194 protein-coding genes, 1 tRNA gene and 1 riboswitch (1 of these 196 only partly in view) are annotated in these 201936 nt (G+C 66.0%); of the genes, 103 read left to right on the top strand and 92 right to left on the bottom strand.

The genetic code is table 11. The annotated features are described in order from the left end of the window. The first annotated feature begins 46 nt into the window (after positions 1 to 46). From EP380_RS06600 to EP380_RS06585, 4 genes are all read left to right on the top strand, one after another. Positions 47 to 859, top strand: a complete 813-nt coding sequence (locus EP380_RS06600) for a DUF1353 domain-containing protein (RefSeq protein WP_106569651.1) — start codon at positions 47 to 49, stop codon at positions 857 to 859. A gap of 8 nt (positions 860 to 867) precedes the next feature. Next, positions 868 to 1368 carry a YaiI/YqxD family protein gene (locus tag EP380_RS06595; protein ID WP_275068984.1) on the top strand — a complete coding sequence of 167 codons (501 nt, stop codon included), beginning with the start codon at positions 868 to 870 and terminating at the stop codon, positions 1366 to 1368. Positions 1369 to 1563: 195 nt separating this feature from the next. Continuing rightward, positions 1564 to 2397, top strand: a complete 834-nt coding sequence (fghA, locus tag EP380_RS06590; protein WP_199190410.1) for an S-formylglutathione hydrolase — start codon at positions 1564 to 1566, stop codon at positions 2395 to 2397. Between the two features lie 98 nt (positions 2398 to 2495). Beyond that, complete coding sequence (locus EP380_RS06585; protein WP_106569653.1) at positions 2496 to 2879, top strand: helix-turn-helix domain-containing protein; 384 nt, start codon at positions 2496 to 2498, stop codon at positions 2877 to 2879. Positions 2880 to 2945: 66 nt separating this feature from the next. On the opposite strand, the gene EP380_RS06580 is transcribed toward EP380_RS06585, so the two are convergent. Continuing rightward, the gene (locus EP380_RS06580; RefSeq protein WP_338036294.1) at positions 2946 to 4619 is read right to left on the bottom strand and encodes an alpha/beta hydrolase; all 1674 of its coding nucleotides are present in this window, start codon (positions 4617 to 4619) and stop codon (positions 2946 to 2948) included. Positions 4620 to 4880: 261 nt separating this feature from the next. After that, positions 4881 to 4966, top strand: a riboswitch (glycine riboswitch). A 151-nt stretch (positions 4967 to 5117) separates the two neighbouring features. On the opposite strand from EP380_RS06580, the gene gcvT reads away from it, so the two are divergent. The 4 genes from gcvT (at position 5118) to parE (ending at position 11697) form a co-directional block, all read left to right on the top strand. Then, positions 5118 to 6221, top strand: a complete 1104-nt coding sequence (gene gcvT, locus EP380_RS06575) for a glycine cleavage system aminomethyltransferase GcvT (protein WP_127597497.1) — start codon at positions 5118 to 5120, stop codon at positions 6219 to 6221. 4 nt (positions 6222 to 6225) lie between these two features. After that, positions 6226 to 6594: a glycine cleavage system protein GcvH gene (gcvH, locus tag EP380_RS06570; protein ID WP_106569655.1), complete on the top strand. Its 369-nt coding sequence runs from the start codon at positions 6226 to 6228 to the stop codon at positions 6592 to 6594. A 9-nt stretch (positions 6595 to 6603) separates the two neighbouring features. Further along, entirely contained in the window at positions 6604 to 9411 is a 2808-nt protein-coding gene (gene gcvP / locus EP380_RS06565) for an aminomethyl-transferring glycine dehydrogenase (RefSeq protein WP_127597495.1), read from the top strand. 240 nt (positions 9412 to 9651) lie between these two features. Then, positions 9652 to 11697: a DNA topoisomerase IV subunit B gene (parE, locus tag EP380_RS06560; protein ID WP_127597493.1), complete on the top strand. Its 2046-nt coding sequence runs from the start codon at positions 9652 to 9654 to the stop codon at positions 11695 to 11697. 120 nt (positions 11698 to 11817) lie between these two features. Here the strand turns inward: parE and EP380_RS06555 are convergent, their stop codons facing one another. After that, entirely contained in the window at positions 11818 to 12696 is an 879-nt protein-coding gene (locus EP380_RS06555) for a LysR family transcriptional regulator (protein WP_127597491.1), read from the bottom strand. Between the two features lie 100 nt (positions 12697 to 12796). Between EP380_RS06555 and EP380_RS06550 the strand changes: the two genes are divergently transcribed. Both EP380_RS06550 and EP380_RS06545 read left to right on the top strand, forming a co-directional pair. Beyond that, positions 12797 to 13666 (top strand): DMT family transporter, encoded by an 870-nt coding sequence (locus tag EP380_RS06550; protein ID WP_164749775.1) that lies wholly within the window; start codon positions 12797 to 12799, stop codon positions 13664 to 13666. Between the two features lie 116 nt (positions 13667 to 13782). Beyond that, entirely contained in the window at positions 13783 to 17064 is a 3282-nt protein-coding gene (locus tag EP380_RS06545) for a CHAT domain-containing protein (RefSeq protein ID WP_127597487.1), read from the top strand. Between the two features lie 18 nt (positions 17065 to 17082). Here EP380_RS06545 and EP380_RS06540 read toward each other — a convergent pair whose 3' ends face one another. Beyond that, the gene (locus EP380_RS06540) at positions 17083 to 18225 is read right to left on the bottom strand and encodes a DUF2336 domain-containing protein (RefSeq protein ID WP_127597485.1); all 1143 of its coding nucleotides are present in this window, start codon (positions 18223 to 18225) and stop codon (positions 17083 to 17085) included. Positions 18226 to 18369: 144 nt separating this feature from the next. Here EP380_RS06540 and EP380_RS06535 point away from each other — a divergent pair, with 144 nt between their 5' ends. The 4 genes from EP380_RS06535 to EP380_RS06520 all read left to right on the top strand — a co-directional run bounded on the left by EP380_RS06535 (position 18370) and on the right by EP380_RS06520 (position 21357). Further along, the gene (locus tag EP380_RS06535; protein ID WP_106569662.1) at positions 18370 to 18825 is read left to right on the top strand and encodes a MaoC family dehydratase; all 456 of its coding nucleotides are present in this window, start codon (positions 18370 to 18372) and stop codon (positions 18823 to 18825) included. A gap of 1 nt (position 18826) precedes the next feature. Further along, entirely contained in the window at positions 18827 to 19711 is an 885-nt protein-coding gene (locus EP380_RS06530; RefSeq protein ID WP_127597483.1) for an HpcH/HpaI aldolase/citrate lyase family protein, read from the top strand. A gap of 149 nt (positions 19712 to 19860) precedes the next feature. Further along, a complete protein-coding gene (gene groES, locus EP380_RS06525; protein ID WP_106569664.1) occupies positions 19861 to 20202 on the top strand; it encodes a co-chaperone GroES in 342 nt (113 codons plus the stop codon). 27 nt (positions 20203 to 20229) lie between these two features. After that, a complete protein-coding gene (locus tag EP380_RS06520; RefSeq protein WP_106569665.1) occupies positions 20230 to 21357 on the top strand; it encodes a hypothetical protein in 1128 nt (375 codons plus the stop codon). 6 nt (positions 21358 to 21363) lie between these two features. Here EP380_RS06520 and EP380_RS06515 read toward each other — a convergent pair whose 3' ends face one another. Further along, positions 21364 to 21972, bottom strand: a complete 609-nt coding sequence (locus tag EP380_RS06515) for a flavin reductase family protein (protein ID WP_127597568.1) — start codon at positions 21970 to 21972, stop codon at positions 21364 to 21366. Next, positions 21972 to 22559, bottom strand: a complete 588-nt coding sequence (locus EP380_RS06510) for a nitroreductase family protein (protein ID WP_127597481.1) — start codon at positions 22557 to 22559, stop codon at positions 21972 to 21974. Before EP380_RS06510 ends, EP380_RS06515 begins: the two co-directional genes overlap by 1 nt. A gap of 124 nt (positions 22560 to 22683) precedes the next feature. Here EP380_RS06510 and EP380_RS06505 point away from each other — a divergent pair, with 124 nt between their 5' ends. After that, positions 22684 to 23667, top strand: a complete 984-nt coding sequence (locus tag EP380_RS06505) for a hypothetical protein (protein ID WP_127597479.1) — start codon at positions 22684 to 22686, stop codon at positions 23665 to 23667. A 220-nt stretch (positions 23668 to 23887) separates the two neighbouring features. Here EP380_RS06505 and gor read toward each other — a convergent pair whose 3' ends face one another. From gor to rpiA, 3 genes are all read right to left on the bottom strand, one after another. Further along, complete coding sequence (gene gor, locus EP380_RS06500; RefSeq protein WP_127597477.1) at positions 23888 to 25279, bottom strand: glutathione-disulfide reductase; 1392 nt, start codon at positions 25277 to 25279, stop codon at positions 23888 to 23890. Positions 25280 to 25435: 156 nt separating this feature from the next. Then, on the bottom strand, positions 25436 to 25984 hold the full coding sequence (locus EP380_RS06495) for a DUF2059 domain-containing protein (protein ID WP_106569669.1): 549 nt from the start codon (positions 25982 to 25984) through the stop codon (positions 25436 to 25438). Positions 25985 to 26003: 19 nt separating this feature from the next. Continuing rightward, positions 26004 to 26699: a ribose-5-phosphate isomerase RpiA gene (gene rpiA, locus EP380_RS06490; protein WP_106569670.1), complete on the bottom strand. Its 696-nt coding sequence runs from the start codon at positions 26697 to 26699 to the stop codon at positions 26004 to 26006. A 167-nt stretch (positions 26700 to 26866) separates the two neighbouring features. Between rpiA and gph the strand changes: the two genes are divergently transcribed. The 3 genes from gph to EP380_RS06475 all read left to right on the top strand — a co-directional run bounded on the left by gph (position 26867) and on the right by EP380_RS06475 (position 28742). Continuing rightward, positions 26867 to 27559 (top strand): phosphoglycolate phosphatase, encoded by a 693-nt coding sequence (gene gph, locus EP380_RS06485; protein WP_106569671.1) that lies wholly within the window; start codon positions 26867 to 26869, stop codon positions 27557 to 27559. 71 nt (positions 27560 to 27630) lie between these two features. Continuing rightward, a tRNA-Val gene (locus tag EP380_RS06480) sits at positions 27631 to 27705 on the top strand. 182 nt (positions 27706 to 27887) lie between these two features. Continuing rightward, on the top strand, positions 27888 to 28742 hold the full coding sequence (locus tag EP380_RS06475) for a polysaccharide deacetylase family protein (RefSeq protein ID WP_127597475.1): 855 nt from the start codon (positions 27888 to 27890) through the stop codon (positions 28740 to 28742). A gap of 87 nt (positions 28743 to 28829) precedes the next feature. On the opposite strand, the gene EP380_RS06470 is transcribed toward EP380_RS06475, so the two are convergent. Then, a complete protein-coding gene (locus tag EP380_RS06470) occupies positions 28830 to 30692 on the bottom strand; it encodes a L,D-transpeptidase family protein (RefSeq protein ID WP_127597473.1) in 1863 nt (620 codons plus the stop codon). 286 nt (positions 30693 to 30978) lie between these two features. Between EP380_RS06470 and EP380_RS06465 the strand changes: the two genes are divergently transcribed. The 3 genes from EP380_RS06465 to EP380_RS06455 all read left to right on the top strand — a co-directional run bounded on the left by EP380_RS06465 (position 30979) and on the right by EP380_RS06455 (position 33805). Then, positions 30979 to 32598 (top strand): fumarate hydratase, encoded by a 1620-nt coding sequence (locus EP380_RS06465; protein WP_238719753.1) that lies wholly within the window; start codon positions 30979 to 30981, stop codon positions 32596 to 32598. A gap of 165 nt (positions 32599 to 32763) precedes the next feature. Next, a complete protein-coding gene (locus tag EP380_RS06460; RefSeq protein ID WP_238719752.1) occupies positions 32764 to 33384 on the top strand; it encodes a L,D-transpeptidase in 621 nt (206 codons plus the stop codon). Between the two features lie 25 nt (positions 33385 to 33409). Continuing rightward, entirely contained in the window at positions 33410 to 33805 is a 396-nt protein-coding gene (locus EP380_RS06455; RefSeq protein ID WP_127597471.1) for a rhodanese-like domain-containing protein, read from the top strand. 23 nt (positions 33806 to 33828) lie between these two features. On the opposite strand, the gene EP380_RS06450 is transcribed toward EP380_RS06455, so the two are convergent. Continuing rightward, positions 33829 to 34740 carry an alpha/beta hydrolase gene (locus EP380_RS06450; RefSeq protein ID WP_127597469.1) on the bottom strand — a complete coding sequence of 304 codons (912 nt, stop codon included), beginning with the start codon at positions 34738 to 34740 and terminating at the stop codon, positions 33829 to 33831. A gap of 48 nt (positions 34741 to 34788) precedes the next feature. On the opposite strand from EP380_RS06450, the gene EP380_RS06445 reads away from it, so the two are divergent. Continuing rightward, positions 34789 to 35241, top strand: a complete 453-nt coding sequence (locus tag EP380_RS06445; RefSeq protein WP_106569676.1) for a MarR family winged helix-turn-helix transcriptional regulator — start codon at positions 34789 to 34791, stop codon at positions 35239 to 35241. Between the two features lie 39 nt (positions 35242 to 35280). On the opposite strand, the gene EP380_RS06440 is transcribed toward EP380_RS06445, so the two are convergent. Then, positions 35281 to 36117, bottom strand: a complete 837-nt coding sequence (locus tag EP380_RS06440; RefSeq protein WP_127597467.1) for an AraC family transcriptional regulator — start codon at positions 36115 to 36117, stop codon at positions 35281 to 35283. A gap of 136 nt (positions 36118 to 36253) precedes the next feature. Here EP380_RS06440 and EP380_RS06435 point away from each other — a divergent pair, with 136 nt between their 5' ends. The 3 genes from EP380_RS06435 to EP380_RS06425 all read left to right on the top strand — a co-directional run bounded on the left by EP380_RS06435 (position 36254) and on the right by EP380_RS06425 (position 38358). Further along, positions 36254 to 37459, top strand: a complete 1206-nt coding sequence (locus tag EP380_RS06435) for an MFS transporter (RefSeq protein WP_127597465.1) — start codon at positions 36254 to 36256, stop codon at positions 37457 to 37459. 189 nt (positions 37460 to 37648) lie between these two features. Next, entirely contained in the window at positions 37649 to 37996 is a 348-nt protein-coding gene (locus tag EP380_RS06430; protein WP_127597461.1) for an SH3 domain-containing protein, read from the top strand. A gap of 35 nt (positions 37997 to 38031) precedes the next feature. Further along, positions 38032 to 38358: a hypothetical protein gene (locus EP380_RS06425; protein WP_127597459.1), complete on the top strand. Its 327-nt coding sequence runs from the start codon at positions 38032 to 38034 to the stop codon at positions 38356 to 38358. A gap of 18 nt (positions 38359 to 38376) precedes the next feature. Here EP380_RS06425 and EP380_RS06420 read toward each other — a convergent pair whose 3' ends face one another. Then, the gene (locus EP380_RS06420; protein ID WP_127597457.1) at positions 38377 to 38721 is read right to left on the bottom strand and encodes a gamma-butyrobetaine hydroxylase family protein; all 345 of its coding nucleotides are present in this window, start codon (positions 38719 to 38721) and stop codon (positions 38377 to 38379) included. A 178-nt stretch (positions 38722 to 38899) separates the two neighbouring features. Between EP380_RS06420 and moaA the strand changes: the two genes are divergently transcribed. From moaA to EP380_RS06365, 11 genes are all read left to right on the top strand, one after another. Then, complete coding sequence (gene moaA / locus EP380_RS06415) at positions 38900 to 39910, top strand: GTP 3',8-cyclase MoaA (protein WP_127597455.1); 1011 nt, start codon at positions 38900 to 38902, stop codon at positions 39908 to 39910. Between the two features lie 25 nt (positions 39911 to 39935). Beyond that, a complete protein-coding gene (locus EP380_RS06410) occupies positions 39936 to 40409 on the top strand; it encodes a hypothetical protein (RefSeq protein WP_106569683.1) in 474 nt (157 codons plus the stop codon). A gap of 134 nt (positions 40410 to 40543) precedes the next feature. Next, positions 40544 to 41464: a DMT family transporter gene (locus EP380_RS06405; protein WP_106569984.1), complete on the top strand. Its 921-nt coding sequence runs from the start codon at positions 40544 to 40546 to the stop codon at positions 41462 to 41464. A 58-nt stretch (positions 41465 to 41522) separates the two neighbouring features. Next, the gene (locus tag EP380_RS06400; RefSeq protein WP_106569684.1) at positions 41523 to 42740 is read left to right on the top strand and encodes a multidrug effflux MFS transporter; all 1218 of its coding nucleotides are present in this window, start codon (positions 41523 to 41525) and stop codon (positions 42738 to 42740) included. 3 nt (positions 42741 to 42743) lie between these two features. Continuing rightward, the gene (mobA, locus tag EP380_RS06395) at positions 42744 to 43367 is read left to right on the top strand and encodes a molybdenum cofactor guanylyltransferase MobA (RefSeq protein ID WP_127597453.1); all 624 of its coding nucleotides are present in this window, start codon (positions 42744 to 42746) and stop codon (positions 43365 to 43367) included. Then, positions 43364 to 43882 carry a molybdopterin-guanine dinucleotide biosynthesis protein B gene (gene mobB / locus EP380_RS06390; RefSeq protein WP_127597451.1) on the top strand — a complete coding sequence of 173 codons (519 nt, stop codon included), beginning with the start codon at positions 43364 to 43366 and terminating at the stop codon, positions 43880 to 43882. The genes mobA and mobB overlap by 4 nt, the downstream gene beginning before the upstream one ends. 160 nt (positions 43883 to 44042) lie before the next feature. Beyond that, positions 44043 to 44831, top strand: coding sequence for an ABC transporter substrate-binding protein (locus EP380_RS06385; RefSeq protein WP_127597449.1), 789 nt, complete (start codon positions 44043 to 44045; stop codon positions 44829 to 44831). 103 nt (positions 44832 to 44934) lie between these two features. Continuing rightward, a complete protein-coding gene (locus tag EP380_RS06380; RefSeq protein ID WP_106569688.1) occupies positions 44935 to 45648 on the top strand; it encodes an ABC transporter permease in 714 nt (237 codons plus the stop codon). Continuing rightward, positions 45645 to 46475, top strand: coding sequence for an ABC transporter permease (locus EP380_RS06375; protein WP_106569689.1), 831 nt, complete (start codon positions 45645 to 45647; stop codon positions 46473 to 46475). Before EP380_RS06380 ends, EP380_RS06375 begins: the two co-directional genes overlap by 4 nt. Positions 46476 to 46529: 54 nt before the next feature. Then, a complete protein-coding gene (locus tag EP380_RS06370; RefSeq protein ID WP_127597447.1) occupies positions 46530 to 47399 on the top strand; it encodes an NAD(P)-dependent oxidoreductase in 870 nt (289 codons plus the stop codon). Positions 47400 to 47401: 2 nt separating this feature from the next. After that, positions 47402 to 48127, top strand: coding sequence for a DNA alkylation repair protein (locus EP380_RS06365; RefSeq protein WP_238719751.1), 726 nt, complete (start codon positions 47402 to 47404; stop codon positions 48125 to 48127). Positions 48128 to 48139: 12 nt separating this feature from the next. Here EP380_RS06365 and EP380_RS06360 read toward each other — a convergent pair whose 3' ends face one another. The 4 genes from EP380_RS06360 to EP380_RS06345 form a co-directional block, all read right to left on the bottom strand. Next, entirely contained in the window at positions 48140 to 48628 is a 489-nt protein-coding gene (locus EP380_RS06360; RefSeq protein WP_106569691.1) for an Lrp/AsnC family transcriptional regulator, read from the bottom strand. Positions 48629 to 48725: 97 nt separating this feature from the next. Next, the gene (locus tag EP380_RS06355) at positions 48726 to 49364 is read right to left on the bottom strand and encodes a uracil-DNA glycosylase family protein (protein WP_127597445.1); all 639 of its coding nucleotides are present in this window, start codon (positions 49362 to 49364) and stop codon (positions 48726 to 48728) included. Continuing rightward, a complete protein-coding gene (locus EP380_RS06350; RefSeq protein ID WP_106569693.1) occupies positions 49364 to 49975 on the bottom strand; it encodes a glutathione S-transferase in 612 nt (203 codons plus the stop codon). The genes EP380_RS06355 and EP380_RS06350 overlap by 1 nt, the downstream gene beginning before the upstream one ends. A 49-nt stretch (positions 49976 to 50024) precedes the next feature. Further along, a complete protein-coding gene (locus tag EP380_RS06345) occupies positions 50025 to 50645 on the bottom strand; it encodes a thermonuclease family protein (protein ID WP_106569694.1) in 621 nt (206 codons plus the stop codon). A 69-nt stretch (positions 50646 to 50714) separates the two neighbouring features. Between EP380_RS06345 and EP380_RS06340 the strand changes: the two genes are divergently transcribed. Continuing rightward, a complete protein-coding gene (locus EP380_RS06340) occupies positions 50715 to 52235 on the top strand; it encodes a sensor histidine kinase (RefSeq protein WP_106569695.1) in 1521 nt (506 codons plus the stop codon). A gap of 4 nt (positions 52236 to 52239) precedes the next feature. On the opposite strand, the gene EP380_RS06335 is transcribed toward EP380_RS06340, so the two are convergent. Next, entirely contained in the window at positions 52240 to 53238 is a 999-nt protein-coding gene (locus tag EP380_RS06335; RefSeq protein ID WP_127597443.1) for a nicotinate-nucleotide--dimethylbenzimidazole phosphoribosyltransferase, read from the bottom strand. A 166-nt stretch (positions 53239 to 53404) separates the two neighbouring features. Here EP380_RS06335 and EP380_RS06330 point away from each other — a divergent pair, with 166 nt between their 5' ends. Both EP380_RS06330 and EP380_RS06325 read left to right on the top strand, forming a co-directional pair. After that, a complete protein-coding gene (locus EP380_RS06330) occupies positions 53405 to 53638 on the top strand; it encodes a DUF1289 domain-containing protein (protein WP_106569697.1) in 234 nt (77 codons plus the stop codon). A 3-nt stretch (positions 53639 to 53641) separates the two neighbouring features. After that, positions 53642 to 54337 carry a TIGR02281 family clan AA aspartic protease gene (locus tag EP380_RS06325; protein ID WP_127597441.1) on the top strand — a complete coding sequence of 232 codons (696 nt, stop codon included), beginning with the start codon at positions 53642 to 53644 and terminating at the stop codon, positions 54335 to 54337. 4 nt (positions 54338 to 54341) lie between these two features. Here the strand turns inward: EP380_RS06325 and EP380_RS06320 are convergent, their stop codons facing one another. The 10 genes from EP380_RS06320 to EP380_RS06275 form a co-directional block, all read right to left on the bottom strand. Next, the gene (locus EP380_RS06320) at positions 54342 to 55169 is read right to left on the bottom strand and encodes a sulfite exporter TauE/SafE family protein (protein WP_420845844.1); all 828 of its coding nucleotides are present in this window, start codon (positions 55167 to 55169) and stop codon (positions 54342 to 54344) included. 143 nt (positions 55170 to 55312) lie between these two features. Beyond that, on the bottom strand, positions 55313 to 56305 hold the full coding sequence (gene dusA / locus EP380_RS06315; RefSeq protein ID WP_127597437.1) for a tRNA dihydrouridine(20/20a) synthase DusA: 993 nt from the start codon (positions 56303 to 56305) through the stop codon (positions 55313 to 55315). Between the two features lie 150 nt (positions 56306 to 56455). Next, positions 56456 to 56998, bottom strand: a complete 543-nt coding sequence (locus tag EP380_RS06310) for a DUF2478 domain-containing protein (RefSeq protein WP_106569701.1) — start codon at positions 56996 to 56998, stop codon at positions 56456 to 56458. Between the two features lie 78 nt (positions 56999 to 57076). Further along, positions 57077 to 57655, bottom strand: a complete 579-nt coding sequence (locus EP380_RS06305; RefSeq protein ID WP_238719749.1) for a hemerythrin domain-containing protein — start codon at positions 57653 to 57655, stop codon at positions 57077 to 57079. A gap of 10 nt (positions 57656 to 57665) precedes the next feature. Next, positions 57666 to 58574 (bottom strand): peptidylprolyl isomerase, encoded by a 909-nt coding sequence (locus tag EP380_RS06300; protein ID WP_127597434.1) that lies wholly within the window; start codon positions 58572 to 58574, stop codon positions 57666 to 57668. A gap of 3 nt (positions 58575 to 58577) precedes the next feature. Next, positions 58578 to 59297 carry a respiratory nitrate reductase subunit gamma gene (gene narI, locus EP380_RS06295; protein ID WP_127597432.1) on the bottom strand — a complete coding sequence of 240 codons (720 nt, stop codon included), beginning with the start codon at positions 59295 to 59297 and terminating at the stop codon, positions 58578 to 58580. 12 nt (positions 59298 to 59309) lie between these two features. Beyond that, the gene (gene narJ, locus EP380_RS06290; RefSeq protein WP_127597430.1) at positions 59310 to 60020 is read right to left on the bottom strand and encodes a nitrate reductase molybdenum cofactor assembly chaperone; all 711 of its coding nucleotides are present in this window, start codon (positions 60018 to 60020) and stop codon (positions 59310 to 59312) included. Beyond that, positions 60020 to 61558, bottom strand: coding sequence for a nitrate reductase subunit beta (narH, locus tag EP380_RS06285; RefSeq protein WP_106569705.1), 1539 nt, complete (start codon positions 61556 to 61558; stop codon positions 60020 to 60022). Before narH ends, narJ begins: the two co-directional genes overlap by 1 nt. After that, the gene (locus EP380_RS06280) at positions 61555 to 65310 is read right to left on the bottom strand and encodes a nitrate reductase subunit alpha (RefSeq protein ID WP_127597428.1); all 3756 of its coding nucleotides are present in this window, start codon (positions 65308 to 65310) and stop codon (positions 61555 to 61557) included. The genes narH and EP380_RS06280 overlap by 4 nt, the downstream gene beginning before the upstream one ends. A gap of 14 nt (positions 65311 to 65324) precedes the next feature. Then, on the bottom strand, positions 65325 to 68063 hold the full coding sequence (locus EP380_RS06275; protein WP_106569707.1) for a nitrate/nitrite transporter: 2739 nt from the start codon (positions 68061 to 68063) through the stop codon (positions 65325 to 65327). Between the two features lie 244 nt (positions 68064 to 68307). Between EP380_RS06275 and EP380_RS06270 the strand changes: the two genes are divergently transcribed. Next, positions 68308 to 69006, top strand: coding sequence for a cyclic nucleotide-binding domain-containing protein (locus EP380_RS06270; RefSeq protein WP_106569708.1), 699 nt, complete (start codon positions 68308 to 68310; stop codon positions 69004 to 69006). Between the two features lie 96 nt (positions 69007 to 69102). On the opposite strand, the gene EP380_RS06265 is transcribed toward EP380_RS06270, so the two are convergent. Beyond that, the gene (locus tag EP380_RS06265) at positions 69103 to 69933 is read right to left on the bottom strand and encodes a nuclear transport factor 2 family protein (RefSeq protein WP_127597426.1); all 831 of its coding nucleotides are present in this window, start codon (positions 69931 to 69933) and stop codon (positions 69103 to 69105) included. A 133-nt stretch (positions 69934 to 70066) separates the two neighbouring features. Between EP380_RS06265 and EP380_RS06260 the strand changes: the two genes are divergently transcribed. Then, positions 70067 to 71500 (top strand): NAD(P)/FAD-dependent oxidoreductase, encoded by a 1434-nt coding sequence (locus EP380_RS06260; RefSeq protein ID WP_127597424.1) that lies wholly within the window; start codon positions 70067 to 70069, stop codon positions 71498 to 71500. Between the two features lie 15 nt (positions 71501 to 71515). After that, positions 71516 to 71875 carry a cupin domain-containing protein gene (locus EP380_RS06255; RefSeq protein WP_127597422.1) on the top strand — a complete coding sequence of 120 codons (360 nt, stop codon included), beginning with the start codon at positions 71516 to 71518 and terminating at the stop codon, positions 71873 to 71875. Between the two features lie 59 nt (positions 71876 to 71934). Here the strand turns inward: EP380_RS06255 and EP380_RS06250 are convergent, their stop codons facing one another. From EP380_RS06250 to EP380_RS06225, 6 genes are read right to left on the bottom strand one after another with little or no spacing between them, the layout of a single operon-like run. Beyond that, positions 71935 to 73050 (bottom strand): arginase family protein, encoded by a 1116-nt coding sequence (locus EP380_RS06250; protein WP_238719748.1) that lies wholly within the window; start codon positions 73048 to 73050, stop codon positions 71935 to 71937. Then, complete coding sequence (locus tag EP380_RS06245) at positions 73050 to 74201, bottom strand: M24 family metallopeptidase (protein WP_106569712.1); 1152 nt, start codon at positions 74199 to 74201, stop codon at positions 73050 to 73052. Before EP380_RS06245 ends, EP380_RS06250 begins: the two co-directional genes overlap by 1 nt. A 57-nt stretch (positions 74202 to 74258) precedes the next feature. Continuing rightward, positions 74259 to 75080 (bottom strand): ABC transporter permease, encoded by an 822-nt coding sequence (locus EP380_RS06240; RefSeq protein WP_127597420.1) that lies wholly within the window; start codon positions 75078 to 75080, stop codon positions 74259 to 74261. Next, positions 75077 to 75925, bottom strand: coding sequence for an ABC transporter permease (locus EP380_RS06235; protein WP_127597418.1), 849 nt, complete (start codon positions 75923 to 75925; stop codon positions 75077 to 75079). Before EP380_RS06235 ends, EP380_RS06240 begins: the two co-directional genes overlap by 4 nt. Positions 75926 to 75929: 4 nt before the next feature. After that, positions 75930 to 77045, bottom strand: coding sequence for an ABC transporter substrate-binding protein (locus EP380_RS06230; RefSeq protein WP_127597416.1), 1116 nt, complete (start codon positions 77043 to 77045; stop codon positions 75930 to 75932). Positions 77046 to 77095: 50 nt separating this feature from the next. Further along, positions 77096 to 78166 (bottom strand): ABC transporter ATP-binding protein, encoded by a 1071-nt coding sequence (locus EP380_RS06225; RefSeq protein WP_127597414.1) that lies wholly within the window; start codon positions 78164 to 78166, stop codon positions 77096 to 77098. A gap of 129 nt (positions 78167 to 78295) precedes the next feature. Here EP380_RS06225 and EP380_RS06220 point away from each other — a divergent pair, with 129 nt between their 5' ends. Continuing rightward, positions 78296 to 79225 carry a LysR substrate-binding domain-containing protein gene (locus tag EP380_RS06220; RefSeq protein ID WP_127597412.1) on the top strand — a complete coding sequence of 310 codons (930 nt, stop codon included), beginning with the start codon at positions 78296 to 78298 and terminating at the stop codon, positions 79223 to 79225. 64 nt (positions 79226 to 79289) lie between these two features. After that, a complete protein-coding gene (locus tag EP380_RS06215) occupies positions 79290 to 80762 on the top strand; it encodes an aldehyde dehydrogenase family protein (protein ID WP_127597410.1) in 1473 nt (490 codons plus the stop codon). 67 nt (positions 80763 to 80829) lie between these two features. On the opposite strand, the gene EP380_RS06210 is transcribed toward EP380_RS06215, so the two are convergent. The 5 genes from EP380_RS06210 to EP380_RS06190 all read right to left on the bottom strand — a co-directional run bounded on the left by EP380_RS06210 (position 80830) and on the right by EP380_RS06190 (position 86520). Further along, positions 80830 to 82272 carry an amidase gene (locus EP380_RS06210; protein ID WP_127597408.1) on the bottom strand — a complete coding sequence of 481 codons (1443 nt, stop codon included), beginning with the start codon at positions 82270 to 82272 and terminating at the stop codon, positions 80830 to 80832. Between the two features lie 130 nt (positions 82273 to 82402). After that, complete coding sequence (locus EP380_RS06205) at positions 82403 to 83488, bottom strand: Gfo/Idh/MocA family protein (protein ID WP_127597406.1); 1086 nt, start codon at positions 83486 to 83488, stop codon at positions 82403 to 82405. An 89-nt stretch (positions 83489 to 83577) separates the two neighbouring features. Further along, on the bottom strand, positions 83578 to 84753 hold the full coding sequence (locus EP380_RS06200) for an ABC transporter substrate-binding protein (RefSeq protein ID WP_127597404.1): 1176 nt from the start codon (positions 84751 to 84753) through the stop codon (positions 83578 to 83580). Positions 84754 to 84840: 87 nt separating this feature from the next. Further along, complete coding sequence (locus EP380_RS06195) at positions 84841 to 85689, bottom strand: ABC transporter permease (RefSeq protein WP_106569721.1); 849 nt, start codon at positions 85687 to 85689, stop codon at positions 84841 to 84843. A gap of 12 nt (positions 85690 to 85701) precedes the next feature. Further along, entirely contained in the window at positions 85702 to 86520 is an 819-nt protein-coding gene (locus EP380_RS06190; RefSeq protein ID WP_106569722.1) for an ABC transporter ATP-binding protein, read from the bottom strand. 339 nt (positions 86521 to 86859) lie between these two features. Between EP380_RS06190 and EP380_RS06185 the strand changes: the two genes are divergently transcribed. Together EP380_RS06185 and EP380_RS06180 are read left to right on the top strand one after the other, a co-directional pair. Next, complete coding sequence (locus EP380_RS06185; protein ID WP_106569723.1) at positions 86860 to 87807, top strand: MurR/RpiR family transcriptional regulator; 948 nt, start codon at positions 86860 to 86862, stop codon at positions 87805 to 87807. A gap of 98 nt (positions 87808 to 87905) precedes the next feature. Further along, entirely contained in the window at positions 87906 to 89684 is a 1779-nt protein-coding gene (locus EP380_RS06180) for an NAD(P)/FAD-dependent oxidoreductase (RefSeq protein ID WP_127597555.1), read from the top strand. A 27-nt stretch (positions 89685 to 89711) separates the two neighbouring features. Here the strand turns inward: EP380_RS06180 and EP380_RS06175 are convergent, their stop codons facing one another. Then, positions 89712 to 90953, bottom strand: a complete 1242-nt coding sequence (locus EP380_RS06175; protein ID WP_106569724.1) for an amidohydrolase/deacetylase family metallohydrolase — start codon at positions 90951 to 90953, stop codon at positions 89712 to 89714. A gap of 58 nt (positions 90954 to 91011) precedes the next feature. Next, positions 91012 to 91377 carry a RidA family protein gene (locus EP380_RS06170; RefSeq protein ID WP_199190398.1) on the bottom strand — a complete coding sequence of 122 codons (366 nt, stop codon included), beginning with the start codon at positions 91375 to 91377 and terminating at the stop codon, positions 91012 to 91014. A gap of 271 nt (positions 91378 to 91648) precedes the next feature. Here EP380_RS06170 and EP380_RS06165 point away from each other — a divergent pair, with 271 nt between their 5' ends. The 3 genes from EP380_RS06165 to EP380_RS06155 are packed head-to-tail and all read left to right on the top strand — an operon-like array spanning position 91649 to position 94026. Beyond that, positions 91649 to 92407, top strand: coding sequence for an SDR family NAD(P)-dependent oxidoreductase (locus tag EP380_RS06165; protein WP_127597401.1), 759 nt, complete (start codon positions 91649 to 91651; stop codon positions 92405 to 92407). A gap of 34 nt (positions 92408 to 92441) precedes the next feature. After that, positions 92442 to 93500, top strand: coding sequence for a D-TA family PLP-dependent enzyme (locus EP380_RS06160; protein WP_127597399.1), 1059 nt, complete (start codon positions 92442 to 92444; stop codon positions 93498 to 93500). Positions 93501 to 93540: 40 nt separating this feature from the next. Then, a complete protein-coding gene (locus tag EP380_RS06155) occupies positions 93541 to 94026 on the top strand; it encodes a hypothetical protein (protein ID WP_127597397.1) in 486 nt (161 codons plus the stop codon). 48 nt (positions 94027 to 94074) lie between these two features. Here the strand turns inward: EP380_RS06155 and EP380_RS06150 are convergent, their stop codons facing one another. From EP380_RS06150 to EP380_RS06115, 8 genes are all read right to left on the bottom strand, one after another. Further along, the gene (locus tag EP380_RS06150) at positions 94075 to 95025 is read right to left on the bottom strand and encodes an MBL fold metallo-hydrolase (RefSeq protein ID WP_164749774.1); all 951 of its coding nucleotides are present in this window, start codon (positions 95023 to 95025) and stop codon (positions 94075 to 94077) included. 46 nt (positions 95026 to 95071) lie between these two features. Further along, on the bottom strand, positions 95072 to 95791 hold the full coding sequence (locus tag EP380_RS06145) for an ABC transporter ATP-binding protein (RefSeq protein WP_106569729.1): 720 nt from the start codon (positions 95789 to 95791) through the stop codon (positions 95072 to 95074). Positions 95792 to 95796: 5 nt separating this feature from the next. Further along, positions 95797 to 96546 (bottom strand): ABC transporter ATP-binding protein, encoded by a 750-nt coding sequence (locus EP380_RS06140; RefSeq protein WP_106569730.1) that lies wholly within the window; start codon positions 96544 to 96546, stop codon positions 95797 to 95799. After that, the gene (locus EP380_RS06135; RefSeq protein WP_127597393.1) at positions 96543 to 97493 is read right to left on the bottom strand and encodes a branched-chain amino acid ABC transporter permease; all 951 of its coding nucleotides are present in this window, start codon (positions 97491 to 97493) and stop codon (positions 96543 to 96545) included. Before EP380_RS06135 ends, EP380_RS06140 begins: the two co-directional genes overlap by 4 nt. 10 nt (positions 97494 to 97503) lie before the next feature. After that, entirely contained in the window at positions 97504 to 98358 is an 855-nt protein-coding gene (locus EP380_RS06130; protein WP_106569732.1) for a branched-chain amino acid ABC transporter permease, read from the bottom strand. Between the two features lie 48 nt (positions 98359 to 98406). Continuing rightward, entirely contained in the window at positions 98407 to 99636 is a 1230-nt protein-coding gene (locus EP380_RS06125; protein WP_164749773.1) for an ABC transporter substrate-binding protein, read from the bottom strand. A 159-nt stretch (positions 99637 to 99795) separates the two neighbouring features. Then, positions 99796 to 101319, bottom strand: a complete 1524-nt coding sequence (locus EP380_RS06120; protein WP_127597389.1) for an amidohydrolase family protein — start codon at positions 101317 to 101319, stop codon at positions 99796 to 99798. 17 nt (positions 101320 to 101336) lie between these two features. Beyond that, on the bottom strand, positions 101337 to 102833 hold the full coding sequence (locus EP380_RS06115) for a carboxylesterase family protein (protein WP_127597387.1): 1497 nt from the start codon (positions 102831 to 102833) through the stop codon (positions 101337 to 101339). Between the two features lie 200 nt (positions 102834 to 103033). Between EP380_RS06115 and EP380_RS06110 the strand changes: the two genes are divergently transcribed. Continuing rightward, positions 103034 to 103909, top strand: a complete 876-nt coding sequence (locus tag EP380_RS06110; RefSeq protein WP_164749772.1) for a VOC family protein — start codon at positions 103034 to 103036, stop codon at positions 103907 to 103909. A 136-nt stretch (positions 103910 to 104045) separates the two neighbouring features. On the opposite strand, the gene EP380_RS06105 is transcribed toward EP380_RS06110, so the two are convergent. The 12 genes from EP380_RS06105 to EP380_RS06050 form a co-directional block, all read right to left on the bottom strand. Then, positions 104046 to 105056: a helix-turn-helix domain-containing protein gene (locus EP380_RS06105; RefSeq protein ID WP_106569737.1), complete on the bottom strand. Its 1011-nt coding sequence runs from the start codon at positions 105054 to 105056 to the stop codon at positions 104046 to 104048. A 12-nt stretch (positions 105057 to 105068) separates the two neighbouring features. Continuing rightward, positions 105069 to 105893, bottom strand: a complete 825-nt coding sequence (locus EP380_RS06100) for an FAD binding domain-containing protein (RefSeq protein WP_127597383.1) — start codon at positions 105891 to 105893, stop codon at positions 105069 to 105071. Further along, positions 105890 to 106360, bottom strand: coding sequence for a (2Fe-2S)-binding protein (locus EP380_RS06095; protein WP_127597381.1), 471 nt, complete (start codon positions 106358 to 106360; stop codon positions 105890 to 105892). The genes EP380_RS06100 and EP380_RS06095 overlap by 4 nt, the downstream gene beginning before the upstream one ends. A gap of 90 nt (positions 106361 to 106450) precedes the next feature. Next, complete coding sequence (locus EP380_RS06090; RefSeq protein WP_106569740.1) at positions 106451 to 107281, bottom strand: aspartate dehydrogenase; 831 nt, start codon at positions 107279 to 107281, stop codon at positions 106451 to 106453. Further along, entirely contained in the window at positions 107268 to 107969 is a 702-nt protein-coding gene (locus tag EP380_RS06085) for an ABC transporter ATP-binding protein (protein ID WP_127597380.1), read from the bottom strand. The genes EP380_RS06090 and EP380_RS06085 overlap by 14 nt, the downstream gene beginning before the upstream one ends. Continuing rightward, a complete protein-coding gene (locus tag EP380_RS06080) occupies positions 107963 to 108733 on the bottom strand; it encodes an ABC transporter ATP-binding protein (protein WP_127597378.1) in 771 nt (256 codons plus the stop codon). The genes EP380_RS06085 and EP380_RS06080 overlap by 7 nt, the downstream gene beginning before the upstream one ends. Continuing rightward, positions 108730 to 109716: a branched-chain amino acid ABC transporter permease gene (locus EP380_RS06075; protein ID WP_127597376.1), complete on the bottom strand. Its 987-nt coding sequence runs from the start codon at positions 109714 to 109716 to the stop codon at positions 108730 to 108732. Before EP380_RS06075 ends, EP380_RS06080 begins: the two co-directional genes overlap by 4 nt. A gap of 8 nt (positions 109717 to 109724) precedes the next feature. Beyond that, complete coding sequence (locus EP380_RS06070; protein WP_127597374.1) at positions 109725 to 110639, bottom strand: branched-chain amino acid ABC transporter permease; 915 nt, start codon at positions 110637 to 110639, stop codon at positions 109725 to 109727. A gap of 76 nt (positions 110640 to 110715) precedes the next feature. Then, positions 110716 to 111885 carry an ABC transporter substrate-binding protein gene (locus EP380_RS06065; RefSeq protein WP_127597372.1) on the bottom strand — a complete coding sequence of 390 codons (1170 nt, stop codon included), beginning with the start codon at positions 111883 to 111885 and terminating at the stop codon, positions 110716 to 110718. A 107-nt stretch (positions 111886 to 111992) separates the two neighbouring features. Continuing rightward, positions 111993 to 112541 carry a 3-hydroxyanthranilate 3,4-dioxygenase gene (locus EP380_RS06060; RefSeq protein ID WP_106569746.1) on the bottom strand — a complete coding sequence of 183 codons (549 nt, stop codon included), beginning with the start codon at positions 112539 to 112541 and terminating at the stop codon, positions 111993 to 111995. Between the two features lie 46 nt (positions 112542 to 112587). Then, positions 112588 to 113541 (bottom strand): dihydrodipicolinate synthase family protein, encoded by a 954-nt coding sequence (locus EP380_RS06055; RefSeq protein WP_127597370.1) that lies wholly within the window; start codon positions 113539 to 113541, stop codon positions 112588 to 112590. Continuing rightward, positions 113538 to 115820, bottom strand: coding sequence for a xanthine dehydrogenase family protein molybdopterin-binding subunit (locus EP380_RS06050; protein WP_238719747.1), 2283 nt, complete (start codon positions 115818 to 115820; stop codon positions 113538 to 113540). Before EP380_RS06050 ends, EP380_RS06055 begins: the two co-directional genes overlap by 4 nt. A 117-nt stretch (positions 115821 to 115937) precedes the next feature. On the opposite strand from EP380_RS06050, the gene EP380_RS06045 reads away from it, so the two are divergent. Next, positions 115938 to 116849, top strand: coding sequence for a LysR family transcriptional regulator (locus tag EP380_RS06045; protein WP_106569748.1), 912 nt, complete (start codon positions 115938 to 115940; stop codon positions 116847 to 116849). Positions 116850 to 116855: 6 nt separating this feature from the next. On the opposite strand, the gene EP380_RS06040 is transcribed toward EP380_RS06045, so the two are convergent. Genes EP380_RS06040 through EP380_RS06030 form a run of 3 tightly spaced genes read right to left on the bottom strand, consistent with a single transcriptional unit; the run spans position 116856 to position 119766 of the window. Beyond that, positions 116856 to 117764, bottom strand: coding sequence for an alpha/beta hydrolase (locus EP380_RS06040; RefSeq protein WP_127597368.1), 909 nt, complete (start codon positions 117762 to 117764; stop codon positions 116856 to 116858). After that, positions 117761 to 118549: an alpha/beta fold hydrolase gene (locus EP380_RS06035; protein ID WP_106569750.1), complete on the bottom strand. Its 789-nt coding sequence runs from the start codon at positions 118547 to 118549 to the stop codon at positions 117761 to 117763. The genes EP380_RS06040 and EP380_RS06035 overlap by 4 nt, the downstream gene beginning before the upstream one ends. Before the next feature lie 59 nt (positions 118550 to 118608). Continuing rightward, positions 118609 to 119766 carry an FAD-dependent oxidoreductase gene (locus EP380_RS06030; protein ID WP_127597365.1) on the bottom strand — a complete coding sequence of 386 codons (1158 nt, stop codon included), beginning with the start codon at positions 119764 to 119766 and terminating at the stop codon, positions 118609 to 118611. Positions 119767 to 119956: 190 nt separating this feature from the next. Between EP380_RS06030 and EP380_RS06025 the strand changes: the two genes are divergently transcribed. Beyond that, positions 119957 to 120901, top strand: a complete 945-nt coding sequence (locus EP380_RS06025) for a LysR family transcriptional regulator (RefSeq protein WP_127597363.1) — start codon at positions 119957 to 119959, stop codon at positions 120899 to 120901. A 175-nt stretch (positions 120902 to 121076) separates the two neighbouring features. Then, positions 121077 to 122258: an ABC transporter substrate-binding protein gene (locus EP380_RS06020; protein ID WP_106569753.1), complete on the top strand. Its 1182-nt coding sequence runs from the start codon at positions 121077 to 121079 to the stop codon at positions 122256 to 122258. A 211-nt stretch (positions 122259 to 122469) separates the two neighbouring features. Here the strand turns inward: EP380_RS06020 and EP380_RS06015 are convergent, their stop codons facing one another. The 7 genes from EP380_RS06015 to EP380_RS05985 form a co-directional block, all read right to left on the bottom strand. Then, positions 122470 to 123552, bottom strand: coding sequence for an NAD/NADP octopine/nopaline dehydrogenase family protein (locus EP380_RS06015; protein ID WP_127597361.1), 1083 nt, complete (start codon positions 123550 to 123552; stop codon positions 122470 to 122472). Positions 123553 to 123576: 24 nt separating this feature from the next. Continuing rightward, positions 123577 to 124659: a hypothetical protein gene (locus EP380_RS06010; RefSeq protein WP_127597359.1), complete on the bottom strand. Its 1083-nt coding sequence runs from the start codon at positions 124657 to 124659 to the stop codon at positions 123577 to 123579. A gap of 16 nt (positions 124660 to 124675) precedes the next feature. Further along, positions 124676 to 125812, bottom strand: a complete 1137-nt coding sequence (locus tag EP380_RS06005) for a M24 family metallopeptidase (protein ID WP_127597357.1) — start codon at positions 125810 to 125812, stop codon at positions 124676 to 124678. An 11-nt stretch (positions 125813 to 125823) separates the two neighbouring features. After that, positions 125824 to 126984 carry a mandelate racemase/muconate lactonizing enzyme family protein gene (locus EP380_RS06000; RefSeq protein ID WP_106569757.1) on the bottom strand — a complete coding sequence of 387 codons (1161 nt, stop codon included), beginning with the start codon at positions 126982 to 126984 and terminating at the stop codon, positions 125824 to 125826. A 95-nt stretch (positions 126985 to 127079) separates the two neighbouring features. Continuing rightward, positions 127080 to 128564, bottom strand: coding sequence for a tripartite tricarboxylate transporter permease (locus tag EP380_RS05995; RefSeq protein WP_238719746.1), 1485 nt, complete (start codon positions 128562 to 128564; stop codon positions 127080 to 127082). A gap of 7 nt (positions 128565 to 128571) precedes the next feature. Next, complete coding sequence (locus tag EP380_RS05990) at positions 128572 to 129138, bottom strand: tripartite tricarboxylate transporter TctB family protein (RefSeq protein WP_127597356.1); 567 nt, start codon at positions 129136 to 129138, stop codon at positions 128572 to 128574. Next, positions 129135 to 130106, bottom strand: a complete 972-nt coding sequence (locus EP380_RS05985; protein WP_164749770.1) for a Bug family tripartite tricarboxylate transporter substrate binding protein — start codon at positions 130104 to 130106, stop codon at positions 129135 to 129137. Before EP380_RS05985 ends, EP380_RS05990 begins: the two co-directional genes overlap by 4 nt. Before the next feature lie 272 nt (positions 130107 to 130378). Between EP380_RS05985 and EP380_RS05980 the strand changes: the two genes are divergently transcribed. Next, positions 130379 to 131050 carry an aspartate/glutamate racemase family protein gene (locus tag EP380_RS05980; RefSeq protein WP_106569760.1) on the top strand — a complete coding sequence of 224 codons (672 nt, stop codon included), beginning with the start codon at positions 130379 to 130381 and terminating at the stop codon, positions 131048 to 131050. Between the two features lie 64 nt (positions 131051 to 131114). On the opposite strand, the gene EP380_RS05975 is transcribed toward EP380_RS05980, so the two are convergent. Both EP380_RS05975 and EP380_RS05970 read right to left on the bottom strand, forming a co-directional pair. Then, positions 131115 to 131465: a RidA family protein gene (locus tag EP380_RS05975; protein WP_106569761.1), complete on the bottom strand. Its 351-nt coding sequence runs from the start codon at positions 131463 to 131465 to the stop codon at positions 131115 to 131117. Beyond that, the gene (locus EP380_RS05970; RefSeq protein ID WP_127597353.1) at positions 131458 to 132636 is read right to left on the bottom strand and encodes an alpha-hydroxy acid oxidase; all 1179 of its coding nucleotides are present in this window, start codon (positions 132634 to 132636) and stop codon (positions 131458 to 131460) included. Before EP380_RS05970 ends, EP380_RS05975 begins: the two co-directional genes overlap by 8 nt. 182 nt (positions 132637 to 132818) lie before the next feature. On the opposite strand from EP380_RS05970, the gene EP380_RS05965 reads away from it, so the two are divergent. The 9 genes from EP380_RS05965 to EP380_RS05930 all read left to right on the top strand — a co-directional run bounded on the left by EP380_RS05965 (position 132819) and on the right by EP380_RS05930 (position 141648). Beyond that, positions 132819 to 133559, top strand: a complete 741-nt coding sequence (locus EP380_RS05965) for a GntR family transcriptional regulator (protein WP_127597351.1) — start codon at positions 132819 to 132821, stop codon at positions 133557 to 133559. 388 nt (positions 133560 to 133947) lie between these two features. Next, positions 133948 to 135675 carry a gamma-glutamyltransferase family protein gene (locus tag EP380_RS05960; protein WP_164749769.1) on the top strand — a complete coding sequence of 576 codons (1728 nt, stop codon included), beginning with the start codon at positions 133948 to 133950 and terminating at the stop codon, positions 135673 to 135675. A gap of 72 nt (positions 135676 to 135747) precedes the next feature. Then, positions 135748 to 136293: a DUF6305 family protein gene (locus tag EP380_RS05955; protein ID WP_127597347.1), complete on the top strand. Its 546-nt coding sequence runs from the start codon at positions 135748 to 135750 to the stop codon at positions 136291 to 136293. 54 nt (positions 136294 to 136347) lie between these two features. Next, positions 136348 to 137499, top strand: a complete 1152-nt coding sequence (gene pgsB, locus EP380_RS05950; protein ID WP_127597345.1) for a poly-gamma-glutamate synthase PgsB — start codon at positions 136348 to 136350, stop codon at positions 137497 to 137499. Continuing rightward, positions 137493 to 137933: a poly-gamma-glutamate biosynthesis protein PgsC/CapC gene (locus tag EP380_RS05945; protein WP_127597343.1), complete on the top strand. Its 441-nt coding sequence runs from the start codon at positions 137493 to 137495 to the stop codon at positions 137931 to 137933. The genes pgsB and EP380_RS05945 overlap by 7 nt, the downstream gene beginning before the upstream one ends. Before the next feature lie 2 nt (positions 137934 to 137935). Beyond that, complete coding sequence (gene pgsW, locus EP380_RS05940; protein WP_164749768.1) at positions 137936 to 138979, top strand: poly-gamma-glutamate system protein; 1044 nt, start codon at positions 137936 to 137938, stop codon at positions 138977 to 138979. A 49-nt stretch (positions 138980 to 139028) separates the two neighbouring features. Next, positions 139029 to 140318, top strand: a complete 1290-nt coding sequence (locus EP380_RS05935; protein WP_106569769.1) for a hypothetical protein — start codon at positions 139029 to 139031, stop codon at positions 140316 to 140318. Between the two features lie 14 nt (positions 140319 to 140332). Further along, positions 140333 to 140494, top strand: coding sequence for a hypothetical protein (locus tag EP380_RS23515; protein WP_158264300.1), 162 nt, complete (start codon positions 140333 to 140335; stop codon positions 140492 to 140494). A 2-nt stretch (positions 140495 to 140496) separates the two neighbouring features. Next, a complete protein-coding gene (locus EP380_RS05930) occupies positions 140497 to 141648 on the top strand; it encodes a M14 family metallopeptidase (RefSeq protein WP_158264301.1) in 1152 nt (383 codons plus the stop codon). A 47-nt stretch (positions 141649 to 141695) separates the two neighbouring features. Here the strand turns inward: EP380_RS05930 and prfB are convergent. The 3 genes from prfB to EP380_RS05915 form a co-directional block, all read right to left on the bottom strand. Continuing rightward, a protein-coding gene (prfB, locus tag EP380_RS05925; RefSeq protein ID WP_420845843.1) for a peptide chain release factor 2 occupies positions 141696 to 142827 on the bottom strand; the annotation gives its coding sequence in 2 pieces (ribosomal slippage) (positions 141696 to 142757 and positions 142759 to 142827; 1131 coding nt in all). A gap of 106 nt (positions 142828 to 142933) precedes the next feature. Continuing rightward, entirely contained in the window at positions 142934 to 145393 is a 2460-nt protein-coding gene (locus EP380_RS05920) for a penicillin-binding protein 1A (protein WP_106569772.1), read from the bottom strand. Between the two features lie 157 nt (positions 145394 to 145550). Beyond that, the gene (locus EP380_RS05915) at positions 145551 to 146825 is read right to left on the bottom strand and encodes an N-acetylmuramoyl-L-alanine amidase (protein WP_127597339.1); all 1275 of its coding nucleotides are present in this window, start codon (positions 146823 to 146825) and stop codon (positions 145551 to 145553) included. A 606-nt stretch (positions 146826 to 147431) separates the two neighbouring features. Between EP380_RS05915 and EP380_RS05910 the strand changes: the two genes are divergently transcribed. Next, positions 147432 to 150311 (top strand): Rne/Rng family ribonuclease, encoded by a 2880-nt coding sequence (locus EP380_RS05910; RefSeq protein WP_127597337.1) that lies wholly within the window; start codon positions 147432 to 147434, stop codon positions 150309 to 150311. 52 nt (positions 150312 to 150363) lie between these two features. Further along, positions 150364 to 151173, top strand: coding sequence for a nucleotidyltransferase domain-containing protein (locus EP380_RS05905; RefSeq protein ID WP_127597334.1), 810 nt, complete (start codon positions 150364 to 150366; stop codon positions 151171 to 151173). A 21-nt stretch (positions 151174 to 151194) separates the two neighbouring features. Here EP380_RS05905 and EP380_RS05900 read toward each other — a convergent pair whose 3' ends face one another. Continuing rightward, the gene (locus EP380_RS05900; RefSeq protein ID WP_127597332.1) at positions 151195 to 152346 is read right to left on the bottom strand and encodes a pyridoxal phosphate-dependent aminotransferase; all 1152 of its coding nucleotides are present in this window, start codon (positions 152344 to 152346) and stop codon (positions 151195 to 151197) included. A gap of 147 nt (positions 152347 to 152493) precedes the next feature. Here EP380_RS05900 and EP380_RS05895 point away from each other — a divergent pair, with 147 nt between their 5' ends. The 6 genes from EP380_RS05895 (at position 152494) to aat (ending at position 157800) form a co-directional block, all read left to right on the top strand. Next, the gene (locus tag EP380_RS05895; protein ID WP_127597330.1) at positions 152494 to 153867 is read left to right on the top strand and encodes a M48 family metalloprotease; all 1374 of its coding nucleotides are present in this window, start codon (positions 152494 to 152496) and stop codon (positions 153865 to 153867) included. Positions 153868 to 153895: 28 nt separating this feature from the next. Continuing rightward, a complete protein-coding gene (locus EP380_RS05890) occupies positions 153896 to 154714 on the top strand; it encodes a DsbA family protein (protein ID WP_127597328.1) in 819 nt (272 codons plus the stop codon). A 169-nt stretch (positions 154715 to 154883) separates the two neighbouring features. Beyond that, entirely contained in the window at positions 154884 to 155318 is a 435-nt protein-coding gene (gene aroQ, locus EP380_RS05885) for a type II 3-dehydroquinate dehydratase (RefSeq protein WP_106569778.1), read from the top strand. Between the two features lie 31 nt (positions 155319 to 155349). Continuing rightward, positions 155350 to 155817 (top strand): acetyl-CoA carboxylase biotin carboxyl carrier protein, encoded by a 468-nt coding sequence (gene accB, locus EP380_RS05880; protein ID WP_106569779.1) that lies wholly within the window; start codon positions 155350 to 155352, stop codon positions 155815 to 155817. A gap of 7 nt (positions 155818 to 155824) precedes the next feature. Further along, positions 155825 to 157168 carry an acetyl-CoA carboxylase biotin carboxylase subunit gene (gene accC, locus EP380_RS05875; protein ID WP_106569780.1) on the top strand — a complete coding sequence of 448 codons (1344 nt, stop codon included), beginning with the start codon at positions 155825 to 155827 and terminating at the stop codon, positions 157166 to 157168. 14 nt (positions 157169 to 157182) lie between these two features. Next, the gene (gene aat, locus EP380_RS05870) at positions 157183 to 157800 is read left to right on the top strand and encodes a leucyl/phenylalanyl-tRNA--protein transferase (RefSeq protein WP_127597325.1); all 618 of its coding nucleotides are present in this window, start codon (positions 157183 to 157185) and stop codon (positions 157798 to 157800) included. A 19-nt stretch (positions 157801 to 157819) separates the two neighbouring features. Here the strand turns inward: aat and EP380_RS05865 are convergent, their stop codons facing one another. Together EP380_RS05865 and EP380_RS05860 are read right to left on the bottom strand one after the other, a co-directional pair. Further along, positions 157820 to 158221, bottom strand: a complete 402-nt coding sequence (locus EP380_RS05865) for a DUF2155 domain-containing protein (protein WP_106569782.1) — start codon at positions 158219 to 158221, stop codon at positions 157820 to 157822. Between the two features lie 140 nt (positions 158222 to 158361). After that, positions 158362 to 158760, bottom strand: coding sequence for an NADH:ubiquinone oxidoreductase subunit NDUFA12 (locus EP380_RS05860; RefSeq protein WP_127597323.1), 399 nt, complete (start codon positions 158758 to 158760; stop codon positions 158362 to 158364). A gap of 237 nt (positions 158761 to 158997) precedes the next feature. On the opposite strand from EP380_RS05860, the gene EP380_RS05855 reads away from it, so the two are divergent. Beyond that, positions 158998 to 159441, top strand: a complete 444-nt coding sequence (locus tag EP380_RS05855; protein ID WP_127597320.1) for a hypothetical protein — start codon at positions 158998 to 159000, stop codon at positions 159439 to 159441. A 35-nt stretch (positions 159442 to 159476) separates the two neighbouring features. Then, positions 159477 to 160472, top strand: a complete 996-nt coding sequence (locus tag EP380_RS05850) for a DMT family transporter (RefSeq protein ID WP_238719745.1) — start codon at positions 159477 to 159479, stop codon at positions 160470 to 160472. A gap of 21 nt (positions 160473 to 160493) precedes the next feature. Here the strand turns inward: EP380_RS05850 and EP380_RS05845 are convergent, their stop codons facing one another. Together EP380_RS05845 and gatB are read right to left on the bottom strand one after the other, a co-directional pair. Beyond that, positions 160494 to 160985 carry a GNAT family N-acetyltransferase gene (locus tag EP380_RS05845; RefSeq protein WP_127597318.1) on the bottom strand — a complete coding sequence of 164 codons (492 nt, stop codon included), beginning with the start codon at positions 160983 to 160985 and terminating at the stop codon, positions 160494 to 160496. Positions 160986 to 160987: 2 nt separating this feature from the next. Beyond that, complete coding sequence (gatB, locus tag EP380_RS05840) at positions 160988 to 162487, bottom strand: Asp-tRNA(Asn)/Glu-tRNA(Gln) amidotransferase subunit GatB (protein WP_127597316.1); 1500 nt, start codon at positions 162485 to 162487, stop codon at positions 160988 to 160990. 213 nt (positions 162488 to 162700) lie between these two features. Here gatB and EP380_RS05835 point away from each other — a divergent pair, with 213 nt between their 5' ends. After that, complete coding sequence (locus tag EP380_RS05835; protein ID WP_106569787.1) at positions 162701 to 162961, top strand: DUF6455 family protein; 261 nt, start codon at positions 162701 to 162703, stop codon at positions 162959 to 162961. 62 nt (positions 162962 to 163023) lie between these two features. Here the strand turns inward: EP380_RS05835 and EP380_RS05830 are convergent, their stop codons facing one another. Further along, the gene (locus EP380_RS05830) at positions 163024 to 163455 is read right to left on the bottom strand and encodes a CBS domain-containing protein (RefSeq protein WP_106569788.1); all 432 of its coding nucleotides are present in this window, start codon (positions 163453 to 163455) and stop codon (positions 163024 to 163026) included. Positions 163456 to 163557: 102 nt separating this feature from the next. Next, positions 163558 to 164295, bottom strand: a complete 738-nt coding sequence (locus tag EP380_RS05825) for a rhomboid family intramembrane serine protease (RefSeq protein WP_238719744.1) — start codon at positions 164293 to 164295, stop codon at positions 163558 to 163560. Between the two features lie 373 nt (positions 164296 to 164668). On the opposite strand from EP380_RS05825, the gene EP380_RS05820 reads away from it, so the two are divergent. The 3 genes from EP380_RS05820 to EP380_RS05810 all read left to right on the top strand — a co-directional run bounded on the left by EP380_RS05820 (position 164669) and on the right by EP380_RS05810 (position 167054). Further along, positions 164669 to 165301 (top strand): PAS domain-containing protein, encoded by a 633-nt coding sequence (locus tag EP380_RS05820; RefSeq protein ID WP_127597312.1) that lies wholly within the window; start codon positions 164669 to 164671, stop codon positions 165299 to 165301. Between the two features lie 104 nt (positions 165302 to 165405). Continuing rightward, on the top strand, positions 165406 to 166026 hold the full coding sequence (locus tag EP380_RS05815) for a PilZ domain-containing protein (protein ID WP_106569791.1): 621 nt from the start codon (positions 165406 to 165408) through the stop codon (positions 166024 to 166026). Positions 166027 to 166451: 425 nt separating this feature from the next. Next, positions 166452 to 167054 (top strand): transglutaminase-like cysteine peptidase, encoded by a 603-nt coding sequence (locus tag EP380_RS05810; protein WP_420845845.1) that lies wholly within the window; start codon positions 166452 to 166454, stop codon positions 167052 to 167054. A gap of 126 nt (positions 167055 to 167180) precedes the next feature. Here the strand turns inward: EP380_RS05810 and EP380_RS05805 are convergent, their stop codons facing one another. Continuing rightward, positions 167181 to 167708 carry a gamma carbonic anhydrase family protein gene (locus EP380_RS05805; RefSeq protein ID WP_106569793.1) on the bottom strand — a complete coding sequence of 176 codons (528 nt, stop codon included), beginning with the start codon at positions 167706 to 167708 and terminating at the stop codon, positions 167181 to 167183. A gap of 30 nt (positions 167709 to 167738) precedes the next feature. Continuing rightward, positions 167739 to 168065 carry a DUF6949 family protein gene (locus EP380_RS05800; RefSeq protein WP_127597307.1) on the bottom strand — a complete coding sequence of 109 codons (327 nt, stop codon included), beginning with the start codon at positions 168063 to 168065 and terminating at the stop codon, positions 167739 to 167741. A 109-nt stretch (positions 168066 to 168174) separates the two neighbouring features. On the opposite strand from EP380_RS05800, the gene EP380_RS05795 reads away from it, so the two are divergent. Then, on the top strand, positions 168175 to 168948 hold the full coding sequence (locus tag EP380_RS05795; protein ID WP_420845842.1) for a hypothetical protein: 774 nt from the start codon (positions 168175 to 168177) through the stop codon (positions 168946 to 168948). A gap of 9 nt (positions 168949 to 168957) precedes the next feature. On the opposite strand, the gene EP380_RS05790 is transcribed toward EP380_RS05795, so the two are convergent. Then, a complete protein-coding gene (locus EP380_RS05790; RefSeq protein WP_106569795.1) occupies positions 168958 to 169164 on the bottom strand; it encodes a DUF3126 family protein in 207 nt (68 codons plus the stop codon). A 132-nt stretch (positions 169165 to 169296) separates the two neighbouring features. After that, positions 169297 to 170118: a serine O-acetyltransferase gene (cysE, locus tag EP380_RS05785; RefSeq protein WP_106569796.1), complete on the bottom strand. Its 822-nt coding sequence runs from the start codon at positions 170116 to 170118 to the stop codon at positions 169297 to 169299. Positions 170119 to 170230: 112 nt separating this feature from the next. On the opposite strand from cysE, the gene EP380_RS05780 reads away from it, so the two are divergent. Both EP380_RS05780 and EP380_RS05775 read left to right on the top strand, forming a co-directional pair. Beyond that, complete coding sequence (locus EP380_RS05780; RefSeq protein WP_127597305.1) at positions 170231 to 171046, top strand: enoyl-CoA hydratase-related protein; 816 nt, start codon at positions 170231 to 170233, stop codon at positions 171044 to 171046. Positions 171047 to 171176: 130 nt separating this feature from the next. After that, a complete protein-coding gene (locus EP380_RS05775) occupies positions 171177 to 172415 on the top strand; it encodes an MFS transporter (RefSeq protein ID WP_106569798.1) in 1239 nt (412 codons plus the stop codon). 51 nt (positions 172416 to 172466) lie between these two features. On the opposite strand, the gene EP380_RS05770 is transcribed toward EP380_RS05775, so the two are convergent. Beyond that, on the bottom strand, positions 172467 to 172703 hold the full coding sequence (locus EP380_RS05770; RefSeq protein ID WP_106569799.1) for an Lrp/AsnC ligand binding domain-containing protein: 237 nt from the start codon (positions 172701 to 172703) through the stop codon (positions 172467 to 172469). A gap of 83 nt (positions 172704 to 172786) precedes the next feature. Then, complete coding sequence (locus EP380_RS05765) at positions 172787 to 173620, bottom strand: alpha/beta hydrolase (protein WP_238719743.1); 834 nt, start codon at positions 173618 to 173620, stop codon at positions 172787 to 172789. 213 nt (positions 173621 to 173833) lie between these two features. Here EP380_RS05765 and EP380_RS05760 point away from each other — a divergent pair, with 213 nt between their 5' ends. The 19 genes from EP380_RS05760 (at position 173834) to EP380_RS05670 (ending at position 193125) form a co-directional block, all read left to right on the top strand. Continuing rightward, a complete protein-coding gene (locus EP380_RS05760; RefSeq protein ID WP_127597301.1) occupies positions 173834 to 176125 on the top strand; it encodes a bifunctional salicylyl-CoA 5-hydroxylase/oxidoreductase in 2292 nt (763 codons plus the stop codon). Positions 176126 to 176127: 2 nt separating this feature from the next. After that, the gene (locus EP380_RS05755; protein WP_127597299.1) at positions 176128 to 176883 is read left to right on the top strand and encodes an SDR family NAD(P)-dependent oxidoreductase; all 756 of its coding nucleotides are present in this window, start codon (positions 176128 to 176130) and stop codon (positions 176881 to 176883) included. Next, a complete protein-coding gene (locus EP380_RS05750) occupies positions 176877 to 177353 on the top strand; it encodes a MarR family winged helix-turn-helix transcriptional regulator (protein WP_127597297.1) in 477 nt (158 codons plus the stop codon). Before EP380_RS05755 ends, EP380_RS05750 begins: the two co-directional genes overlap by 7 nt. Next, positions 177350 to 178162: an enoyl-CoA hydratase family protein gene (locus EP380_RS05745; protein WP_127597295.1), complete on the top strand. Its 813-nt coding sequence runs from the start codon at positions 177350 to 177352 to the stop codon at positions 178160 to 178162. Before EP380_RS05750 ends, EP380_RS05745 begins: the two co-directional genes overlap by 4 nt. Further along, positions 178162 to 179304, top strand: coding sequence for an acyl-CoA dehydrogenase family protein (locus EP380_RS05740; protein WP_127597293.1), 1143 nt, complete (start codon positions 178162 to 178164; stop codon positions 179302 to 179304). Before EP380_RS05745 ends, EP380_RS05740 begins: the two co-directional genes overlap by 1 nt. 18 nt (positions 179305 to 179322) lie before the next feature. Continuing rightward, the gene (locus tag EP380_RS05735) at positions 179323 to 180948 is read left to right on the top strand and encodes an AMP-binding protein (RefSeq protein ID WP_127597291.1); all 1626 of its coding nucleotides are present in this window, start codon (positions 179323 to 179325) and stop codon (positions 180946 to 180948) included. Further along, complete coding sequence (gene kynU / locus EP380_RS05730) at positions 180945 to 182138, top strand: kynureninase (protein WP_106569807.1); 1194 nt, start codon at positions 180945 to 180947, stop codon at positions 182136 to 182138. The genes EP380_RS05735 and kynU overlap by 4 nt, the downstream gene beginning before the upstream one ends. Then, the gene (gene kynA, locus EP380_RS05725; RefSeq protein WP_106569808.1) at positions 182135 to 182971 is read left to right on the top strand and encodes a tryptophan 2,3-dioxygenase; all 837 of its coding nucleotides are present in this window, start codon (positions 182135 to 182137) and stop codon (positions 182969 to 182971) included. The genes kynU and kynA overlap by 4 nt, the downstream gene beginning before the upstream one ends. Before the next feature lie 109 nt (positions 182972 to 183080). Beyond that, the gene (locus EP380_RS05720; RefSeq protein ID WP_106569809.1) at positions 183081 to 184220 is read left to right on the top strand and encodes an ABC transporter substrate-binding protein; all 1140 of its coding nucleotides are present in this window, start codon (positions 183081 to 183083) and stop codon (positions 184218 to 184220) included. A gap of 180 nt (positions 184221 to 184400) precedes the next feature. Then, positions 184401 to 185321 (top strand): branched-chain amino acid ABC transporter permease, encoded by a 921-nt coding sequence (locus EP380_RS05715; protein WP_127597289.1) that lies wholly within the window; start codon positions 184401 to 184403, stop codon positions 185319 to 185321. Between the two features lie 2 nt (positions 185322 to 185323). Next, entirely contained in the window at positions 185324 to 186304 is a 981-nt protein-coding gene (locus EP380_RS05710) for a branched-chain amino acid ABC transporter permease (protein ID WP_127597286.1), read from the top strand. Beyond that, positions 186297 to 187046: an ABC transporter ATP-binding protein gene (locus EP380_RS05705; protein ID WP_127597284.1), complete on the top strand. Its 750-nt coding sequence runs from the start codon at positions 186297 to 186299 to the stop codon at positions 187044 to 187046. Before EP380_RS05710 ends, EP380_RS05705 begins: the two co-directional genes overlap by 8 nt. After that, positions 187043 to 187729: an ABC transporter ATP-binding protein gene (locus EP380_RS05700; protein WP_199190401.1), complete on the top strand. Its 687-nt coding sequence runs from the start codon at positions 187043 to 187045 to the stop codon at positions 187727 to 187729. The genes EP380_RS05705 and EP380_RS05700 overlap by 4 nt, the downstream gene beginning before the upstream one ends. Before the next feature lie 41 nt (positions 187730 to 187770). Next, on the top strand, positions 187771 to 188154 hold the full coding sequence (locus tag EP380_RS05695) for a RidA family protein (protein WP_275068983.1): 384 nt from the start codon (positions 187771 to 187773) through the stop codon (positions 188152 to 188154). An 87-nt stretch (positions 188155 to 188241) separates the two neighbouring features. Continuing rightward, complete coding sequence (locus EP380_RS05690) at positions 188242 to 189117, top strand: DMT family transporter (RefSeq protein ID WP_127597280.1); 876 nt, start codon at positions 188242 to 188244, stop codon at positions 189115 to 189117. A gap of 222 nt (positions 189118 to 189339) precedes the next feature. Next, complete coding sequence (locus EP380_RS05685) at positions 189340 to 190122, top strand: ABC transporter ATP-binding protein (RefSeq protein ID WP_127597278.1); 783 nt, start codon at positions 189340 to 189342, stop codon at positions 190120 to 190122. Further along, positions 190122 to 190838, top strand: a complete 717-nt coding sequence (locus EP380_RS05680) for an ABC transporter ATP-binding protein (protein ID WP_106569817.1) — start codon at positions 190122 to 190124, stop codon at positions 190836 to 190838. The genes EP380_RS05685 and EP380_RS05680 overlap by 1 nt, the downstream gene beginning before the upstream one ends. Beyond that, a complete protein-coding gene (locus tag EP380_RS05675; protein WP_199190402.1) occupies positions 190835 to 191860 on the top strand; it encodes a branched-chain amino acid ABC transporter permease in 1026 nt (341 codons plus the stop codon). Before EP380_RS05680 ends, EP380_RS05675 begins: the two co-directional genes overlap by 4 nt. Next, entirely contained in the window at positions 191857 to 193125 is a 1269-nt protein-coding gene (locus EP380_RS05670) for a branched-chain amino acid ABC transporter permease (protein WP_127597276.1), read from the top strand. Before EP380_RS05675 ends, EP380_RS05670 begins: the two co-directional genes overlap by 4 nt. Positions 193126 to 193263: 138 nt before the next feature. On the opposite strand, the gene EP380_RS05665 is transcribed toward EP380_RS05670, so the two are convergent. Further along, the gene (locus EP380_RS05665) at positions 193264 to 194475 is read right to left on the bottom strand and encodes an ABC transporter substrate-binding protein (RefSeq protein ID WP_199190403.1); all 1212 of its coding nucleotides are present in this window, start codon (positions 194473 to 194475) and stop codon (positions 193264 to 193266) included. Positions 194476 to 194768: 293 nt separating this feature from the next. Between EP380_RS05665 and aztC the strand changes: the two genes are divergently transcribed. Further along, positions 194769 to 195764: a zinc ABC transporter substrate-binding protein AztC gene (gene aztC, locus EP380_RS05660; protein WP_127597273.1), complete on the top strand. Its 996-nt coding sequence runs from the start codon at positions 194769 to 194771 to the stop codon at positions 195762 to 195764. Between the two features lie 78 nt (positions 195765 to 195842). Here the strand turns inward: aztC and EP380_RS23855 are convergent, their stop codons facing one another. Next, on the bottom strand, positions 195843 to 196283 hold the full coding sequence (locus EP380_RS23855; protein WP_275068982.1) for a hypothetical protein: 441 nt from the start codon (positions 196281 to 196283) through the stop codon (positions 195843 to 195845). On the opposite strand from EP380_RS23855, the gene EP380_RS05655 reads away from it, so the two are divergent. Together EP380_RS05655 and EP380_RS05650 are read left to right on the top strand one after the other, a co-directional pair. Next, entirely contained in the window at positions 196272 to 197054 is a 783-nt protein-coding gene (locus tag EP380_RS05655) for a hypothetical protein (RefSeq protein ID WP_275068981.1), read from the top strand. The two genes, EP380_RS23855 and EP380_RS05655, sit on opposite strands and share 12 nt — an antisense overlap. Positions 197055 to 197065: 11 nt before the next feature. Beyond that, positions 197066 to 198274 (top strand): GTP-binding protein, encoded by a 1209-nt coding sequence (locus EP380_RS05650; RefSeq protein WP_127597271.1) that lies wholly within the window; start codon positions 197066 to 197068, stop codon positions 198272 to 198274. Positions 198275 to 198292: 18 nt separating this feature from the next. Here EP380_RS05650 and EP380_RS05645 read toward each other — a convergent pair whose 3' ends face one another. Then, positions 198293 to 198766, bottom strand: coding sequence for an Lrp/AsnC family transcriptional regulator (locus EP380_RS05645; protein WP_106569820.1), 474 nt, complete (start codon positions 198764 to 198766; stop codon positions 198293 to 198295). A 134-nt stretch (positions 198767 to 198900) separates the two neighbouring features. Here EP380_RS05645 and EP380_RS05640 point away from each other — a divergent pair, with 134 nt between their 5' ends. Next, positions 198901 to 201936, top strand: partial view of an indolepyruvate ferredoxin oxidoreductase family protein gene (locus tag EP380_RS05640; RefSeq protein WP_127597269.1) — the 5' portion only. It continues 390 nt past the right edge of the window; the window shows 3036 of its 3426 coding nt (coding positions 1–3036); its start codon is at positions 198901 to 198903; its stop codon lies beyond the right edge, outside the window.

Below are 201936 nucleotides of genomic sequence, written 5' to 3'. Positions count from 1 at the left end.
CGAAAGCATCCGAAGCGTCGTCGTGTTCTGAGCCGGGGAGGAACGCTTGCAGCATCGCGCGGCACGCAAAGGAAAGCGCAAGGCGGCGCGCTTCGCGGCCATGCTGGCGGTGCTGACTTTTTCGGGCGCGGCGATCGCGGCGGAGGCGGCGTTTCACGGTTCGTTCGCGTTTCGCTGGACACGAGAGCCGGACGACCGCCATCGGGAAATGGTGCTCTTGTCCGATGTCAGCTTCGTGGACCCGGCGGGCCGGGTCTGGCAGGTGCCGGCCGGAACCCGGATCGACGGCGCGTCGATCCCGCCATCGTTGTGGTCCTTTTCCGGCTCGCCCTTCGTCGGCAATTATCGACGCGCGTCGGTGGTTCACGACCATTTCTGCGCGATCAAGACCGCGCCGACCTCCGAGGTGCACGGGATGTTCCGCGACGCCATGGCCGCCGACGGCGTCGGCCAGCCCGAACGCCAACTGAAATACGCGGCAGTCAGCCTTTATAGCTGGCTTGGCGGCCAATGCGGCAAGAAGGAGAATGTCGTTCGCATCTTTTACAGTACAGGCGGCGAAGCCGGGCTCGCCAAGACGGAGGAATTGAACGCGCTCTTGCTTTCGCTGCAGTTCATGAGTTCCGGCCGGCCGGACATTCCCGGCCTTGCGGCGCGTTTCACCGAGGTCGCCCGGATCGAGCACCGTCGCACCTTCGCGGCGATGCTTGCCTATCGCGACACGCCGTCGGAGGACAATCTCGACCGGCTCGCAACCGCCATCCGCGCGGAATCACCAAGTGAAAGCGAGTTGGAAAACCTGATCCTGCTGTCGCGCGCGGTGCTTCCGGACGAAAACAGCATTCTTCTCGAACAATAGGAAATTCAGTGCCCACGAACACGACCCCGGCGATCCTGGTCGACGCCGATGCCTGCCCGGTGAAGGAGGAGGTGATGCGGGTGGCCGAGCGCCACGGGCTCGTCGTCACCTTGGTGGCCAATGGCGGCTTGCGGCCGTCGCGCGATCCGATGGTGCGCCACGTGGTGGTGGCCAAGGGCGCGGACGCGGCCGATGACTGGATCGTGGACCACGCGGCCCAAAACGACATCGCGGTGACCGCCGACATTCCGCTTGCCGCCAGGCTGGTGGCGAAGGGGGTTCACGTTCTGGGTCCGACCGGCAAACCGTTCAGCGAAGCCTCGATCGGCATGGCGCTCGCCATGCGCGACCTGAAGCAGCATCTGCGCGAGACCGGCGAGATCAAAGGGTATAATCGCGGTTTTTCGGCCCGCGACCGCTCCGCCTTCCTGGGTGCGCTCGACAGAAGCGTGCGCCAGGCGCTCAACGCCGCGCGCCAGGAACCCCCTTCCCCGACCGCGCCGGCCTGAGGCGACGGCGCTCGCGCCGAGAACGGGTCGCGGCGGCGGAAAAGCCGCGCCGGCGCGGCCGCGCATCCGACAGGGGTTTGGAATCGCGCCCGGCCATGTTAGGACCAAGCCCTTCCCGCCGCCGCACGCTCGGCGAAGCACGCCCCCTTTCCCACCAGACGACCGGCCGCCTGCGCCGGCAGAGACTTGATGAGCATGAAAACAGTTTCGACGGCAAAATCCCACGGCGGCGTTCAGGGCGTCTACACGCACGCGTCCGAAAGCTGCGCCTGCGACATGACTTTCGCCGTGTTCGTGCCGCCACAGGCGGCCGAGGCGCCCTGTCCGGTGGTTTGGTACCTGTCAGGCCTGACCTGCACGCACCAGAACGTGATGGACAAGGGCGAGTATCGCCGTCTGGCGGCCGAGCTCGGCCTGATCGTGGTGTGTCCCGACACCAGCCCGCGCGGCGAAACCGTGCCCGACGACGCGCAGGACTGGCAGTTCGGCTCCGGGGCCGGATTTTATGTCGACGCCACCCAGGCGCCCTACGACGCGAATTATCGCATGTATTCCTATGTCGCCGAGGAACTGCCGGCGCTGATTGCACAAAATTTTCCCGCCGATATGAGCCGCCAGGCGATTTTCGGCCACTCCATGGGCGGGCACGGCGCGCTAACCGTGGCGCTGAAAAACCCGAAACGCTTCAAGAGCTGCTCGGCCTTCGCGCCGATCGTCAGCCCGTCGACCTCGGACTGGTCGAAAAAGGCCTTCGAGCGCTATCTGGGCGCGGAGGAGGAGGCCTGGCGCGCCTATGACGCCTGCCTGCTGATCGAAGACGGCCAGCGCTTCGGCGAGGTCCTGGTCGACCAGGGCACCGCCGACGGTTTCCTCGAGGAGGGGCTGAAGCCGTGGCTGCTGGAAGAGGCCTGCAAGAAGGCCGGCATCTCGCTCACCCTGCGCATGCAGGAGGGCTACGACCATTCCTATTTCTTCATTTCCACCTTCATGGAGGACCATCTGCGCTGGCACGCGCAGCGTCTTGCCTAGGGTCAATCGCGACCTGCAATGACGCACGGCGTGCTTCCCGCCCCGGCCGGCGCAACTAGGATAAAACCGAAACCGAAGCCCAGGAGGCAGAAGATTTCATGGCCGTTGTCACATCGATCCACCGCCGCGCGCCCGACACCGACACGTTCGGCGGGCGGCTGTCGCGCACCCGCGACTCGCTCGGCCTGAGCACGGGCCAGCTTGCCCGCCGCGTCGGCGTCAAGCAAAAAACGATCGAGCAATGGGAAAGCGACCGGTCGGAACCGGGCGTGGAACGGCTGTCGCTGCTTGCCGGCGTGCTGGACGTCAACATGATCTGGCTGCTGCACGGCGTCGGCGACGCGCCGGAGGACGATATCGGCCCCGACCCCTATGCCGCGATCACGGCCCAGCTCGAGCGCCTCAAGCGCATGCACGAAGATACCGGCCGCATCATCGAGCGCATCCAGCGCGAGCTCGGCCGGCTCGAAGACGAGCGCTGAGGCGCGGGACGCATCGAGGCCGGCAGGATCCGGCCCGCCTTTTCGACGCCCCCGACGCCGGGCCGCTCAGTCGCGCCGCTCGGCCAGTTCCCGCTTAAGCCGCTCGAGGGCCGGCGCGTCCCAGCCCGGCGGCCTTGTCACCGCGACCCAGGGGTCCACGTGGTGCTCGGGCGCGTAAAGATGGCCGTAGCCGATCGGCGCGGTGGTGGCGGCGGCCATATCGAGCGCAAGCTGCAGCAGGGTCACGACCGGATACCATTGCAGCATCGGCGACACGTCGGGCCCGCGCGGCCCCACCATCCATGGCGGCCTGCGGAAAAGCGCCGAAAAGTCGAAGAACGTCACCGGGTCGCTGGCATATTGCAAATAGACGATGCGGATTGGACCCCAGGCGGCTCCGGGGATGTCGAGCGCGTCCTTCTGGCTGGTGAAGCGAATGACCGACCCGTCGCGGAACCGCGGCAGCCAGGCCGGCGAACCGGGCTCGCGCTCGGCCGTCGCCGCGCGCCAGGTGCGGCTTTGAAAGGGCGGGCCGCTCCACAAGATGCCCTGGAACGGATCGCCGACAATGTCGAACATGTCGAAGGACAGATCCGAGTTCAGCGCGCCGAGGCTGAGGCCGTAAAGATAAAGCGCGGGACGCGCATCGCGCGGCATTTGCCGCCAATGGTCGTAGACCTTGCGAAACAGCGCCCGCGCCGCCTCCTTGCCGTAGCCCGGCTCGACCAGCAGCGACAGCCAGCTCGTCAGGTAGGAATATTGCAAGGCCACGGACGCGACGTCGCCGCGATGCAGGATTTCGAGCGTGTCCATGGCGGCCGGATCGATCCAGCCCGTGCCGGTCGGGGTGACGACCACCAGCGCCGAGCGCTCGAAAGCCCCCACGCGCCTGAGTTCGGCGAGCGCAAGGGCGGCGCGCTCTTCGATCGTGGCGGCCGAGTTCAACCCGACATAGACCCTGAGCGGGTCGATCGCCGCGCCGCCGGCCAATGCGGCGATGTCGGCGCGGGACGGCGCGGTGTCGACGAAACCACGTCCGGCGCGACCGAGATCGGACCAGCGCACCAGCGACGCCGCGCTGCCGGTGCGCCAAGCCTCGGGAGGTTTTTCGACGCCGCTTTCGAACGTGCGGTCGAGCTCGCGAAACGACGCGTCGACGGCGCGCAACCCGTAACGCAGCACCAGCCCCTCGGTGGCCGCCCAAAACAGGACCAGCGCGGCGACGGCCCCCGCCACATTGGCAACGCGCCGCGGCACGACGGGCTTCAACCGGCCGGCAACGGCCAGGAGCGCCAGCCGGAACAGCTTGCCGAGCAGGATGGTCACGGCCGCCGTGGCGAAGGCGATCATGCCGATGCGCAACGGCTGGGCGGTATCGAGCGGCTCCAACTCCATCAGCAGCCGGATCGAATTCTGCCAGCCGGCAGCGCGCCACAAAAACACCGCCACCACCGCGAGACAGACGAGCGCGGCAGCGCGCAGCACATAGCGGGCCGGACGTCCCTCGAGCGTGCGGATCCCCAGATAGGACCACAACCAGGCGCAAAACACGCCGATGCCGTAGCCGGCGGCGAACGACACGCCCGACAGCGCGCCTTGCATGAACGCCGTGCGCGGCAACAGGGTCGGCGTCAACGACGCGGCGAAAAACAGCGTTCCCAGGAGGACGCCAACGACCGACATGGTTTCGCGGGCACCCAAAACGACACCCCGCACGATGTCGACAAAGCGGTGTATCAACGTCTGTCCATTCCCCGTCACGTTCAGCCCGCCGGGCCGGATTTCCAAGCTGAAGACGCCACACCGATACCAAGCTTTGGGTGCCGTGTCGTCCCCGCCGTCTTAGCGTCGGCGCGGTCGAGACGGCCGGCCTTTGCCGGTGGCGGCATGGCGAGATGACGACGGCGCCCGCCTCCCCTGCTTTCCTGTTCAAGCCGTTTTTGGCCTCGTGACAAGGCGTAGGCACTAGGATATGGTCCGCCTCGTCTCGGGCCGAAAGCCCGGCCTGCTTGCGGGAGAGAGCCGTTTACGGCCGCCGAAGGGGAAATCGCCCGAAATCTCTCAGGCAAAAGAACCGCAGCAGGTCAAGACGCTCTGGAAAGTCGGGGGGTGATCCCCGCGCCGAAGGTGTAAGCGCCGCCGACAGGGTTCCGGCAGTGCGAGTCTCTCAGGCTTCCGACAGAGGGGCGCGATTCGTCCGTCACAAGACGGACGGCAACGCGTTTCTTTGGAGAAGCAATGACGACGACCGAAACGGCACAAAAGCTCCCCCTGCACGACATCCATGAACAGGCCGGCGCCCGGTTCGGCCCGTTCGCCGGCTGGTCGATGCCGATCACCTATCCGCTCGGGGTGATGAAGGAGCATCTTCACGTCCGCGAGAAGGCCGGACTGTTCGACATTACGCATATGAAACTGTTCGTCGTGTCGGGACCGCAGGCGGCCGAGCTGATCGCGCGCGCCTGTCCGTTCGAGCCGGGCGGGCTGGCGCTCTCCCAGGCGCGGCTGAGCTTTTTCCTGAACGACAAGGCCGGCATTCGCGACGATTTGATCGTCACCCGGCTCGGCGACACGCGCTTCACGATCGTGGCGAACGCCGGCAACGCGGCCGCCGACGAGGCGCATCTGCGCGCGCTGGCGGCGGATTTCGATGCCGAAATCGAGCCTCTGGAGCGGATCTTCCTGGCGCTGCAGGGACCGCAGGCCGAGGCCGCGCTCAACCGCGCCGGCGTCGCCACGGACGGGCTCTATTTCATGCAAGGGCGCGAGCCCAAGCCGGACTGGTTCCTGTCGCGTTCGGGTTATACCGGCGAGGACGGATTCGAGATCGCGCTGCCGGAAGCGGACGCGCGCGCGCTGGTCGCGCGGCTTGCCGCCGACGACGACGTGGAGTGGATCGGGCTTGCCGCGCGCGACAGCCTGCGGCTGGAGGCGGGGCTGTGCCTGCACGGCCAGGACATTTCCAACGAAACGACCCCGGTCGAGGCGGCGCTGTTGTGGGCGATCCCCAAACCGGTGCGCGAGACCGGCGATTTCGTCGGGGCGCAGGCGCTGCGCGCGGCGATCGCGGCGGGGCCAACGCAAAAGCGCGTCGGGCTGAAGCCGGAAGGCCGCCAGCCGGTGCGCGCCGGCGCGACGCTCCTGGCCGAGGACGGCAGCGTCGCCGGACGCGTCACCTCGGGCGGATTCGGACCTTCCGCCGGCCATCCCGTCGCCATGGGCTACGTCACGGCCGACCTCGCCCGGGTCGGAACCCAGCTCACCGTGGAAGTGCGCGGCACGCGCATACCCGTTGCCGTGCACGCCCTTCCCTTCACGCCACATCGCTATCTCAAAGGATAATCAAATGACCAAAACCTATTTCACCGACGATCACGAATGGATCCGGGTCGAGGGCGACATCGCCACGGTCGGCATTACCGACTACGCCCAGGAGCAGTTGGGCGACCTGGTATTCGTCGATCTGCCGGACGTCGGCGCGACGCTGGCCAAGGGCGACACCGCCGTGGTGGTCGAATCGGTCAAGGCGGCATCGGACGTCTACGCGCCCGCCGACGGCGAGGTGACCGGCGTCAACGACACGCTTTCGACCGAACCCGGCCTGATCAACACCGCCGCCAGCGGCGACGGCTGGCTGTGGAAGATGAAACTCGCCGATGCCGGCCAGCTCGACGGCCTGATGGACGAAACCGCCTATAACGCGATGATCGGATAAGGATTCTCCATGCCTTCCACCGCCACCAACGCCGCCTTCGCACGGCGCCATATCGGCCTCGGTGCCGCCGACGAGCGCACCATGCTGAAGACGCTCGGGCTGACCTCGCGCGAGACACTGATTGCCCAGGCGATCCCGAAATCGATCCGGCTCGAGCGCGAACTCGATCTGCCGCCGGCAGCCGACGAGGCCGCCGCGCTGGCCGAGCTGAAGGCGAAGATGGACAAGAACGTCGTCGCCAAGTCCTTCATCGGCCAAGGCTATCACGGCACTGTGGTGCCGGCGGTTATCCAGCGCAACCTGTTCGAGAACCCGGCCTGGTACACCGCCTACACGCCCTACCAATCCGAGATCAGCCAGGGGCGGCTGGAAATGCTGTTCCATTTCCAGACGCTGGTGACGGAACTGACCGGGCTGCCGGTGGCCTCGGCCTCGCTGCTCGACGAGGCAACGGCGGTCGCCGAGGCGGCCGGCATCGCGCTCAGGCATCATCGCGACAAGCGCCATCGCGTAGTCCTGGCCGGCACGCCGCATCCCCAGGTGCGCGACGTGCTCGAAACGCGCATGGCGCCGCTCGGCGTCGAGGTGACGGACGGCGCGGCCGACGACCAGACCGCGGCGCTGATCGTGCCGTGGCCCGACACGTTCGGCGTCTATCGCGACCACAGCGGGGCGATCGCCGCCGCGAAGGCGGTCGGGGCGCTGGTGATCGCGGTCGCCGACCCGCTGGCGCTGGCGCTGACCCAGGCGCCCGCGGAACTGGGCGCCGACATCGCCGCCGGCTCCATGCAGCGCTTCGGCGTGCCGATGGGCTATGGCGGGCCGCACGCGGCCTATCTCGCCGTCTCCGACGCGCTGACCCGGCTGATGCCGGGCCGGCTGGTCGGCCAGTCCAGCGACCGGCACGGCAGGCCGGGCTACCGGCTCGCCCTGCAGACGCGCGAGCAGCATATCCGCCGCGACAAGGCGACCTCCAATATCTGCACCGCGCAGGCGCTGCTGGCCAATATGGCGGCGGCCTATGCGATCTGGCACGGGCCGGACGGCCTGCGCGCCATCGCCGGCCAGGTGCACGGCCTGGCGACGCGGTTTGCCGCCGGCGTCGAAAAGGCCGGATACGAGATCGCCGGGCCGGTATTCTTCGATACGGTGACGGTCAGCGCGCCGGGCAAGGCACGGGCGATCGTCGACACGGCGCGCGCCGACGGCCGGCTGTTGCGGGCGCTCGACGACGACCATGTCGGCGTCAGCTTCGACGAGACGACGAGCGAAGACGACCTTGGCGTGCTTTGCGCCCTGTTCGGGGCCGAAGCGCCGCGCCAGGCTGCGCCCGCCCTGCCCGGCGAGCGCGCCCAGGACGTGTTCCTGACCCAGCCGGTGTTTCACGAAAACCGGTCCGAAACCGAAATGATGCGCTTTCTGCGCCGCCTCGCCGACAAGGACCTGGCGCTCGACCGGGCGATGATCCCGCTCGGCTCGTGCACGATGAAGCTCAACGCGGCGGCCGAGATGGCGCCGGTCAGCTGGGCGAGCGTCGGCGGACTACACCCGTTCGCGCCGGCAGAACACGCCGCCGGCTATCGGGCGATGGCCGACGACCTGGAGGCGTGGCTGGCCGAGATCACCGGTTTCGACGCGGTGTCGCTGCAGCCCAATGCCGGCAGCCAGGGCGAATATGCCGGCCTTTTGGCCATCCGCCGCTATCACCTGGACAACGGCGACGACCAGCGCGACGTGTGCCTGATCCCGACGTCGGCGCACGGCACCAATCCGGCCAGCGCGGTGATGGCGGGCATGCGGGTGGTGATGGTCAAGTGCACCGAGGCCGGCGATGTCGACGTCGACGATCTGACCGCCAAGGCCGAACAGCACGCCGAGCGGCTGGCGGCGGTGATGATCACCTATCCCTCCACGCACGGCGTGTTCGAGGAGGGCATTCGCGGCATCTGCGAGACCGTGCACGCGCATGGCGGCCAGGTCTATCTCGACGGCGCCAATCTCAACGCCATGGTCGGGCTCGCCCGGCTCGGCGACATTGGCGGCGACGTGTGCCACATGAACCTGCACAAGACCTTCTGCATTCCGCATGGCGGCGGCGGGCCGGGCGTGGGGCCGATCGGCGTCAAGGCGCATCTCAAGGCGTTCCTGCCGGGCCATGTCGCGCTCGGCAGCGACCACGCGGTGGCCGCCGCGCCGCTGGGCAGCGCGTCGATCCTGCCGATCACGTGGATGTATATCCGCATGATGGGCGCGCCGGGGCTCCGGCACGCGACCGAGGCCGCCATCCTGGCCGCCAACTATATCGCAGAACGGCTGAAGGCGCATTATCCGGTGCTTTACGCCGGCCGCAACGGACGGGTCGCGCACGAGTGCATCCTCGACACGCGGGTGCTCAAGGACACGGCCGGCGTGACGGTCGAGGACGTCGCCAAGCGGCTGATCGACTACGGTTTCCACGCGCCGACCATGTCCTGGCCGGTGGCCGGGACGCTGATGGTGGAGCCGACCGAGTCCGAACCGCTGTCGGAGGTCGACCGCTTCTGCGAGGCGATGATCGGCATTGCCCGGGAAGCGGACAAGGTCGCCACGGGGCAATGGCCGAAGGACGACAATCCGCTGGTCAACGCCCCGCACACAGCGGCCGAGGCAATGGGCGACGACTGGGCGCACCCCTATTCGCGGCGCGAGGCGGCGTTCCCGGCCGGCGAGCGCGACGGCGGTTTAAAATACTGGTCGCCGGTGTCGCGGGTCGACAATGTCGGCGGCGACCGCAATCTGGTCTGCGCCTGCCCGCCCGTCGAGGCGCTGGCAAGCTGACGCCCACCCGCCAAAACAGATCCCGCGCGCCAGGCGCGCGGGATCGGCCGGCGAGCGGACTCCGTTTTTTCGCGTCCCGCCTTCAAATCGCCGCGCCGCGCGCACCCGGTTCACGCTTCATCGGCTTGAGCGCCGCATCACGATCGGATATGCGGCGGAGCGCGCCTGCCCCGCATTATCACCGCGACCGCGTTCCGTGGCACACTCGGCAGTGATTCGCAGACTGGACCCAGATCGCCCATGGACGACAATAACGACCTTTTCGCCGCGCTCGACACGCCCGCATCGCCGCCCGCCGAGCGCGCGCCCTCGGCGCCGGCGCGCGCGGCCAAGCCGGCACCGGCGGCCAAAGACGGCAGCGAGGCCTACAGCGCCGCCGACATCGAGGTGCTGGAAGGGCTGGAGCCGGTACGCCGGCGGCCGGGCATGTATATTGGCGGCACCGACGAAAAGGCGCTGCATCACCTGTTCGCCGAGGTGATCGACAACTCCATGGACGAGGCGGTCGCCGGCCACGCGACCTTCATCGAGGTCGAGCTCGACGCGGACGGGTTTTTGACCATCACCGACAACGGACGCGGCATCCCCGTCGATCCGCACCCGAAATTCAAGTCGAAATCGGCATTGGAAGTGATCATGACGACGCTGCATGCCGGCGGCAAATTCGATTCCAAGGTCTACGAGACTTCGGGCGGCCTGCACGGCGTCGGCATCTCGGTGGTCAACGCGCTGTCGGATTCGCTCGAGGTGGAGGTGGCGCGCGGGCGCCAGCTCTACCGGCAGCGCTTCTCGCGCGGGCTGGCGCTGGGATCGCTGGAAAAGCTCGGCGAGGTTCACAACCGGCGCGGCACGCGCGTACGGTTCCACCCCGACGCCGAGATTTTCGGCAAGAGCGTGCATTTCGAGCCGGCACGGTTGTGCCGGATGGCGCGCTCGAAGGCCTATCTGTTCGGCGGCGTGGAAATCCGCTGGTCGTGCGCGCCCGAATTGATCACCGGCAAGGACGAGACGCCAGAAAAGGCGGTGTTCCACTTTCCCGGCGGCTTGCGCGACTATCTGACCGCCTCGCTGGGCGACGAATTCCAGGTCACGCGCGAAGTCTTCGCCGGCAAGAGCGAACGCCAGGGCGGCCACGGCTCGGTCGAATGGGCGGTGACCTGGTATGGCGGCGACGGTTTCGTCAATTCCTACTGCAACACCATCCCCACGGCCGAGGGCGGCACGCACGAGGCCGGTTTTCGCGGCGCGCTGATGCGCGGCCTGCGCGCCCACGCCGAACTGGTGGGCAACAAGCGCGCCTCGATCGTCACCGCCGAGGACGTGATGGTGTCGGCGGCCGGCATGTTGTCGGTGTTCATCCGCGAGCCGGAATTCGTCGGCCAGACCAAGGACCGGCTGGCGACGCTGGAGGCGCAGAAGATCGTCGACGCGGCGGTGCGCGACGCCTTCGACCACTGGCTCGCCGACAACCCCCAGGAAGCCACGAAACTGCTCGACTGGGTGATCGCGCGCGCCGACGAACGCGTGCGCCGGCGCCAGGAAAAAGAAGTCAGCCGCAAATCGGCGGTGCGCAAGCTGCGCCTGCCGGGCAAGCTTGCCGACTGCACCCAGAACGCGGCGGCGGGCGCGGAAATCTTCATCGTGGAGGGCGATTCGGCCGGCGGCTCGGCCAAGCAGGCCCGCGACCGCAAATTGCAGGCGGTGCTGCCGCTGCGCGGCAAGATCCTCAACGTGGCCAGCGCCGGCCACGAGAAGCTGAGCGCCAACCAGCAGATATCGGACCTGATCCAGGCGCTCGGCTGCGGCACCCGCTCGAAATATCGCGAGGAGGATCTGCGCTACGACCGGGTCATCATCATGACCGACGCCGATGTCGACGGCGCGCATATCGCCTCGCTTTTGATCACCTTCTTCTACCAGGAGATGCCGGAGCTGATCCGCGGCGGCCATCTCTACATGGCCGTGCCGCCGCTCTACCGCATCAGCCAAGGCGGCAAGGTCGCCTATGCGCGCGACGACGCGCACAAGGACGAATTGCTGGCCAACGAGTTCACCGGGCGCGGCAAGGTGGAGATCAGCCGCTTCAAGGGCCTTGGCGAGATGATGGCGGCGCAGCTCAAGGAAACCACCATGCAGCCCGGCAAGCGCACGCTGTTGCGCGTGGAGGTGCTGGACGACGCCACGGCGACCACCGACACGATCAAGGCGCTGATGGGCACCAAGCCGGAAAGCCGCTTCCGCTTCATCCAGGACCGGGCGGAATTCGCGCACGACCTCGACATCTGAGACCAGGCCGCCGCCGCGCCGCGCGATGCTGCCGTCTTGAATCAAGGTCGCATGCGATCCCCTTGTTTCGACAGATAAAACAGGCATCGGGGCATACGCCGCGCCGGCCCCGGGGCTTCGTCACGCCGCGCGGCGGGCTTCCTCGCGCAGCCAGTCGGCAAGCCGGCGCGCCAGCCGCGACGCTCGCCCGGCGCTGAGTAGGCGCAATTCACCGGTCGCCACCGCCAGCGCGTCGGGCAGATGGACGAGCGAGCCGGCCGCGATCTCCTTGGCGGTCATGAACGGTGTCGCCAGCACCATGCCGAGCCCGGCAGTTGCGGCGTGGATGGCGGCATCGTCGGTGTCGAAGACATGGCTGAATTTGAGGGCGTCGAAGCCGAGGCCGGCCTGTTCGGCCCACAGCCGCCAGTCCCAGTCCCCGGCGGTGGCCGACAGGGCCGGCACACGGCCGATATCCCCGCGCCGGACGTAGCGGCTGCGCTCCAGCAAGGCCGGCGCCAGCATCGGCCGGCAGACATCCTTGAACAGAAGCGCGCCGGGGCCGTCCTCGCCACGGCGCAGATAGCTGATGGCGATATCCGCCCGGCCGCCGAGTTCGACCCGGGCGTAATGGGTCGTCTCCAACCGGATACGGGCCTCGGCCGCGCCCGCCTTGAACCGTTCGAGCGCCGGTATCAGCCAGCGCACGGCAAGCGATACCGAGGCGCGGATGACGACCGCGTCACGGTCGCGGTAGAGTGCGCCCGCGGCCCGCTCGATCATCGCCAGCGCCGGCGTGACGTCGCGCTGGAACTGGCGGCCGGCATCGGTGAGCGCGATCGAATTGTTGCGCCGACGGAAAAGGCTTACGCCGATCCGCTCCTCCAATGCGCGAATCTGATGGCTGACGGCCCCGGGCGTCACCCCCAGTTCCTCGGCTGCCGCCAGCATGCCGCCTAGCCGCGCGGCGCATTCGAACACGCGCACGGCGTTGAGAGAGAGTTTCGGCGTTTCCTGCATCAAAAAATCTCTTTCAGAGAAAAATCTTCTCGTTTTATCCGAAGCATGAAGGGTGAAAGAAAATAAGGCAAATCCATCCTCAGCCCGCCGGAGAAGCCGCGTGTGCACCAGAAATTTCGAGGCCGTCCTGTGGACGGCGGCCGGCACCGCCCTGTTCACCCTGGTATTCGCGTCGGGCAAGTTTGCCGGCGACAGCGCCAGCGCACCGCAAATCCTGTGGTTGCGTTATGTCGGCGGGCTGGCGACGCTCGGCGCGGTGGTGGCGGCCACCCGACAGCCGCCGCAACGCCTAGTCAGCCGGCGACCGCGATCGCATCTGCTGCGCGCCACGCTCGGCGCCAGCGGCGGCATGGCCGCGATCCAGGCGGCGGCCGGCATGCCGATCGTCGACGCAACGGCGATCGGGCTTTTACAGGTGGTTTTCGCCATCGGCCTGGGCGTGTGGCTGCTGGGGGAGCGGATCGGGTCGCGGCAATGGAGCGGCATCGTGCTGTGCACGGCCGGAGCGGCGACCATCGTCGCCTCCAAGGGTGCGTTTCGAGACCTCGATGCCGCCTATGTGCTGCCGGCCGCGATCGCGGCCGCCGGCGCCCTGCTGGTGGCCGGCGAAACGATCATGATCAAAACCTTGAGCGTGCGCGAGCCGGCCCTGACCGTGCTTTTATACGTCAACGCGTTCGGCATCGCGATCCTGGCCGCCCCGGCCTGGCTGGCCTGGCGACCGCTCGGCCTTACCGGGTTGTGGCCGTTTGTGATGCTCGGTCCGATCGCGATCACGGCCCAGTTCTGCATCATCCGCGGCTACCGGCTGGCCGATGTCGCGCTGCTCGGGCCGGTCGACTATAGCTGGCTGGTGTTTGCCGGCATTTTGGGACTTGTCTTTTTCGGCGAGGTGCCGGACCCGGCCTCCTATGCCGGCGCGGCGCTGATCTTGGCCGGCGGCCTTGTTTTGGCGCGCGTGAGACGTTGACCCGCCCCTCGGGCGCCGCAATGTTCGTCCAGGAAGGCCAGCGGGCACGGTCCGGGCCCTACTTATGGTCTTTCGCGAGGCTTTGCGAATGGCGATCCCTTGCTAGAGTGCAGGCAATGCGCATTCGATCCCTGATTCCAGCCGCCCTGTTCGTCGTCGTTCTGCTTTCGGCCCTGCCGGCCGCCGCGCAGGTGCTGGCGCCGGCGACGATCGAAACCGTCGAAGCGGCGAGCCGCCTGACCAAGGGCGATGCGGCCGACTTGGCGGCGGCGCGGCGGATGCTGGAGGACGGGCTGGACGCGCTTGCGCCGTTCGCCCATGCCGACCGCTACGTGCTGGCGGCCGCGGCCGCCTCGGTGGCGCGGCTTGCCGGGGATTTCGAGCGCTCGCAGGTGCTGTTTGCGACCGCGGCCGAGGCGATCGACCAGGTGCCAGGCGAGGACGACCGCCATGCCGCCACGCTCGAGGCGCGCGCCTCCGACCTCGTGCGGCTGGAGCGCCTGGACGAGGCCGACGCCCAATACGAACGCGCCTTCGCGCTCCGCGAGGAAAGCGGGACCACGCGCACCGGCACGGCCGTCGACGCAGCCTCTTCGCGCCTGTTGCTGGCGCTCGCCCTGCTCACCGAAGAGCGGATCGTCGCCGGCCTGCAGCGGCTTTCCGCCTCGCTGCAAAACAATCCGGAAATCGACAAGCGGCGCGAACTCTCGGCCAATATCGCGCTGGCCCGAGCCTATCGCCACCTCGGGCTCTATGACGGCATGCTGGCCTTCACCGAAATCGCCAACCACCTGTTGATGCAGGCGCTGAGCGAGCGAAAGCTGACGACCACGGCCGGCACGACGCCGGCGGGGCTGAGCTGCGCGCAGGAAGAATTCTTGCGCCGCGACCTGGCCGGCCTGCTGATCGCGGCGGCGGAATTCGACGCGGCCGAAAACGCGCTGGCGGGACCGCTATTCGTCGAAGACTGCGCCGAGACCGTCGCCTCCGAACAGGGACGCTATCTCAACAGCATGCTGGCGCGGCTGGCGCTTGCCGCCGGCGCACCGGTGATCGCGCAGGCCAGGCTGGTCGACTTCGCCCGCGACGGCGCCGAGGCCGGTTCGGACAGGCTCGACACGGCGATCGCCGCGGCGCGACTCGCCGCCGCCAATACCCAGCTCGGCTTTCTCGGCCGCGCCGCGCCCTATTATGCCAGCGAGGCGGCCCGGACCGGGTTCCGCGATCTCGACAACCAGGTCGAGCATCTGATCGCCTGGGCGCTGCACGATTTCCTGTCCGGGCACGACGACAACAGCCTGGCGCGCCTCGACGAGGCCGCCGAACTGGCGCGCACCCAGCGGCCGCGCGACTGGTTCCTGCGCGCCCGGATCGATTTCCGACGCATCTACCTGCTGATCGACGCCGGCCGGCTCGCCGAGGCGGAGGCGACGCGGCAGGCCTTCGAGGCCTCTTACGACCGCCACGCGGTCGAGATCGCCGGTGCGCAAAAACTCGCCGTCGGCACGCCGCGCGCGGAAAGCGTCCTGGCCTCGTTGCGGGCGCTTGGCGACCTTCTGGCGGCCACGGCAGCCTCGGACAAGGCCGATGTCGCCCGCCTGCTGGAGGCCTCGCAGAAGGCGGGTCCGCCGTCCCTGCCCGGCCTCGAATATTTCGCCCAGCGCGCCTATCTCGACGCCTGCGTTCTGGCGCAAGGAACGCAAGCCTGCCGGTTCGAGATGGCGCTGAATTTCGCCCTGCCCTACAACGTGCCCTATCGCATTCCGACTCTGCTGGCCTCGCAGCATTTGCCGACCCTGTCCGGCGACCTGTTCCGCTACGGTCCGTTGCGCGACCGGCTCTACGGCCCGCTGAGCGCCCGCCTTTGGCAGGCCGCGCGCGCCGCCGGCGCCGAGGCGCGCAGGCAGGTGCCGGGCGACGCCGACACCGCCGCGCTGGCCGCGGCCATGCAGGGCGCGGCAACGGCGTTCGAATTCGCCCAGCAGATGGTCGAGGGCGCGGCCGAGAAGACCGCAACCCAGGTCGCCCAGCGGCTTTCGGCCGGCGATACGCGGCTCGGCGCGTTGTTGCGCCGGCGCGACCTGTTGTCGGAGCGGATCCTGCGCGCCCGCCTCAGCCTCCTGAAAGGCGGCCGCGACGGCGACATAGACGCCGATCTGACCGAACTCGACGCCGTGCATGCCCAAATCGGCCGCGATTTTCCCGATTTCAAGGCGCGTTACCGCTCCGATCCGGTGAGCTGGCACGACATGCGCGATCTGCTGTCGACCCGCGAGACGGCCGTTCTGATTCACAGCTCGGCAGACGCGACCGATATTTTCGTCGTCGACAGAGAGCGGCTCCACTGGCGGCGGGTCGATCTCGGCGCCGCCGCGCTGTCGAAAAAGGTGCGTGCGCTGCGCGCCGGGCTCGACCCGACCGGCGGGGCCAGAAGCGCGCAGCCGCTGGCGCTCAAGACGGACACGACCGGGTTCGACCGGGCCGCCGCCCACGCGCTCTACCTGACGCTGTTTTCGGACCTCGAACCCGTGCTTGCCGACAAGGAATTGCTGGTGGTCGTCAACGGGCCGCTGGCGGCCCTGCCGCTTTCGGTGCTGGTGACCGCGCCGCCCGAACAAGACGACGGCCGCACGCCATGGCTGATCCGGCGCAACGCGATCTCCGTGCTGCCTTCGCTGGCCATGCTGCGGCTGCGCACACTCGCGCAAACCGAGCGCCGCGCCGCCGGTTTCGTCGGTTTCGGCGACCCGGTCTTTTCGCCGGGCGGGAGCGCGCGCACGCCCGCCCTGTTGGCCAACCTCGCCCCGCTGCCGGGCACCCGGCGCGAGGTCGAGGCGATCGGCGCGATCTTCGAGCCCGCCGAACGGGCAATCTATCTCGGCGGGGCGGCGAGCGAAACGGCGGTGCGGCGCGCCGCGCTGACCGGCCAGCAGGTGATCGCCTTCGCCACGCACGGGCTCGTCGCCGGCGAACTCGGCCGCGACAGCGAGCCGGGCCTGGCGTTTTCCGCGCCGGCCCCGACCGCAGCCGGCGACGACGGGTTTCTGTCGGCCTCGGAAGCGGCGACGCTGACCCTCGACGCCGACTGGCTGCTGTTGTCGGCCTGCAACACGGCCGCGTCCGACGGCAATCCCGATTCGCAAGGTTATTCCGGCCTGGCGCGCGCCTTCCTGTTCGCCGGCGCACGGGCGATCCTGGTCTCGCACTGGCCGGTGCGCGACGACGCCGCGCCGCTGATTACGGTGGAGGCGATCAACTGGCGACGGGAAAACCCACAGGCCAGCCCGGCCCGGGCGCTGCAGCACGCCTTGCTGGCGATGATCGACGATCCGGCAAGACCGGACCATGCCGATCCGGCGGTGTGGGCGCCGTTCGTGGTGTTTTCAGGCGGGCGGTAGCGGCTGGCAGGGCCCGGCTCACGCCGCGGCGATCGCCAGAGCGTGGCCACGCGCGTTTTCGCGCAGCGCCTCGAGGTGGATCGACTTAACCAGGTTGGCAAGCCCGCCGCAATCGACCGGGTCGACCGCCTCGCCACGCGCGTCCTGCAGACAGCGCAGCATCATGTAGGAGACCTCCTGCGCGCCGGCGACGCGCTTGCCCCTGGCGACCTCGCGCCAGACGGCGAGCGCGCGCAGCACCGCCGCATGGGTTCCGGCCGGCAGCCTGGCGGCGCGGAACAAGGCCGCAAGGGCCGTATCGCGCCCGCCCGACAAAAGCGCCCGCACCCGGCTTTCGGGCTGGCCCGACAACGCCACCAGCGCGGCGCCGAAAAAGTCGATCTTGCCGTGTGCGATCACGCGGACGAGAAAACCGGTCGTCAGGTCGCCGCGCATGCGCAGATGCTCCACCAGCGCGGCGAATTCGGCCGGGCGCGTGCCGTCGATCAGCGTCAGCGAGGCGCGCGTGCAGGCCTCGCGCATCAGCCGCTCGGCGCGCGCCTTGCCCATCAAGGCCGTGACGAGCGGCGATCTGGTCAGCACCTCGCCGAGCGAGATCACGAGCGCATGGCGGGTCTCGGAGGGGAGCGCGGGATGGGCGATCAGCGCCTCGCGCACCGGCGCCAGCCCGCCCAGCCGCTCGGCGATGCGGCGAAAGCTCACCGAGGCGATTTCGGCGCCCGGATTGCGCAACAGCGCCACGCAGGCGTCCGGCTCGCCGACCTCGGCAACCGCCGCCGCCAGCGCCATCGACACGCGCGCGCGGGCCGCGATCAGGCCCTGCGCGGCCGCGCCGGAGGCGGCCACGAGGTCGATCAGATCGTTGTCGCCCAATACAGGGGAAAGCGCCAGCAGCGGCGCGGCGACCTCGGGCTGGTCGGCGGCGAGCGCGGCCACGATCTGCTGAGGCGCGCGCGGGCTGAGTTTGAGCGCCTCGGCCATGGCCTGGCGCACTTTCGGCGACGGATCGTCGAGCAACAGGGTCAACGCCGCTTCAGCCGCGCAGCGGTCCTCGAAATCGAGGTCCGACACGATATAGGCGCGCGCCAGCGCGTTGGCGGCGGCGGCCCGTTCGGCCACCCGCGCCGTCTCGATCCATTTCAAGAAATGCTGAACAATCATGTCGCCCGTCTGGCCCCACCGTTGGGCCGACCGTAGAAGGAATTGGTTTACGAACGGTTCACCATCTTTCTTAACCGGAGGCAGCCGCTTGCAGGCGCAGCGCCGCCGCCCTATCAACGGCGCACAGAAGGCGGGAGGGACGACATGGCCGGGCTTCATCTGGAGGAATTCGAGGTCGGCGCGGTGATAAGACACACGCTGCGCAAGACGGTCACCGAAAGCGACAACATGCTGTTTTCGGTGATGACGCTCAATCCGCAACCGCTGCACATCGATTTCGACTTCGCCGCCAGGAGCGAATGGGGCAAGCCGCTGGTCAACTCGCTGTTCACGCTCGGCCTGATGATCGGCATCTCGGTGCACGACACCACGCTCGGCACCACGATCGGCAATCTGGGCATGAGCGAGACCAGCTTTCCGCACCCGCTGTTTCATGGCGACACGGTGCGCGTGGAAACCGAAATCCTGTCGGTACGCGACTCGAAATCGAAGCCGGACCGCGGCATCGTGGAATTCGAACACCGCGCCTTCAACCAGGACGACGTGCTGGTGGCGCGCTGCGTGCGCCAGGCGATGATGCTCAAGAAAAAGGCTACCTGACATGCGCTCCCTGCTTTTCGTTCCCGGCGATTCGGACAAAAAACTCAAAAAAGGCCTGGGCTCGGGCGCCGACGTGGTGATCGTCGACCTGGAGGATTCGGTTGCGCCGGCCAACAAGAAAGCCGCGCGCGACACGGCGGCCGCGTTCCTGGCCGAGGCGCGCGCGGGCGACGCGCCGCTGATCTATGTGCGCGTCAACGACTTTTCGACCGGCCTGACCGACGACGATCTTGCGGCCGTGGTCGCCGGCCGGCCCGACGGCATCATGCTGCCCAAATCGACCGGCGGCGGCGACGTCGCGCGGCTTTCCACCAAATTGCGCGTGCACGAGGCCGAGGCCGGCCTGCAGGACGGCACGATCCGGATCCTGCCGCTGATCACCGAGACCGGCGCCGGCCTGCTCGCCGCCGGCAGCTACACGCCCGACCTGCCGCGGCTTTGCGGCCTGACCTGGGGCGCGGAAGACCTGTCCGCCGATATCGGCGCGCGCAGCGCGCGCGACGAAAACGGCCGCTTCACCGACGTGTTCCGCCTCGCCCGCTCGATGACCCTGCTTGCCGCCGCGGCCGCCGAAATGCCGGCGATCGACACCGTCTTCGTCGATTTTCGCGCCCTCGACGCGCTCAAGATCGAATGCGAGGAGGCCGAACGCGACGGCTTTACCGGCAAGCTGGCGATCCATCCGGCCCAGGTGCCGGTCATCAACGCCGCCTTTACCCCGTCGGCCGAGGCGGTCGCGGAAGCAGAGGCGATCGTCGCCGCCTTCGCCGGGGCCGGCGATGTCGGCGTGGTCGGCATCGACGGAAAAATGTTCGATCGGCCGCATCTGCGGCGCGCCGAAAGGCTGCTTGCCCGCGCACGGGCGGCCCGGCACGCCGCCGCCTGACGGCCGCGCCCAAACCGCCGCGACGAGCCCCAGCCCGGCCGCAACTGGACCAAGCCCGCCGACGTTCGACGCGAATACTGTCCCGCGGGGCCGATTTACATTGGCTCTTCGGCCGTTATTATCGCCGCAAACAATTTTGGGGGATTTCGATGAAAAAACCCATCTTCCGTCCGCTGCACGACCGCGTCGTCGTGCGCCGCATCGAGGCCGACGACACCAGCATCGGCGGGATCATCATTCCCGACACCGCCAAGGAGCAACCGCAACAGGGCGAAGTGGTCGCCGTCGGCAGCGGCAGCGTGAGCGAAAGCGGCGAGGTGCTGCCGCTCGACGTGCGGACCGGCGACCGGGTGCTGTTCGGCAAATGGTCGGGCACGGAGGTCACGCTGGGCGGCGAGGAATTCCTGATCATGCGCGAAACCGACCTCTTGGCCGTGGTCGGACTGCCCGGCAAGCCGGGCACGGGCTCGGGCGGTCCCGGCGGGGAATAGCCGGCGCCGCGCGTCAAGGAGCAATCAATGCTTTCAAGCCTGCCGAAGCTTGCCGACCGCGCCTTTCTGATCGGCTATCTGGTGCCGGCCGCGCTTTTTCTGGCAGCGTTCGCGAGCCTGTTTTCCGACTGGCCGGACCTCGTGGGGCCGCTCGGGCTCGGCGGTGAAGCCGACGGGCTGGAGGTGCTGGCCAAGGCGGCGATCAGCGTGTGGCTGTTCGCGATCGTCTTGTCGCTGCTCAACACCGTGCTTTACCAGGTCGTGGAAGGGTATCGGCCGCCAATCTCCTGGCTCGGCTTTCTCAAGCGGCGCGCCCTGGCGCGGCACGACGCGGCCAAACGCGAAATCGATACGCTCGCCGCAGCCTGGAAGAAGGCCGGCAAAGCCTATCCGAAGGTGCTGCAGGACCGGCACGACGAAAGCCTTCGGGATTTCGTCGCGCACTACCCGTCCGACCGCGACCTGGTGCTGCCGACACGGTTCGGCAATACGATCCGCGCCTTCGAGGATTATTCGCGCGCGCTTTACGGCGCCGACAGCATTCCGCTGTGGATCCACCTGACCACCGTCATTCCAAAGGACTTCTTGGAAAACGTCAACGATGCGCGCACCCATGTGAACAGCCTGCTGAACATCGTCGTACTGGCGACGGTTTTTTGCGCCCTCGCCCTGGCGCGTTACGTCGTCAGCATGCCGTGGGCCGACTTCATGGCCGCGGATCTGGCGTTCATGCTGGCCGGGTCGCAGGCCGGGTTTCTCCTTTACGCGATCGCGGCCGCCGCTGCGGCCTGGCTGGCCTACGAACTGGCGATCGAGCGCAGCGTCGCCTGGGGCAGCCTGGTCAAGGCCGCCTTCGACTGCTTCCTGCCGGAACTGGCGCAAAAACTCGGCGCAACCACACCGCAAGCGGCGGGTGAGAGCGAGGCGTTCTGGGTCGGCGTCAGCCGGCAGGCGATCTACAACCGTCCGCGTCCGCAACAAGCGCCGCCGGCGACCAAAAAACCGGCCGCCCGCGCCGGCAAGACCAGAACCGTCCAGGCCCGCTCGGCCGCCAGCGGCGACACAAAAAAACAACGCGCGCCGGCGAAAAAAAACGCCCGAACCGGGACCGCAAAGGCCAAGGCCGGCGGCAGGAAAAAAACCGCGGCCGGTTAGAGGCGTTCAATCCCGCTGCCAGCGCGGGCGGCGCATGGCGAAGGTCTGGGTGACGGCGGCATAGTCCATGTACCCCAGCCGGGAGACGGTTTTGGCGCGCGCGATGTCGAACAGGCCGTCGGTCAGGAACGCCTCGTCGATATGAACCCCGATCACCTCGCCGACCACCACATGCACGCCGGCCGGCTCGCCCGAAAGACCTTTCGGTTCGAGAATGTCGGTCACTTTGCATTCGAGCGCGGCATGCGCCTCGGCGACGCGAGGCACCGAAACGAGCCGGCTCGGCGCCGCGGTCAAGCCTGCATAGTCGAACTCGCTGGTGCCGCGCGGGGCGTCAACGGCGCTGGCGTTCATCTTTTCGGCCAGGTCCAGCGTGACGAGATTGGCGACGAATTCGCCGGTTTCGCCGGCGAAAGTGGCGCTGTCCTTGCGGCCTTCGGAGGAAAACCAGACCAGATGCGGATGGGTGGAGAAGGCGTTGAAGAAGGAATAGGGGGCCAGATTGAGCGCGCCGTCGGCGCCGAGGCTCGATATCCAGCCGATCGGGCGCGGCGCGACGATCGCCTTGAAGGGGTCGTGCGGCAGGCCATGGCCGTTGGCTGGTTCATAAAACATCATTCGTTCTCCCACGGGCCGGCATAGTCGGACATGATCGCCGACGGCTCCGGGCGCCGCCGGTCGGGCGCGCCGCCGGGATGGCTGCCGATATGAACGAAACCGACCACCCGCTCGTCGGGGGCGAGCCCGAGCAGCGCCCGCCCCTGCGGCGTGTCGGAATACCAGTTGGTGATCACATTGGCGCCGTAGCCGAGCGCGCTGGCCGCGTGGATCAGGTTCATCGCCGCCATGCCGCCGGACACAAACATCTCCCATTGCGGGATTTTCGGATTGGACCTGGGCACGGACACCACCCCCACGACAAGCGGCGCGCGCGAAAACCGCGTCAATTCCTGCGCGCGGCGCGCCTCGTTCAGCGGCCCCTCGCGCGCCTCGGCGAGCGCGGCCAGTCCCTCGCCGACCCGTTGGCGCGCCTCGCCGCGGTAAAGAATGAAGCGCCACGGCTCCAGCCGGCCATGATCGGGAACGCGACTGGCTGCGCGGATCATCTCCGCGATCTCCGATTCGCTCGGCCCCGGCTCGGCGAGTTCGGAAATCGGCGGCGATTTGCGGGTCAGAAGAAAGTCGATGATCGAAGATGCCAAGATATTGTTCCTGTTGTTGAAAACAGACGATTCCTGTTGTCGGAAACGGATGCGGCGCGCGATCGCGGCCAGCTTGGGAAAACGGGCCTTGAAATTGCCATCCGCCTGGGTTTGATGGCAAGCCATGAGACAGGGGATTTCCGCACTGTTCACCCGGCTGTGCCTTTTGGCCGCGCTGACGAGCGCCACGGCGCCGGCCGTCGCGCAGGACGCGCCCGCCCCCGAACTGAAGCTCTCTTTGCCGGGGCTGAGCGGCTACGCGCCGACACAGGGCGAGACCCCGCTGGCCACGGGGGCAAGCGGCGAAGTCACCCTGGAGGCGAAACTGACCGAGGACGCGCCGGAACTGTCGCGCGGACTGGTGTGGCGGGTGTTCAAGCCGGAACCGGCCGCCGACGGCAAATTGCCGCTGGTCGCGCAGGGCCAAGGCGGCACCAGCGCGTTTTCGCTCGAGCCGGGCAGCTATCTGGTGCATGCCGCCTTCGGGCGCGCCGGCGCCACCAAACGCATCACGGTCGGCGCCACGCCCAGCCGCGAGACCTTCGTGCTGGACGCGGGCGGGCTGAAGCTCGACGCGATCCTTTCGGGCGGCGTACGCATCCCGCCGGCGAAGCTGCGGTTCTCGATCTACGAGGCGGCCGAGGATCCCGATGGCGACCGCGCGCTGATCATTCCCAATGTCAGCCCCAACACGGTGGTGCGGCTCAATGCCGGCACCTATCACGTCGTGTCGACCTATGGCGCAGTCAACGCCGTCATCCGCTCCGATATAAGGGTCGAGGCCGGCAAGCTGACCGAGGCGACCGTCGAGCACCGGGCGGCGCAACTGACGATGAAGCTGGTGCGCGATGCCGGCGGCGAGGCGATCGCCGACACGTCGTGGTCGGTGCTGACGGGGTCCGGCGATCCGGTGCGCGAAAATGTCGGCGCCTTCGCCTCGATGGTGCTGGCGGAAGGCGACTACACCGTCATCGCCAAGAACCGCGAGCGCATCTACCAGCGCGACTTCACGGTGGTGGCCGGCCGCAACCAGGACGTCGAGGTGATCGCGGCCGAGGATCTGGTCCCCACCCGCGACTCGGCCTCGAAAGCCCAAATCGTCGACTAGAGCCGTTGTGCTTTTCGTAGAATCGCAGACCGGCTCCAACCTATTGTTTTGATGCGTTTTTGAACGGCGAACCGGCTTCCTGTTCGCCTGGAAACGCTCTAGAAATCCGCGCCCAGACTGAGAGCCATTCGGCCTTTCTCCGAATCAGAAAACGGCTCCAACTTATTGTTCCGACACGCTTTTGAACGGCAACCCGGCGTCCGATCCGCCTGGAGGGGCCCTAGTCGATCCGCTCGCCGTCGCGCACGCGATAGCTCGGCTGGTACATGGTCACCAGTTCCTCGGCGGCGGAGGGGTGAACGGCCATGGTGCGGTCGAAATCCTCCTTGGTCAGTCGCGCCTTGACGGCGATGCCGAGGATCTGCGCCATCTCGCCGGCATCGGGTCCCAGCACGTGCGCGCCGACGACGCGGCGGCTTTCGCCGTCGACGACCAGCTTCATCATCATCTTTTCGTCGCGAGCCGACAGCGTGTGGCGCATCGGCCTGAAGCTTGCCCTGTAGACCTCGACATGGCGGAAGCGCTTGACCGCCTCGTCCTCGGCGAGGCCGACCGTGCCGATCTCGGGCTGGGAAAACACCGCCGTGGCGACGTCGTCGTGGTCGGGACGGGTGGGATTGTCCTTGAAGACGGTTTCCACGAAACACATCGCCTCGTGGATCGCCACCGGGGTGAGCTGCACCCGGTCGGTGACGTCGCCGATGGCGTAGATATTGTCGATATTGGTGCGCGAGAACTGGTCGACCGGGATCTCACCGCGTGGCCCGACAGCGACGCCGGCCGCCTCGAGCCCCAGGCCGGCGGTGTTGGGCGTGCGGCCGAGCGCCAGCATGACGGTGTCGACCACCAGATGGCCGTCTTCATGGAGATGGGCGTCGAGCCGGCCGTCCGCGCGCCGCTCGATCCGGTCGAAGATCGTATGGCACAGGATGCGAATACCTTTTTTCTCCATGGTCTCGTGCAGCATGTGCCTGAGATCCATGTCGAAACGGCCCAGAATCTCCTTGCCGCGATAGACCAGCGTGGTCTCCACGCCGAGCCCGTGGAAAATATTGGCGAACTCGACCGCGATATAACCGCCGCCGGCGATCGCGATAGAGCGCGGCAGGGCATCGAGATGGAAGGCCTCGTTGGAGGAGATGCACAGTTCGTGGCCCGGCAAAGCGGCATGCGGATTGGGCTGGCCGCCGGTCGCGATCAGGATGGTGGCAGCGGTGACGGTGCGGTCGAGCCCGACAAGGCGCACGGTGTTGCGATCAACCAGTTCGGCCCGACAGTCGAAAATCTCGGCGCCGGCATTGTCGAGCCCCTTGCGGTAAAGCCCTTCCAGCCGCGCGATCTCCCTGTCCTTGTTGGCAACCAAAGTCGACCAGTCGAAGCGCGCCTCCGGCACGCTCCAGCCATAGCCGGCCGCGTCCTCGAAATGCTCGGGAAACTGCGAGGCGTAGACGAACAGCTTTTTGGGCACGCAGCCGCGAATGACGCAGGTGCCGCCGTAGCGGTATTCCTCGGCGATCGCCACCTTCTTGCCGAGCGAGGCCGCGACGCGGCCCGCGCGAACCCCGCCCGAACCGCCGCCGATCACGAACAGATCGTAGTCATAGCTGGCCATAAAAACTGCCTCGAAACAGATCGGTTGGGAACGCCTTACACCGGCGGGCGCACGACGGGAACGCCGCTTATGCTGCGAAAGCGGGGCAAAGCGGGAAAATCCGGCGCCGGCGCGGCGAAAGCCGCACGCAAGGCGCCGGATAGTCGGCGGGCAAAATCAGTCGGACGCCGCGGCCGGTTCGGCGGGAGCGGCGTTGTCGGCCGCCTCGGCCTTCTCGTTCAGCGCCTCGTTGACCGCCACGGCCAGATCGCGGGCCAGACCCTTCTGCCAGATGTCGGCGGCCTGGAGCACGTCGCGGGTCACCAGCGGCGACTTGGTCTTGAACGCGATCCCGCCCGGCGAGGTGTAGAAGGTGGCGATGGCGTTAAGCTCGTCCTCGGTGAAGTTGCGCGCATAGGCAAGCGCGGCCTCCCGTTCGAGATCGCCGCGGCGCGGGGCAAGCTTGAGCGCCTCCTCGTCGACGGTCTCCACGATCACGTCCTGAAGGTTGGGATCCTTCTGGATCAGCTCGCCCTTCAGCGACTGCGCTGCACCGGGCAGGATCAGGTCGAACTCTTCCGTCGCGCCGAGCGAATCGATGGCGGCGCGCGCCGCCTTGAGATGGCTCTCGGACACTTCCTGCGAGAAGGCCGGCTGTGCCGCGGCCAGGATAAGGCTCGCCCCGAAGGCGGCAGCCAGGCGGCGGGCATGGAACATAGATGTCATCACTGACAGAACTCCCTTTCTATCGGGTGGCTTTGATGGTGCTCACGCCGTTTTCGCCGGCAATGATAGCAACGCTTGCGAGATCGAGAAACAATCCGTGTTCGACCACGCCGGGGATGGCGTGGAGCGCTTCAGAGAGCGCTCTTGGATCGGGAATGCGGCCAAAAGATGCATCCAGGATCATGTGCCCCCCGTCGGTGACGAAAGGCGTCTGGCCGCCGCGCAGCGCGACCGGGCCGGACAGGCCGAGCCGGCTTGCCGCCTTCTCGACCGCGATCCGGGTCGCGGCGAGGCCGAAAACATTAACCTCGATCGGCAGCGCGAATCGGCCCAGCATCTCGACCAGCTTGGTGTCGTCGGCGATCACCACCATGCTGTCGGAGGCGGCCGCCACGATCTTTTCGCGCAGCAGCGCGCCGCCGCCGCCCTTGATCAGGGCAAGGTCGGGACCGACCTCGTCGGCGCCGTCGACGGTGACGGACAGGCGGGGGGCGGCATCCAGCGTCGTCAGCGGCACGCCGAGCTCGCCGCACAGACGCGCCGTGCGCTCGGAGGTCGGCACGCCGACGACCGTGAAACCGTCGGCGACGCGCGCGGCCAGCAGGCGCACAAACTCCTCCGCCGTCGAGCCGGTGCCGATACCGATGGTCGCACCGTCCTCGACATAGGCAAGCGCGGCGCGCGCCGCCTCGATCTTGAGCAATCGTGCGTCCATGAATCCAGCCTGTCAGCCCGTTGTGGCGCTGATCTAGCACTTCCGACCCGCTGGTCAAAGAGCACGGCCGCGCGCCAAGCGCGACGAATTGCCTTGTCGGCGATATCGGCACGGGCTATCGCCGGGTTTCGCCAAGCCCGCCGGCCGACAGCGAGGAGCCCGCCGCCATGAAGCGCCCGTCCCCCGTCATCGTGTTCGATCTCGACGGCACGCTGATCGACACCGCGCCCGACCTGATCGCCAGCCTCAACCACGCGCTCGCCCGTCACGGGCTCGCCCCGGTCAATCCGGCCGCAATGCGCGCCTTCGCGGGCCTCGGCGGCAAGGCGATGATCGAGCGCGTCCACGCCGAGCGCCGCGTGCGGCTCGAGCCGGAGACCGCGGCGTCGATGGTTGCGACGTTTCTGGCCCATTACGCCGACACGATCCCGGGCACGTCCCTACCCTATCACGGCGCGACGCCCGCGCTTGAACGGCTGGCGGAGGCCGGATTTTCGCTTGCGGTGTGCACCAACAAGCCGCAGGCGATGACCGAGCGCCTGCTGGAGGCGCTGGCCTTGGGCGGGCATTTTTCGGCCGTGTGCGGGGCCGACCGGTTTTCGTTCCGCAAGCCGGACCCACGCCATTTGACCGAAACCATCGCGCTCGCCGGCGCCGACCCGCAGCGCGCCGTGATGGTCGGCGATTCGCGCAACGATATCGCCACGGCCAAGGCGGCCGGCATTCCGGTGGTCGCCGTCGAGCACGGCTATTCCGACATTCCGGTGCGCGCGCTGGAGCCGTCGCGGGTGATTTCGCATTTCGACGAGCTGACGCCGGCGCTCGCGCAACGGCTGATCCACGGCACGCTCGACGGCTGAGCGACAGCGCGCTTGACTTTGCAAAGCCTCCGCCTCTATATCGCCGCCTGTCGCGGGGCCCAGGCCCCTGCGGGCGCGTAGCTCAGCGGGAGAGCATTCGCTTCACACGCGAAGGGTCACAGGTTCAATCCCTGTCGCGCCCACCATTTTCCTCGAACGAATTCAGCCAAAACTCCTGCCCCGCCCCGGCGGGCGAGCTCGCGTGACGTCGGAGCGCGGCGGAAACGACAATCCGTCACCCGCCATGGTTAACCGGCCGCTCGGTTTAGCGTTCTCTTAACCCTGTGCGTGCATTTTTGACGGCGTTCAACAGTACGGGTTGCGTATCATGCGTTCGGGTTTGGCGGTTGTGGGCGGCGTCGTGGCCGCGCTTTTGTTGTCCGGCTGCGCCAATGCGCCGAAAAAACTCGCCGCCGGCGAACGTCCCGGCCTGGCCTTCGCGGAGGAACGCGCGCCGGCCGACACCGAACAGAGCCCGCAGATCGCCATGCTGAGGCCCGACCAGCTGCCGCGCGCGCTTGGCGGGCTGGCCGGGCGCACGATCCGGGTCGCGCGCGTCGCCGACATCGCCCTGCGGCCGGGCGAAGTGGTGCTGACCTTCGACGACGGGCCTATCCCCGGCCGCACCGACAGGGTGCTCGACATACTGGACCGGTTCGGGGTCAAGGCGACCTTCCTGATGGTCGGGCAGATGGCCAATGCCTACCCCGCCACGGCGCGCAAGGTCGCCGCGCGCGGCCACACGGTCGGCACCCACACGCAGGGCCACGCCAATCTCGCCAGCCTCAGCCACGCCAGCGCGCAGGCGCAGATCGAGCGTGGCCGCAAGAGCGTGGCGGCCGCGCTCGGCTCCTACCGCGCGGCGCCGTTCTTCCGCTTTCCCTATCTCGCCTCGACCGCCGCGCTGCGCAACAGCCTCGCCGCCCAGGGCATCGTGGTGATCGACGCCAGCATCGATTCCAAGGATTATTTCAAGAGCGGGCCGCAGGCGATCCGCGCCCGCACGCTGACCCGGCTGCGCCAGCGCGGCTCCGGCGTCATCCTGATGCACGACATCCACCCGCGCACGGCGGCGATGCTGCCGGGCCTGCTCGCCGACCTCAAGGCCGGCGGCTACAAGGTGGTGCATCTCAAGCCCGGCGCGGGCGGCGGCCTGCTGGTCGCCTCGGCAAAAACGGACTGATCGCAGGGCCTTTTGCGCCCGCCGCGCCCGATCCGCCACGCTCGGCGCGATCTCGGGGACGGTTGTGCGGCTTGACGACGGCGCGGCTCAACCGGCCGGCTGGCGCACCGCCGCGATCGCGTCGAGCGCCTTTTGCAGGTACCGGTCGCGGTCGTAGACGTCGCCATGATAGGCGACCTGGCCGTTCTGATCGGGCCAGGCGGTGAAATAGGCGACATAGACGGGAATGGTGCGGGTGATCTTTTCGGAAGAATGGCCGGCGCCGATCTTGGCCGCGACATAGTCGAGCGGCTTGTCGAGCACCGCGGCGGCCATGCCGCGCGGGTCGGCCAGGCGCACGCAGCCATGGCTGAAGGCACGGGTGTCGCGCTGGAACAGGTTCTTGGACGGCGTGTCGTGCATGTAGATGGCGTGCTTGTTGGGAAACAGGATCTTCAGCTCGCCGAGCGCGTTGCGGGAGCCCAGACGCTGGCGCACGTTGAACGGCACCTTGCCGCCATATTGCCCCCAATTGATCGCCGATGAGGCAATGCGCCGGCCGCGCGCATCGGTGACCTCGTAGCCGGCCCGGTCGAGATAGGCCGGGTCGCGGTAGAGTTTGGGCAGCATCTCGTTGACGATGATCGACTGCGGCACGCCCCAATAGGGGTTGTAGTCGATCTGCTCGATCTGGTCGTAGAAGAAATTGGTCTGGTTGGATTTCTTGCCCACGACCACACGCATCGACAGTTTCTCGCGGCCGGCCTCGACATAGGAGGCTGTAAAGGCCGGCTGGTTGATGAAGACGCGCGGACTGCCAAGGGCGGACGGGTGCCAGCGCAGCCTTTCGAGCGCATATTCGACCTTGGCGATGCGCGCGGCCTTGGATTCGCCGGCAAAGGCGCGGACCGTGCGCGGACCGATAATGCCGTCGTCCCGCAACCCCTTGAAGTCCTGCGCGGCCTTGACCACGGGCACGAGTTCGTCGGCGTAAAGTTCGCTCTCCTTGTGGCGTTCCAACAGCGCGGCGTGTTCGGCGCGGAAAGCCTCGTCCGTCTCGCGCGCGAACAAGGCAAGCATTTTGGGCAGTTCGGGGCTCGACTTGCCAGGCCGCAGCAGCAGTTTCGCATCGACGACGATGTCGTTTTCCGCGCTCGCGCGCAGCGCCTCCAGTTCGACGCGCAGCGCCGCGAAGCGTTCGTTCCGCGGATGGCGCGCCTCCAGATAGGCACGCACGTCTCGGCTATGCGCGAGGCGGTCGAGCACCTTTTTCAGGTCGAGCGGTTTTTCGGGAAAATCGTGATAGCCCGACAGACGGTTGGGATCGACACGTCCGGACCAGGCGTCGCGCGCGTAACGCAGCACCCTGGCCGACAGCGCCATCTCGAAGCGGATCAGCTCGGCCTTGCGGGCGGCCATCGCATCCATGGAAAAACCGGGCGCCGGCACCGCCACGGCGTAGTCGGCCGGCTCGAGCGCGAAGTCTGCGGCCTCGCCCAGCACCCGCACGGCCTCGGCCGCACGGCCGTTGGGACTGAAGCCGGAAACCCAGATGAAGGCCCGGTTTTCACCGTAATAGGCGGCCAGCGCCGCAGCCACGTCCGGGGAGCCGCGCAGGTCGAAACCGTCGAGCCCGCCGATCGCCTCGTCGAAAAGACCATTGTCCAGCGACGGCTCGAAGCTCGTTTCGCGCGGGGCCTCGAGCAGGCTCGAAAACGAGACTTTCACCAGCTTGTCGGGACGGTAGGTATAATAGGAAGGCGCGGAAATCTTGACCCGTTTGACGCGCTTTTTCGGTTTCGTGCGCTGTTGCGGCTCGGGACGCACGTCGCGCGCGCGCCGCTCCTTGATGCCGCCGCCGAACAGCCTTTCGAAGAAGTTCTGCGCCTCGGCCGGCACGGGCGCCAGCATCATGGCGGCGGCCAGAAAAGAGGCCGGGTAGGCCAGCAATCGACGGCGGTTGTTGTGCATTAGCCCTGCCCGTTGTTTCGTTGTCCAGTCCGGCTGCCCACACGTTCCGGCGCGCCGGTCCCCGACCGGCCGATCGTCGGCGAGTCGAACCCTAGCGGCGCAGTATGGCAACAGCAAATGGCCTTGCCTTGGCCCGCCGGCGATAAAATTTCTGTTATATTTTTCGCACAGGCGCGGTCGCCGAAGCGCGGCCTGCCGGAGCGGCAACGCTTCGCATGGACATTTTATCCCGCAGCGACAATAAACCGGCCGACACCCTTTCCCAGCCGAAGCGAGGAACATGCGTATGAGCGATCCGGTGCTTGCCGACCTTTTCCCCCTTTCCGCCGACCAGACGCCCTATCGCAAGCTGACCGAGGCGCATGTCGGCCTCGACAGGTTTCGCGGCCAGGAGATTCTGACCGTCGAGACGGAGGGGCTGCGGCTTCTGGCGGAAACGGCCTTCGCCGACATCAACCATCTGCTGCGGCCCGGCCACCTCAAACAGCTCGCCGCGATCCTGGAAGACGCCGAGGCGACCGACAACGACCGGTTCGTGGCCTACGATCTGTTGAAAAACGCCAATATCGCGGCCGGCGGCGTGCTGCCGATGTGCCAGGATACCGGCACCGCGATCATCATGGGCAAGAAGGGGCGCCGGGTATGGACCGAAGGCGGCGACGCCGAGGCGCTGGGACGCGGCGTGCTCGACGCCTACGAGAAGAAGAACCTGCGCTATTCGCAGCTCGCGCCGGTGTCGATGTTTCAGGAAAAAAACACCAAAAACAACCTGCCGGCCCAGATCGACCTCTACCAGGAGGGCGAGGACGCCTACAAATTCCTGTTCGTGGCCAAGGGCGGCGGCTCGGCCAACAAGACGTTTCTCTACCAGGGGACGCCGTCTTTGCTCACGCATGACCGGCTGATCGACTTTCTGAAGGAAAAAATCCTCACTCTCGGCACGGCCGCCTGCCCGCCCTATCATCTGGCGGTGGTGATCGGCGGCACGTCGGCGGAGATGAACCTGAAAACCGTCAAGCTCGCCTCGACGCGCTATCTCGACGGCCTGCCGACGGCAGGCAACGACACCGGCCAGGCCTTCCGCGACCTGGAGATGGAGGCCGAAATCCACAAGCTCACCCAGCAGATGGGGGTCGGCGCCCAGTTCGGCGGCAAGTATTTCTGTCACGACGTGCGCGTCATCCGCCTGCCGCGCCACGGCGCCTCGCTGCCGATCGGGCTCGGCGTGTCGTGCTCGGCCGATCGCCAGGCGCTGGGCAAGGTGACGCGCGACGGCATTTTCCTGGAGGAGCTGGAAACCAACCCGGCACGCTACATGCCCGACATCGACGAGGACAGGCTGACGGCGCATGTGGTGCGCATCGACCTCAACCGGCCGATGGACGAGATCCTGAAAGACCTGTCGCAACACCCTGTCAAGACACGACTTTCGCTGACCGGGCCGATCATCGTGGCGCGCGACCTCGCCCACGCGAAAATCCGCGAGCGGCTGGAAAAGGGCGAGCCGATGCCCGACTATCTGAAAAACCATCCGGTCTATTATGCCGGCCCGGCCAAGACGCCGAAGGGCTACGCGTCGGGCTCGTTCGGGCCCACGACGGCCGGGCGCATGGACAGTTTCGTCGACCAGTTCCAGTCCTTCGGCGGGTCGATGGTGATGCTGGCCAAGGGCAACCGCTCGCGCCAGGTGCGCGAGGCGTGCGCGGCCCATGGCGGGTTTTATCTCGGCTCGATCGGCGGGCCAGCCGCGCGCCTAGCCCAGGACTGCATCAAGAAGGTCGAGGTGCTCGAATATCCCGAACTCGGCATGGAGGCGGTGTGGCGCATCGAGGTCGAGGACTTCCCCGCCTTCATCGTCATCGACGACAAGGGCAACGACTTCTTCAAGGAACTCAATCTCGGCTGAAGGCCGGCATCGCAACGATTTGCTTACCGGCCGCGGCGATAGTGGCGCCGGGGCGTTCGGACTGTGCGCTTGCGCTGCCGCTTGACCTTTCGGGCCGCCATCCCATGATGCGGCACACGGGCGAAGCGGGCGCGTGGCGTACCGACTTTCATTGGGATGGGTGACATGGGTAAAATCGGGCTTGGGATCAAGGCGGCGCTGGCCGCGGCTTTCATGATGGCGGCGCCGGGCTCGCCGCTGGTCGGCACGGCTGCGGCCGAAAGCCTGTTCGCGCGCATCATCCGCGGCGGACAGCCGCGCGTCGAGCACGGCACCAGGAATTCCGACAAATCGCCGATCCCGCGCGAGACGGTGCGCTATGACGGACCGCACGGCAAAGGCACGATCATCGTCAATACGTCCGAGCGGCGGCTCTATTATACGCTCGGCAATGGCCGGGCGCTGAAATACGCCGTCGGCGTCGGCCGCCAGGGTTTTACCTGGGCGGGCACCAACCGCGTCTCGCGCAAGGCCGAATGGCCGGGCTGGACGCCGCCGCCGCAAATGATCCGGCGCGAGGCGCGTAAGGGCCGCAAGCTGCCGGCCCATATGCCCGGCGGCCCCAACAACCCGCTCGGCGCGCGCGCGCTCTATATCGGCTCGACGCTCTACCGCATCCACGGCACCAACCAGCCATGGACGATCGGCCAGGCGATGTCGTCGGGCTGCATCCGCATGGCCAATGACGACGTCAAGCATCTTTACGAGCAGGTCGGGGTCGGCACCAAGGTGGTGGTGGTGCGCTGAGCGGCGCCGTTTACGGGAGGCAGTGATGAAAAAGGGCTACAAGGCGCTTCTGGACGAGGCCAATGCGGTGGTCGAGGCGCTGGCGCCGGCCGAGGCGGCGCCGCTACTGGCCCGCGACGACGTCGCCTTCATCGACATACGCGACCCGCGCGAACTGGAACGCGCGGGCCGCATTTCGGGTGCGCATCACTGCCCGCGCGGCATGCTGGAATTCTGGATCGACCCCGAAAGCCCGTATCACAAGGCGCTGTTTTCCTCCGGCAAGCATTTCGTGTTCTTCTGCGCCGGCGGCTGGCGCTCGGCGCTGGCGGCCAAGACCGCCCAGGACATGGGGCTGGACAGGGTCAGCCATGTCACGGGCGGTTTCAGCGCGTGGAAAGAAGCCGGCCTGCCGCACGAACTCGGCACGCCGAAGGGCTAACGCGCCCGAGCCGGTCAAAAAAATCAGTTGACCAGCGCCGGTTCGCGGATGCCGGCGACGAAGCCGGTCAGTTCGGCCAGCACGCCGGGACCGGCCAGGATGCGGCGGTGGCCGAGGCCGGGCGCCCAGACCAGGCGCACATGCTTGCCCGCCCGGCCATAGGCCTTGGCGTTTTCGGCCGGCACCTCCTTGTCGCAGCGCGCGTGCAGGACAAGGGTCGGGCATGGGTGGCGGGCGAGCTGGTCGGCGCCGACATAGTCTTCCAGCGGACGGCCGGTCAGCCTCTCGACATGGGCGAACAACGCGGTCTGGGTGCGAGGGCCGAGATCGAGCATACGACCGAACTCGGCGAAGAAGGACGGCATGGAATTGGGCGCCGCGATCAGGACCAACCGCTCGGCCGCCAGTCTTTCGACATTCCTGACCGAGCCGACAAGCGCGTTGACGGCGACGGCGCCGCCGAAGGAATGGCCGATGACGGCGTCGAAGGGACCGAACCACGCCCCGGCGAGCGCCGCCGCCGCGACAGCGTTGGCCATGTCGAGCCGGCGGCCGCTCGACTTGCCGTGACCCGGCAGATCGAGGGCAATCACCCGCGCGCCGTCGCGGCGCAGGGCGTCGACGATCGCCGCCATGTGATCGCTGCGCGATCGCCAGCCATGGATGACAAGCACGGTGCGGCGGCGCTCGACGCCGGGCGGCGGACGAAAATCATGCGCGGCGACCCAGCCCGACGGGGTCGTCAGCCGGTGCAGGCGCGCCTCGGCCATGAACGGCGCCGCCCGGTCGAGCGCCCGCCGCTCCCCGGGCGAAACCCGGTTCGGATGCGGGGTACGGCAGAAAAGCGCGAAGGCGGCGCGGCCGGCGATCCGGGGCGCGATATGGTCGGCGATGCGAAAGGCGGTACGGATGACAGTCAACGGAAATGATGCCATGGTGGGCCACCGTGAATTAGTTCAACCATGAACATTATTAGTTCAAGAATGAACAAAAAACAAGACCTGCCGTGGGACAACCCGCGCTTTCGCAACTGGATCGCCGTGGTGCGCGCCGAAAAGGCGGTGGTGCGCGCGCTGTCGAAGGCGCTGGCGCCGCTCGATCTGAAACTCGCGCAGCTCGACATGCTGATGAATCTCTACCGCCATCCGGGCCAGTCGCAGCACGATCTGGCGCGCCGGCTGCTGGTGGGACGCTCCAACATCACCATGTTGCTGCCGCAGCTCGAATCGCAGGGCCTGGTGCGGCGCGAAAGCGATTCCTCCGACAAGCGGGTCATGCGGCTCTATTTGACGCCGGCGGGCGAGGAGCGACTTTTAAAGGCGCTCGCGATCTATACCGAGCTGATCGACACCGTTATGGCGCAATCCTCGCCGGCCGAGTGCGACGCCCTGGGCGAGCAGATGCGCCGCATCGTGGAAACGCTGGCCGAGGCGTGAGGCGGGACGCGCCGGGTGCCCGTGGCCGCGGGCCGGCCGTCACGAGACCGCCGGCGCGTTGACCGACAAATAGGCGCGCGGCGAGGTGCCCAGCATGCGCTTGAACATGGTGGTGAAGGCGGCGACGCTGTCATAACCCAGATCGAGCGCGACGGTGGTGATCGGCTCGCCGTCGAACAGACGCGGCAGGGCGGCGAACAGGCTCGCCTGCTGGCGCCAGACGGACAGGCTGAGCCCTGTCTCGCGCTGAAAGCGCCGGGTGAAGCTGCGTCGGCTCATGCCGGTCTCGCGCGCCCAGTCGTCGATGGTCACGGCCGGGGTCGGCGCGTCGAGATAACGCCGGCACAGCGCCGCAAAACGCCGGTCGCTGGGAAACGGCAGGCCGAGCGGCAATTCCGCAAGCCGCGGGATCTCGTGCAGGATCAGGTCGAGCAAGAGCGCGTCGCGGCCGCGCGCGCCTTGCGCATCGCCGATCGCGACCGCTTCGCCCATCAGGCTGCGCATCAGGGCCGTCATGGCGACGACGCGCAGCGACGCCGGCAGGCCGGCGATCGCGGCCGGCCGGACATAGGCCGACTGCATGCGCACGCCGCCAAGCATGTCGACGGCATGGGTGATGCCGGCGGGAATCCATAAAGCCTGGCCGGCCGGCACCATCCAGCGGCCGGCATCGGTGACGGCGAGCACGACGCCGGCGCGCACGTGAAGCAGTTGCGAGCGGCCGTGTCGATGCGCCGCCACATGGTGCCCGTCGGGATAGGCGCTCGCCAACGCCACGACCGCGCTGTCGGCGCGCTCGATCAGAGCCCGCCGGTCATCGTCGTAGCGTTGCAGACTATGCGCTCCAGAAGTCGCAGAGGGCGCGGCGTCGCGCATGGTTCGTCCTTCCCGTCGCGGCCCATTGCTGGCCCACTCGCAAAACAAATAGACCAAACCAGCAAAGAAGGTCACACCCAGCCGCACTATAACCGTTCGGCCACGGTGCCGTGCCGATAGCCGGAAGGAGTTCGTCTTGGCCGATACCATCGCCACCCCCGCCCGGCTCGCGCCCGAGCGCACCGTCTACGCGGTGATTCTGGCCGTCAGCTTCTGCCATCTGCTCAACGATGTCATGCAGTCGCTCCTGGCCGCGCTCTATCCGATGCTGAAAGACGATTACGGCCTCGATTTCTGGCAGATCGGCCTGCTGACGCTCGCCTTCCAGGTCACGGCGTCGCTGCTGCAGCCGCTTGTGGGGATCGCCGCCGACAAGCGGCCGATGCCCTATTCGCTGTCGGCCGGCATGGGCTCGACGATGATCGGGCTGCTGCTTCTGGCAACCGCCGGCAGCTATGGCCTGCTTTTGCTGGGCGCGGCCTTCGTCGGGCTCGGATCGGCGATCTTCCATCCCGAATCCTCGCGCGTGGCGCGGCTTGCCTCGGGCGGGCGCTATGGGCTCGCCCAGGCCCTGTTCCAGGTCGGCGGCAATTTCGGCACCGCGATCGGCCCGCTTCTGGCCGCCTTCATCGTGGTGCCGCGCGGCCAGGGCTCGGTCGCCTGGTTCTCGGTCGCCGCGATGATCGGCATGGTGATCCTGTGGCGCGTCGGCGGCTGGTATTCGGCCTATCAAAAACGGGCCGCGTCGCGACCGGCCGCACCGACGACGCTCGACCTGTCGCGCCGGCGGGTGGTGCTGACGCTGGCCGTGCTGATCGTGCTGGTGTTTTCCAAACATGTCTATCTCGCCTCGATCAGCAGCTATTACACGTTCTTCGTCATCGAGCGCTTCGGCGTATCGGTGCAGGAATCGCAGGTCCTGCTGTTCATCTTCCTGGGCGCGGCGGCGGCCGGGACGATCCTCGGCGGGCCGATCGGCGACCGGTTCGGCTCCAAGACGGTGATCTGGTTCTCGATCCTGGGCGTTCTGCCCTTCACGCTCGCCCTGCCCTATGCCAGCTATGCCTGGACGCCGGTGCTGACGATCCTGATCGGCCTGATCCTGTCGTCGGCCTTCCCGCAGATCGTGGTGTTCGCGCAGGAATTGCTGCCGGGCCGGGTCGGCATGGTCGCGGGGCTGTTTTTCGGCTTCGCCTTCGGTCTCGGTGGGCTGGGCGCGGCGGTGCTGGGCGTCGTCGCCGACGCCAAGGGGATCGGCTATGTCTACACGGTGTGCTCGTTCCTGCCCCTGCTCGGGCTGTTGACGATCTTCCTGCCCAACCTGAAAGGAGCGCGCGCCTAAGGCGAAGCCGGTCCAAACGGCACCTATCGGCGAAAACGCGCGCGGCACGACGCTGGACGACGACACGCCGCCAGGACGCCTCCGTCGACGGGCACTTGTGCCCGCGCGTTGCGCTCAGGCTGGCGGACCGCGGCGATGGCGGCTATGATCCGGGCTGCGCCCGCGATCCGCCACGGAGGTTCCAGCACGATGACATCGTTGCGTCACACAATCGGACTTGCCGGCGCACTTGCCGGGCTTTTCGTTCTGGCGGCCGGCGCTCCCGGCGCCTTGGCCACCTCGGGACCGGGCTGCTACCAGGTGGTCAATGTCGAGAGCTGGGACGTGCTCAACCTGCGCAGCCGGGCCTCGGCCAAGTCCGCGATCGTGGATATGCTGCGGCCCGGCAATCACGGTATCATCGCCGGCGAAGGCGCGTGCACGCCGACAAGTCGGCCGCTGCCAAGCCGCTGGTGCCGCGTCACCCATTACGACGGCGACCGCACCGTGACCGGCTGGGCCAAGCGGCGTTATCTCGCCCCCAGCGACTGCCCCTGAGCGAGGCAAAGCGCAGAAGGCAGACGGAGCGCTTCGTGAGGACGACACAATGGCTGACACGCCTGGCCGCGGCAGCGTGGCTGTTTCTGGCGCTGCTGACGGCCGCAAGCGGCCTTGCGATGCCCATGGCACAAGCGATCAATCTTGTCGTGGCGGCGCTATTTCTGGGGATCGCCGTCCTGCTTTGGCTGCGCATGCGCGCGGTCGAGCGGGTGGGCGCGGCGCTCGGCCCGGCGGACGCTATGCGCGCGCTGTTGTTGACCGAGACGATCTCCTCGGCGGTGATGCTTTTTGCCGGGGCGTCGTTTCTGTATGCCGCCGCGCACAGGGTTCTGGTCGAAGGCTTCGCCGTGTTCGGCTAACCCGGCCCGGTTGCTCGATCAGCGCGCCAGGCCTTTTTGCCGGAGCTCGTCGAGATAGGCCTGCCAGCGGGTCTCCTTCTCGCGGCCGAGCGTGTCGAGATAGGCCCAGGTGAAGATGCCGGTGTCGTGGCCGTCGTCGAAGACGATGCGCACAGCGTAATTGCCGACCGGCTCGAGCCGGCTGATGGCGACGTGCTTCTTGCCGCCGACGGTGACACGCTGCTCGGGCGAATGGCCCTGCACCTCGGCCGAAGGCGACAGGACCCTGAGCATCTCGGCGCCGAGCGCGTGGCTCTCGTCGGCGAAGGTCACGGTCAGGACGCGCCGGTCCCTGGATACGCGCAGTTCTTTCGGGGCCGCCATGATCAATTCTCCGCTGCCGCCGGTGTGTCCGTTCCGCGGTCATCGATGTCGCTATCCCACCATCGCGGCGCGGCATCAAGTCGATATATTGCACCAGATACAGCGAAAATGTTACCAAGGCCGCAGGGCCGCGCCAGGCAAGAGCGGGCCGGACCATTTGCGAGGCAGGACCGACAGCATGACCGCCAGCACCGCCCCCATGATCGACCCGTTCGGACGCAGGATCGACTATCTGCGCGTCTCGGTCACCGACCGCTGCGATTTCCGCTGCACCTATTGCATGGCCGAGGACATGACCTTCCTGCCGAAGAAGGATCTGTTGACGCTGGAGGAACTCGACCGGCTGTGCACGGCGTTCGTCGAAAAGGGCGTGCGCAAGCTCCGCCTGACCGGCGGCGAACCGCTGGTGCGCAAGAACATCATGCATCTGGTGCGCGAACTGTCGCGTCATCTCAAGAGCGGCGCGCTCGAGGAGTTGACGCTGACCACCAACGGCTCGCAGCTCGCCCGTTTCGCCGACGAACTGGCCGATTGCGGGGTCAGGCGGCTCAACGTCTCGCTCGACACGCTCGATCCCGACAAGTTCCGCGCCATCACCCGCTGGGGCCATTTCGGCAAGGTGATGGACGGGCTGGAGGCGGCCGAGCGGGCCGGGCTCAAGCTCAAGATCAACGCCGTGGCGCTGAAAGACTTCAACGACGGCGAGATCCCCGACATGCTGCGCTGGGCGCATGGGCGCGGCATGGACATGACGGTGATCGAGACCATGCCGATGGGCGAGATCGACGCCGACCGCACCGACCAGTATCTGCCGCTGTCGCTGTTGCGCGCCAGGCTGGAAAACGAATTCACCCTGACCGACATTCCGTTCAAGACCGGCGGGCCGGCGCGTTATGTCGAGGTTGCCGAGACCGGCGGACGGCTCGGCTTCATCACGCCGATGACGCATAATTTCTGCGAAAGCTGCAACCGGGTGCGGCTGACCTGCACCGGCACGCTGTATATGTGCCTGGGCCAGGAGGACGCCGCCGACCTGCGCCAGCCGCTGCGCGCCTCGGAGGGCAACGAACTCCTGCATGCGGCGATCGACGCGGCCATCGGGCGCAAGCCCAAGGGTCACGACTTCGTCATCGACCGCCGCACGAACCGCCCCTCGGTCTCGCGCCATATGAGCGTGACGGGGGGATAGCGTGCGCGCGAAGGGAGGTCCGGCCATGACGATGCGCCTTGTTCTGTGTCTCATCGCCGGCCTCGCGTGCCTGCCCGCCCTCGCCGACACGCTGACCTACAAGAATTCCCGCTTCGGCACCTCGATCACCTTTCCCGCCGAACTGTTTCGCCAAGCGATGGAACCGCCGCAGAACGGCGACGGCATGACCTGGCTTTCCGAGGACGGGGCGAGCCTGGCCGTCTACGCCTTCAACAACGCGCTCGAGGCCTCGCCGGAGGCCTTTGCCGACCAGGCGAGCGAGCCCGCCGGGCGCGAGGGCTTCGAGGTGACCTACCGGCGCGTGAAAGACAATTGGGTGGTGCTGTCGGGTTACGTGGAGAACGATATTTTCTACGACCGGTTCGAGTTCGGCGCCGACAACGTCATCCACGCCATGCTGTTGAGGTTTCCGCGCGCGCTCAAGCCGGTCTACGAACCCCATATCGCGGCCATGGGCAAAAGCCTGAAAGGACCGTAACGGCACGCCCGGCAACGGCTTTTGGCGCCGCCTGCCCGGAAGCGGGCGCGATCGACGCTTCTGGACCAGTGGTTTGCGGTTGCGTTTGCGCGGGGCTGTGCGTAATCCGGTGAAGAACTGTTCCGGACATGGCCTTGCATCTTTCCCCCAATCTGAGCGGCGCGCTCACCATGGCCATTGCCATGGCCGCCTTCACGGTCAACGACGCCGTGGTGAAACTGGTCAGCACCGAGCTCAACATGGGCCAGATCATGCTGGTGCGCGGCATGGTGGCCACGACGCTGATCGCCCTGCTTGCCTGGCGCGCGGGCGTGGCAAGCAAGCTCTCCGGCGTCCGCAACCCGATGGTCCTGCTGCGCGGGGCGGCCGAAATCGGCGCGACGGTCTCCTTCCTGCTCGCACTTCAGCGCCTGCCGCTGGCCAATGTCACGGCGGTTTTGCAGGTGCTGCCGCTCGCGGTGACGATGGGCGCGGCCCTGGTGTTTGCCGAACCGGTCGGCTGGCGCCGCTGGACGGCGATCCTGGCCGGTTTCGCCGGCGTCGTGATCATCATCCGACCCGGCTTCGAGGGGTTTAGCGCGTTTTCGCTGCTCGCGCTCCTGTCGGTGATGTTTTGCACCGTGCGCGACCTCGCAACCCGGCGCATCGACGCCGGCGTGCCGACACTTCTGGTCTCGACGCTGAGCGCGCTCGGCGTGACCATCGTCGGCGGCCTGCTGGTCGTTCCGCTGGGCGGCTGGACGCCGCTCGACGGCGGCCAGTTCGGCACGCTCGCCGTGGCCGCCATCATGGTGCTGGTCGGCTACCAGTGCGTCATCATCTCGATGCGCACCGGCGAGATCTCGTTCGTGGCGCCCTATCGCTACACCGGGCTTTTATGGGCCCTGGTGCTCGGCTACGCGGTCTTCGGCGACGTGCCCGACGCGGCCATGATCACCGGCGCGGTGATCGTCGTGGGCTCGGGCCTGTTCACGCTCTATCGCGAGCAGGTGCGCGGCCCGCGCAAGCCGGCCGCCGAAAGCACGGGGCCGACCATGAGCCCGGACGGTCTTTGAGCATGGCGATGCGCGATCCAGGCGTCCCCGCCCCGGCCGCGATCAGGCGGAGGCCGGCATGAGCGACCGGCGCCAGCTGACGGGGGTTCGTTCGCCGCATATCCTCACCCTCGTCATCGCGACGGCGACCGGGCCGCTGGCGATGAATATTTTCCTACCGTCCCTGCCCGGTATCGCGCGGCACTTTTCGGCCGACTATGCGGTTGTGCAGCTCCTGGTGTCGCTCTATCTCGGCGCGACCGCCGTGCTGCAGCTTTTCATCGGCCCGGCCTCGGACCGGTTCGGGCGACGGCCGGTGATGCTGACCTGCTTCGCGATCTTCCTGATCGGCACCGTCGCGGCGCTGTTTGCCCCGACGATCGAAATCCTGCTCGCCTGCCGCGTGCTGCAGGCGTTTTCGGCGGCCGGCATGGTGCTGTCGCGCGCCATCGTGCGCGACACGGTGCGCACGGAGGAAACGGTCAGCAAGATCGCCTATATCGTCATGGGCATGTCTCTGGTGCCGATGATCGCGCCGGCGATCGGCGGCCTGCTCGACGAATGGTATGGCTGGCAATCCACCTTCGTGCTGACGCTGGGTTTCGGCCTGGTGTCGATCTGCGTGGTCTATCTCGACCTCAACGAGACCAACAAGGCGCTGTCGCCCAGTTTCTCGGCGCAGTTCCGCGCCTATCCCGAACTGTTGCGCTCGCGCCGCTTCTGGGCCTATGCGCTGACGGCCGCCTTCACCACCGGTTCGTTCTTCGCCTTTCTCGGCGGCGGTCCCTATGTCGCCACGGAAATCCTGAAACTCAGCCCGTCGGAATACGGGCTCTATTTCATGCTGATCTCGGTCGGCTACATGAGCGGCAACTTCCTGTCGGGCCGTTTCGGCGCCCGGGTCGGGATCGGACCGATGATGCTTGCCGGCAATGTCGTGACCCTGATCGGCATGGTGGTGTCGCTGGTCCTGTTCGGCCTCGGTTACGTACACCCGCTATCGCTGTTCGGACCGGCGACCATGGTCGGGCTCGGCAACGGCATCACCCTGCCGAGTGCCAATGCCGGCATCGTCAGCGTGCGCCCGCGCCTGGCGGGCTCGGCCTCCGGTCTCGGCGGCTCGATGCAGATCGGCGGCGGCGCCGCGCTGGCGGTGGTCGCCGGCGCGCTGCTGTCGCCCGCAAGCGGCGCCATGCCGCTATTGTGGGTGATGGCGCTGTCGGCCGCCGCGGCGATCGTGGCCACGTTCTACGGCATGTGGGTCGACCGCGTCGCCGGGCCGCTCGGGGGCGCGTGAGCGATGGAGCGCCGCCTCGCCGGGCTGGTGCTCGCCGGTGGCCGCTCCTCGCGCATGGCCGGCTCCGACAAGGCCTTCCTGACACTGGCCGGGAAACCGCTGATCGCGCATGTGCTGGAGCGCCTCGCGCCGGCGGTTGAGGCGGTCGCGGTGAGCGCCAATCTCGACCCGCAGCGTTTTTCCGCCTTCGGCCGCCCGGTGATCGGCGACATTGTTGCCGGCCAGCGCGGACCGCTCGCCGGCATCCATGCCGGCCTGGTCTGGGCAGCCAGCGCCGGCTTCGACCGGCTTGTCACGACAGCGACCGACACGCCCTTCTTCCCGCCCGATCTCGTCGCCCGGCTGGCTGTGGCCGGGCACCCGCAGCGGATCGCGCTCGCCGCCTCGCGCGGCCGGACGCATCCGGTGTTCGGCCTGTGGCCGACGGCGCTGGCCGACGAGATGGCGGCGTTCCTGAACGGGCCCGAAAAACCCTCCGTTTCAGGCTTTTGCCGGTCGCGCAGCATCGATATCGTCGAATTCGCCATGCAAAAGCGCAACGGCGCGGAGATCGACCCGTTTTTCAACATCAACACGCCCGGCGACCTGGCCATCGCCGAGCGGCTGATCGCGGACGAGGCGCAATGACCAGACGGGTTTTCGGGATCACCGGCTGGAAAAATTCGGGCAAGACCGCGCTGACGGCGGCGCTGGTCAGCGAACTCGGCCGGCGCGGCCATGTCGTGTCGACCGTCAAGCACGCCCATCACGCCTTCGACATCGACAGGCACGGCACGGATTCCTTCCGCCATCGCGAGGCCGGGGCGATGGAGGTGGCGATCGTGTCGGGTCGGCGCTGGGCGCTGATGCACGAATTGCGCGACGAGAAAGAGCCCGATCTGGCCGACGTGCTCGCCAAGCTCGCGCCCTGCGACCTCATCCTGGTCGAAGGCTACAAGCACGACGCCCACCCCAAGCTCGAGACCCGGCGCCTGGAGGCGCGCAACCGCGAGCCGCTGACCGCCTCGAGCCCCAATATCGTCGCCATCGCCGCCGACCACCCGGTCTCGGGAGAAACCGTGCCGGTGTTCCGTCTCGACGACATCGTCGCGATCGCCGATTTCGTCGAAAGGTGCACCGGCCTGACAGCGCGCGGCGCTTGAGCCCGAGGGCTTCGACGCAGAACCGCCGCATCGCGCTTTGCGGTTGCATTCCCGGCAAAAACAGTGGGAGTATCCGGTTTTCACGGGTGTTCCGGCACCCGCCGGAAACGACAAGCGGCCGCAAGCCGCAAGCAACGACAAACAGACAGAGAGGAACATTATGCGTATCCAACAGCGTCTGGCGATTGCCGCCTCGGCCGCCCTGCTCGCGCTTTCCCTGGGCACCGGCGCCCATGCCCAGGAGATGATGAAACTCAAGATCGGCACGGAAGGCGCCTACCCGCCGTTCAACAATCTCGAGGCCGACGGCTCGCTGGTCGGCTTCGACATCGATGTCGCCAAGGCGCTGTGCGAGGAAATGAAGGCCGATTGCGAGTTCGTCACCCAGGACTGGGACGGCATCATCCCCGCCCTGCAGGCCGGCAAGTTCGACGCCATCATCGCCTCGATGTCGATCACCGACGAGCGCAAGGAAAAGGTCGATTTCAGCGCCAAGTACTACAACACCCCGCCGGCGATCGCCGTGCCCAAGGACAGCGCGCTGACGGAAGCCACCGACGCGGCGCTGGACGGCAAGGCGCTCGGCGCGCAATCCTCCACCACCCATTCCAACTACGCCGAGGAAAAACTGCCCTCGGCCGACCTGAAGCTCTACCCGACGCCCGACGAATACAAGCTCGACATCGCCAATGGCCGCATCGACGCGGTGATCGACGACGTCATCGTGTTGTCGGAATGGCTGAAGACCGACGACGGCGCGTGCTGCAAGATCCTCGACACGCTGACGCCCGACCCGGTGATCAACGGCCAGGGCGCCGGCGTGGCCGTGCGCAAGGGCGAGACCGACCTGGCCGACAAGTTCTCGGCAGCCATCCTGGCGATCCGCGAAAACGGAAAATACAAGGAAATCAACGACAAATATTTCGATGTCGACGTTTACGGCGACTGATGCCGCCTAAACGCCACCATGCCGGGCGGCCAGATGGGCGCCCGGCGATCCGGTTCCGCACGGCCGGCGATCGCGCCGGACCCGCGGCAGGCGGGCGGGGCACATGGACAACTACCTGACCTTGCTGAGCTTCGGCGACCAGGGCTGGGGCGACGAGATCGCCATCGGCGTCGTCACCACGATAAGCCTCGCGCTCGCCACCCTGCCGGTCGGACTGTTGATCGGCTTCCTGGTCGCCTTGGCCAAGCAGAGCCGGGAATGGAGCTTTCGCACCGCAGCCGACATCTACACCACCATTTTTCGCGGCCTGCCGGAACTGCTGACGCTGTTTCTGGTCTATTTCGGGCTGCAGATCGGCATCCAGCAACTGTTCCAGACGCTCGGCGTGGAAGCCGGCGTGGAAATCAACGCCTTCCTGGCCGGCGTAATCGCGCTCGCCTTTGTGTTTTCGGCCTATGCCAGCGAGGTGTTCCTGTCGGCATTCAGGGCGATTTCGAACGGCCAGTACGAGGGCGGCTATGCGCTCGGCCTGCATCGCAATCAGGTCATGCGGCTGGTGATCCTGCCGCAACTGATCCGCATCGCGCTGCCGGGCCTGTCCAATCTGTGGATGATCCTGCTCAAGGACACGGCGCTGGTCTCGGCGATCGGGCTGACCGACATTCTGCGCCAGACCGGGATCGCGGCGCGCAACACCAAGGAAGCCTTTTTGTTCTTCGGCCTGGCGGCGCTGCTCTACCTGGTGCTGGCGTTGTTGTCGTCGGTCGTGATCGGCCGGGTCGAGGCGGCGGGCAAGCGCGGGGAGACGGTGCGATGACGGCGCTGCAGGAGCGCCTCGAAGCTTCGGAGCGGCCGCCCGCCCTGCCCCGAACCTGGACGGGCGAGCGGATCGCGGGCAATTTGGTGCTTGCCTTCTGGCTCGTCGCCGGCGTCCTGATGGTGTGGTACCTGGTGGAGGCCTGGGCGCCGGAAAAGGTCGAGCGCTACGGCCCCAAATATATTTCCGGCCTACTGACCACGCTGTCGCTGGTCGGTCTTTCGCTGGTGATCGGTGCGGCGCTGTCGATCCCCGTCGCCATCGGACGGATGTCGAAGAACAAGCTGATCAGCCGCATCGCCTTCGCCTATGTGTACGTGTTTCGCGGCACGCCGCTGATCGCGCAGCTCTTTTTGATCTATTACGGACTGGGGTCGTTTCGCCCGCAACTGGAGGCGGTCGGCCTGTGGGGCTTTTTCCGCGAGGCCTGGAACTGCGCGGTATTCTCGTTTGCGCTGAACACGGCCGCCTATCAGGCCGAGATTTTGCGCGGCGCGGTCGAGAGCGTGCCGAAGGGGCAATGGGAAGGCGCGGCCGCGCTCGGCCTCAACCGGGTCCAGACGCTCTACAAGATCATCCTGCCGCAGGCGCTGATCGTGGCGCTCAGGCCCTACGGCAACGAGATCATCCTGATGATCAAGGGTTCGGCGATCGTGGCGCTCGCGACCGTCTACGACCTGATGGGCGAAACGCGCCGAGCCTATTCGCGCACCTACGACTTCCAGACCTATATCTGGGCGGCGATCTTCTATCTCGTTATCGTGGAGACATTGCGCAATGTGTGGAGCGTGGTCGAGGCCAGGCTGACCCGGCATTTGCAGCGGTGAACCGGCGCGTTCGGCGGATTTTTTTGACACAAACACGGATAATGGAGGGGCCAGATGGCCAAAGTCGCATTTTTGGGTCTCGGCGTGATGGGATATCCCATGGCCGGTCATTTGAAGAACAAAGGCGGCCACGACGTCACCGTCTACAACCGCACGGCCGAGAAAGCCGCGAAATGGGTCGACGAGCATGGCGGCGCACATGCCGCAACGCCGGCCGAAGCGGCGGCGGGCAAGGATTTCGTCTTCTGTTGCGTCGGCAATGACGACGACCTGCGCGCCGTCACGCTCGGCCAGGACGGTGCCTTTGCCGCGATGAAGGCCGGCGCGGTGTTCATCGACAACACGACGGCCTCGGCCGAAGTGGCGCGCGACCTGGCCGAGGCGGCCGAAAAAGCCGGTTTCGGCTTTTTGGACGCGCCCGTGTCGGGCGGACAGGCCGGGGCCGAAAACGGCGTTCTGACCGTGATGGTCGGCGGCGAGCAGGCGACTTTCGACACAGCGCGGCCGGTGATCGAGGCCTATGCGAAAATGGTCGGCCTGATGGGCCCGGCCGGTGCCGGACAGCTGACCAAGATGATCAACCAGATCTGTATCGCGGGCCTGGTGCAGGGCCTCGCCGAAGGCATCCATTTCGGCAAGAAGGCCGGCCTCGACGTGGAAAAGGTCGTCGACGTGATCTCCAAGGGCGCGGCCGGCTCGTGGCAGATGGAAAACCGCCACAAGACCATGAACCAGGGCAGCTACGATTTCGGCTTCGCGGTCGACTGGATGCGCAAGGATCTGGGCATCTGCCTTACCGAAGCCGAGCGCAACGGCGCCAAGCTGCCGGTCACGGCGCTGGTCGACCAGTTCTACAAGGACGTCCAGGACATGGGCGGGCGGCGCTGGGATACCTCGTCCCTGCTGGCGCGGCTGGAGCGGTAGGCGTGGCGGGCGCCGCGCCGCCCTCGCCAACCTCCGACGCCGCGGCCGTCGTCGCGCATCTGCAAACGCTCGCCTCGGCCGACAACCGCGCCGGCATGGCACAGTTCGGGATCGCGACCGAGACCGCCTTCGGTATTCCGAACGCGGTCCTGCGGCCGCTCGCGCGCACGATCGGTCGCGACCAAGCGCGCGCGCTGGCACTGTGGCAAAGCGGCTGGCGCGAGGCGCGCCTTCTGGCTTGCTTCACCGCCGAACCGAAAAAAGTCACGGCCGCGCAGGCGCGCGACTGGGCGAAGGATTTCACCTCCTGGGAGGTGGTCGACCACGCCGCCGCCCTGTTCGTCGAGGCCGGACTTGCCGGCGAACTGGTACCGGAGTTCGCCAAGGACGGGCGCGAATTCGTACGGCGCGCCGGTTTTGCCATGATCGCCTGGGCGGCGGTCCACCTGAAAAAGGAGCCCGACACGGGTTTTCTGGCCTGGCTGGAGCTGGTCGAGCGCCATGCGCACGACGAGCGCAATTTCGTCAAAAAGGCGGTGAGCTGGGCGCTGCGCCAGACCGGCAAGCGCTCGCTTTTCCTGCACGAGGCGGCACTTGCCGTCGCGCAGCGCCTTGCCGCGGCGGACGATCGCGCCAGGCGCTGGGTCGGCAAGGACGCCTTGCGCGAGCTGAGCGCACAAAAGACGCTGGACCGGCTGCGGCAGAAAACGCGGCAACCGGCGCGATAATGGCAAAAAACCTCACGCGGCGCTGGCACTCTCCTTGTCCAGCACCATGTAGTCGAGCGGAAGCTGGGTCGTGTACTTGATCTGCTCCATGGCGAAGGAGGACGACACGTCGCGGATCTCGATCTTGGCGATCAGCTTCTTGTAAAAGGCGTCGTAGGCGGCGATGTCGGGCACCACAACCCGGAGCAGATAGTCGACGTCTCCGCTCATGCGATAGAACTCGACGACTTCGGGAAACTCCTGGATCACCTCGGAAAAGCGCCGCAACCATTCCAGGCTGTGCGAATTGGTGCGGATCGAGATGAAGACATTGACCCGGGTGTTGACCTTATCGGGATTGAGGATCGCCACTCGGCGCCGGATGACCCCCTCCTCCTCCAATTTCTGAATGCGCCGCCAGCACGGCGTGGTCGACAGGCCGACCTTCCTGGCCACGTCGGCGACGGCGAGGGTGGAATCTTCCTGCAACAGCCGCAGGATTTTCTTGTCGAGACGGTCCATGACGGCTCCTGTCGGAAATTTTTTCCGAATTTACGCCTATTGCGCCGCTGTTCAAGTAATTTTTTCTCCCCCAATACGAAAATCGGCAGGGCGCGTTCTATTTCATCGGTCCGATGCGGGTTGCGATTTCTCGCCGCAACACGGGCAGCAACTCGCTCTCGAACCAGGGATTGCGCTTGAGCCAGCCGGTATTGCGCCAGGACGGATGCGGCAGCGGCAGGACTTTTGGGCGCCCGGGCCGGGCAAAGATCTCCGCCCAGGCGGCAACCGTTTCCGTCAGCGTGGTCCGGCGCGCGGCGCGCAGATGCCAACGCTGCGCGTGCTGGCCGACCGCCACGACCAGTTCGAGCTGCGGCATCAACTTCATCAGCCGGCCATACCAGGCCGGCGCGCATTCCCGGCGCGGCGGCAGGTCGCTGCCCTTGGCGTCGTAGCCGGGAAAGCAAAACCCCATCGGCGCGATCGCAAACAGGCAGGGATCGTAAAACGCCTCGCGCGAGACGCCGAGCCAGTCGCGCAACCGGTCGCCGGAGCGGTCGTTAAACGGAATGCCGGTCTCGTGCACGCGAAGCCCCGGCGCCTGCCCAGCGATCAACACCGGCGCCGTCGACGAGGCGACGACGACCGGGCGTGGTTCGTGCGGCAGCGGCCGCCCCTGGGGCTGGTCGCGGCAGACCCGGCAGGCGCGGATTTCGCCCGCCAGCCGGTCGAGCTCGGTGATCGGATCGGCCGGCATCACGCCCGCGCGCTCGGCCGGGCGGACACCGTCTCGTACCAGCGCCGCACGTTGCGCAACTCCTCGGGTAGCGCGATGCGCGCCGGTTTCATGAAATCGATGCCGATCATGCCGGTGATGTCGGCCACGGAGTAGTCGTCACCGGCGGCGAATTCGCGGTCTTGAAGCTCGCGGTCGAAGATTTCCAGAAATTGCACGGTGCGCGGCTTGTTGACTTCGCCCCACTCGGCGATCTGCGGCACTTCCCATTCCTTCATCGCCGGGTGGATGTGGCGAAAGGCCTGGCCGACGGTGAAGAGGAAATTCAGTTCCAGGCGGCGTTGCCACATCTCCACCTGCGCCTTGCCGAGGGCGCCACGGCCGAACAGCGCCGGCTCGGGATGGAGCTCCTCGAAATAGCGGCAGATCGCGATCGACTCGGTCAGGATGGTGCCGTCGTCGAGCTCCAATACCGGCAGACGCTGCAGCGGGTTGCGGCGGGTGACTTCCGCGTCGCGATGGCCCATCGCGCCCATGTCGATGGGCACGCATGGAACCTCGATGCCCTTTTCGGCCAGAAAAACCCTGACGCGGCGCGGATTGGGCGCGCGTCCGCCATCATAAAGCTTCACCTTCCACCTCCCGGCAAAAATTGCGCACGGCCGCCATGCGATCGTGGCGTCAGCCTGCACCAAACAGCGCCGCGACCCAAGCCCGCAGACGCTCCGCAAGGCCGATTTCGATGTCGCTCGCGCGACCGTGAACGGCACGCCAGGCACGCGGACGCTCGAACTGCCCGGCCCACAGGCCGCGCGATTCGGCCCGCGCCCGCCTTTCGGCCCCGCCATAATCCCCGTAGGACACCGCCCAGCCCTTTTCGACCATCGTGCGGTTCAATTCGGTGTCGCCGGCGTGGCAAACCGCCAAAAGACGGCCGAAGCGATCGGTTTCGTGGCCACGGCAGACGACCGCGTGCTGGCCAACCAGCGCGCGCAGCGCGTCGCGCGCGGCGCGCCCGCAGGCATAGTCGGCGCCGTCGCGCCGGCACGACTGGGCGAGTTCGGGCGCATCGATGCCGACAAGCCGGATGCGCCGGCCCGCAAGCGTCAGGCTGTCGCCGTCACCGACCGAGGCCTGGCCGCGCCGTTCGACGGTGGCGGTTTCCTCCAGCCGGGCAACAAGCACGGCGACAACCGCGAAAAGCGCCACCGTCAGCGCGATGTCGAACAGCCGGCGCAGCGGCCGCGTCCCGCGGCGACGCCCGGTTTTCGCCACCGGCAGGCGGCGCAGCAATCTGGTCACCGGAAGGGACTCTTAACCATTCGGAAGTAATTCTCCGCTGTCGATCCAAATTTGGAAAACCCGGTTGCGATGGCGCCAAGACGCTCCACCATGGCGGACAAGAACATTGTGGACCGCACCAAGGCCCACCGCAACGCCGACCTTGCGCGCACGGTGCGGGAAACCCGCGACCGGCTGTCCCAGCAACCCGGCAATCCCGCCTTCGACCGGGAAATGCTGCGCCTGCATGCCGGTGCGCTGACCGGCCGTGCCGCCGTGCTGCCGGTGCTGGCGGGCGTCGTCGCCGCCGCCGGCCTCGTGGCCGGGATGGGACCGCAAGTGGCGTTCTGGGCGGTGCTGACGGCGGTCGCCTATGCCGGGCTCGGCCTGTTCGCGGCCCATATCGCCAAAAGGGAGGCGGGCGACATCGACGTGGCGTCGGTGCGTATTCTGCTGCTGGGCGCCCATGCCGTGACCGGACTGTGCTGGACCTGGTTCGCGCTGTTGAGCTGCGAGAGCTGTCAGATCGACCAGTTTGCGACCGTCAAGGGCGTGGTGCTGCTGTTTGCCGTCGCCGCCACGGCGATCCTGGCCTATGCGCTGCGCGGCGCGCTGCTGGCCACGTTCGGCCTGCCGGTGGTGGCCTATATCGGGCTCGCGGTCAATTTGTGGAATCCGGTCGACGCCGCCATGGCCGGGCTTCTGGCCGCCTCGCTGCCGTTCTTTTCCTACATCGCCGGCCATCTGCACCGCTCGGCGGTGATGCTGCTGTCGTTTCGGACCGAAAAGGACGGGCTGATCGCGGAATTGGAGACGGCCAAGTCGATCTCCGACGAGGCACGCCGGCGCGCCGAGGAAGCCAATCTCGCCAAGTCGCGGTTTCTGGCCTCCATGAGCCATGAATTGCGGACTCCTCTCAATGCGATACTGGGGTTTTCCGAAGTGATGGCTGAACAGGTTTTGGGGCCGCTCGAGAACGAGACCTATCGTGACTACGCGCGCAGCATCCACGATTCGGGCCACCATCTGCTGGCGCTGATCAATGAGATCCTCGACATTTCGCGCATCGAGGCCGGACGCTACAAGCTGAAGGAGGAGCCGGTCGACATCGCCAACACGGTCGAGGATTGCTGCAACATGGTCGAACTCAAGGCGCGCAACAAGGACCTGCACATCGCGCGCGAGTTCGAGCCCGCGCTGCCGCCGCTCTTTGCCGACGAACGGGCCGTACGCCAGATCACCTTGAACCTGTTGTCGAACGCTATCAAATTCGCGCCGACCGGCGGCGAAATCCGGGTCCGTGCCGGCTGGACCACCGGCGGCGGACAATATATTTCGGTGCGCGACAACGGCCCGGGCATCCCGGCCGAGGAGATCCCGGTGGTCCTGTCGGCCTTCGGTCAGGGCTCGATCGCCATCAAGAGCGCCGAACAGGGCACCGGGCTCGGGCTTCCGATCGTCCAGGGCCTGCTGGAAATCCATGGCGGGCGGTTCGAGCTGCGGTCCAAGCTGCGCCTGGGCACCGAGGCGACCGCCATCTTTCCGGCCGCTCGCGTCATGGCGCCGCTCGCCGCCGCCCGTCCTCGGGCCGGGAAGGCGAGCGCGGCCTGAGCGTTCAGGCGGGCACGGGCATCGGGCGCAGGCCCGACAGGCAGAGCGCCGCCGTCCTGACCGTGCCGACGGCAAGCGTGCCGGCGATGCCGCCGCCGGGAAGGTTGCCGGCGGCAAGCACCGGTTCGATCGCAAGCCGCCCGACGACGCCGGCCAAAAGGCCATCGGGAGCCGACGCGGCCAGGCGGCAATGCGTTACCGCCTCGGCGTTGAGCGCGTGCAGCACGGCGGCGGCGGCAACGGCCGCGAGCCCGTCGAGGATCACGGGAATGTTTTGCACCCGCGCCGACACGATCGCCCCGGCGATCGCCGCGATCTCACGACCGCCGAGCCGGCGCAGCGCTTCGAGCGGATCGCGCAGATGGCCGGCGTGATGCGCGAGGGCGGCGTCGATGACGGCCCGGGCCGGCTCCGCCCTCGCCTCGCCGGCCTGAACCAGGAGCGGCACCCAGTCGCGACCGCTCCCGCCCTGCAGCGCGGCCAGCACGCAGGCGGCGGCAACCGCCCCGCCGACGCTGAAATCGCCAAGCACGAGCAGGCTGGTCTCCGCGCTTGCCGCCTCCATGCCGAACGCCATGGTGGCCGCGCAGCCGCGCTCGTCGAAGGCGGCGTCGCGGCTTATGTCGCCGGTCGGCAGGTCGAGCGCCAGGTCGAAGACTTTGAGCGCGACATCGTCGGCCAGGCAGGCCTGGTTGATCGCCGCACCGCCGGCCGCGCAATGCTCGACCATGGCCGCGGTCCAGGACGGGGCGCGCGCCGACACGTCGTGGCGGGCAAGGCCGTGCGTGCCGGCAAACAGCGCAAGCTGCGGGCGGCTCACCACCGGCGGCATGCGCTGGCTGGCGCGCGCGAGCCAGCCAGCGATTTCGCCCAGCGCGCCGAGAGAGCCGGCCGGCGCCAGTTCGTCGAGGCGCGCGCGCACGGCATCGGCCGGTCCCTCTTCGGCGCGCGCGAGGCCGCGCAGCAGGTTGCGGAAATCGTCGAAGGGCAAGCCGGTGGTCATGAAAGCCTCAAATCGTAATCCGGGAGCCGGCATAACCCCATGGCGCGCGCGGAACAATGGCCGCCAACGCCGCATCGCGGCCGCGCCCGCGACAAAGGCGGGCGCAAACGCCCTTGCGCGGGCCGGAAAACTGTCCCATCTGCGGTGAGACTGGAAAGGATTTTTGATGGCCGCGATCGAATCGCCCTGCATCCTGGTCTGCTCTATCGACTTCAAGACCGGCTATTGCTTCGGCTGCGGACGCACGCGCGACGAGATCGCCCAATGGATCGCGATGACGGCCGAGGCGCGCCGCCAGGTGATGGCCGAACTGCCGGCCCGGCTGGAGACGGTCGAACGCAAGCCGCGGCGCGAGACCAAACGCGCACGCCTGGCGCGCGCGCGCGGCGCGGCGGACTGAGCCGTGTCGCGACTGTTCTGGCTCATCATCGCCCTTATCGGCGGCGGGCTCATCCTGCTGGTGACCAGCGGCGACCGCGGCACGGTGTTCGGCCTCGACGACGACGCGTTCGCGCGCACGCTCTATCTGGGCGTGTGGGGCCTCGTTCTGGCCGCCTCCATCATCGCCACGCGCATGAAGCTCGGCGATATCGCCCGCAACGTCGCGGTGTGGCTCCTCATCATCCTGGTGCTGGTGGCCGGCTACCAGTATCGCTACGAGCTGCAGGATGTCGCCAGCCGCATAACCGCCGGCATCGTGCCCGGCAGCCCAATGTCGATCGAGGGCGGCAGCGCGGTGAGGCTCGACAAGCGCGGCGACGGCCATTTCGGCGCCCGTGCCCAAGTCGACGGCGCCACGGTGCATTTCGTCGTCGATACCGGGGCCAGTTCGATCGTGCTGACGGCCGCGGATGCCGGCCGGGCCGGCATCGATGTCGCCGCGCTTTCCTTCCGCGTCCCGGTCTCGACCGCCAACGGCGTCGCGCGCGCGGCGGCGACCTCGGTCGGCACGATCACGCTCGGCCCGATCGAACGCAACGGGCTTGCGGTGCTGGTCGCGGCGCCCGGCGCGCTGGGGCAAAGCCTGCTCGGGATGAATTTTCTGGAAACGCTGGCCGGCTTCGACGTGCGCGGCGACGTGATGATCCTGCGCGACTGAACCGTCAGCCCAGCAGGCTCCAGGCGAAGCGCGCCGCCACCACCAGCATGAACAGGCCGAAGCCGATTTCCAGATGGCGCCGCTCAAGCGCGTGCGACAGCCTGACGCCGAGCGGCGCGGTGGCAATGGTGACGGGAAAGATCAGCGCCAGCGCGATCCAGTTGACGAAGCCGGTCGAGCCGACCGGAAGCAGCGGATTGCCCCAGCCGGCCCACACATAACCGATCGAGCCGGGAATCGCGATCAGCACGCCGACGCCGGCCGACGTGGCCACCGCCTGGTGGATCGGACGGCCGTAAAGCGTCATGAAGGTGTTGTTCATGACGCCGCCGCCAATGCCCATCAGCGTCGAGGAGAGCCCGATCAGAAAACCGATCAGCGCCCGCCAGGGGTTTTCGGGAACCCGGTCGCCCAAGCGCCAATGGGGGCGGTTGAACAGCAGCCTGAGACCGACGGCGAGCGCGATGGCGGCAAACACCAGCCGCAAGCCGGCGCTGGAGATCGACGCGGCGACGAGGCTCGCCACCACCACGCCGGCCGGAACGGCGAAGACGAAACTGCGCAACAGCGCGACGTCGACGGCCCCGCGCGCGAAATGGGCCTGGAAGGAGCGCAGCGCGGTCGGCACGATGATGGCGAGCGACGTGCCGACCGCGACATGCATGCGCACGGCTTCGTCGACGCCGAGCGCGCCGAGCGCCTGGTAGAAGATCGGCACCAGCACCGCACCGCCGCCAATGCCGAACAGCCCGGCCAACAGGCCCGACGCGGCCCCGGCCGCGGCCGCCCCCAGGGCCAGGCTGACAATATCGCCGATCGGCAGTTCGTTCACGCGCAGTCTCCGTGCGATCGTCCAGCCGCGCGGGCCGCGATCCAAAATAGCGTTGTCGCCTTCGCCGGCCTCTCGGCCTGCGGGGCCCGGGCCACGAAGCGGCACGGGCGGCATCGGCGGGTTTCGGTCGGCAAGCGCGCGGCTCAGGCGGCCTTGTCGGCCGCCTCCCGGTCGACGGCGGCGAAGGCGCGCAACAGCACCTCGGGGCCGGCGCCCGGCCGGGTGGCCTCGCTCGACAGGATCTGCCTGAAACGGCGCGCCCCCGGCAGGCCGTGGCACAGGCCGACCATGTGGCGGGTGACATGGGCGAGCCGGCCGCCGCCGTCGATATGGGCGGCCGCGTAGCGGGCCATGGCGGCCACGACGTCGCCGAGCGCGACCGGCGCGCGCGTCTCGCCGAAGATCAGCCGGTCGGCCTCGGCCAGCAGGGCGGGCTGGTGATAGGCGGCGCGGCCGAGCATGACGCCGTCGACATGGCAAAGATGCGCCGAGGCCTCGTCCAGCGTGGCGATGCCGCCATTGATGCCGATGAAACGGTCGGGCAGGCGCTGCTTGAGGCGGTAGACGCGCGCATAGTCGAGCGGCGGCACGTCGCGGTTTTCCTTCGGGCTCAGCCCCTTCAGCCAGGCCTTGCGGGCGTGCACCCACAGCGCGTCGGCACCCGCGGCAAAGACGGCATCGGCGAGCGCGTCGAGCGCGGGGCCTGTGTCCTGGTCGTCGACGCCGAGCCGGCATTTGACCGTCACCGGCACGGCGCAGGCCGCCTTCATGGCCGCCACACAGGCGCCGACCAGCGCCGGCTCCTTCATCAGACAGGCGCCGAACGTGCCCGACTGGACGCGGTCGGACGGGCAGCCGACATTGAGGTTGACCTCGTCATAGCCGAACCCGGCCGCGATCGCGGCCGCTTCGGCGAGTTTTTGCGGCTGCGCGCCGCCGAGCTGCAGGGCGACGGGGTGCTCGGCGGGATCGAACCCGAGCAGCCGCGTCCGCTCGCCGTGCAGAACCGCATCGGCCACCACCATTTCGGTGTAGAGCGCGGTGCGGCGGGTCAGTTGCCGGTGCAAATAGCGGCAATGACGATCCGTCCACTCCATCATCGGCGCGATGGCGAGTTTTTGGCCGGCAGCTTTCATAGTCGCTGGCATGTTTCCAAGTTTTGTCCCGTCGACGACGGGCTTGCGTGCGATCGCAGCCGCTATAGCAGCCGCAAGCCGGGTTCGCCAGCGCGGCGGCGGGATCGCGCCCGGAGACGGGTCGGGACGGGATCGGCGGCCGGCAAGGCGTCAGGCGGCGCGCGGCGACCGGCGGGCGCGGACGGTGTCCAGCGCCCAGCGCGCGACCCCGGCAGGCTCGGGCGAAAGCAGCGCGCCGAGGCCGTCCGTGAACGCGTTCCAGACCGGCCGATATGGCTCGCGTACGGCCGTCAGCACCGGTACGCCGAGCTCGCAGGCGGCCGCGATCACGTCGCGAAATCCGTGCCCATCGGCTTCCGCCTTGCCGAAGCGGTTCAGCACGACGAGGTCGGTCCGCGGGCCGATCGTCGCCTCCAGCCGGCAGGCGGCCTCGGCAAGCGCCTGCGGATCGAGGCGACAGCCGCGCGCGCCGGCGCCGAGCGGCTGGGACAGGCGTGTGCGCGCGCCGCCGGCGAGGTCTTCCAGATACGTCACCCCACAGCAGCCCGGCCCGTCCGGCGTCTCGCGCTGCAGGTACCCCGCCACCCGGAAGCCGCGCGCCCCGACGGCACGGGCGACGCTTTCGAGCAGGTCGTCGATGTGTTCGCCGGCCGCGAACCGGACCGCGGCGACAGCAATGGTCTGATCGGTCATGGCAGGTCTCCTCAGGCGATTGCGCCGGTCGACGGTCGAGCGGCAAGACAGATGTCCGCCGCCCGGCGGACATCGCGGTCAGGCAGGCCGCGCGGCACCTGCATTTTGCGGATAGTCGACGCCGCGGCGCGCCGCCATGCGCCGCCCGAGACTGCCCAAATCGTCAAGGGTCAGCCGCGCGCGGGCGAGGGGCAGGACGATCGCGTTCTCCACGATCAGATGCCGGCGCTCATTGGCCGCGAAGCGATGCAGCAGGCCACGGAAGGCCGCGGCGAGGCGCGTGGTCCGCGGCGCCGAAAGCCCCGCGACGATGGCCGTCGCGTCAAGATGGTCGGAGGCGTGCTCCTGGCTCAGTTCGTCCAGCACATCCTCGACGCGATCCTCCGGCTCGGCCCGCCGGCGTATCAGCGGAAACAAATCCTCCTCCTCGTCGAGCACATGGATGCCGAAATCCTCGCGCAGGAAGCGCAGGATGGCGCCCGCGCACGCGCGGTCCGTTTCGGGCGCGTCGGCGACGCGGTCGACCATCCAACACAATATGCGCTGGCGGAAATGTTCGGCGAACAGATAGTCCAGCGGCGCGGCAAGCTGGTCCGCCGGGGGCGGCGATGCCAGCGTTTCCAACGCCATGCGCAAGGATTCGTCATGCGTGTCCATTGCGTCCTCCCTATTGAAGCAACGGTCCCTCGGCCGCGTTCAAGGCGATGCCGCGCAGTTCAGCCTGTCCGGCCAGCACGGCGATATAGTGCGATACCGCCTTCGACCAGGAAGAGGCCTCGAGCCAGGCGGCGATGCGCTCGGCGACCGCCTCAAAGGGCAGCGCCTCGCCCTCGATGCGCCGGTCGAGGGCGATGACGTGGAAGCCGAAACGGCTTTCCACCGGCGCGGCCGAGATCTCGCCCTCGCGCATGTCCGCCGCGGCCTCTTCGAACTCGGCCACCGTGCTGCCGCGCGTCAGCTGGCCGAGATTGCCATCTTGCTGGCGCGACGGACAATCGGAATGCTCGGCGGCCAGGACCGCGAACCGCGCCGGCTCCTCGCCAAGCGCCGCGCACAACGCCTCCGCGCGGCCGCGCGCGGCGGCACGGGCCTCGCGGTCGTTTGGCGGCGCGGCGACAAGGATGTGACGGGCCTCCAGCAGCGTTGGCGTGACGAACTTCTCTGGATGCCGTTCATAATAGCGCCGGCATTCCGCGGCCGAGGCGCTTGGCGCCTGGACCTCGCGCTCGATCAGGACGCGGATGGCGGCATCGCGCGCCGTCTCGGCCCGACCGGCCTCGTCGCGCCGGGGCGCGCTGTCGAGCCCGAGGCGCTGCGCCTCCTGCCAGAGCAGTTCGCGCACCACCAGCGCCTCGGCGGCGGCGCGCAGGGCGGCGCCCGGATTTTCGGCCGGATGGTTCTGCGCCTCGGCCAAAACATCGTTTTCGGGGATCGCGACACTGTTGACGGCGATCTCAGCGATGACCGGCGCGGCCTTGGGCGGAACCCGCGTGTCGGGCTCGCGGTAGCTGGTGTAGCCGCCGTCCTGGGCCGTCTCCGGCTTGTCGAGCGAGGGATTGCGATAAAGCGTCGTCATGGTTCACTCCGCGGGTAGGCGCGTCTGGGCCGCGCGGCGGTTGCGCTCGCGCACCACCTGGTAACCCGGCCGCCACAGATAGCGCAGCGGGACGCTCAGCATGTGCACCAGGCGCGTGAACGGGAACAAAAGCAGGATCGTCAGGCCGAGCACCAGGTGAAGCTTGAAGATGATGGAGGCATCGGCGACGTAACCCGACGCGGCGCCGTTGAAAGTGAAGATGCCCTGCGCCCAGTTCATGAATTTCACCATCTCCTCGCCGTCGAGATGCTGCAGCGAGACCGGGATCGTCAGCAGGCCGAGCGCGAGCTGGATCCACAAAAGCACGATGATCATGGTGTCAGTCGGGCTCGACGCGGCGCGCACGCGCGCATCGAACAGGCGGCGGTGGACGAGCAGCGTCGCGCCGACAATCGCCATGATGCCGGCGACGCCGCCGGCGACGATGGCCAGCAGCTGCTTGGCGCCGTGGCTGATGCCAAGCGCGTCGAAGATGGCGATCGGGGTCAACAGCCCGAACAGGTGACCGAAAAAGATCACCAGAACGCCGACATGAAACAGCACCGAGCCCCAGACGAGCTGCTTGCGGCGCAGCAATTGCGAAGAGCCGGACCGCCACGTGTAGGGTTCGCGGTCGTAGCGCACGACGGTGCCCAGGATCAGCACCGCAAGCGCGATATAGGGATAGATCCCGAAAAGCAGCGTGTTGAAGAAATCAGGCATGGCGGTTTCCTCTCAGGCGTTCGGCGCTTGCGGCGCGCCGGCGGGATTGCGGCGCGCGGCCCGGACCTGGCGTTGCAGCCGGTCGGGGCCGCAGGCGCCCTCGCCGGCATTGCCGCCGAAGGTGACGGCCTCCTCCTCCCAGACGCGGTCGAGCGCCTCCAGATCGGCCGGGTCGTCCTCCGGCATCGCCAGAAGGTCACGGGTGAGCCCGGCATCCGGCTTTGCCCGCGTCAGCGCCTCCAGAACGGCGAAGGCATTGGCGTAGATCGATTTGCGCTTCTTCAGCCGCTCGCGCAGCACCGTAAGGATATGCGCCGTCTGGCCGAGCAGCTCCCCCGCCTCGTCGGCCGGCTTGACCGACAGATATTCCAGGAACAAAGGCAGGTAGTCGGGCAATTCCTTCGCATCGATCTCGAAACCGTCGGCCTCGTACATGGCCATCAGGTCGACCATGGCCTGGCCGCGGTCGCGGCTTTCGCCGTGCACGTGCTCGAACAGATGAAGCGACAGCGAGCGGGTCCGGTCGAACAGGAAGACGTAACGCTCCTGGGCGTCGTAGAGGTCGCACGCGGCGAGGTCGTCGATGAGACGTTCGAGCAACCGGCCGCGCCTGGCGTCGAGGCCGGCCTCGCCCAACGCCGCCTTCAGTTCGGGCAAAGCCGCGTGCAGTTCGGCGCTCGGATAGGCGAGCAGCAGCGAGACGATCTTGAGGGTCTTGTTCATCACACCCGCTCCTTGAAAAGGTCGGTCGGCGTCTGCACGGTGCGCGTGCGCTTGGCGCCGAACAAATCGGTCTCGCTGGACCCGCCCGAACAGCCATTGCCGAAGGAGAAGCCGCAGGAACCGCGCACGTCGTAGGCATCCTCGGAAACCTCGCGATGCGAGGTCGGGATGACGAAGCGGTCCTCGTAATTGGCGATCGCCATCACGTGGTACATCTCCTCGATCATCTCTCCCGTCAGGCCGACCTTGTCGGCGACGGCCTCGTCGATGACGCCGTCGACCGTTTTGGCGCGCATATAGGCGCGCATGGCAAGCATGCGCTCGAGCGCCGAGACGACGGGCGCCTCCTTGCCCGCGGTGAGCAAATTGGCGAGATAACGGACCGGAATGCGCAGCGAGCGGACGTCCGGCATGGCGCCGTCGAGGCCGATCTTGCCGGCCTCCGCCGCCGACTGAAGCGGAGAAAGCGGCGGGATGTACCAGACCATCGGCAGGGTCCGGTATTCGGGGTGCAGCGGAAAGGCGACCTTCCAGTCCATCGCCATCTTGTAGACCGGCGATTTCCTGGCGGCCTCCAGCCAAGCATCGGGAACGCCGTCCGCGCGCGCCTGGGCGATCACGGCCGGATCGTTGGGGTCGAGAAAGACTTTCAGCTGTTCTTCGTAGAGATCACGCTCGTCGGCCGTCGAGGCGGCCTCGGCGATGCGGTCGGCGTCGTAGAGCACGACGCCGAGATAGCGGATGCGCCCGACGCAGGTCTCCGAACACACGGTCGGCTGCCCGGCCTCGATGCGCGGATAGCAGAACACGCATTTCTCGGATTTGCCCGACGACCAGTTGTAGTAGATCTTCTTGTAGGGGCAGCCGGAGACGCACATGCGCCAGCCCCGACATTTTTCCTGGTCGATCAGGACGATGCCGTCATCCTCGCGCTTGTAGATCGCACCAGAGGGACAGGCCGCCACGCAGGTCGGGTTGAGGCAGTGCTCGCACAGCCTCGGCAGATACATCATGAAGGTGTTTTCGAACTCGCCGTAGATCTCCTTCTCGACGCCTTCGAAATTGGTGTCGACAGACCGCTTGGAAAACTCGCCGCCGAGGATTTCCTCCCAGTTGGGGCCCCATTCGATCTTTTCCATCCGCTCGCCGGTGATCTGCGAACGCGGACGCGCGGTCGGCGAGGCCCGGCTTTCGCCGGCCGTTTGCAGGTGGCCATAGTCGAAGTCGAACGGCTCGTAATAGTCGTCGATCTCCGGCAGGTCCGGATTGGCGAAGATTTTCGCCAGGATGCGCCATTTGGCGCCCATTTTCGGCTCGATCTTGCCGTTCGCCTTGCGCGTCCAGCCGCCGTTCCACTTCTTCTGGTTTTCCCATTCCTTGGGATAACCGATGCCCGGCTTGGTCTCGACATTGTTGAACCAGGCGTATTCGACGCCCTCTCGATTGGTCCACACATTCTTGCAGGTGACCGAACAGGTGTGACAGCCGATGCATTTGTCGAGATTGAGCACCATGCCGATTTGCGCACGAACTTTCATTCTGCCGCCTCCTTGTGTGCAGCGGGTTCAACGTACGGGCCTTCGAGCCAGTCGACCTTGTCCAGCTTGTGCACGACAACGAACTCGTCGCGGTTGGAACCGACCGTGCCGTAATAGTTGAAGCCGTAGGCCTGGTGGGCGTAGCCGCCGATCATGTGGGTCGGCTTGGTGATGGCGCGGGTCACCGAATTGTGGATGCCGCCGCGCTGGCCGGTGATCTGCGACCCCGGCGTGTTCACGATCTTCTCCTGGGCGTGATACATGAAGATCGTGCCTTCCTTCATGCGCTGCGACACGACCACCCGGGCGACGATGGCGCCGTTGGCGTTGAAGACCTCGACCCAGTCATTGTCGACGAGGCCGGCCTTGGCCGCGTCCACCTCCGAGATCCACACCACCGGGCCGCCGCGGTTCAGCGTCAGCATCATCAGATTGTCGGAATAGGTGGAGTGGATGCCCCATTTCTGGTGCGGCGTGATGAAATTCAGCACCACCTGCGGCTTGCCGTTCGACTTGGCCTCGATGACCGGATTGATCGTCTTGGTGTCGATGGGCGGCCGGTAGACGCACAACGCCTCGCCGAACGCGCGCATCCACAGATGATCCTGGTAGAGCTGCTGGCGACCGGACAGCGTGCGCCACGGGATCAACTCGTGGACATTGGTGTAGCCGGCATTGTAGCAGACTTTTTCCGATTCAAGCCCCGACCAGGTCGGCGAGGAGATGATCTTGCGCGGCTGGGCGACGATGTCGCGGAAGCGGATCTTCTCGTCTTCCTTCGGCACCGCCAGATGGGAATGGTCGCGGCCGGTATTGGCCGACAGCGCCTCCCAGGCCTTGACCGCCACCTCGCCATTGGTTTCGGGCGCCAGCGACAGGATCACCTCGGTCGCGTCGATGTCGCTGTCGATGCGCGGGCGGCCCTTCGTGGCGCCCTCCTCCGTGACGACACCGTTGAGACGGCCGAGCAGTTCGACCTCGTGCTCGGTGTTCCACGAGATGCCCTTGCCGCCGTTTCCGAGCGTGTCCATCAGCGGCCCGAGCGCGGTGAAGCGCTTGTAGAGATTGGGATAGTCGCGCTCGACCACGGCAACCGCCGGCATGGTCCTGCCGGGGACAGGATCCACCTCGCCCTTCTTCCAGTCCCTGACGTCGAACGGCTGGGCGAGCTCGCCCGGTGTGTCGTGCAGGATCGGCACCAGAACGACATCCTTTTCCACGCCGAGCACTTCCGGCGCGACCTCGGAAAACGCCTTGGCGATGCCCTTAAAAATGTCCCAGTCGCTGCGGGCCTCCCAGGCCGGGTCGGCCGCACTCGTGAGCGGGTGGATGAACGGATGCATGTCGGAGGTGTTCAAGTCGTTCTTCTCGTACCAGGTGGCGGTCGGAAGCACGATGTCGGAATAGACGCAGGTGGTGGACATGCGGAAGTCGAGCGTGACCAGAAGGTCGAGCTTGCCTTCCGGCGCCTCGTCGCGCCACACGACATCGGTGCCGCGCTGACGGCCCTCCTCGCCGAGGTCCTTGCCCAACAGGCCGTGCGAGGTGCCAAGCAGGTGTTTCAGGAAATATTCGTGCCCCTTGCCCGACGAGCCGAGCAGGTTTGACCGCCAGACGAACAGGTTGCGCGGCCAGTTGGCCTCGTCGTCGGGATCCGCGCAGGCCATTTCCAGCGTGCCGGCCTTGAGTTGGGCGGCGACATAGTCCTTCGGCTCCTCCTTCGCCTTGGCAGCGGCGGCGGCGATGTCGAGCGGGTTGGCCTTGAGCTGTGGTGCCGAGGGCAGCCAGCCCATGCGCTCGGCGCGGATATTGTAGTCGATCAGCGTGCCGTCCCACGGACCCTCGGGCGCCGTCGGCGACAGAATCTCGTCGACCTTCAGCGTCTCGTAGCGCCACTGATCGGTATGGGCGTAGAAGAACGAGGTCGAGTTCATCTGCCGTGGCGGCCGGCCCCAGTCGAGACCGAAGGCAAGCGGCAGCCAGCCGGTCTGAGGACGCAGCTTCTCCTGGCCGACATAATGGCTCCAGCCACCACCGGACTGGCCCACGCAGCCGCACATGACCAGGAGATTGATGATCCCCCGGTAGTTCATGTCCATGTGGTACCAATGGTTGAGGCCGGCGCCGAGAATGACCATCGACCGGCCATTGGTCTTTTCGGCGTTGGCGGCGAACTCGCGCGCCACCGCGATGATCTGCGCGCGCGGCACGCCGGTGATCTTTTCGGCCCAGGCTGGGGTATAGGGCTGGTCGTCGTCGTAGGACGTGGCGCAGCTTTTGTCGTTCAGGCCGCGATCGAGCCCGTAATTGGCGACGAACAGGTCGAACACGGTGGCGACCAGCGCCTCGCCCTCGGCCAGCCTGATCTTTTTGGCGGGCACCGAGCGGACAAGCACGCTGTCATGGTCAGTGCCCTGGAAGTGATCGTGCTCACGATTGCCGAAATAGGGAAACGCGACGGCGGCGACCTCGTCGTGATCCTCGTCCATGATCAGGCTCATGTCGAGCTCGACATCCTTGCCCTTGCCGTCGCGGGCCTCGAGGTTCCACTTGCCCTTCTCGCCCCAGCGAAAGCCGATCGAGCCGGCCGGCGCGACGCATTTCTTGGTCTTGCCGTCAATGGCGACGGTCTTCCATTCGGGATTGTTCTTCTCGCCGAGCCCGCCCTTGAAATCGGCGGCGCGCAGCATGCGGTCTGGAACGTAGCGGCCATCCTTCTCGACCAGGCGCACCAGCATCGGCAGGTCGGTGTAGCGGCGGCAATAATCCTCGAAATATTCGGCCTGGCGGTCGAGATGGAACTCGCGCAGGATGACGTGGCCCATCGCCATGGCGAGTGCGGCATCGGTGCCCTGCTTGGGATGCAGCCACAGGTCGGAGAATTTCGCAGCCTCCGAATAATCCGGCGACACGACGACCGACTTGGTGCCCTTGTAGCGGACCTCGGTGTAGAAATGGGCGTCGGGCGTGCGCGTCTGCGGCACGTTCGACCCCCACAGCATCAGGAAGCCGGCATTGTACCAGTCGGCCGATTCCGGCACGTCGGTCTGCTCACCCCAAGTCATGGGCGATGCCGGCGGCAGGTCGCAATACCAGTCGTAGAAGGACATGCACACGCCGCCCAGAAGCGACAGGTAGCGCGAGCCGGCCGCGTAGGACACCATCGACATGGCCGGGATCGGCGAAAACCCGATCACCCGGTCGGGGCCCCATTTTCTCGCCGTATAGGCGTTGGCAGCGGCGATGATCTCGTTGACCTCGTCCCATTCGGCGCGCACGAAGCCGCCGAGGCCGCGGACCTTGATATAGTCGGCGCGCTTGGCCGGATCCTCCTGGATCGCGGCCCAGGCGCCGACCGGTGTCTTGACCGCTCTTTCCCGGCGCCACAGTTTCAGCAGCCGGGACCGGATCAGCGGGTATTTCACGCGGTTGGCCGAATACATGTACCAGGAGTAGCTGGCGCCGCGCGAGCAGCCGCGCGGCTCGTGGTTCGGCAAATCGGGCCGGGTGCGCGGATAGTCGGTCTGCTGGGTTTCCCAGGTGACGATGCCGCCCTTGACGTAGATTTTCCACGAACAGGAACCGGTGCAGTTCACGCCATGGGTGGAGCGCACGACTTTGTCGTGCTGCCAGCGCTTTCTGTAGACCTCCTCCCAGTCCCGGTTCTCGCTGGTGGTCACGCCGTGCCCCTGCGAGAAGGTGCCGGTGTTCTTGCGCGCCAGGAAATTCAGGCGATCGAGAAGATGTGACATGGCTTTCGCGCTCCTTACTCGGCCGGCGTGGGTTGGGTTGCCGGCGTCGCCGGGGTTCGTTCCGCGGCGTATAAGAGGCCGCCGCGGCGCGTGTAGAAGATGAAGGTCAGGACGGTGCAGACCACGTAGAAGACCAGGAAGCCCCACAGCGCCATCTCGGGCCCACCGGTCATGGTGATCGACGTGCCGTAGGCCTTGGGAATGAAAAACGCACCGTAGGCGGCGATGGCCGAGGTGAAGGCGATGATCGCCGCCGATTCACGCTCGGCCTGCTTGAGGCGGGCGGCCTCGCCCAGCTCCGGCATCAGGCGCGGGACTTCCAGGCGCATGATGGAGGGGATCATCTGGAAGGTGGAGGCGTTGCCGACGCCGGTCAGGAAGAACAGCGCCATGAAGCAGGCGAAGAACCCCCAGAAATTGCCGCCGACACCCTGCTCGGGCAGGAACTGCAGCACGCCCCAGACCGCCACGATCATGCCGGCGAAGGTCCACAAAGTCACGCGGCCGCCGCCGAACCGGTCGGACACCCAGCCGGTTCCGGCACGGCTGAGAGCACCGACAAGGGGCCCGAGAAAGGCATAGGACAAGGCGTTCACATCCGGGAACTGCGTCTTCATCAACAAGGGGAAACCCGCCGAATAGCCGATGAAGGAGCCGAACGTGCCGGTGTAGAGAACGCACATCACCCAGTTGTGGAGGCGCGAGAAGATGATCGACTGTTCGGCGAAGGAGGCCCGCGCGGCGGCGATGTCGTTCATGCCGAGCCAGGCGGCGATCGTGGCCACGATCAGGAACGGCACCCACACGAAACCGGCATTCTGCAGCCAGATCATCGAGCCGTCGGTGGCCGTCTGTCCGTCGCCGAAGGCGAAGGCGAAAGTTCCGGTGGAGATGACGACCGGCACCAGGAACTGCATGACGCTGACGCCCAGATTGCCGAGGCCGGCGTTGAGCGCCAGGGCGTTGCCCTTCTCCTTCTTGGGGAAGAAATAGGAGATGTTGGCCATGGAAGAGGCGAAATTGCCGCCGCCCAAACCGCACAGCAGCGCCAGAACCAGGAAGATCAGATACGGCGTGTCCGGGTTCTGGACCGCATAGCCAATGCCGAAAGCCGGGATCAGCAGCGAGGCCGTCGACAACGTCGTCCACAGGCGGCCGCCGAAAATCGGCACCATGAAGGAATAGAAGATGCGCAGCGTCGCCCCCGACAGGCCAGGCAGGGCGGCGAGCCAGAAGAGCTGGTCAGTCGAGTAGTCGAAACCTATTCCCGGCAGCTTGGCGACGACGACCGACCAAACCATCCACACCGAGAAGGCCAGAAGCAGGGCCGGGATCGAAATCCACAAATTGCGGCGCGCGATCCGGCGTCCCCGGTCGTTCCAGAAGGCGTCGTCGTCGGGCCGCCAGTCGTCGAGCACGCCGGCCAGACCGGCGTGCTTTTCGCCCTCGTGGATCGGCTGCATCTCGGGAAGCTGGGGAAGATCGACCACGCCCTCGGCAAGGGCCTTCTGCTCCATCGCGCGGATGGAGAAGTGCATCCACACCATCGCCACGGCCACGATGAGGAACAAAAGCATGAAGCAAGTCGTCCACACACCCGTGAGATCGAGCATGGCGCCGAAGGCGATCGGCAGGACGAAACCGCCAAGGCCGCCGATCATGCCGACCAAGCCGCCCACCGCACCGACATGGTCGGGATAGTAGACGGGAATGTGCTTGTAGACCGCCGCCTTGCCGAGCGACATGAAAAAGCCCAGCACGAAGATCGCCACGACGAAGGGCGCCAGGCTCATGCTGGTGGAAAACTGGATCGGGCCCTGGGTGCCGTGGATGATATAGTCGGTATCGGGATAGGACAGCATGAAGGTCAGCACCGCCGACACGCCGAAGGTCCAGTACATCACCGAGCGCGCACCGTGCTTGTCGGACAGGTGACCGCCATAGGCGCGGAAGATCGAAGCCGGCACCGAATAGGCGGCAGCGATCATGCCGGCCGACTTGATGTCGAGGCCGTAGACGCCGACGAGATAACGCGGCAGCCACAGCGCCAGCGCGACAAAGGCGCCGAAGACGAAGAAATAATAGAGTGCGAAACGCCAGACCTGGAGATTGCGAAGGGGCTCGAGCTCCAGCAGCGTCGAACGGGCCTTTTCGCCACTCGCCTTGCGCGCGGCGGTCGCGGGATCCTCCTTGGTGAACAGGAAAAAGACAATCGCCATGATGGCCAGCACCACGGCATAGACCTTTGCCGTCGACTGCCAACCGATGGCGACGAGAAGAAACGGCGCCCCGAAATTGGTGATGGCGGCGCCGACATTGCCGACCCCGAAAATGCCGAGCGCGGTTCCCTGGCGCTCCTTGGGGAACCAGCGCGACACATAGGCTATGCCGACGGCGAACGACCCGCCGGCAAGACCGACGCCGAGGGCCGCGACCAAAAACATCCCGTAGGTGGAAACGGTGGACAAAAGCCAGGCCGCAACGGCAGTCAGCAGCATGACCAATGTGAAGACGATCCGGCCGCCATACTGATCCGTCCAAATGCCCAGGAAGATGCGGCTGAGGGAGCCGGTCAGGATCGGTGTCGCCACCAGCAGGCCGAACTCGGTGTCGGTGAGACCAAGCTCCTGCTTGATCCTGACGCCGATGATGGAAAAGATGGTCCAGACCGCGAAACACGTGGTGAAAGCGATCGTGCTCATTCCGAGCATCCGGGTCTGTTGTCCGGCCGATACGCCTGAGAGCGAATGCATGATCCCGTCCCCTTCTCCTGCGAACGAAAGCGCCGCAATTTCGAAACGACGGATCAAGTTTTGGGTGATCGGGGCCGGCGCAGTTGATCCGGATCAATCCGCGGCTCCGTTCAATGAGAAACAAAGCGCGCGCAGGCAAATGGCAACAAGTGCACGACTGTGCATCAAGCCGGCCGGTTGAACAGCGAATTGACCGCTGCTACTAGTTCAATCGGCGGCTTGACAATTATCAAGGATTGAAAGCTTGCGAACCAGCGACCTGCCCCAGATGCGGTCTTTGCCCTTGTTCGAAAGCATGGGCGAATCGAATTTCGAGACGCTGATGCAGGCCGCCTATCTGCAGACTTTTCCCGCCCAACTCGACCTGATTACCGAAGGCGATCCTGCCGACTTCCTCTATGTCGTGACCGACGGGTGCGTGGAGCTCTATGCCCGTTCCAACGGCCGGGAGACGACGATGGCGCTGGTGCGGCCGGTCGGCACCTTCATCCTGGCGGCTGTGCTGAAGGATGCGGTCTATCTGATGTCGGCGCGCACGGTGCAAAAGTCGCGCATTCTGCTCATTCCCTCCCAGAACGTCCGCGCCGCCTTCGAGCGCGACGAAGCCTTCGCGCGCGCCATCGTCCAGGACCTGGCCGGCTGCTACCGCGGCGTGGTCAAGGAGCACAAGGACCTCAAGCTGCGCACCGCCGTCGAGCGCCTGGCCAACCGGCTGTTGCGCTATCACAGCGAACAGGGCGCGACCGGCTCGCTCGAACTGCCCTACGACAAGCGCACCATCGCCTCGCTGCTCGGCATGACGCCGGAGAACCTTTCGCGCGCGTTCAACACGCTCAAGCCCTACGGTGTCGACGTCGACGGAGCGGCCGTGCGGCTGAACGATCTCGACGGTTTGGTGACGCTGGCCAAACCCAACCCGCTGATCGACGACCGGGGAACATGATCCGCCTGCGCCGACCGTTCCCCGTCGGTGGCGACCGCCTGGCACCGAGACGCACCGAGCGGATCAATGCGTCCGGCCTGGGCGACGGGCAGGCTTTCACGGCGCATCCCCCTCTCCCGTCGCACGGCAAGGCGCCCCTGAGCCGTGCAGCCGCTGGCGGACCCGGTAGAAGGTCGAGAGCGACCCGAAGCCGGCGGCTTGCGCCAACCCGCCCGCCGGCGCTCGCGGCCTGGCGCGCCGCAAGCTCTCATAGACCGCCAGGCGGCGCGCATTGACGAAATCGAGAAAGCGCGTGCCCAAGATCGTGTTGAAATAATAGGAAATCTGGTTGCGCGTGTAGCCGGTCTCGCGCGCCACATCGGCCAGTTGCAAATCGGGCCGGCGCACCGGACCGTCTCCGGCGAAATAGTCGTCGAGGTCGGCGGCAAGCGCGCCGATCTGCGGCAGCGACAGGCCGAGCCGCAAGGCGGCCGGCCGGGGAGCGGCGCGTCGGTCTGCCTGCCCGCCGTCGAGCTCCGGCATGGCAAGACTGCACATTTCCTCGACCGCCACGATCCGCTCGCCGCTCAGCTCGAAAATCTCGCAAATCTCGATCCCGGCCTGATCGTGTGCCGCCATGTCCGGGATGGCCATGCGATACCGCAAGAAGGCGGTGTCGCCGTCGACGCGCAATCGATCGCGGTAAAGCTGAAGCGGGGCGCGGCGCGGCGGCGGCATGGCGGCGCGCAAATAGGCCTCGATCTGCGGCCCCGGCACGCGGCGGCGCTGGAAATGGTCGACATAAACGGCGTCCGGCGCAAACAGCGCCGCCATCGCGGTAGCGTCGCGTTGCCGCCAGGCCGCGCGATAGGCGGCGACCACGCGCCGCGTCAGCGCGGATCGTGCGGTCTCCTCTCCGTCGGCGCGCAGTCCGGCGTCAGCTTCCATGCGCGCCTCCCCGTCGCCGGCATTGCCGCGGCTGCGGGACCGCTGACACGCCTGGCCGCTTGGCGGCGGGCGGAGATGCGGCTAGCTCGGACAAGAGACGCGCCATCAAGGTCCAGCCACGAGCTCCGACGCCATGACTCAAAAACCCGCCCTCGCCGCCGAACCGGCCTTGGTTCGCGGCACCGAGCACCCAGGCCTTGCCGGCGCCCTGGCGACACCGTTCTGGACGCATGATAGCGGGCTCGCCCCGCTGCCTGCCAGCGCGGCGCCGCTGCCGGAACGCTGCGACCTGGCGATCGTCGGCGGCGGCTTCACCGGGCTGTGGACGGCGATCGAAGCGCGGCGGCGCCACCCCGACTGGCGCATCGTGGTGATCGAACGCGATTTCTGCGGCTGGGGGGCGAGCGGACGCAATGGCGGATTTTGCGCGCCGTCGATCTCGCACGGACCGTCGGTTGCCAAACAACGCTGGCCGCGCGAGGCCGAGACACTGGTCAGGCTGGGACGCGACAATCTCGACCAACTCCAGGCCGACCTGGAACGGCTGGGCATCGACGCGGAGTTCGAACGTTGCGGCAAACTGACGGTTGCGCAGTTTCCCTGGCAGCGCGAGGGGCTGCGGGCGGCCGCGCGCACCTGTGCCGCGTTCGGCATCGAGACGATGGCGCTGGAAGGCGATGCCCTGCGCGAAAAGCTTGTTTCGCCGCTGTTCGAAGCCGGGTTGTTCGAACCGAACTACGCCGTTCTGAACCCGGCGAAGCTGGTCGCCGGCTTGCGCGACACCGCCCTCAGCCAGGGCGTGGAGATTTGCGAGGGGCTGGCGGTGAGCGCGATACGCACCGGCGAAGCGGTGGTGCTGGAGACCGAGGCGGGCGCGCTGCGCTGCGCGCGGGTGGCGCTGGCGACCAACGTGGCCAAACCGCTGCTGCGCCGTCTCGCCGGGGCGGTAATCCCGGTCTACGATTACGCCATCGTGACGCGTCCGCTGAGCGCGGACGAGTTGGCCTCGATCGGTTGGCTCGGACGCTACGGCGTGGCCGATGCCGGCAACCGGTTCCACTATGCGCGCAAGACCCGCGACAACCGCATCCTGTGGGGCGGCTACGACGCGATCTATCATTTCGGCGGGGCGCGCGACGAGGCGCGCACGCAGCGGCCGGTGAGCTTCGACCTCCTGGCGCGGCAATTCGCCGAAGCGTTCCCGCCGCTCGCCGATGTTCCCTTCACACATGCCTGGGGCGGGGTGATCGACACCTCGGCGCGCACGACCTTCTTCGCCGGCCTGGCGGCGCGCGGCAGGATCGCCTATGCGATGGGCTTTACCGGCCAGGGCGTCTCGGCGAGCCGGTTCGCCGCGCTGACCATGCTCGACCATCTCGACGGCCAGAGCACCGAGCGCACGCGCCTGGCGATGCTGTCCACCCGCCCGGTCCCCTTTCCTCCCGAGCCGTTGCGGGCGCTGTCGGTCGCACTGGTGCAAAAGCTGCTGGCGCGCGAGGACGAGACCGGCCGGCGCGCGCTGTTGCTGCGCGGCCTCGACCGGCTCGGCATCGGTTTCGATTCCTGAACGGAGCACATCACCATGACCGACCAGCCAACCCATGTGTTGACTTTCGAGCCCGGCCGTACCGCACCGATGGAAACGCTCACCGACGACCCGAAGGCCGTCGACACGCCCTATCGCAGCACGAGCTGGCGGCATTTTTCCGCGCCCGAGCGCGGTGCGCTCGCCGGCATCTGGGAAGCCGAGCCGCATCTGGAACGCTGCGTGTGCGACTATGACGAGCTTTGCCATATCCTGGAAGGCGAGGTGCGGCTGACCGACGCCGAAGGCCGGGCGCGACGCTTCGGCCCCGGCGACAGTTTCGTGGTCGAGCGCGGCTTTCGCGGCACATGGGAAAATCTGAGTTTCGTGCGCAAAGTGTTTTTCATCCTGCGCTGAGCCGGTCAGGCGACCGCACGGGGCCGGCCGCGCGATCGCGTCGGCTCGCCCCGGCCCGCTCACGGATCGAAACGCCAGCCGCTGGCGGCGAGGCGTTCGGCGAGCGCTGCGATATCGGCCTCCACGCGCGCATCCGGCTCCGGCATGAAGGCCAGCGGGTCGGCGAGGCCGCACGGCAGGTCCAGGAAACCTTCGGCGGTGGCGTGCAGGCAATAGGCCGCGTAGGCGGGGTTGTAGCCGCCCTCCTGGACGACCAGCAAGCGGCCGCCGCACAGCCTGTCGGCCGCGGCCCGGGCCCGGCGCGCGAGCGCGTTGAAGCCGGCCATGGTGACGATCTGACGCCCGTTGGGATCGAACTGGCCGGGATCCTGGCCGTTGCCGATAATGATCAGATCGGGGCCGAAACGCTGGAGCGCCGGCAGGACGAAACGGTCGAAGGCGGCCAGATAGGCCTTGTCGCCGGACCCCATCGGCAGCGGCAGGTTGAGATTGGCGCCCATGCCGGCGCCGCGACCGGTCTCCTCGGTGCCGCCGGTCTGGGGATGGGTCGGCCCCCAGGCGCCGTGATCCATATGCAGTGAAACGGTGAGCACGTCCGGATCGTCGTAAAACCCCTCCTGCGTGCCGTTGCCGTGATGCACGTCCCAGTCGATCACCGCCACGCGCGCCAGGCCGCGGCGCTGCGCCACGCGCGCGGCGATGCCGCTATTGTTGAAGAAGCAATAGCCGTCCGCCATGGCCGGGGCGGCGTGGTGGCCCGGCGGGCGGATCAGCGCCATGCTGACCTGACCGGTGTCGCACAGATGTTCCAGCGCCGCCACCGTCGTGCCGGCCGCCGCAAGCAGCCCGCGCAAACTGTCTTTGGACATCAGCGTCGTTGCGGAAAAACGCCGTCCCTCGCGATCGGCCGCGCGGATTTCGTCCAGATAGGCCGGCGCGTGGAACAGCGTCAACTCGGCGTCGGTCGCCAGCCGGCCGTCGTGCCAGGCGATCCGCTCGCGCACCGGGCCGCGTTCCAAAAGCGATTTCATGTTGGCGAGCCGCGGCGCGCTTTCGGGATGGCGCACCTGCTCGGCCAGAAGCGCGGAGGGCGGGGCCTCGAAGACCCCCTCCCCGGTGTCGTGTTCCAGCACCGCGGGGTGCCAGAACACGGCCAGCTTCGCCTCCCCGGCCATCAGTCGATCACCACCAGGTCGGGCGACAGCTCGGACATGGATTGCGAACCGGTCTCGCCGCAGACCACCGTATCACCCAGCTTGAGCCCGAACCCCTCGCTGTAAAGCGACAGGTTGGGCTCGACCGAGAAGGACATGTTCTTTTCAAAAACATGGTCGTCGGCTTCGTCGAGCATCATCGCCTCAAGCCAGGTCGGCGGATAGGCGAGACCGAGGCTGTAGCCGATCCGGTGGACGCGGGTGCGTGACAGGTCGAGACGGTCGAGGATCTCGTTGCAGACCGTGTTGACCTTGCCGACCGGCGTGCCGGGCTTGGCCGCGTCGATGGCCGCGCGGAAGGATTCCGACAACAGGTCGGCCACCTCCCTGACGCGCGGGGCGGGTTTGCCGATCACGGCGGTGCGCATCAGGATGGCGTGATAGCGGTTGCAGACGCCGGCATGTTCGAGAATGACGATGTCGCCTTCGCTGATCACCTGGCGATGCGGCATGGCGTGGGTCATGGTCGAACGGCGCCCGGTGGCGCACATCGGGCTGATGGCGGCGTATTCGCTGCCGGCCTCGGCCAGAGCCTGGGCGACCACGCCCGATATCTCGATCTCCGACACGCCCGGCCGCAGCGCCTCGAAGGCCGCGCGCATGCCGACGTCGGCCATGCGCGCGGCGCTGCGCTGGAACATCAGTTCCTCGTCGGACTTGATCAGGCGCTCCTCGGCCACCACGATCGAGGCGTCCTGCATGTCGGCCTCCGGCAGATGGCCGCGCAGGGCGTTGTACTGCGCCGGCGTGAAGGTGAAGGCGGTCATTTCGAGGCCGATACGCCCCGCGCCGAGCCCGCAATCCTTCAAGATGTTGGCGACGATCTCCAACGGGTCCTGGGTGGCGATGTCGTAGAAGACGGCCTCCTGAGCGCAGGACAGTTCCCAGGTGGTGGGAATCTCGCTGGTGCGGGTGATGAAGACCGGCGCAGCCAGTTTCGGCGACAGGATGAGCGCCTGGTACCAGAGGAAGCCAAGACTGTCGAAACCGTTGAGATAGTTGATGTTGTCGGGAAAGTTGACCACCAGCGCATCGAGCCCGCGGGACTCCATGCGTTTCATCACGGCTTCGAGACGCGCGCGGTAGGTATGCGCGGGAAACGCGGTCAGCATCGTTGGTGCTCCTTCAGAAAAAAAGCAGTTGCGTAAGGATGGAAGAGATGGCCGACGTCAATCGTCGGGGTCGAGGCGCCGCGCCCGCTCGGTCCGCTCGGCCAGTATCAGGCGCGCCACCATGACGATCAGGGTCAGCGCCACCATTGTCGTTGAGACCGAGGCGATCGCCGGGTCGAGGCTGTAGCGCAAGCCGTCCCAGATCCGCTTGGGCAGGGTGATGACGTCGAGCCCGCTGATGAACAGCGTCACCACAACCTCGTCCCAGGACATGAGGAAGGCCATGAAGAAGCTGGAGGCGAGGCCGAGACGCAGATTGGGTAGCAGGATGTCGTAGACGGCCCTGCCGACCGAGGCGCCGAGCGAACGGGCGGCGCGGAACATGGCCGGATCGATGCGATTATAGGCAACGAGCAGGGTGATGACCGAATAGGGCAACACCATCAACAGATGGCCGAAGGCGACGCCGGCGAAGCTGTCGAGCAAGCCCAATTGGGCGCCGAGATAATAAAACGACATCGCCGAAACGACCTGCGGCACGATGATCGGCAGCAAAACGACCCCGGTCAACAGCGTGCCGAAACGACGCCTGAGCCAGATCCCGGTGACGAACATCGCCGCCAGCAGGGTCGAGACCAGCGCCACCGTCGCCGCGATCGACAGGCTCTGCAGGATCGAGCCCAGCCAGGGATCGACCGTCAGCGCCTGGTAGTGGCGCAGCGACGGCCCGTTTTGCGGAAAGGCCAGATAACGCTGATCGCCGAAGGAGAGCGGGATGACGATCAGGATCGGCAAGAGCAGGAAGACGCAGGCAAGAACCAGGGCGAGCCGGCTGAGCAGCAGGCCCGGGCGCAAGCCGGAGTGACGACCCTGGCTCATTTCAGCCCTCCCACGATGTTCTTGAAGCCGAACAGGCGTCCGAAGATCAGCGCCGTGACCACCACCATGGCCATCAGCACGATGGCGAGCGTCGCGCCCATGCCCCAATTGGAAAGCTGGAACATCTGCAGATAGATATATTCGGCCAGCATCACGGCCCGGCCGCCGCCGAGCAGCGCCGGCGTGACGAAAGAACCCAGGGAAAAGATGAAGACGATGCCGGAGGCCGCCGCCATGCCGGGCAGCGTCAGCGGAAAGAAGATGTCGCGCAGCACCTGGCCCGGCGTGGCGCCCAGCGAACGGGCCGCGTTCAATACCCGGTCGTCGACCTCGCGGAAGGAATTGAGCATCGGCAGCACGGCGAACGGCACCATGAAATGCACCATGCCCAGCACCGCGCCGAACTCGTTGCGCACCAGCGGCAGCGGCGCCTCGATCAGGCCGAGCCACAGCAATGTCTGGTTGATGACCCCGTCGCCACGCAGCAGCACCAGCCAGGCAAAGGCGCGGATGAGCATCGACAGCCAGAACGAGACCAGCACGACCAGTTCGATCAGTTGCCGGCCGCGCGGCGTGGCGAAACGCCAGCGATATGCAATGAGATAGGCCAGCCCGACGCTGATCACGGTGGTCAGCAGACAGATGCGCAACGTGCGCCAGATCACTGTCTGCAGGCGTTGCGCTTCCAAAACCGCCGCATAATTCTGCACCCCCGGCTCGGGCAGGGTGAAACTCCAGCCCAGCACGCCCGCGGTCGGGACGACATATCCCAGCACCACGAGCACCGGCAGCGGCAGAATCAGGAAAACCCAGATTTTCAGGGTTTCGGAGGTCGGGCTGGCCATCAAGTCAGGCTCCGATCAGCGCGAGATAACGCTCCAGCGTCTCCCCGTAATGGTCCGCATGCCACTTGTTGTTGAGCAGGACCTGCTTGCTGAAATTTTCCGGCGAGGTGGGGTTGGCCAAAGCGAGTTCGGGCGACAAAAGATCGTTCGCCGCAGCGCTGACAGGCCCCATGGCATAGGCCTCCATCAGCTTGACCTGCACCTCGGGGCGCAGCGCGTAGGCGATGAAATCCATCGCCGCCTTGGCGCCGGCCGGATTGCCCTTGGGGACCATCCACACCGAGGGCGAGATGATGCCGCCGTCGAAGGTCCAGTCGACCCGCCCGCCGGTGTCTTCCTTGATCAGGGCCGCGCGCGTGTTCCAGACCTGCCCCATGGCGACCTCGCCGTCGCGCAGAAGCTGCTGCGATTCCGCACCGGTGGCCCAATGGGTCAGGATGTGCGGCAGCAATTCCTCGATCTTGGCCAGTGCGCGGTCGACGTCGAGCGGATAGAGCTCCTCCGGTGTCACGCCGTCGGCCAGCAGCGCGCATTCGAGATTGGCGCTCATCCAGCGGTACAAAGTACGCTTGCCGGGGAAGGTCTCGACATCCCAAAAATCCTTCCAGGAGGTCGGGCGGCGGTCGCCGAAGGCCTCGGTGTCGAAGGCAATGACGTAGGAATAGGTGTAGTTGGCCACGCCGTGGTCGTGCACGTCACCGAAATCGATCAGCGACTTGTCGATCACGTCGTAGTCCAGCGCCTCGAGCAATTCGTCACGGCCGAGGCGGTAGGCGGAATACATCTCGCCGTCGCACACGTCCCAACGCACCGCGCCGCTGTTGACCTGGGTCTTGACCGCGCCCTCGGAGGGCCCGCTGCCATCGACCAGAAGCTCCAGGCCCGACGCCTCGCCGAAGCCCGCATAGGCTTTCTGGAACCCCGGCACAGCGTCGCCGCCCCAGTTCACGACCACCACGCGCCCTGTGTCGGCGTGCGCGCGCCGCGCCGCGCCCATCACGGCACTGCCCATCAGCGCCGCCAGGCCGGCATTGAAGCCGCGGCGGCTGAGGCGACCGCGCTTCATGCGCTCGGCCGCGACCATCAGCGCGTCCTCCAAAAATTCCTGCTTTTCCTTCATGTCCTGTCTCCTCTCTTTGATCGTTCGCGGTCGCCCTGTCGGCTCCCGCTTCATTCGGTCATGACGTGACCGCTCTCCTCGGGCCAGTGGCACCAGACCGCCATGCCGGCGGCGAGCCGCGCGGCGAGCGGATCGGTGACCGCCAGCCGTGCATCGAGCGCCAGCCCGTCCTCGGCCTCGAGCTGAAGGATGAGATGCGTACCCTGATAGGTGATGGTGGTGACGGTGGCCGGAAGCGCGTTGCCGTCGGGTTGCGTTTCGCTGAGGCCCATGCGTTCGGGGCGCAACGCCAGCCAGCCCTGCGCCCCCGGCGCGACCTCCTCGCGCACCCGCAGCCGGCGGGTTCCGGAAAGACAGATCGTGACATCGCCCTCGCGCGCCTCGGCGCGGACCGGAATCAGATTCATGTCGCCGAGGAAATTGGCCACGAACCGGTTGGCCGGCCGGTCGTAGACTTCCTGCGGCGTGCCGATCTGCTCGACCCGGCCCTGGTTGAAGACCACGATCCGATCCGACAGCGCCAACGCCTCTTCCTGGTCGTGGGTGACGAACAAAAAGGTGGTGCCGAAATCGCGGTGCAACCTGGCCAGTTCCTGCTGCATCTCCTGACGCAAACGCCGGTCCAACGCCGAAAGCGGCTCGTCGAGCAGCAACATTTTCGGCCGGAAGATCAAGGCCCGCGCCAGCGCGACGCGCTGCTGCTGGCCGCCGGACAGGCGTGCCACCGGCCTGTCGGCCATCGCCGCCAGGCCGACCCGCTCGAGCACCTCGCGCACGCGCGTGTCGGCTTCCGCGCCGGCGACGCGCCGGATCTTCAGCGGATAGGCGACATTCTGCGCCACGGTCATGTGGGGAAACAGCGCATACCCCTGAAAGACCACGCCGAAATCGCGCTTTTCCGGCGGCAGGCCGGTAATGTCGCGCCCCTCCAAGAGAACACGGCCGCGATTGAGGTCGATAAAGCCGGCCAGCGCCATCAACGTGGTGCTCTTGCCAGAGCCAGACGGGCCGAGAAAGGTCAGGAACTCCCCTTCCCGGATTGTCAGCGACACGTCGTCCAGAGCCGCGATACGGCCGTAGATTTTGCCGAGCCCGTCCAGTTTCACGAAAGGCGCAGTCATCGAATGGGGGCTTCCCTTGATCCGTCCATAGGTTTGTCCTATCCATGTTCGTGAGTCATGCTCACATCAAGCGAAAATTTTTCGTGCGTTTATGTGAGTTTTTGTCAAAAATGATGATTTGCGCCCGGAATGACCCATCCCCCCTCCCTGACCGCATTGCGCGCGTTCCACGCTGTCGGCCGGCAGGGCTCGGTCGGCCGTGCCGCACAGACGCTGAACGTGACGCACAGCGCGGTAAGCCATCAGGTGCGCAGGCTCGAGGAGGAGTTGGACTGCAAGCTGCTCGAACGCAGCGGCAGCGGTGCCGAACTTACCCAGGCAGGGCGCGAGTTGATGCGCCAGATTGGCCCGGCCTTCGAGATCCTGGACAATCTGCAGTTCAGCGCACCGGAGGACAATGAGCCGCGCGTCCTGCGGATTGCCTGCGCGCCGGGGCTGTTGTCGCGGATCGCCACCATGCTCGACCGCTTCCTGGTCCACAGCAGCGCGATCTCGCTGCGGCTTCTGCCGCTGAGCGAGGCGCGCGAAGACGAGGTCGACCTGATCATCACCTTCGGCGATTCCCGCTTCGAGGGGTCTCGGCTCGCCATGCTGGGCAACATTCAGTATTTTCCGGTCTGCAGCCCGCGGCTGCTCAATCAGGGCGAACCGCTGCGCCGGCCGCGGGATCTGGCCAAACATGTCCTGATCCATGAACTGAGCCGAACCGACTGGTCGCGCTATTTTCTGGCCGCCGGGCTCAGCGGACTGACCAGCGCCAAGAACCTGTATCTGCCGGACGCCTATCTCACGCTGCATGCCGCCATCAACGGTGTCGGGATCGCCATCAGCGACACGATCCTTGCCGGCGGGGCCCTGCAACGCGGACAGCTCGTACGGCTGTTCGACGTGGAGGTGCCGGCTCCGCATCCCTATTTCATCATCACCCCCGCGCGGCGCGAATCGCCTCTTGCCTGGGCCTTTGTAGAGTGGCTGCAGCGCGAGATCGACGTGCTGTCGAACCGCAACACCGCCTTTAACCTGCCCTCACCGCGCTTCATCGATCACGGCCCGGACTGAGCACCCGACGCCGGACCAAGCCTGGCCGCCGAACCGCGGTTCATGCCCATCCAAAGGAGACTTCATGCCGCACCATCTCTTCATCGACGGCGCCTTCCGCGCGCCGCGCAGCGGAACCTATCTCGACGTCGTCGATCCGGCGCGCGAAGAGCGCTTCGCGCAGGTTCCCGCCGGCAATGGCGAGGATATCGACGACGCCGTGCGGGCCGCGCGCAAAGCCTTCGACGACGGTCCATGGCCCCGTCTGACGGGCGCCCAGCGGGCACAATATCTGCGCGCCATCGCCGCCGGGATCCGGGCCCGCGCCGACGATCTGACCGCGCTGGAAACCCGCGACAACGGCAAACCCCTGCCGGAGGCGGCCTGGGACATCGACGATGCGGCGGGGTGTTTCGAGTTTTACGCAGAACTGGCAGCGCGCTTCGACGGCGAACAGGAAGAGCCGGTGCAGCTCGGCGATACGCGTTTCACCGCACTTGCCAGGCGCGAGCCGGTGGGGGTCGCGGCCGCGATCATTCCGTGGAACTTCCCGCTGCTGATGGCCGCCTGGAAGGCCGCGCCGGCGCTGGCGGCGGGCTGTACCATGGTGCTGAAACCCTCCGAGCTGACGCCGCTCAGCGCACTGGAGCTGGGCCGGATCGTCGCCGAGGCCGGCGTGCCGGCCGGCGTGCTCAACATTGTCACCGGCACCGGCGCCGAAGCGGGCGCGCCTTTGACGGCACATCCGATGGTCGACAAGATCGCGTTTACCGGGTCGGTGCCGACCGGCGGCGCAATCATGCGCGCCGCCGCCCGCGACATCAAAAACATCTCGCTGGAGCTCGGCGGCAAATCCGCCTTCATCGTCTTCGACGACGCCTCGATCGAGGCCGCGGTGGAATGGATCCTGTTCGGCATATTCTGGAACCAGGGCGAAGTCTGTTCGGCGACCTCGCGGCTCCTGGTGCAGGAAGGGCTCTACGAGCGTTTGATGGAGCGCCTGGTGGACGAGGCGCGCCGGATCCCGATCGGAGCGGGCGACCGCGAGGGCGTGCTGCTCGGCCCGCTGGTCAGCGAGGGGCAGTTCCGCAAGGTTCTGGGCGCGATCGAGCGCGGCCGCGAACAAGGCGCAAAACTACTGTGCGGCGGCCGGGCGGAAGGCTTCGACAAGGGCTATTTCGTGGCGCCGACCATTCTGTGCGACGTGCCGCTCGACAGCGACGCCTGGCGCGAGGAGATTTTCGGTCCGGTTCTGGCCGTGCGCCGCTTCGCCACCGAGGACGAGGCGGTGGCACTCGCCAACGACAGCCGCTTCGGCCTGGCCGCGGCGGTGATGAGCCAGGACCGGGATCGCGCCGCGCGCGTGGCGCGCGCGCTGCGCGCGGGCATCGTGTGGGTGAATTGTTCGCAGCCGACCTTCACCGAGGCGCCCTGGGGCGGCTACAAACAGTCGGGCATCGGCCGCGAGCTCGGTCGCTGGGGGTTCGAAAACTATCTCGAAACCAAGCAGATCACCGAATTCACCAGTGCCGAACCCTGGGGCTGGTATCTGAAATGAGGCCCTCTCGGGCGCGTCGAGGCTCTCGTCATGCCGGCGACCGCAAAGCGGCCGCCGGCCAAGGCAATCAGGCGCCGAGCGGCGGGCGCCGGTCGCGCCAGGCCATGGCCTCCTCGAGCTGTGCGGAGACGGCCAAAACGGTGGCCTCGTCGCCGTAGCGGCCGACAAGCTGGACGCCGATCGGAATCGTCTCTTCAGACCAGGCCAGCGGCAGCGAGATCGCAGGCTGGCCGGAAATGTTGAAGGGGAAGGCAAAGGCGGAATCGGCCCATTTGGCGTTGTAGCGGTCGATGTCGGGTTCGGACATGTCGTAATAGCCGACCGGGCGCGGCAATTGCGTCAGGGTCGGCGTGACGAACAGGTCGAACGGCTGCAACTGGCCGACGATCGCACGCCCGATCTGGCGCATCCCCTCGACATCGGTGATGTGCTTGGTGGCGCTGGTGGCGCGGCCGCGCTCGATGATCGCCCAGGTGACAGGCTCGACATCGGCCGGCGTGACGGGACGGCCGACCGCGGGCTCCAGCCAGTCGAACATGGCCGCGGTCTGCACGCAGGTCATGTCGGTATAGGTCCTCCAGGCCGCGTCGCCGTCGAGGTCGAGATCGCATTCCTCGACCTGATGGCCGAGCCCTTCCAGCGTCGCAACGGTGTTCAGCACAGCGGCCCTGACCTGCGGGTCGACGGCCGTACCGTTGGGCGGGGTCACCGAATAGGCGATCCGCAGTTTTTTCGGCGTGCGCCGCGACAAGTCCAGCCAGCTCTCGGCCGGCACCGGCGGCGTATAGGGATCGCCCGGCAGGGCGCCGGCAACGGCATCGAGATAGGCGGCGGTGTCGCGCACGGAGCGCGTACAGCACAGGAAATAGGCGCCGCCGTACCAGTAGTCGCCGAGCGGGGCCAGCGTCACACGGCCGCGCGAGGGCTTCAGCCCGACAATGCCGCAGCACGAGGCGGGAATGCGGATCGAGCCGGCGCCGTCGCTCGCCTCGGCGATCGGCACCATGCGCGAGGCGACCGCAGCGGCGGTGCCGCCGCTCGACCCGCCGGGCGTGACCTCCTCGTTCCAGGGATTGACGGTCGGGCCGTACAGCTTCGGCTCGGTGGCGATCGACCAGCCGTTTTCGGGCGCGTTCGACTTGCCGACCAAAACCAGCCCGGCGCGCTTGATGCGCCCGACGACCTCGCTGTCGGCAGGCGCGACGACGTCCTTGAAATAGGCGGAGGAATTGGTGACCGGCGCGCCCTCCCAGGACGAGGCCAGCTCCTTCAGAAGGTAAGGCACGCCGGCGAAAGGCGCGGCCGTGTCGACGCTCTCGGCGCGCGCGCGGCCCATGTCGTATAGCCGATGGACGACCGCGTTGAGGCGCGGATTGAGGCGCTCGATCTGCGTGACCGCCGCCTCGACCAGTTCGGCCGGCGAAACCTCCTTCTTGTGCACAAGCTCCGCCAGACCGAGCGCGTCGGACTCGGTGTAGGTCTCAAGCAGGGATTCGGTGACTGTCGGCATGTCGTATCCTCCTGTCGAAAGAAAGTGACGCCCGGGCACGCGCAGTCGCCGCCGCATCGAGCGTGCGGACGGGCGGAACGGTTGCGGGTCGAAAGCCGGCCGCCGGGCCCTTGACCCGGCGGCGACGGCGTCAGGAAAGCTCGATGGCGCGGCCTTCCTCGATGCTCTGCTCGGCGGCGAGCACGATGCGCAGGGAGTTGACGGCGGCGTCCATGGATTCCGACAGATCCAGATCCTCGCGGATGGCGCGCAGGAGGAATGCCTGTTCGCGATCGCAAAGCTCCTGGTGGCCGGGTTCGTCCTCCATGCTTAGGATTTCGTCTTTCTTGACGAAATTCTTGTCGTCATCGACATCGGCATAGTGGATCTTGATGGCATTGGTCTTGGTATGCTGATCGATATCGGCCGAATTCGACAATTCGTCGGCCTGCTTGTCGTTTTCCGACTGACCGGCGACGATGGAGACCGCGCCTTTGGGGCCGACCACGTCCTTCACGAAATAGGCGATCTCGCTCATCATCGGGCCCCAACCGGCCTCGTACCAGCCGACCGAACCGTCGTCGAAAGTGACGTGGAGATGACCGTAATTCTGCTTGGCGGCGTCCGCCCACAATTTGGCGCCGATCCCGTGGACACGCACCGGCTTGGCGCCGGTCAACTGGCACATGACGTCGACATAATGCACGCCGCAATCGACGATCGGAATCAGGGAATCGATCAGGTTCTTGTGCCACGACCAGGCCGGGCCGCTGCTTTGCTGGTTGAGGTTGAGGCGCATGACCAGCGGCTTGCCGAGGGTCCGGCCCTTCTCGATGAAGGTGATCCAGGACGGGTGCACGCGCAGGATATAGCCCAGCACCAGCTTGCGGTTTTTCTCGCGCGCCTTGGCGACGACCTTTTCGGCGTCGGCGATATTGGTGGCGATCGGCTTTTCCATGAAGACGTGGCAACCGGCATCCATCGCCTTGAGCGCATATTCGGCGTGCGTGTTCGGCCAGGAATTGATCGAGACGACATCCGGCTTGGCGTCGCGGAGTGCTGCGTCGAAATCCTCGAACAGCGGATAGCCGGCAAGCTCATCGGGGATCGTCTTGCCCTTGATCGACCGGCTCATCAGACCGACGATCTCATAGCCGTCGAGCCGATGGTAGGCGCTGGCATGCGACGCCCCCATATTGCCGAGGCCGACCACCAGAACCTTCAGTTTTTCAGGCACTGCGCCCTCCCTAGATGTTGTTCGTGACCTGTCGCACGGGCGGCCCCTCCAGGCCGCCCGCCATGTCCTTCAAAAGCGCCTCGTCAGGGCTAGATCGCGTCGTCGAACATCTGCGACTTGATCTTATCGACGTCGAGCCCGGCGAAATCGGCCGACAATTCGTAGGCGTCAGCGTCGGCCTTGACCTTGGCGTGGTCGAACTCGTTGGCCGGGCCGATCAGCGCGTTGGAGCACACCTCCTCGGCCTTCACCGGATCGGAAATCTGACCGATCTCGTGGATCTGGTCGAAGAAGGCCTGCCAGCTCGACATGTCGTGCCAGCCCCAACCCTCGCGCTTGTCCATGTCGCCGCGGAAGACGTTGATCTGCTGCAGGATCGACGACGTGCCGAGTTCGGGCCCGGTGTTCTTGGCGAAGGTCGGAAACTGTTCGAAGACGGCCTCGACCGCCGCGCGCGGGTTCTGGTAGCCGAATTCGAGCCCCATCGCCCAGGCGCGCAGGTATTTTTCCAGAAAGGCCACGCGATCGGGATCCTCCAGATCGGCGCTGCGTACCACGAAGGTGTTGGCCGGCAGGTTGGAGTTCTGGACGCCGAGCCAGTAGTCGAATTCGAGGCCGGTGGCGATCCATTCCGCGCGCAGTCCCTCCCAGGCGAGCGCCGCGTCGCCCTGGCCGCCGGCGAGCGCCGTGCCCCAGGTGGGCCAGCCGGCCTCGACATATTCGACCTTGGAAATGTCAACGCCCTGGGCTGCCAGCATCGGATCGACGATCGCCTGCCAGGCGGCCGAGCCGAGCAGCATGGTCTTGCCCTCGAGCTGCTTGAGGTCTGACACGCCCTCGCCCTTGCGGAAGGCGATGGAGAACGTGTCGCGCGCGCCCATGTGGAACACCGACTTGAGCTTCATGCCGTTTTGCAGCGCGAAGGAAAACACGCCGGGCGAGGGAAAGCCCATGTCGGCCTGGCCGACATCGACGAATTTCACCGTCGCCGTACCGTCGGACGGGCCGGGCTGCATCTCGGTGTCGAGACCGTCGAAATAGCCCATCTTCTTGGCGATCCAGTAGGGATAGTCGTCGAGCACCTCGAGCGTGCCGCGCGGCGAGATCCAGGTGAACGTGTCATAGGGCTCGGCGCGTGCCGGCGTTAGATAGCCGGCGGCGCCAAGAGCCGTGGCGGTGACCACGCCTTTGCCCGTGACCTGCAGAAAATGACGGCGGCTGATGCCCGCCTGCATGTTTAGAATGGACGGTTTTTTTCCGGTCATTGCGCTCTTCCCTCTGCGGTTAAGCCTGTGTGGTCTGTCATCGACGCCCGTCAGGCCTTCGGGCGCCGTATCGTCCTGGTCCGGCCCCTAGGCTTCCCAGCTCGCCCACTTCTTCCCGATCAGGAAAAAGAGCACGTAGATCAGGATGCCGAGCGTCGAGAGGATGAGAACCACGGCGAAGAACTGCGGCATCTGGATCATCGAGGAATAGGTCGTCAGGCGATTGCCCAGACCGAACCCGCCGCCGACCATCTCCGCGCCGACCGCCGTCAGCAGACCGAAGATGGCGCCGATCATCAGCCCGACAAGGATCATCGGCAGCGCCATCGGCGCGCGGATTTTCCAGAAGATCTGCAGCGTGCTGGCACCGTAGGAGCGCGCCAGGGCAATCTTGGCGTTGTCGACGCGCCGAAAGCCTGTGGCGGCGTTGATCATCACCATCGGCCCGGAGGCGAGCGCGACGGCGATGATGCGCGGCTCGTAGCCGAAGCCGAAGCGCAGGATAAGAAGCGGCACCAGCGCCAGCATCGGGGTCGTGACCAGAAGCAAGATGTAAGGTGCCACGATCTTTTCGGCGAAGGGGAACTGGGTGATCACCGCCGCCAGGACGAGGCCGATGGTGGCGCCGATGGCGAAGCCGCCGAAAAGCTCGACCAGCGTGTGCAGCAAATGCGGGAAAATCAGCGGGAAGTCGCCGACCAGCGCCACCGCGATCGCGCTCGGCGTGGGCATGATATAAGGCGGCACCTCGAAAACGCGCAACGCCAGCTCCACCCCGCCGACGACGAAGACCGCGACCGCGATGATGGCGACGACTTCGGCCGTCGACTTGATGCCGACGCCGCCCGACAGAGCCGACAGGTTGGTCAGGCTGACCTCGCCGCCCTCGCCCGAAGCGGTCTTGCGGAATTCAGGTATAGCGTCTGATCGATCCACCGATACCGCTCCCTAATCGATGCGTTCCTGCTGCGGCTTGACCTGCGGCGCGGCAGCCTTGCGCCCGCCGACGATCTCCATCTTGATGGCGTTGGTCAGATCGAAGACCTCCTTCGTCGCCATCACCTCCATCGAGCGCGGGCGCTCGAACGGCACCGCGAACTCGCGCGCCACGCGGCCAGGGCGGCCGCTCAAGACCACCACGCGGTCCGACAGGAAGATCGCTTCCTCGATGCTGTGGGTGATGAAGACGATGGTCGTATGGGTCTCGAGCCAAATTTCCTCGACCAGCCGGTTCATCTCCTCGCGGGTGAAGCTGTCGAGCGCGCCGAAAGGCTCGTCCATCAACAGCACCGATGGCCGTAACGACAGCGCGCGCACCATCGCCGCACGCTGCTGCATCCCGCCCGACAATTCGCGCGGAAACTTGCCGCCGAAACCTTCGAGACCGACACGCCGGAGCAGATGGTCGACCCAGGGCTGGTCGGGCTTGATGCGCTTGATCTCGAAGGGAAAGCGGATATTGGCGTCGAGATCGCGCCACGGCAAAAGATTGGCTTCCTGGAAGACGAGGCCGATGTCGGGATGCGGGCCCGTGATCGGCGTGCCATCGAGCAGGATCTCGCCGCCCGACAGCCGGTGCAGGCCCGACATCGACCACAACAAGGTGGTCTTGCCGCAACCGGAAGGGCCGACGATCGACACGATCTCGTTGGCGCGCACGTCCAGGCTGCACCGGTCGAGCGCGAGAAGGTCGCCCGATGCGGTGGCATAGACCTTCGATGCCGCATCGACACGCAGCTTCGGGGTTTGTGCATCGCCTGCCGTCATTCGCCCCTCGGATCGTTTTCGGCGACCCCGAAGATCGACCGCTCATCCATTAAAATCAGTCTGTAACTATCCTACTTTTCTGTCAAGGCACTGGTCGGGCCAATGGATGAATTGGACCAATCAAACCTCCTCAACGCTATATTTTCAGGGGTTTTTACAAATCAGAAAGTGTGTTAGTTTCCTACATAACTACCGAAAACACCCCGTTTGGACCGGGTGACGCCGTGGAGCGAGCGAGAACAGCGTGACGGGTTCGAGGGGATTGTCCGCCGTGGATGCGGCATGGTTTTGGACCGGGCGCTCTTGGACCGCCGGCACCAGGCAGAAGAGGTAGCGCCTATGGTCGAGACAGCGCGCGGAAGCCGGAGGGCCAGCCAGGCTGTGGCCGACGAGGACCATCAAGCCAAGCCGATTCCAGACATTATTTCGCAGATCAAGGATTCCTACGGCGACCTGCGTCCGGCGGAGCGGCGCGTGGCCGACGCCGTTCTCGAGGACGTGAAATTCGCGGTCGACGCCTCCAACGCCGACCTCGCGCGCCGCGCCGAGGTGAGCGAGCCGACGGTGACACGGTTCTGCCGCGCGATCGGCTGCGAGGGCGTGCGCGACTTCAAGCTGAAGCTCGCCCAAAGCCTGGTCGTCGGCGCGCTCTACCTGTCGAAGCCGCCCGCAACATCGACGGGCAACGGCATGCCGTTCTGGAGCGCAGTGTTCGGCCAGGCCAGACAGGCCCTTCAGGAGGCGGAACGGCAACTCGACCCGGCCAGCCTGCAGCAGGCGGCCGAGTTCATAGCCAAGGCGCGCCAGGTGACCGTGTTCGGCCTAGGCGGCAGTTCGTCGGCGCTCGCGCAGGAAACCCAATACCGGCTGTTCCGCTACGGCGTGGCGGTGAGCGCGCACAGCGATCCCTATCTGATGCGCATGACGGCCTCGACGCTGAAACCCGACGATCTTGCGATCGCGATTTCGGCGACAGGGCGCACGCGCGAGGTGATCGAGGCGATCGAGCTTGCCAAGCACTACCGGGCCAAGACCGTGTGCATCACCGCGCCCGGCAGCGGACTGGCGCGCGCCTGCGACGTCGCGCTCGCCGTCGCCGTGCCGGAATATCCCGACACGCTGAAGCCGACGGCCTCGCGCTTCGCCTTTCTGGCGGCGATCGACCTGATGGCGGTCGCGGCCGGCTACAAGCTCGGCGAGAGCGCGCAGGAGAACCTGCGGCGCATCAAATATAACGTGCTGACCCACCGCGGCGGCAAGGATGTGATGGAACCCCTGGGCGACTAGGGCCAAGGGGCCGTTACGCCCCTCACCCGCCACAGTCCGCCGTTTCTACCAGCGACCGCAAAATCCAGCGCGCCACGCGAATCCGAGGAGGAGGCATGATGCTCGACGCCGCACCAACCCAGCAGGCGGCCAACTGGCTGCGATCCTTGTCCGCCGCGCTCGAGGCGCGCGACCCGGATGCGGCGGCGGCGCTGTTCCTGGACACATGCTACTGGCGCGACCTGCTGAGCTTCACCTGGAACATCAAAACGATGGAAGGGCGTGCGGCCGTGCGCGCGATGCTCGCGGCCACGCTTGTGCAAACGCGGCCGCATAGCTGGCGGCTGGAGGGCGATGCGGAGAGCGCGGAGGGCGTGGTGGAAGCGCATTTCAGCTTCGAGACGCAGGTCGCCCACGGCAAGGGCGTCTTGCGGCTGCGCGACGGGCGCTGCCACACGCTGTTCACGATGACGACCGACCTCAAGGGCCACGAGGAAAAGACTGGCCGCACGCGCGAACTCGGTGTGCGCCACAAGGCCGATCCGAGCCGCGAGACCTGGTCCGAAGCACGGGCGCGCGAACAGGCGACGCTCGGCCACACCGAAGAGCCCTACTGCCTGATCATCGGCGGCGGACAGGGCGGCATCGCGCTCGGCGCGCGGCTGAAGCAACTCGGCGTGCCAACCATTATCGTGGAGAAGAATGCGCGCGCCGGCGATTCTTGGCGCAACCGCTACCGGACGCTCGTGCTGCACGACCCGGTCTGGTACGATCACCTGCCCTACATCCCCTTCCCCGCGCACTGGCCCGTCTTCACGCCCAAGGACAAGATGGGCGACTGGCTGGAAATGTATGCCAAGGTGATGGAGCTCAATTACTGGGACTCCACAAGCTGTGTCAGCGCGGCCTATGACGATACCGAAAAGGTCTGGACGGTCGAACTCGAACGCGCCGGCGAACGGATCGTCGTCAAACCGCGCCAACTCGTGTTCGCCACCGGCGCCTACGGCCCGCCGCGCCGCATCGCGCTTGCCGGCGCCGAGCGTTTCAAGGGTCAGGTCCTGCATTCCAGCGACTATGCTGGCGGCACACCGTTCAAGGGCCGCAAATGCGCGGTGATCGGGGCGGCGAGTTCCGGTCACGACGTCTGCGTCGACCTTTGGGAAAGCGGAGCCGAGGTGACCATGGTCCAGCGCTCGCCGACCACCGTGGTCAAGTCCGACACGATGATGGAGATGGCGTTCGATATCTATTCGGAGGACGCGCTCGATCGCGGCATGACGACGGAGGCGGCCGACATGCTGGTGGCCTCCACCCCGTTCGCCCTGCTGCCCGAAAGCCAGAAGGCGCTGTGGGACGAGATCAGGCAGCGCGACGCGGCGTTTTACGACAGGCTGGCGGCGACCGGCTTTGCGATCGATTTCGGCGAGGACGAGACCGGGCTGATGATGAAGGCGTATCGCACCGGTTCGGGTTATTACATCGATGTCGGCGCGAGCGACCTGATCATCGACGGCGAAATCGGCATACGCAGCGGCAAGCAGATCAAGGCACTGAGCGAAAACGGCATCCTGTTCGAGGACGGCGAAGAGCTGGCGGCCGACGCGATCATCCTGTGCACCGGCTATCACTCCATGCACGAGACCGTGGCGCAGATCGTCTCGCGCGAGGTCGCCGACAGCATCGGACCGTGCTGGGGCCTGGGATCGGGCGTGAAAAACGATCCCGGCCCGTGGCAGGGCGAATTGCGCAATATGTGGAAACCCACGCCGCAGGAGGCGCTGTGGTTCCATGGCGGCAATCTGGCGCTGTCGCGGTTTTATTCCAAGATCGTCGCCCTGCAGATCAAGGCGCGGATGGAAGGCATCGACACGCCGGTCTACCGGGACCCGGCATAAAGACCGCCTGCAACGATGCGCCGCCCCTCAATGCCGGCAATAGGGGCGGCCGAAATGCGCGACCACCAGATCGGTATGGGTGTGACGCGGTTTGGCCCCGTTTGCGGCCAGCTCGGCCGGGGAACGGATTTCGTCATTGGGCAGCCAAGCGCCGCCGGCAACGATGCCGCGCGAGACCAGCCGCTCGGTGGCCGTCAGCGTGTTGCCGACGGAATCGGTGAAAGTGACGTCGCCCGGCTCGAGCGCCAGCACGCTGAGATCGCCCGGCCCGCCGACGGCCACCCGGCCGAGATCCGGGCGTCCGATCGCGTCGGCGGGGGTCTGGGTGGTGGCGCGGACGATCTCGGTCAGCGGCATGCCGAGCGCCATCAGTTTCGACATGCACACCAGAAGATCGAAGGCCGGCCCGTCGACGCACAGAAGATGGACATCGCTGCTGATCACGTCGGGCAGCATTCCACCGGCCAGCATGGTGCGCGCGACCTCGAAATCGAACGAGCCCATGCCGTGGCCGATATCGAAGATGACGCCGCGCTCGCGCGCCAGGCGCATATCGGCCTTGATCTCGCCGGCGCCGTTGACCGGCGCGTTCGGGAACGGGCGAAAGCAATGGGTGAGCACGTCGCCGCGCCGCAGACGCTCGAGCACTTCGAGGCGACCGGGCGGCGGTTCGTCGATATGCGCCATCACCGGCAGGCCGACCCGGTCGGCGGTCTCCATCGCCAGTTCCAACGGCGCGATGCCGCTGGTGCCGCCGGCAATACGGCCGGTGCGCACCTTCATGCCGACGATCACATCCTCGTGCTCACGCGCACAGGCGACCGCCTCGCGCGGGTCGCACAGGCGCAGGTCGGCGCACTCGCCGACCATCAGGCGGTTGGAAAACCCAAAAATGCCGGCGAAGGAAATGTTGAGATAGGCCACGATGCGCACCTTGGCGCGTTCCATCACGTGACTGCGAAAACCGAGAAAATTGCCAGCCCCGGCGCTACCGGCATCGACATAGGTGGTGGTGCCGCTCGGGGCCGCCAGCCGGTCGGCGTTGACGCCCAAGGACGTGCCGCCCCAATAGACGTGACTGTGCAGGTCGATCAGCCCCGGGGTGACAAGGCATCCCCCCGCGTCGACGACGCGGGCCGCGCCGTCCACGGGCAGTCCTGCGCCGATCGCGGCCACCCGCCCCTGAGCGACGCCGACATCCAAGACGGCATCGACGCCGCGACTGGGATCGATCAGCCGACCACCCCGCACAAGCACGTCAAAAGACATCAGCCAACCGCTCCCGTTCGCGCTTCCATGGCAACCTGTCCGTTCTCGCCGCGCCCGTTCACACGGGCTTGTAGGCGACCGCCTCGACCTCGATCTTGATGTCGATCATCAACCGGCTCTCCACCGTGGTCCGTGCCGGCGGATTGGTGGGGAAGTGACGAGCGTAGACGGTGTTGAAGGCACCGAAATCGCGCGCGTCTTCCAGCCACACGGTCGTCTTGACCACGTCGTCCATGCTGCAGCCGGCCAGCTTCAGCGCCGCGCCGACATTGGCCAGGACCTGCTCGGTCTGCTCGACGATGCCGCCCTGCACGACCTTGCCGTCGCTGACCGGGACTTGGCCGGAGATATAAACGAAATCGCCCGCACGCACGGCGGGCGAAAGCGGGACATGGGAAGATCCGAAGCATTGCTTGGTCATCAAAACCTCCAGTCAGTACGGTGTCGTCGATGCACGGGCGCCAGGCCGATACAGCGCAACGGACACGGCGCCCGGCCTGTCGCTGCGGCGTCGCACGGCCAAGTTTTGCGCCATCGACAAACCAATCCTGTTACAGGCTTTGTTGGAAAGCAACATCTTTGATAGTTTTGTGTTGCTTTATTACAAGAATGTTCGCATCCTGCCGCTCCGGAAGCGACAGGGTTGCCGGTTCGCCGGCCGCGCGCAGCCGGCAACGGAACCGACGGGGGGAGAGATGATCGATTTCGCGGGCGCTCGTGTGGTCGTGACCGGCGCGGGCGGCGGCGTGGGCACCGCGCTGGCGGCGACGCTTCACGAGTGCAACGCGCGCATCGTGGCCTGCGACCGGCCGGGTGCTGCACTCTCGGCTCCGGGCATCGTTGAAACCCACCATTTCGACCTTCTGGACGAGGACGCGCTTCACCGGGCCTGCGCGGCGATCTGCGAGGCGGGCGCGCCGGCCGCCGTGATCTCGAACGCCGGCTGGACCCGCGCCGAAACGCTCGCCGACATAACGCCGGAAAACCTCGCCACGGAACTCGACCTGAATTTTCGCAGCGCGGCGCTGCTGTCGCGCGCATTCGTGCCGGCGATGCGCGACCGGCCCTCGGGTTCGGCCTTCGTGTTCGTGTCCTCGGTCAACGCGCTCGCCCATTACGGCAATCCGGCCTATTCGGCGGCCAAGGCCGCCCTGCACGCCTGGATGCGGGCGATCGCCACCGAAGAGGGCCGCAACGGCATCCGCGCGAACGCCGTCATTCCCGGCTCCATCAAGACCGAGGCCTGGACGCATCGGCTGGAGGAGAAGCCGGAAATTCTCGACGCCGTCACCCGGCTCTATCCGCTCGCACGGCTGGTGGAGCCCAGCGAAGTGGCGCGCGCGATCGTCTTTCTGGCCTCGTCCTGGGCAAGCGGGATCACAGGTGCCACATTGCAGGTGGATGCGGGGGTCAGCGCCAGCAACCTGCCGTTTCTCGAGCAGATCGCCGGCTAGCGGCCGGATCGCGACCATCCAGCGGAGCTTCGTCATGAATTTTTCCGACCTCGACACCCCGGCCGTGATCATCGACCGGCGGATCGCCGACGCCAATCTGCGCCGCGCCCAGGACTATGCCGACACGCACGGGCTCGTTCTGCGTCCGCATATCAAGACCCACAAGCTGCCGCTGTTTTCCAAACGCCAGATCGACCTCGGCGCCGTCGGCATCACCTGCCAAAAGCTCGGCGAGGCCGAGGCGATGGCCGATGCCGGCATCGCCGACATCTTCATCCCCTACAACATCGTCGGCGCCGACAAGCTGGAGCGGCTGCACGCCCTGCACAAGCGCATTACCCTTTCGGTGAGCGCCGACAACCGGCCGACCGTGCAGGGTTATGCGGCGCGTTTCACCGATGCGTCGCACCCCCTGCCCGTCTTGATCGAATGCGACACCGGTGCCGGGCGCTGCGGCGTGCAGTCGCCGCAGGAAGCGCTGGAACTCGCAAGGCTGATCGACGCCGCGCCAGGGCTGCGCTTCGAGGGGCTGATGACCTATCCGCCGCGCGGTGCGGCCGCCAAGGTCGACCAATGGTTCAAGTCGGCGAAAAAAACCCTGAACGAGGCCGGTCTGGAGGTGGCGCGCATTTCCAACGGCGGCTCGCCGGACCTTTATGCCGCCGCCGAGGTGACGTCCGCGACCGAGCACCGGCCGGGAACCTATATCTATTCCGACCGCATGCAGGTCTCGCTCGGACTGGGCACGCTCGAGGACTGCGCGCTGAGCGTGCTGACAACCGTCGTCAGCCGCCCGACCCCGGACCGCGCCGTGCTCGACGCCGGCTCCAAGGCGCTGGCCGCCGACCGTTGCGACGCGCCCGGTCACGGCCATATCGTCGAATATCCGCAGGCGGTGGTGAAAGGGCTCAGCGAAGAACACGCGGTGGTCGATCTTTCCGGCTGCGCGACCAAGCCGGCGGTCGGCGACAAGGTGCGCGTCATTCCCAACCATGTGTGCGTAGTGTCCAACCTCTTCGACGCGGTCCACCTGATCGACGGGCAAGAGGTGATCGCCCGCGTGCCGGTCGCCGCGCGCGGCCGCGTGACATAGGACCGCCAAACCAGCGGCAAACCCGAGCACGGAGCCCAACATGCAGTTCGACAAAAACCCGTTTCCGGAAGGCGACGCCGACCGGCACTATCTTTGGGAGATGCTGGTGCGGCGCGACATCGACGCTTTCCTTTCCCAGGACTGGTCGATGGTCGAGCACGATTTCATCGCCGAGAGCTTTTTCGGCATGCACGCCCATTTTCTGGCCGACGCGGATGCCTGGCGGCTGCAGTTCCCGCGGCTGGAGGTCTATCGCGACGAGTGGCTGCGCCAGGCGAAGGACTCGGCGGCCAGCCATTTCAGCGAGCCGCTGCGCGAGGCGATGTTCCGCGTCACCAATATGCGCGACATCGACATCGACGGCGACCGCGCCGTGCTGCACAAAAAATTCAACGGCACGATCGCCCGTCCCGACGGCGAGCCCGCGCGGCTGAAATGGCAGACGCTTTACTTCTGCCGCAAGGTCGACGGCGTGTGGAAGATCGCCGGCTTCGTCGGTTATATGCCGCATCCGCTCGGCGCGTGAGCCCTGCCAGTCCACAAGGCGTCTCGATGGAGGCGTGACAAAGACCGATCAGGCCTGGGCCGAAGACAACGGCAGGGGAACGAAGCGGGCCCCGGCGGCCTCCCGTTGAAGACGGCCGAAAGCGGGTGATGCAAAATGATACGGCGCCAGGATCGTGCCGGTGCCGGCGTTTTCCGTCAAAATTCGCTCGCGCGTGGCGCGCGCTGCTTGCGGGTCGGCACAGAAATTGGATACGAGCTCTCGGCGGGCGAATTGCAGCGGATGATGCAACACATCCGCCGTAAACAGTACCGAGGCCGCATCGAGCGTCAGGCGCACGACGCACATGCCGGGCGAATGGCCAGCGGCCGGCTCGAAACGCAGGCCGGGCGCGATCTCGGCGCTCGAGCCGACCAGGTCCAGACAGCCGGCGTCCTCGAGCGGCAGGACGCTGTCGGCGAAGGCGCCGTGCAGGACCGACGCCGACGGTTCGACCCGATGAAGCCGGTTCCAATGGTCGAATTCGGCCCGCGGCGCGACGTAGCGGGCGCGCGGGAAAGTCGGCTCCCAGCCGGCATCGCCCAAAACCGTGTTCCAACCGACATGGTCGGCATGCAGATGCGTGTTGACGACGATGTCGACGCTTTCGGGTCGCACGCCGAGCCTGCCGAGCAGATCGAGAAACGGCCCGTCACGGCGATGCCAGGCAGGGCGATCCAACCGTTGCTTGCCGTTGCCGATGCCGGCATCGATCAAGGCGGTGAAAGCCGGCGTCTGGATCAGATAGATGTTGAAGCTCAGGAGCAGGGTCGCGGCTTCCGCATCGACGGTTCCGGCCGGAACCAAGCCGGCGGCGGCGCGCAGATCGTCGGCCGTCAGCGCGTCGAACAGGGCGGTGGCGGGCCATTCGATCCGGTCGATATCGGGTATGCGGACGATCCGTGCCTGGCCAAGCGTCAGGATGTCGACCGGAAAGGCCGGCCGGCCGCGCCCGACCTCGACTTGCACGGTTTCAATCATCTCATCCCGTCCTCGCCCCTGCACCACCGATCCGGCACGTTCGCAATCAGACACCGAGATAACGGTGTCTGATTTCCTCGTCCGCCTGCAGTTCGCCCGGCGTGGCGGCATAGACCACCTTGCCTTTGTTGAGGATCACGACGCGGTCGGCGAGCGCCAGCGCGAATTTCAGCCGCTGCTCGACGAGCAGGATCGTCGAGCCCCTGGCCTTGACCATTTCCAGTACGCCGAACAGTTCCTTGACGAGAAGCGGCGACAAGCCTTCCGTCGGCTCGTCGAGAATGACCAAGCGCGGATTGCCGACCAGCGCGCGGCCGACGGCCAGCATCTGCTGTTCGCCGCCCGACAGGTTTCCGGCGCGATTGTCGCGGCGTTCGGCAAGCCGCGGAAAGGCGTCGTAGACGGCCTCGACCGTCCAGGACAGGCTTTGCGCATCGAAGCGCCGCAAATGGCGCGCGATCTCGAGGGTCTCGGCCACGCTCAGCGAGCGGAAGGTGCGCCGACCCTGCGGCACCAGCGCGATGCCGGCTCGGCTGCGCGCTTCCGGCGTGGCGTGGGTCAGCGCCTTGTCCAGGAAGCGGATCGCGCCCCGGCGCGGCGGGTTGAAGCCCATGATCGTATTGGCGAGCGTCGACTTGCCGACGCCGTTGCGCCCGAGAACGGCCACCAGTTCGCCCGGCTGCGCGTCGAGCGAAACACCCTGCAGGATGTAGCTATCGCCGTAATAGGTGTGCACGTCGTCCACACTGACGATCGGTTGCGCCATGACGCTCACTCGCCTTCGCCGAAATAGATGCGTTGGATGTCTTCGTTGGCCTGGACCTCGGCCGCGGTCCCGGTGGTCACCAGTCGGCCATTGTGCAGGATGGTAAACAGGTCGGCGACGGCGAAGGCGACATCCATGTCGTGCTCTACCACGATCACGGTCACGTCTTCGGGCAGGCCCTTGATCAAGCCGACGACGCTTTCGGTCTCGGTGGCCGACAGGCCGGAGGTCGGTTCGTCAAGCAGGAGAATGCGCGGCCGGTTGGCGACCGCCATGGCCAGTTCGAGCTTGCGCTGGTCGCCATAGGACAGGTTGCTGACGCGCGTGTCGGCGCCGGCGGGGAAGCGCCACTCGGCCAGGATGTCGGCCACCCTTTCGGCGATGCGCGGATAGGCGCCTGCCGGTCGGATCATCCCGAAACGGCTTGTCGACAGGGCACGCACGGCCAGATGCACGTTTTCGCCGACCGTCATGTCGGGGAACAGAGAGGTGATCTGGAAGGTGCGCGCGAGCCCGTCATGCGCACGCCGGTACGGGTTCTGCTTCGACACGTCCCGGCCGAACAGCCTGACCGCGCCGGAGGTCGGCTGCAACTGCCCGCCGATCATGTTGAACAGCGTCGTCTTGCCGGCGCCGTTCGGCCCCAGAAGCACCCGGCGTTCGCCGACGCCGACGCGCAGCGATACGCCGTCGACGGCGCGCAAGCCGCCGAATTGCATGACCACGTTGTCGACATCGACGGCCTGGGCGCTCATGCCGACCTCCGGGCGCGCCAGGCGTCGCCGACAAGGGTGACGATACCTTTGGGCGCAAACAGCATCACACAGATGTAAAGCAGACCGAGCACGGTCAGCCAGCGGTCGGTGTAACCCGACACGACATGGCTCATGAACACCACCAAAAAGGCGCCCAGGAACGGGCCGATCAGCGTACCGGCACCGCCGACGATCACCATCAGCGTCACTTCCGCCGATACGACGATCCCGACCGCCTCCGGGCTGATGAAACCCTTGTAGTAGACGAAGATGACGCCCGCCCAGCCGGCGAAACCGGCAGAGATGACGAAGGCCAGAAACTTGTAGAGCCAGACATTGTAGCCGAGCGCGGCCATGCGGTCGGGATTTTGGTGAATGCCGCGCAGCGCCTCGCCGAACGGCGAGCGCACGATCAGCCTCATGAGCAAGAGCGCGGCGGCCGCCGCGGCCAGTGCCAAAAGATAGTATCCGGCAGTCGTGTCGACGTTGAGGCCCGGCAGGCCGAGATCCGGCCGGCCGATGCCGCGCAGGCCGTCGTCGCCGCCGGTCAGGCTGCGCCACGAAAACGCAATCGCGAAGGTGATCTGACCGAGCGCCAGGGTGATGATCAGGAAGTAGACGCCGCTGGTGCGCAGCGCGAGCAGGCCGTAGACGGCACCGACGGCCATGCTGGCCGCGATCGCGGCCGCCGCGCCCCACCAGAAGCTGTCTGAAACATGCAGCATGACCAGGCCGGCGGTATAGGCGCCGACGCCGAAATAGGCGGCGTGGCCGAGCGACGGCAGACCGGTCTGACCGAGCAGCAGGTTCAGCCCCAGCGCCAGAACGGCAAAGATCAGGCAGTCGATCAACAGGCCTGTCGAGTAGCTCGACAACAGCCCGCCAAGCGCGGCAGCGACAGCGAAGACGGCGACAGCCACGGCGCCCGCTACGAGGGAAGGTCTCATCAGAAAAATCTCACGCACGGCCGAAAAGGCCTTCGGGACGGATGACCAGCATCGCGACCATCGGCACGAATATGGTGAACATGGCGAATTCCGGCAGCAGCGCCTTGCCGATCGTATCGCTGAAACCGATCAACAAGCTGCCGACGAAGGCGCCGCGCAGGCTGCCCAGCCCACCGATGACGACAACGGCGAAGGCCTGCAGCACGACCTCGAAATCCGCGCCCGGATAGATGCCCAGCATCGCGCCGCCGAGGACACCGGCCGCACCCGCCAGCGCCGCGCCCGCCCCGAACACCAAGAGAAAGATCATCTTGATGTCGAAGCCGATCGCCCGGACCATGTCGGCGTCGTCGACGCCAGCGCGGATGACCGCGCCGATCCGGGTGCGCTCGATGATGAGCCAGATCGCCAGGGCGACCGCGAAACCGCACACAATCAGGGCGACGCGGTATTTTGGAAAGAACAGGCCCGCGAAGCGCAGTGCGCCGTCGAGAAAGTCGGGCCTGTCGAGCGTCTGGGGCAGACCGCCCCAGAACCACAACGCCAGGTCGGAAATGACCAGTAGGACGCCGAAACTCATCAGCACCTGGCCGAGTTCGTTGCCGTGCACCCGCTCCAGAAGGACACGCTGCAAGACCATGCCAATGACGGCGACGAGCGCCGCGGCAACCAGGATGGCGAGCCAGAAACTACCGGTCTGGTTGAGCACCGAGAGGCCGATATATCCGCCGAGCAGATAAAACGATCCATGTGCCAGATTGATGATGCGCATCAGGCCGAAGATCACCGAGAGGCCGGAGGCGATCAGGAAAAGCAGCATGGCGAGCGACAGCCCGTTGAGAATCTGGATCGTGTAGAACGCCATGCTTGCTGTTTTCCGAGATGCGGTTGGACCGAAAGCGACGGGGTGGTGTTATTTCGCCCAGTCGTTGGCGATATCGCGATAGGGCTTCATCGCCATATAGTCTTCCGGGCTCCAGGTGTAGAATTGCGATACCGCCTCGAAACGCGCGATCGGCTCGTTCACCAGTTCGCCATCCTTGCGCTTGACCTCGAAAGCGTAAATGTCGTGCACGGGGCTGTTGTAGCCGTCGAACTTGAACGGTCCGCGCGGTGAATCGAACGACACCGCCGCCAGCGCCTCGTTGACCTTGGCCGGATCGGAAAGGTCTCCGCCAAGCGCCTCGATCGCCATGTGGATCGCCTTAGCGGTTACGTAGGAGCCTTCGGAATAGAGCGTCGGCGAGCGGTCGTATTTTTCGCGGTAGGCCTTCACGAAGGCCGCGTTGCCGGGCGTGTCGAGCGCGCTCGAATAATGCGAGGCGGTGACGATGCCGAGGGCCGCATCGCCCTGCTGGCCGAGAATCAGGTCGTCGGTCAACAGGCTGGTGCCGACCAGCGGAATCGTGCCCTTGAGCCCGTATTCCTCGAACTGCTTGACGAATTTGATCGCCTCGGAGCCGGCGAAGACCGCCACCACCGCGTCCGCCTCGTCGATCTTGAGGCTGGTGAGGAACGGCGCGTAGTCGGCCGTGCCGAGCGGCGGATAGAGCGACTGGATCACCTCGCCGCCCGCCTCGGTGAAGGTGCGCGCGATGCCGCCGGTCTGCTCGAAGCCCATGGCGTAGCCGGGCGCGATCATGACCACGCGCTTATAGCCCTGCTCGAAAAGCCATTTGCCGAACGGATGACTAGCCTGGCTGCCCGAACTGTTGGTGCGAAAAATGTTCGGCGCGGCAAGCTGCTGCGTGAGCCCGTCGGCGCTGGCGACCGACACCACCAACGGTACGTTTTTTTCCACCATATAATCGCGCAGCGCATAGGCGACGCTGGACGACACGATGCCGCCGACGAAATTGACCTTGTCGCTTTCGACCAGTTTCTTGATTTTCGTCAGCCCGACATCCGGTTTGGCCTGGGTGTCCTCGAAGATCACCTCGAGCTTGGCGCCGCCGGCCATGCCGCCGATCTCGTCGAGATAAAGCTGGAAACCGTTGCGGACATCCTCGCCGATCACGGCGAACGGGCCGGTATTGGGCGACATCATGCCGACCTTGACAGTTTCCTGTGCTAATGCACCGCCAGAAGCGGACAGGCCGGCCGCCACAAAGGCGGCGGCGAAAGTCTTCAATCGGAGTTTCATGAAACGGTTCCCCTGATTATTGCGCGTTTGAAGCGGACGTGTTCGATGCTCCGGGCTCATAGTGCGTCGGGTGCGGCGATCCAGCTTGCTTGCCAGCGCATAGTCGCTTGGATGTGGGCGCACCCGCCCCCTTCCCGCGTCTTCCTATCCACGGTGCGGTCACTCGCACGCCATGCGCGTCATGCCGATATCGACCGCCCAGCTTCGCGCTTCGGCTTCCGCCAGATAGGGGTCGAGCCGTTCCGCCCGCGCACGCACGGCCTCGGCGTCGCGCAGCACGGCCGGCATCAGTTCGGCAAGCTCGTCGGCGAGCGCATCCTCGTCGATGGTGAGCAGTTTTCGGTCGCGGACGACGAAACGCCCGTCGACCATGACGGCGCTGACGCCGCGCCCGGCTTCGCCGTAGACGATCTGACGCGTGGCGTCGTTGAGCGGGCGATAGACCGGGTCATCGCGGTCAAGAAATGTGATGTCGGCGCTGAAGCCGACGCCGAGGCGACCGGTGTTTTCCAGTCCGAGCGCCCGCGCGCCGTCGGCGGTAGCCGCGCGCAAGCAATCGCGGGCGCCCGGCACATCGTCGGAGCGCCCGGCAATGCCGGCCAGAAGCACCGACAACTTCATAGCCTGGAACATGTTCTGGGCATCGGAGCACGAGCAATTGTCGCAGCCCAGGCCCGGCCGAACGCCTTTGTTTGCATAAAGGCGATACGGCGCTATGCCGTTGCGGGTCTTCAGATTGCTGATCGGATTCATCACCAGCCGGGTGCCGCTGCCGGCCAACAGGCGGGCGTCGTCGTCGTCAAGCCAGACGCCATGGGCGAGCGTCAGGTCGGGCCCGAGCGCGCCGAGACTGTCGAGATAACGGATCGGCGAGCCGCCATGGTCCTTGAAAATCGTGTGCGCGCCGACCGCCTCGACGCGCGAGATCGCGACATGCGAAAAAAGCCGCACCGCATAAGCGCGGGCGATGTCCAGCAGGCGGAGGAGCAGCCCGCGAGAGCAGCGCTCCGGACTCGACGGACAAACCGCCCAGGTGACGCGATCGCCAGATTGCGCGGGCAGATCGGCCAGGATGCGCTCGAGTTCGGCGAGCGGAGCCGGCATGTCGGGCGGTGGCGGCGGCCCGGCAACGATGGCAGCAAGCTCGGCCGGCAGGATGTCGCGCAAAAAGGGGATCGTGTCGAGCGGGCCGGTATCGGCCAATTGCAGCCCGAGCACGACCCGCAAGCCCGTCTCGCGATAGGTGTCGCGCACGATCGCGGCCTGGCGGCTGGTCAGCGGCCACAGGCTCAGCATGTCCTGCACAGTGGTGATGCCGCCACGCAAGCACTCGGCAGCCCCAATCAACGTGCGCAGCCGCAATTCGCGATCTGAGCGCGGCGGAAAATAACGCGGCAAAGCGCGCACCGCCCAGCGCTCCAAGGACATGACGTTGAAGGCACCCTTCAGCAGCGCGTCGTGGGAATGATAATGGGCGTTGACGAGGCCCGGTATGGCGATCAGCGCCGACGCATCGAAAATCTCAGCGTCGTCCGGCACCCGGAACGCGGTCGCGGCCGGGCCGATCGCGGCGATCTTGCCGTCGCGAACCAGGATGTCGGCCCTTGCCGGTTCGCCGTTCCCGACCGCGGGATCGACCAGCATGGCATTGCGGATCCAGATCGGCCGCGCCGGCCGATCCACGCGCGTCGGCTCCGCGGTCAGCACGAACCACCCGCCAGGTCACTCACGGTGGAGCGCCGATCGAGCCGCATCGCCGGCCTGCGCCCGACGCCAAAGGCCTGCCAGGCGGGCAAGCCGGCGGCAGCCGGGTTTCCAATCCGCACGAAGTTCAGCCAGGCCGCGCGTATGGTTGCCGACAGCTCGGCAAGCTCGACCGGATCAGCGCCGGCAAGCATCGGCGCGTCGCGCCAGGCTTGCGTCGGGCCGAACACGAACGGCAGTTCCAGACAATGGCAGGCGCCAAGTGAGCTGCCGGCCGGATGCCAGGCGAATTCATAGACATAGGCTTCGCCTCCATCCGCAGCGCGCCGCTCGGCAAAGGCGACGGTCGGCTCGACGAACACATCCCGCGAGGCGACGGCGCTGAGCAAGGCGACGGGCGAGCGTTCGCCATCGCGCGCCATGCGGTGAAACGCCTCCAAACGGTGCTGGCCGTAAAACGCGGTGACGAGCTCACCGGCTGCGGCCATATCGAGGCTCTCGCCGCGCGGGTCGAGCGCGAAGAAAGCGTCCGCCTCATCCGACGTAAAGCCGATCAGCACATCGACGCCGGTCATGGCGTCGGCCGCCGCGCGGTCGAAGGCGACCGTGTCGGGAAGGCCAGCGCTCGCCTGAACGAGCTGGAACGGGGGGGCCGTGTCGCCGAAACGGGCATGCCGGCGTGCAATCGCGGCCTGCGCGTCGAGGACGGCATCAAGGGGTCGTCCCGCAAGCCAGGCGCGGACCTCATCCGGCCTGTGGGGATCACCGCCCAATTCCCGGACGAACTCGGCGCCGAGCGCGCGCGCATAGTCGCGATCCTGCGGACGCATGCCAAACGCCGCACTTTGTATGATCACCCGCCGCACGTTTTTTGTCGGGTGGCCGCCGGCAAACAGCGCAGCGATCGAATTTCCACCAGCCGACTGGCCCATCAGGATCATGTTGTCGGGATCGCCGCCGACGCTAGCGGCGATATCGCGCACGACGCAGAGCGCGAGCGCCTGGTCGAGCAGGCCCAGATTGCCCTCGCTGATGCCCGGGGCATAGAGATAACCAAGCGCGCCCAGGCGGTAGTTGACACCGACCACGACCACGTCGCCCTCGCCGGCAAGCAGACTGCCATCGTACCAGTCAAGCCCGCCCGAGCCGCTGGAAAAACCGCCGCCATGAAGCCAGACCACGACCGGCCGACGCGCATCATCAAGCCCCGGTGTGGCGATGTCGAGATGCAGGCAGTCCTCGCTCTGTCGACGTGTGAAATCGCCCATCACGCCGAGCAGCCGGGAGGCGAGCTGCGGGGCGATCACGCCCGGCTCGTAGGCTTCGAACGTCCCGGTCCACGGCGTTTTGCGGCGTGGCGGACAAAACCGCAGAGCGCCGACCGGCGCCTCGGCATAAGGCACGCCACGGAAACGGCAAACCGCATGGCGGCGCAGGCCGGCGATGCGCCCGAGGGGAGTGTCGGCAAACACGGTTTCGGTCGGCTGGTGCATGGGCGTTTCCCTCTTCGCGGAGCGGGAAGCTAGGGCCAAAATCGATCAGGCGGCTTGCGCGAGAGCGCATTGGTGCTTGCGCGCGGACGCGGGACAAGCCGTTTGCGCGCGGCGACAAGCGGGGCTGCGCTGTCGCGCAAGCCGACATCTTCAGCCCGGGCGATGCTGGAGCAATGATGATCCAAGCGCAGGAGACCGCGATGAAGGGCGATATCGATTCAGTGAACCATTTGGGGATCGCCGTGCGCGACATGGAGGCCGCGTGCGCGCTCTATGAACGCCTCGGCTTTCAACTGACGCCGCTTTCGGTGCATTCGGGATCGAGCAATCCGGACGAGCCGGTTCAGCCGATGGCGACGGGAAATCGCTGCGCGGTATTTCCGAACAACTATATCGAGGTGCTGGGCATCGTGAACCCGGGCGCGCTCGACTGGGGCTGGGATCGTTTCATCGACCGGTTCGAAGGCGCCCATATCATCTGCTTCGGCTGCAAGGACGCCGACACGGTCGCCACGCGCCTGGCGGCCGCAAAGGCCGCCAATTCGGGCGTGATCGCCCTGCAACGCGACATCGGGACGCCGGAGGGAACGCGCACGGCGAAATTCGACTGCGTGCATTTCGATCGCGCCACGACCCCGGAGGGCCTGATCCAGGCCGCGCGGCACCGCAATCCGGAATATGTGCACCAGCCGCGCTATCTCACGCACGAAAACGGCGCCACAAGCCTGTCGAGCCTGCTGCTCGTGGCCGAAGACCCAAAGGCGACCGCCGAGCGCTACGCCGTGCTGACCGGACAGCCACTCGACGAAATCAACGGCCTGCCCGGCATCCGCCTGCCACTGGTCACGACTTTGCGTTTCACCAGCCCGCAGGACGCCGGAAAGCGCCTGCCCGGCACGCTTTTGTCGCCGGCCCCGTCGATCGTGGCCGCGACCTTTACCGTAGCCGATCTGGCCTCGGCGCGCGCACTGATCGGCGATGCCGGCTTTCCGGTCGTCGACGGCGACGATCGCTTCCACGTGCCGGCCGAACATGCGCTCGGTGTCGTGCACGAATTCGTGCCGGATAGACGCTGAAGGCTTGAAGACGGGGCCCGCATCCGAATACCGCAACCAAACGAAAAAAGACTGCGACGGCGAGCCCGTCGATCATCGTCGCGACGTCATACCAGACCCGGACGCCGCGCAACCGGCCTTGCGCCCAACGGTCTCGTCACACAAGTTGCGGCGCAGTGGTCGCGCGCGCCTCACGCGGCGCCATGCCGAACCGGGCGCGGAACTGGCGGCTGAAATGCGGGATGTCATTAAAGCCCTGCCGCATGGCGATCTCGGTCACGGTGAGATGGGCATAACGCGGATCGACCAGCAGCGAGCGGGCCCGCAACAGACGCTCCTCGCGAACCCAGGCGCCGAACGTCGTGCCGCTGTTGGAAAAAAGCTTATGGAGGTAGCGCTTCGACAGGCCGAAGGAGTCGGCGATCTTGGCCGGCGTCAGGTCGGGGTCGTCCAACGCGCAATGCAGATGCGCCTTGACCCGCGACAATAGCATGTGTCCGCCACCGCCATCATTTCGTTCCAGATCCTCATCATACCTGCCGTCTCCGGACTTGAAGGCGAGCGCGATCAGGTCGAGCCAGATCTCGATGGCATGCATCTGGTTGGCGCTGCCCAGCAGGTGGCCCTCACGGATGAGGAATTGCAGGTGGTCGCGCGCCAGGCGACCGATCCCGCGTTCGGTGTCCGGCGTGACCGGCAGGTAGCGGGTCGGGTCGATCAGCCTGCTTTCCAGCAACCGCCGCGGAACCGTTATCAAGACGCGATCGGCGGGTTCGGGAAACACCGCCTGGTAGGGCATAGCCTTGTCGAGCAGGAACAGGCTTCCGGCGTCGATCGCCGCGCGACGATGATCGTGGTCGACGTCGGTCTTGCCCGACAGGTTGAAGCCGATGATGTATTGTGCCTGGTTGTCGGCCTCGATGCAGTTGACCGAGCGGTTCAGTTCGACCGGATCGGACTGGATGCGTGAAATGCGCAGCGGGCCGAGGCGGATTTCGGAGGTTTGATAGGCAAAGCGGTCTGCTTTCGCCGGCCGCACCTCGACGCGGGCCACGCGCCGGCTGACAATGGAGATGTACTGACCGAGCTGGTCGCCATGGGAGAAGTTGCCGCGCGCGAAGGCAAACCCGCCATGGGGAGCGCCAACAGTGCCGCCGATTTCAATCATCCCATTCTCCTTTCACTTTTTTCCGCTCCTGGCGCCGTCCGCACCGAGCGTTTCGACCAGGCGCTCGGTCAAGACCCGCACGAGATGGGCGCGATAGGCGCCGCCCGCGTGGATGTCGCTCAGCATCTGATCCGGCTCGAGCGCTAGACCGGAAAGGGTCCGGCGGGCGAAATTCCCGTCCAATGCGGCCTCGGCCTCGGTCCAACGGAAGACACCGGCTGCGCCCGCGCCGGTGACCGCGACCCGCACGCCGTGCCGGTGGCGCGCGACGAACACGCCGACGATGGCGAAGCGCGACGCCGGCTGGCGGAACTTCAGGTAAGCACAGCTCGAACAGGCCGGAAAACCCACCTCACGGATGAACTCGCCCGGCTCGAGCGCGGTTTCGAACAGGTCGACGAAAAACGCGTCCGCGCTGATATCGCGGCGGTCGGTCCTGATCGTCGCGCCGAGTGCGAGCAGAGCCGCCGGATAGTCGGCGGCGGGATCATTGTTGGCGACGGAACCGCCGATCGTGCCCCGATTGCGCACCTGGGCATCGCCGATCATGGCGGCGAGATCAGCGAGCCCCGGAATCTTTTCGCGCACGACCGGCGACGCCGCGACGGCGGCGTGCCGGCACATCGCGCCGACACGGACTTCACCGTCGACCACGGCCAGGTCCATCAGCTCCGACACGGCATTGAGATCGATCAGCAGGTCCGGCGCGGCCAGCCCCTGCTTCATGGTCGGCACCAGCGTCTGCCCGCCGGCAAGCAGCATCGGCTCGTCGCCGTCGCGCAGCAGGCCGAGCGTCTCAGCCAGCGATGTGGGGCACGCATAGTCGAACTTGTTCATGGCCGCATCATCTCCGCCGCATCCAGGATCGCCTTGACGATGTTCTCGTAGCCGGTGCAGCGGCAGATATTGCCCTCAAGCTCCTCGCGCACCGTGCGTTCGTCGAGATCGCCCTCGTGGCGCGCCACCATATCGAGCGCCGACATGATCATGCCGGGCGTACAGAACCCGCATTGGAGCGCGTGATGTTCGTGGAAGGCCTGCTGCATGGGATGCAGCGTCTCGCCCTCGGCCAGCCCCTCGATCGTGGTGACCTTGCGACCCTGACACTGGATCGCGAGCAGCGCGCAGGATTTGACCGCGACGCCGTCGAGATGAACGACACAGGCGCCGCACTGGCTGGTGTCGCAGCCGACATGCGTGCCGGTCAGCCGGCATTGGTCGCGCAGAAATTCAACCAGCAATGTTCGCGACTCGACCTCGGCCGCGACGGGCGTGCCGTTAATTTCCGTTTCCAGCCGCATCATCTGTGCTCCATCGTCATTTTGCCCAGCCTGGCATCCCCCCGCCTGGCGCAACGATCCAAGCGCGCCCGGCGGCCGGCCTCCTCCCAGGCGCTAGCGTACCAACGCGCGGACGTGATTTTCCAGAAGCCGCACCAGGCTGAGCGCCGTCATTTCAGAGGATTTCGGGTTGGTCGCCAACGGTGCGTTCTCAATCGACATATCCAGCCGTCCGAACGCGCCCTCGGCCGCGATGCGATGTGCGTTGCGCGAGGCGGCCGGATCGGCGCACAAGGAAACACGCGTGCGCTCCAGACCGATGCCGGCCAGCGCCGAAATCACCGCGACATTGGCGTTTTGCGGAAAACGGTCGGCCGCCTCGCGCGCCGTGCCGGAAAAGAAGATCGTCGCGCTGTCGAGGCCGTCCAGATCAGCAAGCGTTTCGGCCTCCGTCCCGCGCCAAGCCGCAGGCGGCTTGACGATGGTATGCTCGACCGCGTCGAGGGAGAGCGTCGCCGCGGCAGCGAGCGCGTCGATGCCGGCCATAGCGCCCGGCGGCACGACAATCTGCGCGCCGGTCCGCTCGGCACTCGCGACCAGGCGGGCGAGCAGGGCGTCGTCGCAAAAGGCGGAGGTGGAGGAGACGACGAAATCGTGCCCCGCCGACAGCGCGGCCTCGCCCCAGGGCTCGACGCTCGCCCGACCGGCCGCCTCGACGACCAGATCGATGTCCAGCCCTTCGAGCGCCCCCGGCTCGGCGATCAGCCGCGCCGAGGCCGGCAGATCCGGGCGCGATGCCGCCGTGTCGCGGACCGCGACCGCCACGAAGACGATCTCGCGCCTGCCTCGCTCGGCCAGCAGCGCCGCGAGGCGCCTGGCGATCGCGCCCCAGCCGACGATGGCGACGCGCAGGCCGCGCCGCGATGCGCGCCTAGATGCCGACATAGGACTGCACCCGTTCTGTGTCGCGCTCGATATCGGCGCCATCGCCCGCCCACACGGTACGCCCCTTTTCGAGCACGAAATGCCGGTCGGCCAGGCGTTTGAGCACATGGACGTTCTTGTCGATCAACAGAATCGACTGGCCTTCCGCCTTGAGACGCTCGACACAGGCCCAGATCTCGGCGCGAATGACCGGCGCCAGCCCTTCGGTCGCCTCGTCGAGGATGAGAAGACGCGGATTGGTCATCAGCGCGCGGCCGATAACCAACATCTGCTGCTCGCCGCCCGACAGGGTGACGGCGGATTGCCCGGCGCGCTCGCGCAGGCGCGGAAACAGCGTATAGACCCGCTCCAGCGTCCAGGGATCTGCGCGCCGCAAGCGATTGGACGCGGTCGCGACCAGGTTTTCGCGCACGCTGAGCGTGGGAAAGACCTGCCGGCCCTCAGGCACCAGCCCGACGCCGAGCCGGGCAACGGTTTCCGGCGCCGCGCCGAGGACCGACACGTCGTCGATCAGCACCTCGCCGGCGAGCGGCGGCAGGAGCCCCATGATCGCACGCACGGTGGTGGTCTTGCCCATGCCGTTGCGGCCAAGCAGGGTGACCACCTCGCCGTCGGCGATTTCGAGCGCGACGTCGAACAGGACCTGGCTGGTGCCGTAGGCGGCCTGTAGAGCGCTGACTTTCAGCATGCCTCGTCTCCCTCGCCGAGATAGGCCTTGCGGACCTCCGCATGATCACGGATTTCGTCCGCGCTTCCCGTGGCGATCACCCGGCCGTAGACGAGAACCGAGATGCGGTCGGCAAGCTTGAAGACGGCGTCCATGTCGTGCTCGACCAGAAGCATGGCGACGGTCTGCTTGAGGCCGCGCAGCATCGTGATCATCTGCTGGCTTTCGGCGTGGCCGAGGCCAGCCATCGGCTCGTCGAGCAGCAACAGGCGCGGCCGGTTGGCAAGCGCGACGACGAGTTCAAGCTGCTTGCGCTCGCCATGCGACAGGTTGGCCACGATCTCGTCGGCGCGGTCGGCAAGCCCGGCATCGGCCAGCAGCGCGTCGGCTTCGGCGCGCAACGACCGGTCGGCGCGCACATTGGCCAGGAAGCGAAAACTGTGGCCCTGACGCACCTGGACGGCGATCGCGACATTGTCGCGCACGGAATAGTCCGACAACAGGCAGGTGATCTGGAACGAGCGCGCGAGTCCGCGCGCAACCCGCTGCGCCGTCGAAAGCCCGTCGATCACCGTGCCGTCGAGCGCGATCGTGCCGCCGTCGGGCCGCAACTCGCCGAAAAGCTGAGAGATCAGCGTCGTCTTGCCGGCGCCGTTGGGACCGATGAGCGCGTGGATTTCGCCGGCGCGCACGTCGAGATCGACGGCGTCGGTCGCCACCAGGCCGCCGAAACGCTTCATGAGGCCGCGAACGGCGAGGACGGGAGCGGACGCGGGATTTGTCATGGACGCCTCCCGACCAGGCGCAGCGCCAGGGCCTGAACACCGCCATGCGTGTAAAGGACGACGAACAGCAGGATGGCACCGACGCCGAGCTGCCAATATTCGGTCCAGGCGGCGAGCACGGTTTCCAGAACGATGAAGACGGCGGCACCCGCGAGCGGGCCGAACAAGGTGCCGACGCCGCCGAGAATGACCATCACCATCAGTTCGCCGGATTTGGTCCAATGCAGCATGTCGGGACTGGCGAAGCGCATGAAATTGGCCATCAGCGCGCCGGCCAGCCCCGCCCCCATGCCGGAAATGACGAAGGCGGCGAGTTGGTAGCGATAGACCGGCAGACCAATCGCGGCCATGCGCCGCTCGCTCTGGCGCAACCCGACCAGCACATTGCCGAAGCGCGAATTGACCACCCGCCACAACAGGACGAAAAAGATTACGGCCGCCGTCAAGCAGACATAATAGACGGTCTGCTTGTCGCGCATGTTGAGACCGGGCACTTCGTTGGCGCGGCGGATGATCAGCCCGTCGTCGCCGCCATAGGCCTTCAGCGAGACGAAGAAGAAAAACAGCATCTGGGCGAAGGCGAGCGTGATCATGATGAACTGCACGCCGCTGGTGCGCAGCGACAGCGCGCCGATCAGCGCGGCGAACGCGCCGCTGACGAGGATCGCGGCCGGCAGCGTGACCAGAAGCTGGTTGCTGCCGGGGATGAGGCCCAACAGCGGCTCGCCGGCAGCGTAGTGCTGGTAAAGAATGCCGACGACGTAGCCGCCAATGCCGAAAAAGGCGGCGTGACCGAAAGACACCATGCCGCCGTAACCGAGCACCAGGTTGAGGCTCGCCGCCGCGATACCGTAGATCAGGATGCGGGTCGCCAGCGAGGTCAACGCCGGCTGACCGGTGGCGTCGGCGAACACCGGCAACGCAACGAGCGCGACCAGCACAACCAGACAGAGCACGGGCCTAAAAGTGGATGTACCGTTCATGAGAATGCTCACGAATCGGCCGCAAACAGGCCTTTCGGCCTGACAAGGAGAACGAGTGCCATCAACAGATAGATCCCCATGGAGGAAATGCCGGCGCCAAGCGCATCGGCCTCGGATCCGACCATGACGTGGCGCAGCAGGCCCGGCAGATAGGCGCGCAGCATGGTGTCGACCACGCCGATGATCAGGCTGGCGAAAAAGGCGCCGCGGATCGACCCGACACCGCCGATGACGACCACGACGAATGTGGTGATCAGGATCTGCTCGCCCATGCCCACCTGGACGGCGAGGATCGGTCCGGCCATCAGCCCGGCGAGGCCGGCCAGCAGCGCGCCCAGGCCGAAAACCACTGTATACAGCATGCGGATGTCGACGCCGAGCGCGCGCACCATGTCGCGATTGGTCGAACCGGCGCGTACCAGCATGCCGATGCGGGTACGGTTGATCAAAAGATAGAGCCCCGCGGCGACCATAAGCCCGACGACGATGATGGAAAGCCGGTAGACGGGGTAGACCAGGCCCGGCACAAGCTCGACCGAGCCGGCAAGCAGCGGCGGCATCGGCACGAACAAAGGCTGGCGGCCGAACAGAATGGTGACGAGCTGGTTCAAGATCAGGATGATGGCGAAGGTCGCAAGCACCTGGTCGAGGTGATCGCGCCGGTAGAGACGCCGGATGACCACCATTTCCATGACGACGCCAGTGACGGCGGCCGCGCCCAGAGCGCCGGCGATGCCAAGCAGGAAGGACCCCGTCTCACCGATGACGAGCGTGCCGGCATAGGCGCCGACCATGTAGATCGATCCATGGGCGAGATTGATGATACCCATGATGCCGAAGATCAGGGTCAAGCCCGCCGCCATCAGGAAGAGCATGACGCCGAGCTGAAGCCCGTTGAGCATCTGTTCGAGGAACAAGGTCATCGTTGCTGCCGAAACCCGAAAGGATTGGGGAAAGGAGGCCCCGCGCGACGCTTCGTGCGCGCGAGGCGGCGGCGCATCACAGCGCGCAATCGCTTGCGTAGGCGTCGCTGTGGTCTTCCAGGATACGCTCGCCGGTCTTCAAGATCGGCTTGCCGTCCTCGCCGGCAACGACCTTGAGCGCGTACCAGTCCTGCACAGGGTGCTGGTTGGGACCAAAGGCGAACTTGCCGCGCACGGACTGGAAATCGGCTTTGCGCAGCGCGTTGCGGAACGCGCCGATATCCGCCAAATCACCGCCCGTGGCCTCAAGCGCGGAGGCAATGGCGCGCGCGGCGTCATAACCCTGGCTGGCATAATAGGTCAGCGGACGATCGTAAGCCTCTTGCCAGGCGGCAACAAAAGCCTTGTTGGCCTCGTTGTCGAAGTCGGAGTTCCAGTGGCTCGACACGTTGATGCCAATCGCGGCCTCGCCGACCGCGTTCAGGATGACGCCGTCCATGGACGGTTCGGCCACCACCATCGGCACGACATCGAGCAGGCCGGCCTGCTGGTACTGGCGCATGAAGGTGATGCCCAGACCACCGGGATGGAACTGAAACACGACTTCCGGCTTCGCGTCGCGGATCTGCGCCATCTCGGCGGCGAAATCGGTCTGGTCGAGGCGGGTATAGACCTCGCCGACGATCTCACCCTTGAAGAAACGCTTGAAGCCGGCGATTGCGTCCTTGCCGGCCTGGTAATTGGGCGCCAGCACGAAGGCGCTCTTGTAACCGAGATTGGTGGCGTTCTGACCGGCGCTTTCGTGCAGGCTGTCATTCTGCCAGGAGACGACGAAATAATTCTCGTGGCATTCCCTGCCGGCCATGTTGGACGGGGCGGCGTTAGGGCTGACGTAAATCGCGCCGCCGTCGACGATATCGGGCACTGTGGCGCCGGCGACGTTGGAGAACACGATGCCAGTGAACAATTTTACGCCTTCATTGTTGAGAAAACGGTCAGCGATCTGGCGGCCATTACCGGGCTTCAGCCCGTCATCTTCGACCATCAGCGCCACCGGCACGCCGCCGAGCTTGCCGCCTTCGGCGTCGATGGCGAGTTGGAACCCGTCACGGATATCCTGACCGAGATAGCCGGCCGGACCGGACAGCGTGGTGATCATGCCAACCTTGACGGGCTCCTGCGCCCAGGCCGTCGCGGCCATGACCGCAGATGTCGCAGCGGCGAGCAACACGGTTTTCATTTTCATGCTGAACTCTCCCATTGATATATTTGTTATTGCAGCGCTATTGAAAATTCGTCCGGCGACGCGCCTCTGTCGCACCGCCGGCCTCTGGGCAAGAGCCATCGCGCGGATCAGAGCGTGACCCAGCCCTCCGGTGGTACTTTTCCGGGATGCACGGTGCCGCAATTCGGGCAGGTGCGGACCTTCTCGTCGGCGTAAAAGGCCTGATAGATCGGCGGCAGGTCGCGCACGATGCTTTTCAGCGACACTTCGACCCGCTTGACCAGCGCCTGGCACTCGAAACAGTACCATTCGAATGCGTCGAGCTGGTCGGGCTGGCGCTTCGGCTCGACGACGAGGCCGATCGAGCCTTCCTGCGGCCGCTGCGGCGAATGGCGCACATGCGGCGGCAGGAGGAAGATGTCGCCCTCGCGGATCGGCACGTCGTAGAAATCGCCGTTGTCGACCAGTTTCAGAACCATATCGCCCTTGAGCTGATAGAAAAATTCCTCGACCGGGTCGTCGTGATAGTCGGTGCGCTTGTTGGGACCGCCAACGACGGTGACCATCATGTCCGCGTCCTCCCAGATCTGCTGATTGCCGACCGGCGGTTTCAGCAAATGCTGGTGTTCATCTATCCATTTGGAAAAGCTGAACGCCGAAAGCCGTCTTTGCGTCATGTCATCCTCCTTCGCCTGATCGTCTGTCCATCGGCCCCGCAAGCTGCTAGAGCCTTAGGCCGCACGCCTCGAACGCTGCGCGCGTGGCCGCTTTTTCCTCTTGCGTCAGTTCCAGCAGCGGTGGGCGCACGGCGCCGCCGGCCTGGCCGAGCAGGTCCTGCCAATATTTCTGATGGGCATGCGGTTTTTCGGCCGGCCGGGTTTCGCGCAATGCGTTGCGAACCGGATCGAGACTGTCGCGCACGGCACGCGCCTGCTCGGCCTCGCCAGCGAAGGCGAGATCGGTATAGTCGCGCATGCGCCGGTCGACCTTGGTCTGGATCAGGTAGGGCGGCGAAGAACACAGATAAAGCCGCCAACCAAGTTCCAGCACATTGTCTAGCCACTCCTCCTCCGAGGCGGTGGAAACCTGGATACGGTCGCCGGCGAGCCGCGTCAGCTCGGCATACATCGGCCGCGGCACCGAATATTTGATCGCCACCACCGTCTCAATATCGGCAAGCCGGTTGCAAAGCTGCGGGCTCATCAGATAGCCGCTGTCGGGGTGGCTCCACAGCGCGATGCCGATATCGACCTTGTCGGCGATGGCGCTGTAATAGTTGAGCAGCGTTTCGTCCTGCTGCTTGAAGAAATGCAGGATCGGCGCATGGACGACGATGTAGTCCGCGCCCGCCTTCTGGGCGTGGCGGGCGAGGTCGATGACGACGTCCATGTTCTGGTCCGAACACGACATGATCGTCTGGGCCCGTCCGGCGCAAGCCTCGACCGCGAGATCGAAGCAGCGCTTGCGTTCGTCGAGCGACATGGAAAAGAACTCGCCCTGCTTGCCGGCGATGAAAAAGCCGTCAATGCCGAGATCCTCGATCCAGTGATCGATATTGGCGCGAAACCCGTCCTCGTCCAGGGCGAGCGAGGGCGTGAACGGCATCAGCGCGGCAGCCCAGATGCCGGTCATATGCGTCTTGGCGTGGGTTTTGGCGTCTTTTCTGGAATATTTCATTTTTGTTCCGATCGATCACGGCGCGTCTCGGCCTCGTGCAGGGCGCACCACAGTTTTTCGCTGGTGAACGGCATTTGCGGCAGCGCGGCGCCGCGAGCGGCGAGCGCGTCGCCGACCGCGTTGGCAATCGCGGCCGGAATGCCGATGCAGCCGGCCTCCCCGACGCCCTTGGCGCCGAGCGCGTTGACCGGCGAGGGCGTCTCCAGCTTGTCGATATCGACAAGCGGCACGTCGGCTGCCCGTGGCACGGCGTAGTCCATCAAGGAGCCGGTGACCAACTGACCGTCCTCGTCGTAGACGATGCGTTCCATCATCGCCTCGCCGACCCCCTGGGCCATGCCGCCGACGAGCTGGCCGCGCACCAAAAGCGGATTGACGACGGTGCCGGCATCGTCGACCCAGGCCAGTTTTTCGAACTCGAGCCTGCCACTTTCGGGATCGATGACGACCATGGCCAGGCAGCAGCCGCTGCTCCAGGCCTCGTTGTCGGCATGATAGATCACCTGGCTGGTCAGCACCGGCTCGGCCGGATCACCGGCTTCGCCGCCGACGTGGTGCGCGAAATCCCGCCAGCCTACCCCCTTGGACCCGGCGGCCGACAAGCCTTCGGACGACAGAGCGACATCGGCGGCGGCACAGTTGAGACGTTCGCCGCCAGCGTCGACGATTTGCGCACGCAACCCCTCGCAGGCCCGGAGCACGGCGCTGCCGCCGATGGCGGTGCTGCGGCTGGCGAGCGCACCGATGCCGCCCGGTAGGTCGGCGGTGTCGCCATGGCGCACCTCGATCCGGGCCGGGTCCAGGTCGAGCGCATCGGCGACGATCTGCGAAAAGGCGGTCTGGCGCCCCTGCCCCTGGGCGCTGGCGCCGGTGGCAACCTGAACCTTGCCGTCGCGGCACAGCGACACGCTGGCGCTTTCCCAGCCCTGTCCGCACGGCTCAACATAAAGCGCAAGCCCGAGGCCGACGACCTGACCCGACGCGCGGCGTCTCTCGCATGCCGCGCGAAGGGCCTGATAATCCGACAGGCGCGTCATGCGCTCGAGCAAGGCGGGATAGTCGCCGGAATCGAGCTTGTCGCCGGCCGGCATCGACCAGGGGAAATCGGCCGGGCCGATCAGATTGCGGCGACGGATCTCGAGCGGATCGATCGACAGGCGTCGCGCCGCCTCGTCCATCAACCGCTCCATCAGCATCGCCGCCTCCGGCCGGCCGGCGCCGCGATAGATGCCGACCCCGGCATGATTGCCGTCTGAGGCCTTCAGACTGACGGCTACGGCATCGAGCCTGTAGGGTCCGGGCAGGATGCGCCCCGCATTGCGAACGGGAATGGCCGCGCTGTAGGGCATCCAGTGGCCGAGCGGAAAGGCGAGCCTGGCCTTCAGACCGAGCAGCCTGCCATCGGCGTCGAGCGCCAGCGCGCCTTCTGTGCGCGCGCCGCGGCCGTGGGTGGCCGCGATCAGATCCTCACCGCGCGTGGCGCACCATTTGACAGGCCGCGCCAGTTTACGCGCGGCCCAGGCGACCATCAGATCCTCGGGATAGATCGAGGATTTGCCGCCGAACGCCCCGCCGACATCAGGCGCGATCACCCGCACCTGCGCCATCGACAAGCCGAGAACGCGCGCCAGGTCCTCGCGCGCCCGGTAGGGCGACTGGGTCGAGAGCCAAGCCGTGAGCGCGCCATCGTTCCAGTCGGCGAGCGCGGCGCGCGGTTCGAGCGCGCTCGGCGCGACGAGCGCATGCTCGACGGTCGCTTCCACCACCAGCGCCGCACGCGAAAACGCATCCTTGACATCGCCCAGCGTCCAGTCGGCGGCGACCCGCTCGGCGCCCTGACGCGGCGGCGTTATCGCGAGCGGCTCGACGTCGAAGGCAACCAGCGCTGCGGCGTCGCGCGCGGCGGCCCGGGAGGTCGCGACCACTGCGGCGACGGCCTGGCCGGCCGCCTCGACCGCCTCGCCGGCAAGCAGGCGAAGCGGGCGCGGGCTCATGCCAGGGACGACGATATTGACGGCGCTCTGACCAAGTTTGCCGAGATCGGCAGCCGAAAACACGGCAACCACGCCCTCGGCGGCACGCGCTTCTTCCAACGCGAGCGGGCCGAGCCGGCCATGCGGATAGGGACTGCGGACGAATTCCAGATGCAGGCACCCGTCGGGCAGGTGATCGTCGACATAAGCGCCCGCGCCGGTGACGAGACGGCGATCCTCGACCCGCGCCAAGCTCCGGCCGAGCCAGCGCGGCCGTGCCTGACCGATATCGCCGCGTGCGTTCAAGATCGTCTCTCCTCGACATCCCAGAACGGTTGTCGGGATCAGCAAACACCCGGGCTATCTATATGGCAATCTTGATTTATCGTATTAATTGATCGGAACTTCGTATATATAAACCCGATGAAAGTGACCGTCAGACAAATCGAGAGTTTTCTGGGCGTGGCCGAGGCCGGTAATTTCTCCCGTGCCTCGCGTCGTCTGAGCGTCGCGCAACCGGCGCTTTCGCAGGCGGTCAAGGATCTCGAAGCCGAGCTCGGCGTCAGGCTTTTCGACCGCACGACGCGGCGTGTCGAACTGACTGAGGCCGGACGGGAGTTCCGCAGTTCAGCCGGCAAGGCGCTGGAGGACCTGCAGCTTGCCGTTAGCCGCACCCGCGACCTCGCCGAACGGCGACGCGGGCGCATTCGGGTCGCCGCACCGCCGCTGCTGGCGGCCGTGGTCCTGCCCTACGCGATCGCCGCCTTCCGCGAACGCCATCCCGGCATCACCGTGGAACTGGTGGATGTCGGCACCGAACAGATCGTCGAGGCAGTGGTGTCGGGCCGCGCCGATTGCGGCCTCGGGACCTTTCCGCCCGGCGAGGACGGCATCGAGCGGGTGACGCTGATGCGCGATACGTTGATGCTGTTTTGTGGCTATCAGAGCCCGTTCTACGCGGCCACGACCGTGCGCTGGCACGAACTCGGCGGCCATCCCCTGATCACGCTGACCCGCGACAGCGGCATCCGGCTGCTGGTCGAGGTCGGTTTCGAGACCGTGCAACTGCCGATGAAACCCGCCTACGAGGTCACCCACATCACGACGGCGCTGGCGCTGGCGGAGGCCGGGCTCGGGATTTCGGTGCTGCCGACCTACGCGCTGGTAGCCGCCCGCCACCACAAGGTCGCCGGCAAGCTTCTGGTCGATCCCGGCATCGCGCGCGAGGTGGTGCTAATCCATGCCAGCGGCCGCTCGGTTTCGCCGGCCGTGTCGGCCTTCAGCACGGTCCTGCGCCGCTACGCGCAAAAACTCACCCCGCGCGAGACGAACTGAGCGCGTCTACCCCCCGGCGATCAGGTTGCGCAGGATATGCGACAACACGCTGTCATCGTCGGCGAGATCGAGCACGACGTCGAAATGGTTGCGATCCCGCACCTGCGTCAAGCTCGACGCAAACCCCGCCGCCTGCCACAACGCATGATAGGCGCGCGATTGACGACCGAAGCCGTCCGGTTCGTCCGAGGCAAACGCAACGGCGATCGGACAACCCGTGGACGGCAGATGCTCGGCCGGGCTGAGCGCGACGACGTCTTGCGGCGAAAGCCGGATCCATTCCTGCACAAAGGACCGGGCGATCGGCGCCAGGTGAAACAGGCCGCTGATCGGCAAGGCGCCTTTGACGACCTGCGGCGGCAAGGCGAGGCCCTCCTGCCAGCCATCGGCAAGAACGGCGCCGGTCAGATGTCCGCCGGCCGAACTGCCGCCGACAAATATCCGTTGCGGGTCGACGCCGAAATTCGCGCCGCGCCGCCACAGGAAGGCAACCGCCGCCCGTACCTCGCGCACGATCTCGGCCAGCGACACGGCCGGCGCCAGCCGGTAGTCGAGAACGGCGGTGGCGATGCCGTGGCGTCCCAGCATCGGCGCCATGAAGGCCGAATCCGCCTTGGACAGCGCCCGCCAGTACCCGCCATGGATGAACAGGAAGACCGGCCGCAATCGCTCGCCGGGCACGGCTGCGCCGAAAATATCAAGCGCTTGGCCGCTCTCTTCGTCATAGACGAGGTCGAGCGCCATACCGGGCATGGCGCGCGCGGGCTCCGACAGAGCGCGATAGCGCTGCATTTCGTGCTCGAAACGCTCCGGCGAGACGCTCGCGCGGGCGTTGTAGTCACCATCGAGGCGCGCGCGCGGAAAACCGGCTTCCGCCCGCAGCGCCTCCAGGATCGAGGCCGCCTGCCCGGTCATGCGAGAAAGGCGCGGACCGCGTCCGCGACGGCGCGCGGTTGCTCGAGAGTCGGGAAATGGGTCTTGCCCTCAAGCTTGTTGGGCACGAACCAGGGGTGGCTCGCCGCGAAATCGCGTTGTGCCTGCAGATAGTCCGCTTCGAAGGGCTGCGAGAAAATGTGCGTGATCGGACGGGTCTGCGCCAGTGCGTTCATCCGCAACATCGGATTGCCCCATTTGCGATAGGCTTTCGCGATCTCACGACCCGAGCGCGCCCACATCTCGTAGTCGAACCCCGCCATCTCGTTATTGACGTGGTCGACAATGTCCTGATTGTCAGTGTCGCCGATCCAGCGGTTGAAAAAATCCTTGCGACCGCTCTCCCAGTTCCGCCGATCCTGGATGTCGTCGATCATGGCAAAAAAGGACTCGTCCGGGCTGATCATGATCCAGTCGATCACCACGCTGCGCGGCACGCGTTCGGCGCCCATACGATCGGCGAACTCGATATTCGCCCATCCGCCATGCGACGTCGAAACGGGTACGACCCGCTCCAGGCCGAGCTTTTCGGCGAACGCGACGACGTCGGCGGCCTGCTCGTCGATGGTGAAGTCGCCGTCATAGGTCCGGTCCTCGCCATGGCCGCGCCAGTCGAAACGAATGACGCGATGGGTGCGCGCGAGTTCCGGGGCAAGGTGCTTGAACAGGCGGTGGTCTTGGCACCAACCCGAAAGAAGAAGAAGCGCCTCGCCCTCGCCCGTGTCGTCGTAGCTGAACGGATTAGCGCCAATTTCAATGGTCTTCATGTCGTTTTCCCCGGCAGATCCAGTGTGGCAATCGATCGCGCTTCCGCGGCGCGGCGCGCTCAGATCGCTTCAGCCGTGCCAGTCGGCACGTGCAAGGCCGTCTTCAAGCGCTGCATGGCGAGTTCGCGCGAACGGCCGGTAATGGTCAGCACTTGCGAGCGCAGCGCATCCGGCCAGTAATTCATGTCGCCCTGGCGCTCGGACTGTTCCTGGGTGTGCTCGGTCAGGGGACGTTCGCGCGCCTCCCAGGCCTCGAGCGCGGCGGGAATGTCTGGCGCATCGGCGACGGCGGCGGCCAGACCGATGCCGTTCATCAGCGCGCAGCCGCCGCCCTGGCCGAGATAAGGCGGCATGGCATGGGCACCGTCGCCCAGAACGGCGGCGCGGCCCTTGCTCCAGCGCTTGAGTTTCACCACCTCGAACGCGTCCCAGCGTCCAGAGTCGTCGAACCGCGCGACGAGGGAGGCCAGATGCGGAAAGGAGTCCGTCCAAAGCTCCCGGTCGGCGGGCACGGCCATCGCCGCCTCGTCATCCGAGGCACAACATAGCGCGACGTAGAGTTCGGTGGCGCTTGCAGGGGTGTAGAGGATGCGACGGCTGCCGGAGAAATGCTCGATATATTTGTCTCGGTCGGCCGAGGCCACGTCGCCGTCGGCGCGCGGGATCAGCATGCGGATCGCCCCGTAACCGAGATGCTTGCGATACATCAACAGGTCGAGCGAATCGCGCACGGCCGAGTTGATGCCGTCGGCGCCGACCACGAGATCGGCTGGGCGCCGGGTGCCGTCGGCCAGCAACAGCGTCCCGTCCGGCGCGGCCCCGACCGCCTCCGACGCGGTGCGGATTTCGACGCCGCCGGCGCGGCACACATTGATCAGCGAACGGGTCAGCGTTTCGCGCAGGATGGTGATCAGCCGCGCATTGCCGGGGCGGTTGATCGGGATCTCCTCCATGATCTTGTTGTCGTGGTCGCGGGTCTCGAACAGCGGCCCGACATGGGCATCGGCGGTCGCTTCGTCGTAAGCGCCGAGTGCCTTGAGCACCCTGAGACCATTGCTCCAGATGTAAATGCCCGCCCCGAAGGTGCGCAGGTCGGGAGCCCGCTCGTGAACCGTCACGTCCCATCCGCGCGCCGAAAGCGCAGCGGCGACGGTCAGTCCTCCAATTCCCGCGCCGGCGATCTCCGCCCGACGGCGACGGTCGTTGCCCTTGGCCATTGTCGATCGTCCATTCTGCGTGTCGGCGCCCCCAAAGCGGATGCGGTCCGCGTTCAGGCAGCATCGGGCACCTGGTTTGTTCCGTTCGGTGGGAAAACTTCCAGTTTCGTGCTATTCGCACAATTGAATTATAGAGAATATGATATGATTCTTATGAATATCAAATTCCGACGACAGGGATCCGCGCGCCATGAAACTTCTCGCCAGCCGTCTCAAGATCCGCCATCTTCGCATGGTGGTGGCGATCGTCGACGAGGGCAATCTGGTCGGTGCCGCCAAGCGGCTCAACATGACGCAGTCGGCCGTGACCAAGGCGCTTCAGGAGCTTGAGGCGCTGACGGGATCAAAACTGTTCGACCGCACCAATCGCGGCGTCGTGGCTACGATCTTCGGCGAAACCCTAGCCGAGCACGCGCGCTTCATCATCACCCAGCTCACGCATGCCGAGGAGCATCTGGCCGACCTGCGCGACGGCACCGGCGGGCGCATCGCCATCGGCACGCTGCTGTCGGCTTCAGCCGAACTGCTGCCGGGCGCGATCGCGCGTCTGCGCCGAGAACGGCCCCGCATCGTGATACGCATCGTGGAAGGAACCGGCGACGTCCTGGTGCCGGCGCTGCGCAGCGGCGAGCTCGATCTGGTGGTCGGGCGCCTGTCGGAGCATCGCGAACGCCAGGACGTGATCCAGGAAACCTTGATGGACGACATGGCCTGCGTGGTCGCGCGCCGCGGCCATCCGCTCGCCGAGCGCGACAAGCTCGCCCTGACAGACCTGATCGGATGGGACTGGATTTTGCCGCCCCAGGAGACCAGCCTGCGCCGGCAGATCGACATCGCCTTTCGCCAGGAAGGGCTGGAGCCGCCGGCCCACGCTGTGGAATCGGTGTCGCTGCTGACCAATCGCGGCCTGCTGGTCAACGCCGACTATCTCGGCGTCCTGCCCATTCAGGCGGCGCGGCGCGAGACGGCGTCCGGCGTCATGAGCATCCTGCCGGTGTCGCTCGGCGCTACCAGTCGCTCGATCGGCATCACCACACGGGCCAATGCGCGTCTGTCACCGGCCGCCAAGGAACTGATCGAAACGCTGCGTCTCGTGGCCGCCGACCTGACGACGGCCGGATTGCAGTCGGGTTGACGGATCGGCAATTCGGCAAAATCAACTATTCTTTCAAGTTATACCCAACTGAGCAATTTTCCCTTTACGGCCACCCCGTTTGCGCCAAGCCTTCCGAACGAAGCCGCCGGGAGGCCGCATCGAACGGCCCTGCCCGAAACGGCAGCGGACCTTGTGTTCACGTGGGGAGCAATCAATGACCTTCAAAGCCCTTGCCGTTGCGACGGCATTTACTCTAGCAGCGCTGGGTGGCGCCCAAGCCGCCGATCCGATCCGGATCGGTATGATCACCACCTTGTCCGGCCCGGCGGGTTATCTCGGCCAGGACATCCGCGACGGTTTCGAACTGGCGATCGAGACGAATGGCGGCACGCTCGGCGGCGCAGCGGTGGAACTCGTCGTCGAAGATGACGGGCTCAAGCCCGGCAATGCGCGCCAGATTGCCGAAAAGCTGCTTGCCGACGACGTCAAGCTGTTTACCGGCATCGTGTTCGCCAATGTGGCCTTCGCCGCGGTTCCGGAAATCCTGGACAACGGCGCCGTTTATGTCAGCCCGAATACGGCCTCTTCCACCTTCGCCGGCGATGAATGCCATCCGAACTACTTCGTCAGTTCCTGGCAGGACGACAGTCAGGGCGAAAGCGCCGGCGCCCTGGCGCAGTCGCTCGGTTACAAGAAAGCGTTTCTGATCGCGCCGAACTACCAGGCCGGCAAGGAGACGATGGTCGCCTTCAAGCGGTTCTATAAGGGCGAGATCGTCGGCGAGATCTATACCGGGCTCGACCAGACGGACTTCGCCGCCGAGATGGCGCAGATCCGGGCCGCCAAGCCGGACGTGGTCTACGAGTTCGAACCCGGCGGGCTCGGCATCGCCTTCATGCGCCAATACCAGCAGGCGGGCCTGCTCAAGGAAATCCCGATGGTCGTCCATCCCGCGTCGCTCGACCACGTCATCGTCGGCGCCGTCGGCGAGGCCGCCGAGGGTCTGCAGGTGACCAGCCACTGGAACGACGATTTCGACAATCCGATCAACAAGGCCTTCATGGCCGCCTGGCGGGAAAAATACGGCGACCGACCCGCGACCTATTACGCCGCCCAGGGCTATGACGCAGCCCTTTTGATCGCGGCCGGGCTCGAAGGCAGCGCTTCGGGCGTCGACGACGTGGCCGCGTTCCGCACCGCGCTGCTTGGCGCCGACATTCCCTCGGTGCGCGGGTCCTTCGAATTCGGTCCCAACCAGCACCCGGTGCAGGACTGGTACGCGCTGAAGGCGGTCAAGACCGAAGACGGCAAGATGACGCTGAAGACGGACAGCAAGGTGCTGAGCGGACATGGCGACAGCTACGCCGGTGAATGCGAGATGCCGGCCGCCGAATAGGGCTTGCCGCGCCGGGCGCACATGTGCGTGCAAAAGACGGGAAGGCCGGAGCGGAAACGCCCCGGCCTTCTTTCGTGCGCTGGCTCAAGAGACAAATCACGATGGACGACCAGCCGGCAGTCCTTGTGGAAAACGTCCTACCTCGATGCCGGCAAGGCCTGAACGACCGGCTTTTCCTTGCCCAGTTTCCGGCCGCAAATGCCACGGCGTATCAGGTTGAGGCAACTCCGACGCGGGCGAGAAGCGCATCGCGCGAACAGCCGACGAGCCCCATCTCGGCCGCGCCCCGTGTCGCGACCTCGCCCCTGCCCCGCGCGATCGTGCACAGCGCGATCAGGGCGTCGGCCACCGGCGTCGCCACACCGGAAATCCGCGCGATCACCGTGAAGGGAACGAGCCCGTGTCCGAAATCCTCGACATAATAACGGTGATCGAGCGTGTCGGGCGCCTTGATCAGCCGATTGGCGGCCCCCGAGGCGATCGCGCGGTAATCGCCAGGGTCGGCATCGGCGGGAACCGTGCCGAGCGCGCGCATCTCGCCGATGACGGTGGGAAGCGTGTGCCCAAAGGCGGCCGCAACCGCGATCCGCTCGGCGTCGAGCGCGCGCATCACATGCATGACACCCGGCGTCATGCCCTGGACATAGAAGGTGAAGTCGCCGCCGGTCGCTTCCGTCCATGACGCGCCGAGCATGGCACCGGGGGGATGGACGATCATGTTGACGTTGCTCAGGCCGGTGGCGATGATGTCGCCGCTGTCATAGGCGCCGGGAAAGAGCGCGCAGGCCAAGTCGAGCGCAGCGCGGCCCGACGGCAGCGAGGCTGCGCGCAGCGCCTTTGCTCGACCGGTGATATTGACGACATCTGGCCGTGGCTTGCGCGCGACATAAGCGAGCGTGGAGAACTCGGCGAGCGGAGGAAGCTCGCCGCGAACGGCGTGGTAGGCGGTCTCGAACTCGAACACGCCGCCCGTATGGCCGGGATTGAGGATTATGGGTCGCGTGGCGCCCCAGCCCGCCGCGGCAAGCGCGCGGGCGACCGCACTGTGCGCGTAGACCGGCAAGGCCACGACCGCCGCTTCGACATCGCCGATCGCCGCGGCAAGGTCGCTGGTCAGGCCGGAGGGACGCAACCGCCCCTCGCCGAGCACCCCCGCAAAACCTATTCCCTCGCGCAAGAACGGCTCGATCGTGGACGCCGAGCGGGCATAAAGACAGACCTCATGGCCTGCCAGGCTCAGTTCGACGGCGGCGGCGGCACCGCCATTTCCCGCACCAATCACCAGAATGCGCATAGCTTTCTCCCGCTTGCCGGCGTCTCAACCGCCCAGCCGCTGGCGCAGGCGCGAAAGCGCCTCGGCCGCCGCCTCGACATCATCAACCGCAAAACCCTCGGCGATCTCGGCGCTATAGGGCCGGATCATCTCCGTGGCCTTTGGCGAATAAACCACGCGGCCGTCGCGAACGCTGACGCCATCCTTGTCCTCGAATTGCAGGTTCCAGGCGACCGCCTCGTCGCGGCCGATGCCTGAGGGCAGATCGAGTCGGACGCCGTCGACGTCGACGGCGACCGGGTAGCCGCCCGGCAGCCCCATCGGACCCGGCACATGCGCGCGGCGCGCGCCCTCGCCCGCCAATGCGAGCAGCACCGGTACGGAGCTCGCCGCCGAAACCAGGTTGAGATCGCGATAGGGAAGCTGGATGTCGCGCGTCATGGCGTCAACATCCTCGATCTCGGCCTCGCCGATCCAGGCGCGAACCGGCGCGCCGTCGCGCTGGCCGGGCGGCTTACGCCACTCGACAACGTGGCGATGATGGCCAAGGACCCGAAGCGCGGGACGCTCGGCAAGCGGCAGACGCCCGCCGATCATGGCCGAAAAGATGCCGATATTGCCCACGCCCGTGGCCATCGGCATCCCGGCCGCGGCGAGCACTTGGTTGACGCCGTCGGGATAGCAGGTATTGACGAAATGCGCTTTAAGGCCGGCCTGCCTGAGCGCGCCCGCGGTGCGCCACGCCAACAGCGCGTGAAAGGCAATCGTCATGCCGAAACCGGCGCGGGCGACGAGGTCGGACCATTCGCTTTCGCCGTTGTCGACACTCCAAGGCGATTGCGCGGAGGCCGACTGGACGACCACTTTGGGATCAAGCCTACGCAGCGGCTCGACCAACGTGTCGCGCGCGGTCGCGTCAAGTTGCACGCTATCGAAAGTGACGGACGTGCCGTAAATGGCCGCCCGTGCACGACAGGCGTCGAGCAGCCATTTCATGCGGGCTGGATTGCGCCCGCCGATCGCCACCCGCAGGTCGCTCGCCGCCGTCGCGGCAATGTCGGCCAACATGATTTCGGTGAAATAGCCGGTCCCACAAAACAGGATGTCGCAGCGCTGGTGCCGCTCCATGGTCGCTTCCTCCAGATTAGCCGATACGGATCAGCGTGTCGGTGTTTGTGTAGTCGGACAAAAGCGTCGCGCCATCACCCGTCACATGCAGCACGTCCTTGTTCTGAACGCCGAAACCGTATCCCGTGCGGTAGCACAGCGGCTCGAAGCCCAGCACCATGTCCTGTTCGATCCGGGCATCGCCGCCCGGAGCGCCCAGGATCGGCGTCTCGCCGATGTAAGGGTCTTCATGAAGATGCAGACCGATGCCATGGCCGACGAAGGAGATCGGAGGCAGGTTCATGGTTTCCAGGCGCGCGATAAAATCTCGATACACATCGAGGCAGCTCGCGCCTGGCCGGATTTGGTCCAGGATCGCGTATTTGCACTCGACCATCAGCCGCCAGATATCTTCGGCCATCGGCGGGGCTTCCTGCACATAGGCGGTCCGGCATACGCCGGCCTGATAACCGCCGATGACAGAGAATATCTCGACCCGGCAGACGTCGCCGCGCTGAAGCTTGCGGGCCGTGGGGCCGACATTCGGAAGCTGGCTGCGCTCGCCGGTCGCCACGATCAACAGCTTGAAATTCTCAGCGCCGAGCTCGTAGGTGCGCCGGGTCAGAACGGCGGCGATGTCGAGTTCCGTGTCACCGGCGCGCACGGCGGCTAGACTATCGGCGATCGCCTGGTCGGCGATGCGCGACAGACGCCGGATCAGCGTCACCTCCTCCGGGGTCTTGATCTGGCGCAGACGCGACAAATCCTTTTCCACCCCGACCAGGCGGGCGTGCGGCAAAAACCCGGCGAGACGGGCGAAATCGCCGGCGGGCAGATAGTCGAGTTCGAGCCCGAGACATGCCCTGGCGAGCCCCATACCCTCAAGGGTGGAGGCCAGCACCTGCATGGGGTCGTCACTGAACTCGCGCCAGACGCTGAGCGAGGTGTCGGGCGCCTCGCGCCTGACGGTCGTCTCTTCCATATCCACGCAGAACAGTCCCGGCGTGCCGCCGGCCGGCACGATCGCCATGGCATGGCGATGACGCATCAACGGCTGGGACGGGGCGACGAAACCGGCCACGTAACCGAAATTCTCCGGGGAACTGGTGATGACGGCATCAAGCGAGCGGTCTTTCATCAGACCCTGGAGCTTGTCGAGAATTGCCTGGCGCATGGGAACTGACCTCAGGAAGCGACGCGATAGGTTTCGATCTTGTTCTCGTCGATCTCGACGCCCATGCCGGGGCCGGTCGGCACGCGAATGCCGCCATCGGTGAATTCGAGCGGCGTGGCGATGAGGTCGTCAGCATAGTAGATGCCGCCGACACGACCGTTCTGATGTTCTGCCGGCATCGAAACCGGGATAACATTGGACAAAGTGGCGGCGGGCGCGGCGGCGGCGAGATGGATGTTGGCGAGATTGCCGACGCCGGTTTCCACCGACCCGTTGACGTTGCAAGCAATGCCCGCCGCCTCGCAGACCGCTGAAACCTTCATCGCCTGGTAGAGCCCGCCGGGCTTGGTGGTGTAGATCGAAACGATCTGGGCGGCGCGCTGCTCGACGATCTGCAGCGCGTCATGCGCGTTCCAGGCGGATTCGTCGGCCATGACCGGCGCGTCGATGGCAGCGGCCACGGTTGCAAGGCGCTCGATCCCCATGACCGGCTGCTCGACATAGATCAACCGGCTCGCCTCCATGCGGCGCACGGTCTGGATCGCCTGACCTGGCGTGACATAGCCCTCGTTGGCGTCCACGCACAGCGCGATGTCCGGGCCGACGGCCGCACGGATCGCCTCCACGATCGCAACGTCGCGGTCGGGATCGACACCGACCTTGATCTTGATGGTGCGGATGCCGTCGGCGACCACCTTCTTGACCTCTGCCACCGCCTCATCGAGGCCCAAAAGACCGATCGAATGGGTTACGGGTACGACGGGCCGCAGCAGGCCGCCCAACAGCGCATGCACCGGAACGCCGAGCACCCGCCCGGTCAGGTCGTAATAGGCAAAGTCGAGCGCCGCCTTGGCATAGGGATACCCCTTGACCTGGGCATCCATGCGCCGGTGCAATTCGGCGGGATTGGCGATCGCCAAGCCGGTGACGGCCGGCGCCAGATAGCGCGAAATCACCGTCTCCACAATCGCCGTGCTCTCGCTGAAATAGCGGCCGAACTCGCCGCCCCAATCCCTGAGCGCAGGCGCCTCACCCCAGCCGACGGTGCCGTCGGTGCCGGTCATGCGCACCAAGAGATACTGGCCAATCGGCTCGGTGAGTCCGGTCCATTTGTGCACACGCCGGGTCGGCAGACGCACAAGCACCGTCTCGATTGCCGCGATCTCCACCATCGTTCAGCTCCATTCCAAATTTTGCAATCTCATAATGTGATCACATTTACAATGTCAACGTATCCGGACGAAAAAGCTCTTGTTTGTCAGGTATTTCATGTTGGGGTTAAGCGCTGCCGCAGAGCCGTGATCAGGGGAAAGGCGATGATCAGAACCGTCACAGCCAGCATCGCCGCGCAGATCGGACGGGTCAGAAACACACTCCAGTCCCCATAGACGATCATGGTCCGGCGCAGGTTCTCCTCCAGAACCGGTCCCAAAACGAGGCCGAACATGATCGGCGCGGTCGGGACACCGACCTTGGCGAGCAGGTAGCCGGCACCGCCGAAGAAGATCATCAGCAAAACGTCGAACAGCGCATTCTGGACCGCGTAGGATCCTGTCACGCACAGGATCAGGACCCCGACATGCAGGATACGCGGGGGAACGCTCAACAGCCGCGCGAAGACCCGCATCAGCGGCAGGGCGAGCAGGAAAGTCACCAGCACTGTGAGCGCCAGGGCGACATAGATTGAGGCGATGAAATCGGGATGTTCGACGAACAGATCCGGTCCCGGCCGCAGGCCATGGACGAGCAGCGCTCCGATCAGAACGGCGGTCATGGTATCGCCCGGAATGCCGAGCGTGATCAGGGGAATGAGCGCGCCGCCGACACAGGCGTTGTTGCCCGCCTCGGCCGCCACGATGCCGCGCGGATTGCCGTCCCCGAACGTCTCGCGCTTACCAAACAGCTTCTTTTCCTGGGCGTAGGAGATCGAGACCGCCACCGCCGACCCGGCGGCGGGAATGATCCCCACCAGAAGACCGATGGCGGAGGACCGGATCGCGGTCCCGAACCTGGCCGCAATCTGCCCGATGGATGGCCAGAGACTGACGATGCGGCTGGCGCTGCGATCGCTGTCGAGTGGCTTTTCCAGGAGCCGCAACACCTCGGCCAGACCGAAAATGCCGACCGCGAACGGAATGATGTTGATGCCGCCTTGCAGACGATGAATGCCGAAATCGAACCGCGACAGATTGGTCACCACGTCAAGGCCGACCATGCCAAGCGCCAGGCCGAGAATGCCTGACATAATGCCGAGATAGGTCGAGCCCGGCGACGCATAGGCCAGCATCGACAGGCCGAACACCATGATGACCGCATATTCCGGGCTCTGAAAGGCAAAGGCCGCCTCGGCGAGGATCGGCGCGAACAACATCAGGCCGACAATGCCGAACAGACCTCCGATCGTGGAAGCCATCAGCGCATAGGTGAGCGCCTGGCCCGCGTCGCCGCGGCGCGCCATCGGATAGCCGTCGAGCTGGGTGACCATCGAGCCCGGCGTTCCGGGAATGTTGAGCAAAATGGCCGAGATCGAACCGCCATAAACACTGCCGTAGAACGCACCGATCAGGAAGATCATCGCCACATGCGGCGACATGGAAAAGGAAAATGGCAGCAACACCGCCAGCGTCATGGTCGAACTGATGCCGGGCAGCGCGCCGAGGATGATACCGAGCAGCGTCGCGCAGACGCCGAGCCCGAGCAACCAGGGGCTGGTGAGAACCTCCAGCGCCAATGTCGAGAATTCTGTCAGCATGATGCTTTCATGGGAGCGGCACCTGGATGCCGTGGCGGAAAATCAGATAGACGCCGACAGCGAGCGCCACGCCCTCGGCCGGCAATTGCACGACATGGCGGGCGCAAAGCCCCTCGCCCGAACGCCAATGCAGGATCACGACCCAGACGATCGCGAAGGCGATGCTCGCCGACAGAAACCCGAACGGTCGCAGCGCGGCCTGGTAGGCCACGAGCGAGAGCAGCATCAGCCCCGGCATCCAAAGCCGAGCCGGCGAAAACCCGCCGTCGGCTGCACGGAAGCCGCCATGCACGAGAGCGCGGCGCAGCACGATCAGTATATGGCCGACGCCCCCGATCAGCAGGACGGTGAGCGCAATCCACGGCACGAAACCAGGTCCCGGATCGGAGCCGGTGCGTCCGAGTTCCAGATATTCGTTGTTGGCAAGGCTGGTCATGCCCACCAGCGCTATCCCGGCGAAGGCGCCCCCCGCAAGAAGCTCGGCAAGCGCCGGGCGACGTTCTTCGTCGCCGCCCGCAGCCTGGCCCGCTTTGTGCCGGCGCGCCGGTTTTCCGGTTGCGCCCGCCCGGCTCATTTCTGGCGGACTTTTACGAGGCCGGCCTCGAGCAGAACCGGATACATGTCCTCGTCCATCTTTTGCAGGAAGGCGGTCGCGTCGGCCGATCCCAGCGGCGCGATCGAAAAGCCGGCCGCGGTCGCCCGCTTCTTGAAGTCCTCATCGCCGAGGGCCGCCATGATCGCGGCTTCCAGCTTCGCGACGACCTCGTCCGGCGTCTCGGCCGGGACGACGATGGCGCGGACCGTACCGGTCACCAGCGGGAAACCCGCTTCGGTGAACGTGGGAATGTCGGGGGCCAGAAAATGCCGCTCGGCACCGGCCACGGCCAGGATCGTCACCTCGCCGGCCTTGTGCTGGGCGATCAAATCGGTGACCGAGGGCGTGGCGGTCTGGGTCTCGCCGGACATGATGGCCTGCACCACCGGCGCCGACCCCTGATAGGGCACGAGGGTCAGGTCGATGCCGAGCGCGATTTCCATCAGCGAAGCCGCCACGAAGGCCGTACCGCCGGCTTGGTCGTTGGCATTGCGCAGCTTGCCCGGCTCCGCCTTGCCTTCGGCGACCAGTTGCTCGAGCGTCTTAATGCCGGTGTCCTTGCCGGCCGCGATGATCGCAGGATCGACGCCGATGAAGGCGACGACCTTGTACTGGTCCAGCGTCGGCGAATTGGGGTTGCCGTATTGCTCGGCAATGAAACCGGTAGCGACCATGCTCATCGTGTAGCCGTCGGGCGGGCTCTCGGCGACCTCGCGCAGGCCGAGCGAACCGCCGGCGCCCGGCTTGTTCACAACCACTACGGGCTGACCGAGCGACCCGGTCGCGCCTTCCGCGATCATGCGCATTAAAGTGTCGCTGCCGCCACCGGCCGGCCACGGCACGACAAGCGTAACGGGCTTGTCCGGGAACGCGGCGGCGGTGCCGACCCCGGCCAGCCCGAGCATGGCTACCGACAGGGCAAGCGCGGCAAATCTCTTCAGTTTCATCAGATCCTCTCCCATTTTGGCTATCTACTAGGAATAGCATTTCATGATTGCATTTTGTGATGACACTTTTCGATTTGCAAGAGCGAAAGTTGAGCGCGTGCGCTCGAATCGGCCGCGCCGCCTTGCGCGCCACCGGCTTGACGTTGCAATTTTTCCCATTAATGATCTCAATACGTGATCACAAAATCTGAATGCCGGTCGAGTGCCGGCGAGGAGTATTCATGCGCATATGTGACATCGTTCCGGTTCGTTCGCCAAAGGTCATTGCGGGAATGCGCAAGCAGCGGACAGTTTGGGAACGCACGGGCGTCGAGATCGAGGTTCGCGCGGTCGAGCAGGGCCCCTACTCGATGGAGTTCGCGACCGAAGAAGTGCTGGCCGGTCCGCACGTTCTCAAGGAAGTCCGCCGCGCCGAGCAGGACGGCTTCGACGCCGTCGTGCTCGACTGCATGGTCGATCCCGTTCTGCGAGCCGCCCGCGAGACGGTTTCGATCCCGGTCATGGCGCCGGGGCAATCAGGGCTGGCGGTGGCGAGCGTGCTCGGCAAGCGCATTTCGGTGATCGGGATGCGCAACGGCCGCCAGCATCTAGAAGAGCATATTCGCGCCTATGGCTATGCCGACACGGTCGTGTCTATGCACGCCGTCGACGTTCCACCGGCCGAACTGATCGAGAGCAAGGCACATTGCCTGCCTACGATCGAGTTCGAGATACGCCGAGCGATCGAGGACCACCGGGCCGAGGTGATCCTGTTCGGCTGCACGGCCATGTCCGGCTACATCAACGATCTGAAGACACGCGTTGGCGTGCCGATCGTCGAACCCATGGCCTGTGCGATCAACATGGCGATCGCCCTGGTGACCATGAGCCTGTCGCATTCCAAATTGTGCTACGAAAGCCTGCCCAAACGCAGCAGGGCACCGGGCAGCATCGACATTATCTGAAGCACCGTCCGGCAAGATAAGAGGCACGGAGCGCACGGCTGGGCCCGCGCGCTCCATTTACCCGTCACACGGCCGCCTGGACCTGCATCTCGACACGCAGCGCGGGGCTGGCGAGACTGGCCTGCACGCAAGCACGCACCGGTTGCCGCCCCTCGACGACCCAATCATCGTAAACGGCGTTCATCGCCTCGAAATCCGCGATATCGCTCAGCCAGATCATCACCTGGATGACGTTTTCTTTCGACGTGCCAGCCTCTGCCAGAAGCCGATCGATCTGACCCAGAACGTCGCGCGTCTGACCGGCGATGTCGGGCGGGCCGTTCCGCGACGTGACGCCCTTGAGATAGACGGTGCCGTTGTGCATGACCGCCGCACTCATGCGCGCGGTGCCGGGGATCCTGTGAAGTTCAGCCATCGTGTCGTTCTCCTTGCAGCGAGGTGGACGGGAGGCGCGCGACCGACGCGCGATCGAGTTCGCATAACGTATTCCAGCCGCCGATCGTCATGGCGTTGCGCATTTCCTGTTCGAGAATGTCGAGAACCGCCTCGACCCCCCTCGCCCCTGCGACGGCCAGGCCCCACAGATGCGCCCGGCCGATGACGCAGGCATGGGCGCCGAGCGCCACCGCCTTGACGATGTCCGTGCCTCTGGAGATGCCGCCGTCGAGCAGCACCGGAACACGGCCGCCGACCGCCTCGACGACGGCCGGCAGGGCATCGATACTGGCAAGCGTGCCGTCGAGCTGGCGGCCGCCATGATTGGAAACCTGCACGGCGTCGGCACCGCGTTCAACCGCCTCACGCGCATCGCGCGGATCGAGAACGCCCTTGACGACGAGAGGCCCCTGCCATTGCTCGCGCAACCAGGAAAAATCGTCCCAGGTCACGTCCGGATCGAGTACGGAGGAGATATAGGCGGCCATGTCGACCATGTTGCCGGTCGAGCGACCGGCGAAATTCTGCATCGCAAAACGCGGCGCGCGCGCCATTCGCAGCCACCAACGATAATGCCACACGACGTCGATCAGGGTGGCCGGGGTCAGCTTGCGGTCAATGGAAAACCCGTTGCGGCTGTCGCGATCGCGCCGGCCGTGCACGGGCGCATCGGTCGTCACACAGATGGCGCGGTACCCGGCCGCGCGCGCGCGCTCGAGAAATTCCAGCGTCAGCCCGCGATCGCGATAGAGGAAAAGCTGGAGCCATTTATCACCGTCCGACGCGACTGCGATGTCCTCCATGGATTGCAGGGAACCGGCCGAAACCTGCATGACGATCCCCTTGGCCGCCGCCGCCCGGGCCGTTTCGGCCTCGCCGAATGGCCACAGCAGGCCGGACGCGCCGGTGGGAGCGAGCATAAGCGGAAACGAAAGGGTGCTGCCGAAAAGATCGCGCCGCAACGACACCTGCGCACTGGAGCGAAAACTGCGTCCGCGCAGCCACCAGTCTCCGAAACCTGCCCGATTGCGGGAAACGGTCTGCTCATCGAGCGCACCGCCGGCGACAAAATCATAGAGCATACGCGGAAGAGCGCGCTCTGCGGCCGCCCGGTAGTCCATGACGTTGATGAGACCTTTGTGGACCGGCATGCCAAGGCTCTCCTCACTATTTTCTTGCGGCCCGCCACCAGGATGGTGAACCTGCCACCGAAACCCGCCGCCTCGGTCGCCTGGGGGTTTTACCCGGCGAAGCCAAGCTGGTATAATGATCTCAAAGTGTCATCACAATAGCCGAAACGACAGATGGCCAAATTCGCTTTCAGGAGACAGGCATGACACGGACGACGCCGGCAGAAACGGACACGAAGACGGTCAAACCGTCAGGGCGCGGCAAGGTTCAGGACAGGGTTCTGACCAGCCTGCGCTACGGCCTGATGTCGGGTCTGTTCGTGCCCGGGCAGGTGTTCAGCCTGCGAAAGCTAGCCGCCAGCCTGGGAACGAGCCCCATGCCAATTCGCGAAAGCCTCAGCCGACTGGTCGCCGCCAACGCGCTCGAGGAACTCCCGAACCGCTCGGTGCGGGTGCCGCGGCTGAATGCGACAAGCCTGTCACAACTGTTTGAGATGCGCACCCTGATCGAGGGCGTGGCGACGCGTGTCGCCTGCGAGAAGGTGACCGACGAGTTGCTGGAGAAACTGGAACGGCTCAACCAATCGATTATAGAGGCCCACGGCCAAGGCGACATGGCCGAGGTGCTGCGCGCCAACCAAAAATTCCACTTCGCCATCTACGGCCATGCCGATTCCGACATCATGATGCCGCTGATCGAATCGCTTTGGCTGCGCAGCGGCCCGACCATGTACTACTCCCTCAACTCGCCGGGTCTGTGGGACGCGAGCTCGCATGTGAAGATCCTCGACGCCATGGACGCCAGAGCGCCCGAGGAGGCGCGGGCGGCAATGGTCGAGGATATTCTCAAGACCGGCGACTACCTCGTCGAGAAGGCCAGCACACGAACCAATTCCGGCCCGTTCGCCGATCTCGGCACGCTCGCGGCCGACGACATGACCTGACGCGTCGGCCGGGCCGACAACGCGGCCAGCAAGGCCAAGCGCCGGGTTTTTGACCCGCTTCCCACCGATCAGCAGATCGGCGAATGGCTGCGCTTATCCAAATAAAATAAATATAAAATCGATCAATTTTGCTCCACCGAAGCAAATCAACTTGTACTTAAAAAATATCCATTGAAAATAATGCATATAAAACGAACAAAAAATCAAATAACAACACCCTAACTCTCGATCCAAAGCATAAAAATCAAAAACTTATTTGCCTTTTTCAAGCCTGGATCAATGGAATTTCGGAACTGGCCAATTCGGTCGCGCTTGTATCGATTGGTTGACGCTGCGTAATGCGCGGATGCCATCGTCGTGTCCCGGCGTCGGCCAGTTGGAGGAACCAATGAACGCAATCGTTAGAAAACCAATGTCGGGCGCGTTGGCGGCCGGCGCGTTGCTGGCGGGAACTATGTTCGCCGTGCCCGCATTCGCTTTGGACCAAGCCGTGGTCGCCCCGCGCGCCATGGTGGTGGCCGGACATCCGCTCGCGGTCGAATCCGGCATCAAGGCCATGCGCGCAGGCGGCACGGCGTGCGACGCCTTCGTGGCCGCATCCGCGACGCTGAGCCTGATGCTGACCGACATGATGGGTCCGCTCGGCTCGGGCTACGCGCTGGTGCACACGCCGAACGGCGACAACAAGAAGGTCCAGGCGGTCGACTACAACGGCCTCGCCCCCGCAGCGACCGACCCGGCCAAATACGAAACGATGGAACACAAGCGGCGCGGCATTCTAGCCCCGACGGTACCCGGCGCCCTCAAGGGCTGGGAGGAAGTGCACCAGAAATGCGGCAAGCTGCCGTGGGCGGATTTGTGGGTCGATGCCATCGGCTACGCGGAAGACGGCTGGCCGTTCGACCCGGCGACGGCGTTCCACGTCAAGCGCCATATCCCCGAACTGGCCCCCTACCCGACCTGGGGCGAGGAATTTCTGGTCGACGGCGTAGCACCACCCGCGGGCTATATGCTCAAGCGGCCAGATCTGGCGGCCACCTATCGCAAATTCGCGGAGATGGGATCGGCCGCGCTCTATGACGGCCCGGTTGGCGATCAACTCGTCGCCTTCATGGAGCAGGAAGGCGGTCTGATCACCAAGCAGGATCTGGCCGACTACAGCGTGAAGTGGTCGGAGCCGATCACGATCGACTATCGTGGCTATACGGTCTACGGCAATCCGCCGTCATCCTCTTCCATCACCTGGATGGAGATTCTCAATACGCTCAAGGGCTACGACCTCGCATCGATGGAGCGCAACTCGCCGGAATATTTGCGGCTGTTCATCGAGGCGACCAAATACGCCTATCAGCATGCCTACCAGTATAATGGCGATCCGGCCTTCGTCGACGTCCCGGTGGACCGTCTGTTGTCCGACGAGGCGGCCGAGGATATTCGCAAGGCGATCGGCGACAGCGGCGTGCGCGAGTTCAAGCCCGTCGATCACGCCTCGCTTCACCAGCCTGACTGGCCGAATCACTCGACCTCGCACATCGTGATCCGCGACGAAGAAGGCAACTCGATCTCGGCCACCAATACGCTCGGCACGTTTTTCGGCGCGGGCATGGTCGTGGAAGGCACCGGCCTGGTGCTGAGCAACGGCATGGACTGGTTCGACATTGATGTGAATATCTGGACCGGCGAGAAGCCGGGCGTGCTGGGCATGGAGCCGGGCAAACGCAACCGCTGGACGTTGTCTCCGGGCATGATCTTCCAGGGCGACAAGCTCTACATGCTCGTTGGTGGTGCCGGCGCGGAAGCCACGATGTGGGGCATCGCCCAGCCGATCGTGAACGCGATCGACTTCAAGATGGATCCGCAACAAGCACTCGACGAGCCGCGTTTCCGCTACGGCGACATCTACCACTACACCGGCGGAACCTCGATCGGCCTCGATCCCGGTTTCGCGCCCGACACTCGCGCCGCGCTGATCGCAATGGGATACGAAGTGGACGAGCCCGGCACCTTCTCCAACCCCTCGCGCGGCACCACGCAGATGATGATCATCGACCCGGAAAGCGGGGCGTTGTGGGGTGGCGCAGCACCCAATGGCCGCGACTTCGTCAGCGGCTATTGAGGCAAAGACCGACAGCTGGGCGGCCTGACCGCCCGGCCGTTTTCTCATGACAACGAACCAAGGACACCTCCCATGACGTTCACCGCGCGCCTGGCCCTTGCCGTCGCCCTGTTGCTGGTGCCTGTTGCCGCACTGGCGCAAGACAAGGCCGCCGTTCTCGTAACCTCCTCCGGTCAGGCGCTCGACGCCTTCACGGTCAAGACCCTGCTCGGGCGGGCCGGCGTGGCCAACGACTACGACCCGCATGCGCGCGCGGCCGATCTCGACGGGCGCAGCGCGGTGGTGATCGCGGTCGGCGCCAGCGTGAAGGGATTCGGCGCGGCCGGCATCACGGCCGAGACGGAGATCGAGCGCACCACTGCCCTGCTGGACGCAGCCAAGGCCGCCGGCGTGAAGATCATCGGGGTTCACATCGGCGGCGCCGAACGGCGCCAGGGCCTGTCAGAGCAGTTCGTGCAACTCGTCGCCCCGCGCGCCGACAGCCTGGTGGTGTGGAAAACGGGGAATGCGGACGGCTATTTCGACACCGTCGCAGCCGAAAAAAACATCCCGATCACGCAGATCGACAAATTGACCGAGGTTGGCCCCGTTCTCGCCGGTGAGCTCGCCGCCCAATAGGTCCTGGGCGCCAAGCGGCCGCCCGGCCTTTTCTTCAGATCGGCGAGGCGGACTATGACGCTGCCCTTTATCAGCGACCTGAAGCTTTTTCTCGCCTTGCTGGTCAGCGCTGTCGGCATCGTCGCATGGCTTTGGCTGGCCGCCTTCGCTCACGCGCACTGCAGGCGGGCCGTGCCGATACGTATCCATGTCGCCGGCTCGCGCGGCAAGACCAGCGTGGCGCGACTGATCGGGGCCGCGTTGCGGGCCGACGGCCGGCGCGTTCTGGTCAAGACAACCGGCACGGACCCGGTGCTGATCCTGCCGGACGGGAGCGAACGTGACTGGCCGCGCTGGGGGCCGCCGAGCATTTCCGAACAGACGCACTTTTTCCGCGAAGCACGGCGACGGAACGTCGACGCGGTGGTGTTGGAATCAATGGCGATCGAACCGGAGTATCTATGGGCGTCGGAAAACTACCTGGTGCGGGCAACCCATACGCTGATCACCAATGCACGTCCCGACCACGCCGAAGTGGTGGGCCGTCACCCGCTGGCCGCCGCCCATGCGATGAGCCTGGTGGTGCCGCAGGGGGGCCGGCTGATCGTGTCCGACGAGGCGGCGGACGGACCGATCCGTGCTCGGGCGGCGCGCCGGAACTGCGCGGTAACGACCGTCCCCACCGCCGCCGTCGACCATGACGAGGCCAACCGGGCCCTGGCGATGGCTCTGTGTGCGACGCTTGGCATCGCCGCCGACACCGCTCACGCCGGTTTCGACGAGGCGGGCGTGGATTGCGGCGCCTTTTTCGTGTCCTGCGGCGCGCTCGATGGGCGTCGGTTCCGTTTCGCCAGCGCCTTTTCGTGCAACGACACACGCTCGCTCGAACAGCTCTGGCACGAGACGCCATGTCCCGGCGTACCGGTTATCCTGCTCAACGCGCGCCACGACCGGCCCGAGCGCACGCGCGCCTTCCTTGCCTGTCTGGCAGGCCTGGCGCCACGCGCGGAGATTTATCTTTCCGGTTTCGTACCACGCCGCTGGACGCGCGCCGCCGGCCTCGCCGACGCGCGCGTGCACCGGCTTGTGACCAACAACGCCAGACGCGCACTGGCCACGCTCGTCGAGGCGACGCCGGCCGAGGCCACCATATGGGGAATCGGCAATTATTCCCGGCTCGGCCGTGACATCGTTCGACTGCTGAAGAGCGAGGCCACGCCGTGCTGACTCTGACGCTCGGCCTCGGCATCGCCGTCAGTCTGGCCCTTTTCCAGCTCACCGGCCTCAGCGCCGGCGGCGTGATCGCGCCGGGCTACCTGGCGCTCGTCCTCGACCGTCCGGGCATGCTGGCAACCATCGCCCTCGCGGCCTTTGCCACGTGGGGCCTGTTGCTGGCGCTGTCGCGGGTGCTCTTTCTCTACGGAACGCGCCGCTTCGGCGTGGCGATCCTGCTGGCGCTTGTGCTGACGACCGGCATCCAGGCCCTGCGCGGCGGGCTCGGGCCGATCGCGCTGGAATGGGGCGGCCTGGGTTTCATCGTGCCCGGCCTGATCGCCCACCAGATGGATCGCCAGGGCCCGGTGCGCACGTTGCTGATGATCGCGATCGCAACGCCGCTGACGCGGGCGCTGGCAATGCTGATCGTGCCGTGGTGGTCCTGACGATGCGTGCCTCGACCCCGATCCGCTACGCCGGCCACGAGCCGCTGTCGCCAACGCCCTTTGTCGCGCTCGCAGTCGCGGCGGCCTTGTCCGTCGCCATGTGGCAGCTTGTCGAGGCGCGGCTCGGACGTCTTACGCATCCCGCTCACGGAGAGATGGTGCGCGCCGCGCAAAAAATGCAGGCGGCGACGCAAGTGGCGCGCGCGCAGCGCGCAGAGCTCGGGCTGTCGCAGCCGCCCGCCTTCGACCCCAACCGCACCGGTCTGCTCGGCTCCGAATTCACCGAAACGACCACATCGCTCGGCGATCCGGCCGCCAAACGCACCGCGACCAATCCCGATCTTGCGGCCGCCCTCGTCGGCCGCATCGCCGAACTCGAACTGGCGCGGGGAACGCCGGTTCTGGTGGTCGTCTCCGGCTCCTTCATCGGCGCCAATATCGCCGCGATCGCGGCCGTCGAGACACTTGGCCTGAAGCCGGTACTGGTAAGCTCGCTCGGCGCATCGATGCACGGTGCCACCGATGCCGCCCTGACCTGGCTCGATATCGAAACGGAACTGCGCGCCAAGGGTGTGATCGCGGCAAAGTCGATCGCCGCCGTCATCGGCGGCGGCGGCGGCGTCGGCGGCACGATGGGGACGGACGGGATCGCGGCCCTGCGCGCAGCCGCACGGCGCCATGGCGTGCCGCTGGTCGAAAACAGGCCCGTCGAAGCGCTGATCGACAGGCTCTACACGCTCGGTGCGGCCGCTGCCGGCGACCGGCCGGGCCTGCTGATCAATTCCGGCGGCTCGGTCGCCGCGCTCGGCACCTGCGCAAACGGCGCCACGCTGCCGCCGATGACGCGCGGGCAGGTTTTGACATGCACCGACGGCACGCCGGGGCTGATCGTGCGGGCTTCCAACGCCGACATGCCGGTGCTGCATCTTCTCAACATGCGCGCGCTCGCCGCCGATTGGGGCCTGCCCTTCGATCCCGTGCCCCTGCCGATGGTCGGCAACAACCGCGCCGTCTACGGCATGCCGCCAAAGCCGCGACAGCGCTAACCCTTCGCGCCGCCCCGTGCGGTGCGTTTTCCAGGAGGACACAAACGATATGCTTTCCCCCGGTTTGATCTTCGCGATCGCCGCTCTCGCGCTGTGCGTGCTGACGTGGCCGCTGCGCTGGCCCCTGCCCGCCGCCCTTATCGTCGTGTCGATACTTGCGGCCCTGCTTGCCGGCTTCGGCATTCCTTTCCGGCACCTGATCGAGGGCGGCTTCGGCTACATCAATCTCGTTCTAGCACTCTTTGCCGGTGCGTTCTTCGGTCAGGCCATGCACATGTCGGGCGTCGCCGACGCGTTCGGCCGCCACGCCCATGCCGTTCTGGGCGGCAATCCGTGGCTGGTGCTCGGCTTTGCCGGTCTGCTGCTTTTCACCGTCGGTATGTTCGTGGGCATTGCCGGTGTCGCGGTGCTGGCGGCAGGCGTGCTCGTGGTGCCGATGTTGCGCCAGACCGGCATGGAAAGCCATCGCATCGGCGCCTTCATCGCCGTGCTGGCGACCTGCGGCATGATCGCGCCGCCGCTGAACGTGCCCGCCATGACGATCGCCGACGGCGTCAACATGCCCTATATCGGCTTTTCGCTGCCGCTGCTGTGCTTGGCTGTCCCGCCGGCGCTGTTCATGGTGGCCAGCTGCGCGTGGCGGTTGCGGGGCGCGGCAACGCCGGCGGCGGGGCAAACGGGTGCGCCGGGACTCGCGCTGACCGGTCTCGCGGCCATTGCCGCAATCCTCGTGTTCTGGACGCTGCTGCGGCTCTTTCCCAGCACGATCCCCGACCCGGCAGTCCCGATCGTGCTGGTCGCAGGCGCGCTGATGATACTGCCCGCGCTCGGCCGACGCGGTCTCGGCGCGACGATGTCTGCGACCTTTTCCGGCACGCCGCTGGTGCTTGCAGCCGTATTGGTGACGGTCGGCGTGGCGGTCCAGATCATGACGCTGACCGGCGTGCGCGGGTTCCTGGTCATCAACTCGATGGCCTTCCCGCCGCCCTGGACCTTCGTCGAGATGGTGGTCATCCCGATCTTCGGCGGCGTGCTGACCAGTATCGGCGCGGCCAATATTCTGGGCGTGCCGTTCGCCTTCGCGCTGATCCACCAGGACATGATCCTTAATGTCAGCGGCCTGTCGGCGATCGCCGCCCTTTCGGAATTCATGCCGCCGACGGCGATCGCCGCCGCGCTCGCCACCTACGTGGTCGGCGATACGCGCCTCGGCGCGGTGCTGCGCGCCTCGGCCGGAGCCGCGCTGGTGATCGCGGTGCTGGCAATCCTCATGCTCATCTTCGCCGACAGCCTCACCGGATTGCTGATCAGCGAACACGTCACTATCCGCGAACATTGACGGAGACCCGGACGATGCTCTTCGAACTCTTCCTGTTCTACGCCTACCGGGCGCTGGCGCTCGTCATAGCCCTGATGATGCTGTGGATGCTGTTTCGGCAACGCGACTGGCAGCAGCAATTCTTCGCCATGCTGGTCTTCATTCCGTTCGCCCTGCGCGCGGTGGGGGTGAAATGATCATGAAGCGCTTTTTCGAGGACGCCTTTCACCGTCCGCGCGCCTACTTGCTGGCGGCGGCCGCGGCCGCGGCCGCCATCGCCTCGGGCGCAGTCTTCCTGTCCATGCACGAGGCCGAGCCGATCGTCGCGGGACCGGGGGTGACCAGCCAGAAGATGCTGAGCGACTACGTGCCGGCCATGGCGGGAACACCTGCCGACACGCCGGTGTTCATTCTTGAGGGCGCGGAGCCAGGCGGCACCGCCCTGGTTCTGGGCGGCACCCACCCCCAGGAGATCTCCGGCCTGATGGGCGCGGTGCTGATGGTGGAGAACGCCACGCCACAGCGTGGCCGCATCATCGTTCTGCCGCAGGCCAATCGCAGCGGCTTCACCCACACGGATCCGCTCGAAGGTTTCCCCCACACCTACGAGATCGAGACGGCCGGCGGTACGCGGTGGTTTCGCGTCGGCATGCGGCTCACCAATCCGATCCATCAGTGGCCCGACCCGGACCTTCACCTGCATCCCCAGTCGGGCGAACGCATGGTCGGCTGGGAATCGCGCAATCTCAACCGCAATTTTCCCGGCGATCCCGACGGCCGCTACACAACGCGGCTGAACGCCGCCATCGTTGCCCTGGCACGCGCCGAGGGCGTCGACATCGTGCTCGACATGCACGAGGCCTATCCCGAATATCCGATCATCAACATGCTGGTGGCGCATGAACGCGCCTTCGAGATCGCCACGCTGACCATGATCGGATTGCAGACGCGCGGGATCGCCATGGACCTGATGGCATCGCCGCCGGCCCTGCGCGGCCTCAGCCATCGCGAATTCGGCGACCATACCGAAGCCTTCGCCATCCTGAGCGAGACCGCCAATCCCGCCATGGGACGCTTTCGCGGCCGGACCGACGAGGCGCTGGTGGTCGAGGGCAAGGACGTCAACTATGTCCGCGCCGCCGCGCTCGACCGGCTGTTCGTGCCATTCGACGAAAACGGGCATCCGCTGCGCGAACGGACCGCGCGCCAGCTTGCCACGATCGAGGAGATGTTGATCGCCTACAACGAGGCCAATCCCGACAAGCAAGTCGAGGTGAGCGGGATCCCGGCCTACCAGACGGTGATCGACGAGGGGATAGGACGCTTTCTGTTGCCGGTGCCGGCAAAATAGGCGTCGTCGGGAGCGGGCGGCCGCGCGGGGCGGTCGCTCCGCGCCGGTCAGTCGAGATCGGCCACCTCGGCAGTGTCGCCGCCATGGACACGCTGCGACAAGGATGCCTTCATGAAGGCGTCGAGATCGCCCGACAGCACATCCTGCGGACTGGTGCTTTCGGTGCCCGTGCGCAGATCCTTCACCAACTGATAGGGCTGAAGCACGTAGGAGCGGATCTGGTGGCCCCAGCCGATATCGGTCTTGGAGGCCTCGGTCTCGCTGGCGGCCTCCTCGCGCTTTTTCAGCTCGTCCTCGTAGAGGCGCGCGCGTAGCATGTCCCAGGCCTTGGCGCGGTTCTTGTGCTGCGAGCGTTCGGCCTGGCACTGAACGACGATACCGGTCGGCACATGGGTGATGCGCACCGCCGAATCGGTGGTGTTGACGTGCTGGCCGCCTGCACCGGAAGCGCGGTAGGTGTCGACGCGCACATCCGATTCGGCGACCTCGATCTCGATCGAATCGTCGATCACCGGATAGACCCACACGCTGGCGAACGAGGTGTGACGCCGAGCATTGCTGTCATAGGGCGAAATGCGCACCAGCCGATGGACGCCCGATTCGGTTTTCAACCAGCCATAGGCGTTGCGGCCTTTGACGAGAATGGTGGCCGATTTGATACCGGCCTCCTCGCCGTCATGGACCTCGAGCACCTCGACCTTGAAGCCGCGCCGCTCGGCCCAGCGCGAATACATGCGCAACAGCATGTTCGCCCAATCCTGGCTTTCGGTTCCGCCGGCGCCGGCATGGACCTCCAGATAGGCGTCGTTCGCGTCGGCCTCGCCCGACAAAAGCGTGTCGATCTGCCGATCGGCCAGTTCCGTCTTCAGCGCCTTGATCGCGGCTTCGGCCTCGGCCACGACGGCGGCGTCGCCTTCCTCCTCGCCGAGTGCGATCAGTTCGACATTGTCGTCAAGCGCGGCGTCCATGCGGGTGATGGCGGCGATCGAATCCTCGAGCGTCTGGCGCTCGCGCATCAACTCCTGGGCCTGCTGTGGATCGTTCCAGAGCTCGCCGTCCTCGGCGCGCGCGTTCAGATAGTCGAGACGTTTGCGGGCCTGATCCCAGTCAAAGATGCCTCCTCAGCAGGCTTATGGCCTGCTTGATTTCGTCGACAAGCGTCTCGGTTTCCGCGCGCATGGCAGTTCACCTGCTCTTTGGTGTTGAGCCTAAGATTCGCGGCGGACCATATTGAGCCGCCCCCAGCCTGTAAAGGCGGCACGGCGCATGGCTCCGCGCCGTGATGTCAGTAAAGACCGCCGCCGCCCGAAGAGATGGCGCGGCTCGCCGAGGGCGATATCGCCGCCGGTTCGGAAATGCCGAAATCGCCGCCGATGATGGAATAGGTGTCGGCGGGTCCGGTGCCGGGCTTGAAGGCTTCCATGATAACGCCGCCCTCGCCCTGATTGGCGTGCATGCCGGTCTTGCGGTTGATGGCGATCAGCTTCATGCCTTCGGGGACCTGGAAGTCGACCGGACGCATGTCCTTCAGCGCCTCGGCCATGAACTCCTTGAAGATCGGCGCGGCGAGCCCGCCGCCGGTCGACCCCTTGCCCATCGGCCGGGGCTGGTCGTAGCCCATGTAAACACCCACCACGATGTCGGGGGTGAAACCGACGAACCAGGCGTCCTTCTCGTCATTGGTGGTGCCGGTCTTGCCGGCGATCGGGCGTCCGAGCTCGGAAAGCGTCACCGCGGTGCCGCGCTGGACGACGCCCTGCATCATCGACGTGATCTGATAGGCGGTCATCGGATCGAGCACCTGCTCGGCATCGTCGATCAGTTCCGGCTCCGACTGGCCGTTCCAGGCCTCGGCGTTGCAGCCCTCGCAGCGCCGCTCGTCGTGCTTGTAGACGGTCTCGCCATAACGGTCCTGGATACGGTCGATCAGCGACGGCTTGATCTGGCGCCCGCCATTGGCGAACACCGAATAGGCCGACACCATGCGCATGACCGTGGTTTCGCCGGAACCGAGCGAATTGGCGATATGCGGCGCCATCTTGTCGTAGACGCCGAAACGCTCGGCATATTCGGTCACCAACGGCATGCCCATGTCGTTGGCGAGCCGCACGGTCATCAGGTTTCGCGAGCGCTCGATGCCGGCACGCAGCGTCGAGGGGCCCGCCGATTTGCCGCCATAGTTCTTGGGCTGCCAGACATCGTTGCCGATGCGGATGGTGATCGGCGCATCGAGCACCACGGAGGCCGGCGTATAGCCGTTGTCGAGCGCGGCGGCGTAAACGAACGGCTTGAAGGCCGAGCCGGGCTGGCGATAGGCCTGCGTGGCGCGGTTGAACTCCGACTGCGAATAGGAAAAGCCGCCGACCATGGCGAGCACGCGCCCGGTATGCGGGTCCATGGCCACCATGCCGCCGCTGACCTGCGGCACCTGGCGCAGCATCCAGCCGCCGGGCTCGCCCTCGCTCGCCTCGACCTCCTCGACATAGACCACGGCACCGGGCGCCAGCACGTCGGCCGGCGATTTCGCCTTGAGCCGCTTGCCGTCGACCACGTGGCGCATGGCCCATTTCATGTTGGCGAGCGGCACTTGCACCGTCTCGCGCTCCTCGGCGATCTCGCCGGAGACCTGGCGGCCCGGTTGAAGCCCGACCGTCAGCCCGTCCTCGTCGGAGGCCAACACCGCGGCGACCCTCCATTCCGGCACATCGCCGAGCGCGTCGACCTCGGCCAACGGCACGCCCCAGTCGCCGGAAATGTCGATGGTGGTGATCGGGCCGCGATAGCCGCGCAGCGTGTCATAGCGCTGCAGGCCGTTCTGCAGGGCGGCGCGCGCGATCACCTGAAGCTTGGGATCGAGCGTGGTGCGCACGGAAAGCCCGCCCTCGTAAAGAGCGTTCTCGCCATAGCGCGAGATGATCTCGCGGCGGACCTCCTCGGTGAAATACTCACCGGCGAACAGATAGGTGCCGCCACGGCGCGGCTTGACGTTCAGGCCGGTCGCCTTGGCCTTTTCGCCCTCGCGCGGATCAACATAGCCGTTGTCGACCATCTGATCGATCACCCAGTTGCGCCGCTCGATCGCGCGCTCGGTGTAGCGGAAGGGATGATAGTTGGACGGCCCCTTCGGCAAGGCGGCGAGATAGGCGGCGTCTGCGACGGTCAACTCGTTGACGGATTTGTCGAAATAGGTCAGCGCCGCGCCGGCGATGCCGTAAGAGCCGAGGCCAAAGAAGATTTCGTTGAGATAGAGCTCGAAGATGCGATCCTTGGAATAGGCCTGCTCGATACGGAAGGCGAGCAGCATTTCGCGGATCTTGCGCTCATAGGTCTGCTTGGAGGTCAGAAGGAAGTTTTTTGCCACCTGCTGGGTGATGGTGGACGCGCCCACGGGCCGGCGACCCGAGCCCATATTGCGCAAATTCGTAACGACGGCCCGCGTGAGGCCCATCACGTCGATGCCGGGGTGGTGGTAGAAATTTTTGTCCTCAGCCGACAGGAACGCCGCCTTGACGCGGTCCGGCACAGCCTGGATCGGCAGATAAAGCCGGCGCTGACGCGCGAACTCGCCCATCAGCGAGCCGTCCGCCGCATGCACGCGGGTCGTTACCGGCGGCTCGTATTTGGCGAGCACCTCGTAATCGGGAAGGTCGCTTGTCAGGTCGCCGACATAAAGGGCGACTCCGCCGGCCACCAAAAGCGCCAGCATGACGCCGATGCCGAAGAAATAACCGATAAGGCGTATCATCCGTGCTCCAGTCCGCAAGAATCCCCGTGCGGGACCGCTATAGCGCACTTGCCGACATCGTCACCCCGGCAAAACGCATCCAAATCCTTCTGCCCCGCCGATGTGGGCAAATTGCGGCGACGGCAAGGCATGCAGCCATTCCATCCACACCGACGCCTCATCCCCTCGCCCCCCCGACCATGGCCGCATAAGAGGCGATCGCCTCGATCAGGCTGCCGACCGCCCTCTTGCGCCAGTCGACGTCGAGAAGCTGGGCCTCGTCCTTGGGATTGGACAGATAGCCGAGTTCGACCAGGACGGACGGGACGTCGGGGGCCCGCAACACGCGATAGGCCCCGGAGCGGTGCGGGTTCTTGATCATCTCGATCGTCTCGTCGAGCCTGTCGACCAGGGCGCGGGCAAAACTCACGGAAAAGCCGAGCGTCTCGCGCCGGACGAGATCGACGAGAATGTCGGTCACCTGCTGGCTCTTTTCCGGATTTTCGATGCCGGCCAGCGAATCGGCCAGATTCTCGCGGATCACGGCGGCACGGGCGATCTCGTCGGAGGCCTGTTCGGAAAACGTATAGACGGTGGCGCCGCGAATGTTGCGATAGCGAATCGAATCGGCATGCACGGAAATGAACAGATCGGCCTCGTGCTGGCGCGCGATGCGCACCCGCTCGTCGAGGCGCAAGAACACATCCTCGGTCCGGGTCATGAAGACCCGGTAGCGCCCCGTCTTTTCGAGCGCGGCGTGCAGTTCCTTGCAAAAGGACAAGGTCAGGTCCTTTTCGGCCGTGCCGCGCACGCCCTCGGCGCCGCCGTCAATGCCGCCATGGCCGGGATCGAGCACGATCGTGAACTTGCGGTCGGCGTCGCGCTGGGCGGTGATCAGCCGGTCCCGCTTGTCCGGGGCGATGGTCGAGCCGTTGGCCCGCGCCAGGTCGGCCATGGCCTGTTCGAACTGGCGCTCGGAGGCGGCGACCAGATCGAGCATCATGCGGTGGCCGGCCCCATCCTCGTTTTTCCGCACGGCCAGCTTTTCCACCGCGAACGGCCCGTCGGAGGCCAGGATGATGCGCGAGCGTCCATCGCCGAGATTGCCGTACCGGACCTCGGTGACGAGCCCGCGCGGCTCGAGCGCCTTGGCATCGAAGCCGAACGCGGTTTCGGGCAGGTCGATGACCAGCCGGTGCGGCGCGCGCAGCAAAAACCATTTCAGCGACGGCTCGCGGTTGAACTCGATCACCACGCGCATGCGCGTCGCGTCGCCGGCCATGCGGTAGGCGCTGGCCGCCACCGGGTCCGCAACCGGGTTTTGTGCATGCAGCGTGGCCGGCATCCAGGCGATAAAAATAGCGGCGACGATCCCGATGAACAGGCGGCGCAGCACAAGCGCCAGCGCGGCGCGATCGGGAAGATTGGGGCGGCAAGGCACGTTGTGCAGCATCCAGTTGGGCGGCAGGCGAATTATGACGGGACCCCCGTGTCCACGACACTCTTACACGACCGCGCTTGACCGAGCCTTGCCGGCGCGGGGCACTCGCCATCGCCTTTTGCCGGCATCGCAAACGGGGTTGCTATTGTCGCGTCCAAATCATAAAAGCGTCGGCGGGTCACTTCAATGCCCCGGAACGTGTCTTGCCGTCCTTCCTTTGAAGGTTTTCGAAGGTAAAGAGCGACGTTGCGCGACGGCCCGAGCTTCGGCGCGCCGGTGATCCAACAGAATTTCGTCAAGGCATTCATGACAAAGAAAGCCTTTGCGTCAGGAAAACGGCCGGGTCATGACGACTCCGCGCCGGCTCGACAAGAGCACCAAACTGGTCCGGCCTGTCCGGGCCTCCATTGAAACGGTTCGACGGTCCCTTGATGGCCTGCACCCTGAGCAACCAATTCGGAGCCTCCCGCGCCGCCACGGCAGCGGGCCGAATTGCGCGGGGCGCCCATCGCTCGACGGCGAACACAATTTGGTCCGGCAGCCCCATCCCCCCCGGTCATCGACGGCTCAGCAGACTGAGCCCGCCGGTGCGGATCGCTGCCGGGGAGAACAGCAATAATGCCCAACAAAATGCTTATCGATGCCTCCCACCCGGAGGAAACACGCGTTGTCGTGGTTCGCGGCAACCGGATTGAAGAGTTTGATTTCGAATCACAGGACAAAAAGCAGCTCAAAGGAAATATCTATCTCGCACGCGTAACCCGCGTCGAACCTTCCCTGCAGGCCGCTTTCGTCGAATATGGCGGGAACCGTCACGGGTTTCTCGCCTTCAGTGAAATCCACCCCGACTATTACCAGATCCCGGTCGCCGACCGGCAGGCGCTGCTGGAAGCGGAGGCCGAAGCCGCGTCGGAGGACGACGAGGACGATGCGGACGAACGCGCCGAGCGCAGCCGCCCGAAGCGGCGCAAGCGCGGCGGGCGGGCACGCGGCGGATCGGCGGCCGATCGCGAGGCAAGCGCCGACAGCGACGCCGATGAGAACGGCGCGGATGAGAACGGCTCAGAGGAGAGCCGCGCCGACGAGCCGGCAGCCGACAGTGCCGATTCCGGCATCTCCGCTTCGGAGCTTGCCGAAGAGGACCGGGGCGACGACGGCGATCCGGCAGAAGGCGACAGGAAAGGGCCCGCGATCCCGGCGCGCACCGATGCCGATGTCGTCAGCTCCGATCCGGCCGAGGCCGAAGCAGCGGACGCATCCGACGACGAAGACCAGGCCGAAGGCGACGACCAGGACAGCCAGCGGGCAGACGCCCAGGACGATGACGCGCCCGTGGCCCGCAGCGGCCGCTCGCGGCGCAGGGGCCGGGCAAGGCAAGGCGGCGATGAGACGGCGGACGCACAGGACGAGGCCGACGGCGAGGTCGAATCGGTTGGCGCCGAGGACGCATTGGAAGAGCTGCCGAGCCGCCGCAAGCCGGTGCGTAAGCAGTACAAGATCCAGGAAGTCATCAAGCGCCGCCAGATCCTTCTCGTCCAGGTCGTCAAGGAGGAACGCGGCAACAAGGGTGCGGCGCTGACCACCTATCTGTCGCTGGCTGGACGTTATTCCGTGCTGATGCCCAACACGGCGCGCGGCGGCGGGATTTCGCGTAAGATCACCAGCGCACCGGACCGCAAGCGGCTCAAGGACGTGGTGAAAAACCTCGAAGTGCCGCAGGGCATGGGCGTGATCCTGCGTACGGCCGGCGCCAACCGGACCAAGGCCGAGATCAAGCGCGACTACGAATATCTGATGCGCATGTGGGAAAACGTGCGCACGCTGACGCTTGCGTCGACCGCGCCGAGCCTGGTCTACGAGGAAGGCAGCCTGATCAAGCGCTCGGTGCGCGATCTCTACAACAAGGAAATCGGCGAAATCCTGGTTTCGGGCGAGGAAGGCTATCGCGAGGCCAAGGATTTCATGCGCATGCTGATGCCCAGTCATGCCAAAGCGGTGCAGCCCTATCGCGAGGTGGTTCCGCTTTTCGTGCGCCACGGCGTCGAGGCGCAGCTCGACAAGATGCTGCAGCCGCAAGTGACGCTCAAATCGGGCGGCTACATCATCCTCAACCAGACCGAGGCGCTGGTGTCGATCGACGTCAATTCGGGACGTTCGACCAAGGAACACTCGATCGAGGACACCGCGCTGCAGACGAATCTCGAGGCCGCCGAGGAGATCGCCCGCCAGTTGCGGCTGCGCGACCTGGCCGGCCTGATCGTCATCGACTTCATCGACATGGAGGAAAAGCGCAACAACCGGTCGGTCGAAAAGCGGCTCAAAGACCATCTCAAGCTCGACCGGGCGCGGATCCAGGTCGGTCGCATCTCGCATTTCGGCCTGTTGGAGATGTCGCGCCAGCGCATCCGCGCCAGCGTGCTGGAATCGACCACCAAACCCTGCCCGCAATGCGGTGGCACCGGGCATGTGCGTTCCGATTCTTCGGTGGCGCTGCACGTGGTGCGGGCGATCGAGGAATTCTTGCTCAAGGATGCGCGCAACCACATCACCGTGCGCACGCCGGTGGCGACCGCGCTCTACGTGCTCAACCATAAACGCGGCAACCTTGCCGATCTGGAAGAACGATTTGGGCTGACGATCACCATCGAAGCCGATGAAAGCATCGGCATGCAGCATTACGTGATCGCCAAGGGCGGGCCGGTCGAAAGCCCGATCGATGTTCAGGCGCTCGGTCCGATCAGCGTGTCTGGCGAGGTCGACGACAGCGCCGAGGATGCCGACGCGAGCCCGGTCAGCAGCCAGGACGAGGCCGAGGACGGCGACAATCGCGGCCGCAAGAAACGGCGGCGGCGCAAGCGGCGCGGCGGCCGCGACAGGGATCTGTCCGCGGACGCCGACAACGGCGACACCGAAACCGATCAGGACGACGACCAGGACGGTGGCGAGCAAACGGAAGACGCGGCGGCATCCGATGAGGACGATGCGGGCGGCGATCGCAAAAAACGGCGGCGCGGCAAGCGCGGCGGGCGCAAGAACCGCCGCGACCAAGCGGGCGAGGAGGACGCCCCGATCGGCGAGAACGCGACCGCCGACGAGGCCGGTGGCGACCCGGCGGCCGTCGAAACGGACGAGACGGGCGAAACCGATCTGAAACCGGAACCGATCGCCGAGGTAGCCGAGAGCGTCGCGGCGGACGAGGCAACCGTAAACGCCGAAACCGAGACCGCAGAAACCGCGAGTGCCGCGCCCGCCGAGACAATGGAAACACAGGACGCCGCGGCCGAACCGACCCCCAAAAAGGCACCCAGGCGCAGACGAAAGGCGGCCGAAGCGGCCGAGACAGTCGCGCCGGAACCGGTCGTGACCGCCCCGGTCGCCGAGAGCACGCAGGAGACGGAGCCGGTCGTTACCTCCTCTGTCGCCGACAGCGAACAAGAGACGGACGCCGAGACCAAGCCGCGCAAGGCCGGATGGTGGCAACGCAAAGGGTTTTTCTGATCTCAACACCGAACCGGGGCCTCGGCCCCGGTTTTTTTGATCGGTCGATGCCATGGACGCGCACACGCTCGCCAAAACCGTGACGCAAACGCTGCGTGGCCAGTCTTGTGTGAGGGCCCTCTTTCTGAGCGGCAGCCATGGTGCGGGTCTCGAAGACGCTTACAGCGATATTGACTTTCTCGCCGCCGTGCCGGCCAATCTGCAAGGCGATTTCGTGGAGTCTTGGCGCACCGCGCTGGGCCCGGCGGGCGAGATCGTGTTGTGGCGCGAGCTGCGTGGCCAAGAAAGCCTGCTGATCAACGCCATCACCGAAAGCTGGATGCGGATCGACGTGCATGGCCTTGCCCCGGCGCGCATTGCCGGGCGCGCCAAGGACGGGCTCAAGATGCTGTTCGATGATGACGGCATCGCCGCGACCTTGGTCGAGGGCAGCGCGACCACCCGCACCGACGCGCGGCGCCTGCTTTGGCAGTTCGAAGAGTTTCTTCGCATCCTGGGCCTGCTTCCGCTTGCGGTCGGTCGGAAGGAATATCTCAACGCGGTGACGGGCCTGTTCCATCTGCGCAACTTGCTGATCGACCTGTTGATCGAGGAAACCGGCGCCCCCCACAGGGGTGGCGCGCTTCATCTCAACAGGCTGATCACGGACGAGCAGAAGGCGCTTCTGGACGGCCTGCCGACGGCGGTGTCGAACGAGGCGTCCACGATCGCCGCACACCTCGCCTATGCCGCCGCCTATCTGCCGCGCGCCCGCAAGCTGGCCGCGGCGCGCGGCATCGACTGGCCGGCGCGGTTCGAGGCCGCGACCCGCGCGCATCTCAAGACCACGCTCGCCATCGAGATGCCGACAACCGGGGCGTGAGACGGATTTCGTCCCCCTGCCCTATACACCCAGCCAGCGGCCGATCCTGTCCATCGCCTCGGCCATCGCCTCGGTCTCGCCGGCATAGGAAAACCGCATCGTGCGATGGCCCTCCACCGTGTCGAAATCGAGCCCGGGCGTGGCCGCGACATGGGCTTCGGCGATCATGCGCCGGGCAAACGCCATCGAATCGTTGGTCCATGCCGACACATCGCAATAGGCGTAGAAGGCTCCGTCCATCGGTGCGGCGATGCGCAGGCCGAGTGCCGGCAGCCGCTTCATCAGCATGGCCCGGCTGGCCGCGTAGCGCGCCTTGACCTTTTCCAGGTCCTCGGTCGCCTCAAAGGCGCGGATCGCGGCGCGCTGCGACAGATCCGGCGCGGAAATGTAGAGGCTCTGCTGGATGCGCTCGATCGGCCGCACCAGCGCGTCCGGCACCACCATCCAGCCGATGCGCCAGCCGGTCATGCAGTAATATTTCGAGAACGAGTTGATGACGACGATATCGGGATCGACCGAAAGCGCGGTCGTGTCGGGCGCGCCGAAGGCGAGCCGATGGTAGATCTCGTCGGAAATCAGCGCGATGCCGCGATCGCGCGCAACGGCGGCGATGCGCGCGGTCTCGTCGGCCGGAATCACTGAGCCGGTGGGGTTGGCGGGACTGGCGAAAAGCAGGCCCTTGAACGGCGTCCTGGCGTGGGTTTCGGCGATCAGATCGCCCGTCAGATAACCGTCGCCGTGCAACGGAATTTCCACCACCTCGAGCCCCAGGGCGGCGAGGATGTTGCGATAGGCCGGGTAGCCGGGCGCGGTGATCGCCACGCGCTCGCCGGCGTCGAACATCGCCAGGAAGGACAGGTTGAAGGCGGCCGACGACCCTGTCGTGACCACCACCCGCCCCGGCGCGACGGCAACGCCGTAATGGTCGTGGTAATGGACGGCGATCGCCTCGCGCAGCCCGGCCAGGCCGAGGGCGTCGGTATAGGCGATCCGGCCTTCGCGCGCGGCTTCAACGGCGGCCTGGCGCACGATTTCAGGGGCGGGATCGGACGGCTGGCCGACTGCCATGGAGATGATCGGAGAGCCGTTTTGTTTCAAACGGTTGGCTTGCGCCAGCACATCCATGGCATGGAACGGCTCGACGGCGCTGCGCCTTGATATCGCCACTGTCATGCCTTCACCCTCGCCTTTTGTTGCTCGATGACATCTCCGAGGCGGCCGCGTCGGGATCACGAATGCATGAACGCCGCCACTTGGCCTTCCCAACAGAGTTCGGGTCGTCTACCTGTGATTTGCGAAATGTCCAAGTTCAAGATGCCCATGACAGGCCGAACACGCGCCACGTTCCTCGTGGCGGCCTTTTTGCTCGTGCTGCAATTCGTCGCCGTGCCATTCGCCAGCGCCCAACAGCGCATCCCGATCGTGCGCGATGCCGAAATCGAGGCGCTGGTGCGCGACTACGCCCGACCCGTGCTGCGCGCGGCCGGGCTCGGCAAGACCGGCGTCGACATCGTGCTGGTCAACGATGCCGGCTTCAACGCCTTCGTCGCCGGCCGGCGCATCTTCATCAATACCGGCGCGCTGATGACGGCCGAAACGCCGAACGAGATCATCGGGGTCCTGGCGCACGAGGCCGGCCACCTGGCCGGCGGCCATCAGGAACGCCTGCGCGCCCAGATCGCCCGCGCACGCACGATGGCCGTCGTGTCGACCCTGCTCGGCATCGGCGCCTCGGTCGGCGGCGCGCTCACCGACAATGGCGGGCTCGCCCGCTCCGGCGGCGGCATCGCGCTTGCCGGAGCCGAACTCGCCCGTCGCGGCCTGCTTGGCTACCAGCGCACCGAAGAAAGCTCGGCCGACCGGCTGGCACTCACCTATCTGGAGCGCACCGGCCAGTCGGCGCGCGGCATGCTGAAGACTTTCGAACGCTTCGCCAGCGCGCTGGCCTTGACGGGGTCACGCGTCGACCCCTACCAGATCAGTCATCCGATGCCGCGCGAGCGGATCGCCAATTTGAAGACGCTTGCGGAGAAAAGCCCGCATTTCAACAAGCAGGACCCCGCCTCGCTGCAATTGCGGCACGATTTGATGCGCGCCAAGATCGCCGCCCACACCAGTGGCCCGGCGGCCACCGCACGGCTGTTCCGCGCCAATCCGCGCAGCCTGGGCGCGCTTTACGGCGACGCGATCAACACGCATCTGCGCGGGCGGCCGCGCGACGCGCTTGCCAAGGTCGACGCGTTGATCGCCAAGCAGCCGAACAATGCCTATTTCCACGAATTGCGTGGCGACGTCCTGATCCGGGCCAACCAGCCGGGCCCCGCGGCCAAGGCCTATGCGCGCGCCCGCAAGCTGGACGGTTCCAAATCGTCGATCATCCAGATCAGCTACGGCCGGGCCCTGCTCGCGGCCGGCGACGAGAAATCGACCCGCGAGGCAGTGCGTCAGATCAGTCAGGCGCTCGATCGCGACCGCGAGAATCCGGATGGCTACATGCTGCTTGGCCAGGCGCAGGGCCGGCTCGGCAATATCGGAGAGGCCGAACTCGCTTCGGCTGAAATGCACTATTATGCGGGCTCTTACGACCAGGCGCGCATCTTTGCCGCGCGCGCCCAGCAAAAGCTGAAGCGGGGCAGCCCGGCCTGGGTGCGGGCGCAGGACATCATCAACGCAAAGCCGCCCGGTCGAAAATAGCCGGCGTATGTCATCGGGATCAGTGGACATGAAGAAAATTTTCGCAATCGGCCTGGTGGGCATCGCGGCCTCGGCGATGATGCTGGTCGCCGGCTACCTGTCGGGCCGCCCCGTCGCCCCCGCAGCCGCCAGCCAGCAGGAGCCAGCGGTCGTTCAGGCCGCCGGCACGCTCGACCGGACCGAGGTCGAGGCGATCATCCGCAGCTATCTGCTGGAGAATCCCGAATTGCTGTTGGAAGTCCAGCAAGCTCTGGAAACCAAGCAGCAGGAAGAGCAGCGCCTCGCCCAGGGCGAAATCATCACCTCGATGTCGGACGAGATCTTCAATTCGGCCTATGACGGCGTTTACGGCAATCCGGCCGGCAAATACACGCTGGTCGAGTTTTTCGACTACAATTGCGGCTACTGCAAACGCGCCATGGCCGATATGGAAGCGCTGGCGGCGGACGATCCCGAAATCCGCTTCGTGCTGAAGGAATTTCCGATCCTCGGTCCGGATTCGCAGCGCGCCCACGTCGTTTCGATGGCCTTCCGCGCGCTGATGCCGGAAAAATACGCCGAATTCCACACCAAGCTGCTTGGCGACGCGGCGCGCGCGACCGAGGAGCGCGCCATCAGCACAGCGCTGGAGCTCGGCGCCGACGAGGCGAAGCTGCGCGAGGAAATGGAAAACCCGGCCATCGTCGAGGCCTTCGCCCGAACCTACGATCTGGCCAACAAGCTGCAGATTACCGGCACCCCGTCCTACGTGGTCGGCGAGGAGGTGGTTTTCGGCGCGCTTGGGCGTCAGGTTCTGGCTGAAAAGATCGAGGCGCTGCGCGCCTGCGAAGAAACAGCGACCTGCTGACGAGACGGGACGGGCAAAACACGTCCGGCTATTGTGGACAGCGCAAGTTCCCACTTGCGCTCTTTCCTCTCGCGATTATGGCAACTATAGAGCCTTGCATGGTTGGAGCGAACCGTGAAAGGCTCCAAAGTCCGGCGCCGGCGGGATCGTTGCGCGCCACGAGGTCGAGATGTCGCGAACCGTCTATATCCTGAACGGCCCGAACCTGAACATGCTGGGCAAGCGCGAGCCCTCCATCTATGGAGGCAAGTCGCTTGCCGACATCGAGGCGGACTGTCGCGAGACCGGTACCAAGCTGGGTTTGACGATCGAGTTCCGGCAATCCAACCACGAGGGCGAGCTCATCGACTGGATACAGGAGGCGGGCGACAAGGCGGCCGCGATCGTCATCAATCCGGGCGCCTATTCGCACACCTCGATCGCAATCCACGATGCGATCCGCGCGGTCGGTCTGCCGGTCGCCGAAGTTCACCTGTCCAACATCCACGCACGCGAAAGCTTCCGGCATACATCTTATGTCTCGCCGGTCGCGGCGGGCGTCATTTGCGGTTTCGGACCCGTTGTCTATACGCTCGCCCTGCAAGCGCTTGCCGCACGCGTTTGACCGCATGGCCACCACGAGGAAAAAAGCTCCAATGTCGACAAAGAAACCCGTTGTGGATCAACAACTCATCCGAGACCTGGCCGAGATTCTCAACGACACCAATCTTTCGGAGATCGAGGTCGAGCAGGACGATTTGCGCATCCGGGTCTCGCGCCAGAGCGCGCCCGCCCAGGTGACGGCGGCGATGCCGGCCGCACCGGTCCCGGCGCCGGCCCCGCCAGCGGCCCCAGTTCCGGCTGCGGCAGCGGAGCCCGCCGCAAGCGCGCACAACGCCGTCACCTCGCCGATGGTCGGCACCGCCTATGCCGCGGCCGCGCCGGGCGCCAAGCCGTTCATCGAGATCGGCCAGAAAGTGAGCGAGGGCCAGACGCTGTTGATCATCGAGGCGATGAAGACAATGAACCAGATCCCCTCGCCCCGCGCCGGCACCGTGAAGGCGATCCTGTTCGAGGATGCACAACCGGTCGAATTCGGCGAACCTCTGGTCGTGGTCGAGTAAGGCGGCGATGTTTCACAAAATCCTCATCGCCAATCGCGGCGAGATCGCCCTGCGCGTCCTGCGCGCGGCCAAGGAACTCGGTATCAAGACGGTCGCGGTCCACTCGACCGCCGACGCCGACGCCATGCACGTCAAGCTTGCCGACGAGAGCGTGTGCGTGGGGCCACCGCCGTCGCGCGACAGCTATCTCAACATCCACCAGATCGTGGCGGCCTGCGAAATCACCGGCGCTGACGCGATCCACCCCGGCTACGGTTTTTTGTCTGAAAACGCCAAATTCGCCGACATCCTGGCCGCGCACAACATCACGTTCATCGGCCCGTCCGGCGATCATATCCGGGTGATGGGCGATAAGATCGAAGCCAAACGCACGGCCAAGCGGCTCGGCATTCCGGTGGTTCCGGGCTCCGAGGGCGCCGTCAGCGACGAGGACACGGCCCGGCGCATCGCCGCCGAGATCGGCTATCCCGTCATCATCAAGGCGTCAGCCGGCGGCGGCGGACGCGGCATGAAGGTCGCTCGCAACGAGGACGACCTGACGGTCGCGCTGGCGACGGCACGCTCTGAAGCCGGCGCGGCGTTCGGCGACGATGCGGTCTATATCGAAAAATACCTTGAAAAACCGCGCCATATCGAAATCCAGGTGGTCGGCGACGGCCGTGGCGGCAGTGTGCATCTGGGCGAACGCGACTGCTCGCTGCAGCGGCGCCACCAGAAGGTCTGGGAAGAAGCCAATTCGCCCGCCCTCAACGACGAGGAACGCGCCCGCATCGGCGAGATCTGCGCGCGCGCGGTGGCCGATCTCGGCTATTCGGGCGCCGGCACGATCGAATTCCTCTACGAGGACGGCAATTTCTATTTCATCGAGATGAACACCCGCCTGCAGGTGGAGCACCCGGTGACCGAGGCGATCACCGGCATCGATCTGGTGCACGAGCAGATCCGGGTGGCGTCGGGCGCCGGGCTTTCGTTCACCCAGGACGATGTGCGCTTCGAGGGCCACGCCATCGAATGCCGCATCAACGCGGAGGACCCGCGCACTTTCGTGCCCTCGCCCGGCACGATCACGCATTTCCACACGCCCGGCGGCCTCGGCATACGCGTCGATTCTGGCGTGTATTCCGGCTACAAGATCCCCCCCTACTACGACAGCCTGATCGGCAAGCTGATCGTGCACGGGCGCAACCGGGTCGAATGCATGATGCGGCTGCGGCGGGCGCTGGACGAGTTCGTGGTCGACGGGATCAACACCACGCTGCCGCTGTTTCGCGACCTCGTCGGCAATATCGACATCGCCAATGGCGACTACGACATTCACTGGCTGGAGAACTATCTCGCAGCGAAGGACTGAGTTGACCGCGTGACATGACGAGGCCGTTCGCGCCAGGAGACCGCATACCGCCGGACTTGTTGCTCAAGGCCTATGCCAACGGTGTGTTTCCCATGGGCGAGAGCGCCGACGACCCGGAAGTGTTCTGGGTCCGTCCGGAAACGCGCGGCATCATTCCGCTCGACGGCTTCCACATCCCCAAGAGCCTGCGCAAGACCGTGCGCCAGGCCCCGTTCGAGATCCTTTTCGACCGCGATTTCGACGCCGTTTTGGACGGATGCGCGGAAGCCCGCTCGGGGCGCATGAGCACCTGGATCAACGCGCCGATCCGCACAGCCTATCGCGAACTCTTCGCGCGCGGCCATTGCCACACCGTCGAGGCCTGGCGGGACGGGCGCCTGGTGGGCGGTCTTTACGGGGTGACGCTCGGGCGCGCCTTTTTCGGCGAGAGCATGTTTTCGCGCGAGCGCGACGCCTCCAAGGTCTGTCTCGTCCACCTGGTCGAGCGCTTGCGCGCGCGCGGGTTCGTGCTTTTGGACACGCAGTTCACCACGGCGCATCTCAAGCGCTTCGGCGCCGTCGACATGCCGCGACGGCGCTATGAAAGCCTGCTTGCCGAGGCCACCACCGGTCACGCGGTGTTTTATCCGTAGGCTCCCTACGCGCGAAAAGTCAGTCGGCGCGCGCTTCGGGCGCGGGCACCTTGGAGTCCTGCTTGCACGATTTCAGCCACACGTCATAGACGGCGTGCTCGACCGCGTTGAGGCCCGGGCTTTCGGCGAACATCCAGCCGGTGAAGATGCGGCGGATCTTGCGGTCGAGCGTGATCTCGTCGACCTCGACGAAGGAATCGGTCTTCGCCTCCTCGGTGTCGGGGCTGGAATAACACACGCGCGGAGTCACCTGCAGCGCGCCGAACTGGACCGTCTCGTCGACATAGACGTCGAAGGTGATGATGCGGCCGGTGATCTTGTCGATGCCGGTGAATTCGGCGACCGGGTTGGTGATTCGTTCAGCCGAGGCAGAGCCTACCGCCAGCCCGATGGCGGCCGCGACAATCAGGCACCGGGACATCAAGACACGAGCGGTTTTGCGCATTTTTTCCAATCCTACCCGCGGGGGAGCCGAATGCCGGTTCGGACCTCACCATCCCTGCCCTACCCCGCTAAAGCGGCATTGTGGCAAAAATGACAAGGCGCCGTTTCTCCCGCGTTTCAGCTTCCCGGCGTCCAGGCGTCGTAGTCGCCGGTCACCGCCGGACGCTTTCCGGGCGACAGCAGCGAGCCCTGCGGCCGGTAGGCCTGCGCGGTTCCCGTCATGTTGGGCACATGCGGCTTTTGCCAGTCGCGCGGGGTGTAGTCTTCTTTCGAGGGCGGCGTGTCGATGCGGTGGTGCATCCAGCCGTGCCAGCCCGAAGGAATGCGCGAGGCTTCCGCAAGCCCGTCATAGATCACCCAGCGGCGGGTGCGGCCTTCCGAGTCCGTGCCGCCCTGATAATAGCAGTTGCCGAATTCGTCCTCGCCGACAAGCGTGCCCTTGCGCCAGGTGTGAAACCGCGTGCCCAGCGTTTGCCCGTTCCACCAGGTAAAAAACTGCAGCAGAAAATTCTTCATGGACAGCCTCGCGCGCGCATGTGCGCCTTATGCCGCCGCAGTGTCGCGAAAGCAAGAGGCCGCGCGGGCTTTGCCGCGACGAGGAGCGCGGTTCCGCATGGCCGCAATCAGCCGCCGGCCGGGGACGGGTTGCGCCGACCGGTTTATTTTAGACTTCTAACAGGCGGCACCGCGCGCTAGGCTCGCGCCGCTCGCCTGCGCGACGTTCAGGCTCCCGGTTGCCGAAAGGACCACCGCATGCCCGCCTTGCCGAAACCAGCGATCGCATTCGTGGCCGCGCTTTGCCTCACCGGCCTTTTGCCCGCCGGTCCTGCACGGGCCGACGCCGGCACCGGCGGCATCGCCTTCGTGCAGGCGCCGGAACAATCCTCGGGCGTGTGCGCGGCCGGCAATCCCGACAAAGGCTTCGCGTGTGCACGGGAAAAATGTGCCGAGGGCGGGGCGGCGGCCGGCGACTGCCTGCGGATCGCCTGGTGCTATCCGGCCGGATGGAGCGTGGACGTGTTCATGCAGCATCGCGAAGGCCCGCACTGGCATGACTATAGTTGCGGCTGGGTGAGCCGGGATGCCGCGCTCGCCGCGGCGAAGGTGAAATGCGACCCGGCCTTCGCCGACACTCTGATCGAGTGCACGCCAGTCAGGCTGTGGAACCCGGAAGGCGTGGAGCAGCCGGTCGAATGAGGATGCCATATCGGCCAAAAAGCGGACCGTCCTTCGTGAAGACGGGTCTGCAGCCGACGCCGGCCGCCGGCGGCGCGGTTACCTCCAACATGGTCGGGATTCTGTGCGCCATGGGCGCGGCGACCGCCTTTTCGCTCAACGACGTGGTGATCAAATATCTGTCCGGCGACTACCCGCTGCACCAGATCACCTTCTTGCGCAGCCTGATCGGCATCACCGTCACGCTGGCGGTGTTCGTGCCGCTCGACGGCTCCTATCGCGACCTGCGCACTGACCGGCTCGGTTTCCATCTGATGCGCGGTATGATCGTGGTATGCGCCAACATGACCTTTTACGCCGCGCTGGCGACATTGCCGCTCGGCGAGGCAACCGCGATCTATTTCGTCGGCCCTTTGTTCATAACCGCGTTGTCGGTGGTTCTTCTGGGCGAAACGGTCGGGCCGCGGCGCTGGTTTGCGGTTCTGGTCGGGCTCGCCGGCGTTCTGATCGTGATCCGCCCCGGCGGCAGCGCCTTCCAATACGCCGCCTTCCTGCCGCTGATCGCCGCCTTCGGCTATTCGCTGTTCCAGATCACCACCCGCAAGCTCGGCCTGGCGGCGAAGGCCTCGACGATGTCGTTTTACATCAACCTCGTCTTCATCGGCTTCTCCGGCATGGTTGGGCTGGTTTTCGGCGACGGTCGCTACAGCGGCACCGGCAACGCCAACCTGGAATTCCTACTGCGCGCCTGGACCTGGCCGCCGGCCGGCGACTTCGTGCTCCTGGGGGCGATCGGCGTAGTCGGCTCGACGGGCGGTTATCTCGTCAGCCAAGCCTATCGCCAGTCGCAGGCCGGCCTAATCGCGCCGTTCGAGTATATCGCCCTGCCGCTGGCGATTTTCTGGAGCATCATGATCTGGGGCGACTGGCCCGACGCGGTCGCCTGGCTCGGCATCGCGCTGATCGCGGCAGCCGGGTTCTACGTGCTCTATCGCGAGGCCGCGCTCGGCCGGCGCATCCGCTGGAAGACGCCGTTCCGGCGCGAGCGATAGAACCGGGGCTCGCAACCGCGCTCAGGCGAGCGCGCGTGCGTAGACCAGGGCGGGAATGCCCGATCCCTCCTTGCCGCAATGCTGCGTCCGTCCCACAAGCGAGAAGCCGTGCGCCTGGTAAAAGGCGATCGCGGGAAAATTGGCCGCCTCGACCTCCAGAACGAGGCGCCGGGCTTGCGGAAAGCTCGCGACGATTTCGTCCAAAAGCATGCCGCCGATGCCCCTGCCCTGCATGGCCGGCAGGACGTAGAGCTGGTGAAGCGTGACAACCCGGCCGTCGTCGTCCGCGCTGGCGAAAGCCACACCGCCGAGCGATTGGCCGTCATCGGCAAGGATGAATTCGGACCGCGGCTGCGTCAGCCGCCCCCGGAGGGCAGCCGGAGAATGCCAGTCCTCGGTGATTTCGGTGACGCGGTCGACACCGTAGATCGGGTCGTAAGTGGCGTGCCAGGTCTCCACCAGCAGCGCGCGCACGGCCGCAAGATCGCGCGCGCTCGCCGTGCGCACGAACATGGTCAGTCGAGCCCGAGCCGGGCCTTGACCAGCGCGTTGACCGCCTGCGGATTGGCCTTGCCGCCGGTCGCCTTCATCACCTGGCCAACGAACCAGCCGGCCAGGGTCGGCTTGGCCTTGGCCTGTTCGACCTTGTCGGGATTGGCGGCGATCACCTCGTCGACCGCCTTTTCGATCGCACCGGTGTCGGTGACCTGCTTCATGCCGCGCGTTTCGACCAGTTCGCGCGGGTCGCCACCCTCGTTCCAGACGATCTCAAACAGATCCTTGGCGATCTTGCCGGAGATCGTGCCTTCCTTGATGAGGTCGATGATCGCGCCGAGTTGATCCGGGGAAACCGGAGTCTCTTCAATCTCCTGGCCGGCTTTGTTCAAGGCGCCCATCAAGTCGTTAATGACCCAGTTCGCCGCCATCTTGCCGTCACGACCGGCCGCGACCTTCTCGAAATAGTCGGCTGCCGCCTTTTCGGCGACCAAGACCGAGGCGTCATAGGCCGACAGGCCGAGATCGCGCACGAAACGCTCTTTCTTTTCATCCGGCAGTTCCGGCAGACCGGCGGCGAGCGCGTCGACATAGGCCTGGTCGAACTCGAGCGGCAACAGGTCCGGATCGGGGAAATAACGATAGTCGTGCGCTTCCTCCTTGGAGCGCATCGACCGGGTCTCGCCCTTGCCGGGATCGAACAGCCGGGTCTCCTGGTCGATCGTGCCGCCATCCTCCAGAATGGCGATTTGGCGACGCGCCTCGTATTCGACCGCCTGGCCGAGAAAACGGATCGAATTGACGTTCTTGATCTCGCAGCGCGTGCCGAATGGCGCGCCGGGCCGGCGCACGGACACGTTGACGTCGGCGCGCAGCGATCCCTCGTCCATATTGCCGTCGCACGTGCCCAGATAACGCATGATCGAGCGCAGCTTGGTCACATAGGCCTTGGCCTCGTCGGGGGAGCGCATGTCGGGCTTGGAGACAATCTCCATCAGCGCCACGCCGGAACGGTTGAGATCGACGTAGGACATGGTGGGATGCTGGTCGTGCATCGACTTGCCTGCATCCTGCTCCAGATGCAAGCGCTCGATGCCGACCTCGATATCCTCGAATTCGCCCTTGCGGTCGGGGCCGACCGAAACGCTGACCTTGCCCTCGCCAACGATCGGCTGCTGGAACTGGGAGATCTGGTAGCCCTGCGGCAGATCCGGATAAAAATAGTTCTTGCGGTCAAAAACCGACTTCAGATTGATCTGCGCCTTCAAACCGAGGCCGGTGCGCACGGCCTGGGCCACGCATTCCTCGTTGATGACGGGAAGCATGCCGGGCATGGCCGCGTCGACCAGGCTGACATTGGCGTTGGGCGCGGCCCCGAACGCGGTCGAGGCGCCCGAAAACAGTTTGGCGCGCGAGGTGACCTGCGCATGGACTTCGAGGCCGATGATGACCTCCCAGTCGCCGGTAGCTCCGGCAATCAGCCTTTTGGGGTCTGGCGTGCGCGTGTCGATGATGGTCATGATGCGGATTTGCTCGTTGGATCGATTGCAGGTTCGCTAGACCAAAGGCGGGCGCGAGGCAAGGTTTTGTCGGCCCCTCCAGCCGCAAGGCCGATCCTTCGCCGGTACCCAAAACCCCGCTGGCGGCCACGGGCCGGTTTGATCGAAGTCAAGGCGCGGCGATCCGGACGATCCTATCGTGAGGAGACAGGGACGAGGACAGGAGCCGCACCAATGAGCGCTTTCGGTTTCATCGACAGGATCGCCGCCAGGGCCGACCTGATGGAAAAGATGATCGACACGCTGGGCGTGCGCGACGGCATCCTGGAGATGCCGGACGAGGCGTCGGTGATGCGCAATGCGGCGCTGCGGTGCCTGTCCTGCCGTCATGGCGCGGAATGCGGCTCATGGCTGGAGACCAGCCCGACCCATGAGCGCGCACCGTCCTACTGTCGCAACCGTGAGCTGTTCGATTTCGTCGCCGACGAGGCCTGACAGCGCCGCCACACAGTTTTTCCACTGCTTGAAATGCCGGTCAGCGCACGGACCGCGTGGGCTCAGGCGGTGGCGATGTAGTTGCGGATCTCCTCGGCCTCGTGCTCGATTTCCTCGATTCGGCGCTTGACCACATCGCCGATGGAAATGATGCCGGCCAACTTGCCGTCGCGTTCGACCGGCAGGTGACGGAAACGTCCCTGGGTCATGATGCCCATGACCTCGTTGACGCTGTTGTCCTCGCGGCAGACCATCACCTTGGCCGTCATCGCCTTGGACACGGGCTTGCCCAACGCCTCGACGCCGTCCGCGGCCAGCATGCGCACGATATCGCGTTCCGACAGGATACCGGCGATCCTGCCATCCCCGCGGGTCACCACGACCGCGCCGATCTTCTTCTGCGCCAACAGCGCTATCGCCTGGTCGACGGTGCTGTCGGGCGAAATGACGACGACGTCGCCGCCCTTGTCCGCGAGAATGGTCCTGACCAGCATGGCGTCCTCCTAGGCTGCATAACGGGAACTCCCCGCAGGGCGACCGGCCCTTGGCTAGGCATGGTGCTACCGGATTTCGGCCAATGCAAGCCTGTCGGCGGCTCAAAATCCGCGCGGCGAGCGGGAACGGTCGAACGGCCGAATGGCGAAGAAGCCGACCAAAAATCCGCCAATATGGGCTTCCCAGGCGATGACGGCCGAAGAACCGGGCACACCGCTCAACAGACCGGTCGCCAGATTGATCGCCATCCACACGCCCAGGAAGGTGACGACCGCGCGCCGGCGCAGCACGGCGCGGAACGGCAGAACGGGTCCGGCGAATCGCGATTGTCCGGGCACGCTGCGGTCGATCTGGAAACCGAAGCGGGCCGCGGCCCCCATCATGCCTGAGATCGCCCCGGACGCGCCGACCAGCGGGACCGCGCTTTCGGGGTAGACCAGATAATGCAGGCCGGCGGCGGCCAGCGCCGTCGCCGCCCAGAACAAGACAAAGCGCAGCGCGCCGATCCGGTTGGCGAGCGGCGAACCGAAGGCGGCAAGCCAGATCATGTTGATGGCCAGGTGGGCCACGCCGCCATGCAGCAGCGAATAGGTCAGCGGGCTGGTGACGGCGTAAATGTCGAGCGCGTAGTCGCCCGAATAGCGCAGCGGAATGAAAGCGGCGCGCAAAAGAACCGCGATGTCCTGTGTCGGCGAAATCGCGTAGCTGCGCAGGAGATGAAGCAGCGCGCACAGCGCGATGAAGGCGAGCACGACACCTGGTATATTGAAGGCCGGCTCGCCGCCCGGTGGCGGCGGCGACCAAGCCTGCCTGTTGCCATGATCGGATTGTGCCGTCACCCTTGATCCAACCATGCTGATTCGCTTGCCGGCGACTTCGCCCGCTTCGGTGCGACAACGCAAGTCATGGTTAAAAAAAGCCGCCCAGAGTTGCCCCTGGACGGCTGGTCGAGCCCCTGCCCGAAAATCTGGAGATCGGAGCCGCCTGGCCGGATTTGCCAATAAAGCCAAGCGCTTCGTGCTGTCCCTCCTTCATGCCATGCCAGTGCCAGGCCGGCAACCGAAACTCTTTGTTAACCTTAACGCGACGCCTCCGTGAACAACCCGGCTTAGCGCTGGCACGCATCCTGCTCCGTCCTCCATGTATCGGCGGCGGGAGGCTCCCGTTGTTCGGTGATGAGACACCTCAACGAGCAAAACGAAACGGGGACGCATGAAACTCGACGGGACAATCGCACTTTTCCAATATTGGGACAGGCTCCGAAACGGGCGTCCCGCGCCGCGCCGCGCCGAGATCGAGCCGGCCGACATCAAATCGATGCTGGCCGACACCTTCATTCTGGAGCAGGACAGCCGCGGCGCGGCCGTGTTCCGCCTCGCCGGCACCCGTCTATGCGCCGCCTATGGCCGCGAATTGAAGGGATTTGCCTTTTCCTCGTTGTGGGCGGCGCGCGACCAAAGCCTGGCTGCGCGGCTGGCGGCCGGCGCACTGCGCGAGAAATCGGTGTCGGTGACCAATTTCGAGGGCATCACGCAGCAGGGCCGAAGCTGCGGTTTCGAACTGCTTTTGTTGCCGCTGGAGGGCGGCGTCGACAGCCCGCGCTCGCTGGGTAGTCTGGCCCCCGTCGAAAAACCCTACTGGCTGGGCAACGATCCGATCCTGGAAAGCCGGATCGATTCCATGCGCATCGTCGACCCCGACCGCGAACCGCTGTTTTTGAAGAACGGGCCCGCGATCACGGTGCCGTCGCTCGTGCCGTCGGCTGGGACGCTGTCGAGCGGCCAGGGCGCCAAACGCCGCCGTTTCAAGCATCTGGTCGTTATCGAGGGCGGTCGCGACAAATAGGAGCGAGGTCGCGGCCCGGCCTTTCCCATGTCCGCGCGCAGCTTACCGCTTGTTAACCGTTCACAACCTATGAAGGTAACGTCCATTCGCGGGCCGAGGATAATATGACGTCACTGGCGATCGATTCAGCGCCGTCACAGGCCGAGAGGCGCCACTTTCAAAGAGTGCGCGTCAAGGTCTACGGACGCTATATGCTGGAGGATCGCACCGAGCATCCCTGCCAGGTCATCGACATGTCTCCGGGCAATGCGCTTTTGCGTTGCGACCGGGTGGGCGCGCTCGGCGAACGCGTGATCGCCTATCTCGATCATATCGGCCGGATCGAAGGCGTTATCACCCGCCTGCAGAGCGACGGTTTCGCCATCACCCTGATCGCGTCGGAGCGCAAGCGCGACAAACTTGCCGCGCAGCTCACCTGGCTCGCCAACAAGCACGAACTGGACCTGCCGGAAGACCGCCGCCACGAACGCATCACGCCGCGCAATCCGATCAGCACCGTGCGGCTCGGCGACGGGCGCGAATATCAGTGCCGGATTGTCGACCTCTCGCTTTCCGGCGCCGCCGTCGAGATCGACGTGCGCCCCGCCCTGGGCACGGCGGTTACGCTGGGCACGATGCGCGGGCGCGTGGTGCGCCATTTCGAAGACGGTATCGCGGTCGAATTCGCCGTGCTGCAGCGCGAGGAATCGCTGCAGGCTGAGTTCAGCCGACCTTCCCAGAACTGAGCCTCGCCGGCCACGGTCGACGCGGACGCGATACGAGCCGCACAACACCGGCGCCGACGAAACGCGAGCGGCAACAATCGCCCTTCGCGCAGCGCTCACGCGCCGAATCGGCCATCTCACATCGGCACATCGGTACGCGTCCTGTCCGCCCGTGGGCATGACCCGCCGGCTTTGCCCCTTTTTATCCACCACCCCGCGCGGCGCGGCCCGGTCGGAGCACCGGCACCTTTGCCGCCTCGAACAACCGGAGTAATTTTAACAAAATTAGGCGCAGATTCGCCTCAATTTTCCTCTTAATTTTATTCTTATTTGCTTCTTGATTTATTCTTGTTGTCTCAGTGATTTACTTAATTTGCACTTCGCACCTTTGCGTCAAATAAATTCGACCGTGCCATTGTCTTGTCAAACGGGGAGACAAGGCAATGATCAATACGGGACGATCCTTTCTTCTGGCGGCCGGCGTCGCCTCGATGGTTGTGGCGGCCGGCCATGCGCACGGCGCAAATCCGTTCATGCTGACGGGCGCGCGCACCACGCAGCCGGTCGGGCATTACGAGTTGTGCAAGCGCATGCCTTCGGAGTGCGATCCCGGCCAAGCCGCCTCGCGACCGGTCGAGCTCACCCGCAAATTGTGGAAAACGATGCTCGAGATCAATCACGCGGTCAATGTGGCCGTCACGCCCAAGACCGACTACGAGATCTGGGGGCGCGAAGAGGTGTGGTCCTATCCGCAAGGGGTCGGCGACTGCGAAGACTATGTGCTGGAGAAGCGGCGGCTGCTGATCGAGGCCGGGGTTCCGTCGGGCAATCTGCTGATCACGGTGGTGCGCCAGCCCAACGGCGACGGTCACGCGGTGTTGACGGTCAACACCAGCTACGGCGACTTCATCCTGGACAATCTCCAGCCCCGCGTCCTGGCATGGACAGACACGGATTACCGCTACTTGAAACGACAATCCACGCGCAATGCCGGCGCCTGGGTGGGCATCGAGGACGGCCGCAGCGTCGCCGTCGGCAGCGTGCGCTAGGTCGCGTCTTTTCGAGGTCAGGGATACCCGGTCGAGTCCCCACCCTCCCCGTCCCCAACGACCGGGTCAAAGGAGCCGGCCCGTGTCCCCGGGCCGGCTCCGCCTTTTGCGGGCCGGGCGGCCACCTCAGGCGGGGGCGAGCCCCTTCATGAACCGGCGGCCGTTTTCGACATAGTGGACGGCCGACCACTTCAACAGTTCCACCGCCTTGTCGTCCAGTTCGCGCACGGCCTTGGCCGGTGAGCCGACGATCAGGCTGTTGTCGGGAAAGCTCTTGCCCTCGGTCACCAGCGCACCGGCGCCGACCAGACAGTTGGCGCCGATCCGGGCACCGTTGAGCACGATCGCGCCCATGCCGACCAGACTGTTGTCGCCAATGGTGCAGCCATGCAGCATGGCACGGTGACCGATCGTACAGCCCAGTCCGACCGTCAACGGAAAGCCGATATCGGTGTGCATGACGGTGTGTTCCTGCACGTTGGAGCCGGCTCCGATCACAATCGGCTCATTGTCGCCACGCAGCACGGCGCCGAACCAGATGCCGGCATTCTCGCCGAGCCGCACCCGGCCGACCAGGGTCGCGTCAGGCGCGATCCAGTTGGTCGTGCGATCGTCGAATTCGGGCTCGAGGCCGTCCAGAGCGTAGATGGGCACGATGACTGCTCCTGTCGGTTTGTCGCGCCGTCAGGAAAACAACGCCGCGGCGTGGAATGCAAGCTCGGCAACGATCGTGCCGGTGGCCGCGACCCAGATCGCCGCAAGCGCCGTGCCGGCCACCGCGGCGCCGGCCTGCCGACGCCCCTCGCCGACGGCACACAACACCTCGTTGACGAGCATGAACGGACCGGCAAGCGCCGTCAGACACAGCGACCGCGCGAGATGGTGCGGCGACACGAACGGATCGCGTAGGCCGAGACGGCGTCCCGCCCACACTTCCATCAGCGATCCCGCCAGCCCGGCAAGGGTCAGGCCGCAGCCGAACACAAAAGCCACCGTCGCAATCAGCGCCATGTTTACCGTCCCTTTACCATGAAACCGCAAGGTCTCTAACGACTTTGCAAGTTCCATGCCGCACCGCGCGTGCCATCAGGGCACAACAGGCCGGAAAAGGGAGTTCGACGTGCACAGCAGCGATACCGCCGATTCGCAGTCCAGCGGAGCGATCGACGAGCGTTTCATGCTGCGTGTGTTTGCCGGTTTCGCCCTGATGGCGCTCGCCGCAGTGGGGATCAGCGCCGGCGGCAAACTGCTCGGTCGCTCGATCGTACTCGCGGGGCACACCGAAAACACGACGCCGCACGAGATCGTCATCGGCAACGACGTGCTGGTTGTCCCTGCCAATGCGATCCGGTTCGAGCGCGAGCGCCGCGACGGGGTCGCGCCGAACCTGCATCTCTATCTGCGCTGGCCGGATATGAGCGGCTACCGGGCGGCGGCGCGCGAGGATTTCAACCATGCAGGCGGCCGACGCTCGATCCTGTTCTTGTCGTTCGAACCGCGGATGATGTCGCGCGACATGAGCGGGCGCTACGACCCGATCTACAGCGCCTTGATCGAGACGACGGCAAGGCCCGGCCCGGGCGGCCTGCGCGTTCACGCCTTCAGCGACAAATCAGGCTATGCCAACGAATTGCTTCTGGTCGGCCCGCGCAACGGCGGCGCACCGTTCGTGGCGCGATGCCTGTCCGGCCCGGTTGCGTCCGAACTTCTGGCCGAATGCGAGCGCGACATTTTCGTGGGAAAAGAGTTAAGCCTGACCTACCGCTTTCCGGTCGAACTTCTGGCCGACTGGCGCAGGCTCGACGCGGCGGTGCGCGGCTATGCAGGCACCGTGGTCAAGAGCGCCGCCGACGAGGCGAGCGCCTCGCGGCAACGTTTCGGGCGTGCCGGCTGAACGCAGCCGCTACAGGTCAATGTCGAGGATCGCCATCGAGAAATTGTAGGACAATTCGCCCTCGTCCTCGTCGCGATAGATGATGCCCAGAAACTCGTCCTCGAGATAGAGCTCGCACGAATCGTCCTTGCGCGGCCGCGCCTTCACCTGAAGCTGGGGATTGCTGAAGGTGCGCTTGAAATAGGCGTCGAGCTTCCTGATCTCATCGGGTTTCAACCGGCGTCTCCTGATGCATTGGCGGGGTCTGAAAGAGCTTGATGAAGCCCGCATGTGGCATGGGCGTCGTCGCCCTGTAAACCCTGAATGTCGTCCGTCCCACGCCGGCGCAGCAGTCAAAGCCGCACGCCGTCAGCCCTTTTCGGACAGGAGCTGGTCCATGGCGCGCGACGGCTCGGCACAGCCGGCCTCGCCGACGATGCGCGCCGGGACGCCGGCAACCGTCTTGTTGTTGGGCACCGAGGCCAGCACCACGGAGCCCGACGCCACCTTGGTGCAATGGCCGATCTCGATATTGCCGAGCACCTTGGCGCCGGCGCCAAGCAGCACGCCGTGCCGGATCTTCGGGTGGCGGTCGCCGCCGGCCTTGCCGGTGCCGCCGAGCGTGACCCCGTGCAGGATCGAGACATTGTCCTCCACCACCGCGGTTTCGCCGATCACCAGCCCGGTGGCGTGATCGATGAAGATGCCCTTGCCGATGCGCGCGGCGGGATTGATATCGGTCTGGAAGACCGAGGACGAGCGGCTTTGCAGATAAAGCGCGAAATCGCGCCGTCCCCTGTTGAACAGCCAGTGGGCGAGCCGATGCGTCTGCAGGGCGTGAAATCCCTTGAAATAGAGGACCGGCTCGACAAAGCGCTGGCAGGCCGGATCCCGGTCGTAATAGGCTTGGATGTCGACGCGCACGACCGCGCTCCATTCGGGGTCGGCATTGCGCATTTCGCGAAATGCCTGGCCGATCAGGGCCGCGTCCAGATCGTCATGGTCGAGCCTTTCGGCGACGCGATGGATGACGGCATCCTCGAGGGTTTCCTGGTTCAACACGGTGGAATAGACGAAGGCCGCCAGCAGCGGGTCGTGCTCGACGGCGTCGAGCGCTTCCTGGCGGATCGATTCCCAGATCGGGTCCACCGGCCGGATATCGCTTGCGCGGGCGGGGTTGCGTGCCGTCATCATTTCGCTCCCTGAGCCAGGACGTCCATCGGCTTGCGGTGGAAGAGAACATACGTCAGAACGCCCCGACGTAGAACATCAATTTCCTCAACCCTCGTTCAATTGGATTGATATGGGCGATTTTCAAGGTCAATCCGATCATTCGGCACCGGGGCTTCTCATCGCCCGCGCGGGCGACGGCGTCGTGACGCTGACGCTCGATCGCCCGGCAAAGAAAAACGCGGTGACCCTTGCCATGTGGCGCCAGATCGCGGCCACCGTCGACGCGCTGAACGGCGACCAAACGGCCCGGGTGCTCGTGCTTCGCGGTGCGGGCGTGGATTTTTGCGCCGGCGCCGATATCGGCGAATTCGCCGAGGTGCGTCGCGACGCCGGCACCGCGCGCGCCTACGAGGATGCCAATTCGGCCGCCTTCGCGGCGTTGCGCACCTGTCGCGTGCCGGCAATCGCCTCGATCGCGGGCGTGTGTTTCGGCGGCGGCTTCGGCCTGGCGGCGGCCTGCGACCTCCGTCTCGGGGCGGCCGACGCCGTCTTCGCGGTCCCGGCCGCGCGGCTCGGTCTGGCCTATCCGGCCGACGCAATGGCCGACATCGTCGCTGCATGCGGGCAACATATGGCCCGCTATCTCAGCTTTTCCGGCGCGCGCCTGGCAGCAAAGGCCGCACACGAAACCGGCTTCCTGCTGGAGCTTTTGCCCGACCAAGCCGCGCTGGAGGCACGCGTCAGCGATATCGCCTCGGCCATCGCCGGCAACGCGCCGCTTTCGATCGCCGCCTCCAAGGCCTCTATCCGCGCCGCGCTGAGCGGGCGCGACGACGATCTGGCCCACGCCAGGGCACTGGGCGACGCCACGTTCGACAGCGCCGACTACGCGGAGGGGCGCGCGGCGTTCCTGGAGCGGCGGCCGCCGCGCTTCGGGGGACGCTGAGCGGCTGGCCTGGCCCATCAGACGGCCGGTCGTGGCGTTAGCGGCTTATATGTTGCAGGACGCATGGTCCGGGCCTGCCAGCACGCATACCGCGCCGGTATGGTCGTAGAGTGTGAAGGAACCCGCCGCCATGGCGACGAGCGCCACCGACACCATCCTTCTGCCCGATAGCCGCCATTCCTGGTATCGGCTGGCGCTGTGCATGGTGCTGGGAACGATAGGCAGCGTCGGCATGTGGGCGATCGTGGTCGTGCTGCCCGCCGCCCAGGCCGAGTTCGGCGTCAATCGCGCCGACGCCTCGATCCCCTATACCGCGACCATGGTCGGGTTCGCGCTCGGCAACGTGGTCATCGGCCGTTTCGTCGACCGTATGGGCGTCGCCATCCCGATCGCGGTAGCCGTGGTGATGCTCGGCAGCGGCTTCCTGCTTGGCGCGGTGGCACCCTCCGTGTGGCTGCTGGCCGCCGCCCAGGTTCTGGCCGGCTTCGGCGCCGCGGCCACGTTCGGGCCGATGATGGCCGACATTTCGCGCTGGTTCGTGCGCCGGCGCGGCATCGCCGTCGCCGCGGCCGCCTCCGGCAATTATATTGCGGGCGCCATCTGGCCGTTTTTCCTGCATGCCGGCATGGAATTTGACGGGTGGCGCTTCGCCTACAGCGCGGTCGGGCTTTTCTGCCTGGCCACGATGTTACCGCTCACTTTGCTCTTGCGCGGCCGGGCTCCGGAATTCCGGCCCGGATACGCGCTTTCCGCGCCGCCGCAACGCCAGGTGACCGGGCTGTCGCCACGCGCCCTGCAGGGCCTGCTGATCGTCGCCGGGCTCGGCTGCTGCGTGGCGATGTCGATGCCGCAGGTGCATATCGTGGCCTATTGCGTCGATCTCGGCTTCGGGGTAGCGCGCGGGGCGGAGATGCTGTCCCTGATGCTGGCGGCCGGCATCGTCAGCCGGCTTGCCTCCGGGGTGATCGCCGACCGCATCGGCGGGGTGAAGACGCTGCTGCTCGGCTCGGTGCTGCAGGCGATCGCGCTGATGTTCTACATCCCCTTCGACGGGCTTGCATCGCTCTATGTCGTGTCGCTGATCTTCGGCCTGTCACAGGGCGGCATCGTGCCGAGCTACGCCATCATCGTGCGCGAATATCTGCCACCGCACGAGGCCGGCGAGCGCATCGGCATCGTCATCATGGCCACGATCGTCGGCATGGCGCTCGGCGGTTGGCTGTCGGGCTTCATCTACGACCTGACCGGCTCCTACCGCGCAGCATTCCTGAACGGCATCGCCTGGAACATGCTCAACATCGCGGTGATGGTGTTCCTGCTGATGCGCACGCGCTCGCCGAAGAGCAAGGGCAGAGCGGTGCCCGCCTGAGCGGATGCGGCGCCCTGCCGCCGCAACTCCGTCGATTTTGGGATAGAGGCCTCAGAACGCCTTGAAGGTCAGCGTGGTCAGGGTACGGAAAATACCGGGAACGTTGGCGACGTTCTCGTCGATGAACTTGCCGATATCGACACCGTCCTCGACATAGACTTTCAGCAACAAATCATAATCGCCGCTGGTGGAATACATCTCGGAGACGATCTCGCGCTCGAAGATCGCATCGGCAACCTCGTAGGTCTTGCCGGGATAACACTGCACTTGTACGAAAACGGGTCTCATTGCGGGTAGCCTGCCTTTTCGTGTCCGCTCGTCCGGGCGCGCGTGACGCCCCCGTGATTCCGGGCGACCTTCCGCCGCCGGCCTCACCCTGTCAACAAGGTTCGCGTCAAGGCGTGACCGGGCTCGGCCAGACCGTCGATAACGTTGAAGTGGTGGCGGTCCGGCTCGACCACGCAGGCAGTCTCGGCGCCGCAGCCGGTCCAGGCATTGGCCAAAAGCGCGTTCTGGCGCAAGAACTCGGAACGTTCGTTGCCGCCGACCCAACAGCACACGCGCGCCCCCGGCATCGGATCGAGAAGCGCTGGGCTTTGCGCGCGCGCCTCTTCGGCATCGATCTTCAAATCGGCGTTCATGGCGGTACGCATGATCGGGCGCAGATCGTGCACGCCGGAAATCGACACCACGTTGCGAATGCGGGCGCGCAGGTCGGGCGCAAGCGGCGATGTGGCCGACACCATGCGGCTGACGAGATGGCCGCCGGCGGAGTGGCCGGCAAGCATGACGGGGCCCTGGATGCGCCCCGCCGCATGGGCGATCGCTACGCCGACCTCCTCGACAATGCCGGCGATGCGGATTTGCGGACAGAGCGTGTAGGAGGGCATGGCGACCGCATAGCCGCTTTCGACCGCGCCGGCGGCAAGGTGCGACCAGAAACTCTTGTCGAGCCGCAGCCAGAACCCGCCATGAACGAACACGACCAGCCCTACGGCCTCATCTCCGGGCATGAACAGATCGTAGCGGTTGCGCGCGCCTTCGCCGTAGGCCTGTTCGAGATGCGCCCTGCCCTCACCCGCCAGCCGATCGCGAAAGGCTTGCGCCGGCTCCACCCAGGCATCAGGCCAACGCTCGCCGCCGGCGATGTTGGGCCCGTTGGCATAGGCGTCGTTCCAGTCGTCCACACGGCGATAATTGGTCACGCTCAGTCCCTCTCTGGCCGGTGCGTTCGCGGTCCGGATTCGTTCCGCGACCCGACCCCGGCGCATTCCGTTTCTCGCCACATCGTGCGGCCTTGTCGAGCCAGGGTCCAGAGTGCGGCCCAGTACAAAATATTTCAACCTTGAAATTTCATACTTGAAATATTGGCCGGCCTTTGACATGGTTTATCTGTCGCGCAGGGAGGAACGCCCGACATGAAAATCGCCATTCTCGGCGGCGGGCCCGCCGGCCTTTATTTCGCGATCTCGATGAAGCTTCGCGACGCCGCCCACGAGGTCACCGTCTTCGAACGCAACCGTCCCGACGACACGTTCGGCTGGGGCGTGGTGCTGTCGGACGAAACCCTCGACAATCTCGCCGCCAACGATGCCGCCAGCGCGGAAAAGATCCGCAAGCATTTCGCCTATTGGGACGACATCGCCGTGTTTTATCGCGGTACGCAGACCGTCTCGACCGGCCATGGGTTCTGCGGCATCGGACGCATGCGGCTCCTGCTGCTGCTTCAGGAACGCGCCCGCGAACTCGGCGTCGACTTGCGCTTCGAGACCGAGGCCGATGAGCCACAACATTACATGGACCGTTACGACCTCGTGGTCGCCTCGGACGGGCTCAACTCCAAGGCGCGCACCGCGTTCGCCGACATTTTCAAGCCCGACATCGACGTGCGCGCCTGCAAATTCGTCTGGCTCGGCACGCACCAGAAATTCAACGACGCCTTCACCTTCATCTTCGAGGAGACCGACAAGGGCTGGGTATGGGCGCACGCCTACCAGTTCGACGACGACACGGCGACCTTCATCGTCGAGTGCTCGGAGGAGACCTGGGCGCGATTCGGCTTCGGCGAGATGTCGAAGGAGGAGTCGATCGCAACCTGCGAGGCGATCTTCAAGGACCATCTCGGCGGCCATGCGCTGATCTCCAACGCCAACCATATCCGCGGCTCGGCCTGGCTCAACTTCCCGCGAGTCCTGTGCGAGCGCTGGTCGCACAAGAACCTGGCGCTGATGGGGGATGCGGCGGCAAGCGCGCATTTTTCGATCGGCTCGGGCACCAAGCTGGCGCTGGAGAGCGCGATCGCACTCGCCGACTACGTCACCAGCGAACCCGATCTGGAGTCCGCCTTTCGCAAATACGAGGACGCGCGCCGGCTGGAAGTGCTGCGCCTGCAATCGGCGGCGAGGAACTCGCTGGAATGGTTCGAGGAGGTCGAGCGCTATCTCGATCTCGACCCGGTCCAGTTCAACTATTCGCTGCTGACGCGCTCGCAGCGCATCAGCCACGAAAATCTGCGCCTGCGCGACAAGGACTGGCTGGAAGGCGCCGAGCGCTGGTTTCACGGTCAGGCCGGCAACGACATCAACATCGCGCGCGCGCCGATGTTTGCGCCGTTCAAGCTGCGCGACATGGCGTTGAAGAACCGCATCGTGGTCTCGCCGATGGCGCAGTACAAGGCGGTGGACGGCTGCCCGACCGACTGGCATTTCGCCCACTATGCCGAACGCGCCAAGGGCGGCGCCGGACTGGTCTATATCGAGATGACCTGCGTCAGCCCCGAGGGCCGGATCACGCCGGGTTGTCCGGGATTCTATGCGCCCGAGCACGAGGCCGCCTGGACCCGGCTGGTCGATTTCGTCCATGCCGAAACCGAGGCCAAGATCTGCGCCCAGATCGGCCATTCCGGCGCGAAAGGCTCGACCCAGCTCGGCTGGCAGGACATGGACGCGCCGTTGGAAACCGGCAACTGGCCGCTGCTGTCGGCTTCCGAGGTCGCCTGGTCGCCGCAAAACGCCACGCCGAAGGCAATGGACCGCGCCGACATGGATATGGTGCGCAACCAATTCGTGGCCGCCGCCGAGATGGCCGAACGCTGCGGCTTCGACATGCTCGAACTGCACATGGCGCACGGCTATCTGCTGTCGTCCTTCATCACCCCGCTGACCAATACGCGCACGGACGACTATGGCGGCTCGCTGGAAAACCGCATGCGCTACCCGCTGGAGGTCTATCGCGCGGTGCGTGACGCGTGGCCCGACAACAAGCCGATCTCGGTGCGCATCTCGGCCAATGACTGGGTCGGCGAAGACGGCATCACGCCGCAGGACGCGGTCGAGATCGCCGGTCTGCTGCGGGAGGCAGGCGTCGACATTTGCGACGTATCGGCCGGCCAGACCTCGATCCGCGCCAAGCCGGTCTATGGCCGCATGTTCCAGACGCCGTTTTCCGACCGGATCCGCAACGAGACCGGCATGGCGACGATGGCGGTGGGCAATATCTACGAACCCGATCACGCCAACTCGATCCTGATGGCCGGCCGCGCCGATCTGGTGTGTCTGGCCCGGCCGCATCTTGCCGATCCCTACTGGACGCTGCACCAGGCCGCCGCGCTCGGCGACCGCCAGGTCAAGTGGCCCGATCCCTATCTGCCCGGCCGCGACCAGCTCTACCGCCTGACCGAACGCCAGGACCAGATGACGGGCAAGGTTTGACGATGGAAACGCGTCACGCGCTGGTCACCGGCGGCGGCTCCGGGGTGGGCAAGGCGATCGCGCTCGCGCTCGCCGAGGCCGGCATCGAGGTAACGATCTGCGGCCGGCGCCAGCAGAGCCTCGACACGGTCGCGCAGTCCAACCCGCGCATTCACGGCGTCAGCGCCGACGTGACCGACGAAGCCTCGGTCAGGGCGCTCTACGAAACCGCGGAAGCCGCGCGCGGGGCCTTCGACATCGTGGTCGCCAATGCCGGCATGTCCGGCAGCGCGCCAGCCCACAAGACCACGCTCGGCGACTGGCAACGCACGCTCGACGTCAATCTGACCGGCGCCTTCCTGACCGTGCGGCCGGCGCTCGCCGGCATGCTGGAACGCAGGCGCGGCCGCATCGTCTTCGTCGCCTCGACTGCCGGCCTGAAGGGCTATGCCTATGTTGCGCCCTATGTCGCGGCGAAACACGGCGTGGTCGGACTGATGCGGGCGCTTGCGAGCGAGACCGCCAAGTCGGGCGTGACGGTGAACGCGGTGTGTCCGGGCTTTACCGAGACCGAGATGCTGGACGGCTCGATCGCCCGGATCGTCGAAAAGACCGGACGCAGCGCGTCGGAAGCGCGCGCCATGCTTGCCGCGACCAATCCGCAAGGCCGGCTGATCGAGCCCGACGAGGTCGCCGCCACGGTGCTGTGGCTTACCGGCGAGGACGCGCGCTCGATCACCGGCCAGGCGATCTCGGTGTCGGGAGGCGAGACATGGTGAGCGGGCTGGTCGCGACAATCGGTCGCCGGTCGGGCAACAAGGAGCGGCTGCTCTTGTGGATCCGGCTGTTGCGCGCCTCGCGCATGATCGAAAGCGAGCTGCGTGAGCGGCTGAAGCGCGATTTCAACTCCACACTGCCGCGCTTCGACGTGATGGCCGCGCTCTATCGCGCCCCCGACGGCATGCTGATGAGCGACCTGTCGCGCTTTCTGCTGGTGTCGAACGGCAACGTGACCGGTATCGTCGACCGGCTGGTGTCGGACGGCTTCGTCAGCCGCGCGCGCCGCGACGGCGACCGCCGTACCTCTATCGTGACCCTGACCGAGCGGGGGCGCGACGAATTTCAGCGCATGGCGCGGGTCCACGAGGACTGGATCGGCGACCTGCTCGGCGACGTCGATGAGGCCGACGCCAAACGGCTTTCGACAATGCTCAAATCGTTCCGCAGCAATTGGGAGGGCGAGACTTGACCGCAATGGCAGGCCTGAAACCGCGGCATTTCCTCTGGGAGGCCGAAAACGGCGTGGCGCGGGTGCGGCTCAACCGCCCCGAACGCAAGAACCCGCTGACCTTCGAGAGCTATGCCGAGTTGCGCGACACGTTCCGCCAGCTCGCCTATGCCGACGATATCGACGTGGTGGTGTTCTTGCCCAATGGCGGCAATTTCTCCTCGGGCGGCGACGTGCACGACATTATCGGACCGCTGGTCGCGATGGACATGAAGCAGTTGCTGGCCTTCACCCGCATGACCGGCGATTTGGTCAAGGCGATGCTGAACTGCTCCAAGCCGATCATTGCCGCCGTCGACGGGGTGGCGGTGGGTGCGGGCGCGATCATCACCATGGCCTCCGACATCCGGCTGGCGACGCCGCAGGCCAAGACCGCCTTCCTGTTCACCAAGGTCGGGCTGGCGGGCTGCGACATGGGCGCGTGCGCCATGCTGCCCAGGATCATCGGCCAGGGCCGCGCGGCGGAACTGCTTTATTCCGGCCGCTCGATGAGCGCGGAGGAAGGCGAGCGCTGGGGTTACTACAATCGGCTGATCGAGGCCGAGACGCTTGAAGCGGAGGCGTTGACGCTCGCGAAATCAATCGCTTCCGGCCCGACCTTCGCACATGGAATCACCAAGACCCAGTTGAACCAGGAATGGTCTATGGGTCTCGACCAGGCGATCGAGGCCGAAGCGCAGGCGCAGGCGATCTGCATGCAGACCAAGGATTTCGAACGCGCCTATCACGCCTTCGTCGCCAAGCAGAAACCCGTATTCGAGGGAAATTGATGGCTGACCGCAGCTTCCTGTCCTGGCCGTTTTTCGAGGACCGCCACCGCGACCATGCCGAACGGCTGGAGGGTTGGTGCGCCCAAAACCTGCCGGTCGCACATGACGACGTCGACCAGGCCTGCCGGCAGATCGTTGCGGCGCTCGGCCGCGATGGCTGGCTCCAGCCCACGGCGGTCGATCCCGCCGCGCCCGGCCCGCTCGACGTGCGCACGCTGTGTCTGACCCGCGAGACACTGGCCCGCCATGACGGGCTCGCCGACTTCGCCTTTGCCATGCAGGGGCTCGGCACCGGCGCGATCAGCCTGTTCGGATCGCCGCAGCAACGCGAATGGCTGGAAAAGACCCGGCGCGGCGAGGCGATTTCGGCCTTCGCGCTGTCGGAACCGCGCTCGGGCTCCGATGTCGCCAACATGGACATGAGCGCGACGCGAGACGGCGGCGACTACGTGCTTTCGGGCGAAAAGACTTGGATTTCCAACGGCGGCATCGCCGACGTCTACAGCGTGTTCGCTCGCACCGGCGACGCGCCGGGCGCCAAGGGCATTTCGTGTTTCGTGGTGCCGGCCGACACGCCGGGCCTCGAAATCGCCGAGCGGATCGAGGTGGTCGCGCCGCACCCACTGGCGCGGCTTTCCTTCAACGATGTGCGCGTGCCGGCGAGCGCGATGGTCGGCAAACCCGGCGAAGGGTTCCGCATCGCCATGTCGGTGCTCGACGTCTTCCGCTCCACCGTCGGCGCGGCGGCGCTCGGCTTTGCCCGACGCGCGCTCGACGAAAGCCTGGCGCGGGCCGACGGCCGGGAACTGTTCGGGGCGCCGCTGTTCGACCTGCAGATGGTGCAGGGCCACCTCGCCGACATGGCGCTCGACGTCGATGCGGCCGCGCTGCTCATCTACCGCGCCGCCTGGACCAAGGATTCAGGCGCGCCGCGCGTGACCCGCGAAGCGGCAATGGCCAAGCTCTACGCCACCGACCGGGCACAGGAAGTAATCGACAAGGCGGTGCAGCTTCATGGCGGCGACGGCGTGCGCCGGGGTCACATCGTGGAGAGCCTCTACCGGGAGATCCGGGCGCTCAGGATCTATGAAGGTGCCTCGGACGTGCAGAAAATCGTCATCGCCAGGCAGATTGCCAACTAAACCAGCAGGGGAAAAACAATGCTCGGACCGACGGGACATACGGACACATTTTCCCGCGACAACCTGCCGCCTCAGGATGCGTGGCCGGGTTTCCTGCTCGACGGCTTCGACTACCCCGACTATCTCAACGTGGGCGTGGAACTGACCGACCGCCTAGTCGAACAGGGCTTTGGCGACCGCACGGCGCTGATCGGCAACGGGCGCCGGCGCACCTACAAGGAACTTGCCGACTGGACCAACCGCCTCGCCCATGCGCTGGTCGAGGATTACGGCGTCAAGCCGGGCAACCGGGTGCTGATTCGCGGTCCCAACAATCCGGCCATGGTCGCCTGCTGGCTGGCCGCGACCAAGGCCGGCGCGGTGGTGGTCAACACCATGCCGATGCTGCGCGCCGGGGAACTTGCCAAGATCGTCGACAAGGCGGAGATCACGCTGGCGCTGTGCGATACGCGCGCCAAGGACGAGCTCGTCGCCTGCGCCAAGGACAGCAAATTTTTGAAACAGGTCATCGGCTTCGACGGCACCGCCAATCACGACGCCGAACTCGACCGCGTCGCGCTCGACAAATCGGTGATCTTCGAGGCGGTCAAAACCGGCCGCGACGACGTCGCGCTGCTCGGTTTCACCTCGGGCACGACCGGCGTGCCGAAGGCGACGATGCATTTTCACCGCGACCTTCTGATCATCGCCGACGGCTATGCCAAGGAAGTGCTGCAAGTGACCCCCGACGACGTGTTCGTCGGCTCGCCGCCGCTCGCCTTCACCTTCGGCCTCGGCGGCCTGGCGATCTTCCCGCTGCGCTTCGGCGCGGCCGCCACGCTGTTGGAAAGCGCCACGCCACCCAACATGATCGAGATCATCGAGACCTACAAGGCGACGGTCTCCTTCACCGCGCCGACGGCCTATCGCGCCATGCTGGCGGCGATGGAGGACGGCGCCGACCTGTCCTCGCTCAGGGTGGCGGTGTCGGCGGGCGAAACCCTGCCGGCCCCGGTTTTCGAGGCCTGGACCCAAAAGACCGGCAAGCCGATCCTCGACGGCATCGGCGCGACGGAAATGCTGCACATCTTCATCTCCAACCGTTTCGACGACATGCATCCGGCCACGACCGGACGGCCGGTCACCGGCTACGAGGCCAGGATCGTCGACGCCGACATGAACGAGGTGCCGCGCGGCACGGTCGGCAAGCTCGCCGTGCGCGGCCCGACCGGCTGCCGCTACCTCGCCGACGATCGTCAACGCGATTATGTCAGAGACGGCTGGAACCTGACCGGCGACGCCTTCTACCAGGACGAGGACGGACGCTTCCACTTTGCCGCGCGTACCGACGACATCATCGTGTCGGCCGGCTACAACATCGCCGGACCGGAGGTCGAAGCCGCGCTTCTCGCCCATGCCGACGTCGCCGAATGCGCCGTCATCGGCGCGCCCGACGAGGCGCGCGGCGAGATCGTTCAGGCGCATGTGGTGCTCGTTGAAGGCCGCGTCGGCGACGAGGCGATGACCAAGCGCCTGCAGGACCACGTCAAGGCGACGATCGCGCCGTATAAATATCCGCGCTCGGTGGTCTTCATCGCGGCGCTTCCCAAGACCCAGACCGGCAAAATCCAGCGTTTCAGGCTGCGCCAGGACACGCAGGCATGACCGATTTTTCCAAAACCCGCGCCCTCTTCCACCTGCCCGACGGTCTTGTCTATCTCGACGGCAACTCGCTCGGCCCGCTGCCGAAAAAGGCGGTCGACAAGACGGCGACGATGATGCGCGAGGAATGGGGCGAGATGCTTATCCGCGGCTGGAACGCCGCCGGCTGGATGGCTCAGCCGCGGCAGGTCGGCGATCGCGTCGGGCGGTTGATCGGCGCGCCTGAGGGGTCGGTCGTGCTGGGCGACACGCTGTCGATCAAGGTCTACCAGGCGCTCGCCTCGGCGCTGGAACTGCGGCCGCAGCGCAAGGTGGTCTTGTCCGACAACGGCAATTTCCCGACCGACCTCTATATGGCGTCCGGGCTGATCCAGTCGCTCGACAAGGGCCACGAGTTGAAGATCGTCGCGCCGGAAGAGGTCGAGGACGCGATCGACGACACGGTGGCGGCGCTGATGCTGACGGAGGTCGACTACCGTACCGGGCGCCTGCACGACATGAAGCGCCTGACGGAGAAGGCGCATGCCGCGGGCGCGCTGGCGATCTGGGATCTCGCGCATTCTGCCGGCGCGCTGCCGGTCGATCTCGCCGGCGCCGACGCCGATTTCGCGGTCGGTTGCACCTATAAATATCTCAATGGCGGCCCCGGCGCCCCGGCCTTCATCTATGTCGCGCCAAGGCTGGCCGAAAAGGTCCGCCCCGCCCTTTCGGGCTGGCTCGGCCACGACGCGCCGTTCGCCTTCGACCTGGACTACCGAGCCGGCCGGGGCATCGACCGGATGCGGGTCGGCACACCGCCGGTAATCGCGCTGGCTGCCCTCGACGCCGCGCTTGACGCCTGGGAAGGCGTCGACATGGCCGATCTGCGCGCCGCCTCGATCCGGCTTTCGGAGCGCTTCATCGTGGAGGTCGAACGGCGCTGTCCCGATTTGACGCTCGGCTCGCCGCGCGACCCGGAGCAGCGCGGCAGCCAGGTCTCCTTCCTGCACGACAACGGCTATGCCATCATGCAGGCACTGATCGCGCATGACGTGATCGGCGATTTCCGCGCGCCGAACGCGATGCGGTTCGGCTTCACGCCGCTTTACCTCGGCGAGGACGAGGTGGTCGCCGGCGCCGAACGGCTCGAACGCATCCTGGTCGAGCGGCTTTGGGACCGTCCCGAGTTCCACGAAAGGGCTGCCGTGACATGAGCGCTTCCTACGACCCCTCCAGCGACGGCGCGGTGACGGATTTCGCGAGCAAGATGTCCTATGGCGACTATCTGCACCTCGACAGGATCCTCAGCGCACAAGCGCCGAAATCCGACTCGCCCGACGAGATGCTGTTCATCATCCAGCATCAAACCTCGGAACTGTGGATGAAGCTCGCCGTGCACGAGGTCACTTCCGCGCTCGCCGCCCTGCGTGGCGACGCCCTGCAACCGGCGTTCAAGATGCTGACCCGGGTGGCGCGCATCTTCGAGCAGCTGAACAGCGCCTGGGACGTGCTGCGCACGATGACGCCGAGCGAATATACTCGCTTTCGCGCCGCCCTCGGCCAGTCCTCCGGCTTCCAGTCCTGGCAGTATCGCGCCATCGAGTTTCTGGCCGGAAACCGCAATACGGCGATGCTGAAGGCGCACGCGCACGATCAGGCGGTGACGGCGCGGCTGGAGGCGATCCTGGAGCGGCCGAGCCTCTACGACGAGGCGCTGCTTCTGCTTGCCCGCCAGGGCTTCGAGATCGGCGTGGACGCCAAGCGCAAGGAATGGCGCTCGAGACGCGAGGAAAGCGCGACGGTGCTGGCGGCGTGGAAATCGGTCTACCAACAGCCCGAACGCTACTGGCAACTCTACGAGCTGGCGGAGAAGCTGGTCGATTTCGAGGACTATTTCCGGCGCTGGCGCTTCAACCACGTCACCACCGTGGAACGCATCATCGGACTGAAGCGCGGAACGGGCGGGACGTCGGGCGTGAGCTATCTGCGCAAGATGTTGGAGGTGGAACTGTTTCCGGAATTGTGGAAAGTCAGAACCGAACTATGACGGCGGGCCGAGGCACCACGGCCGCGCCGGGCGGATCGCAAGCCGGCCCCGGGCCGGGATGGACCGTTCAAAGATCGGGTGTCGTAGGGAACGAAACAGGGAGACGACCATGAAGAAATTTCTTGCAGCGGGCGTGATCGCCCTTTCCGCCAGCGTTGCCGGCGCGGCCTTCGCCGAACCGGTCAAGGTCGGCATGATCACCACCTTGTCGGGCGGTGGCGCCGGGCTCGGCGTCGACGTGCGCGACGGCTTCATGCTGGCGCTCAAACAGGCCGGCAATTCCGACGTTGAGCTGATCGTGGAGGACGATGCCCGCAAGCCGGAACTGGCCGTGCAGATCGCCGACAAGATGATGCAGAGCGACAAGGTCGACATTCTGACCGGCATCATCTGGTCGAACCTGGCGATGGCCGTCGTGCCGAACGCCGTCAATCAGGGTACCTTCTACCTGTCGCCCAATGCCGGCCCCTCGGCGCTTGCCGGCGCCAACTGCAACAAGAACTATTTCAACGTCGCCTGGCAGAACGACAATCTGCACGAGGCGGCGGGCGCCTATGCCGCGGAGGCCGGCTACAAGAAGGTCTTCATCATGGCGCCGAACTATCCGGCCGGCACCGACGCGCTGACCGGCTTCAAGCGCTTCTACAAGGGCGAACCGGCCAACGAGGTCTATACCAAGCTCGGACAGACCGACTACGCCGCCGAGATCGCCCAAATCCGCGCTTCCGGCGCCGACGCGGTGTTCTTCTTTCTGCCCGGCGGCATGGGCATCGCCTTCATGAAGCAATATGCCCAGTCGGGCGTCGAGCTGCCGCTGGTCGGCCCGGCTTTCTCCTTCAGCCAGGACATTCTCGGCGCGGTCGGCGACGCCGCGATCGGCGTCAAGAACACCTCGCAATGGTCGAAGGACATCGACAACGACACCAACAAGGCGTTCGTCGAGACCTTCCAGGCCGAATATGGCCGCTTGCCCTCGCTCTATGCCAGCCAGGGTTTCGACACCGCCAACCTCATCCTGTCGGCGGCGGCCAAGGCGGACGTGAAGGATCAGGACGCGTTTCGCGCGGCGCTGAAGGAAGCCGATTTCAAATCGACCCGCGGCGACTTCGCCTTCGCCGACAACCACCATCCGATCCAGGACATCTATGTCCGCGAGGTGATCAAGGAAGGCGACACGCTCACCAACAAGATCGTCGGCGTCGCGCTGGAAGATCATCAGGACGCCTACGCGGCCGACTGCAAGATGTAACCCAACGAGCGCCCTCTCCTCGCCCGCGGGGAGAGGGCGGCGACCGGCCGCAGCGGCGCGGCAGAGCCCGCCCGCATGCGCTTGGTCGCCACTTCGCCCCTTCCCCAATCCGGCCCGCCGGGCCGCCTTCTCCCCGATGTAGCGGGAGAAAGGTTCCCGCTTCCAACGTTCAGGACGACCGTGCAAACCGCGCTCCTCATCGAACAGATCCTCAACGGCCTTCAATTCGGCGTCATGCTGTTCTTGATGGCTGCCGGCCTGACGCTGATCTTCGGCGTCATGGGCCTGATCAACCTCGCCCACGGCTCGCTCTACATGATCGGCGCCTTCGCCTGCGCGACGGTTGCCGCGGCGACCGGCTCGTTCTGGCTCGGGCTGGTGGCGAGCCTGGCCGCGGCGGCGGCGGCCGGCGCACTGGTGGAAATGACCGTCATCCGGCGGCTCTACGACCGCGACCATCTCGACCAGGTGCTGGCGACCTTTGCGCTGATCCTGATCTTTTCGGAGGGCACGCGCTGGGTGTTCGGCTCGTTTCCGCTTTATCTCGACATCCCACCGCTCTTGCGCGGCGCGCTGCCGCTGCCGGGCGGCGGCGCGTATCCGGCCTACCGGCTGGCAATCATCGGGGTGGGCATCGCGGTCGCGGTCGGCCTTTACCTGCTGATTTCGCGGACGCGGCTCGGCATGCGCATCCGCGCCGGCGAATCCGACCGGGAGATGATCGCCGCCCTCGGGGTCGACATTCGCACGCTCTACACCGTCGTGTTCGCGCTCGGCGCCGCACTGGCCGGGCTGGCCGGCGCGCTGGTCGGGGCACTGCAGTCGGTCCAGGTCGGCATGGGCGAGCCGGTGCTCATCCTTGCCTTCGTGGTGATCGTCATCGGCGGCATCGGTTCCATCAAGGGCGCGCTGGTCGGGGCGGTGCTGGTCGGCGTGATCGACACGCTCGGCCGGTTCCTGCTGCCGGTCGTGTTCGCCACCTTCATGGACGCCTCCGCCGCTGCCGGCATCGGCGCGGCTCTCGCCTCCATGCTGATCTACGTGTTCATGGCGCTCGTGCTGGCCATTCGCCCGCAGGGCCTGTTTTCGGCGCAGGGTTGACGATGATGGGCAATCCTCGCGAAAGCATCCTCAACCTCGTGCTCGTCCTGGCCCTGGCCGCGATCCCGCTGGTCGCCACCGGCATGGGCGAACCGTTTTACGTCACGCTCGCCACCCGCATGGCGATCCTGGCCCTGGCCGCGGTCGGGCTGAACTTCCTGCTTGGGTTGGGCGGGTTGGTCTCGTTCGGCCACGCGGCGTTTTTCGGTATTGGCGGCTACGTCGCCGGCATCGCCGCCACACACGCCTTCAACAACGAGCCGCTGCTGTTCGGTCTTCCCGGTACCAACCAGATGATCGTCATCTGGCTGGTCGCGATCCTCCTGTGCGGGCTCGCCGCGCTCGCGATCGGCGTCATCTCGCTGCGCACCAGCGGGGTCTACTTCATCATGATCACGCTCGCCTTCGCGCAGATGATCTACTATTTCGCGATCTCCTGGCCGGCCTATGGCGGCGAGGACGGGCTGTCGATCTATGTCCGAAACGGGTTTCCCGGCGTCAACACGCTGAACGGCCTGCACTTCTTCTATCTGTGCTTTGGCCTCCTGCTTGCCGCGCTGGCCGTATTTTCCGTGTTGCGCAACTCCCGCTTCGGCGCGGCGCTCGAAGCTTCCAGGCAAAACCAGCAGCGCCTCGCGGCCGTCGGGATCGCCCCGTTTCGCGTCAAGCTCGTCGCCTTCGCCATCTCCGGTATGATCACCGGGCTGGCCGGCGCGCTGTTTGCCGACCTCAACCGCTTCGTCAGCCCATCGATGCTGTCCTGGCATATGTCGGGCGAGCTGATCGTGCTGATCATCCTGGGCGGCACCGGGCGGCTGTTCGGGCCGGTCGCCGGCGCCATGGTCTACGTCCTGTTCGAATTCTATCTCGGCGGCATCACCGAGCGCTGGCAGTTCTTCCTCGGGCTGATCCTACTCGGCGTCGTCTTGTTCGCGCGCGGCGGCGTGGTCGGCCTGATCGCGGGAAAGGCACGTCATGGCTGAGCCCATCCTCGAGATCCGCAACCTCAACAAGAGCTTCGGCGCCCTGAAGGCGACCGACAATGTCAGCCTCGATCTGCGCGCCGGCGAAATCCATGCGCTGATCGGGCCCAACGGTGCCGGCAAATCGACGCTGATCCACCAGATCGCCGGGTCGCTGCGGCCCGGCAGCGGCACGATCCGGTTTCTGGGCCGCGACATCGGCGCGCTCGGCGTTCCCGAGCGCACACGGCTCGGGCTCGGCCGCACCTTCCAGATCTCGTCGCTTGCGCCGGACTATTCGGCGCTGCGCAACGTCATGCTGGCCGTGCAGGCACGTCAGGGCACGAGTTTCCGCTTCCTCAAGCCGGTGATGGCCGACCGCTCGCTGCGCGAGCCGGCGCTGGAAGCCCTGGAACGGGTGGGGCTGGCCGAGCGGGCGGACGTCCCGGCGGCGGAACTGTCGCACGGCGAGCGGCGCCAGCTCGAGATTGCGATCGCGCTCGCCCTCGGCTCCAAGGCCTTCCTGCTCGACGAACCGATGGCCGGCATGGGACCGGAGGGCTCCAAGGCGCTGACGACGTTTCTCGACGGGCTGCGCGCCGAAGCGCCGATCCTGCTGGTCGAACACGACATGGATGCGGTGTTCGCACTTGCCGACCGCATCTCCGTGCTCGTCTACGGTCGTATCATCGCCACCGGCACGGTCGACGAAATCCGGCACAATCCCGACGTGCGGCAAGCCTATCTCGGGGAGGAAGGGTGATGCTGCTTGAAGCCACCGGACTACAGACCTTCTATGGCGCCAGTCAGGCCCTGTTCGGCGTCGACCTGGCCGTGGGCGAAGGCGAGGTCGTCGCCCTGATGGGCCGCAACGGCATGGGCAAGACCACGACGATCCGGTCGATCTGCGGCCTGAACCCGCCACGCGCCGGCACGCTGCGCTTCGCCGGGTCGAGCCTTCAAGGTCTGCGCCCGCACCGCGTCGCCCGGCTCGGCATCGGGCTGGTGCCGGAGGGGCGGCGCTGCTTTCCCAACCTCACCGTCGAGGAAAATCTGATTGCGGCGGCGCGTCCGGGCGCCTGGACGCTCGCCCGCATCGAGGCGCTTTTTCCCCGGCTTGCCGAGCGCCGGCGCCAATATGCCATTTCGCTCTCGGGCGGCGAACAGCAGATGCTGGCCGTCGGCCGCGCGCTGATGACCAATCCGAAGCTCCTGATCCTCGACGAGGCGACGGAAGGCCTCGCGCCGGTGATCCGGCAGGATATCTGGAGCTCGATCCGCAAGCTCAAGGACGAGGGCCAGGCGATCCTGGTCGTCGACAAGACCATGTCGGAACTGCTTCCCGTGGCCGATCGCTGCGTCGTGCTCGAAAAGGGCACGACGGTATGGAACGGGCTGCCGGCGGAGCTTTCCGACGACATCCGCAACCGTTATCTCGGCGTCTGACAAGAAAGGGCAAAACCTTGCACGCGTCCTCCCACGAACTTTTGAACCCATCCCATTGGAAAAACGCCAAAGGCTACGCCAACGGCATCATGGCCGAAGGGCGTACGGTCTTCGTCGCCGGGCAGATCGGCTGGAACGGCCAGCAGGAATTCGAGACCGACGACTTCGCCGGCCAGGTCCGCCAGGCTCTCCAAAACGTCGTCGACGTGCTGGCCGAAGCGGGCGCCGGACCGGAGCACGCCACACGCATGACGTGGTACATCACCGACAAGCGTGAATATCTCGATCGGCTTTCCGACGTCGGGGCGGCCTATCGCGACGTGATGGGCCGCAATTTTCCGGCCATGACCATGGTCCAGGTCGCCGACCTGATCGAGGACCGCGCCAAGGTCGAGATCGAAGTGACCGCGGTGTTGCCGTCCTGAGCGGCCAAACCACACGGCAAGTGCTGGACCAACGGCCGGCAGGCGCATGCGCTTGCCGGGGCCGGCGGGCTTTGCCAAACACGCCCGATGAGCGCGGAACCCTCGAACCTCAAAGCGGCCCTGTGGATGGCCGGCTGGCTGGCATTGATGCTGACCATGACGGTCGCCGGCCGCGAAGCCACGCGCGAACTCGACGTCTTCCAGATCATGGAGATGCGCTCCATCATCGGCCTGCTGCTGCTCTATCCGGTGATCCGCATGGCCGGCGGCCTGCGTTCGGTGCGCACCGCAAAGCTGCCGCGCCATATCGGCCGCAACGTGGTGCATTACGGCGCGCAGTTCGCCTGGTTCTACGCGCTGGCGCTTATTCCGATCGCCCAACTGGTCTCGATCGAGTTCACCATGCCGATCTGGACGGCGATCCTGGCGGCGGCGTTTCTGGGCGAGCGTATCAATGGCTGGAAGATCGCCGCGATCGTGCTCGGCCTGATCGGGGTTGCCATCATCGTTCGCCCGGGCGCCGCCGCGCCGGATATCGGCCAGTTGTTCGCGCTGTTCGCGGCGATCGGCTTCGGCGTTTCGGTGGCGCTGGTGAAGTCGCTCACCCGCCACGACAGCGTTCCCACGATCATTTTCTGGATGCTGGTGGTGCAGTCCCTGCTCGGCATCGTCCCGGCGCTGGCGGTCTGGCAATGGCCGTCGCCGACGGTGATGCCGTGGATCGTCGTCATCGCCTTTTGCGGCACCTATTCCCACTATTGCATGGCGCGCGCGATGCTGCATGCCGATGCCACAACGGTGGTGCCGATGGATTTCCTGCGCGTGCCGCTTTCGGCCCTTCTGGCCTGGCTGGTCTATCAGGAGGGGATCGATGTCTACACCGTCATCGGCGCTGCGCTCATCCTTGCCGGCAACACCCTCAATCTCAAGCAGGGCGGAACGGCACGCATTCGCCCCAGCTGACACAACAGGCGGTGACACTGAAAACAGGGCGCGCAGGCGCGCCTGTCCCACCCAGCCGGTGGACAAGCCGCACAAGCGCTCCTTTGTCGGCAGGGCTTGCCTTGTCAAACGCCCTCCCCCCTTATATGAGCGGGCGAGGCGAGAGCAGTCACAAAGAAACGGCACCGAAAAAGCCGGCATGCTCCGACGAGCGGGAAACAGGCAGCATTACAAGCAGGCCGCATGACGACGATCATTGACGTCCAGGACGTGACGAAGCGTTTCGGCAACGTGCTCGCGGTCGACCGGTGTTCGCTGCAGGTCGAACAAGGCACCATCACCGGCCTGATCGGCCCCAACGGCGCTGGCAAGACGACGCTGTTCAACATGGTCGCCGGCGCCTTCGCGCCCAGTTCCGGGCGCATCCTGCTCGATGGCGAGGACGTGACCGGGCTTGAGGCGCACGCGCTTTTCGCGCGCGGCCTGCTGCGCACCTTCCAGATCGCGCAAGAATTCTCGCATATGACGGCGCTGGAAAACCTGATGATGGTGCCGGCGCGCCAGGCGGGCGAAAACTTCTTCAACGCCTGTTTCCGGCGCGGTGCGGTGCTCGCCGAGGAGGCGCAAACGCGCAAGAAGGCGGAGGACGTGCTCGGCATCCTCAAGCTCACCCACGTCAAGAACGAAAAGGCGGGCAATCTGTCGGGCGGGCAAAAGAAGCTGCTCGAACTGGGGCGCGTGATGATGGCCGAGCCGCGGGTGGTGCTGCTCGACGAGATCGCCGCCGGCGTCAACCGCACGCTGCTCAACGACCTCGCCGCGGTCGTCCAGCGCCTCAACCGCGAGGACGGGCTTACCTTCTTCGTCATCGAGCACGACATGGATCTGATCGCGCGGCTGTGCGATCCGGTGATCGTCATGGCCGCGGGAACCGTCATGGTCGAAGGGCCGATGTCGGAAGTCCGCAACAACGCCGACGTAATCGAAGCGTATTTCGGCGGCACGCCCGCCGATGGAGGGCGCTGATGGCCCTGCTGGACATTCGCGACATCCACGCCGGTTATGGCGGGGCGAACATCCTCAACGGCGTCAGCATCGCCATCGAGGCCGAAGAGATCGGCGTCATCGTCGGGCCCAACGGTGCCGGCAAGTCGACGACGCTGAAGGCACTGTTCGGCCTTCTCACCATCTCCAAGGGCAGCATCACCTTCGAGGGAAGCGACATCACCAACACGCCACCGGAAAGCCTGGTCAAGCAGGGCCTTTCCTTCGTGCCGCAGGAATATAACGTCTTTCCCACCATGAGCGTGCACGAAAACCTGGAAATGGGGGCCTATGTCAGGCGCGACGATTTCCGCCACCTCGTCGACCAGGTCTACGGCTTCTTCCCGCCGCTGAAGGACAAGCGCCGCCAGCCGGCGGGCGAACTGTCCGGCGGCCAGCGCCAGATGGTGGCGATCGGACGCGCTCTGATGACGGAACCGCGCCTACTGCTGCTCGACGAGCCGACCGCCGGCCTGTCGCCGCTGTTCACCAGCGAGATCTTCGAACGCATCGTCGCCATCAACGCCGCCGGCACCGGTATTTTGATGGTGGAGCAGAATGCGCGCCAGGCGCTGGCGATCGCACACAAGGGGTTCGTGCTCGCCGGCGGACAGAACCGCTTCACCGGCACCGGGCAGGAATTGCTCGACGATCCGGACGTGGCCAAAAGCTTTCTCGGCGGGGAGGACCAGCCATGACCGAGGTCGATCTGCTGACCGCCCTGCCGGTGCGCGAGTTCGTGTTCTTCATCAACAAGGGTATCATCGCCGGGCTGATCATCGGCTCAATCTATGCGCTCGGCGCGGTCGGGGTGACGCTGATCTTCGGTATTCTGCGGTTTGCCCATCTCGCCCATGGCGACATGATGACCACCGGCGCCTTCATCGCGCTGATACTGACCGCGCTCCTGCCCGGCGTCGGGGCGCTGGTCGGGCTGCCGACCGCCTTCGTGCTGATGCCGATCGCGATGGCGCTGACGGCGCTGCTGGCGATCGTGCTCGACCGCTGGTTCTACCGGCCGCTGCGGCAGGCCAATGTGCGCCCCGTCACCATCGTCATGGCCTCGGTCGGCGTCATGCTGATGATGCAGGGCCTGATCCGGCTGGTGTTCGGCACGGGAACCCGGCCGCTCTATGTCGGGGCCAAGGACATCTATCGCGTGCCGGTCGGCGACGGCTTCATCGTCGTTACCGAACCGCAATTGCTGTTGTTCGTGTTCACGGCGCTGTGCATCGTCGCGCTCCACTTCTTTCTCACGCGCGCGCGGCTCGGCAAGGCAATGCGCGCTGTCTCCGACAATGCCGACCTGGCTCGGGTGTCGGGCATTCCCACCGAGCACGTTGTGCGCGCCACCTGGATCATCGGCGGCGCGCTGGCGGCGGCCGGCGGCACGCTGCTGGCCCTCGACGTCACCTTGAAACCCGATCTGAGCTTCAACATCCTGTTGCCGATCTTCGCCGCGGCGATCGTCGGCGGGATCGGTCAGCCCTACGGCGCGGTGGCAGGCGGCCTGGTGGTCGGCTTCACCGAAACGCTGGCCGTGTTCAACTGGGCGATCCTGCTGAGGCCGCTCGCGCCGTTTCTGCCGGACTGGGTGGAACTGCCCACTCAACTCGCGCTGGTGCCGACCGAATACAAGATCGTCATTCCCTTCTTCATCCTGGTCGCGGTGCTGATCTGGCGACCGACGGGAATCTTCCGCGGGAGCGTGATCAAATGACGAACCGCGCCGGACGCGAGACCCTGCTGTTTGCCGGCCTGGCCGTCTTGATCGCCCTGGTCTTCGCCGCCCAGGGCGCGGCGTTCGGAACGCGCATGCTGGTCGAGGCAAGCTGCCTGGCGATCGTGGCGCTCGGCCTGACCATCCAATGGGGATATGCCGGCTTGTTCAATGTCGGCACGATGGGTTTCATCGCGATCGCAGCCTACACGACGGTGCTGGTCTCGTTTCCCGTCAACGGTGCCTTCTGGACGTCGAACGGCCCCGCCCTTCTCGGCAAGACCGCGCTTTACCTGGCTGTCGGTGGGCTTTTCACCTACGCGATGAGCCAGACCCACCGCCTCGGCCTGCCAAAGAAATTCCGCACGCTGCTCGCCCTGATCGCCGGTGCCGCGACCTATATCGCCGTCTCCGGCGCGCTCGGCCAGGCTGCCGCCCATATCGAGGGCGAAGCCGGCTTCATCGGCGGTTTCGGCCTGCCCGTGTGGATTGGCTGGCTCGGCGGCGGCATCGTGGCCGGCGCGCTCGGCTGGCTGATGGGCCGCATCACGCTCGGCTTGCGGGCCGACTATATGGCGATCGCCACGCTCGGCATCGCGGAGATCGTCAAGGCCTATCTGAAGAACGCCGACTGGCTGACGCGCGGGACGCTGACCGTCTCGCCGCTGCCCTGGCCGGTGCCCACGCCGGCCGATCTCGGCTTCGTCATGTCGCGCGCGGCCTATCTCAGCGTCACGGCGGTGATGATCGTGGTCATCTTCGTGCTCCTGCAGCGGGCCTGGGCCGCCCCCTGGGGCCGGATGATGCGCGCCATCCGCGACAACGAATTGTCGGCGGCCGCGATGGGCAAGGACATCAACCGGCGCCGGCTGGAAATGTTCGTACTCGGCAATGTCATCATCGGCATCGGCGGCGGCGCGCTGATCACCTTCAGCAGCATTTTCGACCCGTCGAGCTTCCTGCCGCTGAACCACACGTTCCTGGTTTGGGTGATGGTCATCCTGGGCGGTGCCGGCAACAATCTCGGCACGATTTTCGGCGCGCTGTTCGTCTATGTCATCTGGACGATGTCGGAGCCGGCGGCGCTGTTCCTGTTCGACCAGATCGCCTATTGGGGCGACAGGCTGTTCGACTGGCAGGCGCCGGCCGACATGACGACGCGGGCCCTGCAGATGCGGGTCTTCGTCATCGGCCTGACGATCACCCTGGTGCTGCGCTTCGCCCCGCGCGGCCTGATCGCCGAGCGGCCGGTCAAGTATGAATGACGGCGGCGCCCTTGCGCCGCCTCGTCGCCGTTGTCTGCAATTTTCAACCCGCTCCACTGCCGTGCGCGGCGGTGTGAGCCGCCCACGAAAAAGGCCCGGGACGACCCCGGGCCTTTCGCATGGAAATGATCGGTCGAATTAGTCGACCTGGCCGACTTCCTTGAAGACCACGCCGTCGACGACCGTCTTGACGATCACGCCCGGCACGTCGCCGTTGTCGTCGAATTCGTGGCTGCCGGAGGCGCCCTCGTAATTGATGTCGGCGCCCTCGGCGAGAAGCTTCTTGGCCTTTTCCCATTCGCCCGGCAGGATCACCTCGCCCGGCGCGCTGGCCACCTCGCGCAACGCCTTGCTCAGCCCCTCACGGCCGCCATTGCCGTTCTTTTCGATGGCGAGCGCGATCAGGAACGCGGCATCGTAACCCTGCGGCACGAAGGTGCCGGTGGGCGGCACGCCGGCCTCTTCGGCGAGCTTGTTGAAGACGGACGTGCCGTCGGTCTCGCTGCTGCCGGGGCGAGTGGCGACCATGCCCTGCAGCGGTGCCTCGCCGACAGCGGGAACCAGCGTGTCGCTGATCATACCGTCGCCGCCGGCGAACTTGGCGAAGTCGCCGCCTTCGATAGCCTGGCGAATGATGGTTTGACCGGAGCCGTCGGCATAAGCGAGCACGACCAGCATGTCCGCACCGGAGCCGGCGAGCTGACCGATCTCAGCGCGGTAATCCGCCTTGCCGTCCTCGTGCGCCACGTTGGCAGCGACCGAACCGCCCTGCTCGGCAAACGCGGCCGCCAGCGCATCGGCGAAGCCTTTGCCGTAGTCGTTGTTGACATAGGTGACCGCGATGTTTTCGACGCCGTCGGCGCGCAGCGTCTTGGCCAGCATCTGGCCCTGATAGGCGTCAGACGGGGCGGTGCGGAAAACGAGATCGTTGTCGTCGAGCCCGGTCAGCGCCGGCGAGGTGGCAGCCGGCGAGATCAGCACCACGCCGCCTGGAATCGCGGCCGTGTTGGCCGCGGCGATGGTGGCGCCCGAGCACAGCGGCCCGACGAGGGCTGTCACATTCTCGGAGTTGACCATGCGGTCGGCGGCGCCGGAGGCGGCCGTGGTATCGGCGCAGGTCGAATCGCCCTGTACAAGGTCGATCTTGCCGTCGAGAATGCCGCCCTGGGCATTGACCTGGTCGACGGCGAGCTTGACGCCCTCGAAGATCGGCGGTGTCAGGCTTTCGATCGGCCCGGTGAACCCTCCCAGAAAGCCGATCTTGACATCCTCTGCGCTGGCGGGCGCGGCCATGGCCAGCGCCAAGCCGGCGACGGACGCCGCCATGACATTGCGAAATACGGTGCTCATGAAGAATCTCCCTGTTTGTCCGTCTCTTGGCATCCGCATGGCGGACCAGACGCTCCGCGCGCCGGACATGCACGGTAGCCGTGGGCCGATATTGGAATTGCATTAGTACTTTGTAAAGCCGTGCACCGGTGTTCACCGCCAGGAATCCGCGCGCCGCCATCCCCGGCAAGCACGACCTTTATACCGTAATAACATTACATCTTATCTTGACGAATGTAATAACATCACATACCCCTTGCACGTCGGCGCCGACCCTGGCGACGACGGAAATGCGTTTGACGAAGGAGTTGACGATGCGATCCCTGGCCCAAGCCGCCCTTGCCGGACTTTCCCTTGCCGTTGCGGCGCCGAGCGTGCAGGCCGGCGCGGAACCGTTCGACGTGGTGGCGAGCTTTTCCATCATCGGCGACTTCGCCCGCGAGGTCGGCGGCGATCGCATACGCCTGACCACGCTGGTGGGGCCGAACGGCGACGCCCACGTCTACGAACCGCGCCCGGCCGATGCCGCCGCCATGACCAAGGCACGCGTCGTTCTGGTCAACGGGCTGCAATTCGAAGGATTTCTCGACCGGCTGATCGAGGCCAGCGGTACCACCGCAGCCGTGGTCGAAGTCTCGAAGGGCGCGCATATCCTGCCCGTCGACGGAGAGGCTCACGACCATCACGCGGACGAGGACAAGGCGGCCGACCATCATCATGACGAGGCCAGTGATGAGGACGGCCACGCCGAAAAGGATCACGCCGGACACGATCACGGCGCCTACGACCCGCACGCCTGGCAGTCCGTCGAGAATGCCGAGCGTTATGTCAAAAACATCGCCGAGGCCTTTTGCCTGACCGACCGCGACGGCTGCGCGACCTATCAGGAAAACGCCGCCGCCTATATCGGGCAGCTCCAGACGCTCGACGCCGACATCAAAACCGCGATCGGCGAGCTTCCGCAGGACAAGCGCACCATCATCACGTCGCACGACGCGTTCGGTTATTTCGAGCACGAATACGGCCTGCACTTCCTGGCCCCGAAGGGCCTGTCGACGGAGGCCGACGCCTCGGCGGCCGATATCGCGGCGCTGATCCGTCAGGTGCGCGAAGAACGCGCGTCCGCGATCTTTGTCGAAAACATCACCAATCCTCGCCTGGCCGAGCAGATCGCGGCCGAAACAGGCTTGCAACTGGGCGGGGCGCTCTATTCGGACGCGCTGTCCGATAAGGATGGCCCGGCGGCGACCTATATCGACCTGATGCGTCACAATCTGACGACTATCACCAGTGCCATCGCCGGCAGTTGAAGCCGGTCGCGCCAAGGAAAAAGCCGGTTTGTGCCGGTTTTTTCTGGCCATTAGATGTAATGTTATAACATATTGGATTTAATCGACATGGCCATACGTTTCCACCGTTCCATGATCCTGGCATGCGCCGCCACCTTTTTCGGCTGCCCGGCCAGCGCCGAACAAATCGAAGCCTGGCGGGTTTTCGTCGCCGACCATTCCGAGCCGGTGGTCCGGGCGATCGACCTTCGCGACGGTGACGAAATCGAGCGGTTTGCGCTCACCGGCGCGGCCCGGCTCCATCGTTCGCAAAGCGGGCGCATGGTCTATGCCGTGCAACGCGATGCCAACCGTGTCCAGATGATCGGCACCGGCATCGCGCTCGGCGATCATGGCGATCACGGAGACATCACGATCGGAGCACCGAGGCTGCTCAAGGCAACCCTCGCCGGGCAGAAACCGGTACATCTGGTCGAGCGCGATGGCATGGCCGCCGCCTTTTTCGACGATGAGGGCATTGCCCGGCTGGTGGCTGAGCATGCCGCGCTCGAGGGAACCGGAGAGCCGCAAGAGATCGCCAGCAGAGCACCGCATCACGGCGTAGCGATCCCGTTCGGCGTCCATATGCTGATGACGCGCCCCCACCCGAGCGACCCAGGCGCCCTGCCCGTCGGTCTCGACCTCTTCGGACCGGACGGCGCGCCGGCAATCGATTACGCCCCCTGTCCCGACCTGCATGGCGAGGCCCAATCCGGCAACCTCGTCGCCCTTGCCTGCGAGACCGGGCTGTTGGTCGTCGCGCCTGGCCAGGCGCGGCCGGAAATCCGCCACCTGCCCTATGCGGCCGGGCTGCCCGAGGGCAAGACGACCAAGCTCGTCGGCGGCACGGGGTTGCGCTATTTCCTCGGCAATTTCGCCCCGCGAGTTCTGGTACTGATCGACCCGATGCAAGAACAGGAAAACTTTCGCCTGGTCGAGCTCCCGACCCGCGCCGTGGATTTTGCCTCCCATCCGGCAAAGCCGCGTTTCGCACTGGCCTTCACCGAGGACGGCCATCTGCACCGGATCGACGTCGTCGCCGGCCGCATCGACCGTTCGGTGCGGCTGACCGGGCTCTACAGCATGGACGGCCACTGGAGCGATCCGCGACCGCGCATCGCTGTGGCGGGCCCGCGTATCGTGGTCAGCGATCCCCTGGCCGGCCAGCTTCATGTCGTCGACACCGAAACGTTCGAGACGATGGGCTCGATCGCGGTGGCAGGCGAACCGTTTTCGATCGTCGCTGTCGGCGGCGCCGGCGAAACGCATTGAAGGGCCGCGACATGCCAAGCGCAAATCCAAAACGGCGCCTACCGACGACCGTGCTGTCGGGCTTTCTGGGGGCTGGAAAAACCACCCTGCTCAACCATGTACTCAACAATCGCGAGGGGCGCCGGGTCGCCGTCATCGTCAACGATATGAGCGAGATCAATATCGACGCGGCCCTTTTGCGCGACGGTGGCGCCAACCTGTCGCGCACCCAGGAACGGCTTGTCGAAATGACCAATGGCTGCATCTGCTGCACCTTGCGCGACGACCTGCTGGATGCGGTGCGCGAACTGGCCGCGGCGGACAGATTCGACCACCTTTTGATCGAATCGACAGGCATCGCAGAACCGCTGCCGGTCGCGGCAACCTTCGCGTTTCGCGACGAAGCCGGCCGAAGCCTGTCCGACCTCGCGCGTCTCGATTCGATGATCACCGTGGTCGATGCCGTCAATCTTCTGAGGGATTACGGGTCGGCCGACTTTCTGCGCGATCGCGGCGAGACGGCGGGCGCCGACGACGACCGCGCCCTGGTCGACCTTCTGGTCGAACAGATCGAGTTCGCCGACACGATCGTACTCAACAAGGTCTCCAGCGTCCCGGCTCCGCAGCGCGCTATCGTGCGCCAGATCGTCAAGGCGCTGAATCCCGAGGCGGAACTGATTGAGACCGATTTCGGCGACGTCGCGGTCGCGCGCATCCTCGCGACAGGCCGTTTCGATTTCGACAAGGCGCAGGCCAATCCGCTGTGGTTCCAGGCCCTGCACGGTTTTCTCGACCATGTGCCCGAAACCGAGGAATATGGCGTGCGCTCGTTCGTCTATCGCGCACGCGCGCCCTTCGATCCGCTTCGCCTGAAGCAGTTCATCGACGGCACGTGGCCGGGCGTCGTCCGCGCCAAGGGCTTCTTCTGGCTTGCCACCCGGCCCGACCATGTCGGCGAACTCAGCCAGGCCGGCGCGCTGGTGCGCACGACACGGCGCGGCCGCTGGTGGGCGTCCGTGCCAGCGCGAAACTGGCCCGACGATGCCGAATGGCGGGCCGCCATGAAACCCTATCTCGATCCCATCTGGGGCGACCGGCGCCAGGAACTGGTCTTCATCGGCTGCGACCCGATGGACGAGACCCGGCTGCGCGCCGCGCTCGATTCCTGTCTTGTCGAGGCGCCGGACTTTACGCCGCAACGATGGCGATCAATGCCGGATCCGTTTCCCTCATGGTCGTGAGCAGCCGCCGGGGCGACATCAAAGCGCCACGGCGGTTTCCTGCTTGATATCCTTCAGCACCAGGTTGGTGCGTACATTGGCGATACCGGGAAGGCGAAACAGGAATCCTTCCAGAAAGCCGTTATAGGCGGCGAGGTCCCGGCATACGACGCGCAGATGGTAATCCGCCTCGCCGGTGGTGGCGAAACAGTCGAGCACTTCGGGACGTTGCGATACCTCGGCGATAAAGGTGTCGACATGGCGATGATCATGACGGGTCAGCGACACGTTGACGATGGCATGGAAGGCCATGCCGGCACTGGCGGCATCGACCAGCGCGACATAACGGCGAATGATGCCGGCCTCCTCCAGCGCCCGCACCCGCCGCCAGCAGGCCGATGCCGACAGACCGGCCTTTTCGGCCAACTCCTGGTTGGAGATGCGGCCATCGCGCTGCAAAAGCCGCAACAGCCGGCGGTCCTGGTCCTCAAGCCTGATCGCATTCCGGCTCATATCCGGAAGCCCCTTTCTCAATTACGCCGCCAACCGGTCGAAGTTTTCATTTAGTGGGGCAGATAACGGCAATCTGAACAAAAATTCCAGCGCAAATCGGCTACACTTCCCCCTTCATTTCCTGGGAGGAACCCGTGACCGCGCACGATCCCGTCCGCGACTATTACCGCTACCGGCTCGAGGACCGCTATGCCGCGACTTCCGGCCGCGTCTTCATGACCGGCACCCAGGCGCTTGTGCGCGTGCTCGTCGACCAGGCCCGGCGCGACCGGCAGGCGGGTCTCGACACGGCCGGTTTCGTGTCGGGCTATCGCGGCTCGCCACTCGGCGGCGTCGACCTGGAACTGTGGCGCGCCAAGGCGCTGATTGCCGAAAACCGCATCGAGTTCCTGCCCGCCGTCAACGAAGATCTGGCCGCGACGGCCGTGCTCGGCACCCAGCAGGTCGAAACCAATCCCGACCGCGAGGTGCAGGGCGTGTTTTCGATGTGGTACGGCAAGGGACCTGGCGTCGACCGCGCCGGGGACGCGCTCAAGCACGGCAACGCCTACGGGTCCTCGCCGCATGGCGGGGTGCTGGTGGTGGCCGGCGACGACCACGGCTGCGTCTCCTCCTCGATGCCGCACCAGTCCGACGTCGCCTTCATGGCCTGGTTCATGCCGATGCTGAACCCGGCCAGCGTCGGCGAATATCTGGCCTTTGGCGAATATGGCTACGCGCTGTCGCGTTTTTCGGGCATGTGGGTCGGCTTCAAGGCGGTATCGGAAACGGTCGAATCGGCTGCCTCTGTGGAGATCGGACCCGACGGGGTCTTTGCTGCTCCCGATTTCGACCCGCCGCCCGGCGGCCTGCATTATCGCTGGCCCGACCTGCCCGGCCCGCAGATCGAGGAGCGCATGGAGGCGAAGAAACACGCCGTTTTCGCCTTCGCCGAGGCCAATCCGATCGACCGGCACATCTACGACGTCAAGAAGGCCCGTTTCGGCATCGTCACCACCGGCAAGGGCCATGGCGACCTGATGGAGGCGCTGCGCCTGCTGGGCATCGGCGAAGCCGAATGCCGCGAACTCGGCATCGACATCTACAAGGTCGGCATGGTGTGGCCGCTGGCGCGCCGCGACGCGCTCGACTTCGTGCGCGGCAAGGACGAAGTGCTGGTGGTGGAGGAAAAGCGCGGCATCATCGAAAGCCAGTTCAAGGAATATTTTTACGACTGGCCCGGTCACAAGCCCAGGGTGATGGTCGGCAAGCGCGACGAGTGCGGCGAAAGGCTGGTGCCGTGGACGGGCGAATTGTCGCCGCGCGCCCTGGTGCCGATCGTCGCCGGCCGGCTCGAGGGGTTGTTTCCCGGGCGCGGCTTCGCCGAGCGGGCGGCTGCGATCACGCGCGCGGAACCGATCGCGATTGCCGTCGAAGGGGCCGCGCGCACGCCCTATTTCTGCTCGGGCTGTCCGCACAACACCTCCACCAAGGTGCCGGAGGGCTCCAAGGCGTTGGCCGGAATCGGCTGCCATTTTATGGCAAGCTGGATGGACCGCGAGACCAGCTCGCTGATCCAGATGGGCGGCGAAGGCGTCAACTGGGCCGCCTCCTCGCGCTTTACAGGCAAGGGCCATGTCTTCCAGAATCTCGGCGAAGGCACCTGGTATCATTCCGGTTCGATGGCGATCCGTCAGGCGGTCGCCGCCGGCGCCAACATCACCTACAAGATCCTCTACAACGACGCCGTCGCCATGACCGGCGGCCAGCCGGTCGACGGGCCGGTCAGCGTGCAGGCGATCGCGCACCAGGTACGCGCAGAGGGCGTGGAGCGCATCGCGCTGGTTTCCGATCAACCGGAAAAATTCCGTCGCGGCGACCTCCCCCCCGGCACCAGCATCCATCATCGGCGCACGATGGACGCCGTGCAGCGCGAGCTGCGCGAGATTGGCGGCGTGACGGTGCTGATCTACGAACAGACCTGCGCGACGGAAAAGCGCCGGCGCCGCAAGCGCGGCACGATGGAGGATCCGAAGAAATTCGCCGTCATCAACGAATTGGTGTGCGAGGGCTGCGGCGACTGTTCGGTGGAATCGAACTGTCTGTCGGTCGAACCGGTCGAGACCGAGTTCGGGCCCAAGCGGCGCATCAACCAGTCCTCCTGCAACAAGGATTTTTCCTGCGTCAACGGTTTCTGCCCGTCCTTCGTGACAGTCGAGGGCGCGACACGGCGCAAGAAGACCGGGCTGGAGGTCGACCTGACGAGACTTGCCGGCGTCCTGCCCGAGCCGGAACCGCCGGCGCTCGACCAGCCCTACGATCTGCTGATCACCGGTGTTGGCGGCACCGGCGTGATCACGGTCGGCCAGCTCGTCACCATGGCCGCGCATCTGGAAGCGCGCGGCGCGTCGGTGCTCGACTTCACCGGTTTCGCGCAAAAATTCGGGCCGGTCCTGTCTTATGTCCGCATCGCGCCGACGCCGCAGATGCTGCATCAGGTGCGCATCGACCAGGGCGCGGCCGACGCACTGATCGGCTGCGACATCGTCGTGTCGTCCTCGCCCAAGGCCTCGACCTCCTACCGGCCGGGCATGAAAGCCGCGGTCAATCTGGCCGAGATGCCGACCGGCGACATCGTGCGCCGGCGCGACGCCAGCCTCAGGGTCGACGCGCGGCTGGCCGCCATCACCGCCGTCACCGGCGCCGACAACATCGCCGCGCTCGACGCCAACCGGGCGGCGGAAAAACTGTTCGGCGATTCGGTGTTCGCCAATGTGATGATGCTGGGCTTTGCCTGGCAGGCCGGGCTGGTGCCGGTGTCGTTGGAGGCGCTGCGCCAGGCAATCGTGCTCAACGGCGTCGCGGTGGAGCAAAACCATCGTGCCCTGCTGCTCGGGCGTATCGCCTACGCCGAACCGGCGCGGCTGGCCGCGCTGATTGCGCCGCCGGCGGCGGCACCGGAAACGCTCGATACGCTGATTTCACGCCGCGAGGCGTTTTTGACCGACTACCAGGACGAGCTCTACGCCACCCGCTATCGCATGATGGTCGACAAAGTGCGCGCCGCCGAGGCGGGACTTGGCAGCGAAAGCCTCACGGCGGCGGTCGCGCGGGCGCTGTTCAAGCTGATGGCCTACAAGGACGAATACGAGGTGGCGCGGCTGCATACGCAAACAGGGTTCGCGGAGCGG

Origin of the sequence: Nitratireductor alexandrii (assembly GCF_004000215.1) — a bacterium.
Lineage (GTDB): Bacteria > Pseudomonadota > Alphaproteobacteria > Rhizobiales > Rhizobiaceae > Mangrovimarina > Mangrovimarina alexandrii.
This window is presented reverse-complemented; position numbering and strand designations above follow the sequence as displayed.

Excerpts from the sequence above, each read along its gene's own strand:
- fghA (WP_199190410.1), top strand. The coding sequence starts at position 1,564 with ATGAAAACAGTTTCGACGGCAAAATCCCACGGCGGCGTTCAGGGCGTC.
- EP380_RS06585 (WP_106569653.1), top strand. The coding sequence starts at position 2,496 with ATGGCCGTTGTCACATCGATCCACCGCCGCGCGCCCGACACCGACACG.
- gcvT (WP_127597497.1), top strand. The coding sequence starts at position 5,118 with ATGACGACGACCGAAACGGCACAAAAGCTCCCCCTGCACGACATCCAT.
- gcvH (WP_106569655.1), top strand. The coding sequence starts at position 6,226 with ATGACCAAAACCTATTTCACCGACGATCACGAATGGATCCGGGTCGAG.
- gcvP (WP_127597495.1), top strand. The coding sequence starts at position 6,604 with ATGCCTTCCACCGCCACCAACGCCGCCTTCGCACGGCGCCATATCGGC.
- parE (WP_127597493.1), top strand. The coding sequence starts at position 9,652 with ATGGACGACAATAACGACCTTTTCGCCGCGCTCGACACGCCCGCATCG.
- EP380_RS06555 (WP_127597491.1), bottom strand. The coding sequence starts at position 12,696 with ATGCAGGAAACGCCGAAACTCTCTCTCAACGCCGTGCGCGTGTTCGAA.
- EP380_RS06545 (WP_127597487.1), top strand. The coding sequence starts at position 13,783 with ATGCGCATTCGATCCCTGATTCCAGCCGCCCTGTTCGTCGTCGTTCTG.
- EP380_RS06540 (WP_127597485.1), bottom strand. The coding sequence starts at position 18,225 with ATGATTGTTCAGCATTTCTTGAAATGGATCGAGACGGCGCGGGTGGCC.
- EP380_RS06535 (WP_106569662.1), top strand. The coding sequence starts at position 18,370 with ATGGCCGGGCTTCATCTGGAGGAATTCGAGGTCGGCGCGGTGATAAGA.
- EP380_RS06530 (WP_127597483.1), top strand. The coding sequence starts at position 18,827 with ATGCGCTCCCTGCTTTTCGTTCCCGGCGATTCGGACAAAAAACTCAAA.
- groES (WP_106569664.1), top strand. The coding sequence starts at position 19,861 with ATGAAAAAACCCATCTTCCGTCCGCTGCACGACCGCGTCGTCGTGCGC.
- EP380_RS06520 (WP_106569665.1), top strand. The coding sequence starts at position 20,230 with ATGCTTTCAAGCCTGCCGAAGCTTGCCGACCGCGCCTTTCTGATCGGC.
- EP380_RS06515 (WP_127597568.1), bottom strand. The coding sequence starts at position 21,972 with ATGTTTTATGAACCAGCCAACGGCCATGGCCTGCCGCACGACCCCTTC.
- EP380_RS06505 (WP_127597479.1), top strand. The coding sequence starts at position 22,684 with ATGAGACAGGGGATTTCCGCACTGTTCACCCGGCTGTGCCTTTTGGCC.
- gor (WP_127597477.1), bottom strand. The coding sequence starts at position 25,279 with ATGGCCAGCTATGACTACGATCTGTTCGTGATCGGCGGCGGTTCGGGC.
- EP380_RS06495 (WP_106569669.1), bottom strand. The coding sequence starts at position 25,984 with ATGACATCTATGTTCCATGCCCGCCGCCTGGCTGCCGCCTTCGGGGCG.
- rpiA (WP_106569670.1), bottom strand. The coding sequence starts at position 26,699 with ATGGACGCACGATTGCTCAAGATCGAGGCGGCGCGCGCCGCGCTTGCC.
- gph (WP_106569671.1), top strand. The coding sequence starts at position 26,867 with ATGAAGCGCCCGTCCCCCGTCATCGTGTTCGATCTCGACGGCACGCTG.
- EP380_RS06475 (WP_127597475.1), top strand. The coding sequence starts at position 27,888 with ATGCGTTCGGGTTTGGCGGTTGTGGGCGGCGTCGTGGCCGCGCTTTTG.
- EP380_RS06470 (WP_127597473.1), bottom strand. The coding sequence starts at position 30,692 with ATGCACAACAACCGCCGTCGATTGCTGGCCTACCCGGCCTCTTTTCTG.
- EP380_RS06465 (WP_238719753.1), top strand. The coding sequence starts at position 30,979 with ATGAGCGATCCGGTGCTTGCCGACCTTTTCCCCCTTTCCGCCGACCAG.
- EP380_RS06460 (WP_238719752.1), top strand. The coding sequence starts at position 32,764 with ATGGGTAAAATCGGGCTTGGGATCAAGGCGGCGCTGGCCGCGGCTTTC.
- EP380_RS06455 (WP_127597471.1), top strand. The coding sequence starts at position 33,410 with ATGAAAAAGGGCTACAAGGCGCTTCTGGACGAGGCCAATGCGGTGGTC.
- EP380_RS06450 (WP_127597469.1), bottom strand. The coding sequence starts at position 34,740 with ATGGCATCATTTCCGTTGACTGTCATCCGTACCGCCTTTCGCATCGCC.
- EP380_RS06445 (WP_106569676.1), top strand. The coding sequence starts at position 34,789 with ATGAACAAAAAACAAGACCTGCCGTGGGACAACCCGCGCTTTCGCAAC.
- EP380_RS06440 (WP_127597467.1), bottom strand. The coding sequence starts at position 36,117 with ATGCGCGACGCCGCGCCCTCTGCGACTTCTGGAGCGCATAGTCTGCAA.
- EP380_RS06430 (WP_127597461.1), top strand. The coding sequence starts at position 37,649 with ATGACATCGTTGCGTCACACAATCGGACTTGCCGGCGCACTTGCCGGG.
- EP380_RS06420 (WP_127597457.1), bottom strand. The coding sequence starts at position 38,721 with ATGGCGGCCCCGAAAGAACTGCGCGTATCCAGGGACCGGCGCGTCCTG.
- moaA (WP_127597455.1), top strand. The coding sequence starts at position 38,900 with ATGACCGCCAGCACCGCCCCCATGATCGACCCGTTCGGACGCAGGATC.
- EP380_RS06410 (WP_106569683.1), top strand. The coding sequence starts at position 39,936 with ATGACGATGCGCCTTGTTCTGTGTCTCATCGCCGGCCTCGCGTGCCTG.
- EP380_RS06400 (WP_106569684.1), top strand. The coding sequence starts at position 41,523 with ATGAGCGACCGGCGCCAGCTGACGGGGGTTCGTTCGCCGCATATCCTC.
- mobA (WP_127597453.1), top strand. The coding sequence starts at position 42,744 with ATGGAGCGCCGCCTCGCCGGGCTGGTGCTCGCCGGTGGCCGCTCCTCG.
- mobB (WP_127597451.1), top strand. The coding sequence starts at position 43,364 with ATGACCAGACGGGTTTTCGGGATCACCGGCTGGAAAAATTCGGGCAAG.
- EP380_RS06385 (WP_127597449.1), top strand. The coding sequence starts at position 44,043 with ATGCGTATCCAACAGCGTCTGGCGATTGCCGCCTCGGCCGCCCTGCTC.
- EP380_RS06380 (WP_106569688.1), top strand. The coding sequence starts at position 44,935 with ATGGACAACTACCTGACCTTGCTGAGCTTCGGCGACCAGGGCTGGGGC.
- EP380_RS06375 (WP_106569689.1), top strand. The coding sequence starts at position 45,645 with ATGACGGCGCTGCAGGAGCGCCTCGAAGCTTCGGAGCGGCCGCCCGCC.
- EP380_RS06370 (WP_127597447.1), top strand. The coding sequence starts at position 46,530 with ATGGCCAAAGTCGCATTTTTGGGTCTCGGCGTGATGGGATATCCCATG.
- EP380_RS06360 (WP_106569691.1), bottom strand. The coding sequence starts at position 48,628 with ATGGACCGTCTCGACAAGAAAATCCTGCGGCTGTTGCAGGAAGATTCC.
- EP380_RS06355 (WP_127597445.1), bottom strand. The coding sequence starts at position 49,364 with ATGCCGGCCGATCCGATCACCGAGCTCGACCGGCTGGCGGGCGAAATC.
- EP380_RS06340 (WP_106569695.1), top strand. The coding sequence starts at position 50,715 with ATGGCGCCAAGACGCTCCACCATGGCGGACAAGAACATTGTGGACCGC.
- EP380_RS06335 (WP_127597443.1), bottom strand. The coding sequence starts at position 53,238 with ATGACCACCGGCTTGCCCTTCGACGATTTCCGCAACCTGCTGCGCGGC.
- EP380_RS06330 (WP_106569697.1), top strand. The coding sequence starts at position 53,405 with ATGGCCGCGATCGAATCGCCCTGCATCCTGGTCTGCTCTATCGACTTC.
- dusA (WP_127597437.1), bottom strand. The coding sequence starts at position 56,305 with ATGAAAGCTGCCGGCCAAAAACTCGCCATCGCGCCGATGATGGAGTGG.
- EP380_RS06310 (WP_106569701.1), bottom strand. The coding sequence starts at position 56,998 with ATGACCGATCAGACCATTGCTGTCGCCGCGGTCCGGTTCGCGGCCGGC.
- EP380_RS06305 (WP_238719749.1), bottom strand. The coding sequence starts at position 57,655 with ATGGACACGCATGACGAATCCTTGCGCATGGCGTTGGAAACGCTGGCA.
- EP380_RS06300 (WP_127597434.1), bottom strand. The coding sequence starts at position 58,574 with ATGACGACGCTTTATCGCAATCCCTCGCTCGACAAGCCGGAGACGGCC.
- narI (WP_127597432.1), bottom strand. The coding sequence starts at position 59,297 with ATGCCTGATTTCTTCAACACGCTGCTTTTCGGGATCTATCCCTATATC.
- narJ (WP_127597430.1), bottom strand. The coding sequence starts at position 60,020 with ATGAACAAGACCCTCAAGATCGTCTCGCTGCTGCTCGCCTATCCGAGC.
- narH (WP_106569705.1), bottom strand. The coding sequence starts at position 61,558 with ATGAAAGTTCGTGCGCAAATCGGCATGGTGCTCAATCTCGACAAATGC.
- EP380_RS06280 (WP_127597428.1), bottom strand. The coding sequence starts at position 65,310 with ATGTCACATCTTCTCGATCGCCTGAATTTCCTGGCGCGCAAGAACACC.
- EP380_RS06275 (WP_106569707.1), bottom strand. The coding sequence starts at position 68,063 with ATGCATTCGCTCTCAGGCGTATCGGCCGGACAACAGACCCGGATGCTC.
- EP380_RS06265 (WP_127597426.1), bottom strand. The coding sequence starts at position 69,933 with ATGGAAGCTGACGCCGGACTGCGCGCCGACGGAGAGGAGACCGCACGA.
- EP380_RS06260 (WP_127597424.1), top strand. The coding sequence starts at position 70,067 with ATGACTCAAAAACCCGCCCTCGCCGCCGAACCGGCCTTGGTTCGCGGC.
- EP380_RS06255 (WP_127597422.1), top strand. The coding sequence starts at position 71,516 with ATGACCGACCAGCCAACCCATGTGTTGACTTTCGAGCCCGGCCGTACC.
- EP380_RS06250 (WP_238719748.1), bottom strand. The coding sequence starts at position 73,050 with ATGGCCGGGGAGGCGAAGCTGGCCGTGTTCTGGCACCCCGCGGTGCTG.
- EP380_RS06245 (WP_106569712.1), bottom strand. The coding sequence starts at position 74,201 with ATGCTGACCGCGTTTCCCGCGCATACCTACCGCGCGCGTCTCGAAGCC.
- EP380_RS06240 (WP_127597420.1), bottom strand. The coding sequence starts at position 75,080 with ATGAGCCAGGGTCGTCACTCCGGCTTGCGCCCGGGCCTGCTGCTCAGC.
- EP380_RS06235 (WP_127597418.1), bottom strand. The coding sequence starts at position 75,925 with ATGGCCAGCCCGACCTCCGAAACCCTGAAAATCTGGGTTTTCCTGATT.
- EP380_RS06230 (WP_127597416.1), bottom strand. The coding sequence starts at position 77,045 with ATGAAGGAAAAGCAGGAATTTTTGGAGGACGCGCTGATGGTCGCGGCC.
- EP380_RS06225 (WP_127597414.1), bottom strand. The coding sequence starts at position 78,166 with ATGACTGCGCCTTTCGTGAAACTGGACGGGCTCGGCAAAATCTACGGC.
- EP380_RS06220 (WP_127597412.1), top strand. The coding sequence starts at position 78,296 with ATGACCCATCCCCCCTCCCTGACCGCATTGCGCGCGTTCCACGCTGTC.
- EP380_RS06215 (WP_127597410.1), top strand. The coding sequence starts at position 79,290 with ATGCCGCACCATCTCTTCATCGACGGCGCCTTCCGCGCGCCGCGCAGC.
- EP380_RS06210 (WP_127597408.1), bottom strand. The coding sequence starts at position 82,272 with ATGCCGACAGTCACCGAATCCCTGCTTGAGACCTACACCGAGTCCGAC.
- EP380_RS06200 (WP_127597404.1), bottom strand. The coding sequence starts at position 84,753 with ATGACCGGAAAAAAACCGTCCATTCTAAACATGCAGGCGGGCATCAGC.
- EP380_RS06190 (WP_106569722.1), bottom strand. The coding sequence starts at position 86,520 with ATGACGGCAGGCGATGCACAAACCCCGAAGCTGCGTGTCGATGCGGCA.
- EP380_RS06185 (WP_106569723.1), top strand. The coding sequence starts at position 86,860 with ATGGTCGAGACAGCGCGCGGAAGCCGGAGGGCCAGCCAGGCTGTGGCC.
- EP380_RS06180 (WP_127597555.1), top strand. The coding sequence starts at position 87,906 with ATGCTCGACGCCGCACCAACCCAGCAGGCGGCCAACTGGCTGCGATCC.
- EP380_RS06175 (WP_106569724.1), bottom strand. The coding sequence starts at position 90,953 with ATGTCTTTTGACGTGCTTGTGCGGGGTGGTCGGCTGATCGATCCCAGT.
- EP380_RS06165 (WP_127597401.1), top strand. The coding sequence starts at position 91,649 with ATGATCGATTTCGCGGGCGCTCGTGTGGTCGTGACCGGCGCGGGCGGC.
- EP380_RS06160 (WP_127597399.1), top strand. The coding sequence starts at position 92,442 with ATGAATTTTTCCGACCTCGACACCCCGGCCGTGATCATCGACCGGCGG.
- EP380_RS06155 (WP_127597397.1), top strand. The coding sequence starts at position 93,541 with ATGCAGTTCGACAAAAACCCGTTTCCGGAAGGCGACGCCGACCGGCAC.
- EP380_RS06150 (WP_164749774.1), bottom strand. The coding sequence starts at position 95,025 with ATGATTGAAACCGTGCAAGTCGAGGTCGGGCGCGGCCGGCCGGCCTTT.
- EP380_RS06145 (WP_106569729.1), bottom strand. The coding sequence starts at position 95,791 with ATGGCGCAACCGATCGTCAGTGTGGACGACGTGCACACCTATTACGGC.
- EP380_RS06140 (WP_106569730.1), bottom strand. The coding sequence starts at position 96,546 with ATGAGCGCCCAGGCCGTCGATGTCGACAACGTGGTCATGCAATTCGGC.
- EP380_RS06135 (WP_127597393.1), bottom strand. The coding sequence starts at position 97,493 with ATGAGACCTTCCCTCGTAGCGGGCGCCGTGGCTGTCGCCGTCTTCGCT.
- EP380_RS06130 (WP_106569732.1), bottom strand. The coding sequence starts at position 98,358 with ATGGCGTTCTACACGATCCAGATTCTCAACGGGCTGTCGCTCGCCATG.
- EP380_RS06125 (WP_164749773.1), bottom strand. The coding sequence starts at position 99,636 with ATGAAACTCCGATTGAAGACTTTCGCCGCCGCCTTTGTGGCGGCCGGC.
- EP380_RS06115 (WP_127597387.1), bottom strand. The coding sequence starts at position 102,833 with ATGCACCAGCCGACCGAAACCGTGTTTGCCGACACTCCCCTCGGGCGC.
- EP380_RS06110 (WP_164749772.1), top strand. The coding sequence starts at position 103,034 with ATGAAGGGCGATATCGATTCAGTGAACCATTTGGGGATCGCCGTGCGC.
- EP380_RS06105 (WP_106569737.1), bottom strand. The coding sequence starts at position 105,056 with ATGATTGAAATCGGCGGCACTGTTGGCGCTCCCCATGGCGGGTTTGCC.
- EP380_RS06100 (WP_127597383.1), bottom strand. The coding sequence starts at position 105,893 with ATGAACAAGTTCGACTATGCGTGCCCCACATCGCTGGCTGAGACGCTC.
- EP380_RS06095 (WP_127597381.1), bottom strand. The coding sequence starts at position 106,360 with ATGATGCGGCTGGAAACGGAAATTAACGGCACGCCCGTCGCGGCCGAG.
- EP380_RS06090 (WP_106569740.1), bottom strand. The coding sequence starts at position 107,281 with ATGTCGGCATCTAGGCGCGCATCGCGGCGCGGCCTGCGCGTCGCCATC.
- EP380_RS06085 (WP_127597380.1), bottom strand. The coding sequence starts at position 107,969 with ATGCTGAAAGTCAGCGCTCTACAGGCCGCCTACGGCACCAGCCAGGTC.
- EP380_RS06080 (WP_127597378.1), bottom strand. The coding sequence starts at position 108,733 with ATGACAAATCCCGCGTCCGCTCCCGTCCTCGCCGTTCGCGGCCTCATG.
- EP380_RS06075 (WP_127597376.1), bottom strand. The coding sequence starts at position 109,716 with ATGAACGGTACATCCACTTTTAGGCCCGTGCTCTGTCTGGTTGTGCTG.
- EP380_RS06070 (WP_127597374.1), bottom strand. The coding sequence starts at position 110,639 with ATGACCTTGTTCCTCGAACAGATGCTCAACGGGCTTCAGCTCGGCGTC.
- EP380_RS06065 (WP_127597372.1), bottom strand. The coding sequence starts at position 111,885 with ATGAAAATGAAAACCGTGTTGCTCGCCGCTGCGACATCTGCGGTCATG.
- EP380_RS06060 (WP_106569746.1), bottom strand. The coding sequence starts at position 112,541 with ATGACGCAAAGACGGCTTTCGGCGTTCAGCTTTTCCAAATGGATAGAT.
- EP380_RS06055 (WP_127597370.1), bottom strand. The coding sequence starts at position 113,541 with ATGAAATATTCCAGAAAAGACGCCAAAACCCACGCCAAGACGCATATG.
- EP380_RS06045 (WP_106569748.1), top strand. The coding sequence starts at position 115,938 with ATGAAAGTGACCGTCAGACAAATCGAGAGTTTTCTGGGCGTGGCCGAG.
- EP380_RS06040 (WP_127597368.1), bottom strand. The coding sequence starts at position 117,764 with ATGACCGGGCAGGCGGCCTCGATCCTGGAGGCGCTGCGGGCGGAAGCC.
- EP380_RS06035 (WP_106569750.1), bottom strand. The coding sequence starts at position 118,549 with ATGAAGACCATTGAAATTGGCGCTAATCCGTTCAGCTACGACGACACG.
- EP380_RS06030 (WP_127597365.1), bottom strand. The coding sequence starts at position 119,766 with ATGGCCAAGGGCAACGACCGTCGCCGTCGGGCGGAGATCGCCGGCGCG.
- EP380_RS06025 (WP_127597363.1), top strand. The coding sequence starts at position 119,957 with ATGAAACTTCTCGCCAGCCGTCTCAAGATCCGCCATCTTCGCATGGTG.
- EP380_RS06020 (WP_106569753.1), top strand. The coding sequence starts at position 121,077 with ATGACCTTCAAAGCCCTTGCCGTTGCGACGGCATTTACTCTAGCAGCG.
- EP380_RS06015 (WP_127597361.1), bottom strand. The coding sequence starts at position 123,552 with ATGCGCATTCTGGTGATTGGTGCGGGAAATGGCGGTGCCGCCGCCGCC.
- EP380_RS06010 (WP_127597359.1), bottom strand. The coding sequence starts at position 124,659 with ATGGAGCGGCACCAGCGCTGCGACATCCTGTTTTGTGGGACCGGCTAT.
- EP380_RS06005 (WP_127597357.1), bottom strand. The coding sequence starts at position 125,812 with ATGCGCCAGGCAATTCTCGACAAGCTCCAGGGTCTGATGAAAGACCGC.
- EP380_RS06000 (WP_106569757.1), bottom strand. The coding sequence starts at position 126,984 with ATGGTGGAGATCGCGGCAATCGAGACGGTGCTTGTGCGTCTGCCGACC.
- EP380_RS05995 (WP_238719746.1), bottom strand. The coding sequence starts at position 128,564 with ATGCTGACAGAATTCTCGACATTGGCGCTGGAGGTTCTCACCAGCCCC.
- EP380_RS05990 (WP_127597356.1), bottom strand. The coding sequence starts at position 129,138 with ATGAGCCGGGCGGGCGCAACCGGAAAACCGGCGCGCCGGCACAAAGCG.
- EP380_RS05985 (WP_164749770.1), bottom strand. The coding sequence starts at position 130,106 with ATGAAACTGAAGAGATTTGCCGCGCTTGCCCTGTCGGTAGCCATGCTC.
- EP380_RS05980 (WP_106569760.1), top strand. The coding sequence starts at position 130,379 with ATGCGCAAGCAGCGGACAGTTTGGGAACGCACGGGCGTCGAGATCGAG.
- EP380_RS05975 (WP_106569761.1), bottom strand. The coding sequence starts at position 131,465 with ATGGCTGAACTTCACAGGATCCCCGGCACCGCGCGCATGAGTGCGGCG.
- EP380_RS05970 (WP_127597353.1), bottom strand. The coding sequence starts at position 132,636 with ATGCCGGTCCACAAAGGTCTCATCAACGTCATGGACTACCGGGCGGCC.
- EP380_RS05965 (WP_127597351.1), top strand. The coding sequence starts at position 132,819 with ATGACACGGACGACGCCGGCAGAAACGGACACGAAGACGGTCAAACCG.
- EP380_RS05960 (WP_164749769.1), top strand. The coding sequence starts at position 133,948 with ATGAACGCAATCGTTAGAAAACCAATGTCGGGCGCGTTGGCGGCCGGC.
- EP380_RS05955 (WP_127597347.1), top strand. The coding sequence starts at position 135,748 with ATGACGTTCACCGCGCGCCTGGCCCTTGCCGTCGCCCTGTTGCTGGTG.
- pgsB (WP_127597345.1), top strand. The coding sequence starts at position 136,348 with ATGACGCTGCCCTTTATCAGCGACCTGAAGCTTTTTCTCGCCTTGCTG.
- pgsW (WP_164749768.1), top strand. The coding sequence starts at position 137,936 with ATGCGTGCCTCGACCCCGATCCGCTACGCCGGCCACGAGCCGCTGTCG.
- EP380_RS05935 (WP_106569769.1), top strand. The coding sequence starts at position 139,029 with ATGCTTTCCCCCGGTTTGATCTTCGCGATCGCCGCTCTCGCGCTGTGC.
- EP380_RS23515 (WP_158264300.1), top strand. The coding sequence starts at position 140,333 with ATGCTCTTCGAACTCTTCCTGTTCTACGCCTACCGGGCGCTGGCGCTC.
- EP380_RS05930 (WP_158264301.1), top strand. The coding sequence starts at position 140,497 with ATGAAGCGCTTTTTCGAGGACGCCTTTCACCGTCCGCGCGCCTACTTG.
- EP380_RS05920 (WP_106569772.1), bottom strand. The coding sequence starts at position 145,393 with ATGATACGCCTTATCGGTTATTTCTTCGGCATCGGCGTCATGCTGGCG.
- EP380_RS05915 (WP_127597339.1), bottom strand. The coding sequence starts at position 146,825 with ATGCTGCACAACGTGCCTTGCCGCCCCAATCTTCCCGATCGCGCCGCG.
- EP380_RS05910 (WP_127597337.1), top strand. The coding sequence starts at position 147,432 with ATGCCCAACAAAATGCTTATCGATGCCTCCCACCCGGAGGAAACACGC.
- EP380_RS05905 (WP_127597334.1), top strand. The coding sequence starts at position 150,364 with ATGGACGCGCACACGCTCGCCAAAACCGTGACGCAAACGCTGCGTGGC.
- EP380_RS05900 (WP_127597332.1), bottom strand. The coding sequence starts at position 152,346 with ATGACAGTGGCGATATCAAGGCGCAGCGCCGTCGAGCCGTTCCATGCC.
- EP380_RS05895 (WP_127597330.1), top strand. The coding sequence starts at position 152,494 with ATGACAGGCCGAACACGCGCCACGTTCCTCGTGGCGGCCTTTTTGCTC.
- EP380_RS05890 (WP_127597328.1), top strand. The coding sequence starts at position 153,896 with ATGAAGAAAATTTTCGCAATCGGCCTGGTGGGCATCGCGGCCTCGGCG.
- aroQ (WP_106569778.1), top strand. The coding sequence starts at position 154,884 with ATGTCGCGAACCGTCTATATCCTGAACGGCCCGAACCTGAACATGCTG.
- accB (WP_106569779.1), top strand. The coding sequence starts at position 155,350 with ATGTCGACAAAGAAACCCGTTGTGGATCAACAACTCATCCGAGACCTG.
- accC (WP_106569780.1), top strand. The coding sequence starts at position 155,825 with ATGTTTCACAAAATCCTCATCGCCAATCGCGGCGAGATCGCCCTGCGC.
- aat (WP_127597325.1), top strand. The coding sequence starts at position 157,183 with ATGACGAGGCCGTTCGCGCCAGGAGACCGCATACCGCCGGACTTGTTG.
- EP380_RS05865 (WP_106569782.1), bottom strand. The coding sequence starts at position 158,221 with ATGTCCCGGTGCCTGATTGTCGCGGCCGCCATCGGGCTGGCGGTAGGC.
- EP380_RS05860 (WP_127597323.1), bottom strand. The coding sequence starts at position 158,760 with ATGAAGAATTTTCTGCTGCAGTTTTTTACCTGGTGGAACGGGCAAACG.
- EP380_RS05855 (WP_127597320.1), top strand. The coding sequence starts at position 158,998 with ATGCCCGCCTTGCCGAAACCAGCGATCGCATTCGTGGCCGCGCTTTGC.
- EP380_RS05845 (WP_127597318.1), bottom strand. The coding sequence starts at position 160,985 with ATGTTCGTGCGCACGGCGAGCGCGCGCGATCTTGCGGCCGTGCGCGCG.
- gatB (WP_127597316.1), bottom strand. The coding sequence starts at position 162,487 with ATGACCATCATCGACACGCGCACGCCAGACCCCAAAAGGCTGATTGCC.
- EP380_RS05835 (WP_106569787.1), top strand. The coding sequence starts at position 162,701 with ATGAGCGCTTTCGGTTTCATCGACAGGATCGCCGCCAGGGCCGACCTG.
- EP380_RS05830 (WP_106569788.1), bottom strand. The coding sequence starts at position 163,455 with ATGCTGGTCAGGACCATTCTCGCGGACAAGGGCGGCGACGTCGTCGTC.
- EP380_RS05820 (WP_127597312.1), top strand. The coding sequence starts at position 164,669 with ATGAAACTCGACGGGACAATCGCACTTTTCCAATATTGGGACAGGCTC.
- EP380_RS05815 (WP_106569791.1), top strand. The coding sequence starts at position 165,406 with ATGACGTCACTGGCGATCGATTCAGCGCCGTCACAGGCCGAGAGGCGC.
- EP380_RS05800 (WP_127597307.1), bottom strand. The coding sequence starts at position 168,065 with ATGGCGCTGATTGCGACGGTGGCTTTTGTGTTCGGCTGCGGCCTGACC.
- cysE (WP_106569796.1), bottom strand. The coding sequence starts at position 170,118 with ATGACGGCACGCAACCCCGCCCGCGCAAGCGATATCCGGCCGGTGGAC.
- EP380_RS05780 (WP_127597305.1), top strand. The coding sequence starts at position 170,231 with ATGGGCGATTTTCAAGGTCAATCCGATCATTCGGCACCGGGGCTTCTC.
- EP380_RS05775 (WP_106569798.1), top strand. The coding sequence starts at position 171,177 with ATGGCGACGAGCGCCACCGACACCATCCTTCTGCCCGATAGCCGCCAT.
- EP380_RS05770 (WP_106569799.1), bottom strand. The coding sequence starts at position 172,703 with ATGAGACCCGTTTTCGTACAAGTGCAGTGTTATCCCGGCAAGACCTAC.
- EP380_RS05760 (WP_127597301.1), top strand. The coding sequence starts at position 173,834 with ATGAAAATCGCCATTCTCGGCGGCGGGCCCGCCGGCCTTTATTTCGCG.
- EP380_RS05755 (WP_127597299.1), top strand. The coding sequence starts at position 176,128 with ATGGAAACGCGTCACGCGCTGGTCACCGGCGGCGGCTCCGGGGTGGGC.
- EP380_RS05750 (WP_127597297.1), top strand. The coding sequence starts at position 176,877 with ATGGTGAGCGGGCTGGTCGCGACAATCGGTCGCCGGTCGGGCAACAAG.
- EP380_RS05740 (WP_127597293.1), top strand. The coding sequence starts at position 178,162 with ATGGCTGACCGCAGCTTCCTGTCCTGGCCGTTTTTCGAGGACCGCCAC.
- EP380_RS05735 (WP_127597291.1), top strand. The coding sequence starts at position 179,323 with ATGCTCGGACCGACGGGACATACGGACACATTTTCCCGCGACAACCTG.
- kynU (WP_106569807.1), top strand. The coding sequence starts at position 180,945 with ATGACCGATTTTTCCAAAACCCGCGCCCTCTTCCACCTGCCCGACGGT.
- kynA (WP_106569808.1), top strand. The coding sequence starts at position 182,135 with ATGAGCGCTTCCTACGACCCCTCCAGCGACGGCGCGGTGACGGATTTC.
- EP380_RS05720 (WP_106569809.1), top strand. The coding sequence starts at position 183,081 with ATGAAGAAATTTCTTGCAGCGGGCGTGATCGCCCTTTCCGCCAGCGTT.
- EP380_RS05710 (WP_127597286.1), top strand. The coding sequence starts at position 185,324 with ATGATGGGCAATCCTCGCGAAAGCATCCTCAACCTCGTGCTCGTCCTG.
- EP380_RS05705 (WP_127597284.1), top strand. The coding sequence starts at position 186,297 with ATGGCTGAGCCCATCCTCGAGATCCGCAACCTCAACAAGAGCTTCGGC.
- EP380_RS05690 (WP_127597280.1), top strand. The coding sequence starts at position 188,242 with ATGAGCGCGGAACCCTCGAACCTCAAAGCGGCCCTGTGGATGGCCGGC.
- EP380_RS05685 (WP_127597278.1), top strand. The coding sequence starts at position 189,340 with ATGACGACGATCATTGACGTCCAGGACGTGACGAAGCGTTTCGGCAAC.
- EP380_RS05680 (WP_106569817.1), top strand. The coding sequence starts at position 190,122 with ATGGCCCTGCTGGACATTCGCGACATCCACGCCGGTTATGGCGGGGCG.
- EP380_RS05675 (WP_199190402.1), top strand. The coding sequence starts at position 190,835 with ATGACCGAGGTCGATCTGCTGACCGCCCTGCCGGTGCGCGAGTTCGTG.
- EP380_RS05670 (WP_127597276.1), top strand. The coding sequence starts at position 191,857 with ATGACGAACCGCGCCGGACGCGAGACCCTGCTGTTTGCCGGCCTGGCC.
- EP380_RS05665 (WP_199190403.1), bottom strand. The coding sequence starts at position 194,475 with ATGAGCACCGTATTTCGCAATGTCATGGCGGCGTCCGTCGCCGGCTTG.
- aztC (WP_127597273.1), top strand. The coding sequence starts at position 194,769 with ATGCGATCCCTGGCCCAAGCCGCCCTTGCCGGACTTTCCCTTGCCGTT.
- EP380_RS23855 (WP_275068982.1), bottom strand. The coding sequence starts at position 196,283 with ATGCTCAGCCACCAGCCGGGCAATGCCCTCATCGTCGAAAAAGGCGGC.
- EP380_RS05650 (WP_127597271.1), top strand. The coding sequence starts at position 197,066 with ATGCCAAGCGCAAATCCAAAACGGCGCCTACCGACGACCGTGCTGTCG.
- EP380_RS05645 (WP_106569820.1), bottom strand. The coding sequence starts at position 198,766 with ATGAGCCGGAATGCGATCAGGCTTGAGGACCAGGACCGCCGGCTGTTG.